The 186,090-nt window shown below is 72.6% G+C and carries 122 protein-coding genes and 17 pseudogenes; 58 read left to right on the top strand and 81 right to left on the bottom strand.

What is annotated here, in order from left to right; all coding sequences use genetic code 11:
• Positions 1–156: 156 nt before the first annotated feature.
• The 4 genes from AC07FV_RS15270 to AC07FV_RS15285 form a co-directional block, all read right to left on the bottom strand.
• Positions 157–1,680, bottom strand: a complete 1,524-nt coding sequence (locus tag AC07FV_RS15270) for a condensation domain-containing protein (protein ID WP_479087537.1) — start codon at positions 1,678–1,680, stop codon at positions 157–159.
• A gap of 385 nt (positions 1,681–2,065) precedes the next feature.
• On the bottom strand, positions 2,066–2,878 hold the full coding sequence (locus AC07FV_RS15275) for a 4'-phosphopantetheinyl transferase family protein (RefSeq protein ID WP_479087539.1): 813 nt from the start codon (positions 2,876–2,878) through the stop codon (positions 2,066–2,068).
• Positions 2,879–2,970: 92 nt separating this feature from the next.
• Positions 2,971–4,827, bottom strand: coding sequence for an acyl-CoA dehydrogenase (locus AC07FV_RS15280; protein ID WP_479087541.1), 1,857 nt, complete (start codon positions 4,825–4,827; stop codon positions 2,971–2,973).
• On the bottom strand, positions 4,824–5,738 hold the full coding sequence (locus AC07FV_RS15285) for an aromatase/cyclase (protein WP_479087542.1): 915 nt from the start codon (positions 5,736–5,738) through the stop codon (positions 4,824–4,826). Before AC07FV_RS15285 ends, AC07FV_RS15280 begins: the two co-directional genes overlap by 4 nt.
• A 345-nt stretch (positions 5,739–6,083) precedes the next feature.
• Here AC07FV_RS15285 and AC07FV_RS15290 point away from each other — a divergent pair, with 345 nt between their 5' ends.
• The gene (locus AC07FV_RS15290; protein ID WP_479087544.1) at positions 6,084–6,338 is read left to right on the top strand and encodes a DUF6059 family protein; all 255 of its coding nucleotides are present in this window, start codon (positions 6,084–6,086) and stop codon (positions 6,336–6,338) included.
• A 298-nt stretch (positions 6,339–6,636) separates the two neighbouring features.
• On the opposite strand, the gene AC07FV_RS15295 is transcribed toward AC07FV_RS15290, so the two are convergent.
• From AC07FV_RS15295 to AC07FV_RS15310, 4 genes are all read right to left on the bottom strand, one after another.
• Positions 6,637–7,890: a beta-ketoacyl synthase N-terminal-like domain-containing protein gene (locus AC07FV_RS15295; protein ID WP_479087545.1), complete on the bottom strand. Its 1,254-nt coding sequence runs from the start codon at positions 7,888–7,890 to the stop codon at positions 6,637–6,639.
• A complete protein-coding gene (locus AC07FV_RS15300) occupies positions 7,887–9,158 on the bottom strand; it encodes a beta-ketoacyl-[acyl-carrier-protein] synthase family protein (RefSeq protein WP_479087547.1) in 1,272 nt (423 codons plus the stop codon). The genes AC07FV_RS15295 and AC07FV_RS15300 overlap by 4 nt, the downstream gene beginning before the upstream one ends.
• Entirely contained in the window at positions 9,155–9,934 is a 780-nt protein-coding gene (locus tag AC07FV_RS15305) for a thioesterase II family protein (protein ID WP_356612496.1), read from the bottom strand. Before AC07FV_RS15305 ends, AC07FV_RS15300 begins: the two co-directional genes overlap by 4 nt.
• 446 nt (positions 9,935–10,380) lie before the next feature.
• Positions 10,381–11,202 (bottom strand): AfsR/SARP family transcriptional regulator, encoded by an 822-nt coding sequence (locus tag AC07FV_RS15310; RefSeq protein WP_383650305.1) that lies wholly within the window; start codon positions 11,200–11,202, stop codon positions 10,381–10,383.
• Between the two features lie 601 nt (positions 11,203–11,803).
• Between AC07FV_RS15310 and AC07FV_RS15315 the strand changes: the two genes are divergently transcribed.
• The gene (locus tag AC07FV_RS15315) at positions 11,804–12,748 is read left to right on the top strand and encodes an AfsR/SARP family transcriptional regulator (protein ID WP_479087548.1); all 945 of its coding nucleotides are present in this window, start codon (positions 11,804–11,806) and stop codon (positions 12,746–12,748) included.
• Positions 12,749–13,433: 685 nt separating this feature from the next.
• Here AC07FV_RS15315 and AC07FV_RS15320 read toward each other — a convergent pair.
• The 7 genes from AC07FV_RS15320 to AC07FV_RS15350 form a co-directional block, all read right to left on the bottom strand.
• On the bottom strand, positions 13,434–14,291 hold the full coding sequence (locus AC07FV_RS15320; RefSeq protein WP_479087549.1) for an AfsR/SARP family transcriptional regulator: 858 nt from the start codon (positions 14,289–14,291) through the stop codon (positions 13,434–13,436).
• Positions 14,292–14,995: 704 nt separating this feature from the next.
• The gene (locus tag AC07FV_RS15325; RefSeq protein ID WP_479087550.1) at positions 14,996–15,616 is read right to left on the bottom strand and encodes a ScbR family autoregulator-binding transcription factor; all 621 of its coding nucleotides are present in this window, start codon (positions 15,614–15,616) and stop codon (positions 14,996–14,998) included.
• Positions 15,617–15,627: 11 nt separating this feature from the next.
• On the bottom strand, positions 15,628–17,220 hold the full coding sequence (locus AC07FV_RS15330) for an acyl-CoA carboxylase subunit beta (RefSeq protein ID WP_479087552.1): 1,593 nt from the start codon (positions 17,218–17,220) through the stop codon (positions 15,628–15,630).
• 143 nt (positions 17,221–17,363) lie between these two features.
• On the bottom strand, positions 17,364–17,594 hold the full coding sequence (locus AC07FV_RS15335; RefSeq protein WP_479087553.1) for an acyl-CoA carboxylase subunit epsilon: 231 nt from the start codon (positions 17,592–17,594) through the stop codon (positions 17,364–17,366).
• 1,617 nt (positions 17,595–19,211) lie between these two features.
• Positions 19,212–19,916 carry a ScbR family autoregulator-binding transcription factor gene (locus AC07FV_RS15340; protein ID WP_479087554.1) on the bottom strand — a complete coding sequence of 235 codons (705 nt, stop codon included), beginning with the start codon at positions 19,914–19,916 and terminating at the stop codon, positions 19,212–19,214.
• Between the two features lie 1,138 nt (positions 19,917–21,054).
• Positions 21,055–21,534 (bottom strand): diadenosine tetraphosphate hydrolase, encoded by a 480-nt coding sequence (locus AC07FV_RS15345; RefSeq protein ID WP_479088024.1) that lies wholly within the window; start codon positions 21,532–21,534, stop codon positions 21,055–21,057.
• Between the two features lie 300 nt (positions 21,535–21,834).
• Positions 21,835–23,064 carry a cytochrome P450 family protein gene (locus AC07FV_RS15350; protein WP_479087556.1) on the bottom strand — a complete coding sequence of 410 codons (1,230 nt, stop codon included), beginning with the start codon at positions 23,062–23,064 and terminating at the stop codon, positions 21,835–21,837.
• 354 nt (positions 23,065–23,418) lie between these two features.
• Between AC07FV_RS15350 and AC07FV_RS15355 the strand changes: the two genes are divergently transcribed.
• Both AC07FV_RS15355 and AC07FV_RS15360 read left to right on the top strand, forming a co-directional pair.
• Positions 23,419–23,958: a hypothetical protein gene (locus AC07FV_RS15355; protein WP_479087558.1), complete on the top strand. Its 540-nt coding sequence runs from the start codon at positions 23,419–23,421 to the stop codon at positions 23,956–23,958.
• A 672-nt stretch (positions 23,959–24,630) separates the two neighbouring features.
• Positions 24,631–25,959, top strand: a complete 1,329-nt coding sequence (locus AC07FV_RS15360; RefSeq protein ID WP_479087559.1) for a ScbA/BarX family gamma-butyrolactone biosynthesis protein — start codon at positions 24,631–24,633, stop codon at positions 25,957–25,959.
• Between the two features lie 709 nt (positions 25,960–26,668).
• Here AC07FV_RS15360 and AC07FV_RS15365 read toward each other — a convergent pair.
• Together AC07FV_RS15365 and AC07FV_RS15370 are read right to left on the bottom strand one after the other, a co-directional pair.
• Positions 26,669–27,022, bottom strand: a pseudogene (locus tag AC07FV_RS15365) (ATP-binding protein); the annotation flags it as partial.
• A gap of 138 nt (positions 27,023–27,160) precedes the next feature.
• Complete coding sequence (locus AC07FV_RS15370) at positions 27,161–27,574, bottom strand: hypothetical protein (protein ID WP_479087561.1); 414 nt, start codon at positions 27,572–27,574, stop codon at positions 27,161–27,163.
• Positions 27,575–27,941: 367 nt separating this feature from the next.
• Between AC07FV_RS15370 and AC07FV_RS15375 the strand changes: the two genes are divergently transcribed.
• Together AC07FV_RS15375 and AC07FV_RS15380 are read left to right on the top strand one after the other, a co-directional pair.
• The gene (locus AC07FV_RS15375) at positions 27,942–28,274 is read left to right on the top strand and encodes a hypothetical protein (protein WP_479087562.1); all 333 of its coding nucleotides are present in this window, start codon (positions 27,942–27,944) and stop codon (positions 28,272–28,274) included.
• 194 nt (positions 28,275–28,468) lie between these two features.
• Positions 28,469–29,405: pseudogene (locus tag AC07FV_RS15380) on the top strand (IS5 family transposase).
• Positions 29,406–29,624: 219 nt separating this feature from the next.
• Here AC07FV_RS15380 and AC07FV_RS15385 read toward each other — a convergent pair.
• Positions 29,625–30,074 carry a spore-associated protein gene (locus AC07FV_RS15385; RefSeq protein ID WP_479087563.1) on the bottom strand — a complete coding sequence of 150 codons (450 nt, stop codon included), beginning with the start codon at positions 30,072–30,074 and terminating at the stop codon, positions 29,625–29,627.
• A 935-nt stretch (positions 30,075–31,009) separates the two neighbouring features.
• On the opposite strand from AC07FV_RS15385, the gene AC07FV_RS15390 reads away from it, so the two are divergent.
• Positions 31,010–32,239, top strand: coding sequence for a hypothetical protein (locus AC07FV_RS15390; RefSeq protein WP_479087565.1), 1,230 nt, complete (start codon positions 31,010–31,012; stop codon positions 32,237–32,239).
• A 169-nt stretch (positions 32,240–32,408) separates the two neighbouring features.
• Here AC07FV_RS15390 and AC07FV_RS15395 read toward each other — a convergent pair whose 3' ends face one another.
• Positions 32,409–33,269: a thermonuclease family protein gene (locus tag AC07FV_RS15395; RefSeq protein ID WP_479087566.1), complete on the bottom strand. Its 861-nt coding sequence runs from the start codon at positions 33,267–33,269 to the stop codon at positions 32,409–32,411.
• A gap of 175 nt (positions 33,270–33,444) precedes the next feature.
• Positions 33,445–33,900 (bottom strand): carboxypeptidase regulatory-like domain-containing protein, encoded by a 456-nt coding sequence (locus tag AC07FV_RS15400; protein ID WP_479087568.1) that lies wholly within the window; start codon positions 33,898–33,900, stop codon positions 33,445–33,447.
• Positions 33,901–34,182: 282 nt separating this feature from the next.
• On the opposite strand from AC07FV_RS15400, the pseudogene AC07FV_RS15405 reads away from it, so the two are divergent.
• Positions 34,183–34,868: pseudogene (locus tag AC07FV_RS15405) on the top strand (IS630 family transposase); the annotation flags it as partial.
• 15 nt (positions 34,869–34,883) lie between these two features.
• Here AC07FV_RS15405 and AC07FV_RS15410 read toward each other — a convergent pair.
• Positions 34,884–35,031 (bottom strand): annotated as a pseudogene (locus tag AC07FV_RS15410) (IS5/IS1182 family transposase); the annotation flags it as partial.
• Positions 35,032–35,277: 246 nt separating this feature from the next.
• Here AC07FV_RS15410 and AC07FV_RS15415 point away from each other — a divergent pair.
• Entirely contained in the window at positions 35,278–36,096 is an 819-nt protein-coding gene (locus tag AC07FV_RS15415) for a DUF4097 family beta strand repeat-containing protein (RefSeq protein WP_479087570.1), read from the top strand.
• A gap of 470 nt (positions 36,097–36,566) precedes the next feature.
• Here the strand turns inward: AC07FV_RS15415 and AC07FV_RS15420 are convergent.
• From AC07FV_RS15420 to AC07FV_RS15430, 3 genes and pseudogenes are all read right to left on the bottom strand, one after another.
• Positions 36,567–36,822: pseudogene (locus AC07FV_RS15420) on the bottom strand (ATP-binding protein); the annotation flags it as partial.
• 42 nt (positions 36,823–36,864) lie between these two features.
• Positions 36,865–37,434: a hypothetical protein gene (locus tag AC07FV_RS15425; RefSeq protein WP_479087571.1), complete on the bottom strand. Its 570-nt coding sequence runs from the start codon at positions 37,432–37,434 to the stop codon at positions 36,865–36,867.
• A gap of 145 nt (positions 37,435–37,579) precedes the next feature.
• On the bottom strand, positions 37,580–38,608 hold the full coding sequence (locus AC07FV_RS15430) for a YdcF family protein (protein WP_479087573.1): 1,029 nt from the start codon (positions 38,606–38,608) through the stop codon (positions 37,580–37,582).
• 363 nt (positions 38,609–38,971) lie between these two features.
• Here AC07FV_RS15430 and AC07FV_RS15435 point away from each other — a divergent pair, with 363 nt between their 5' ends.
• Positions 38,972–39,202, top strand: a complete 231-nt coding sequence (locus tag AC07FV_RS15435) for an e9imm peptide (protein ID WP_479087575.1) — start codon at positions 38,972–38,974, stop codon at positions 39,200–39,202.
• A 9-nt stretch (positions 39,203–39,211) separates the two neighbouring features.
• Here the strand turns inward: AC07FV_RS15435 and AC07FV_RS15440 are convergent, their stop codons facing one another.
• Together AC07FV_RS15440 and AC07FV_RS15445 are read right to left on the bottom strand one after the other, a co-directional pair.
• Positions 39,212–39,571 carry a hypothetical protein gene (locus AC07FV_RS15440; RefSeq protein WP_479087577.1) on the bottom strand — a complete coding sequence of 120 codons (360 nt, stop codon included), beginning with the start codon at positions 39,569–39,571 and terminating at the stop codon, positions 39,212–39,214.
• A 407-nt stretch (positions 39,572–39,978) separates the two neighbouring features.
• Entirely contained in the window at positions 39,979–40,524 is a 546-nt protein-coding gene (locus AC07FV_RS15445; protein ID WP_479087579.1) for a hypothetical protein, read from the bottom strand.
• Between the two features lie 535 nt (positions 40,525–41,059).
• Between AC07FV_RS15445 and AC07FV_RS15450 the strand changes: the two are divergent.
• Positions 41,060–41,803, top strand: a pseudogene (locus AC07FV_RS15450) (IS5 family transposase); the annotation flags it as partial.
• 29 nt (positions 41,804–41,832) lie between these two features.
• A complete protein-coding gene (locus tag AC07FV_RS15455; protein ID WP_479087581.1) occupies positions 41,833–42,624 on the top strand; it encodes a DUF1963 domain-containing protein in 792 nt (263 codons plus the stop codon).
• Positions 42,625–43,158: 534 nt separating this feature from the next.
• Here the strand turns inward: AC07FV_RS15455 and AC07FV_RS15460 are convergent.
• Complete coding sequence (locus AC07FV_RS15460; RefSeq protein ID WP_479087583.1) at positions 43,159–44,472, bottom strand: preATP grasp domain-containing protein; 1,314 nt, start codon at positions 44,470–44,472, stop codon at positions 43,159–43,161.
• Between the two features lie 255 nt (positions 44,473–44,727).
• Here AC07FV_RS15460 and AC07FV_RS15465 point away from each other — a divergent pair, with 255 nt between their 5' ends.
• The 8 genes from AC07FV_RS15465 to AC07FV_RS15500 all read left to right on the top strand — a co-directional run bounded on the left by AC07FV_RS15465 (position 44,728) and on the right by AC07FV_RS15500 (position 54,016).
• Complete coding sequence (locus AC07FV_RS15465) at positions 44,728–44,838, top strand: pheganomycin family RiPP precursor (protein WP_479087585.1); 111 nt, start codon at positions 44,728–44,730, stop codon at positions 44,836–44,838.
• A gap of 93 nt (positions 44,839–44,931) precedes the next feature.
• Positions 44,932–46,902, top strand: coding sequence for a RiPP maturation radical SAM C-methyltransferase (locus AC07FV_RS15470; protein ID WP_479087587.1), 1,971 nt, complete (start codon positions 44,932–44,934; stop codon positions 46,900–46,902).
• Positions 46,903–46,996: 94 nt separating this feature from the next.
• Complete coding sequence (locus AC07FV_RS15475; RefSeq protein WP_479087589.1) at positions 46,997–48,172, top strand: glycine amidinotransferase; 1,176 nt, start codon at positions 46,997–46,999, stop codon at positions 48,170–48,172.
• A complete protein-coding gene (gene dpgA / locus AC07FV_RS15480) occupies positions 48,169–49,251 on the top strand; it encodes a 3,5-dihydroxyphenylacetyl-CoA synthase DpgA (protein WP_479087591.1) in 1,083 nt (360 codons plus the stop codon). Before AC07FV_RS15475 ends, dpgA begins: the two co-directional genes overlap by 4 nt.
• Positions 49,252–49,298: 47 nt before the next feature.
• The gene (dpgB, locus tag AC07FV_RS15485) at positions 49,299–50,075 is read left to right on the top strand and encodes an enoyl-CoA-hydratase DpgB (protein ID WP_479087592.1); all 777 of its coding nucleotides are present in this window, start codon (positions 49,299–49,301) and stop codon (positions 50,073–50,075) included.
• Between the two features lie 193 nt (positions 50,076–50,268).
• Positions 50,269–51,492: a (3,5-dihydroxyphenyl)acetyl-CoA 1,2-dioxygenase DpgC gene (dpgC, locus tag AC07FV_RS15490; RefSeq protein ID WP_479088026.1), complete on the top strand. Its 1,224-nt coding sequence runs from the start codon at positions 50,269–50,271 to the stop codon at positions 51,490–51,492.
• Positions 51,489–52,814 carry an aminotransferase-like domain-containing protein gene (locus AC07FV_RS15495; RefSeq protein WP_479087594.1) on the top strand — a complete coding sequence of 442 codons (1,326 nt, stop codon included), beginning with the start codon at positions 51,489–51,491 and terminating at the stop codon, positions 52,812–52,814. The genes dpgC and AC07FV_RS15495 overlap by 4 nt, the downstream gene beginning before the upstream one ends.
• Complete coding sequence (locus AC07FV_RS15500; protein ID WP_479087596.1) at positions 52,811–54,016, top strand: cytochrome P450; 1,206 nt, start codon at positions 52,811–52,813, stop codon at positions 54,014–54,016. The genes AC07FV_RS15495 and AC07FV_RS15500 overlap by 4 nt, the downstream gene beginning before the upstream one ends.
• A 30-nt stretch (positions 54,017–54,046) precedes the next feature.
• Here the strand turns inward: AC07FV_RS15500 and AC07FV_RS15505 are convergent, their stop codons facing one another.
• The 3 genes from AC07FV_RS15505 to AC07FV_RS15515 are packed head-to-tail and all read right to left on the bottom strand — an operon-like array spanning position 54,047 to position 58,703.
• A complete protein-coding gene (locus tag AC07FV_RS15505) occupies positions 54,047–55,831 on the bottom strand; it encodes an ABC transporter ATP-binding protein (protein ID WP_479087598.1) in 1,785 nt (594 codons plus the stop codon).
• Positions 55,828–57,552 carry an ABC transporter transmembrane domain-containing protein gene (locus AC07FV_RS15510; protein ID WP_479087599.1) on the bottom strand — a complete coding sequence of 575 codons (1,725 nt, stop codon included), beginning with the start codon at positions 57,550–57,552 and terminating at the stop codon, positions 55,828–55,830. Before AC07FV_RS15510 ends, AC07FV_RS15505 begins: the two co-directional genes overlap by 4 nt.
• A complete protein-coding gene (locus tag AC07FV_RS15515; RefSeq protein WP_479087600.1) occupies positions 57,549–58,703 on the bottom strand; it encodes a methyltransferase in 1,155 nt (384 codons plus the stop codon). The genes AC07FV_RS15510 and AC07FV_RS15515 overlap by 4 nt, the downstream gene beginning before the upstream one ends.
• An 894-nt stretch (positions 58,704–59,597) precedes the next feature.
• On the opposite strand from AC07FV_RS15515, the gene AC07FV_RS15520 reads away from it, so the two are divergent.
• Positions 59,598–60,239 carry a Hint domain-containing protein gene (locus tag AC07FV_RS15520; protein ID WP_479087602.1) on the top strand — a complete coding sequence of 214 codons (642 nt, stop codon included), beginning with the start codon at positions 59,598–59,600 and terminating at the stop codon, positions 60,237–60,239.
• A 69-nt stretch (positions 60,240–60,308) separates the two neighbouring features.
• Here the strand turns inward: AC07FV_RS15520 and AC07FV_RS15525 are convergent, their stop codons facing one another.
• The 6 genes from AC07FV_RS15525 to AC07FV_RS15550 form a co-directional block, all read right to left on the bottom strand.
• Positions 60,309–61,532 (bottom strand): FAD-dependent monooxygenase, encoded by a 1,224-nt coding sequence (locus AC07FV_RS15525; protein WP_479087603.1) that lies wholly within the window; start codon positions 61,530–61,532, stop codon positions 60,309–60,311.
• On the bottom strand, positions 61,529–62,926 hold the full coding sequence (locus AC07FV_RS15530) for an MFS transporter (protein WP_479087605.1): 1,398 nt from the start codon (positions 62,924–62,926) through the stop codon (positions 61,529–61,531). Before AC07FV_RS15530 ends, AC07FV_RS15525 begins: the two co-directional genes overlap by 4 nt.
• Positions 62,927–63,141: 215 nt before the next feature.
• On the bottom strand, positions 63,142–65,655 hold the full coding sequence (locus AC07FV_RS15535) for an FtsX-like permease family protein (protein WP_479087606.1): 2,514 nt from the start codon (positions 65,653–65,655) through the stop codon (positions 63,142–63,144).
• A complete protein-coding gene (locus AC07FV_RS15540; RefSeq protein WP_479087607.1) occupies positions 65,652–66,494 on the bottom strand; it encodes an ABC transporter ATP-binding protein in 843 nt (280 codons plus the stop codon). The genes AC07FV_RS15535 and AC07FV_RS15540 overlap by 4 nt, the downstream gene beginning before the upstream one ends.
• Positions 66,495–66,634: 140 nt before the next feature.
• Positions 66,635–67,309: a response regulator gene (locus AC07FV_RS15545; protein WP_479087609.1), complete on the bottom strand. Its 675-nt coding sequence runs from the start codon at positions 67,307–67,309 to the stop codon at positions 66,635–66,637.
• Positions 67,306–68,544 (bottom strand): sensor histidine kinase, encoded by a 1,239-nt coding sequence (locus tag AC07FV_RS15550; protein ID WP_479087610.1) that lies wholly within the window; start codon positions 68,542–68,544, stop codon positions 67,306–67,308. The genes AC07FV_RS15545 and AC07FV_RS15550 overlap by 4 nt, the downstream gene beginning before the upstream one ends.
• A 508-nt stretch (positions 68,545–69,052) precedes the next feature.
• Here AC07FV_RS15550 and AC07FV_RS15555 point away from each other — a divergent pair.
• Positions 69,053–69,220, top strand: a pseudogene (locus tag AC07FV_RS15555) (transposase); the annotation flags it as partial.
• 31 nt (positions 69,221–69,251) lie between these two features.
• Here the strand turns inward: AC07FV_RS15555 and AC07FV_RS15560 are convergent.
• The 3 genes and pseudogenes from AC07FV_RS15560 to AC07FV_RS15570 form a co-directional block, all read right to left on the bottom strand.
• On the bottom strand, positions 69,252–69,611 hold the full coding sequence (locus tag AC07FV_RS15560; protein WP_479087612.1) for a hypothetical protein: 360 nt from the start codon (positions 69,609–69,611) through the stop codon (positions 69,252–69,254).
• 181 nt (positions 69,612–69,792) lie between these two features.
• Positions 69,793–69,950 (bottom strand): annotated as a pseudogene (locus AC07FV_RS15565) (IS5/IS1182 family transposase); the annotation flags it as partial.
• An 80-nt stretch (positions 69,951–70,030) separates the two neighbouring features.
• Positions 70,031–71,188 (bottom strand): MFS transporter, encoded by a 1,158-nt coding sequence (locus AC07FV_RS15570; RefSeq protein ID WP_479088028.1) that lies wholly within the window; start codon positions 71,186–71,188, stop codon positions 70,031–70,033.
• A gap of 109 nt (positions 71,189–71,297) precedes the next feature.
• Here AC07FV_RS15570 and AC07FV_RS15575 point away from each other — a divergent pair, with 109 nt between their 5' ends.
• On the top strand, positions 71,298–71,756 hold the full coding sequence (locus AC07FV_RS15575; protein WP_479087613.1) for a winged helix-turn-helix transcriptional regulator: 459 nt from the start codon (positions 71,298–71,300) through the stop codon (positions 71,754–71,756).
• A 468-nt stretch (positions 71,757–72,224) separates the two neighbouring features.
• Positions 72,225–72,482, top strand: a complete 258-nt coding sequence (locus tag AC07FV_RS15580) for a hypothetical protein (protein WP_479087614.1) — start codon at positions 72,225–72,227, stop codon at positions 72,480–72,482.
• Here AC07FV_RS15580 and AC07FV_RS15585 read toward each other — a convergent pair.
• Positions 72,479–72,756, bottom strand: a pseudogene (locus tag AC07FV_RS15585) (IS5/IS1182 family transposase); the annotation flags it as partial. The gene AC07FV_RS15580 and the pseudogene AC07FV_RS15585 overlap by 4 nt on opposite strands.
• Before the next feature lie 196 nt (positions 72,757–72,952).
• Between AC07FV_RS15585 and AC07FV_RS15590 the strand changes: the two are divergent.
• The gene (locus AC07FV_RS15590) at positions 72,953–73,447 is read left to right on the top strand and encodes a hypothetical protein (RefSeq protein ID WP_479087616.1); all 495 of its coding nucleotides are present in this window, start codon (positions 72,953–72,955) and stop codon (positions 73,445–73,447) included.
• A gap of 15 nt (positions 73,448–73,462) precedes the next feature.
• Here AC07FV_RS15590 and AC07FV_RS15595 read toward each other — a convergent pair.
• Positions 73,463–74,200 (bottom strand): annotated as a pseudogene (locus AC07FV_RS15595) (IS5 family transposase); the annotation flags it as partial.
• Between the two features lie 8 nt (positions 74,201–74,208).
• On the bottom strand, positions 74,209–75,084 hold the full coding sequence (locus AC07FV_RS15600) for an NAD(P)-dependent oxidoreductase (RefSeq protein ID WP_479087618.1): 876 nt from the start codon (positions 75,082–75,084) through the stop codon (positions 74,209–74,211).
• A gap of 115 nt (positions 75,085–75,199) precedes the next feature.
• Here AC07FV_RS15600 and AC07FV_RS15605 point away from each other — a divergent pair, with 115 nt between their 5' ends.
• From AC07FV_RS15605 to AC07FV_RS15615, 3 genes and pseudogenes are all read left to right on the top strand, one after another.
• Entirely contained in the window at positions 75,200–75,784 is a 585-nt protein-coding gene (locus tag AC07FV_RS15605) for a TetR/AcrR family transcriptional regulator (RefSeq protein WP_479087620.1), read from the top strand.
• 72 nt (positions 75,785–75,856) lie between these two features.
• Positions 75,857–76,240, top strand: a pseudogene (locus AC07FV_RS15610) (helix-turn-helix domain-containing protein); the annotation flags it as partial.
• Positions 76,203–76,481, top strand: a complete 279-nt coding sequence (locus tag AC07FV_RS15615; protein WP_479088045.1) for a hypothetical protein — start codon at positions 76,203–76,205, stop codon at positions 76,479–76,481. The pseudogene AC07FV_RS15610 and the gene AC07FV_RS15615, both read left to right, overlap by 38 nt.
• A 9-nt stretch (positions 76,482–76,490) precedes the next feature.
• Here the strand turns inward: AC07FV_RS15615 and AC07FV_RS15620 are convergent.
• Positions 76,491–76,817, bottom strand: a pseudogene (locus AC07FV_RS15620) (transposase); the annotation flags it as partial.
• 624 nt (positions 76,818–77,441) lie between these two features.
• On the bottom strand, positions 77,442–78,428 hold the full coding sequence (locus AC07FV_RS15625; RefSeq protein ID WP_479087621.1) for an endonuclease/exonuclease/phosphatase family protein: 987 nt from the start codon (positions 78,426–78,428) through the stop codon (positions 77,442–77,444).
• Positions 78,429–78,818: 390 nt separating this feature from the next.
• On the opposite strand from AC07FV_RS15625, the gene AC07FV_RS15630 reads away from it, so the two are divergent.
• From AC07FV_RS15630 to AC07FV_RS15640, 3 genes are all read left to right on the top strand, one after another.
• Positions 78,819–79,640 carry a helix-turn-helix domain-containing protein gene (locus AC07FV_RS15630; RefSeq protein ID WP_479087623.1) on the top strand — a complete coding sequence of 274 codons (822 nt, stop codon included), beginning with the start codon at positions 78,819–78,821 and terminating at the stop codon, positions 79,638–79,640.
• Positions 79,641–79,788: 148 nt separating this feature from the next.
• On the top strand, positions 79,789–80,799 hold the full coding sequence (locus AC07FV_RS15635) for an SPFH domain-containing protein (protein ID WP_479087624.1): 1,011 nt from the start codon (positions 79,789–79,791) through the stop codon (positions 80,797–80,799).
• Complete coding sequence (locus AC07FV_RS15640; RefSeq protein WP_479087625.1) at positions 80,796–81,695, top strand: NAD(+)/NADH kinase; 900 nt, start codon at positions 80,796–80,798, stop codon at positions 81,693–81,695. Before AC07FV_RS15635 ends, AC07FV_RS15640 begins: the two co-directional genes overlap by 4 nt.
• A 759-nt stretch (positions 81,696–82,454) precedes the next feature.
• Here AC07FV_RS15640 and AC07FV_RS15645 read toward each other — a convergent pair.
• Positions 82,455–83,081 carry a nucleotidyltransferase family protein gene (locus AC07FV_RS15645; protein ID WP_479087626.1) on the bottom strand — a complete coding sequence of 209 codons (627 nt, stop codon included), beginning with the start codon at positions 83,079–83,081 and terminating at the stop codon, positions 82,455–82,457.
• An 86-nt stretch (positions 83,082–83,167) separates the two neighbouring features.
• The gene (locus AC07FV_RS15650) at positions 83,168–83,383 is read right to left on the bottom strand and encodes a DUF1272 domain-containing protein (protein WP_479087627.1); all 216 of its coding nucleotides are present in this window, start codon (positions 83,381–83,383) and stop codon (positions 83,168–83,170) included.
• Positions 83,384–83,842: 459 nt separating this feature from the next.
• Here AC07FV_RS15650 and AC07FV_RS15655 point away from each other — a divergent pair, with 459 nt between their 5' ends.
• Complete coding sequence (locus AC07FV_RS15655) at positions 83,843–85,756, top strand: LamG-like jellyroll fold domain-containing protein (RefSeq protein ID WP_479087628.1); 1,914 nt, start codon at positions 83,843–83,845, stop codon at positions 85,754–85,756.
• An 84-nt stretch (positions 85,757–85,840) separates the two neighbouring features.
• On the opposite strand, the pseudogene AC07FV_RS15660 reads toward AC07FV_RS15655, so the two are convergent.
• A pseudogene (locus AC07FV_RS15660) lies at positions 85,841–86,235 on the bottom strand (helix-turn-helix domain-containing protein); the annotation flags it as partial.
• 192 nt (positions 86,236–86,427) lie between these two features.
• Here AC07FV_RS15660 and AC07FV_RS15665 point away from each other — a divergent pair.
• From AC07FV_RS15665 to AC07FV_RS15700, 8 genes and pseudogenes are all read left to right on the top strand, one after another.
• A complete protein-coding gene (locus AC07FV_RS15665) occupies positions 86,428–87,264 on the top strand; it encodes an alpha/beta fold hydrolase (protein ID WP_479087629.1) in 837 nt (278 codons plus the stop codon).
• 103 nt (positions 87,265–87,367) lie between these two features.
• A complete protein-coding gene (locus tag AC07FV_RS15670) occupies positions 87,368–87,712 on the top strand; it encodes a class II aldolase/adducin family protein (RefSeq protein ID WP_479087630.1) in 345 nt (114 codons plus the stop codon).
• Positions 87,713–88,785: 1,073 nt separating this feature from the next.
• The gene (locus AC07FV_RS15675; protein WP_479087631.1) at positions 88,786–89,364 is read left to right on the top strand and encodes a winged helix-turn-helix domain-containing protein; all 579 of its coding nucleotides are present in this window, start codon (positions 88,786–88,788) and stop codon (positions 89,362–89,364) included.
• A gap of 13 nt (positions 89,365–89,377) precedes the next feature.
• Positions 89,378–90,601: an acyl-CoA dehydrogenase family protein gene (locus tag AC07FV_RS15680; protein ID WP_479087632.1), complete on the top strand. Its 1,224-nt coding sequence runs from the start codon at positions 89,378–89,380 to the stop codon at positions 90,599–90,601.
• 178 nt (positions 90,602–90,779) lie between these two features.
• Positions 90,780–90,869 carry a putative leader peptide gene (locus AC07FV_RS15685; protein ID WP_479087633.1) on the top strand — a complete coding sequence of 30 codons (90 nt, stop codon included), beginning with the start codon at positions 90,780–90,782 and terminating at the stop codon, positions 90,867–90,869.
• Positions 90,870–91,224: 355 nt separating this feature from the next.
• Positions 91,225–92,124, top strand: coding sequence for a TauD/TfdA dioxygenase family protein (locus tag AC07FV_RS15690; RefSeq protein WP_479087635.1), 900 nt, complete (start codon positions 91,225–91,227; stop codon positions 92,122–92,124).
• Between the two features lie 90 nt (positions 92,125–92,214).
• Positions 92,215–92,673, top strand: coding sequence for an RrF2 family transcriptional regulator (locus AC07FV_RS15695; RefSeq protein ID WP_479087636.1), 459 nt, complete (start codon positions 92,215–92,217; stop codon positions 92,671–92,673).
• Between the two features lie 114 nt (positions 92,674–92,787).
• Positions 92,788–92,862: pseudogene (locus tag AC07FV_RS15700) on the top strand (hypothetical protein); the annotation flags it as partial.
• Between the two features lie 372 nt (positions 92,863–93,234).
• On the opposite strand, the pseudogene AC07FV_RS15705 reads toward AC07FV_RS15700, so the two are convergent.
• A pseudogene (locus AC07FV_RS15705) lies at positions 93,235–93,504 on the bottom strand (YrhB domain-containing protein); the annotation flags it as partial.
• Between the two features lie 123 nt (positions 93,505–93,627).
• The gene (locus AC07FV_RS15710) at positions 93,628–94,062 is read right to left on the bottom strand and encodes an Rrf2 family transcriptional regulator (RefSeq protein WP_479087638.1); all 435 of its coding nucleotides are present in this window, start codon (positions 94,060–94,062) and stop codon (positions 93,628–93,630) included.
• A gap of 119 nt (positions 94,063–94,181) precedes the next feature.
• On the opposite strand from AC07FV_RS15710, the gene AC07FV_RS15715 reads away from it, so the two are divergent.
• On the top strand, positions 94,182–94,940 hold the full coding sequence (locus tag AC07FV_RS15715; RefSeq protein WP_479087639.1) for an SDR family NAD(P)-dependent oxidoreductase: 759 nt from the start codon (positions 94,182–94,184) through the stop codon (positions 94,938–94,940).
• Positions 94,941–95,016: 76 nt separating this feature from the next.
• Here AC07FV_RS15715 and AC07FV_RS15720 read toward each other — a convergent pair whose 3' ends face one another.
• Positions 95,017–95,412 carry a VOC family protein gene (locus AC07FV_RS15720; protein WP_479087640.1) on the bottom strand — a complete coding sequence of 132 codons (396 nt, stop codon included), beginning with the start codon at positions 95,410–95,412 and terminating at the stop codon, positions 95,017–95,019.
• 43 nt (positions 95,413–95,455) lie between these two features.
• A pseudogene (locus tag AC07FV_RS15725) lies at positions 95,456–95,812 on the bottom strand (DM13 domain-containing protein); the annotation flags it as partial.
• Positions 95,813–96,147: 335 nt separating this feature from the next.
• Here AC07FV_RS15725 and AC07FV_RS15730 point away from each other — a divergent pair.
• Together AC07FV_RS15730 and AC07FV_RS15735 are read left to right on the top strand one after the other, a co-directional pair.
• Entirely contained in the window at positions 96,148–97,161 is a 1,014-nt protein-coding gene (locus AC07FV_RS15730) for a serine hydrolase (RefSeq protein WP_479087642.1), read from the top strand.
• 306 nt (positions 97,162–97,467) lie between these two features.
• On the top strand, positions 97,468–99,624 hold the full coding sequence (locus AC07FV_RS15735; RefSeq protein ID WP_479087643.1) for a cellulose binding domain-containing protein: 2,157 nt from the start codon (positions 97,468–97,470) through the stop codon (positions 99,622–99,624).
• Between the two features lie 623 nt (positions 99,625–100,247).
• On the opposite strand, the gene AC07FV_RS15740 is transcribed toward AC07FV_RS15735, so the two are convergent.
• A complete protein-coding gene (locus tag AC07FV_RS15740; RefSeq protein WP_479087645.1) occupies positions 100,248–102,077 on the bottom strand; it encodes an NHL domain-containing thioredoxin family protein in 1,830 nt (609 codons plus the stop codon).
• A gap of 254 nt (positions 102,078–102,331) precedes the next feature.
• Positions 102,332–103,090 carry a hypothetical protein gene (locus AC07FV_RS15745; RefSeq protein WP_479087647.1) on the bottom strand — a complete coding sequence of 253 codons (759 nt, stop codon included), beginning with the start codon at positions 103,088–103,090 and terminating at the stop codon, positions 102,332–102,334.
• 514 nt (positions 103,091–103,604) lie between these two features.
• Here AC07FV_RS15745 and AC07FV_RS15750 point away from each other — a divergent pair.
• On the top strand, positions 103,605–104,402 hold the full coding sequence (locus tag AC07FV_RS15750; protein WP_479087648.1) for a hypothetical protein: 798 nt from the start codon (positions 103,605–103,607) through the stop codon (positions 104,400–104,402).
• Positions 104,403–104,552: 150 nt separating this feature from the next.
• On the opposite strand, the gene AC07FV_RS15755 is transcribed toward AC07FV_RS15750, so the two are convergent.
• Positions 104,553–105,149 carry a TIGR03086 family metal-binding protein gene (locus AC07FV_RS15755; RefSeq protein WP_479087650.1) on the bottom strand — a complete coding sequence of 199 codons (597 nt, stop codon included), beginning with the start codon at positions 105,147–105,149 and terminating at the stop codon, positions 104,553–104,555.
• A 198-nt stretch (positions 105,150–105,347) separates the two neighbouring features.
• Here AC07FV_RS15755 and AC07FV_RS15760 point away from each other — a divergent pair, with 198 nt between their 5' ends.
• Entirely contained in the window at positions 105,348–106,136 is a 789-nt protein-coding gene (locus AC07FV_RS15760; protein WP_479088030.1) for an AraC family transcriptional regulator, read from the top strand.
• 62 nt (positions 106,137–106,198) lie between these two features.
• On the opposite strand, the gene AC07FV_RS15765 is transcribed toward AC07FV_RS15760, so the two are convergent.
• From AC07FV_RS15765 to eccD, 10 genes are all read right to left on the bottom strand, one after another.
• Positions 106,199–106,825: a type VII secretion system-associated protein gene (locus AC07FV_RS15765; RefSeq protein WP_479087652.1), complete on the bottom strand. Its 627-nt coding sequence runs from the start codon at positions 106,823–106,825 to the stop codon at positions 106,199–106,201.
• Entirely contained in the window at positions 106,818–135,467 is a 28,650-nt protein-coding gene (locus AC07FV_RS15770; protein WP_479087653.1) for a lonely Cys domain-containing protein, read from the bottom strand. Before AC07FV_RS15770 ends, AC07FV_RS15765 begins: the two co-directional genes overlap by 8 nt.
• An 81-nt stretch (positions 135,468–135,548) precedes the next feature.
• On the bottom strand, positions 135,549–135,935 hold the full coding sequence (locus AC07FV_RS15775) for a hypothetical protein (RefSeq protein ID WP_479087655.1): 387 nt from the start codon (positions 135,933–135,935) through the stop codon (positions 135,549–135,551).
• 1 nt (position 135,936) lies between these two features.
• On the bottom strand, positions 135,937–136,392 hold the full coding sequence (locus AC07FV_RS15780) for a YbaB/EbfC family nucleoid-associated protein (RefSeq protein ID WP_479087657.1): 456 nt from the start codon (positions 136,390–136,392) through the stop codon (positions 135,937–135,939).
• 124 nt (positions 136,393–136,516) lie between these two features.
• On the bottom strand, positions 136,517–140,227 hold the full coding sequence (locus tag AC07FV_RS15785) for an AAWKG family protein (RefSeq protein ID WP_479087659.1): 3,711 nt from the start codon (positions 140,225–140,227) through the stop codon (positions 136,517–136,519).
• 64 nt (positions 140,228–140,291) lie between these two features.
• Positions 140,292–140,762 (bottom strand): type VII secretion system-associated protein, encoded by a 471-nt coding sequence (locus AC07FV_RS15790; RefSeq protein WP_383649336.1) that lies wholly within the window; start codon positions 140,760–140,762, stop codon positions 140,292–140,294.
• Positions 140,763–140,888: 126 nt separating this feature from the next.
• Positions 140,889–141,197: a WXG100 family type VII secretion target gene (locus AC07FV_RS15795; RefSeq protein ID WP_383649337.1), complete on the bottom strand. Its 309-nt coding sequence runs from the start codon at positions 141,195–141,197 to the stop codon at positions 140,889–140,891.
• An 87-nt stretch (positions 141,198–141,284) separates the two neighbouring features.
• Positions 141,285–141,620 carry a hypothetical protein gene (locus AC07FV_RS15800; protein ID WP_356609998.1) on the bottom strand — a complete coding sequence of 112 codons (336 nt, stop codon included), beginning with the start codon at positions 141,618–141,620 and terminating at the stop codon, positions 141,285–141,287.
• 460 nt (positions 141,621–142,080) lie between these two features.
• Complete coding sequence (gene eccB / locus AC07FV_RS15805) at positions 142,081–143,718, bottom strand: type VII secretion protein EccB (protein ID WP_479087662.1); 1,638 nt, start codon at positions 143,716–143,718, stop codon at positions 142,081–142,083.
• A gap of 122 nt (positions 143,719–143,840) precedes the next feature.
• On the bottom strand, positions 143,841–145,247 hold the full coding sequence (gene eccD, locus AC07FV_RS15810) for a type VII secretion integral membrane protein EccD (protein WP_479087663.1): 1,407 nt from the start codon (positions 145,245–145,247) through the stop codon (positions 143,841–143,843).
• A 468-nt stretch (positions 145,248–145,715) separates the two neighbouring features.
• On the opposite strand from eccD, the gene eccCa reads away from it, so the two are divergent.
• The gene (gene eccCa / locus AC07FV_RS15815; RefSeq protein ID WP_479087665.1) at positions 145,716–149,798 is read left to right on the top strand and encodes a type VII secretion protein EccCa; all 4,083 of its coding nucleotides are present in this window, start codon (positions 145,716–145,718) and stop codon (positions 149,796–149,798) included.
• Positions 149,799–149,904: 106 nt separating this feature from the next.
• Here eccCa and AC07FV_RS15820 read toward each other — a convergent pair whose 3' ends face one another.
• From AC07FV_RS15820 to AC07FV_RS15835, 4 genes are all read right to left on the bottom strand, one after another.
• Positions 149,905–151,155: a S8 family serine peptidase gene (locus AC07FV_RS15820; RefSeq protein WP_479087666.1), complete on the bottom strand. Its 1,251-nt coding sequence runs from the start codon at positions 151,153–151,155 to the stop codon at positions 149,905–149,907.
• Positions 151,152–154,466, bottom strand: coding sequence for a right-handed parallel beta-helix repeat-containing protein (locus tag AC07FV_RS15825; RefSeq protein WP_479087668.1), 3,315 nt, complete (start codon positions 154,464–154,466; stop codon positions 151,152–151,154). Before AC07FV_RS15825 ends, AC07FV_RS15820 begins: the two co-directional genes overlap by 4 nt.
• 74 nt (positions 154,467–154,540) lie before the next feature.
• Positions 154,541–155,824 carry a ricin-type beta-trefoil lectin domain protein gene (locus AC07FV_RS15830; protein ID WP_479087669.1) on the bottom strand — a complete coding sequence of 428 codons (1,284 nt, stop codon included), beginning with the start codon at positions 155,822–155,824 and terminating at the stop codon, positions 154,541–154,543.
• Positions 155,821–156,477 (bottom strand): type VII secretion system-associated protein, encoded by a 657-nt coding sequence (locus tag AC07FV_RS15835; RefSeq protein WP_479087670.1) that lies wholly within the window; start codon positions 156,475–156,477, stop codon positions 155,821–155,823. The genes AC07FV_RS15830 and AC07FV_RS15835 overlap by 4 nt, the downstream gene beginning before the upstream one ends.
• 300 nt (positions 156,478–156,777) lie before the next feature.
• On the opposite strand from AC07FV_RS15835, the gene AC07FV_RS15840 reads away from it, so the two are divergent.
• The 3 genes and pseudogenes from AC07FV_RS15840 (at position 156,778) to AC07FV_RS15850 (ending at position 160,325) form a co-directional block, all read left to right on the top strand.
• Positions 156,778–157,848 (top strand): mannose-binding protein, encoded by a 1,071-nt coding sequence (locus AC07FV_RS15840; protein ID WP_479087671.1) that lies wholly within the window; start codon positions 156,778–156,780, stop codon positions 157,846–157,848.
• A gap of 396 nt (positions 157,849–158,244) precedes the next feature.
• A complete protein-coding gene (locus AC07FV_RS15845; protein WP_479088031.1) occupies positions 158,245–158,997 on the top strand; it encodes a DUF899 family protein in 753 nt (250 codons plus the stop codon).
• 201 nt (positions 158,998–159,198) lie between these two features.
• A pseudogene (locus AC07FV_RS15850) lies at positions 159,199–160,325 on the top strand (MerR family transcriptional regulator).
• Positions 160,326–160,570: 245 nt separating this feature from the next.
• Here AC07FV_RS15850 and AC07FV_RS15855 read toward each other — a convergent pair.
• Both AC07FV_RS15855 and AC07FV_RS15860 read right to left on the bottom strand, forming a co-directional pair.
• Positions 160,571–161,818: a YncE family protein gene (locus tag AC07FV_RS15855; RefSeq protein ID WP_479088033.1), complete on the bottom strand. Its 1,248-nt coding sequence runs from the start codon at positions 161,816–161,818 to the stop codon at positions 160,571–160,573.
• Positions 161,819–162,194: 376 nt separating this feature from the next.
• Positions 162,195–162,668 (bottom strand): hemerythrin domain-containing protein, encoded by a 474-nt coding sequence (locus tag AC07FV_RS15860; protein ID WP_479087672.1) that lies wholly within the window; start codon positions 162,666–162,668, stop codon positions 162,195–162,197.
• 408 nt (positions 162,669–163,076) lie between these two features.
• Here AC07FV_RS15860 and AC07FV_RS15865 point away from each other — a divergent pair, with 408 nt between their 5' ends.
• From AC07FV_RS15865 to AC07FV_RS15875, 3 genes are all read left to right on the top strand, one after another.
• Positions 163,077–163,991 carry an urea transporter gene (locus AC07FV_RS15865; protein ID WP_479087674.1) on the top strand — a complete coding sequence of 305 codons (915 nt, stop codon included), beginning with the start codon at positions 163,077–163,079 and terminating at the stop codon, positions 163,989–163,991.
• Positions 163,992–164,294: 303 nt separating this feature from the next.
• On the top strand, positions 164,295–165,200 hold the full coding sequence (locus AC07FV_RS15870) for an AurF N-oxygenase family protein (protein ID WP_479087675.1): 906 nt from the start codon (positions 164,295–164,297) through the stop codon (positions 165,198–165,200).
• Positions 165,201–165,222: 22 nt separating this feature from the next.
• Positions 165,223–166,761, top strand: coding sequence for an FAD-dependent oxidoreductase (locus AC07FV_RS15875; protein WP_479087676.1), 1,539 nt, complete (start codon positions 165,223–165,225; stop codon positions 166,759–166,761).
• 55 nt (positions 166,762–166,816) lie between these two features.
• On the opposite strand, the gene AC07FV_RS15880 is transcribed toward AC07FV_RS15875, so the two are convergent.
• The 7 genes from AC07FV_RS15880 to AC07FV_RS15910 all read right to left on the bottom strand — a co-directional run bounded on the left by AC07FV_RS15880 (position 166,817) and on the right by AC07FV_RS15910 (position 174,610).
• Complete coding sequence (locus tag AC07FV_RS15880) at positions 166,817–167,740, bottom strand: hypothetical protein (RefSeq protein ID WP_479087678.1); 924 nt, start codon at positions 167,738–167,740, stop codon at positions 166,817–166,819.
• A 184-nt stretch (positions 167,741–167,924) separates the two neighbouring features.
• Positions 167,925–168,806: a TauD/TfdA dioxygenase family protein gene (locus AC07FV_RS15885; protein ID WP_479087679.1), complete on the bottom strand. Its 882-nt coding sequence runs from the start codon at positions 168,804–168,806 to the stop codon at positions 167,925–167,927.
• A gap of 120 nt (positions 168,807–168,926) precedes the next feature.
• On the bottom strand, positions 168,927–169,763 hold the full coding sequence (locus AC07FV_RS15890) for an ABC transporter ATP-binding protein (RefSeq protein ID WP_479087680.1): 837 nt from the start codon (positions 169,761–169,763) through the stop codon (positions 168,927–168,929).
• A complete protein-coding gene (locus AC07FV_RS15895; protein WP_479087681.1) occupies positions 169,750–170,799 on the bottom strand; it encodes a taurine ABC transporter substrate-binding protein in 1,050 nt (349 codons plus the stop codon). Before AC07FV_RS15895 ends, AC07FV_RS15890 begins: the two co-directional genes overlap by 14 nt.
• Positions 170,800–170,872: 73 nt before the next feature.
• Positions 170,873–171,745: an ABC transporter permease gene (locus tag AC07FV_RS15900; RefSeq protein WP_479087683.1), complete on the bottom strand. Its 873-nt coding sequence runs from the start codon at positions 171,743–171,745 to the stop codon at positions 170,873–170,875.
• Between the two features lie 361 nt (positions 171,746–172,106).
• Entirely contained in the window at positions 172,107–173,252 is a 1,146-nt protein-coding gene (gene metX / locus AC07FV_RS15905; RefSeq protein ID WP_479088035.1) for a homoserine O-acetyltransferase MetX, read from the bottom strand.
• On the bottom strand, positions 173,249–174,610 hold the full coding sequence (locus tag AC07FV_RS15910) for a bifunctional o-acetylhomoserine/o-acetylserine sulfhydrylase (protein WP_479087684.1): 1,362 nt from the start codon (positions 174,608–174,610) through the stop codon (positions 173,249–173,251). Before AC07FV_RS15910 ends, metX begins: the two co-directional genes overlap by 4 nt.
• A gap of 570 nt (positions 174,611–175,180) precedes the next feature.
• On the opposite strand from AC07FV_RS15910, the gene AC07FV_RS15915 reads away from it, so the two are divergent.
• Entirely contained in the window at positions 175,181–175,924 is a 744-nt protein-coding gene (locus AC07FV_RS15915; RefSeq protein WP_479087686.1) for a VOC family protein, read from the top strand.
• A 28-nt stretch (positions 175,925–175,952) separates the two neighbouring features.
• On the opposite strand, the gene AC07FV_RS15920 is transcribed toward AC07FV_RS15915, so the two are convergent.
• Positions 175,953–176,549 (bottom strand): TetR/AcrR family transcriptional regulator, encoded by a 597-nt coding sequence (locus AC07FV_RS15920; RefSeq protein ID WP_479087687.1) that lies wholly within the window; start codon positions 176,547–176,549, stop codon positions 175,953–175,955.
• A 62-nt stretch (positions 176,550–176,611) separates the two neighbouring features.
• Between AC07FV_RS15920 and AC07FV_RS15925 the strand changes: the two genes are divergently transcribed.
• Positions 176,612–177,484, top strand: coding sequence for an SDR family oxidoreductase (locus AC07FV_RS15925; protein ID WP_479087688.1), 873 nt, complete (start codon positions 176,612–176,614; stop codon positions 177,482–177,484).
• Between the two features lie 21 nt (positions 177,485–177,505).
• On the opposite strand, the gene AC07FV_RS15930 is transcribed toward AC07FV_RS15925, so the two are convergent.
• On the bottom strand, positions 177,506–178,096 hold the full coding sequence (locus tag AC07FV_RS15930) for a TetR family transcriptional regulator (RefSeq protein ID WP_479087690.1): 591 nt from the start codon (positions 178,094–178,096) through the stop codon (positions 177,506–177,508).
• A 65-nt stretch (positions 178,097–178,161) separates the two neighbouring features.
• Between AC07FV_RS15930 and AC07FV_RS15935 the strand changes: the two genes are divergently transcribed.
• On the top strand, positions 178,162–178,701 hold the full coding sequence (locus AC07FV_RS15935) for a GNAT family N-acetyltransferase (protein WP_479087692.1): 540 nt from the start codon (positions 178,162–178,164) through the stop codon (positions 178,699–178,701).
• 150 nt (positions 178,702–178,851) lie between these two features.
• On the opposite strand, the gene AC07FV_RS15940 is transcribed toward AC07FV_RS15935, so the two are convergent.
• Positions 178,852–180,984, bottom strand: coding sequence for an FUSC family protein (locus AC07FV_RS15940; protein WP_479087694.1), 2,133 nt, complete (start codon positions 180,982–180,984; stop codon positions 178,852–178,854).
• Between the two features lie 371 nt (positions 180,985–181,355).
• Positions 181,356–181,817, bottom strand: coding sequence for an SRPBCC family protein (locus AC07FV_RS15945; RefSeq protein WP_384700305.1), 462 nt, complete (start codon positions 181,815–181,817; stop codon positions 181,356–181,358).
• 452 nt (positions 181,818–182,269) lie between these two features.
• Between AC07FV_RS15945 and AC07FV_RS15950 the strand changes: the two genes are divergently transcribed.
• The 3 genes from AC07FV_RS15950 (at position 182,270) to AC07FV_RS15960 (ending at position 185,974) form a co-directional block, all read left to right on the top strand.
• Positions 182,270–183,685 (top strand): family 2B encapsulin nanocompartment shell protein, encoded by a 1,416-nt coding sequence (locus AC07FV_RS15950; protein WP_479087695.1) that lies wholly within the window; start codon positions 182,270–182,272, stop codon positions 183,683–183,685.
• Positions 183,686–183,760: 75 nt separating this feature from the next.
• Complete coding sequence (locus tag AC07FV_RS15955) at positions 183,761–185,083, top strand: family 2 encapsulin nanocompartment cargo protein terpene cyclase (protein WP_479087697.1); 1,323 nt, start codon at positions 183,761–183,763, stop codon at positions 185,081–185,083.
• Positions 185,084–185,098: 15 nt separating this feature from the next.
• A complete protein-coding gene (locus AC07FV_RS15960) occupies positions 185,099–185,974 on the top strand; it encodes a geranyl diphosphate 2-C-methyltransferase (protein ID WP_479087699.1) in 876 nt (291 codons plus the stop codon).
• The last annotated feature ends 116 nt before the right edge of the window (positions 185,975–186,090 follow it).

Raw genomic sequence — 186,090 nt, forward strand, 5'->3', positions numbered from 1 at the left:
CACGGCGGCGGCGGGGGCCGTTGGCCGGGGGGCGGTGGGCGTGTGGGGGGGGCGGTCGCCGTGCCCGGGCCAGCATGCCGTGGCGCGCTCGACCCTGGCTTGACGTCCCGCGGTACGCGGTGCGCGGTGCCGGGTGCCGGTGGCGTGCGGGTGGCCTCAGGGCGGGTGCGGGGGGCGGTCGGCGGGGCGGCGCGGGCGCAGGCGGAAGGTGCGCGGGGCGGTGGTGTGCCCGGCGGGGGTGCGCGGCCGCGGGGCGATCGCCGGCAGCGGCTGTCCCTGAAGGACGTCCAGCACGGTGGCGGTGGTGGTCCGCTCGCCGGTGCGGGGCAGGTGCTCCAGCAGCCGGGCCAGGTGGTCGGCGAGCAGGTGCGCGTCGCGGTCGCACACGCGGCTGCGGTCGTGGACGACGGCGAAGGTCAGCGAGCCGTCGGCGCCGGGGTGCACGAGCAGGGCCAGGGGCAGGCCGCCGGGGCCGGTGGTGCCGGCGGCCTCCGCCTCCAGGACGGCGCCGGCGGCGGCGAGCCGGGCCCGGGTGCCGGCCGGCGGGCGCGGCACGCTCTCCACCGACACCAGGCTCTCGAAGAGTTCCCCGCCGGCGGTGGCGGTGGCGCCGCGGCCGCTCCAGCGGTGGACGCGGGCGGTGGAGACCCATTCGTAGGCGGCCATGTCCAGGGCGCGGTCGCGCAGTTGCGCCAGCAGCAGCGCGAGCGGCTGGCGGGAATCGACGCGCACCGCCATCGGCAGGCAGGTGCGCAGCGGTCCGGGCAGCCGCTCGGCGCCCTCCAGGGCGATGCCGCGCCCGGAGACGGCGACGCCGAAGCCCACCGCCGCCACCGGGCCGCCGGCGGCGGCCCGGTACAGCAGCAGCGCCCACAGCATCTGCACGGCGCTGGAGTCGGGCACGCAGCGCAGCGCCGCCCAGTGGTGCAGGCGGGCGGCCTCGCGCGGGCCCAGGCGGACCTCGACGCGGCCGGGGCCGCGCTGGCCGGTGGGGGGCCCGGGCCGGGCCGGCAGCAGGGCGAGGGGGCCGGCGGGCAGGGCGGTGCGCCACCACTGGTGGGCGGGGGCGGTGTCCTGGCGCTGCAGCCAGGCGGTCCAGTCGCGCAGGTCGGGCCGGCGCTCCCCGCCGGGCAGGGTGCCGCCCGCCAGGTAGGCGCGGCAGAACTCCTCCAGCAGGAGGTGGACGCTGTAGGCGTCCAGCAGGGCGTTGGGGAAGGTGAGCACCACCCGGGTGATGGGCCGGGCGGTGTCCGTACAGGGGGCGGGCAGGTCCAGGAGGGTGATGCGCAGCGGGGCGGGGCGGCGCAGGTCGAAGCCGCGCAGGCGCTCGTGTTCCAGCAGGTGCTCCCAGTCGGCGCTGCCGGCGCGGTGGCGTACGACGTCGGCGCGGGCGCGGTCGTGGAGGACCAGGCGCGGGGCGGGGGCCGGGTGCAGGGCGGCCCGCAGGACGCTCTCGCGGTCGATGACGGACTGCCAGGCGGCGGTGAACCGTTCGGTGTCCAGCGGTCCGCTCCAGCGCCAGGTCAGCTGCTCGACGTGGCGTCCGGCCTCCCGGTGCCCGCCCGGGCCGTGCAGCAGGTGGTGCAGCAGGCCGTGCGGGGGCCAGGGGGCCGTGGTGGCCGGGCGGCGCGGGCCGGCGGGGCGGCCGCGCGGGGGGCGCGGGCGGTGCTGCCTCGCCATGGGTCGCCCTCCTCGGATCGCCGCCGGCTCGCCCGCGGGCCGGCCGGCCGTTGGGGGGTGCGGGAGCGGTGCGGTGGGCGCGGTGCTCCCCGGGCACCGTGGCACGGGCTCCTGCCGGGGCGCTGACGGGGCGCTGACGCGGCTGCAGAAGCGCCGGAGAAACGCTTCTTCAGGGGTGGGGCGCGGGTCGGGCCCGCGGGGCGGGGCGGGCCTCGGGCCCGGTCCGGCGGGGGGCGCCGGGTGTCCGGTCCGGCGGGGGGGTGCCGGGTCCGGCGGGGGGGCGGGTGTCCGGTCCGGCGGGGGGTGCCGGGTCCGGCGGGGGGGGGGGGCGGGTGTCGCGGTCCGGCGGGGTGGGTGGGGGGCGGGGTCGGTGGGGCGGGGTGGGTCAGTCGGGTGGGGTGGTGTCGGTCATGGCGGCGAGGAAGCCCTCGTCGAGCATGGTGGTGGCGGAGGTGTCGTCGGCGGTGCTGAGGCCGGCGTCGTGGCAGGCGACGCTGAGCAGGTAGCGGTCCATGACGGGGTAGGTGGCGAAGCCCCATTCGCCGCCCGTGACGGGGGTGCCGTCGGGGGTGCACAGCCGGCCGCCGCTGAAGCCGAACTCCTTGAAGCCCAGGCGCAGTCCCTGGCCGAGGGCTTTGCTGTAGGCCTCTTTCTGGGTCCACAGGCGCAGGACGCGGGCGGCGCGTGGGCCGGCGGGCAGCAGGTCCAGTTCCCGTGCCTCGGCGGGGGTGAGGACCTGGCGCTGGAGCAGGTCCAGGCGCAGGGGGCGCTGGGCGGGTTCGACGTCCACGCCGATGCGGCCGGTGCGGCTGAGGCCGACGGCGATCAGGTCGCCGGTGTGGCTCAGGCTCAGTTCGATCTGGTCGAAGCCGCGCAGGTAGGGGCGTCCGCCCAGCCGGTAGGCGAGGTCGAGGTGTTCGGGCGGGACGGCCAGGGCGGCGGCGGCGGTGTTCTTGATCAGCAGCCGGGAGGCGGCGAAGCGGTAGCGGACCGCCGCGTCGGGGGTGCGGCGGTAGCGGGGCCAGTCGGCGCCGAGCAGTTGCGGCAGGCGCCGGGTGGTGAGCACGCTGGGCAGCCATTCGCTCCAGGTCGTGCAGACCAGCGCGTTGCCGAGGGTGGCGAGGTTCTCCCGTACCCCGGGCCAGGGCCCGGTGGGCCGTGGCACGTGGAGGGGCACGGCGCACGTGACCCGGTCCATCGTCGTCTCCCTGCGTGTGAGTGCTCCCGCCGGCCGCCTCGGGCCGGGGTGCGTGAGGTGCGGGTGGGGATGCGGGTGGGGGGTGGGGTGTTTCAGTGGGCCAGGGCGGTGGCGTACAGGTCGAGGCTGCGTCCGCGGCGGCAGCGGTCCAGGGCTTCGGCCAGGACGGTGTGCTGGGCCTGGGGCGGCAGGTCGGGTACCGGGGCGCCGAGCCGGCGGGCGATGCGGCTGAGGGCGAGGACCGCCCAGGAGGGGTCGGCGAGGAAGGTGTCGTGGCCGGCCTGGCCCTCGAAGACGCCGAGGCAGGCGGCGGCGGACAGCAGCAGGGCGTAGCGGTCGGCCAGGGCGCAGGCCAGGGGGTCGACGGCGGTGCTGGAGGGGGGCAGTTGGGCGCAGCGTTCGCGCAGGGTGCGCAGCTCCGTCACGAGGGTACGGGCGAGGGTGGCCAGGGTGGTGTGCAGGGGGCCGGCGTGGTGGGTGCTGAGGCGTTCGGCGGCGGCGATGAGGGTGGCGGCCAGGAGGTCGCCGGTGCCCGAGTGGGTGAGCCGGGTGTGGTCCAGGGGCGGCAGGGGTGCGCCGGGGGTGAAGAGCTGGGCGGGCCCTTCGGCGGAGCGGAACCAGGCGGTGCGGGCCAGGGCGGCCAGTTGCGGGACCAGGACGGCCTGGCAGACGGCTGTTCCGGAGTGTCCCAGGCCGGCCACGGGCAGGTCCCGGGCCAGTTTCTGGAAGCCGCCGTACAGCGGTCCGCGGTCGTAGCCGCGGGCGCCCAGGACGGCGGCGAGTTCCTCCAGGTCCTCGCGCAGCAGGTCGGGCATGGTGTATTTGACGGCGGCGGCCAGGAGGTAGGCGTCCCTCGGGGCGAGGCTGAGGGCGCGCAGGGCGGTGACGGCCATGGCGTCGCAGGCCAGCAGGTCCGCGAAGACTCCGCTGAGGGCTTTGTGCCAGCGGCGGGCGGGCTGGTGGCCGGGGCGGTGCTCGGTGGCGGCGCGGACGGCCAGGCGCAGGACGCCGTCGACGCCGGCCAGGACGGTGCCGGGGATGAGGCAGTGGCTGATCTGGAAGCTGCGCAGGGCCAGGGTGATGCCCTGGCCCGGGGTGCCGATCAGGGCGCTGTCGGGCAGGTGCACGTCGTTCAGGCGCAGGCCCGAGAAGCGGGCTCCGCGCATGCCGGGCATCTGGACGCGGGCAAGGCGCTGGATGTGGCCGTGTTCGGGTGGTCCGGGCAGCAGGAACACGGAGTGGCTGCGGGGTCCGTGGCGCGGGGAGGTGCGGGCGTAGACGACGAAGGTGTCGGTGCGGTCGGCGTTCATGACCGCGTCCTTGCTGCCGTTGAGGAGGTAGCCGCCGCCGGGGGCGGGGGTGGCGGCGACTTCGCGGCGCAGGATGGCGTTGGCGTGGGCGACCTCGCGGTGCACGATCGCGGCGCGGCCGCCGCCGAGCAGGACGCCGGCCAGGGCGGTGCGCTGGGCCGGGTCGCCGGCGGTCCACACCGAGGAGGCGGCGAACAGGGAGGTGACGCCGAAGCCGTAGCCGGCGGCGAGGTCGCGGCGGAAGAGGGGGCGCAGGACGCGGGCGAGCTGTTCGAGGTCGGTGAGGCGGCCGCCGAGGTCGTGGGGGACGAATTCGGCGCCGAGGCGGTGGCGGGCGAGCAGGGCCTCGGTGGCGTGGGGGGTCTGGCGGGCGTCGTCGGCACGGACCAGGGCCAGGTGCCCGTGGGGGTTTCGGGGGTCGAAGGGGTCGCCGAGGGCGGCCTCCAGCCGGGCGGCGCGGGCGGGTTCGCCCCGGTCGTGTGCGGGCGCCGAGCCGTGCGGGGCACCGGCGGCCGCGGGCGCGACGGCTGCGGGCGCGACGGCTGCGGGTGCGGGGGGCGGCTGGGGGCCGGAGTGGGGGCCGGGGTGGGGGGTGCGGTCTGTGGTGCCGGTGGGGGCCGGGCCGGCCGGGGCGGTCACAGGGCCCTTACCGCGCCGCTGGCGTGGCGGGTGGCGTGTTCGAGGACGTGCCGTGCGGTGCGGGAGAGTTCGTCCTGCACGCGGCGGGCGGTGTCGGGGCCGGTGGCGTCGTCGCTGAGCAGCACGTTGTGGCGCACGCTCACGTCCACTCCGGCGGGCTGGGCATCCAGGGACCATTCGCCGGTGTAGGCGGCCAGGGGGGTGCGGGGGTGCAGGTGCTTGTGCACGAGGCGGCCGGCGCCGGGGAAGCTGATGCGTACGGCGCGGGTGCCGGTGGCGGTGTGGCCGTCCAGGGCGAGGGTCTGGATGCCGGGGGCGTCCTCGAGCACGCTCACCGGGCGGGTGTAGGCCAGTTCCTGGGGCCAGTCCCCGGCGCGGTAGAGGAAGTCCAGGACCAGTTCGGCGGGTGCTTTGATCCTGACGGTGTCCTCGAAGGTGAGGGTGAGGTCGTCCAGGTGGGTCCAGCGCTGGGCGAGGCGGGCCAGGCCGTCGAGCTGGGCGCGGCTGTTGGCGCGGGTGACCTGCCGGGCCCAGGCGGCGTGGGCGGGGTCGTCGCCGGTGACGGTGAAGGCGTGTTCCAGGCGTACCCGGCTGATTTCTCCGGCCGGGTGCACGCTCCAGGTGCCGCTCATCGACTCGATGGGGGCTGAGGGCAGTTCCTGGCGGAAGCGGACGCGGTGGGCCGCCACGTCCAGGTGCCGGTGGGAGACCCAGGAGCTGACGCGGTCGCCGGCCAGTGCCCACATGCGCAGTCTTTCGCGGGTGCCGTCGAAGTCGAGCTGTTCGACGTGCAGGCACGGGGAGAAGAACAGCGGCCACACGGTGGCGTCCGCTATCAGGCCGTACAGCACTCCGGCCGGGGCCGGAACGTTCACTTCGCAGGCACTGCGGTGCACTCGCGCATCCGGCATCGTCCACACCCTCCGTCGTCCAAGGCGTCGCCGCCGTGCCGGGTCCCTGGCCGGCCGCGCGTCTGCCGCGGTCCTGCGGGGGCGGGCGCGGCGGCCCGTTGTACTGCGGCTCTTCATCGACCCTGTCCGGAACCGCTCGGGATCGGCCCGGGTCCGGCTCGACTCCTCCTGGAGGGGGGCGGGCCGGGCCGCGGGGCGGAGGGTGTGGCGGTGCTCCAGCGGCGCGCGGGGAGGGCTTGAGGGGGCGGGCGGACGGTGGCGGCCGGTGGTGCGCCGCCCGTCCCCTCCCCCCTGGGGGCGGCGCGCCGGTCACAGGGGGTTGCGGTGGGACAGGGAGGTGGCTCGGTGGGGTTGTTTCGTCGGCGCTTTCGTCCGCGCCGGTTCGTGCGCGGTCTGTGGGAGGGGCTGGTCACCTACGGGCGGCTGTGCATCGGCGGGGAGACGGCGCCCTACGAGGAGGTGCGTCCGCCTCGGGTGGGGCAGCAGCCGCCGCCGGGGCATCCCGAACGGGTGCGCGGTGATGTGCCGTTGACGCCGTTGGAGCGGCGCCTGGCCCGTGAGCTGGGCGGCGGCTCCGGCAGGGACCGCGGCGCGGCCTAGCCCCCGGCTGCGGGCGCGGTACGGGCCGCTCCCCCGGGGCCGCCCCCGGCTGCGGGCGTGGGGGGGCGTGTGCGGCCGGCCCCCGGGCCGCCGCCGGTGCGGTGGGCCGGGGGCCGGAGGCCGGAGGGCCGGTGGCCGGGAGCCGGGTGGCCGGGGGCAGGTGCCCGGGGGTCAGGTGGCCGGGAGCCGGGTGGCCGGGGGTCAGGTGGCCGGGCCGCCGCCGGTGCGGTGGGCCGGGGGCCGGAGGGCCGGTGACCGGAGGGCCGGTGGCCGGGGGCCGGGTGGCCGGGGCCGGGGGTCAGGGGGTGAGGGCTTGGAGTACGGCGGCGGAGTTGAAGCCGCCGCGTCCGCGGGCCAGGACGAGGGCGGCCTTCAGGCGGGGCAGGGGGCGGGGGGTGGTGACGAGGTCCAGGGGGCAGTCGTCGGCGAGGTGTGCGGTGCCGGTGGTGGGCGGCACGATCCCCGCGGCCAGGGTGAGCGAGGCGGTGGCCAGGTCCAGGGCGGCGCCTCCGGCGCCCAGGCGTCCGGTCATCGTCTTGGGCACGGTGACGGGGACGCCGTAGGGTCCGAACAGGGTGGTCAGGGCGCGGCTCTCGGTGCGGTCGGCGGCGCGCCGGCCGGCGCCGTCGGCGAAGACGACGTCGATCTGTGCGGGTCTCAGGCCGGCCTGGGCGAGGGCGAGTTCGGCGGCTTCGCGCAGGCGGGGCCGGGCGGGGCCGTCGAAGGTGGCGGCGCAGCCGGCGACGGTGGCGTAGCCGGTGGTGCCGCGGCGGCGGGCGCGGCGGGCGTCCTCCAGGACCAGCAGGGCGCCGCCTTCGCCGACGGTGTGGCCGTCGGCGTGGGTGTCGAAGGGCCGGTAGGCGCGGGCGGGGTCGGGGTGGGGGCTGAGGCGGCCGTCGGCGAGGTGGGCGGCCCAGCCCCAGGGGCACAGGGTGGAGTCGATGCCGCCGGTGACCATGAGGGGGGCGCCGCCCTGGATGTGGCGGCGGGCGCGGGCGAGGGCGTCGATGCCGCCGGCCTGTTCGCTGATGAGGGCGGAGCCGTGGCCGCGCAGCCGGTGGCGGATGGAGATCTGGGCGGGGGCGGCGGCGTGGAAGGAGGCGAAGGACTGGTAGACGCTGACGTGTGCGGCGCCTTTGCTCCACAGGGCGGCCAGGCCGCGTTGTCCGTACTCGGCGCCGCCGGCGGAGCTGGCGGTCATGACCCCGGCGTGTTGCAGGGCCTGGTCGTCGGGGTCGGTGCCGGCGTCGTCGAGGGCTTCGCGGGCGGCGGCCAGGGCCAGGCGGGTGCTGCGGTCGGTGGAGGGCAGCAGGGTGCTGGGGATGTGGTCGGCGTCGGTGAAGGCGTTGATCTCGCCGGCGATGCGCACGGGGTAGGGGGAGGCGTCGAAGCGGGTGAGGGGGCCGATTCCGCTGCGGCCGGTGAGCAGGGCGTCCCAGTAGGCCCGGGCGCCCAGGCCGTTGGGGGCCACGATGCCGATGCCGGTGACCAGTACCTGGTGGGGGCGGGGCTCCCGGGCGCGGTGCGGGCCGGGGCCGGTGGTGTGGTTCATGCGGCCTGCCCCAGGTGGGGGCGGGTGAGGACGGCGGCGGTGTGGAAGCCGCCGAATCCGCTGGCGACGCTCAAGACGGTGTGGGTGCGCTGCTGGCGGGCGGTGAGCGGGGTGTAGTCCAGGTCGCAGGTGGGGTCGGGTTGATGGAGGTTGGCGGTGGGGGGGACGACGCCGTGGCGGATGGCCAGGGCGCCGGAGGCCAGGTCGAGGGCGCCGGCGGCGCCCAGGGCGTGGCCGATCATCGATTTGATGGAGCTGACGGGCACCCGGTGGGCGTGGTGGCCCAGGCCGGCTTTGAAGGCGTGGGTCTCGTGCCGGTCGTTGTGGCGGGTGCCGGCGCCGTGGGCGCTGATGTAGTCGATGTCGGCGGGGTTGAGCCGTGCGCGGTCCAGGGCGGCGCGGATGGCGGCGGCCATCTCCTGGGCGCCGGGGCGCAGTGCGGTCATGTGGTGGGCGCTGCTGTGGGCGGCGGTGGCGGCCAGTTCGGCGTAGGGGGCGGCGCCGCGCCGGCGGGCGTGTTCCTGTTCCTCCAGGACCAGGACGGCGGCGCCTTCGCCCAGGACGAAGCCGTCGCGGGTGCGGTCGAAGGGGCGGCTGGCGGTGGCGGGGTCGTCGTTGCGGCTGCTGGTGAGGCGGATGCGGTCGAAGCAGGCCATGGTGATGGGGGCGATGGGTGCTTCGGCGCCGCCGACGAGGGCCAGGTCGGTGCTGCCCTCGCGGATGAGGTCGGCGCCGTGGGCGACGGCGTCCAGGCCGGAGGTGCAGCCGCTGGAGACGAGGCCGACGGGGCCCTGGGCGCCGCAGTCGCGGGCGAGGGCGGCCGCAAGGGAGCTGGGGACGAAGTAGTCGTAGAGGGAGGCGGCGGCCGCGGTGTGGTCGAGGGCGGCGGTGTTGCCGCAGTCGCTGAGGACGGCGTACTGGGTGGCCAGGGCGGTGGTGCAGCCGATCGCGGTGCCCAGGCTGACCGCGCAGCGCAGCGGGTCGCGGGCGAGGTGGTCGCCCGCGCCGCTGTCGGTGAGGGCTTCGCGGGCGGCGACGAGCGCGAACTGGGTGATGCGGTCCAGGTGTTCGGTGTCGGCGAAGGCGAAGCCGTGGGCGGCGGCGTCGAAGTCGACCTCGGCGGCGATGCGGGAGCGGTAGGCGGAGGCGTCGAAGAGGGTCAGGGGGCGGGTGGCGGTGCGGCCGTCGGTGAGCAGGTTCCAGAAGTTCCGGGTGCCCACCCCGCCCGGGGCGACGACTCCGATGCCGGTGATCACGACGCGTCTCACCGGCCGCCTCCGGCCGCGGCGGCGCTGCTGTGGGCGCGGCAGGCGCGGCCCACGTGCCGGGCCAGGCCCGGGGAGCTGGCGAAGAAGTGGCCGCCTGCGACGGTGTGCAGTTCGATCAGGTCGGTGGTCCACTGCTGCCAGTGCCGCAGTGCGGCGGGGGCGGCCAGCGGGTCGTCGCTGCCGGCGAAGACGAGGACGGGGACGTCCACGGGGCCTCCGGTGACCGGGTCCAGGGCGGCGTTGCGCAGGGACTTGGCCAGGCGCAGGTCGTCGCGCAGGACGGGCAGGAAGGTGCGCCGCCACAGTCCGCCGGGGGAGGCGGAGGCGCCCGGCGGCAGCGAGCCGATGCTGTCGAGCAGGGGCAGCAGGTCCTCGTCGGGCAGGTCCGCGCCGTCGACCAGGGCGGTGGTGGTGTGCGGGGGCGGGCAGGCGCCCACCGCCAGGAACAGCGGCGGCGCGCCGGCGTCGGCCAGGGCCCGGGTGAGGGTGTAGCCGACCAGGGCGCCCATGCTGTGCCCGTACAGGGCGTAGGGGCCGCGGCGGGCGGTGGCGAGCAGGCCGGGCATCAGGTCGGCCAGCAGTTCGGTGCGTCCGCTCAGGCGGGGCTCGCGGCGGCGGGCCTCGCGGCCGGGCAGCGGCAGGGCGTGCACGTCGACGCCGTCGCCGACCGCTGTGCCCCAGCCGCGGTAGCTGGCCACGCCGGCGCCGGCGTGGGCGAGGCAGGCCAGGGTGACCCGGGCGGGCCCTTCCTGGCGGGCCTTGGAACTCGAAGCCATCCGTCGCCTTCCTCGTGAGCGGCCGGGCCCGGCGTGCGGCGGGCGGGGCCCGGGCGCGGTGGGGTGGGGTGCGGGCACGGTGGGGTGGGGTGCGGGCACGATGGGGTGGGGTGTGCTGCCCGCGTCCTGCCTCTCCCCCGCCCCCGCCCCCGCGTCTGCCTCCGTCTCCGGGCCCGGGCCTGCTGCGGCTGCCGGGCCCGCCCCCGCGTGCGGGCCCGACGGCAGGAGCGGACGGGGGCCGGGGTGCGGGGTGAGCCTGGCCCCGGCGGCTCGTGCGGCGCTCGACCCGGCACCCCGGACGGTCTGTGGCCCCCGTAGGGCCCGGGCGGTCCGTGGCCCCCGGAGGGCCCGGGCGGTTCGGGGCCCCCGGAGGGCCCGGGCGGTTCGGGGGCTCCGGGCGGCCGGGGGGCGGCCGGCGGGCCGTGCCGTGCGCGGCGGCCGGGCTGTCATGCCGCGTACAGGTCGAACGTGGAGGAGCGGCGGGCTCCGGCGGCGACGTCCAGCTGCGGGTCGACGGCGAGCATCGCCTGGTGCAGCCGCTGCAGCTGCGGGGAGGGTTCGACGCCGAGTTCCTCGATGAGGCGCTGGCGCAGTCTGCGGTAGACGTCGAGTGCGGCGGCCTGGCGTCCCGAGCGGTACAGGGCCACCATCGCCTGGGAGTGCAGCCCTTCGTGCTGGGGGTGGCGGGCGACCAGGTCGGTGAGTTCGGCTATGAGCTCCACGTGCCGGCCCAGGCGCAGTTCGGCGTCGATGCGGCGTTCGCGGGTGACCAGGCGGCTCTGTTCCAGGCGCATCACCTCGATCTCCAGGATGGGTCCCACCCGTACGTCGACCAGGGCGGGTCCGTCCCACAGGTCCAGGGCGGTGCGCAGCACCGCCGCGGCGCGTTCGTCCTCGCCGTCCTCGAAGGCCTGGCGTCCTTCCTGGACGAGGCGTTCGTACTGGAAGGCGTCGACCGCCTCGGCGGGTATCTGCAGCAGGTAGCCGCCGTAGCGGGTGGCGAGGACGTCCTTGGCCGAGCCCGGCACGTCCGGTCCCATGGCGGTGCCCAGCAGGCGGCGCAGCTGGAGGATGTAGGTCTGCAGGGTGGTCATCGAGCTCTGGGGCAGTTCGGTGCCCCAGATCTCCTCCATGAGGGTGGGGACCGGTACGACCCGGCCGGGGCACAGGGCGAGCAGCGACAGGATCTGCCGGGGCTTGCCTGCGGTGGGCACGACCGAGATTCCATTGAATTCGGCGTTCAACGCACCCAGGACTTGTATTTTCACGATTCCCTCCGCAAGTTGTCAGGGCGGTTGGTTCTGAGCCGTTGATAGAGCGTTTAGATACTGTCGCGTTCCGCGTTCCCGTGTCATTCCCGCCACTCTGCGGCAAGAGGAACCGGACGTTTCTTGCACCGGGGCGCGAGAGCGGCTCGAGTATGTCTCGTTCCGCACGGCGATTGGCGGCGTAAAAGCGTTCCGGCCGCCCGGTATACGGCTGTGCGGCGGGCGGTTCTTTTTCGCGCCAGGGTGCGGGCCGTGCGGGGGGCGGCTGGGGGTGCGGGCGGGGTGGCAGGGGGTGCGGGTGGGGAGGGCGGGGGCGGTCGGTGCGGCGGGGGTGCGGGGCGGGGGCGGCGGACGGTGCTGCGGGCCGGCTCGCCCGCCCGGGGCGGGGGGGTGCTGCGGGGGCGGGCGGGGCGGGGGGCGGGTGGCGGCTCGAGGATTTTTCCATGCCGGTTTGCGGGCGGCTGGGGAATCGTGCGCCGGAAACGGGGGTCGGCTACTGTCCGGGCACAAGGAAGTGCATCTGCTATTCGTGAGGGAAATATCAGGGCCGCACCCCCCGGGTCGGCGGGTGCGGCGCAGGTGTTTCCCGGGCAAGGGCGAGATGGAGTTTCGGATTCTTGGGCCGGTTCAGATTCACGACGGGCGGGCGGGTGCGCGGATCACTCCCGCCGGCGCCAAGCAGCGGGCGCTGCTGGGTGCGCTGATCGTGCGGGCCGGCCAGGTGGTGCCCAGCGAGCGCCTGGTGGAGGAGCTGTGGGGTGCGCGTCCCCCGGCGAACGCCGCCAACGCGCTGCAGGCCCATGTGGCGCGGCTGCGGCGGCTGCTGGCGGCGCCCGTGCCCCCGTACGGGACGCCGGCCGGGGCGCCGGCCGGGGGGTGGGTGCAGACGTGCCCGCCGGGTTACGTCCTGCGGCTGGGGTCCGCGGCCACCGACGCGCAGCGTTTCGAGCGGCTGGCCGCGCGGGCCGGGTCGCTGGCGGCGGGTGCGCCGGGCCGGGCTGCGGATGTGGCCCGGCAGGCTCTGGCGCTGTGGCGGGGGCCTGCCCTGCACGGCTGCGGGCAGGGGCCGGTGTGCTCGTCCGGTGCGGTGCTGCTGGAGGAGAGCCGGCTGCTGGCGTGGGAGCTGCTGTTCGACGCCAGTCTGCGGGCGGACCGCGGTGCGGAGATCACCGGGGAGCTGCGGGAGCTGGTGGCCGTTCATCCGCTGCGGGAGCGGTTCTACGAGCAGTTGATGGCGGCTCTGCTGGGTGCGGGGCGGCGGGCGGAGGCGCTGGGCACCTACGACCGGGCGCGCCGGCGGCTGGCCCGTGACCTGGGGGTGGCGCCGGGTGCGGTGCTGCGCGGCTGCCGCCAGGCGGCGCTGCGCCCGCCGGGCCCCGCGGATGCGGCACCGGCGCCGGGTTCGGCGGAGGCCGAGGCGGCGGGGGCGCTGGGCGCGGAACTGGCGCGGGTGCGCCGGCAGGTGGAGCTGCTGCGCCGGGAACAGGGCGAGCTGTCGGCCCGCCTCGCCCGCCTCACGGCCCACGAGCCGGCCCGGAGCACGTGAGCCGGCCCGGAGCCCGTGAGCCGGGCCGGAGCACGTGAGCCGGGACGGAGCACGTGAGCCGGGACGGAGCACGTGAGCCGGGACGGCCCGCGGGAGACGTGACCCGGCGGGCGCAGGCGCCCGTTTCAGCCGTCATCCGGTGAACGGCGGTGGCCTGCGCGAGCGATGGGCCCTGGGGGCCCGGTGGCCCGGTGGAGCGGTGACCCTGTGGAGCGGTGACCCTGTCAGCGCTGGCGGCCCGGCGAAGCCATGGACCCTGCGGGCCCCGGTGGCCCGCTGGAGCGGCGACCCTCTCAGCGCTGGCGGCCCGGGCGAAGCCATGGACCCTGCGGGCCTTGGTGGTCCGCTGGAGCGGTGACCCTCTCAGCGCTGGCGGCCCGGGCGAAGCCATGGGCCCTGCGGGCCCCGGTGGCCCGCTGGAGCGGCGACCCTCTCAGCACTGGCGGCCTGGCGGAGCCGTAGCCCTGGGGCCCTGGTGGTGCGTGGTGTGCGGGGGCCTGCCCCCGGCCGGCTGTGGAGCCCTGTGATCCTGGCCGTCGGCAGGGGGGTCAGCCTGCGGGCTCCCGGCCGGGCCCGTAGGGGGCGTGAGGCCGGGAAGACCCGGGGGCCGAAAGCCCGTTGCGGCTGGGGGCTGTTGGGGCTGGGGGCTGTTGCGGCCCGGGGGCCTGTAGGGCCCCGGGGGATGTCAGCGGGTGACGAGTCGGCTGCCGGTGGCTGTCCCGGCGCCGGGGGTGGTGCCGGCGGCAGGGGCGGCGGTGGCGGTGGCGGGGGCTTCGGGGCGGGCGACGAGGATGGAGCGCTGCAGGCGGCTGAGGGCGGCGGAGGGTTCCAGGCCCAGTTCGTTGACGAGGGTGCTGCGCAGGCGCTGGTAGGCGTTGAGGGCCTCGCCGCGCCGGCCGGAGCGGTGCAGGGCCAGCATGAACTGCCCGTGCAGGCTCTCGTGCATGCGGTACTGGCTGACCAGCACCGTCAGTTCCGAGAGCAGTTCGCGGTGGCGGCCCAGGCGCAGGTCGGCCTCGATGCGCTGGTCCAGTGCGCACAGCCGGGCCTCTTCCAGGCGCTTGATCTCGGTGTCGATGAGGAGGCCGGCCTGGATGTCGGTCAGGGCGTGGCCGTTCCACAGGGACAGGGCGTCGGCGAGCCGGCGGGCGGCGCCGGCGTAGTCCTCGGCGTCCATGGCCCGGTAGCCGGCTCCGGCGCGCTGGTCGAACTCCCGGTAGTCGACGTGGCCGCCGCGGGTGTGCAGGCGGTAGCCGCCCGGGACGGTGGCCAGGATGTCCTTGGCGGTGCAGCGCTCGTCGGGTCCGTGGGCGAGGGCCTCGGCGATCAGCTCGCGCAGCTGCAGCACGTAGGTCTGCAGGGTGGTGCGTGCGCTGCGCGGGGGGCGCTGGCCCCACAGCTCGTCGATGAGCGCACTGACGGGGACCACCTGGTCGGCGTTGAGGGCGAGCAGGGCCAAGACCTGGCGCGGTTTGGGGGCGGTCGGCACGACCGGCACCCCGTGCTCGCGTACCGACAGTGTTCCCAGCACTTCGACGTCCACGTTTCCCCCATGAGTCAGACCGCAGGCCGGGTGGTCCGCTGCTGCGTCGCCCGGTGACCGGGAACCGGTACGCGGCTCCAGACCCGATAAAAAAACAGCACAGTCGGTTTGTCAACGTGGACTCAGCGAGGCGCCCGGTTACCGCCGGGATCCGGTCAGTCACTGATCGAACATCTGCCCGTGACCCTTTCGTGAGCTGGCGGTCTCGCCCGGCGGACCGCCGACGATGCGCCAGCGGGGGGCCAAAACACGCCCTGTCCAGCAAAGGGAGACGTTGGCCGAAAAACTCCGCCGGATCCGGCCCGGGGTCACGGGGGCTTCCGGACCGGCAGAAGCCCCCTTCAGGACGGGTATGGGCGAGTTGTGGCGGTGTTGCCCCGCCGGCAGGCGCCTGATAACAGACCGTACGGTCTCTGCCAGGCGGGGCGGGAGCACCCTTTCGGCGAGCGCGGCGGGCGGGTGGCACCTTCCGGCGGGTGCGGCGGTGCCGGGCAGGGCCGCGCCGGGGCGGGGCTGCGTGGCGCCCCCAGGGGCCGGGGGTGGGGCTGCGGGCGGGGCGCCGGGCAGGACCGGTCCCGGGGCCGCCGGGCGGGGGCCGCGGTACACGGGGCTGCCGGGCAGGGGGCCGCGGGGCGGGAGGGCTGCCGGGCAGGGGGCCGCGGGGCGGGAGGGCTGCGGGGCGGGGGCTGCGGGGCGGGTGGGGGTCAGTGGGGGTCGGAGCCGCCGGCTTCCAGGGCGGGCAGGAGGGCGGCGGGGACGAGGGCGGGCAGCAGGAGGCGCCAGAACTGGGCGACGGTGGCCCGGGAGAGCCACACGTCGTCGCGGGTGCCCAGGACCTCGAAGCCGACGGTGACGGCGACCACGGCGGCCACCACGCCCTCCCGGGCCACGTTCTCGCGCAGTTCCCCGTGGCGGGCGGCGCTGTCGACCATGGCCCGTACCCAGGTGTGCCAGCGCAGCCGCAGGTCGGTGCGGGTCACCCGGCCCGCCTCCCCGCTCAGTTCGAAGCCGGCCCGCAGGAGTACGTCCCGCTGCAGGCGGCAGGCGAGTTCGTGGGTGGCGTCGATCAGGCGCTGCACGGTGGCGGCGGGGGTCTTCCTGCCGCGGGTGGTGATGGTCTGCAGGACGGCCGCCGCGCTCGCCTCGACCGCGTCGGCCAGGATCGCCTTGCTGGCGAAGTGGAAGTGCAGTGCGCCGTTGCTCACGCCCGCCCTGGAACTGATCAGGGTGAGCGAGGCGGCGGTGAAGCCTTCGTGGTGGAAGACCTCGGCCGCCGAGTGGATGAGCGCCTCGCGGGTGCGCACTGCACGTTCCTGTCTGACCATCTTCTGCTCCGTCACTGCGGTGGGTTGCCGTGCTTCCGGGACGGCACGTCGGCGTGCTTGGTGCGGAGCATCGCCAGGGACCTGATGAGCACCTCGCGGGTCTCGGCGGGATCGATGACGTCGTCGACCAGGCCGCGTTCGGCCGCGTAGTAGGGGTGCATGAGCTCGGCCTTGTACTCCTTGACCATCTTCTGGCGCATGGCCTCGGGGTCCTCGGCCTCGGCGATCTGGCGGCGGAAGATGACGTTGGCCGCGCCCTCGGCGCCCATCACCGCGATCTCGTTGGCCGGCCAGGCGAAGGTGAGGTCGGCGCCGGTGGACTGGGAGTCCATGACGATGTAGGCGCCGCCGTAGGCCTTGCGCAGGATGAGGGAGATGCGGGGCACGGTGGCGTTGCAGTACGCGTACAGCAGCTTGGCGCCGTGGCGGATGATGCCGCCGTGCTCCTGGTCGACGCCCGGCAGGAACCCGGGCACGTCCACGAGGGTGACGACGGGGAGGTTGAAGGCGTCGCACATCTGCACGAAGCGGGCGGCCTTCTCGGACGCCTCGATGTCCAGGACGCCCGCCAGGGCCATGGGCTGGTTGGCGATGATGCCCACCGCCTGGCCGCCCAGGCGCCCCAGGGCGCAGATGATGTTGCGGGCCCAGCGCTCGTGGACCTCCAGGAACTCGCCGTCGTCGACGATCTCCCCGATGACCTCGCCCATGTCGTAGGGGCGGCTGCCGTCGGCGGGGACCAGGTCCAGCAGCGTCTCGCAGCGCCGGTCGGCCGGGTCGGGGCCCGGCGCGCAGGGCGGGTACTCCCGGTTGTTCTGCGGCAGCAGCGACAGCAGGTAGCGGACCTCCGCCAGGCAGGTCTCCTCGTCGTCGTAGGCGAAGTGCGCCACCCCTGAGGTCTCGGCGTGCACGTCGGCGCCGCCCAGGCCGTTCTGCGTGATCTCCTCGCCGGTGACGGCCTTGACCACGTCGGGGCCGGTGATGAACATCTGCGAGGTCTCGCGGACCATGAACACGAAGTCCGTCAGCGCCGGGCTGTAGGCGGCGCCGCCCGCGCACGGGCCCAGCATCACGCTGATCTGCGGGATGACGCCCGAGGCCCTGGTGTTGCGCTGGAAGATGCCGCCGTAGCCGGCCAGCGCCGAGACGCCCTCCTGGATGCGTGCGCCCGCGCCGTCGTTGAGGGAGACCAGCGGTGCACCGGCCGCGATGGCCATGTCCATGATCTTGTGGATCTTCGCGGCGTGGGCCTCGCCCAGCGCGCCGCCGAAAATCCGGAAGTCGTGCGCGTAGACGAAGACCGTGCGGCCCTCCACCGTGCCCCAGCCGGTGATCACACCGTCGGTGTACGGCTTCTTCGCCTCCAGCCCGAACCCGGTCGCCCGGTGCCGGCGCAGCTGCTCCACCTCCTGGAAGGAACCCGCGTCCAGGAGGAGCTCGATGCGCTCCCGCGCGGTCAGCTTGCCCCGGGCGTGCTGCGCCGCCGTCGCCTTCTCCCCCGGCCCGGCCAGCGCCTGGGCCCGGACCGCGTGCAGCTCCGCCACGCGGCCCTGCGCACCCGAAAGCGGCGCGGACACCTGGGGAACGTCATTGAGGACTGTCACGATGCCTCCCTTCCGTCATGGCGCAGCCGGACCACCCCCAGCGTAACGAACCGTCCGTGCGGTTTTTAGTGGGGGTGGGGTCTGCGCGCATGAATCAGCCATGAACGTGCCCGCCGGCACCCGGTGCCGGCGCGGTGGCGGCCCTAACGCCAGTTGTAGGGCGAGCGGTAGGACGCGGCGGAGCGCTCCGGCCGCCACGGCGGGACGTCCGCCGCGGGCCCCTCGGCGCCGCCCGGCGGCGCACCGGGCGCCTCGCCGGCGCCGTCCTCGCACCGGGCGGCCAGCACCGCGCACAGCACGACGGTGACGGCGGCCAGTTCCTCCTCGCCGGCCACACCGCGCACGATCCGCAGTGCGCTGTCCGGTTGCCCCATGTCCGCTCCTTCCGACCTCGGGCCACCGTCCGGCAGACCGCTACAGGAGCACTCACGTACCGGTCGAGGAACACCCCACACCCCTTGCCCCCGGCTCCGCACCCGCCCCGCCCCCGCCCTTGCCGGCTGCAGGACCGCAGCGCGCCCCGGCTCGCCCGGCTCGCCCGGTGCGGCCCGGTGCGGCCCGGTGCGGGTCGCACCGTGCGGCGGCCCGTTAACGGGCCCGTGCGGCAGCCCGCGAGCGGGCTCGCGCGACGGGCCGAGCCGGCGACCCGTGAAACGGGCCTGTGCGGCGGCACGGCACACCCGCGCGGCTCCCCGGCCGGGGCAGGGCCGGGAGCCGGCCGGGGCAGGACCGGGGACGGAGGGCCGGGCCGGGGGGCGGGCCCTGGCGGGCGGGAGGCCGGGCCGGGGGCCGGGCCGGGGGCCGGGTTGGGGGCCGGATTGGGGGCCGGGTTGGGGGCCGGGCCGGGGGCCGGGCCGGGGGCCGGGTTGGGGGCCGGGCCGGGGGCCGGGTTGGGGGCCGGGTTGGGGGGTCAGGTCTTGAGGGCGCGGGACGGGTGGCCCCGGGGCTTGGGGGCCCTGGGGTGGCCCCGGGACCGGGGGCGGGCTTGGGGGTGGCCCTGGGGGTGGTCGGGGGGCCGGCCGCCCCGGGGCATCGTGCGGGCCGGCCGCCCGGCCCGTATGTTCCGCGGGCACGGCGAACCTGGCGTGCACGGCGGGACGTTGCGCACACCCGCCCCTGCTCCTGCACCCTCCGCCTCTCCCCTTCCCTCCCCCGGTCCGCCGCCGTCCTCGCCGTCGCCGGTCGCCCTGCCCTCGCCTGGTCACGACGTCACGCGCCGCCCGGGCGGGTGAGGTGGGCGATTGCCCGACGTCCGGGCGCTCAGGGCTCCGTGAGGGCCGGCTGCGGCCCGCTGACGGCGGCGCCCGGCCGGGCCGCCGCCCGCGCGCGGGCACGAGGGCGCGGGCACGGGGAGGGAGGCGGTGCGGGTACCGGTGAGCGGCCCTCGGATGCCGGTCCCGGTGCCGGCGCAGGCGGCACGACGGTGCCCCGGATGCCGCCAAGCGCGGCGCCCGGGGCAGGGCAGAGGGCATCTCCGCTCGTCGAGGTAGCCCCTTGCCCGGCACAGGCGCAACGCCCCCTGTCCGCCCGTAGCGCTCATCAGCCCAGCGAGCCGGGGTCCGGGGCGTGCCGGTGACACCTGCCGCGGCAGCGGACCGGGCCCCTGGTTCACGGCTTTCGCGCGTGAGGCGTTCGTGCCGGCCACCCGGGCCCCAGCCGTCCCGCCGAGGTGAGGGGCACCCACCCCGTCCTCCCCCGCGCGGTGCCGGCCCTGCACCGTCGAGATGCCGCAGCTTCGGGGCCCGGCACCCGGGACCGGATGCATCCGCCCTCCCGCACAGGCCCCCGGGCAGGCGTACCGGCGGCGGGCGGGGGGGGCGGGCAGGGTTCCCGCAGGCCCGGCCCCTCCCCGGGCCCGGCCCGGCCTCTGGGCAGGGCGGGTCTCCGGGCAGGGCGTTCTGCGGTGCGGCCGCGCGCTCTTGCCGCCCGCACCGCGCCGGCCCCCGGGCAGGGCCCGGGGGCCGGGAGGCGCGTGCGGGCGGGGCGGGGCTTCAGGCGGGGGCCGCCGCCGTCTCGGGCAGGCGTTCGCGCTCGTGGGCGCCGCCGGCCGTCTCCTCCAGCAGTGCGTCGCTGGCGGTGCCCAGACGCGCTGCGCGTTCGACGGTGATGTCCAGGCTGCTGAGGACGGCCGGCACCGCGATGCTGGGCAGCAGGTGCCGGAAGAGGGCCACCACCCGTTCCTCCAGGTCCTCGCGCCCGGCCAGGATCTGCGAGTACAGCTGGGTACCGGTCCAGGCCGCGGAGAACAGCCAGGCACTCTCGGCGGGCTGCACGTGCGGGAGGAGTTCGCCCTGTTCCTTGGCGGCCGCCAGCAGCGTCCGGGAGGCCCCGATCCACTGCCCGATCGCCGACGAGCCGTACTCGGCGCGCAGTTCCTGTTCCAGACTCAGCCGGGCCACCGCGCTCACCAGCGGATCCCGGCGCATGCGGTAGGCCACGGTCAGGCCCGTGTCCACGAACTCCTGGAGCCGGCAGGCGGCGGGCTGCACCCTGATCACGGAGAACTGCTGCTCCAGCACCCCCTCCGCCAGCGCCTGCTTGGAAGGGAAGTGGAAGTACAGCGCCCCCTTGGTCACCCCCGCCCGCTTGAGGATCTCCCCGATGGTGGCGGCCTCATAGCCATGGGAGTCGAACACCTCGGCCGCGGCCTTCAGGATCGACAACTGAGTACGGATCGCTCGTTCCTGCCGAGCCACGGCACCTCCCGACGGTCTTTGCCCCAGGAACGTGCGAGCACCGCCGTTCCTTGACCAAAACAAAACCAGGGAGTCCGTATTTTAGCAAGCCAGCACGTGTCAGCATGACCGGACTTCCACCATCGCTTCACGCCCGACCGCCCCCGCCGGCCCTCCCATTGCTGGTCACAGCAGCAAGCCGCCGCACCGGCCACCTCCCGCCGCACACCCCGCTTTCACAACCGGCCGTGCGGATTCAGCGGACCGGCACCCACCCCACCCCCCAACAAGACCCACCGAACCCCCCACACAGCGCCACAAACCCCCGGCAAAGACACCGCACCACGAGCACCGGCAGCAGCACCTCCGTAGCCCCCGCACCTCCCCGGCCCCCGCCCCCGCCCCCGCCCCCGCCCCCGCCCCCGCCCAGACCTCGCGGCCTGCCCCGCACCGCCCAAACAGAGACGCGCCGGGCGCAGCCGGGAACCGGACCCGGCCGGAACAGGAACCGGAGCCGGACCGGCCGGGACCCGCCTCCCCGACCGCAGAGGACCAGGAGGCGGGCCCTGCACGGCGGTTGCCCCCGGGGCGGGGCGGCTGCGGGTACGGAATTGCGGTGGAAGCCGGCCCGGCCGGAACAGGGACACGCCGGGCGCAGCCGGGAACCGGACCCGGCCGGAACAGGAACCGGAGCCGGTCCGGCCAAAAACCCGGAGCGGTGAGATGAGCGAGGGCATCAGAGGAAGGACGGCGTACTGCATCCAGCACCGGCCCCGCCAGCATCCCCCGACAGGACGACTGCACCGCACCGCCACCTCAACGCCCAGACCCCGCACCCCGGCCGCGCCCCGGCCCGGCCCGGCCGAAACTGACCGCCCCCGGGACGACCGGCCGAAAAGAGTCTCCCCTCTCTTCATGACGGCGTCACACACCCACCACACCAAACACCCCGGCCGGACCGGGCCGGGAGCAACCCCGCCGCAAGCACGACAGGCATCCGCCCCCCCTCCCCCGGGACCCGCGCGCCCGCCGGACCCCCCGCCGAGGCCGGGCAGGAGGGGGAGGGAGGCGGAAGGGGCGCGGGCCCGGGCGGGCCCGGGCAGCGAAGTGCCCTTACCGCCGGGCCAGTCGGCATGGCCGGCGGGGCGGGCCCTGAGCGTCAGACCACCGGGCGCAGCCGGTCCAGTTCACCGCTGAGCGCGTCCCGCAGCACGTCATGCTGCGGACCGAGCCGGAAGCGCTCCTCACTCCAGCGCTCACGCGGATACAGCCACACCGGCGCATCCACCACACCGGCCGGCTCCCACGCGAACCGCGGCCAGACATGCGCATGCAAGAACGGCTCCCGGTTTCCCAGGATCTCCAGATTGACCCGCCGGAACGCCGGATCCATCCGCCGGCAGACACCCTCGACCGCCTCACCGAGCTGGTCCATGTCCGACAGGAACGCCAGCCGCCTGGCCCTCGGCAGTTCCGACAGCCGCTGCACACCCGGCTCGTCCACCAGCAGCACCGAGTAACCCGGCAGGAACTGCACATCCCCGATCACCGCGAACCCCGCCGCCAGCCGCCGCAGCACCGTCGGGTTCTCCCCCCTCAGCGCAGCCCCCACCCGGTCCGCCCGCCAGTCGCCCCCCACCACCACACCCCCACCCCCCTGACCGAAAACCGCCCCCGACCCCCCACCTGCAAACCGCCCCCCTGCACGCTGCACGGTCCGAAGACCAGACAAGCAGAGAAGGCAACAGCCCCGGCAGGTAACCGCAGATCCCCCTCAGGGCGAAGACCGAAAACCCCAGCCCCCCGGAACCGAAAGCCTCGGCCCCGAAGGCCGGCCGACCCGAAGGCCTCGAAGGCCGCAGGGGGGAAGGGAAGCCGGAAAGCCTGAGGGGCAGGGCCGGCCGCGGAGGACGTCCTGCCTGCGGCCCTGCCCCGCCCCTCAGCTTCCTTCCCCGTCAGGGGTCGCCGCCCCGGCACAGGGCGCCGCCGGCCGCTGCCCCGCCGGCCGCTGCCCCGCCGGCCGCTGCCCCGCCCGCCCCTGCCGCGCGTCCCTCCCGGCGTCGGCCGCAGGACCCAGCAGCACCGGCAGCTCACGGTGACCGTTGGAGATGAACGACTGCAGCGGGCGCAGCTCGTCGTAGTCCACCGCCAGCCGCAGCTGCGGGAACCGGGCGAACAGCCCGCTCAGCGCGATCTGCGCCTCCATCCGGGCCAGCGGAGCACCGATGCAGTAGTGCGTCCCGTGCCCGAACGACAGATGAGCCCGGCGCGTGGCGCGCATGACGTCGTAGCGGTCCGCGTCCGGGCCGTGCACCTCGGGATCACGCCCCGCCCCCGCGAACGAGATCACCAGCGGATCACCCGCCGCCACCGCGACTCCCCCCACCTCGAGATCGGCGACCGCATAGCGCAGGATCCCGTTCGCGCCCGGCGCCTCCAGCCGCAGCGCCTCCTCCACCGCGTCGTCGAACCCCGCCGCACCCGAACGCACCAGCTCCAGCTGGTCACGGTGGCCCAGCAGCAGCGCGATCGTGTTGTCCAGGAGATTGACCGTCGTCTCATAACCGGCCGTGTAGAGCAGGATCAGATTGTCCACCAGCTCCCGCTCACTGAGCCGCGAACCGTCCTCGTCACGCACCGCGATCAGCGCACTGGTCAGATCGTCCCCCGGCACCCGCCGCTTGCACGCCACCAGATCATCCATCATCTGATACAAGTCCGCGGCATTGGACTGCGCACCGGCCAGCGACACCGACGTGTCGAAGAACCCCAGAATGATCCGCCGCAGCCGCTCCCGGTAGACGACCGGAATACCGAACAGCTCGGTCAGCACCCGCATCGGCAGCACACACGCGAACTGCCGCCGCACATCCACCGCCCCCTGCCCCGCCCGGCCCGCCAGCTCCTCCAGCAGCTCCGCACAGATCTCCTCCACCCGCCCCCGCAGCAACTCCACCCGCCGCGCCGTGAACGCCGACGCCACCAGCCTGCGCAACCGCGTGTGATCGTCCCCGTAAGCGGTCACCATGTTCCGCACCGACACCCAGATCGCCAACGGCCACGACCGCGCCACCCGCCCCTGACGAAACGCCGGCCAATGCCGGTACGCATCCTTCGACACCCGCTCATCCGTCAGCAACTGCCGGATCTCCCGCTGCCCCGTCACCACCCACGCACCCACACCCCCCGGCAACTCCCCAGCCGTCACCACCCCCCGCTCCCGCAACCGCGCCGCCTCCCCCTGCACATCCCCACCCAACGCATCAAACCTGAACGGACACCCACCACCCCCCAACACACCCACCCCACCCGACACACCCACACCCACACCCGACACACCCGCACCCACACCCGACACACCCGCACCCGCACCCGCACCCGCACCCGCACCCGCACCCGACACACCCTCATCCACACCCGACGCACCCGCACCCGACGCGCTCACGCCCGCGCCCGCGCCCGCGCCCGGCGCAGCCTCCACACCCACACCCACACCCGGCGCATCCGCATCCGCATCCGCGACATGCTCGCTCACACCCGGCGCATCCAGCCGGCCCTCACCCCGCACAACCTCCACCAGCACCCGCCCCGCCACCGCACCCGGCACGACCGCCACCGGACCACCCGCACCCGCACCCCCACCCGCACCCGCACCCGCACCCGCACCCGCACCCGCACCCGCACCCGCCAGAAGATCCACACCCGCCTGCACCGCCCGCACCGGCACACCCCCGCCCGCAGCCACACCCGGGCCCGCCTGCACGGCCTGCACCGCTGCACCCCCGGCAGGCCCCGCACCGGCCACAACCCCCGCAGCCGGCACCGCACCCGCCGCAACACTCACGTCACACCGCACCGTCTGCACCGACGCACCCCCGGCGGGCACCGCACCGGCCGGCAGGCACTGCACATCCCGCCCGCCCGCACCGGACACGCCCGCGCCCCGCCCCTCAAACGGCCCGCCCCACCCGTGCGCCCCCTGCCCGGCCCGGCCCCCGCTCCGCCCGCCAGCGTCCCGGACCTGCGCATCCCGCAGCCCCTCCAAGCCCCGCGGGCCCTGTGAGCCCAGCGGGTGTGAGTCCTGCGAGTCCTGCGGGTCCCGCATCACGCCCGCGTCCGTGTGCGTGTCCGCGTCCGTGCCCGCGTCCGTGCCCGTGTGCGTGCCCGTGCCCGTGTGCGTGTGCGTGTGCGTGTCCATGGTCACTCCCCCTGCGCCACGACCCCCCTTGCACCGAAGCAGCCACAGAAGAAGAGGGGGTCCCCGTCAACGACCCCCCAAAAATAAAACCGCTCCCCCGGTTTAATCAACGGCGGAAAAAGGCCAGAATCCACCCCGCAGACCCCCGCCCCCACACCCGCTCCCGGAAGCCCGCCCACCGCTTCACCCACCCACAACCAGCCACCCCCGCCCACCCGCCCCCACCCCGCACAAGCGGAAGACGACCACCCGCACCACCCGCCCCCCACCCCGCCCCCGGAACCCCGCCCACCGCTTGATACCGGGCCCCGAACCCCCGACCACCCCCATCCCGGCACCCCCGCCCCCACCCCCGCCAGGCCACCCGCCGGCGGAAGAGATCCCCCCGTTTCACGCCCCCGCCCACCCCCGCACAACACACCCCGCGAAAGCCCCCGAAGCGCCTTGAAAAGAAAACCGGTGAGTCTGTATCTTATGGCTCCGCCGAACTCTTGAGCCCATCACCCACCAGCACAACCACGTGGAGAGGCAAGAGACATGACACCCCTGACAACCCACCACAACCAGCCCACCCTCCCCCGCCAGAGACAAGCCCCCACCACCCCGGCCACCACCCCCCACACCCCCGACACCCCGCCAGCAGCCCCCCACGCCCCCGCCCCGGACACCCCGACCACCGACACCACCGCCACCCCGGCCCTCACCGCCGCAGCCCTCACCCTCATGACCCCCACCCCCACCACCCCACCCCCCCTCACCACCACCGTCCCCCGCCAATACGTCCACCGCGCCAGCCACGCCGAAGTCTTCCTCACCTCAGGCAGGCGCCTCACCGACAACCACTTCCACCTCACCGCCCAATGGCCCCGCACCCACACCTTCTTCACCACCCACCCCACCCACCACGACCCCCTCCAAGCCGCAGAAACCATCCGCCAAGCCGGCCTCTACCTCGCCCACACCCAATTCAACGTCCCCCTCGACCACCACTTCCTCCTCTGGGAACTCAACATCACCACCCACCCCCACCCCACCCCCCACACCACCACCCACCCCCACCAACACCCCACCGAACTCACCCTCGACGCCACCACCCCCCACACCACCCACAAAGGCAAACGCCTCACCGAATTCACCATGCACATCAACATCCACCACAACCACCACCTCACCGCCACCGGAAGCGGCCGCTTCACCTGCATCACCCCCCGCACCTACAACCGCCTCCGCCCCCACACCCCACCACCCCCCACCACCCGACCCACCAACCCCCACCTCATCCCCCCCACCCACACCGGCCGCAACCACCCCACCGACACCGTCCTCACCACCACCCCCCACCCCCACACCTACCTCCTCACCCCCGACCCCCACCACCCCATCCTCTTCGAACACACCACCGACCACTACCCCGGCATCCTCCTCCTCGAAGCCGCCCACCAAGCCCACACCCACCACACCACCACCCACCACCACAACCACAGCAACCACAACAGCAGCGGCAACCCCGGGAACGACGGGAACGGGAACGGGAACAACACCGCCGGCAACAGCAACGAAAACAGGAACGGCAACGGCAACGGCAACGGCAACGGCAACGGCAACGGCAACGGGAACGGCAACGGCAACGGCAACGGCAACGGCAACGGGAACAACGGCGGCGGGGCCCCGTACAGCACCACCCTCAACACCACCTTCCACCACTACGCCGAATACCACACCCCCCTCCACATCCACATCACCCCCCACCCCACCACCCACCCCCACACCCCCCACCCCACCACCCACACCATCACCGGCACCCAAAACAACACCACCGTCTTCACCACCACCCACACCACCACACCCACCACACCCACCACCTAGGTCGCGTCTCTGCGATCAATTGCGCATTGTTCTGGCCATACCCAGCAGGAGAGACCTCACCGACAACCAGTGGGCGGTCTAGGAGCCACTGCTACCGAAGAACAACAACCGACGCAACAGGTCACGCAACCATCACCAAGTCATCAACGGGTGGCGTTAACGGCGTGAAATGGCCCCAGATTTTCGGTCTGGGCCGGCCCCACGTCGGTGGTTGAAGCGGCCTTTGTTCCGGTCTGAACTGGCTCCGGGTTCCGGTCTCAGCAGGGCCAGCCATGGTAGTCGTGGGGCTATTGAGGTGGGCTGATGGGCCATGAGCGAAAATGCTGCGCATGACGACTTGAAGAGCACCGGCAAGGCGGTGGCACTGGGTCAAGGTGGCGACCTGGGACACGGTCGAGGACGGTGATTGCCGAAGCTGCACTGCCTGCGGGACCGCCGTCCGCTCCTACCAGTTCCGTCTCCATCCGCCTGAGTCCTCGATGTTCGAGCGGTGTGTCGGCTTGGCATGGTGCTCCGGGTGCCGGATCTACTCCAGTGCGATGGTCCACGTTCCCCGAACACGCGTCCTCGTCGACGCGCTGGGCTCTCTGCCTGAGGACGAGTCTGTTCGACTGCGCCACAGCGAAGCGAAACTGGTCGACTACCTCGATCGCCAAGGTCGCCGGAAGCCGTGATCCACATCCAGAGGGCGACCGGTCATCTGTGAGGGCTACTTCTTCGCCTGTTGCTTGCCCTTGGTCTGGGCGAGGCGGTAGGACGCAGTGCCGGTCTCGATGACGGTGCCGTTGAAAGTGAGCCGGTCGACGATGGCCGCGCAGAGCCGCGGGTCCGTGAACGTCTTCGTCCAGCCTCCGAACGATTCGTTCGAAGCGATGGCCACGCTGTTCTTCTCCTCCCTCTCGGTCAGAACCTGGAACAGCATCTCGGCGCCCCGCCGGTCGAGCTCGAGATAGCCCAGCTCATCAATGCAGAGAAGATCGACGCGCCCGTAGCGGGCGATCGTCTTGGACAGCTGCTTCTCGTCGGCGGCCTCGACGAGCTCGTTGACGAGCTTGGCGGCCAGAGCCAGAGCAGACAGACGCCATATCCGCATTAAGCTCGTTCTTTCCTTCCTCGCGCCATGGCCCCCGCGCGGTACGACTCGGTGAACCTTTTGAGGCAATCCCCAAAGAGCTGTCCCACGACTCCGTGAGGCTGAGGGTCATGCTGTGTCAGGGGCGAGGCCGATGGCACCGACCGAGCGAAGCGAACGTCCAAGGTTTCCGGTGAGGATGCGAGGGTGACGTCGCCACCACCACAGGTCGGGGCCGGGCAACCTGTGGAACTGCTCGAGCGCCTGCCCGTCGTCGTCGACAGTCGCCGCCTTGTACCGGTCGTCCAGAGCTTTGATCGGCGGGGTCCAGAGCTGGACGATGTGTTCGTCCAGCAGGAGCCAAGCCTCGTGCAGCCAGCTCCTGCAGTAGAGATCATTGGTGTACTCGTAGATGTCGTCGTCGTAGCCGCGCTCAATGACGCCCACCAGGACGGCCCACGCGTTCACTCTTTCTGCGACGGTGAATGCGGTCCGCCAGCCACGCTGGTACAGCAGCTCTCCCACCTCAGTCTCCGTAGCCACGGACGGGAGGATCCCACACAGCGCGGCTACACCTTCCTCAGAACCGCGACTACCACAGCCCTCGTCATCCGCTCCGCGCGTAGGCGCACGAGGCCGGCTCAGCCGTCCCTCAGTGGGCACCCGGCCGGTCGATGAGGTGTCCCACACCCCGAGCTGGAGCGGCCCCAGGGCGGTGACGAGGAGGGATGACCTGGCCGGTCGGTGATCGTCCACTCCGGATCAGGAGGCGACTCGTATGAGTGATTGCATCGGGTGTTGGGCCAGGTCGGGCTGCTTCAGGCTGCTGTGATGGTCACCGGCCAGTTGTCTGGCGGGCCGTCTCATGACCGTACGGGTCTTCCTGTACGGCCGACACAAGGAGTGCACCGTGAGCCGAGTTTCGAGGATCAGGACCGCGCTGGCCGCTACCGCCGGCGCTGCCTGCTTGGCGGTCGGCGTCGCCGCGGCCCCGGCCCAAGCCTCGACCGGTACCGTCGCCTGGGAGGACGGATACGCGCGCCGGCCCATGGCGATGACCGACCTGCCTCCGGGCGCCTGTCTGCGGGTCAACCAGGGCTCCCGCAACCTGCGCAACCAGACCAACGCGTACGTGGCGGTGTTCGTATCGACCACCAAGCCTCAGTGCGAGGGGGCGTTCTTCATCGTCACCCCCGGGCAGGCGTTCCCGGACACGTTCACGAGCTTCCAGGTCCGGGGCTGAGCTGACGAGTCACCCCAGGAACTCGGCGCCGTCACCCGGCTACGTGGATGGCGGCGCCGCTGGTTCCGGACCGCCCCCATCCTTGGCGCACGACGTGGGGTGTGGGGGCGGTCCCTCAGGGTGAAGCCGCCGCACCCGGTGCTTCGGTGCCAGGCAGTGTCTTCAAATGATCACTGCTGGTGGATCATGGTGTCGTGTTACGTCGCCATGAACTGTCGGATGCCGAGTGGGAGTTCGTCCGGCCGCTGCTGCCCGAGTCGTTGCGGGGACGCAAGCCGCTGGACGATCGCAGGGTCCTGAACGGGATCGTAGGGAAGTTCCGCACGGGTGTCGCCTGGCGGGACGTGCCCGAGCGCTATGGTCCGCGGGCGACGCTGCACACGGGTTTTCACAGGTGGGCGGCGGACGGGACGTTCGACCGGATGCTGCGGGCCGCCCAGGCGAAGGCGGACGCGGCGGGCGACGTCGAGTGGCTGGTGTCGGTCGACTCCACCGTCGTCCGGGCCCACCAGCACCCGGCCGGGGCTCGAAAAGGGGGCTCCGCGACCCGGCGCTCGGCCGGTCCAGAGGCGGGTTGACCAGCAAGATCCATCTGGCCTGCGACGGGCGGGGCCGTCCGCTCGCTTTCGTCGTGACGGGCGGCAACACCAACGACTGCACCCGGTTCACCGCCGTGATGGAAGAGATCCGGGTGCCCCGGAACGGACCGGGGCGGCCCCCCGGCTCCGGCCCGATCACGTCCTGGGCGACGAGGGCTACAGCTCGAAGGCGATCCGCGCCTGGCTCCGCCGCAAGGGCGTCGCACACACGATTCCCGAGCGAGCGGACCAGGTCCGCAACCGGGCCCGGCGCGGCAGCCGCGGAGGCCGCCCGCCGGCCTTCGACCGCGAGACCTACAAGCGCCGCAACGTCGTGGAACGGTGCTTCAACCATCTGAACCAGTGGCGTGGCATCGCCACGCGGTACGACAAGACCGCCGAGTCCTACAAAGCCGCCGTCGCCCTCGCGGCACTCTTGATGTGGGCGTGGCATTTGACGACAGAACCTAGGACCGGTTCGATCTTCAAACGACCCTGCACATGTCCAGGTCCTGTAACCACCGCTCGGTTCCACGTGATCGTGTCGGTTTGAGCAACAATGCCGCACAGCAGACACTTTGACGGCTCGTCAAGGACTGTCGTGGGTCGGTGACGGCTGACGCTCCGTGGCCCGCCTGCAAAGTGTCTTTGTTCCGTCCAGGGCAGGGACAAGGTGACAGCGGCGGGCGGCCTGCCGCGTCCGGTGACAGGGCAGGCCGCTGGTGGTGGTCACCGCCGGACACCCGGCCCGGCGGCCGTCACGAGCGGTGGATCACCGGGTCGTGGTGATCCGGTGCTCGACGCGGGCGGCGCAGTTGGAGCCGGTGATCTGCACGCTGACGTTGCCGATGCTGCCGCCCCAGTCCACGCAGTGAGCCTTGCCGTAGACGTAGGTGGGGCCGGCGTACGAGGTGTACTTCCCGTAGTCCTCGTCGTACGCCTCGGTGTCCGGTACGTAGATCCACGCGGACATGTCCGTGGCGGTGCCCGGGGTGCTGCGGATGGTCGCGACGCAGTTCTTCCCGGTGACGGAGTTGTAGGTGAGGTAGACGGTGCCGCGTGAGCCGACGGCGGCCGAGTTGACGGTCTTGTAGCCGCTGCCGCAGACCTTTCCGGGCGTGGTGTTGGGAGCGGCGGACGCGGGTGCGGCGAGCGCCGTCGCGGTACCCAGGGCCAGGGCCCCCACGGCGGTGGCGGACAGGGCGGAACGCATGATGCGCATATTTCCCCCTTGTAGTCGTAGGAGCTGTTTGCTCCTGTCTGGTGTGACCGCGCTCAGGAAGGAATGGTTGTGCTCCGGGTACCTTTTTTGACGCCAACTCTCCAGTCGGTCCGTGCGGTGTGTCCGGCAGCCGGTCCGCACCTGCGCGAACTCTCCGCCGCTCCTCGCCGCTCCTTCGGAACGGCTCTCCTGTGCTCGGCATGACGGGCCGGGAGCTCCGCTCCCGCGCTCCGACGCGAGAGCGGCAACCGCCATCTGCCGCACCACGCGCGCATCTGTCCGAGCGGACAGGCGTGGGTCCGGTCTGCTCCTCGCCGAAGTCCCCTTCGTGCCCCTGCACAATCGACACAAGGTGCTCAGGCAAGGCGACTACCACAACGCCCGGCGCGGTGAACAGGGAACGAGCCGACAATGGCGGGGTACGGGTGCCGTGCCGCTGTCCCGTGCCGCTTCCTCGCTCGACAGACTGGGTGCACAACCCGCGCGGGCAGGTCGGGGCGGATGCGGTGCGTGCGTACTCAGTGGCGCCACCGGCCAGCGTCACAGGCGACCTCCACCATCGACTGCGGGCTCGCGAAGGTGGGTGTCACGGCTGGGTACCGATCACCGCGGATGCGACACGCCGTCCTGCACCCGACGGGATGCACGGAACGAAACAGGCCGGTGCCTGGTCGGGGGTGCGGGAATGCGGGGCATATCGGGCCGGGGTCGCCGGCGCTGGGTGCTGGCGCGGTGGCGTCATCGGCGGGACGGCCGGGGCGTTCAGCCTGCTGCTGTCGCTGTTCCTGCTGCGCTCCCCCGCTCCCGCGAACGACGACAGAGCGAGGACGGCCCGGGACGCCGGAGCGGCAGGGCGGGCTGTGTTCTGGGTGCACTGGCGTGACGACCCCAGTCGCCTTGCCCAGTACCTCACCGCCATCGCCCAGGCTTTGGGAATGGCCGAGCCCTTGCTGCAGGACGCACACGCCGGCCGTACCGCCTTGGTGGACGCGGTCCGTGCCCACCTGGCTGCGGTGCGCGGCTGGCTGCTCGTCGTCGACAACGTCGACACCCCCCGCGCTGTCGGCACGGGCACTGAGCCGCTCGCCGCCTACCGAGGGCGGCTACGCCCCGACGGCGGTGAGCTTGTACTGGTCACCGGTCGCGACACGTCTCCGGCCACCTGGGGACCGGACGTCCGCCAGCTGCACCTGAAGCCCTTCACGCCCGCCGCGGCCAGCGCCATGCTCATCGACACGGCTCCGCACGCCGGCACCGCGCAGGAGGCGGCCGCGCTCGGTGCCCGGCTGGGTGACCTGCCTCTCGCCCTGGACGCCGCCGCCTCTACCTCGCCTCCCCCACCAGCCGCCACCCCACCTTCACCGATTACCAGCACGCCCTCGTCACCGAGTTCAGCGACCTGCTCGGCGCCGCCCACCCTCAGGCCGGGGACCCGGACATCGCCCGCACCGTCGTCCGTCACACCTCTCGACCTCTCCCTCGACCAGCTCCACCACGACGGCTACACCCTCGCCCGCCCTCTGTTACAGCTCCTCGCCCTCCTCGAACCAGCCCCCATCCCCCGCACCCTCATCACCCCCGGCCTCCTCAGCGAAGCCACCGGACAGCACGTCACCACCGCCGAGACCGACAGCGCCCTCGTCGGCCTCCACCAGTACGGACTCCTCAACACCCTCACCGATCAACCAGCCGGAACCGTACGCCAAACGGCGCCCGGGCCAGTCGTGCTGCACCCGCTGGTCCGCGAGGTCGTCGCCCTCACCCTGACCGACGCCGAACGCACCGCCTACCACCTCGCCCTGGACACCCGCCTCACCCAGGCCGTCCAGGACACCGTCGCTGCGGGCCGGGCCGGCTGGCCCACCGCCCGCATGCTCGCCTCGCACCCCTCCTCGACCGCGCGCCGGACACCGGCCTCCCCACCGCACGCGACACTCTGGACACGCTCGACAGGGCCCTGCACAACGCCGGCGCCTCAACCGAGGCACACCAGCTGGACCAGCACATCCACGCCGCTGAAAGCCGCATCCTCGGTCCCGACCACCCCGACACCCTCACAAGCCGCAGCAACCAAGTCGGCCAGGAGAGCGGTCGCGTTGTCCGAGGAGACGTGGTCGGGTCGATGCCGCGGCCGGCCTGGACGGCGGTGTCGATGTCCAGGTTGACCAGGTCCCGAACGGTGGGGATCAGCACGTCGCCGTCGCACTCGGTGAACATGCAGTGCCACGCGCCCTCGTGGGGTTCGTACGTGTTGGCCGAGGCGAGCGGCAGACGGCAGGGGCCGGTGATCTTCCGGGTGGCGATCCGAAGCGGCGCGCGAAGGGGGATGAAGCGTCAGGCGTCCTCGAAGACCAGGTCCTCGGGCTGGTGCGTCATCCTCACCGTGTGGCCGTTCGTCACCTCGACGACGTGGTGCAGGCCGGCGTGGCGCTCACCCGTGGACAAGACGGAGTACCGGTCCCGGGCACCGGCCAAGAAGGCGGGGTAGCACGACAGCGGCATGGCCAAGCGCAGGTAGTCGACGGTGCGGCGGAACAACTTGGGGAGGATCACCACGTCGTCGGTCAGTGAGGCCATCCCCGTGATCTTCGCTCCGGTGGAGGTCACATCGCTGGCCCACAGGCCTCGGCGGGCCTCGCGTGCCTGCGCGGCGACAGCAGCCATTTCCACGCGAAGACTGGTGAACAGACTCCGGTAGAACGTCGGGTAGGCCAGCCCCTCGGCGAGCAGATGGTGATTGAGCGTCGTCCGCAGCACGGCGACGTCCACGTCTGTCTCCAGACCGCTGGAGCCAGGCGCAGTACCGGCGCCGGCCAGGGCGATGCAGCGGCCGTGGACGTCGGCACCGCGTGTGAGGACGAAGCCGGGAACCGTCTCCGGGGTGGTTGCGGTCACGGTCTCGTCCGGTTGCCGCTGGACGTCGACGAATCTGAGCGACTTCAGCAGTTCGTCACGCGCGGCGTGGGCGAACTGAAGAGGCTGGTGGTCACGGGACGGGCCGTAATGGGTCTCGAGCGCATCGACCGCGTCCAGGCGCAGCTTCGCGCGCCCCACCGCGCTGTGCTCGACGGCACGGCCGCCGCCTCCACCGACGAGGCTCCATTCGGTCGGGTCGGCGGCCGTGAACGGAACCGTGTCCCCGTCCGGCTGGGACCCCTTGATGTCGTAGAAGCCTTTGATGAGCAGCATGGGCATGGTGACTCCTCAGCAGTGCTCACGTTCCCTCGCGGGCACTCTCGACAAGGCTGCGGTGATCCGCGCTGCACGAAGTTGCGAGGATCTGTCCGGCACTGTTGAACGAAGGTGCCGTGGATCGGGCGCGATGGGGGATGCGACACGATGGCCACCGGCCGGGTCGGGTGCGGCACCGTCAGGCGTTGCCCTGCTCCGTGAAGTGCTGGAGGAGGGCCTGCTGGATGTGCTGGAGGAACAGGTTGTTCTGCTTGAGCTGGGACAGCCGGATAACGGCGTGGGGAGCGTACTCAGGTTCTTCCACGGCCGAAGCCACGAGGAAGGCGGCGATGATGTCGATGCCGCGCGCGGTGTCCGCGAAGTGGCCCACCGGGACCAGGCGGCGGTCGAGCGGGACGGTGTCGTCGGAGACCAGATTCGCGGCCAGCGAGGGCTGCCATTCGTCTGCGTTGGTGAGCGAGTGATGTGTGTCGAAACGTACGGTGACCGGCTCACCGGCGGGTACGTCGACGCTGTAGGCGCCTTCTTCGTCGGTGTAGGCGCGGTCGATGAGGGTGAGGTCGGGGCGGTGAACGCTGACCTTGATCATGAAGATCGGCTCGTCCCCGGTGACGGTGCGCACGTGCCCGCGCATACCAGCCTCCTCTCGGACGGGGCCGTACTCGTCGTTGACGATGTGCGGACATAGCCGAATGCGACGGTGGTCGCCTCACGGAGATGAACTCAACTCTGGTTGAAGTGCAAATTTCCGCTGGGTTGGTCCGGCGCACCTGATTCCAGGTTCGTCCCGTGCGCGAACCATGTCAAACGTGCCATGGCTTGCTTGGCACGAAGGCATTTCCAGGAGCAGTATGGAAATCAGGGGCGTGTTCCACGAGAGGTGGCCTTGTTCGTCGAGGCAACCCGCCGCCGGGTCAAGGCGTTCGCCCTGGCTCCGCACCGCTCGCAGACGTTCCAGCTGTCCGCCCATTCGCTGTTCATCGGCAACGCCCGCGACGTCGTCGGTCTCTACCTCGACCCGCCGGAGATGGCCCTGGTCCTCTGTGTGGACGAGAAGTCGCAGATCCAGGCTCTCGACCGCTCCCAGCCGGTGCTGCCGATGATGCCCGGCGTTCCCGAACGCCGCAGTCACGATTACGTCCGCGTCGGCACCACCACCCTGTTCGCCGCCCTGGAAGTAGTGACCGGCAAGGTCATCGGCTCGCTCGCCGCCACCGGGCCGCTGAGTTCAAGAAGTTCCTCACCAAACTCGACAAGGAAATAGAGGTCGGCCTCCAGGTCCACCTGATCCTCGACAACTACGCGACCCACAAGACACCCGACATCGAGAAGTGGCTGCTGGCCCACCCGCGGTTCCACCTGCACTTCACCCCGACCAGCACGTCCTGGCTGAACCTGGTCGAGCGGTGGTTCGCCGAGCTGACCCAGAAGAAGCTCAAGCGCGGCGTCCACCGCTCCGTCCAGGAGCTGGAACGGGGCATCCGGGCTTGGCTCGCCGATGGGAACGAGCACCCCAGACCGTTCGTGTGGACGAGGACCGCCGACGAGATCCTCGACAGAGTCGCCGCCTACTGCCAACGAATCTCTGACTCAGATCACTAGGTTCTGTCCGGCGGATCACTGACGGAGCCAGAGTCGGATCGCTGCGGCGGTGACGGTGCCGTGGGAAGACGTAGGCCCTCTTGTCGTAACGCGTCGCGACCGCGCGGGAGTTCTTCAGCCGGTTGATGGTCCGCTCGACCTCGTTGCGTCGCCGATAGCAGTCGCGGTCGTATTCGGCCTGCTTGCAGGCGTCGTGAGCTTCGCGGCGTGGGTTGCCGATCGCCTCAAGGAGCGTCTGAGCGTTGGTTGTGCGGTCGGTCGAAGCGCCGGAAGACCTCGACCAGGACCTGCTCTTGAGCTGTGGGCCGGTGCCACCCACCCTCGTCGGACGCACCATGCGCACGGCAAGGGCAATCGGATCAGATACCGGCGGGCCGGTGAAGCCCTCCGCCGGGGGCATACGCAGGCCATGACCTCCTCATGGATCAGGCCCGGCCGCGCGGCCCGGGTCGGGTGCGCGCTGATCCCGCTGCTGGCCCTGGCCGCGTGCGACCACCACGGCGTCGACCGGCCGCTGCCCGGGACCCGGACCGGCGACTTCGGTGCGGGGCTGCAGAAGGCGGGGATCGCGGACGGCGACCGGCTGGTCATCACCACCCAGGGCGGAGTGCGGGTGGTCGGCACGGACGGCGACAGCGTGACAGTGGACGACGCGACTCTCGCCCGCTGGGACGGCGACGGGTCCTCCCACACCCTGGACCTGCCCTGCGACGAGGGTGACGGCCAGGCGCGGGCGAACTGCGTCGGCATGCCGTTGGTCCGGGTGCCTGCCGGGGTCGTGCTCACTGTGCGGGCCCGCAACGCGGGGATCGATGTGAGCGATGTTCGGGGCGGGTTGAGCCTGAGCACCGTCAACGGTGACGTAACAGTGCAGGATTCAGGCGCGAAGGGGGCGCTCCAGCGCCTGGTGACGCGCAACGGCTCCGTGCGCGCGACGGGCCTGAGCGCCCGCGCCGTGGGCGCCGAGACCGTCAACGGCGACGTCGACCTGCTGTGCGTGACCCCGCCCGAGACGCTCGACGGCGTCACCCGCAACGGCTCCGTGCGGGTGACGCTGCCGGCGGACGCCCCGCCGTACGCGACCCGGGCGAGCACGGTCAACGGCCGCTCCAGCACGGACGTCCCGGCCGCCGGCCCGGCGGAGACCCGGCACCGCCTGACCTTGCGCACGGTCAACGGCGACACCGAGGCCCACCGGGGTCAGGCCGGGCCCCGCCGCTCGAGCTGAAGGGTGCCCTGCCCTACCACGGGGCCGAGGTGCACCGGCTGAGCGAAATCCTGCGGGTGCAGACACTGACCCGGCTCGACACCGACATCCACGTCGTCTCTCGGCCCCTCCATCACGATCGCTGCCACCGCCTCCGCGCAGGTCGGCCCGCCTCGGAGGCGTCCTCACCGTCGCTCCCGGCCAGGTGGCCGAGCGGTGCGCCCGCCGTGCCGGTCGTCCCACACCAGGGCGGGGGCCAGCGCCTGTTCGCCGTCCAGGACCAGGGCTGCGACGCACGCGTCGTCGGGGTGCAGGGCGCCGGCTCCGGTGGTGCGCCCGGCGCGCAGTGCAGGATCACAGCGCGAGGGAGCGCAGCGGAGGCGCGCGTCGCGTCCGGGAGAGCCCGCAGGGCGCTTCCGGACGGCCCCCGCACTGCCGTGGCACCCTGGCCGCCGCCACGCCAGGCAAGCGTCTTGCGGCCGGGCTGGTCTCATGACGATTTCCAGACCGTGCTGCCCGACACGGCCGGGGCCCCCCGACCGCAGGCAGGGCCGGGCTGCTGTCCCACACGCTCACCTCGACGGCACCTTCGATGACTTCCAGGGTCAGCAGGCAGGGACCGGGCGCGTACTTGCGGGCATTGGTGACCATCTCGTTGACGACCAGTTGCACCATGCCCATGGCCCGCGCGGACACCGGCAGGCCGTGAACGGACACGTCAACCGGATCAAGATGCTCAAGCGCCAGATGTACAGCCGCGCCGGCTCCGACCTGCTACGGAAACGGGTCCTACTCGCCCGCTGAAACGTCCGCCCCTGGGCGTAGATCGTGAATCGGGAACGTCGCAGGTGAGGGGTGCGCCTCGCATCCCTCTTCGTACAGTTCCTCCGGTCGCAGTGCCCAGGCGATGGCCTCGCTCGGACCGACGTACGAGGGGTCGAGGTGGAACGTGGTCCTCGTTCCGTGCGGCCTGGGCGCGGGGCACTCCTCCCAGGGACCGGCGGGAACCGCCCCGGCCAGCTCCTGGCGGTGTCCCTGACTGTCCAGCCAGACCTCAATGACCGTGCGAGCGCTGAGCGCGGCGGCTGCTGCAGGAGCCCACCGGTCCTTGTCGAGCAGCGATCCATAGAACCCAGGCAGGGGCCTTCCCCGCTCGTCGGCGCTGTGCGATCGCTCGTCCTCCGCCGTGAAGCTGAGGTCGGATGTGATCTCGACGCTGATCTGCCCATGTGTGCCGTCACGGTGGTGCATCGCGTCCCACACCACCCGCTGAAGCACCTCCGTCGGCAGCTCCGCACTGTCCCGCTCGACACCGAAGTACAAGGCCGGACGGGCCCGCACCTGCTCCTCGAACGCCATCACCCGAAGCTGATCGGCTGTGCAGCGCTCCACTCCCCCCCACCTCATTCGCCAAGGCACGATCATGGCACCCGTTCACGTCACGCTCCACGCTTCCAATGACCGAAGGTGGCTCGGCGGTTGCGCCGCTGAGAAGCCTTGACTTCTACGTGACGGCGCCCGGCGACGGCCATCCCAGCCACCAGATGAACAGGCCGCTCAGCAGGACGAGCAGGAAGAGTGCGGCGTTGGTCCGGCGGTAGGCGACCAAAAGGGCCACGAACTCGCGGATCATCGCGCTCGGCCAGAAGTAGGCGGCTGTAGGGGCACCGATCACGTGGCCCCGGACGCCTGTGCGGCGGGCCGTGATCGCGGCGCGGAAGACGTGGTAGTTGTTCGTGACGATCACGCACCGGTAGTCCGGATTCGCCCGTTCCATCAGGGCTTTGCTGAACGTCAGGTTCTCGTCCGTGGTCGTCGAGCGGTCCTCGCGTTCGATCAGGTCGGCGGGGAAGCCGCGGGTGACCAGGTAGTCGGCCATCGCGTGGGACTCGGGCAGCTTCTCGTCGGGCCCCTGTCCTCCCGAGGTGATCAGGACGGGGCGCCGGCCCTTCCGGGAGAGCCTGGCGTGTTCCTTCCGGGCCCGGTCGAGACGGCCGGCCAGCAGCGGGGGCACGGTGGTGCCGCCGGTCAGGCCCGAGCCGAGGACAACTACGTAGTCAGCCCGGCGCCGGAGGCGCAGACGTCCGTACAGGCCTCCGTAGATGAGGAAGCAGAGGAACAGGAAGGCGACATACCCGGCGAGCGCCACCGCCGTCGCCGCGACGACCACGAGCGTGTGCGTGTGCAGCACCAGCGCGGTGATCAGCAGCGCGAGCAGGGCGACCAGAGCGATGCCCGCCCCCAGGGACAGCAGGTTCGCCAGGCTCCTGCCCTCCTTGCGGACCATGGTGATCCCGTTGGCGATGAGGAACCAGGCCAGCGTGACGACCCCTACGCCCGCCAGGGTCAGCAGCACGACGGCCAGATCCCGGCCCAACTGGGGCCGCTCGGAGGCCACATGCTGCAAGAGCGCGAGCACCGCGAAGACGGCGGACAGGCCCAGCAGGACCGCGTTGCTCACTCGGCGGCGGTCTCGTACCGCACCAGCACAGAACAGGAAGAAGCAGACGAACGACGGTACAAAGGCCACCATGGCGCCGATCCTACGAGGCTCGGCGCCACCCCGCGCGAGCCGGGTGGTGCTCACGCACCGGCCGTTTCGTGAGGCCGCCGTCGGCGCGGTGAACAGGGAGCTGCCAACAGCAAGGCGACGATCACGTGCTGGTCGAGGAAGGGAACACGCAGCTGTCGCAGTCGTTCCCGAGCCCGCGGAGTTGGAAGCACTCGCACGACGGCTGCACGGCTACCCGAAAAGCCGCGATGAGCCCCCGGATCTGTAACTCCTGGATGTCTTCGGGATTTTTTCGCCGAGTTCTCCAAGGAAGAGCAGAAGCGACTCCTAGGAGCTGTCAGGGCGGTCACGCGTCCCGTTAGGGTGAGTCGGCGGAGGGGCGTGATGGGTGCTGTGGAGATGACTCGCGCGGAGACGGTCGCGCTCGTGCAGCGGATCATGGAAGCGGACTACGCCTCTGGCGACGAGGTGGACGGCTGGTTGGACAGGCTCGACAGAGCCCTGGCATGTCCGTCCGGCTATGTCAGCGACTTGATCTTCTGGCCGCCGGAGCGGGAGCTTTCGGCTGATGAGGTAGTCGGTCAGGCCCTGGCGTACCGGCCGATCGCCTTGTGAGGTCGGAACTCAGCCCCGAAGCCAGATGAGTAGAGCCGCGGTGGTTGCGGTGCCGAGGAAGACGTAGCCGCGCTTGTCATAGCGGGTGGCCACGGCCCGGGACTGCTTCAGCCTGTTGATCGCTCGTTCGACGGTGTTGGGCTTTTTGTACCGCTCTTCGTCGAAGCCGGGTGGCCGTACGCCGCGTCGGCCTTGGCGCAGGCGGGCAGCCCGGCTATCGGTCTTCTCCGGGATCGTGTGCCGGATGCTTCGGCGCCGCAGGTACTCGCGGCACGGGCCGTTGCTGTGTCCCTTGTCGGTCGCGCGACTGTCGGGCTTCGTGCGGGGCCGTCCCGAACCGACGCGCGGAGCCCGGACCTTGGCCAACACTGCCTGGGCCGGGGGCCTTGGGTGAAGCCGGCGCTGCAGCCCCTCAACCAGCGGTCCGTCGATGCCTCCGGACCCGGTGCCCCTCGGATCATTGACCACAGGAGGGGGGAAATCATGCCGGACCCGAAGGCCGGAGGCCCCATTGCGGAGCCACGAAGACGATAGCGGGGGGGCCGGTCTCTTGTCCGTCCGTCGTCGCACACACACCCCGTTGCCCGTGCCCCCCCGTGGCCGGGGATGGTACTTGACGCGGCCGCAGCCACACGGCCGTCCCGGGTCCCGGCCAGCGTGTCGACGTCCGCGATGACGAGGACGGGCGGTGGCGGGCGGCTGTGGGTCTGCCGAACGCGGACCCGAGCCGACGCGTGCGGCGGGGCCGGCCCGGGTCGCGCATGCAGACCGCGGCGTCAGAGCGAAGTGATCTCCAGGAGCACCGTACTGTAGATGCTGGAGACCGTGCCCAGGCCCAAGGTGCACTGCAGAACCTGGGTCGCGGGACCGGTCTGGTTCAGCACCACGGCGTCGCCCTGGAACAGCCCGGACGTGACGGTGCCGGTGATGATCACCTGCAGCAGCGCGCCCACCACGGTGGTGTTGAAGTTCGCGGATACGGTGCTGGTCTGTCCGGTGTTCCAGGTGATGACCAGCGTCATGCTTCCGCCGGCCAGCAGGTCGAGGCAGGTACGTTGCCGCGGCGGGTTGACGACCACGGACGACCCGGACGTGACGTCCGGCCGCGACAGCGAAACGCAGGGCCCCAGTTGGTAGGAGACCGTGGACTGGGAGGTCTGCGGTGCGTTGCTCAGTGGCGGGCTGTAGCTGGAGACCGCGCTGCTGGGAGGAGTGCAGGTGACGTCCAGTGGACCGCCGGCCTGCCGGGTGGAAGCGTGTACCGGTGACGCCGTCAGCAAGGTGCCGAACAGCAGGCAGAGCGCGGTCAGTACCGTTGCCATCCTGGTCCGTGAGCGTAAGGGATGAGACATGGGTGGTTCCTTTCCGGGCGGGTGGATGTCATGGAGGGACGCAGCGGGGGCGCGCGCCTCAGGTCGTGGGGCGGGTCGCGGTGCCGCGTGGGACTTCTCCGGGTCAGGCTGCTGCTGCGGGCTTCGGCGGACAAGGGTGTGCGACGACACGGATGGGGCGAAGGAGTCGACCACCGTGTGAACCCCGCGCGTCCGGTCGGGGCGTCCGGGCCGGGGCCCACGTAAGGGTGGTCAGGTCGCCTGGCCGGGAAAGAGCGCCTCGCCGCGGGCGGGCCTGTCGTCTCGCCCCGGGCGGAAGTCGCGAGGACGGCTTGATGCAGGAGTGGATCGCTGTGTGGCGCATGCCGGTCGAACCGATGCACTGCACCCCTGCGATCACGCCGTGGCGGCTCCGCGAGGACGCGGGAGCCGGTGCGGCGTTCAGGTCGGGCGGCGACATGCTCCGGTACATCGCTGTCCTGCATCTGCGCGCCGACGGCGCGGAGCCGGATCCAGGTAGACCGGACACCCCGGCACGAGACAGGGCCAAGAACAGCCGCGATGCCGAGAAAGCCCTTTGCAGATCCTCTTCGTCCTGCACACCGGCATCGCGTGGGAGTACCTGCCCCAGGAAACTCGGCTTCGGGTCGGGCATGACCTGCTGTCGGCGCCTTGCGGCCTGGAATGAGGCCGGCGTCCGGGACCGGCTTCATCAGCTGCTGCTGAACGAGTTGCGGTCGAGGAATCAGCCGGACTGGGAAGGGGCGGTGATCGACTGCTCGCACGTGCGGGCTGCCCGGCGGGGCCCAAAAGCGGGCCCAGCCCGGTCGACCGCGCACGGCCGGGCAGCAAACATCACCTCCTCCACCACCTCCTCGTCGACGGACACGGCATTCTGCTCGCGGTGTCACTGACTGGGGGAAACCGCAACGACGTCGCACAACTGGAGCCGCTGCTCGACAAGATCCCTGCCGTCGCGGGCCGGGTCGGCAGACCCCGCCGGCGCCCCGACGCGCTGTTGGCCGACCGCGGCTGCAACCACGACAAGTACCGCCGCCTGCTCCGGCAGCGAGGGATCCGCCCCGTGATCACGAAACGGGGCGAGCCACACGAATCTGGCCCGGGCGACTCCCGCTGCGTCATCGAGCGAACAATCGCTTGGCTCCACGGCTTCCGCCGGCTACGCATCCGCTGGGAACGACGTGACGACATCCACGAATCCTTCCTCGGCCTCGCCATCTGCCTGATCACCCCACCGCCCCGTCGCGCGCCTTCGTCAAGACCTCTTAGGGTGCATGCATGTTCGAGAAAAACCTCGCTGTCGCCGCGGAGCTCTTCCGTTCGCAGTCCGCCGCCAGGAATCTTTCCCCGCAGACCGTCGAGGCCTTCCTGCGCGGCGTCCGCCCCGCCATTCATCTCACAGAGTGCAACGGGCCGTGTTGCGTAGGCCAAATAGGCGGTGATCCCTCCCTGCCGTTGGGCGCGCCGGTCCCCGACACCCCTTTCGTCTTCTCCATCGACTGCGCTCTGCTGCCGGCGGGCGCAACCGGTCTTCCGCTGCCCCCGGACGGCCAGTTGCTGTTCTTCGCCTGGGTCGAGTCGGACGGCAACGGCGAAGGCATCACTTCCGACGCCGTGCGCTACACCCCAGCCGGTACGCCGACCAGGCCATGTTCCTCCACGGGGCCCTCGCCGGCTCAGAGCCCGTACCGACAGCGGGCCCTCAGCATCGTCGGGTCCGGCCTCTCCGCACCCGACTCGTACGACTTCGCCCGCGAACAGTGGGGCGAAGAGCACGACAAAGAGCAGGAATACCTCGCCCTCCAGCTCGGCGAAGTCTGGCAACGGGCGACCGACCCGCAACTCCTGGACGTGAGCGGGCCCATCCAGCTCGGCGGCAACTCAATCGCCACGGAACTGGATGAGCTGCTGGAAACCGAGGAGGGTGAGGACTGGGTGCACCTGGCGACCTGGACCTGTCAGGACGAGGACCTCGACTCCATCGAATCCGCCACCATCGTCTGGGCCATCCAGCGCCACGACCTGGCCGCCCTGCGCTTCGACCGCGTCTTCACCCACCAAGAACAGTGACCGCCCCCCGCCCCCCCCACCACCACCACCACCGCCGACCAGGGACCATGGACGCAGCTGACGCACGCGACCCAGCTCAAAGCAGGCGCAGCTCACACCTCAGAGGCTGCTGTGACCGCCCGTCACCGCGACGCGCGGCTGCCCCGGCGAGGCGTGTGCCGGGTGTGGCCGTACCGAGGAACGTGCTCAGCCATGGGACCGGGAGGACGACCCTGCGGCCGCATGGGTGTCCGCGAGCACCCATGACTCGACGAGCTCATCCGCGTCGCGTGCAGCAGGGTGGGCCCATCTAGGAGTGCTTCCTCGCGGAAATATGACGGCTGATCACCGCCTCACCGAGCGCCAGCCCGCCCCCTTCGAGCACCTCCTGCACCGGTCGACGTGGCGCCGAAGACAACGACAGTCGGCCCGCACCAGCCACTACAAACGACGCGGACCGAGCCCCTGACCTGGCCACCAGCTCACAGCAAGCACCGTTGCCGTACTCAGCGAGTGCTGGCATCCCCGGGCCGCGAGTCAGCCGGCCGGGCGGGGTCAGGCGGCGGTGGTGAAGAGCCGGCCGACCTGTTCCTCGCAGTGGAGGGCCGCCTCGACGGTGTCGTCCGCGAAGCAGAGCATGACGCCCTTGCGGCCCGGGTGGTAGGCGGCCAGGATGATCGCGCCCCGGCGGGTGGCCGGGTCGTAGGCGTGGCCGGACTGGCGGAGCCGGGTGAGGGCGTCGGTGAAGGAGGGCACCTCCCAGTGGCGGGGCCACACCCGCTCCAGCAGGATGCGGTCGGTGCCGAAGCCCGGTCCGACGACCCGCTTGCCGACGATCTCGTAGATGTGGGTGGAGCCGGTGGCGCGGCCGTTGTACTCGGTGAAGAGGACGTCCCCCTCCGGGGTGACGACGGCGTCCGCGCTGAGGATGCCGCGGTAGCCGACCGCGCGCAGCCCCTCCGAGATGCGGCGTCCGCCGTCCAGCAGCACGTCGAGCTGGTGCGCGGTCAGGTCCGGGGCGGGCATCACCTGGGCGTTGGGGAGGGGGCGGTACTGCATCTCGCCGTGTCCGCCGAGCCGGATGCCCGCGTCGGAGATCCAGTACTCGGCGAAGTAGGCGCGGCTGCCGGGGTGGTAGCGCTCGACGACGACCCGGTCGCGGCCTGCGACGGTCAGCCAGTCCCATCGTTCGGCGAGGTACGCGGAGACCGCCGCACGGTCGGGGAGCGCCCGCACGCCGCGTGCGCCGCGCAGGTTCACGTCGCTGGTGCGGCCGAGGATCTCGTTGCCGTCGCTGCCCGAGCCGAAGTCCTGCTTGAGGATGACGGGGCTGCCGCCGTCCAGCAGGCGGACGATGTGCTCCTCCGCACGCCGTGGGTCGGCGCAGACCGCGCCGTCCGGGAGGGGGGCGCCCACGCCGGCGGCCAGGGCCCGGAAGACGGCCTTGCTGCTGCCGAGGAGGCCGCCGCTCTGCGTGAGGAAGGCGTGCCCTTCGAGGGCTCCGGGGCAGCCCAGGGCATCGACGGCGGCAGCGACGGCGGCGTCGGGCCACAGGGCGAAGACCTCGTCGACGGGCCGGCCGGCGGTCCTCTTACGCAGCTCGGCGATGAAGTCGGGGTCGGTGAGCCGGTCCGCGGTGAGGGCGCCGGTTCCGGTGCGGCCGGGCGGCGGGACGACCACGTGCAGGGACTCGCGGCGGGTGCCCGTCAGGGAGGTGACGTAGGAGACGAACTCGTCCTCGGGCGGGACGGGCAGGACGAGGACGTCGCCGTCGCGGGCGAACCACAGCAGGCGCTGCACGGCCCAGCCGGTTCCGGCCGGCTCCTCCAGCTCCTCGCTCCAGTCGTTTCCGATGAGCAGTCGCAGCATCCGGCCATACTCCCTGTGGTCGCAGTGCCATTCCCGGCGGCCGGCGAAGAAATCCCGCCCCGCTGGACCGGCCAATTGTGAAAAGCGGTCGGAGGTGGCGTCAAGAGCGCCTCCCCCGCCTTCGGAGCCTTACGGGAATTGGCCGGATCCTCCGGTGGCCGGATCGCCACCTTGTTTCCCGCTGTAGAGGTTCCTACGATCATTAACCGTTCACCGAGGGAATGTCATGTCCGGATATGAGGCAGGAGGTGAACCATGGAGCGTGAGATCGTCTGGACCGAGATCGAGGCCGCCGATGCCGCGGAGATCGTCTCGAACAGCAACGTGAAGGACAAGGTCGTTTCGGCCAGCAACGTCAAGGACTGATACTGGCCGGCGGACCGACCAGTGCGTGACCCGGGTCCTTCCCCGCTCACCGGGGAGGGGTCCGGCCTGCCGGAGCGGACGTACGGAGGAATCGTGTCAGGCGGCGGTGAGTTGAAACTGATCGACCAGCCCCTGTTCCCACCGGACTGCGTCCCGGTGAGGCCGCTGCGGATCGGGCTGGTGAACATGCCGTGGGCGCGCACCGACACGCCGTCCATCCAGTGCGGGCTGCTCCAGGCCGCGCTCCGCTCCTTCGGCCACGACGCGCGGAGCGTCTATCCGAACCTGGAGCTGGCCGCCGAGCTGGGAATAGACCTCTACGAGATCATCACCGAGGCCCCTTCCGAGCGGGTTCATCTCTTCGGAGAATGGCTCTTCGGGACGGCGGCCTTCGGGGTGACCGAGGACGTGGAGGATTACCGGCTGCGTTTTCCCGAAGTGGCCGAAATTTGTGCCGAAGCGGGGGCGGACTGGGACGCCGTGGCTGATTTGCGGTGCCGTCGGCTGCCCGCCTGGATCGACGAACTCGCCGCCCGCGAAATCTGGTCGGAATTCGACATCGTCGGATTCACGTCGACTTTCATCCAGAACGTCGCCGCGCTGGCTCTGGCGCGCCGCCTGAAGGAAGCGCATCCCGATCTGATGATCGTATTCGGGGGTGCGAACTACGACGGTGACATGGGGCCCGAGTACCTGAGGAATTTCGACTTCATCGACTACGTGGTCGTCGGCGAGGGAGATGTGACGCTCCCCCGGCTGGCGGCGGCCGTGGCGCGCGGCGCCGACCCGGCCGGGCTCCCGGGCGTCTGCGGCCGCACCCCCGACGGCCGGGTCACCACCCCCACCCCCGGCACCCGCACCCGGGACATGGACCAGCTGCCGGTACCGGACTACGACGACTACTTCACCGCCCTTCAGGCCCTCGGCCGGGACCGGGTGCTCGGCCGGAACACGCAGCGGCTGCTGGTGGAGTTCTCCCGGGGCTGCTGGTGGGGCGCGAAGCACCACTGCACCTTCTGCGGGCTGAACGCGCTGGGCATGCAGTACCGGGCCAAGTCCCCGGCGCGGGCGCTGTCGGAGCTGGAGGAGTTGATGGGCCGCCACCAGGTCCTCGCGGTCGACGCCGTCGACAACATCCTCGACATGGCCTACCTCGACACCTTCTGCGCCGGCCTGCGCGGGTCGCCGTGGGACACGGCCCTGTTCTTCGAGGTGAAGGCCAACCTGACCCGGGACCAGGTGCGCCTGCTGGCCGAGGCCGGGGTGTGGAAGATCCAGCCGGGCCTGGAGAGCCTCAGCACCCACGTCCTCGGACTCATGCGGAAGGGCTCCTCGCGGCTCCTCAACGTCCGGCTGCTCAAGTGGGCCCACTACTACGGCGTCCGCGTCGACTGGAACCTCCTCGCCGGCTTCCCCGGCGAGACCGACGAGGACTACGCCGGCCAGGCCGCCCTGGTGCCCCTGCTGACCCATCTGGAGCCGCCCGCCGGCGTCGGGCGGATCTGGCTGGAGCGGTTCAGCCCGTACTTCACCGACCCCTCCTTCGGGATGGGCGAGATCACGCCCAAGAGCGCCTACCTGATGGCGTTCCCGGTCGCCGGGCTGGACCATGGCCGCATCGCCTACTTCTTCGACTACCGGGCGCCGGACGTCGCCTCCCCGGACGCCGTCGCCGAACTCGCCAAGGCGGTGGAGGCATGGGGGCGGCAATGGGCCTCCGGGGACCGGCCCACCCTCACCTACCGGCGCGGACCGGGCTGGCTGACGCTGTTCGACACGCGGGGCGACCGGCGCCGCAAGACGACCCTCGCCGGATGGCGGGCCCAGGCGTACGAGCTGTGCGGCGACGCCCCGCGCAGCGCCGCCCGGATCCACCGGGAGCTGGCCGCCTTGGACGGCGGGACCGTGGAGCGGGCGGACGTCGAGGAGTTCCTCGCCTCCTGCGTCGCGCACGGGATCTGCCTGGAGGAGGACGGCAAGTACCTCTCCCTGGCGCTGCCGCTCCGGTCCGGACTGCCCGCACTCCCCGGCCGTCCGGCGGAGCGCGCGGCCGGCGGCCGGTGAGCGGGCGCGGGCACCGGCAGGGCGTGGCAGCCCGGTGCGGACCGGCCGGAGCCGCCGGCCGGCCGGGCACTTCAAGCGATCCAGGGAGCTCACGATGACGCTGAACAGCTTCGACGAATGGTCCCCGCTCAAGGAGGTGGTCGTCGGCTCGGCGGCGAACTACACCTCCCACGAGCGGGAGTTGTCCTTCGACCTCTTCTTCCACGACAACATCGCCGGCGACAACTCCACGCGGTCCGAGTGGTACTACCCGCGGCTCACGGTCGGCGGGGCCGGGGAGGAGGACACCGGCCGGGACGGCGCCCGCCGCGGCCGAGTGCCCATCAAACAGCGCTACGTGGACGAGCTCGTCGAGGACCTGGAGGGCATCGCGGCGGCGTTGACCGGCCTCGGGGTCACCGTGCTCCGGCCGATGGATCTCGACCCCGGCACCACCGAGGTCCGCACGCCCGCCTGGTCCGCCTCGGTCGTCCCGCCGCTCAACATCCGCGACAACACCCTGATCCTCGGTGACGAGATCATCGAGACGCCGCCCATGATCCGCTCGCGCTACTTCGAGACTCAGTTCCTCACCCCGGTGTTCCAGCGGTACTTCGCGCAGGGCGCCCGCTGGACGGTGATGCCCCGCCCCCTGATGACGGACGCGTCGTTCGACCTCGACTACGCCCGCAGGAGCACGATCGGCGGTCCGACCGAGCCCATCGGGACACCGAGCCCCTCCCCCTACGACGTCGGCACCGAGATGATGTTCGACGGGGCGCAGGTCCTGCGGCTCGGCCGCGACCTCGTGGTCAACATCTCCACCACGCACCACGCCCTGGCCTGCGACTGGCTGGAGCGGCACGTGGGCGACCGGTACCGGATCCACCGCGTGCACCAGCTCAGCGACAGCCACATCGACAGCATGGTCCTGGCCCTGCGGCCCGGCACCCTGCTCGTGCGCTCGGAGGCCGTCGCCGAGAAGCTGCCCGAAGCGCTGCGGAAGTGGGACCGGATCGTCGCGCCCGCCCCGGGGGGCGACAACTTCCCCCGCTACGAGGACGAGGACCTGGTGCTGACCAGCCCGTTCATCGACCTCAACGTGCTGTCCGCCGGCCCGGACACCGTGCTGGTCAACGAGGCCTGCCCGGAGCTGGCGCGGACGCTGGAGAAGCACGGGTTCACGGCCGTCCCGGTCCGGCACCGGCACCGGCGGCTGTTCGGCGGGGGCTTCCACTGCTTCACGCTGGACACGGTGCGCGAGGGCGGGTTGGAGGACTACCTCGGATGACCCCGCCGGACACGGGGGCCGCCGCGCGGCTCGCCGGGGTCGGCACCGCCGTCCCCGACACCAGCTACAGCCAGCGCGAGCTGCTCGACCTGCTGGCCGTCACGGACCCCCGGGTCCGCTCGCTCTTCCTGAACAGCGCGATCGAGCGGCGCGGCCTGACCCTGCCCGCCGCCGGCCCCGACGGCTCCCGGGTGGTGGAGTCGCAGGGCGAACTCCTGCGCAAACACACCCGGCAGGGTCTGCTGCTGGGTCGGCGGGCGATCGAGAGCTGCCTCGCCACGACCGGGGCGCGGCTGTCGGACGTGCGCCACCTGTGCTGCGTGACGTCCACCGGCTTCCTGACCCCCGGGTTCTCCGCCCTGCTCATCAAGGAGATGGGCATCGACGTCGGCTGCTCGCGCCTCGACGTCGTCGGTATGGGCTGCAACGCCGGTCTCAACGCCCTGGGCGCGGTCACCGGCTGGGCCCGCACGCACCCCGGCGAGCTGGCCCTGCTGGTGTGCGTCGAGGTGTGCTCCGCGGCGTACGTCTTCGACGGCACGATGCGCTCGTCCGTCGTCAACAGCCTCTTCGGGGACGGCGCGGCGGCGGTCGCCGTCACCGCCCCCGGCCGCGGGCAGGACGCGGGCGGGGCGCTGTCGCCGGCCCTGCTGCGGTTCTCCAGCCGGATCATCCCCGCCGCCGTCGACGCGATGCGCTACGACTGGGACGAGGGGCACGGCAGGTTCAGCTTCTGGCTGGACCCGCAGATCCCGTACGTCGTCGGCGCCCACGCGGAGGGGGCGCTGGAGCGGCTGCTGCACGGCACGGGGCTGCTGGCCTCGGACATCGACCACTGGGTGGTGCACTCCGGGGGCAAGAAGGTGGTGGACTCCGTCCGGGTCAACCTGGGCCTGACCCGGCACGACGTACGGCACACCACCGGCGTGCTGCGCGACCACGGCAACCTGTCGAGCGGCTCCTTCCTCTTCTCCTACCAGCGCCTGGCGTCCGAGGGCTTGGTCCGCCCGGGCGATCTGGGGGTGCTGATGACGATGGGGCCCGGCTCGACGATCGAGATGGCGCTGGCGCGATGGTGACCCGCAGGGCCGCGGCGGACAGCGGCGCGACGACGAAGGGAACTCTGATGCGGACGCACGACACGCTGCCGCCGCCCGCCGAGGGCGAACCGGCGGGCGGCACGACGAGGGCCGTGCACCACGGCCCCGCGGACGGGCTGTGCACCACCCTGCACCTGGACGCCCGGCAGCCGCTGCCCGAGCTGACCGCCGCCGTCACCGGCGCCTGCGACCGGGCCGAGGCGCGGGACGACGGCTTGGTGGTCCTGCTGAGGCTGCCGGACGCGCCCGCCGGAGCGCGCGCCTGGCCGGGGCCGGTGGACATCCAGCAGATCAACCGCTGGGAGCGGGCCGTGCGGAGGCTGGAGCGGCTGCCCGCGCTGAGCATCGCCGTCGCCTCCGGGGCCTGCGGCGGGCCCGCCCTCGACCTGCTGCTGGTGAGCGACTACCGGATCGGCTCGCCGGACCTGCGGCTCCTCGCGCCGGTCAACGACGGACACTTCTGGCCCGGGATGGCCATCCACCGCATATCCCGGCAGCTCGGGGCGGCCCGCGCCCGGCAGATCGTCCTGTGGGGCGACGACATCGACGCCGGGCGCGCCCGCGACCTGGGCCTGATCGACCAGCTCGCGGACGACACCGAGGAGGCCGCGCACACGGCGGCCGTGCTGATGGGCCGGATCTCCGACCGGGAGCTCGCCATCCGCCGGCAGCTCCTGCTGGAGGCGCAGAGCCTGGAGTTCGACGAGGCCCTTGGCCCCCATCTGGCCGCCTGCGACCGCGAGCTGCGCCGTCTGGCCGCCGCCGCACAACCGGGTGACACGGCGGGAGAGCCGGGTGAGTGACGGGGCGGGCCGCCGGGGAACCGCCATCCCGGCCGGCTCCCCCGCCTTCGCCGACGGCCCGGACTCCCCCGCCCTCGCCGACGGCCCGGATGTCCCCGCGTTCGCCGACGGCCCCGGCTTCCGCGGCGACCTCGCAGCCGACGCCCGGCTGCTCGCCCGGCACGCCGCCGACACCGAGCAGAGGCTCGCCCTCCTGCCGCCCTGCCCCGACCGCACCGGCGCCCAGGCAGAGCGGGCGACCAGCCTCCACGAGAACTGCCGGGCGGCCCGGCATGCCTTCCTCGCCCGCCACGCCGACGCCGTCTACGACGTGCTCACCGCCGGGCGGACGAGGCGGCCCCGGATCCCCGAGCTGGCCGCGCAGGCCGCCGTACGCTTCCCCGGGCTCGTACCGGACGCCGCCCAGCTCGCCGAGGAACGCGGACGCCTCCAGGCGCACAAGGAGGGCCGCGAGATCGACCAGGGCATCTTCTTCGGGGCCCTGCTGCGCTCCTCCACCGCGGGCACCCATCTGATCGAAAGCATGCTGCGGCCCGCCCCGGGCTCGGCCGACCGCCTCGCGGAATTCCGGCGCACGAACCGGCTGGAGCTTCCCGCCGTGCTGCTCGAACGCCGTGGCGAGGCGGCCCACGTCACCTTCCGCAACGGCCACTGCCTCAACGCCGAGGACAACCGGCTCATCTCCGGCCTGGAAACCGCGGTCGACGTGGCCCTCCTCGACGACCGCGTCCGCGTCGGCGTCCTGCGCGGCGGGCCCGTCACCCATCCCCGCCACGCCGGGAAGCGGGTCTTCAGCGCGGGCATCAACCTCAAGGAGCTGCGCGCGGGCGCGATCTCGTTCGTCGACTTCCTCCTCGGCCGGGAGCTCGGCTACGTCAACAAGCTGGCCCGCGGCCTGCTGCGCGAGGATCCGGCGGCCTGCGGCGCCACGGCGGGCAAGCCCTGGGTGGGCGTCGTCGACTCCTTCGCCATCGGCGGCGGCATGCAGCTCCTGCTCGTCCTGGACCGCGTGATCGCCGAGGAGGGCGCCTTCCTGAGCCTGCCCGCCGCCGACGAGGGCATCGTCCCGGGTCTGGGCAACCTGCGGCTCACCCGGCTCACCGGAGCCCGCACGGCCCGGCAGATCATCCTCTCCGGCCGCCGCATCCACACCGCCGACCCGGCGGCGTCCCTGCTGGTCGACGAGGTGCTGCCCACCGACGCGCTCGACGAGGCAGCCGAGCGTGCCGTGGACGAGCTGGCCGGCCCGGCCGTGGCCGCCAACCGGGCCATGCTCACGCTGGCCGAGGAGCCCCTGGAGTCGCTGCGCGGCTACCTGGCGGAGTTCGCGGTCGTCCAGGCCCGCCGTATCCACAGTCCCGACGTGGTGGCCAAGACCGAGCGCCACTGGGCGCGTTCCGGACGGGCCCCGGCATGACCTTCCTCGACCGCGAGGTGCTGCACGCCTCGCTCCAGGACCCGGTGCTGGAGTCGATCGGCTTCCTCAACGAGATCATGGGCCGCTACCCGGACGCCCTCTCCTTCGCCCCCGGGGCCCCGCACCCCGCCCCGTACGAAGAGCTGGACACCGCCCGCTACCTGGACCGCTTCACCGCCCACGCGGCCGCGGCGGGCCTCGGGCCGGACCGGGCGGCCCGGCTGCTCTACGAGTACGGGCCCGCCCGCGGCCTGATCAACGAGATCGTGGCCGACGCCCTGCGCCGCGACCAGGGCATAGACGCCGACCCCGGCACGCTGGTGATCACAGTAGGCGCGCAGGAGGCGATGTTCCTCGTGCTGCGCGCCCTGATCGCCTCCCCGGAGGACCTGCTGGCCGTCTCCGACCCGTGCTTCGTGGGCATCACCAGCGCCGCCAGCCTGCTCGGCGCCGAAGTGGTCCCCGTTCCCGAGGACGCCGACGGCCTCGACGTCGACGCGCTGGCCCGGGCGTGCCGGGCGGCCCGCCGCTCCGGCCGCCGCATCCGGGCGTGCTACGTCGCCCCCGACTACGCCAACCCGGGTGGCACCCGCATGGCGGCCGGGCGGCGGCGGCAGCTGCTGGAGCTGGCCGGGCAGGAGGACTTCCTCGTCCTGGAGGACAACGCGTACGGGTTCACCGCTCCGCCGGGCACCGAACTGCCCGCTCTGAAGGCCCTGGACACCACGCGACGGGTCGTGCACATCGGGACGTTCGCGAAAGTGTGCTTCCCCGGGGCGCGCGTCGGCTACGTCGTCGCCGACCAGTCCGTCTCCACCGCCGGCGGGTCGGCGGCCGTCCCGCTCGCCGCGGAACTGGCACGGCTGAAGACGGCCGTCACGGTCAACACCTCCCCGGTGTGCCAGGCGCTGATCGCCGGGATGCTGCTGGAACACGGCGGCTCGCTCGCCGAACTGAGCCGGGGCAGGTCCGTGCTGTACCAGCGCAACCTCGCCCACCTGCTGCGGGCGCTGGAACGCGAGGGCGCGGCCGGACTGCCGGACGGGGTGGAGTGGAACCGGCCCGGCGGCGGGTTCTTCGTGCGGATGCGGCTGCCCGTGCCGGCGGACGCCGGGCTGCTGGAGGCGTCCGCGGCCGGGTACGGCGTGCTGTGGACGCCGATGACGCCGTTCCACCCGGGCGGCGGGGGCACCCACACGCTGCGGCTGTCGTGCAGCTACCTGGACCCGGAGGAGATCGACGAGGGCGTGCGGCGGCTCGGGGCCTTCCTCCGGGAGCACGCCCGCCCGCAGGCCGGCGCCGGGGCGGGGGCCGGGGCGTGACCGGCGGCCGGGGCGTTCCCGTCCACCCCACCGCCCGCGACCGGGGCCGTCCGTTCGACCCGCCGCCGGAGCTCGCGGCGCTGCGCGCCCGGGGCCCGGTCAGCCGCCTGCGCTACCCCGACGGCCACACCGGATGGCTTGTCACCGGCTACGAGGCAGCCCGCCGGGTGCTCGCCGACCCTCGCTTCAGCGCGCGCTCGCAGCTCAAGCGGGTGCCGGTGGCCCGGCCGGGGACGGACCCGTTCTACGGCAGCCCGCCCCTGCCGGGCTGGCTCGTGGACATGGACGCGCCTCACCACACGCGGCTGCGCAAGCACCTGATGGGCTGGTTCACCGCCCGCCGTACGCGGGCCCTGGCGCCCCGCATCGAGCAGATCGTCGGCGGACACCTGGAGACGATGGCCGCCCTCGGCGGCCGGGCCGACCTCGTCGAGCGGTTCGCGCTGCCCGTCCCCTCCCTGGTGATCTGCGAGCTGCTGGGCGTGCCGTACGGCGAGCGCTCGTCCTTCCAGCGCAACAGCGCCACCCTCTTCAGGATCGGCGCGACCGCCGCCGAGGCCGCGGCGGCGATGGCCGAACTGGACGAGTTCCTCACCGGGCTGGCCCGGCACCGGCGCCGGGCGCCGGGCGACGACCTGCTGAGCGCGCTCGCCCACGGGGGCGACCTGTCCATCGCCGAAGTCGCCGGCGTGGGCGCCCTCCTGCTGTCGGCGGGTCACGAGACGACGGCCGGTTCCATCGGGCTGGGCACGTTCGCGCTGCTGTCCCACCCGGACCAGGCGGCCCGGCTGGCGGACGATCCGTCCCTGGCCAAGAACGCGGTGGAGGAGCTGCTTCGGTACCTGACCATCTTCCACTTCGGAGTGCCCCGCTCCCCGCTGGAGGACGTCGTGCTGGAGGGGCACACGCTGCGCGCCGGGGAGTCCGTCACGGTCTCGCTGTCCGCCGCGAACCGCGACCCGGCGCGCTTCGCCGGCCCCGACCGACTCGACCTCGCCCGCCCCGCCTCGGGCCACCTCGCCTTCGGACACGGGGCGCACCAGTGCATCGGCCAGCACCTGGCCCGCACGGAGATGCGGATCGCGTTCCCCGCGCTGTTCGCGCGCTTTCCCGGGCTGAAGCTGGCCGTGCCGCCGTCCGAGGTGCCGCTGGGAGAGGACATGGGCTTCTACGGGGTGCACCGGCTGCCCGTGGCCTGGTGAAGGCCCCGTACCCGCCGGTGCTGTGCCGTCTCACCCGTGCCAGGACTTCCACAGCCGGGCGTACGCCCCGCCGCGACCCACCAGTTCGTCGTGGGTGCCGCTCTCGGTGATCCGGCCGTCCTCCAGCACCACCACCCGGTCGGCGTCGTGGGCGGTGTGCAGCCGGTGGGCGATGGAGACGACCGTGCCGCCGAGCAGCTTGGCCAGGGCCCGTTCCACCGTGCGCGCGGTGTGCGGGTCGAGCAGCGCCGTCGCCTCGTCGAAGACGACGACCGGCGGGTCGAGCAGCAGCAGCCGGGCCAGGGCCAGCTGCTGAGCGCGGGCCGGGGGCAGCTCGGCCGCGCCGGAGCCGACCTCGTGATCCAGGCCCAGCGCCGACGCCCACTCCCAGGCGGCGACGGCCCGCAGGACGCGCTCCAGGTCCGCGGGGCTCGCGTCGGGGCGGGCGACGAGCAGGTTGTCGGCCAGCGTGCCGCGGAACACGTGGTACTCCTGGGTGACCAGGATGACTCCCCGGCGCAGTTCGTCCGGCGGCAGGTCCGTCAGGGGCACGCCGCCCAGGAGGACGGTGCCCCGGCCAGGGGAGTCGATGCCGGCGAGGAGGCGGCCGAGCGTGGACTTGCCGGCCCCGGAAGGGCCCACGACGGCCAGCCGCTCACCGGGCCGTACGCGCAGGTCGACGCCGCGCAGGCTCTCCTGCCCCTCCCGGTAGGCGAAGCGGACGCCCCGTACGTCGATCGCGCCGTCGCGGGGGGCGGGTCGCCGGGCCGTGTCCGGGTCGGTGTGGCCGGGGGCGTCCGGGACGGCGTCGCGGACGCCGAGGATGCGGGCCATGGAGGCGCCGCCGACCTGGAGTTCGTCCATCCAGTACAGCATGGTGTCGACGGGCCCGATCACCTGCTGCACGTACAGGGTGGCGGCGGTGACGGCGGCCAGGCCGACCAGCCCTTCGGTGTACATGAGCCCGCCGATGACCAGGGTGGCGGCCACCGGCAGGATGTAGCCGGTGTCGGCGATCGGCAGGTAGGTGCTGCGCAGGTTCAGGGTGTGCCGTTCGGCCGCGTACGAGACGGCGATGTCCGCGTCGGTGCGCCGGCGGCGCCGCCCCTCGAGCCGGAGTGCCTCCACCGTGCGGGCGCCCGCGACGGTCTCGCCGAGGGTGTCGGTGAGGCGGGCGTACGCGGAGTTGGAGCGCAGGTAGCCGCCGCGGGCCCGCCGCAGGTACCAGCGGGTCGACAGCCACAGCACGGGGACGGCCACCAGGCAGGGCAGGACCAGCAGCGGGTCGGTCAGGCAGACGGCACCGACGGTCAGGGCGATGGTGGTGCCCGCCACGAGGGTGTCGGGGACGGCCCGCTGGACGGTGAAGGCGAGGACCTCGACGTCCCGGGTGGTCCGGGTGACCAGCTCGCCTGTCCCGGCCCGCTCGACGACAGGGGTGGGCAGGGACAGCACCCGGTCGACGAACTCCTCCCGCAGCTCGGCCAGCACGGTCTCGCCGAGCCGCAGGGAGGCCAGCCGTGCGAAGCGGGTGAGGACCGCCTGGAGGACGACCGCGGCGCAGATCGCGAGGGCGACCGGGGTGACGGCGAGCGTGCCGTGCGCGGCATCCTCGACGATCCGGCCGAGGAGCTGGGGCGCGGCCAGCGCGGCGACGCAGGCCAGCGCGTGCAGGGCCAGGGAGCGGGCCAGGGGCCCGCGGTGCCGGAGCATGGTCCGCCGGGCGTGCGCGCGGACCTCCCGGGGGGAGGCGACGGGCAGCCGCTCGGCGGGCGGGGCGCCTGGGTCCGGGGCGGCGGGGGCGGGGGCGGTCATGCAAGGACCTCACGGGTGACGACGGCACAGTAGTCGGGGTCGGCAAGGAGGCTCCGGTGGCGCCCTTCGGTGACGGCCTTGCCGTCCTTGACGAACACCACCGAGTCGGCGCGGTCCAGGACGATCGGGCTGGTGGTGAAGACGACGGTCGTCCGGCCCTCGCGGTAGGGGCCGAGGTTCCGGGCGACCCGGCCCTCGGTGTGGGCGTCGAGGCCGTTCGTCGGCTCGACGAGGACGAGCACCCGCGGGTCGGCCAGCAGGGCACGGGCCAGGCGCAGCCGCTGCTGCTGCCCGCCGGAGAACTCGCGTCCGCCGGTGATCTCGTGCGCGAGCCCGTCGGGGAGGGCGTCGACGACGTCGCGGGCGGAGGCCGCGTCGAGGGCGCGCAGGACGGCGCCGGCGGGCCCGGGGCCGCCAGGGTCGCGGGCGTCGCGGGGGTCGAGTTCGGCGCCGAGGCGCCCGGCGAAGAGGGCGGCGTCGTTGTCGGCGAGGACGGCATGGCGGCGTACGTCGTCGGTGCGGTGGGCGGCCAGCGGGGTGTCGCCGAGCAGGACCGCGGAGTCGGTGTAGCCGCAGAGCCGTTCGGCGAGGGTGCGGGCGTCCCCTTCCGTGCCGCACACCACGGCGAGGAACCGGCCGGGCGGGACGGTCAGCCCGGAGTCCGGGTCGTGCAGCGGGAGGCCGTCCGCGCCGTCGTCGAGCGGGCGCGTGCCGCCGGGCCGTACCCGTTCCAGGCGCAGGAAGTCCAGAACGCGGCCGGCGGCGACGTTGGCGCGGGTCAGCTGGTCGAGCATGGCGGTGACCTGCCCGAGCTGGTCGGTGAGGAAGACGGCGTACCCGTAGAAGGCGACGAGCAGGCCCGGTTCGAGACGGCCGGTGCTCACCTGGTGCGCACCGAGCCAGACGATGGCGACCAGCAGCGTGCCGGGCAGCAGGACGCGCAGGAAGGCGATGTCGGCGACGGTGGACGCGACCCGGGTGCCCTCGGCGCGCACGGCCTGGGAGCCTTCGCGGTAGCGGCGGCCGTAGGTCTTCTCGCCGCCGAAGCCGCGCAGGACGCGCAGCCCGTCGATGATGTCGACCGACAGGTCGGTGAGGGCGCCCTGCTGCTCGCGCAGTCGCTGCTGGTGGCCGTGGAGCACGCGCATCAGCCGGGTGACGGCGGCGGCGATCAGCGGGACGCCGACCAGCACGAGCAGTCCCAGCTGCCAGGACGTGACCAGCATGAACACGGCGGCGAACACGATCGAGACGACCGCGCCGCTGCCGCGCGCCGTGCCCTCCAGGGCGGTGCCGAGGTGTCCGACGTCAGTGGCGCTGACGCTGACGACCGAGCCGGTGGACGCCCGCCGGGGCAGGTCCGCGCCGAGGTCGGCGGCGTGACGGACGACGAGCTGGGTGGTCCCGTACACGGCGCCGAACCGGTTGGTGGTCGAGGCCCGGTCGCGCAGCATGCCGATGACGGCCTGGAAGACGCCGAGGGCGAGGATCGCCCCGCCCCACAGCAGCAGTTCGTCCCGGTCGCGCTGGAGCAGCCCGCGGTCGATGCCGAGGGCCACGGCCGCCGGCACCAGCGCCTGGGCGAGCGTGCACAGCACGCCGAACACGGTGGCCAGGACGAGGCTGCGGCGGTGACGGGTGGCCAGCCACACGAGGAAGCGGACCGGGGAGCCGGTGGCTGGTGCCCCCGGCTCGGCGGCGGGGAACCGGTCGCGGGTCACGGCTTCGTGCCGATGGTCAGACCGTGCTCGTACGGGTAGCCGGTGCGCGTGCGTACGGCGCCGAAGCCCGCCCGGCGCATCCACTCCTCCCAGTCGCGGGCCGGGTAGGCCATGCCCTGGCCGCTGGCGAGCACGTTGAGGTAGAGGGAGAGGCGTGCGGAGTACCAGCCGCCGGTCTCGTCGTCGGAAGCGTTGTAGCCGTAGACGAACACCCTTCCGCCGGAGGGGAGGACGTCGTGCGCCTTCGTCAGCAGCTCCGTGATCTGCTCGGCGGAGAAGATCTCCAGGACGTGGCTGAAGAGGACGGCGTCCGCGCCGGCCGGGAAGGGGTCGGTGAAGAGGTCGCCGGGGTGCGGCCGGACGCGGTCGGCGATCACGGGGTCGGCGTCGGCCGCCAGCCGTGCGACGGACGGGATGTCGAAGAGGGTCGAGCGCATGCCGGGGTGGCGGGCGAGCAGCCGGGCGCTGGTGGTGCCGTCGCCGCCCCCGATGTCGAGCAGGTGTCCTACGGTGGCGAACTCCTCGGTCTCGACCAGCGCGTCGAGGCTTTTGAGGGTGAAGGCGCTCATGCTGCGGTGGAAGACCGCCTCCCGCTCCGGGTCGTGCGCCAGGCGGCGGTAGAGCGTCGGCTCGTCGCCGGGGTACGCGTCGAGCGCGGTGTTGGTGCCGGCCGCGAGGGCCTCGCTCATGCGGGCGAAGGCGGGGTAGTAGATCTCCCGCCAGCCGGTGAGGATGTGGCGCCAGCTGTCGGGGCCGTCGGGGACGAGGAGTTCCGCGGCGGCCGGCGCGTTGCGGTAGCCGCCGTCGGGGTGCCGCTCCAGCAGGCCGGTGGTGCACACGGCGTGGAGCAGGATGCGCAGGGAGTGCGCCGGTGCACCGGTGGCGGCGCGCAGCTCCTCGAAGGAGGCGCCGGGGTGCGCGGAAAGATGGCCGAAGACGTCCCATTCGAGGGCGGTGACGACGGCGTTGAAGAGGGCCGGGGCGTTCACCAGGAAGTGGAACCGTTCGGCGACCGGATCGACGGCGGGGACGCCCCCGGCGCCATCGGCGGGACGCGAGGGCTGTGCGGGCACGGAGGGCGCTTCGGGGTGGTCGCGCTGGTCGGGTGGGGTGGTTCGTGCGGGTGGTGCCGTGTCGGCAGACGAACTCAACGTCGCACCTCTCGTCAGCAGATCGGCGCGGCCCGCTCACGGGGGCACCGCAGCCAATTACAAGATCACGATCACGCCCTCGCATGCTGGCACACCCCCTGAAACCCCCGCAAGAACACGCATCACAATCCGGCCCGCCGCACACTCCCCGGGCCCTCGGGCCCGCTGTGCGGGCGCCGACCTATGCTCCAGGCGGACTACTACACGCAGGAGAAGAACTCCTACGGCCGCGACCTCGAGGTGGCCGACGACACCCGCTGCACCCGCGGCGGCTACCTGACGGCGCCGACGGCATCTGCGCGGGCGTTGCCGGCGACACCGACGGCGACACCAACAGCGCGTCCAACAACTGCCGGTGCACGGACGCCTGTTACGACACGGCCGTCCAGATGGCCCGCCAGTCCAAGAACAACGGCACCTACGGCGTGAAGCCGGTCGTGACCCAGCCCAAGGGCGACTCGATCACGATCCAGGGCGTCTACATCTCGACCCAGGCAGAGCTGGCGGAGAAGTTCCCGTACTACCACGAGAACCTGGACTACCAGCACAACCTCAACAACTGGGTGCGGGCCAGGTGCACCGGTTTCGAGAACGCCGGCTCGGAGATCTGCGGTGCGGTGGGCAAGCTCGGCTGGTTCGGCGACCAGAACGGCCCCAGCATCCTGGAGGTCCTGGGCATCGACGACTACGTCGGCTGCGCCAAGGGCATCGGCGGCGCCTGCAAGGCGGCAGCGGCCGATGCGGCGATAGCACTCCGGCACCGGTCTGCTCGGCAAGGGCGCCAAGGTCGTCTTCAAGGGCTTCAAGGCAGCCTTCAAGAAGGGCGACTCCGTCCCCGTCGTGTGTCTGGTGGGAGGCGATCGGCACAGCTTCACCCCCGGCACGCTCGTCCTCATGGCCGACGGCTCCACCAAGCCGATCGAGGACGTCCGGATCGGCGACGAGATCGTGGTCACCGACCCGGAGACCGGCCGTACGACCGTCCGGAGGGTCGTCGCCACCATCGTCACCGAGGACGACAAGAACTTCGTCGACCTCACGGTCTCCCGCAAGGGGGTGCGCGCCGCGCAGTCGCTGACCTCCACGACGACGCAGGCCGACGAGATCGCCGGCATCCTGACGGGCGCCGCGGTCCGTTCCGTCGGCAGGGCCGCGGACATGGGGGTCGTCGAGTTCGACGGCCTCCGGGGCGAGGAGGTCATGGCCCATATGCAGTGCCCGTTCCGTATCGTGCAGGACGGGACGATCGTCCTGGGTTCCGCGGACATGCGGTACGCGCAGAAGAACGCGGGAGAGCAGGCCTTCGACGAGTTCCGGACGGTCTTCGACGCCCGGGCCGTCAAGCTCACCGCACTGCTGGGACAGGCCCGGCCACGCGTCGAGGGCGTGGGCGTCGGCACGGCGGGTGAGCTGACCGTGACCTGGGAGCCCGCGTTCCGGCTGGAGGCGTTCCCGGACTGCTCCGGACAGATGGAGGCCTGGCGGGTGTTCCTCCGCGGCGGCGCGCACCACGGATTCCCCGCGCAATCCGTCTGACGCCGGTGCTCGGTGAGACGCCCGGCCGGGGATGTCCCCGGCCGGGCGTCTGTCGTCCGGGACACGGTCTCATGCCAGGGGCGGGACTTCGGGCAGGGTGAGGGCCGAGTGAGCCGGTCGGGGCTCAGCCGAGGGCAGGGCGCTGAGCTTGCGCAGCCTGTCGTTGCGCTGTCGCAGGGCCTCTGGCGTGGTCGGGAAGAGCGTGGCATCGCCCTCGCCGACCGACTCCTGGTTCAGCGTGACGAACTCCCGGGTGTCGCGTTCGTAGGCGGCGAAGCCCGCGGCATGGTCTCCGGAGGCGGCGGCCAGGGAGCCGGCGAGCATGTACGCGCCGACCAGCGCGAGGCTGGTGCCCTGGCCGGTCAGGAACGAGGGCGCGTATGCGGCGTCACCGACCAGCGCGACCCGACCGCTGGACCAGCGGGGCATCCGGATCTGGCTGACCGCGTCGAAGAACACGTCCTCGGTCTCGCGCAGGGCGGCGAGCAGGCTCGGGACCTCCCATCCGGCGTCGGCGAACACATGCGTGAGAAGCCGTCGTTGGGATGCCGTGTCCCGGAACGCGTGGAACGGTGGTTGGGGATGCGCGAAATTCAAGAAGGCATGCACCTCGTCGGTCTCTCCCACGGCGTAGAGGGCCGCGGCCCTGCCCGGGGTGTTCCACATGACGGTCTCGTGGGAGAGCTCGAACGTGTTGCGCAGGGGGAAGACGGCGAAGCAGTAACCGAGATAGCGGTGGAACGGCTCCTCGGCGCCGAACGCCAACGCGCGTGTATGGGAGTGCGCCCCGTCCGCGCCGATCACCATGCCGAACGTGCGCGTGCCGCCGCTGCGGAAGGTGACGTCGACTCCGTGCCGGTGCTGGTCGAGGGTGGCGACGGAGTCGTGGAACATGAACTCCACGTCGTCGCGGACCGCCGCGTACAGGGCGTCGGTCAGGTCTCCGCGCCGCACCTCCAGGTCCTGTCCTGCCATGCCGCCGGAGACGGCGTGCGGGTGGAGCGAGGCCACCGTGTCGCCGTCGCCCTCGAGGAACGTCAGCCGCCGCAGGTCGATGTGCGCCTCCCTCAGATGTGTAAGGAGGCCCATCCTCCTGACGACTTCGAGCGCGGTGCCGCGCACGTCGACGGGATAGCCGCCCCGGCGCGGCGTCGCCGCCTTCTCGACGACGGTGACCGCGAACCCGGCGCGGTTCAGCCAGAACGCGAGAGCGGGGCCCGCGATGCCGGCCCCGGAGATCAGGACCGTGCGCCTTTGCCCGGTGCGGATTTCTGTCGGGTCGATACGGGTCATTCCTTGACTCCTTTGCTCATGGTGCGGGTGATCAACAGGGCCAGCGCGGTGACTGCGCCGGCGATGACGAAGCCGGTGGAGAAGGCCGTTTCGGAGGGGACGTCCGAACCGGATGGGGTCGCAGCGGTGAGGAGGGCGCCACCGAGCTGGGCCCCCACGGCGTAACCGACCACGCGCGTCACCAGGACCAGGCTGGTGGCGATGCCGGTGTCGCTTTGGTCGACGGAGGTGGCGGTGCTGGTCATCATCGCCGTGACACACAGGCCGTTGGCCAGCGCGATCAGCGCCTTGCCGAGGACGAGGTGCCAGGGCTCGGTGTGCACGGCCGCAAGGGCGGTCAGGGCGGCGGCCATGGTCACGACGCCCACGGTGACCACGAGGCGCGAGCCGAACCGCCGCGTCCCGATCCCGCCGAGCGGCCCGGCCAGTGACGCGGCAACGGCACCGGGAAGCAGGAAGAAGCCGATCTCTGTGGCACTGGCCCCGAAGCCGTATTCGTCAGTGGGCACCGCGAACAGTTGAGGGACGAGATAGACCGCCATGGACGTTCCGACGCAGATCACGAACGTCAGTACGCACGCCTTCCAGATCGCCGGCCGGGCCAGCATGCGCAGATCGACCATGGGCGAGGCCGCTCGGCGTTCCACCGCTGTCCATCCGGCTCCGAAGGCGGCCGACACCAGGACGAGGGCGCCGAGCACGAACGGCTGCGAGGCTGCGTCGGGAGCCAGCGCGAGCACGAGCATGAGCGTGGTCAGCGCCCCGCTCAGGAGGAACAGACCGGCCCAGTCCATGCGGACCCGGTCGGAGCGGGCCGGCGGATCGTGCGGCAGTAACCTGCTCACCAGGAGGGTGGACCCGATGACGGCGCAGGTCGGCAGCGCGAACATCCAGTGGCGCGACAGCGTCTCCGCCACTGGACCGGCCGACAGCGTTCCCGCCATCCCGCCCCCGACGAACAGGCCGCTGACCACTCCGATGGCCACCTTCGCCTCTCCCTGAGGGAGGTGTTTGCGGACGACGATGAACGACAGCGGCAGCGCGCCCACCATCGCTCCCTGCAGCACCTGGCCGAGCAGCAGCACGGGCAGATTCGGCGCCAGGGCGGACACCAGTCCACCGGCCGAGACCACCGCCATCAGCCGGATCAGGACGCGTTTCCCGCCGTAGCGGTCGCCGAACTTTCCGGCGACCGGAGTGACGAGGGCCCCGGTGATCAGGAGCACGATGCTGAGCAGCGCCCCCTGCGCCGGGGTCATGTCGAGCTCCCGCTGGAGCAGCGGGAGCGTCGGCGTCACCACCGACTCCAGTGCGCCGGTGGCGAGCGCCAGCAAACCCACGGCCCCGACAGCGGCCTTCCCGATGTGGAGCGGGGGATCCAGGGTTGTGGTCATGAGTGTCCTCTCCGTCATGGCAGGTCGTCGGCGGCTTCGTGCGCGGCGCTGCCGCCTGGGCGGGAGTGCGCGCCGCGGTCGGTGTGGATGGACGAGGGCGCGGCAGCGGCTCACCCCGTTCAGGAGCCGTGCGTCCTGTGCCGCCGCCTCGAGGGGCGGGATCCCGGCGTGCTGCTGTGTCTCCGCCCCGTCGCGGTGTGCGATCTCGAGGCGCGCTACGACCAGCGGCGCAGGGCTCTGCGCGCCGGCACCGTGATCGCGAGCAGCGTCAGCCCGCCGGCGGCTGCCGCAATGGAGCCGTACACCAGCGGGGGCGCGTACGGCGCCTCCCCGGTCATGCCGCTCATCATCGGGAACAGCGTGGCCGCGGCGATCGCGGTGCCGAGGAGCACGCCGGAGGCCGACACCAGCAGGCTCTCCCAGCCGAGCATCCGCACGACCTGGCGGCGGGTGGCGCCTACCAGGCGCAGGGTGCCCAGTTCAGGGCGGCGGTCGAGGACGGTCATCACCAGGGCGTTGGCGGCTGCGACGGCAGCGAAGCCGCCGAGAACCGCGGCCATGGTGTTGTTCATCCAGGCGCCCGTCCTGGCGTCGAGACTCTGCTCGGCGGCGTGGCCGGAGGCATCGGTGACCTCGCCCAGGGCGGCGAGCGACGCCTGCGTGCCGCCGCGTACGAGCAGCGTGCTGTCGAAGCCGGATGTGGTGTGCCCGGCCAGGGACGCGCGGTCCATGGTCACGGCCGGGAGGCCGAGGCCTCGGTCGTAGACCGCGACGACCTCCGGGCGAGTCCTGGTGCCGTCGGGAAGGTACAGCGGAAGCCGGTCGCCGATGCCGACGTCCGCCGTGTCCGCCAGGTTCTTTCCGATGGCGACGCGGCCGGTGCCGAGGCGCTCCAGGCTGCCCTGCGTCACGCCCAGATCCTGCACCTCGGCGAGGTCGGCGGCCGACCCGGTGACACCCTGGGCCGCCGCGCCCTGCAGCGCCTTGAACTCGCCGGAACCGGTCGGTACCAGCAGTTGTGTGTTCAACAGGGCGACGGCCGCGTCCACGCCGGGCGCTCGGGCCGCCCGCTGCACCGCGTCCACCGGGAGCCCGGCCGGGTCGGTGACCACGTGGTCCGCGGTGATGCCCGCCCGCAGCTGTTTGTCAGCGACGTGCCGCTCGCTCGTGTTCATGAACACGAGCGTCGAGGCGAAGGCCACGGCCAGCACGATCGGGGTGATCGCGGAGGCGAGACGGCGGGAGTTGGTACGGGAGTTGGCGGCCGCGAGCCAGGCGGTGGCCCCGCTGCCGCGCAGCGGCAGACTGAACAGGGCCGTGCACAGCCGCGCGATCAGCGGGCCGAGCAGCCCGACGGCGAGCATGAAGGACATGACGACACCGAGGGCGGCACCGGCAGCGCCGTCACCGGTGGAACCGGCCGCGACGCCGGTGAGCGTCGCGCCGCCGGCCAGGGCGATCACACCGAGGACGGTTCGGATGACACCCGGCCGCAGCCGCTCCACCGATGCCTCGGCGAGTGCCTGCCCGGGCTTGGTCTTCGCAGGCCGGCGGCCGGCTACCCAGCCGGCGCCGAGTGCGGTCAGGAGCCCGCTAACGACGGCGACGAGGAGGGGAACGCCGGAGACGTGCAGTCGTACGGCCCCGGGGACGGCGCCGCGGTCCTGCAGCTGCCCCAGCCACCAGCTTGCGAGCCCGATGCCGGGCAGTGCACCGAGGATCCCGGCCGGTGGCGCGACGAGCAGGGCTTCGGACGCGACCGCGCGGCGGATCTGCCGCGGGGTGGCTCCGATGGCGCGCAGCAGGGCGAATTCGTGGGCGCGCTGTCCGACCGACAGCGCCACGGTCCCGGCCGCGGTGAAGATCGCGACGAGAGCGGCGATCCCTCCGAACGGGCCGCCGATACCGAAGAGGATGTCCTTGGCGTAGGCGAGACCGGGATCCTCGATGGCGCCGCGGCCGTCGCCGGTGTGCACCTGGGCGCCGGATCCTGTCAGGGCCTGCTCGACGGAGCCGGCGAGGGCGTCGGCATCGGTTCCGGGCTTCGCGAGGACGGCGATGGCGTCCGCCTGGCCGGGATGGCCGGCGAGCGTGGAGGCCTGACTGTCGGCGAACCAGGCGAGGGGCCCGGCCTGCCTGCTGGTGTCCGCCGGTCCGGGCTTGGCGATGCCCGCGACACGGAAGTCCCGCTGTCCGGCGGCGGTCTGCAGAACGACGGTGTCGCCGACCCCGGCCTTCGCGGTGCGGGCCGTGTCGGTGTCGAGTACGACCTCGCCCTCGGCCGGCGCCTCTCCCGCGGTCAGCGCGGAGCCGGTGAAGGCGTGCGAGCCCCACCCGTGCGCGGTCAGCACGCCGCCCTCGACGGTCATCTGACCTGTCGCCCGTACCGGGAAGGTGAAGTCGGGCACCGCCGCCTGCGCCCCGTCCGCGCGAGCGGCCTTGTCCGCGAGAGCGGCGTCCACGCGTGCGGTGTCCGGCAGCGGCACCGCTTCCTTCTCGCGGTCCTCGCCGCTCCCCGTGACGACGTACTTGTACTGGTCGGCCGCAGCGACGACCGGCGCCTTCGCATAGCGTTCCGCCGGCACCGACGCGCGCAGGCCGGTCTCCAGCAGGATGCCACAGGCCGAGACGATCAGTGCGGAGATCATCAGCACGACGAAGGTCCCCGCGAAGGAGGCGGGCTTGAAGCGGACGGCCGCGCGGGCGAGCCCGTTGGGCTTCAGTTTCATGCCGCGCCCGCCATGGCGCCCACGGGAGCGGTACGGGCGGTGAGCGCCGTCATCCGCGCCGCGATCTGCTGCGCGGAACCGCGCTCGAGACGGTCGGCGAAGCGGCCGTCGGCGAGGAAGAGCACTCGGTCGGCCCAGGCGGCCGCGGCCGGGTCGTGGGTGACCATCACGACGGTGGCACCGAGCTGGTCGACGGCGTTCCGGAGCAGGCCGAGGACCTCGGCGGCGGTGCCGGTGTCCAGGGCGCCCGTCGGCTCGTCCGCGAAGATCACGTCCGGAGACGTGACCAGCGCTCGGGCGACGGCCACGCGCTGCTGCTGGCCGCCGGAGAGCTCCCCGGGCCGGCGCCCCGCCGCGTCGGCCAGTCCGACCTGCGCGAGCACCGCGGCCGCCCGGCGGTGGTCCTGGCGCTGCCCGGCGAGACGCAGGGGCAGCAGCACGTTCTGCTCCACGGTCAGCGAAGGCAGCAGGTTGAACGCCTGGAAGACGAACCCCAGGCGGCTGCGGCGCAGCTCGGTCAGCTCGTTCTCGCTCATGCCGGTGATCTCTGTGCCGCCCAGGAACACGGATCCCGTGGTCGGCCGGTCGAGCCCGGCGGCGCATTGCAGGAAGGTGGACTTGCCGGACCCGGACGGTCCCATGACCGCAGTGAACGTGCTGCGCGGCAGGGCGAGGTCGACGCCCGAGAGGGCGTGCACCGTGCCCGTTCCGCGACCGTACTGCCGCCGGACGTCGCGCAGTTCGACGGCGAGACCGGGCGTGGCTGCCGAAACCCCGGGCCGGTCGTCGGCCCTCGGCCGGTTGTCCGCCTTCTGCCGCTTGCCCTTGCGTAGCCTCATGTCCCGTCTCCTTCTTGTGCGCGCTCTCTGCGACGGGTGAAGGGTGCGGGGACGGCCGTGCGCCGGGCGTCATACCGGGGAGCCAAAGTGGAAGTGCTACCCCGGTAGGGGGTGTAGGAGGACCGGGAGCGGGGCGGTACCTACTCGCCCGGGGTCACCAGCCCCGACTCGTAGGCGAAGACCACCGCCTGTGCGCGGTCGCGCAGGTCGAGCTTGGTGAGGATGCGGCTGACGTGCGTCTTCACCGTCTGCTCTGCCAGCACGAGGGTCTGGGCGATCTCTGTGTTGGACTGACCTCGGGCGACCAGGGTCAGAACCTCGGTCTCGCGTTCCGTCAGCCCTTTGAGCCGCAGCGCCGGCTTGCCCCGTGTGGTGGGACGCTGCTTGGCGAAGTCCGCGATGAGGCGCCGCGTCACCGAGGGAGCGAGCAGCGCGTCGCCGGAGGCCACCACTCGGACCGCCGCGATCAGGTCGGCCGGCGGCGCGTCCTTGAGCAGGAACCCGCTCGCGCCCGCCCGGAGCGCCTCGTAGACGTAGTCGTCGACGTCGAAGGTGGTGAGCATCAGGACGCGCGGCCGGTGTGTGACGCCCGCCGGCGGGTCGAGGAGGCGGCGCGCGGCCTCCAGGCCGTCCATCTCCGGCATCCGGACGTCCATCAGCACGACGTCGGGATGGGTACGCCGGCTCAGCTCGACACCCTTGGCGCCGTCGGGGGCCTCCCCCACCACGTCGATGTCGCTCTGGGCGGCCAGCAGTGCGGCGAAGCCGGCCCGCACCATGGCCTGGTCGTCGACGATGATGACACGCGTTGTCACGTCAGGTCTCTTTCGGTCAGGGGAAGCTGGGCGGCGACCCGGAAGCCGCCGTCCGGGAGCGGGCCCGTGTCGAGGGTGCCGCCGATGATCCGGACCCGCTCGCGCATGCCGACGAGGCCGTGCCCGGTGCTGCTTGATTCGAGGGGCTCGGCGGGCGGCTCCGGCGGTGGCCCGTTGACGATCAGGAGGGTGAGCCGCGCGCCCTGCTGCGGATCGGGCTCCGTCACCGACAGGGACACCTGTGTGCGGGCACCGGGCGCGTGCCGCACGACGTTCGCCAGCGCCTCCTGGGCGATCCGGTACGCGGACAGGCCGACCGCCTCGGGCACCTCGACGTCGCAGGGGGTGAACTCCACCGGCCCGCTGGCCCGGGCCGTCGCCTCCACCAGCTGCCCGATCTGCGCCAGGCCCGGCTGGGGCACCAGCTCGCCGCGTGCCTCCTCGTTGCGCAGCACGCCGAGGAGGCGCCGCATCTCGCCGAGCGACTGGCGCGCGGTCGCCGCGATGGAGGTGAACTCCTCCCGCACGTCCTGCGGCAGCGTGCCGAGGCGGTACTCCGCGGTGTCCGCCTGCACCGTGATGACGGACATGTGGTGGGCCACCACGTCATGCAGTTCGCGGGCGATCCGGGCGCGCTCCTCCAGCAGCGTCCGACGGCCCCGCTCAGCTTCGCTGATCGTCTTCTGCTCGACCAGCCGGCGCTGCACCTCGGACCGCTCGCGCAGCACCCCGCCGAGCAGCAGCGCGACGCCCCCGAGGATGGTGAGCAGCAGGCCCTTGGCACCGAAACCGTGCGGCGCGGCGAAGCCCAGGGCCACGTTCGCTCCCGCCGTGGCCGACCACACCAGCAGCAGCGTCCGGCGTGGCTCGCGCAGGCCGAGGGCGAGGCAGAGGCCGACGTACCCGACGATCTCCATGGGCGGGAACGGCCACAGCAGCCGCTCCTGGAAGTCGACGGTGAGCAGGACGAGCGAGCCGGCCACGTCCGCGGTGAAGACCACGGTCCAGGCCTGCAGCGGCCGTACGACGGCGAGCAGCAGCGGCGCGGCCTGCGCGACGGCCAGCCCTGCGGCGACTGCCCCGTTCAGGCCGTAGTCGGCGGTGAGGACCACGATGGTCGTGGGCAGCAGGGCGACGCACAGTACGAACGCCACCGCCCATGGCAGCAGCCGCACCCACCGACGCGAGGCCCCCGCGAGCGGCGCGCGCGGGCGGTCCTCCTCCACTTCGATCATGCGCACCAGCCTATGTGCGCGCGATGCGTGCGAAGAGGCGCACGGCGATGGCTCCTCGGATGCCGGCACGCGGCGGTTCCGTCGATGCCCGGTCGCGATGGGCCGGGGTTCGATCGCCGACCTTTGCGGCGCCCCTCGAGAGCCTGCTGAGGGGCGTCATCGCGGGTCACCTGTCAGTGGTGTGATCAGTGCGGCAGCGGTCCGGGGCATGCTGAAGCACCGCATGTGTTCGCCCCCCTCCATCTCGGCCCTCGTGGGGAAAGAGCGTATCGAGCAGTGGACGGTCGGACGTCACTCCAGAGGGCCAAGACGAGGGTGGTACCCCGGTAGGGGGCGGGTGAGGACCGCCTCCGCGACGGCCATGCCCAGGACTCGTCCAAGGCGAAGCTGCCGTGGCAGGGGCAGACCCCGTTGAGGACGCGAGGACGCGGCCTCTGTCAGCTCGCGTGTTCCCGCACCCAAGACGCCATTTCGCTCGGTGTGATCTTGCGGCAGCCCGGTATGGGTGGTGACGACTGGGCTTGTGCAGCGGATGGTGCCGGACGGCTTGTGGGAGTTGTTCGAACACGGGGTGCCGCCGGCGCCGGAACGACCTCAGGGCGGTGGCCGGCGTCGGCATGGGGATCGGGAGGTGCCGGCTGCGATCATCTTCGTGGCCACCTCTGGGTGCACCTGGATGGCGGGCTGGACGCGCCGGGCGGCTGCCGCTACGTGCGGCTGAGGGTTTGGTCGTCCCCGTTGTCAGGATCTCCCACGCTGCGCCGCATCTTCGGATGCGCCTTCGAGCCGCCGAATTCCCACGGGTTGCCGTCGCAGACGGTGGTCCACACCTTCTCCGCTTCCCTGTCGTCGGGATACGCGCCCCACTCGCCGGTGCCGCTGCACTCCGACACCTTGTCGCCGTCGGTGTTGAACTCGGCAAGGTTGGTCACGACGACCGTGCCGTCGTCCTTGAAGACCAGGGTCCCGGTATCGCCCTCGGTCCAGGTGCCTACGATGTCGGCCCGAGCCAGAGTCTGCGGCTGCCATATGCACCCCGTGGCCAGCGTCGACACCGCGACCGCCAAGAACACTCCACGCAACCCCGCAGCGACTCGCCCTCGTTCATCACGCATGACTCCCCCTTGCGTACGTCAAACCCTGGTTGCTGCGCACACCAGAGCGTCCAGCGCTCACGCTGTCACGAAAGTTGAACATGTTCAACTCTGCTCGGTGCGCACCGGTAAGCCCCTCTCCGCACCGCGTTGGGCGGTGCACCTTGGCAGGCACCCGGGCCTGCAACCACTCCGTGAGGTGCCGCAACGCCGTCACTCCGGAGGGGGCCGGAGCTGGTTCCAGGTGCACCCAGAGGTGGCCATGAAGGTGATCGCAGCCAGCACCTCCCGATCCACAAGCCGTGCGGCACCATCCGCTGCACAAGCCCGGTCGTCGCCACCCGGACCGCCGCCAGGTCACACGCAACGAAATGGCGTCTGGGTCGCCTTTCCTACACGAGCACGTCTCGTCGCGCATCGGCCGCTGCGTGCCGGTTGACGACCCAGACAACGAGTGCGCAGAAGGCGAAGGCGGCGCCGAGAAGGCTGGATCCGGCCCACCCCGCGGCTGAGTACACCGCGGTGGTGCTGGTTGCTCCGATGGCAGAGCCGAAGGAGTAGAAGAGCATGTAGCCGCCGATGACGCTGCTCGTCCGGTGCGAGTAGGCGGCCGTGAGCAGGTGTTGATTGCTGACGTGTACTGCCTGCACCGCGAAGTCGAAAACGATCACGCCGACGACGACCGGCCAGAGCGACCAGGACGCTTGTCCGGTCGCCAGCCATGACGCGGCCAGCAGTGCAAGCGCACCGCCGGTGACGGTGTCGGCGCGGCCGGCGTCGGCCCCCCGCCCGGCCCGGGAGGCGCCCAGCGCCCCGGCGAGCCCGGCGATCCCGAAGAGACCGATCTGGGCCGTGCTCAGATGCCACGGTTCGGCTGTGAGCGGCAGAGCCAGGCCGCTCCACAGTGCTCCGAAGGAAGCAAAGAGGAAGAACGCGATCAGTCCACGTGAGACGAACAGGCGTTCACGGAACAGGCGCCCCAGAGAGACGATGACCGCGCCATACGTGGCCTGGCTCTCGCGCGGGTCGGACGGCAGGAGCCTCAACACGAAGCCGGTGAGCGCGAGGAGGAGCACGGCGAGTGCCACGTAGATGCTCCGCCAGCCCCAGAGGGCAGCGAGACCGCCGGCGAGCACGCGCGCTCCGAGAATGCCGATGACGACGCCGGAGGTCACGGCTCCGAGTGTGCGGCCGCGTTCCGCTGCCGTGGACAGGTCGGCGGCGAAGGCGACCGTGGTCTGAACGACGACCGCGAACAGGCCGGCGAGAGCCAGCCCGGCAAGCAGGAGCCACAGCTGGGCAGCGACTGCGACCAGAGCCATGCCGGCCGCGGCGACAAGAAGGTGCCCGGCGATGAGCTTGCGCCGGTCGAACATGTCCCCCAGAGGGACAAGAAGAGCCAAGCCGATCAGGTAGCCGAGCTGCCCCGTGGTGACGATCCATCCCAAGTCGGCTTCCGCCAGGCCCAGGTCGCCGCCGATCTGGGCCAGTACGGGCTGCGCCACATAGATCGTCGCGACCGCGACCGCGCAGATCACGGCGAACAGCATCCTCCGGCCAGACGTGAGACTCACTGACACACCCCCAATGAGTTGCAAATTGAAACCAAAATCAAGGTACGGCAGAATGGTTTTGATCCGCAACTCTTCAGGAGGAGTCATGGCTCGCACTGCGCCCCGCGTCGAGGGGATGCCCTGGACCGACCCCGCCTGCCCCGTGGCACGCACACTCGATCTGGTCGGGGACCGATGGAGCCTGCTGATCGTTCGCGACGCGATGGACGGTGCGCGAGCGTTCACCGACTTCCAGCACCGCACCGGAATCGCGCGCAACATCCTCACCGACCGCCTGCGACGCTTGATCGAACGAGGAATCCTCGAGCGGCAGACCGCCCCGACAGGACGGCGGCAGAACTACGTCCTCACGGATGCGGGCCGAGACCTCTTCGCCGTCATCGTGGCTGCGCGTCAGTGGGGTGAACGGCACGCCTTCGCACCATCTGAAACTCACTCGGTTCTCGTTGATGAAAGCGGACTCCCGCTCCCAGAACTCCGTCCTGTCGACGCTCACGGCAGGCCCGTGGACATCGATACGACCACTGTGCGGCACGAGCGCTGACTACTGGGGGCCACACACCCCCAGCGGACAGCGGCATGGCCGGCCATCGGCGCCGGTGCAACCACGAGATGGCGGGTGGTATCAGCGCCCGTTCGGGCCACAGCGCAGCCGGCGTGAAGCACACGCCGGACAGTTGAGGCCCCACGCCCACACCCTCAACAACGCCCTGACCCGCAACAGCTGGCCCCTATCGCGAGTTCGAGGAATCCGATGTGGCCGCCGTGCGCCGGATCCGGATCCTGCTCGCGGCCGGACTGAACACAGACCTGATCCGGGAAGCGCAGCCCTGCATGGCGAACGAAGGCACCCACCTGGCGCCGACCTGCGAGGAAATGGCCCAGGGCCTCAGGCACGAACGCGAGCGCCCAAGACGATGTCTCGATCGGCCCGGTTGCTTGGTGACCGGGCCAGATGCACCGACATGGCAGACCCCGACTTGAGCGTGTCAACAGCATTGCCCCTACTGCGGTGCAGGCCCTGCTAGGGCTGATCTCGTCCGATGTGGTGGCGGTAGCGGTTGCGGCCGAGGAGGAACGAGTGCTGCTCTCCTTCTTGGTACGTCGCCACACTGCCGAGATCGACAAAGACATCGCCGATGCGATTGCTGACCTGGAGGCGTTTCTCCATCCAGGTATTCCGCTCATCGAGCCGCGCGTCATGATGGGTGTGCCGGAGGCGGCCACCATGCAACCTCACGAGCGCCTGATCTCCTGGGCCAAGTCCTAGACCTGCACCGCTCTGCGGTAGCAGATGAGGATGCAGGCGGTGCGAGCGAAGGCGAGAAAGTGCTCGGCCTTGCGCTCGTAGCGTCGGTGCAGGCGACGACAGCCGTTCAACCAGGACATCGTGCCTCTCCTACCCAGCCGTGCCGGCCCAGGCGGCCGGAGGGTTCGATGCCGCGGCGGGCAATGCGTGGCACGATCTGCCGACGGCGCAGCCATCGTCGCAGGTGGTCAGAGTCGTAGCCCTTGTCTGCGTGGAGTCTGGCCGGGCGGCGACGCCTGGGTACGAAGCGGGATGCGACGTATCGATTTCTTCTCATCTCCCTCACGGGGTCGGGTGGGAAGGGACGATATGGCACCCGTTCGCCATCGAGGCTTTCCGCCGCGCCTCGCAGTCGAAGTCCCCATGGACCCCGAGTACTTGAGGGAACGCCCGCTCTTTCCCGGCGAACGGGTGAGGCCCATCATGGCGGCATGACTGCCAGTGAAGACCTGCTCTGGGACGCGGACGACAAAGGCACGCAGACGGTGCCGCGACTCCGGCGCATCGGCGTGATGGCCGGCCTCCTCTGCTTCTTGGGCCTGTTGCTCTGGACGGAATCGAACATCACCTGGGCCATCTACGCAGGCGCACTCTACGCAATCGGGGAGATCGTCTACTGGGCCTGGGACCGGCGGCGTCTCGTCGAGGCGCGCCTCGTCCGGAGCGAAGACGGCGGACCGGTCAAACTTCGCCTGAGCCACGTGGACGGACGGTTCACCGAACACGACCCCCACCACGTGGCCCGCGTCCTCGTCATCCATGACAACGTCCTCGATCTGTCCAGTCTCCGCCTGAGCCTGCGCGGCGGGCGCCTCTTCGGACGACCAGGACGTCGCCCGCCCCTCGAGGCATGGCGGCGTTCATGCCCGAATGCCGAGGTCCGCGACAGAGCCGCTCACTGGGGGATGCCAGGAGTCCCCGACTAGGGCCTGTCTCCCCGATCACGACCGGCGCCAGATGAGGAGTGCGCCGGCGGTGACTGTGCCCAGGTAGACGTAGCCTCGCTTGTCATAGCGGGTGGCCACGGCTCTGAACAGCTTGAGCTTATTGATCACCCTTTCGACCGTGTTGCGCTTCTTGTGGCGGTCCTTGTCGAAACCTGATGGCCGTCCGCCACGTGAACCACGCCGGAGACGGGCGGCCTTGTGGTCGTTCTTCTCCGGGATCACGTGCCGGATCCCGCGCTTCCATAGATAAGCGCGGGTCTTGCGGTTGCTGTACGCCTTGTCGGCAGCAACGCTGTTCGGTGTGCGGCGCGGACGCCCGAGCCCCAGCCGGGGAACACGGATCTTGTTCATGACCGGCTCGAACTGCGTGCAGTCGGCCCGTTGCCCTGGCGTGATGAGCAAGGACAGCGGACGGCAGTGGCCCTCCACGCTCAGATGAATCTTGCAGGTCAGACCGCCACGGAACCGGCCGAGGGCTTCGCCTGTCGCACCGCCTCCTCCAGGAGGAGCCGCGGACTCGCCCTCATCAGCTCCGCGAACTGATCTTCGCGGAGCCTTCTTTCCTGAAGAACCCGGTGGTGCGGAGGGTGCCGCCCGGGGCGCCCCAGCGGAGTGCTGGTGGGCACGGACAGAGGTGGAGTCGACGTTGATGTCCCAATCGATATCACCCTCGGCGTCGGCCTGGGCCTGGACGTGCTGGAGGAGCCTCTCCCAGGTGCCATCAGCCGACCACAGTAAGACTATGCCTTGGCCGTCTTCATCAGCTCCACCAGGCTGGAGAAGCTATCCGCCTCGTGCCCGGCGTCCATGCCGCGCCGGAACAGAGCGGCCACGGCGGCCAGCAGAGTGGTGTCGACGCCCGCGTCTGCGTTGGTGTGCAGAACGTGTTCGACGCTGGCCATGCCCATGGCGAGGCGGTCCACGTCGCCGGGATGCTCGCCGGCGTCGATGCGCTCGGCGTAGAAGGAGAGAAAGCCCGGCATCCCGGTCATGGTCTCGGTGGCGTGGGGGAGGACGTCCGTTGCCGTGAGTCCGTTGGCGTCGGCGAGTGCGATGACCTGCCAGTAACTGAGCGCGGAGGTCCAGAACATGACCATGCCCATCTGGTACAGGAGCGCGGCCAGGCCGGGATCCTCGCCCCGGTAGTCCGTGCCGGTCAGGACTTCGAGGGTGGGTCGGTGCGCCTCGAAGACCTGGCGCGGCCCGCTGTAGAAGGTGGACGACCCGGGCTGCCCGATGCCGGAAGGCGAGGCGTTGACGCCACCCGTGAGGTGGATCCCGCCGTGCTCGGACACCCACCGCGCCCCGGCGCGGGTCTTCTCCGGGGTGTCGGAGCTGAGGTTGACGAGGACGCGGCCGGTCAGGGCGTGGGACGCCGGTTCAAGCACGGTGTACATCGCGTCGTAGTCGGTGAGGCTCAGGACGACCAGCTCGTTGGCGGCGACGGCGTCTTCGGCGCTCTTTGCGAGTACGGCGCCGCGCGCGACGAGGGCATCGGCACGGGATGGGGTGCGGTTCCAGACGGTGACGTGGTGTCCCTTGCCGAGTAAGGCGTGGACCATTGCCTGCCCCATGGGGCCGAGTCCGATGACGGTCACGGACTGCCTGCTGTTCATGGGAGCGACCTCCGCGGTACGAGTGACGAGTCGACTAAAACGAACGCTCTATCTAGAGTGTGGAGGCAATGTAACACGGCTCTAAAACGAACGCTCTAACCAGTAGGGTGTGCACATGGGACAGGCCAGCACCCGGGACCGGATCGTCATCGCCGCAGCGCGCCTCCTGCAGCGCCAGGGCTATGTCGGCACGGGCATCAAGCAGATCGCCAAGGAGGCGGAGGCCACACTGGGCTCCGTCTACCACTTCTTCCCGGGCGGCAAAGAGGCCGTTGCGGTCGCCGCCATCAAGTACAGCGGCCAGGAGTTCACGGAGGTCCTCCGGGACGCGCTGGACAGCGAGGAGGACCCGGGCGCGGGCGTTCAAGCCTGCGCCCGGCAGCTCGCCGAAGGACTGCGCGCGTCGGGTTGGACCGACGGCTGCCCGGTCACGGCAGCTGCACTGGAAACCCTGGGAACCGACTCCGAAATCCAGCAGGCATGTGCCGACGCACTGCGCAGCTGGGAGCAAACGGTCACCGACAAGCTCCTACGCTCCGGCTTCCAGGCCCGCGACGCCCGGGAGTTGGCGACCACCATCATCAGCGCCCTGGAAGGCGCCGAAGTGACGGCACAGGTCAACCGCAGCGAGGAACCTCTACGGGCGACGAGCCGGCAACTGGCCCGCTTGATGGGTTCCTACGGAGCATCCCGCTCGTGAGGACCACTTGTGATCGGGGAGACAAGACCTGAAGGGTGTTGCAGAAGGCCGAGATCAGGGCATATCCGTTGTATGGCTGGGGTGTTGAGGGCCGAGCGGGTGTGGGTGGAGACGTTCACGGGGCTGCGGGTCGATCAGTTCGGCCGGTTGCTGAAAGCGGTCCGGCAGCGTGGTGGCGAGGGCTGTGGGTGAGGTCGTCCGTGGCAGCTGCCGCTGGCCGAACGGGTGCTGCTGGTGGCGGTGTACTACCGCACGAATTTCACCATGCGGCAGCTGGCCCCGCTGTTCGGCGTCTCGCCGGCGACCGTGTGCCGGGTGATCCAACGGCTCGGTCCGCTGCTCGCGCTCGAGCCGGCCCGCACCTCCCAGTACGCTGTCGAGCGGCTGTGGATCGTGGACGGTACGCTCGTCCCGGTCCGTGACCGCAAGGGCGGAGCGTCCTCTCCGGCGCACCGGAAACGCCGGCCCGCTGGTCAACACCGTCCACTCCTCCTTCATCACCCTCGGTATCATCCTCGGCTCCTCCATCGGCGCCGTCGCGATCGACACCTGGGGCCTGCGCGCCCCGCTCTGGCTCGGCGCAGTCATGGCCCTGGCCGGTCTGGCGACCGTCCTGCCCGACCTCGCCCGCCGCTCCACCCCCGCAACGGACCTTGCCTCCCTGCGTCCCCACGCCGAACGGACAGAACGGCTGTGAGTCATCGCGTCACCCGGCAAGGCGGCGGTAGTAGATGACGGCTACGGCAATGCCGGTGAAGGCACGGAAGTGCTCGGCTCTGCGCTCGTCACGGCGGTGCAAGCGACGGAAGCCGCCCAGCCAGCTCACGGTGCGCTCAACAGTCCACCGGTGTCTCCCCAGCCGAGTCGAAGGCTCGACGCCCTTACGGGCGATACGGGGTGTAGTACGCCGACTGCGAAGCCCCATCCGCAGGCGGTCGTAATCGTATTCCTTGTCGGCGTGCGGTTTGCAGGGGCGGCGCCGACGAGGGCCGCAGCGGGAACGGATCGGCGGGGTGCCGCGGATCAAAGGCAAACTGACCCTTCCCGCCGAGTTCGTCCAGCACCAGCCGGAGGTCAAGGTCGACTCCACGGTCTTCCGTGCACACCAGCGTGCCGACCGTGCCGAGCAGATCACGAGGTACGGCACGCGCTCGAATGCGAGATCGACCGTCGCGAGCAGTACGAGCCGCGGCGACCTGCTTCCGCGTACGCTCGGCACGGTTCGAGGCACCGGTTCAGGTCGGCCGACTCATCAGTGGCCGTGAACTCCCAGCCGCGCCTGCCTGCGCCAGCGCGGTATCGCCCGCACCATCCCGGAGAAGACGGACCTGAAACGCCACCGCCGCCGTTGGGGGCGCCGCGGCTGCCGGCCGCCCACGCTCGACCGGCAGGTGTACCACCGACGCGACATCGGCGAACGGTGCTTCAGTCGGCACAAGGGCTTCCGAGCGATCGACAGCAACTGTCACCAGGCACCGCAAGACCGCCGTCTCCTACGAGGCAGCGGTCCCTCTCACCTCGTGCCTGTTCCGGGTGAGATCCGTACGCAGGCGGACTGGAGAGTTCGGGTTTCACCTGTGTGATGCTGCGGCCCCGCCTCGAAGGGGGGCCGCAGCATCACACGGGCACCGAACGGCCCGCTCGGCGGGCGAGGAGGTCAGTTTTCCCAGGCAGCGGCACCGCGCAGGAGGTGGTGGTCCGACATGCCCGTCGTACAGGCAGCGGCGTCACCGCGCACGGTGGTGAACCAGTAGTAACTCAGGAAGATGTAGTCGATCTTCCCCTCCGGGTCGGCCTCGGGCGAGCATCCACTGGCCCGTTCGACGGTGGCCTCGCCGCTGCGACAGCGGTCTCCGCTCTGGGGGCAGCTGGCCCCGGTGAACCGCGACTTGTCGTTCTCGTCCACCTCCTGGAACACCCCGGTCCCGCCGCCGTGGTTGTACAGCGGGTCCATGTCGACGTCCTTGGGGAGCTGGTTGAAGTCGCCCGCGAGGACGACGGGGTCGCCGGCGTTGGCGAACTGCCGGGTCCGGTCGGCGACCCAGCGGATCTGCACCTGGGGGTTGTTGCGATCGTCCAGCGGGTCGTCGAGGTTCCCCTCGTCGTGGTGGTAGTCGATGTGCGTGTTGCAGGCACGGACCGTACGCCCGCTCACGGCGGCCCTGGCGCACAGCAGGTAGCGGTCCTCGGAGGCTACGGCCTCGGGGAGCTGTTCCATCGTGCGGCTGCCGTTGTTGATCGTGCCGGGTGCGCCCTTGGCGAAGGTGGCCAGACCGAAACGGGTGTCGTCCCCCCACTGCTTGCACAGGTCCGTGGTCCTGGTCGCGCCCCAGACCGAGTCGTACCTGTCACCGTCAGTGCGATCCTGAAGGGAACCGCGCAGCAGGGTCCACTGCCCGTAACACATCTCCTGCAGCATCACCAGGTCGGCGTCCCAGTTGTCCATGGCACTCACGATCTTGTCGCGCCACGCCGCCTTGGACCCGGCGTACACGGGGCACTTGGCGCCGCAGACGTTGTACGTGACGAACCGCGGCTTCGGCCAGTTGACCGGATCGGCAGTGTCCGCCCGCACCTGGCCCGTGCCCAAGAGCAGCCCGAAGGCGGAGAGGACCACGAGGAGCCCCCTGAAGATTCTTCGCACGCTGTCGAAACCTCCACGATGGATCGGCGGGACCGGGGTACGGCTCCCCCGGCCGGTCACAGCGTCGACCCCCAACTCCCCCACGAAGCGGGAGCCCACGGCGGGCCGCGCCCGGACCAACGGGTCCATCATCATGATTCCCAGGGAATTCGCCTTGAAGGGGAAAGCCCGTTTCCCCCGGGCACCGGATGGCTCCTCCCCCGCCTCCGGCGGAACCCGTGCGTTCACCGGTGGAAAAGCGCTCGGGGCCCTTGCGACAATGGCCAGCTCATCGACGACTGGTGGGCGACCGGCCGGGCTGGGCGCCGGCTCCGGGCCAGGAAGCAGGCCGGTGTCGAAAACTCCCCCGGAACCGGACGGTGTACGAAGGAACGCGGAGGGGGAAGGCCCATGCCGTACGACGGCGACCGGCCGACGGCGGAGCACGACCGGACGGCCGACCAGCTGGTGTGGGAGATCCTGGAGAGTGCGCGTCAAGCCCGCGGCATGACGCGTAAGAGCCTCGCCGAGGCCATGGGAGTGCATCCGCGCACGCTGAGGAACTGGATGGCTCGCCCCTCGGCGCTGTCGGGACAACAGATCGAACGGTTGTGCGCGCCGCTGCGCGTCAGCGAAGAAACCCGGGGGAATCTCCACGTACTGACCGCACAGCGCCCCACTCTGCCGTCCGCCGACGTGGTGCGCGACAGCTCCGACATGGCCGTCTACCGCCGCCTGATCGACAGCAGCGCGTACCCGTCCATCGTCACCGACCACGTGTCGGACAACATTCACGTCAACGAGGCGTTCCGCGAGTTCTTCGGACACGTCACACCGCACGCGTTCGCCTCACCGCTGCGCAACGGGATGAAGTACATCCTCTTCCACCCGCAGGCCAGTCACTTCCTCGGCGCCGGGGGATACGACTCGTTCCGTGAGTACTGGCTGATGCCGGCGCTGGCGAACTTCCTCGCCTGGTGGCAACAGCGCCCCGGGGACCCGCGGCTCCTGACGGTTCTCCAGGAGATCAAGCGGCGACCGAAACTGCTGCGGGCCTACCAGGCAGCCCCCGACTGGATCATGCGCAACGGGGACATCCACGTGAACAGCGAGCCCCGCCCGGTCCAGGATCCTCGAACGGGCAGGATCCGCACCGTGCATCTGGTGACGGAGGGGCATCTCGCCTACCGACCGATGGCCCTCCTGCATGTGACGTTCGTCGTCGACGACTGAGAGTGCTTCGTCAGATTCCGATGGCGCCATCGGCAGGGCGTTGACCTCCCATGGTCAGGCCGGTTCCGGCCGAGTTCGACCCCTTCTCGTCCCCTTGACGCTATTCCCGCTCTCCTTTATGGTCAGTGTGACTCTAAAAGGAGGGCACATGGCCGACATCACCAAGCGTTTCGGCTGGCGTCATCTGCGGGCGGCACCCACGGCTCACATACGTCACCACCGTTCGGGGCAGCTCACCCACGACGGTCCCGGGCTGAGCTTCTGGTTCCGGCCGCTGGCCGCCGCGCTGTCCGAAGTGCCGGTCGACGACCGGGAGCTGGCGATGACGTTCCACGCCCGGACCGTCGACTTCCAGGACGTGGCCGTGCAGGCGACGGTCACCTACCGCATCGCCGACCCCGCAGTCGCAGCCGAACGACTCGACTTCTCCGTCGATCCCGACACGGGGGTCTGGCGCGGCACCCCGTTGGAGCAGCTGGCCACGCTGTTGACCGAGAGCGCTCAGCAGCACGCTCTCGAAGTACTGGCCCGCACACCCCTTGCGGCGGCTCTCGCCGAAGGTGTGCCCGCGGTGCGCGAGCGGGTGCTCCATGGGCTTCGCGAGGAGCCGCGGCTGCCTGCCACGGGGATCGAGATCGTCGCCGTGCGCGTGATGGCGGTGCGACCCGAGCCGGAGGTGGAGCGTGCCCTGCGCACCCCCGCCCGGGAGCTGATCCAGCAGGAGGCGGACCGGGCCACGTACGAGCGGCGCGCGGTCGCCGTGGAGCGTGAACGCGCGATCGCCGAGAACGAGTTGGCCAGCCAGATCGAACTCGCGCGGCGTGAGGAGCAGCTGGTCGAGCAGCGCGGCGCCAACAGCCGCCGGGAGGCGCAGGAGAAGGCGGCGGCCGACGCGGTCCGGGTCGGCGCCGAGGCCGAGCGGGCGGTGCGCCTCGCGCAGGCGGAGGCGGAGGGCGCACGTGCGGTCGGCGAGGCCCGCGCCCAGGCGCAGGCGGCCTGGCTGCGGGTGCACGGCGACGTGGACGTGGCGGTCCTGCGCGCTCTGACCGGCACCCGCCTCGCCGAGAACCTGCCGCGCATCGACAGCGTCACCGTTTCCCCCGATGTACTGACCGGACTGCTCGCACGGCTCGGGGCGGGCCAGGAGCCGGCGGCGTGAGCCTGGCACCCCGGGCCGTCCTCGTACATCGCGCCACCGAATACGAGGAGTTGGTCGCCCGGCACGGCACACATGGGCAGGCGGCGTTCTTCCTGTCCTCGCGGGGCAGGTCCATCGAGGAGGTCGTCGAACGGCATCACCGGATGGAGCGGGCGCTCGCACTCGTGTCGGCTGCGGTGCCGCTGAGCTGGCGGCGCGCGCAGGTGGAGCGGGCGGACCTGGACCGTTTCCTGTTCGGTCCCGAGGACGTCGTGGTGGCGGTCGGGCATGACGGGCTCGTGGCCAACGTCGCTCAGTACGTCGGCGACCGGCCCGTGGTCGGCGTCGACGCGGATCCCGGCCGCAATCCGGGTGTCCTGGTGCGGCACCGGCCGGCGGACGCCGCCCGGCTGCTGCCCGCCGCCTTCTCCGCCTCGGCTGGCGTAGACGAGCTGAGCATGGTCGAGGCAGTCACCGACGACACGCAACGCCTGGTGGCGCTCAACGAGATCTACGTCGGTGCGGCCGGTCACCGTACCGCCCGGTACCGCCTGGGTCTCGACGGCGACAGGGGTGTCGTCGAGACCCAGGCCTCGTCGGGAGTACTGATCGGCACGGGAACGGGGGCGAGCGGCTGGCTCCGGTCCGTGTGGCAGGACCGGTCCACCGAGTGGCGGCTGCCGCACCCCACGGAGGCACGGCTCGCCTGGTTCGTCCGGGAGGCGTGGCCGTCCCCCACCACGGGAACGTGCCTGAAGGCGGGTGAACTGCCGGCGGGCGCGCGGCTCACGGTGACCGTGGAGTCCGAGCGCCTCGTCGCCTTCGGGGACGGTATGGAGAGCGACGCGCTCGAACTCACCTGGGGCCAGACGATCCGCCTCGGCCTGTGCTCCACGAAGCTACGGCTGATCGGCTGATCGGCTGATGGTCAGGACGCGGCGTTCTGGCATACCCCCCCTCCCCCGCTACCGGGCGGACCAGGTAGAGGCACCGCTGTCTGGGACTCGGCCAGCGGGCCCATGTGGTCGGTGTCGAAGCTTGAGGCGGAGGTGGCCTATACCTGGTCGTATGGGGAGAACCAGCGGCAGCCCGCCGGCCGGTACTTCCGCCCCACCGTCGAGGGCTCCCCCACCTGGGCAATCCGGACCTCGGCGCGAGTCGAGCATCCGTCCAAGGGGACGGCACCGAAGTTCCAGTGGCGGAAGACATCCCGGTCGCAGCCCTCACGGGAATCCGCCGCCATCGGGAGGGCGGCAACGGCTTCGGGGGAAGGACGGGGTCCCCGCGGCCTGGGCAGGCGCGGGTGCCGTCAGTGGCAGGGCGGCGAGGAGCGCGGCGCTCAGGCGCGCAGCAAGGCACCGCCCCTGTGGGTCTCATGCTCCTACCGGCACCGGAGGGCGCGTCAACCGGCCGGCCCGGGCTCGAAGAGCGGGGCCTCGGCGGGAGACGACAAGTACCGCCGCTTGCTGTGGAGACGCGGCCTCAAACCTTGGATCGCCCGACACGGCGTCGCTCACGGCTCTGGCCCGGGCCCAGTGCGCTGGGTCGTCGAGCGCGCCTTCGCCTGGTTGCACCAGGTCAAGCGATTCCGTGTCTGCTACGAGCGGCGTGCTGACCTCGCCGCCGGTCTGCTTCAGCTTGCGTGGAGCATCATTTGCCTGCGTCGGCTCCGCCCATCACGTCGAGGCAGGCGTCAGGGTGGTGGCCTCAGAAGGCCAGTCGAGCACGGTCAGCTCGGGCCACTGCTGTCGCCAGCGGGCCGTCTTTGTTTCGTACACCTCGCGCGGCGCAAGCACTGGGTTGGGCCGGACAACGAGATTGAACACGTCGGCGAGCCCGTGCGGTGCATAGACGCGCCACCGCCCGTCCGGCTCCAAGCGCACGCCCAGGCAGCATGTGGTGGCCGCGAAGCAGTCGATGGCGGCCTCGGTGCAGGCGTGAGGAGGGCACGCGACGCCGAACTTCTGCTCGTACCAGAGGTGGACGCGGGCCTCGTTGCGGACCTCGACCTCTGCCGGCAAGCCGGCGAAGACATCGTCGGCGACCTTGATGACAGCGTCCTCCGCTTCCCAGGACAGGTCGTGGTTGTCGAAGTAGAAGACGTCGTAGTCCTTGATTCCGCTGGTGGGGTGCCTGTCCGTGGCCACGTTCCAGACGGTCTGGAACAGGCAGCCTGCCGTCAGGTACCAGCCCGGCAGGCCCAATGTCGCCGCGCGGTTCAGCACCTCCAGCAGCACCTCGTTGCGGGACAGCACGGACTTCAGGGCAGCGAGCTGCTCGTCGAGCGGGAGGCGACCAATCACCGCTCATGCCTACCACGCGGCAGGCCGCCAGCGCCTGCGTACTGCCTTCGGGGCCCTCCTGGTGGATCTCATTCTGAAACGATGAACTACTGGCCCGCGCGGCTGCTCGTCTGCCCGGCGGCGGTGGCCGACGCACGGCGGGGACGAGCGACGAGTTCACCGCCACAGTTGGGACAGGTGTTTCCCAGGGCGTCGCCGCAGGACACACAGAACGTGCACTCGTACGAACACATGCGGGCCGACGACGTCTGCGGCAGCACCGCTTCACATCGTTCACAGTGGTCGCGCATCTCCAGTGCCACGGCTCTCCTCACAGGTTCAAGATTCCATCGCCCGGGGGCCTGCACCGGACGAAGCTGAGAATCCATTCTCGGAGCAGGGATCTTGAACCTGAAAGCGTCGACAGGGACAGCAGTGCATAAGATCCGGCCACTGCCAGAGTGCCTGAGCGAGCTACCGACGACGCCTTTTCGCAAGCCCTCAGCATCGCTCATCTCAGTGGAGTGGTGCGACCGCCCACCAGCAGATCCGCTCCGGTCAGCCGTGGCTGCGCGCCGTCATCGCGGGGGGATCTGGGGGATCTGGCGGATCAGGACGGAACAGTAGCCGAGGACCGCCAAGCCCTCCGTTGAGCTGCCCGGGCGCGGCCGGTCGCGCCAGGGAGTGCGGCGAACGGCACGCGGCCGTTCAGCTTGCCGTCAACGGCTGGACACGGTCGACGATCACCGTTGCGAGCGAGTCACTACATCGATGGAGAACAGATGAGCACCGCAGGGCAGCACACTCCGGGCAGACGCGCGCTGTTGCGGGCGGCGGTGGTCGCCGGCGCCGCCACCGCGGCGGGCGGGGCCGGTCAGGCAGGCACCGCGCAGGCGGCTCAGGCGGCCGGCAGCCCGCGTTTCGACACCGAAAGCCCACGGTTCGCCCTGGCTGTCCTTCCCGACACGCAATACCTGTTCGACGCCGACAGCGCCGACCCTACGCCCCTCAAAGAGACGTTCCGCTATCTCGTCGCCGAGCGGTCCGACTCCAACATCGCCTTCATGACCCACCTCGGCGACGTCACCGAGCACGGCACCGAGGACGAGATCGAGCGCGCCGCGGACACGTTCCGCCACCTGCACGGCAAGGTGCCCTACAGCGTGCTGGCCGGCAACCACGACATCGCGTCGTCCACCGACGACCAGCGTGGCGATTCCCCGTACCTGGCGGCGTTCGGCCCTCGGCGCTACGCCTCGATGCCGACCTTCCGCGGTGCCTCGCCCGACGGGTACAACAGCTACCACGTGCTGCGCGCCGCGGGCCGCGACTGGCTGGTCCTGGCCCTCGACTGGCGGATCTCGGACAAGGGCCTCACCTGGGCGCGGGGCGTGCTCGACAAGCACCCGACGCTGCCCACCGTGCTCACCACGCACGACCTGGCCTGGGCCGACGACGAGGGCGCGGCGCAGTTGTCCGACCACGGACGGCGGCTGTGGGATCGACTTGTCCGCTCCAACGACCAGATCTTCCTCGCCCTGGGCGGCCACTACTGGCCTTCGGGGCGCACCGTCCTGACCAACGACGCCGGCCATGACGTTCACGTCCACATCGTCAACTATCAGGACCGCTACTACGGCGGCGCCGGAATGATCCGCACCTACGGCTTCGATCTGGCCCGCGGGACGGTGGACGTGGAGACGTTCGCGCCGTGGTTCCTGGCCCGGGACCCCGGACAACGCACTCCGCTGGAGGCCGAGAACGTCGAACTGACCGGGCCTGTCGACCGGTTCAGCCTGAACGTCGACTTCGACGACCGCTTCCGGGGCTTCGCGCCCGTCCCGCCGACGAAACCGCGTCCCGCGTCCGCCGTCATGCCGCGCGGCACGCTCGCCTACTGGAGGTTCGACGCGTCCGGCATGAGCACGCCCGGCGTCGGCGCCCCGGTCATGGACGGCTCCGTCATACGGGACCTCACCGGACGCGGCAACGACATAACGGTCCGCCGAGTGAACGCGGGTGGTACCGATGCCCTCACATGGTCGCCCGACCATCATCCCGGTCAGCCGGCGCACGCCAGCCTCCGCTTCGACGGCGGCACCGGACCCGACCGCGGCGCGATCCTCACTACGGACCCGCAGGCGCCCCTGAACAGCGAGAAGTTCACCCGGGGATACACCATCGAGACCTACGTCCGGCTCCCCGAGCCCTTCGAGGGGAACCACAACTGGATGGGCATCCTCAGCTGGGAGGGCCGCAACGGCGACGCCGGCAAGACCACCGGCTGGTCCCCACTGGAGCCAACGTGCAGCCTGAACCTCTCCCCCGAGCGGTTCCTCCAGTTCGTCGTCTACCCCGACCAACAGGACGCCGACCCCACCTCGTGGAGCCACACCGTACCGACCGGCCGCTGGATGCACATCGCCCTCGTCAACGACGGCCGCCGCACCCTCATGTACGTGGACGGCTCAAGGATCGCTCGTAACCCCACCCAGCCCTCGACGGGAATCGCCACCCTCGGCAAGCCCTTCGTCCTCGGCGCCACCCAGTTCGACGGGCGCTACGGTCAGGGCTTCTACGGCTGGATCGGCGACACCCGAATCGTCGGCCGGCCCTTGCGGGTCAGTGAGTTCCTGAGCCCCGCCGGCGGAGGTACGCATCGACGCCCCGGCAGCGCGGGACGAGAGCGGGAGTAAGTTGCATAATCACATCATCCGTACCGCTACTGAGTGATTCATCAGCTCTGTGGCAATTGGGGCTTCGGCAGTATGCGCATGATCGTGGTTGGTGGAGTACCGATAGTTCTTGGACCGCTCGGCGATGGTGCGGTCTCTGGTGGGCACGAGTGTCCGTCCACGATCAGTACGGTCCCCTTGTCGAAAGACCTGCGTGGCCGGAGCGCGATCATCGGCCCGAGATCGTCGATGATCCGGTCTGCTGCGGACTTCGACACACCGAAGAGCAGTACGAGTTGCCGCATCGTCAAGTTTGTTCGCCAGTAAGCCGCGACCAGCAGCGTCCGGTCCTCCAGAGGCAGGCTCCACGGCCGCCCTCTACCGACGGTGTCCGCACCCTCGCGCCGCAGAACCGTCACCAGCTTGCCGAAGGAACGCTGGCTCAGCCCGGTGAACGGGGCTACCCAGGACGGCAGCGATGCCGTAATCACACCAGTCACAACTGGATCATCCCAGTTGCCGCTGCTGCCCCATGCCCTCGATTCTGCGTGAGGGGGTTCATCCTCTCCGAGATGCGAGGACTTCGGCACCGAAAGCCAAGCGCACCGATGAGTTTCCTGCACTGCGGGGGTCCTATTGGCAGCAACGCACACCACAGCAGTACGGACCCTACGTGAACTGGAGAGACAAACATGGCAACAGCGCGAGAGCAGTCGGCCGGAGCCGAGGCCCGAGTCACCTCCGCCGACGGCACCGAGATCGCATTCGAGCAATCGGGCCGCGGGCCGGCCGTCGTCCTGGTTGCCTCGGCACTGGCAGACCGCTCGGACACAGCCAAACTCGCGACTCTCCTCGCCCACCACTTCACTGTGATCAACTACGACCGGCGCGGACGCGGTGCCAGCGGGGACGCCGCTACTTACGCCCCCGACCGCGAGATTGAAGACATCGCCGCGTTGGTCGAACACGTCGGCGGTTCGGCGTCGCTGTTCGGCTCGTCCTCCGGAGCGGTCCTCGCCCTGCGCGCGGCCGCGGCCGGAGTCAACGTCGACCGCCTGGCTCTGTACGAGCCGCCGTTCGTAGTCGGCGAAGGCGACGACGGACCGCCTAAGGACCTCGCGCAGCAGATCACCGCGTTGCTTGCGGAGGGCCGGCACAGCGACGCAGTCAAGTACTTCATGACCAGGGTGCAGGGCATGCCCAGCATCGCCGTGTTCTTCATGAAGCTCATGCCGAAGATGTGGGCGAATCTCACCAAGTTGGCCAGCACTCTCCCCTATGACATCGCGGTCATGGGCGATACCCAGCAAGGCAAGCCGCTCGATGCCGAAGAGTGGAAAGGGGTGGCCCTACCCACCCGCGTGCTGACCGGTGGCAAGAGTCCAGCCGCATTCCAGCGCGCCGCCCTCGCCGTCACCGAGATCCTGCCGCAGGCCGACCACCGCACTCTGCCCGGACTCAACCATGGCGCCGTCGTCATGGCTCCAAAGAAGATCGCCCCGCAGATCATCGAGTTCATCAAGGGATGAGCTTGTCGTTCGACCGGTTCGGCGGCGCTTGGCACCCCTTCTGGCACTCGAAGCGGAGCACGCCCCATCCCCAACTGACCGCCGAACCCCGAACGACCACGACTTGCGGGACAGCCTTTATGTCCTGTCTCGATGGCCTGAACCCCGCCGACGCCCTGCCCCCGCTCACCGCCTACTACGCCATGCGCGTCGGCACCCTGCCCTGCTCCCCTACCACGCCCCCGGCGACAGCACCCTGGAACCGCTGGCCGAACGGACGACCCGTGACCACCACGCCGCCCTCCTCGCCAACCACGGGCCGGTCGTCGCCGGCGCCGCACTGGAGCAAGCCGCCGACGCCATCGAGGAACTGGAGGAAACCGCCAAGCTCCACCTCCTCCTGCGCGGACACACCACCAGCCCGCTCACACCCGAGCAGGCTGCCGCGCTCTCCCCCACGGTCGGATGACTCCCGAGCGCTGCGGCCACCTCAGCGAGGCAACCCCGGGACAGTCAGGGGCGGGTTTGCTCAGAAGAGCCTCAAGACTTTGACGTCCGACGTCGAAATGGCCGGCGGTCATGTCATGGTCATCCCACGCGAACGCCCGAGCAAGGCCAGGAAGCGGCTGCGGGCACGGACGAGGGGGACGCACATGTTCGGGACGACGGACGCTGGAGCGGTGATCGGCATGGTCGTCACGACCTTGGCCTTCCTGGGGCTCGGCATCGCCGCGGTCCGCTGGTTCAAGGCACAGAACCGGTAGTTTTCAACCTCCCTCCGAGCCGTGCCGAGCCCCGCTGGGCATGGTGAACACGCTGCCCGTCCACGACTGGCCCGCACCGGCCCGGCGGCCCCGATCCGCCGGGAGCGACAGGCCCGGAGTCCGCCGCCGCAGCCGGGCGGTGGTCAGTTTGGGCGCCCGGCGCCGCAAGGCGTGACGTGGACGTCGAAGGCCAGGTTCCAGAACTGACGACTTCGAGCCGGATGGACCTAACGGACCGGTGACTTCGGTCGCCCGACCCGCGTATGAGTCGAAGACAAGGACGGTGGCCGGAGGCCGGAGGCCGGAGGCCGCATTGAGGGATGCGGCGACCGCGATGACGCCGAAACACAGCGCCGTCCCCAATGCCTGCCCGCTGTGTGCCCGAATTGCACGATCATTCGCCGCCGGGTGGCCACCGGCTCCCACGCCTCCCTCCTCTGAAGTTGCTGGGGCCCGCCCGGCGGCCGGCGGTGGGCGGTGCGCGGTGAGTCCACCCCTCGGACATGTTCCCTATCTTTCCCATCGATTTACTAGGGAAGTGTTGACGGCCCGTCCTGCGGCCGCGCAGGATGGTGCCCATGTCCCCCACGCAGCAACGACTCACTCGTCGTCGGCATGTCGACTTTGGTCACGTCGTCAGCGCCGCCTGCTGTAGCGCGTAGAGCACGCGACTCACACCTTGCGCGTGCCAGTCCGCTCCTTCTCTCCCATCCCAGGCGATCAGGTGCATCCCCGCACCTCCCCTGACGGCCCGACGTACTTCTGAAGGACGACCGCCATGACCACGGCACTTCCGGCCCAGGCCACCGCATCGGACTCCTCACCGCTCACCGACATGCGCCATCTGCGGCTCGTGGGCGACACCGCACGGACCGGCGAGGAGGGAGACGGTTCCGCTCCCCTCGTCGGCTACCTCGTACTGGTCCCCCAGGGCACCGACCCCGCCCAGCTCTTCGCCGAGGACGTGACGCGGCCGGACATCCGGCCGATCGCCTACACGGCCGCGCCTCCCGTGCAGCAGCCGAAGGCGCGAGACGGGGTCGTACGCATCGACCCCACCCGGCGCCTCGCCGAGGTGGACGGACGCGAACTGGACCTCACCTACCTGGAGTTCGGGTTGCTGTTCCATCTGGTGCAGCAGCCGCACCAGGTGCATTCCCGCGAGCAGTTGATGGCCGACATCTGGGGATACGAGCACATCGGCGACGGCCGGACCGTGGATGTCCACATCGCGCGCCTGCGCCGCAAGCTGGGCACCGCCCACCGGCACCGGATCGTCACCGTGCGGCGCGTGGGCTACAAGTACGTACCCGAACAGCCCGAGAGCTCCGACACCGCACCCTGCCACCGACCTTGAGGAGAGCCCTGCCATGGGCGTTGCCACTGCACCGTCCGGTCCCGCCTCGGAATCCGACCGGACCGGGCCCGGCCGAGCGCACTGGCTGCACGTGGCCCGCGAGACGGCGGACGACCTGGCCACGGACGCGGTGGCCAGGGAGCAGGCAGGCAAGGCCCCCTTCGACGAGGTGTCCCGGCTGCGTGAGGCGGGACTGCTGACGCTCCTCGTGCCGGCCGGGCTGGGGGGAGGCGGCGCGGACTGGTCCACCGCCTACGCCGTCGTCCGGAAGATCGCCGCGGCAGACGGCGCGATCGCTCAACTGCTGAGCTGTCACTACCTGCTGTCATGGAGCGTCCGGTTCTTCACCGAGCCCGCCCGCACCGCTGAGATCGAGCAGCAGTCCGCGGCCGAGCAGTGGTGCTGGGGTGGTGGTTACGCCCACCGGCCTCTGACACTGACCAGAACAGCCGGCGGCTACGCGCTCGACGGCCGGCAGAGTCACGCCACCGGGGTCTTGGTCGCCGACCGGCTCGCCGTGCGGGCCGTGCGGGCCGACACCGGCGAATCATTCGCCGTCCTCGTGGATCCCGCCCGGCACGGCGTGGGGATCCACGACGACGCCGACACGTTCGGCCAGCGGCTCGCGGCCGGCGGGAGCATGGAATTCGACGCTGTACCGGTCGCCGCCGATGACGTACTCGGCTCCCTGACCGTGGACGAGGCCGTCCTGTCGCCCCTGGCCGCTCTGACCTCGCCGCTCGGGCGGCTCCTCTCCGTCCAGCTCCGCCTCGGCATGGCTGAGGGGGTCCTGGCCGAGGCGCGTGAGTACCGCGGGGCCGGCCGATCCCCCTGGCACCCTGCCCATCCGGCCGGCTCCCCCCAGGACCCGCAGGTGCTGACCGCCTACGGAGAACTCACCGTCCTCACCCGGGCCGCGTCCGCGCTCGCCGATCAGGCACGGGAAGCCGTGCACCGCGGGCTGGGACGGGGCGAGGACCTGACCTACGACGAGTTCGCGGAGATCTCGGTCCTCGTGGCCATGGCCGAAGCCGCCTCCTCCAAGGCCGCGCAGGAGTCCACCGCCCGCGCCCTCGACATCATCGGCGCCCGCTCCGCGTCCTCCCGGCTGGGCTTCGACCGCTTCTGGCGCAATGCCCGCACCCACGCCCTGTACGAGCCCGTCGCTCACCGGCTCCGTGACGTCGGGGACTACTACCTCAACGGTGCGCACCCTGCGTTCACCCTGCCCGTCTGACCTCGCCACGCCCCTCGGCCTTCCCCTGGCCGACACGGCGTGATCGACATGCGCAACGCCGCCCGACATCCGGCCCATTGTGAACGCCGCGCTTCACCTGCATGGCGGGCGGTCAAGAGTATGAGACGCCTGCGCGGACGACATTGACCCGGCCGTGTCCGCCTGCAAATCTGCTGCTGTGAGCACGTCCGAGAACCTCGCCGCTCGCCTGCACGTCGATCTGCGACGCCAGGCCAGCGCCATCTGTGCCGTCGACCTCCCCCGCTGACGGGCGCTCGTCGCTCTCGCTCCCTTTCGCCCGTTCACCGGGCGTCCGCGCCGATTACAGGGCGCCTGGTGGTACAGCGGGCGAAGCCTGACTCCGGTCCCCCGGATCGCGAGCCCGAGCCCTCGCCCCGAGCGGCGTGGCCGAACGCTTCCGCTTCCCGGCACAGCACCTCCGACAGCACCACCTGGACCGTCCTGGCCTGCCCGGCAGCGACCGCCGGCACATCGGCCGAGGCCCCGAGCCCCAGGCCCCAGGGCTGCACCGCATCCCCGCACCCAGCCCTTCCGCCTCACCTCCTGACGACCTCCCGACCGGTCACCTCCCCGTGATCACATCCCGGAAGGAACACCCACACATGACCACCAGCACCGGCTTCGACATCCGCAGGATCGGCGGCCGTATCGGCGCCGAGATCCTCGGTGTGGACCTCTCAGTCGCCCTCGACCCCGCCATCGTCACCGAGATCAACTCCGCTCTTCTGGAACACAAGGCACTCGTCTTCCGCGACCAGCACCTCGACGACGCGGGCCAGCTCCGCTTCGCCTCCCTCTTCGGCGCGCTCACCACCGCGCACCCCACCGTGCCTTCCGTCGACGGCCGGCCGCAGATCCTGCCCGTGGACGGCGACGAGGGCATCCGCGCCAACCGCTGGCACACGGACGTCACCTTCGTCCGGACGCCCCCGAAGGCGTCCACACTGCGCGGCATCGTCATCCCGCCCTACGGCGGCAACACCCTCATCGCCAACGCGGCCGCCGCGTACCGGGACCTGCCCGAGCCGTTGCGCGAGCTGGCCGACAAACTGTGGGCGGTGCACACCAACGACTACGACTACGCCGCCCCCAAGAGCGAGAAGGCGGCCGAGCACCGCAGGCAGTTCGTCTCCCGGAAGTACCGCACCGCCCACCCGGTCGTCCGCGTCCACCCCGAGACCGGGGAACGCGGCCTGTTCATCGGCGGCTTCGCCCAGAGCATCATCGGCCTCGGCCCCTCCGACTCCCGCGACCTGCTGCGCATCTTCCAGTCGTACGTCACCCGCCCCGAGAACATCGTGCGGGTGGCCTGGACCCCGGGTGACCTGGTCCTGTTCGACAACCGCATCACCCAGCACTACGCCCCCGACGACTACGGCGCCCTTCCGCGCCTGCTGCACCGGGTGACCGTCGCCGGCGACGCCCCGGCCGGAGTCGACGGCACCCTCAGCCACGTCATCGAGGGCGACGACGCCTCCCACTACACCCCGGGCACAGCCTGACCCTCACGGGTTGCCGGGCAGGGCAGCCGCCGCTGCCCGGCAACCCGCCCGCAACGCACACCGACCGAGGCTTTACGGGATAATGGGCACATGCGGATCTCAGCCAGAGCGGACTACGCGGTACGTGCCGCACTGCAGCTCGCCGCGTCACGAGATGACGGGCCCCTCAAAGCCGAGGCCATCGCCGACGCGCAGAACATTCCGCACAAATTCCTCGAAAGCATTCTGAACGACATGCGCCGGGGCGGCCTCGTCCTCAGCCAGCGCGGCGGCAACGGCGGCTACCGCCTGTCCCGGCCCGCCGAGTCCATCAGCATCGCCGACGTCATCCGCACCGTGGACGGACCACTGGTCTCGGTACGCGGAGTCCGTCCCCCGGAGTTGTCCTACACCGGCCCCGCCGAGTCGCTGCTCCCCCTGTGGATCGCCCTGCGGTCCAACGTCCGCGAGATCCTCGAGGGCGTATCGCTCGCCGACGTCGCATCGTCGAACCTGCCCGCCGATGTATCCGCGTTGACCAAGGCTCCGGACGCCTGGGCGAACCCCTGACACGCCGGCCATCACCACCGATCCCGAGAAACGAGACAACGGCGTCCACCAAGCCCCGGTGGCGTGGCCGCATCGACGAACAGCTCCGAGACATCGCCGACGACAGGGTGGCGGGTGTCCTCCTCACCGACACCCGGATGCAGGCGCATTCACCACCCCTACGACGGTGGCGCCGATGTTCTCCTCGCCACGTCCCAGCATCGGGACCGGGTGCGCGATCGGCATGCCGACCGGCCTTCCCGTCACCCCCCGGGTCTCCGACCGGCTCGGGTCTCCGCCCCGCCCAGAATCGTCCGTCTGCACGGCAAGTACCGGGTCGAGAGGCTCCACGAGTTCCTCGGTGGCGACGGCCACGAGACGGGCGGGCGCATCACCGTCCAGGAGGGCGCTCACGTATGCGATGGCCTCCGCTGGCGAGAACATCGGCAGCTTCCGGCGCAGTGTCCGCACAGCGTGCAAGCGTCCGCGCTCGGGCGCGATTTCGCGGAGCACATCGTGCAATTCGTCCACTGCGGTGCGCACCGGGAGCCCGCGTATCCGGGCTCGGTAGTCGTGCTCCCACGCCCCGGTCATCGCGGAGACGACGCCGACCTGGTGCAGTCCCCCGTCGACACGGTCGACCAGGTACGGCCCGTTGCCTGCGAGCATGTACTCCGGATCTCGAGTGCGCACGAACTTCTCGGAGGTCCAGGAGACGATCCACACCAGTTCGTGCTCCTCGACGTCCGCCACGGCCAAGCGCAGTACCTCCGCGCCCGCAGCCCGCCACCTCTGGTAGTCGCGTTCCAGTTGTTCCTCAACGGCCCGAACGGCGGCTTCTCGCTCGATCACGCATGCAGTCTCCTGCTCCGACCCCCCTGTCGACCAGTGAATTCTTGACAGCCCAGGGCCACGTACGAGGCGTCTGACGGACCTGCCGGGCAGGGCCCTGGTGATGCCAGGACGCAGCGGAGACTAGCGAGGCGCTGCGAGCACATCCCGGAGCACGTTCTCGAGCGTGACGCGGGCCAGCTCGCGCCTCAGGGTCTCCTCGACGCCCTCGTAGACGGCCTGCATCGCCGGCTGGATGCCGTAACCCACTACGCATTCCTGGTCCGGGGTGGCGCGGTGCATGGCGAAGAGCGGGCCGGGTTCCACTGCCTCGTACACGTCGAGCAGGGTGATCGACTCCAGCTCGCGTGCCAGCGACCAGCCCGCGCCCACCCCCCGCCGGCTCTCTACGAGCCCTGCCCTGCGCAGGTCGCCGAGCAGCCGCCGGATCACCACGGGGTTGGTGTTCGCGCTGGTCGCGATCTGCTCGGAGGTGGCGACCTCATGGCCCTGGCGCTGATAGAGGCCGATCCAGGCCAACGCATGGGCAGCGATGGTCAGCCTGCTGTTGGCACTCATGGACTGCTCCTCTCGGCCGCAACGCTTCATGTTACGACAGCTCGGTCGTAACAACTATGGTTGCAACCACCAGTCGTAACCATTACTGTTTCGACTGAGACGGAGAGTCAATCAACGAGGTGAGGAAATTGAGCAAGCCACTCACGGGCAAGGTCGCGCTGGTCACCGGAGGCTCGCGCGGACTGGGAGCCGCGACCGTACGGCTGCTGGCGGAACAGGGCGCCGACGTCGCCTTCACCTACGTCAGTTCCGAGAAGCAGGCGCAAACCGTCGTCGACGAGGTGCACGGCAAGGGAGTCAAGGCCCTGGCCTTGCAGTCCGACCAGGCGGACACGAGCCGGGCGCCGGCGCTGATCGACGACGTCGTCGCCCACTTCGACGGCCTGGACATCCTCGTCAACAACGCGGCGATCTCCGCGGCCGGCACGGTGGACGACCCGGACGCCGACACCGCCGCACTGGACCGGATGCACGCCACCAACTATCTCGGTGTGATCGCCGTCATCCGGGCCGCCTCACGAGTGCTGCGCACGGGCGGCCGTATCGTCACGGTGAGTTCCGGACTGGGGTCCCGAGTGGGAGCCCCCGGCCTTGCGGACTACGCGGCGACCAAGTCAGGGATCGAGCGGTACACCATGGGCGTCGCACGCGACCTCGGGCCCCGGAACATCACGGCCAACGTCGTGGAGGCCGGACTGATGGAGGGCGGCATGGAACCGCCGGACCCCGAGACCCTCGAAACCCTGGTCAGCTCGCTGTCCCTGCAACGCATGGGACACCCCGACGAGATCGCCGCGGCGATCGCCTTCCTGGCGAGCCCCTCCGCGTCGTACGTCACGGGCGCGGTGCTGGACGCCCACGGCGGCTACAACGCCTGAGGCCGAACCACTGCCGCGCCCCGAAGACCGTCGTGCCTTCGGGGCGCGCACCGCCTCCGGGTCGCCGGGAACCGCATCACCTCGACGTCCGACTCCTCGACCCGACCGTCGCAGGCCGGCGCTCCGATGAAATCCGCAGTCGGCAAGGAACGTGTTGTTCCGGCTCGATGACGCAGAACTCGTTGCCCTCGGGGTCGGCGAGTACCACGGGCGCGTCCTGCGGGCTTTGGCCGACATCGATGTGCTGCCCGCCGCGCGCCAACGCCCTGGTCACCGTATGCCGTTGGTCCTTCAGGGATGCACTCGTCAGGTCGACGTGCATTCGGTTCTGTCCGACCTTCTGCTTCCGGCTCGGAGCGACACGGATCCGGAAACCGGGCCCGTCCGTGGACGACAGCACGACGCCGTCCTGGAGATGGCCGTCGAGTTCCCAGAGCCCAGAAGCCCGGACCAGAACTGGGCCAGAAGGCATGGGCGTACGTCGATGAGCGTGGCCGCCGGCAGCGCTTTCAGCGTCAGACGCGGGCAAGTTCAGCGGCGCCGAAGGAGACGTCGAAGCGGTCGCACCAGATGCTCACACTGGAGTAGCGGGACGGGTCGGCGTCGGCCGGGACCCGGTAGTTCTGACTGCCCTTGTTCCCCTTGAACTTGCCAAGACCGACGTACTTCCCGTCGTCGAACACGTGCCAGCCGGCCGTTCCTTCCTTCACCGGCGCATCGGTCAGCAACACGCGACGGTCGGGTCCGTTGCTCGTGTCGAGGTTCTCGACCCGCACGACGTGGGAGCCGTCGGTGAGCCGCACGAGTCTCACCGTCCCCGAGGTCGTGTGCTCGTGGCTGACCAGCCCGCCGCCGGCCAGGGTCACCGGCCCGATCAGGCCGTCGGTGTAGTGCAGGAGCGTGCAGCCCGGCGGCAGGGGCTCGGTCGCGCGGGGGCGTTTCGGGTCCGACGATGACCGACCTGACCGCCCTCCACGCCTAGAACCGCATCCAGCACCGTGCGCACAGGGCGCTCTCCGGGCGACGACGCCCGCCCTCACCGCGGCCGCACCACCCGAGCTTCACCCTTCCGCAGGTGAGGCTCGGGGCGACGAAGGGCCCCACCCGCGGACCGCGGCCACCACTGGCGTCATCCCCCGAGGATTCGCGGACTGCAAGCGCCCAGACACCTGCAATCTCGAACTTCGATTCGATTATGATCTCGTCCGTGGATGCGAACCCGCCTGCTCGGCGACGCGGCCGCTCCCGCCGGGAGCAACGACGTCGCCGCAGGGCCAGACGACGCCGCACGACGTGGGCCGTGGCATCAGCCGTGATCCTCATCGGCGTCACCGTCCATGCCCTCACCGGGAGCGACTCCGACGAGTCGTCCGCGTCCGCCCGGGCGAAGGCGCCGTCCCCGCCGACCGTTTCGGCCCGGGCGAAGGCGGGCGAGGCACCTGCGGACGCATCGGAACCGCTGCCGTCGCCCACCGCGACGCAGGAGGCGTTCGATCTCGGACCGGCTCTGGCGCCCGTGACCGCGCTCTTCGGCGACAACCGGATGTCCGTCGCGATGCTGGACGTCGAGAGCGGCGCCATGGCGACGTACGGACACGACACCTTCGACACCGCCAGCATCGTGAAGGTGAACATCCTGGCGACCTTGCTGCTCCAGGCCCAGGACCAGGGGCGGACCCTGAGCGCCGAGGAGCGCACCCAGTCCGCCGCCGTGATCCAGAAGAGCGACAACGACTCCACCAGTGCGCTGTGGACCCGGATAGGCAGTGCCTCCGGCCTCGACGCCGCCAACATCCGGCTCGGCCTGTCCCAGACACGGGGCGGTGGAGGGACCGTCTGGGGCATCACCCAGACCACAGCGGTGGATCAGATACGCCTGCTCCAGTCCGTGTTCGGCGACAAGTCGGCCCTGAGCGAGGCGTCGCGTGCCTACATCCAGGATCTGATGCGGCACGTCGTGGGAAGCCAGGCCTGGGGCGTCTCCGCAGCGGCCGACTCGGGCACGACCGCGCTGAAGAACGGGTGGCTCAAGCGGACGCAGACCGAGAAATGGGACGTCAACAGCATCGGTCGGATAGAGCATGAGGGCCGCGTCTATCTGATGGCGGTACTTCTCGACGGTTGCAGCACCCAGGAGGTCGGCATCAGCATCGTGGAGCAGGCGTCGCGTGCATCCGCGACGGCGTTCGCCCGGGAACTGAGCGAGAAGGCCACCGCCTGACGCCCCGACCCGGGCCCAACCGACCAACCGACCAACCGCCATACGTTCGCCGGTTGACACGGCCTTGTCCGGCATGGCCGGTCTCTTCGGGGAGACCTCGTCGAGGAGCCGAAGGACACCGCACAGGCCACCCAGGACACCACCCGGGAAATCGGGCCGCCGCCGTCCGCACCATTGACGCGGGCATGCCTCCCTCGCATCATCGCGGGAGCGCTCCCACTGCCGCACGCACGGAAGTCACCTCACCGACCACTCACACCGGGCGTCCTGCCGACCGACGTGGCGCTCGCCCGAGGAGGACACGTCATGCCGCTCGCACACCGCTCCGTCGACCGGTTGGGCCGGCCGCTCCGCAGAGCCGGAAGAACCACGGGCAGACGCCCGGCCGCCACCCTGGTCTGCGCCCTGGCCACGGTCGCCGCACTCGCCGCCACTCCCCCGGCGCCCGCTGCGACCGGCCGCGCCTCCACGGGCCCGGCCGCTACGGCGACGGCCGCCGACGAGGCGTCGGCCGTCGAGGTCACCGTCAACGCGAGCGTGGGACTCGGCACCATCGACAAGGCGGCATTCGGCGTCAACCACGCGCTCTGGGACTCGCACATGAACGACCCCGAGGTGACCGGCCTGCTGGACGAGGCGGGCGTCGGCGTGATGCGCTACCCGGGCGGCTCCTACGGCGACATCTACCACTGGGAGGACCACACCGCCCCCGGCGGTTACGTGGCGCCCGGCACCACCTTCGACGAGTTCATGGGCAGTGTCCGGGCCTCCGGCTCACAGCCGATGATCATCGCCAACTACGGCACCGGCACCCCGCAGGAAGCCGCGGACTGGGTCCGGTACGCCAACGTCACCCGCGGTTACGGAGCGAAGTACTGGGAGATCGGCAACGAGATCTACGGCAACGGCCACTACGGCGCCGGCTGGGAGGCGGACGACCACCCGGACAAGAGCCCGCGCGAGTACGCCCGCAATGTTCTCGCCTACGCCGAGGCGATGAAGGCGGTCGATCCGACGATCAAGATCGGCGCCGTGCTGACCACGCCGGGTGACTGGCCGGACGGCATCGTCGGCGAGGGGGACTCGGCCGACTGGAACCACACCGTGCTGTCCGCGGTCGCCGGGACGATCGACTTCGCCATCGTGCACTCCTACCCGGGCGGCGCCACCGCCGACGAGGCCCTGGACCGGACGGCCCGGCTGCCCGGACAGCTCCGCGAGGTCCGCCGGCAGATCGACCGGTACGCCGGAGAGCGCTCGTCGCGGATCGGCATCGCGCTCACCGAGGTCAACTCCAACGTCCAGATGAACAGCCGCCCCAACGGCCTGTTCGCCGCGGACACCTACATGACGGCGCTGGAGAACGGCGTCTTCAACGTCGACTGGTGGAACGTGCACAACGGGCCCACCAAGGTGGAGACGGTGGACGGCGAGACCGACTTCAACGACTTCGGCCTGCTCTCGAGCGGCGGCTGCGTCGACGACGTCTGCCAGCCTCCCGTGAACACGCCGTTCCACCCGTACTTCGGCATCAAGTCGCTGACCAAGCTGGGGCGTCCCGGTGACACGATGGTCGCCTCCTCCACCGACAGCGACCAGGTCTCCGCGCACGCCGTGCACCGGGCCGACGGCACGCTGAGCGTGATGCTGATCAACAAGGACCCGCTGAACTCCCGCACCGCGGACATCAGGTACGCCGGATACACGCCCACTGACCAGGCACCGGTCGTACACCGGTACGGCCGCGGCGACACCGACGTCACCCGGGTGACCGCGACCGCCGGCGGCGACCAGGTCCTGCCGCCGTACTCGATCACCACGATCACCGTCGCCCCGCACGCCGCCACGGCCTCGGTCGGTGCGCCGGGCGCACCGAGGACCACCGCCGTGGGCAGCTCGAGCACCACGGTGAACTGGACCGCACCCGCGAACGGCGAGGCGGTGCGTTACGAGGTCTACGAACGCCTGGGCACGAACGCCCAGTTGCTCGCGACCTCGACCTCCACCTCGGTGACGCTGCGCAACCTGCCGCCGGGTTCCGAGCACACGGTCAACGTCCTCGCCCGGGACGCCGACGGCCGCCTCTCGCGGCCCTCCGAGCCGCTGACCTTCGCCACCACTGCTCCGCGCGACAGCAGCTGCCTGGTCACCTACCGGGTGGACAGTGGCTGGAGCAGCGGATTCGTCGCGACCGTCACGGTCTCCAACGTCGGCGACGCCCCGATCAACGGCTGGACCCTGGACTTCACCTGGCCGTCCGGCGGCCAGTCCGTGCAGAGCGCCTGGAACGCCAACGTCACCGGCTCGGGCTCGCGCGTCCACGTGACCGACAACGGCGCCAACGCCGAGCTGGCCCCGCGCGGCGGCTCCACCGCCACCTTCGGCTTCGTCGGAGCCAATGACGGCGCCAACCCCACCCCGACGACGTTCACCCTCAACGGGACGGTCTGCCGGACCTCCTGACGTGCCGTCCGCGTTGACCGGGAGGGGCAGGAGCTCCGCTCGGTGCGTGGGCCGGGGACCGGCGGAGCGAGGCCGCGACGCTGTCCCCGGCACGGACGGAGCTGCTGTCCGCGATCGGGCTGCGGTGGGCATGAGTGCCGCCGGGCCGTGACCTACGCGCCCTGGGCGTTGGCCATCCCTCCCCGACTGGCGGGAGGGAACGGAGGCACCTGACGTTCAGGGTGCGGGGCACGACGACCGGTCCGGTGCAAGCGTGCCGGCGCCCCCTTGACCACGATGCCCGCCGGCCGGGACCGGAGAGCCGTGCCGACCACCTTGTCCACGTCGGTGCGGCAGCGGAACTTGAGTCTCCCCCAGGGAGAAGAACTCCTCGACCCGGAGGCGGAACGGGCGATGGCGCTGGAGGAGCTACCCGCTCAGCGCGTCCTGGCGCCTGTTCACCGAGGGCCATGGCCGTGCCACCGTGTACCTTCCCTCCGAAGCGCCACGGCCCACGGAGGTGCCGGGCACCCTGCACTCACACGCTCCCTGTCTCGCGCTGCGGGAAGGATGCCGTCCGCCCGCGTCGGCCACCCGTCGGCGGGTGCGTGGGCGAGGTGTCACAGCGACGCCACCTCGGCCCGTCAGGCGGAGTCGACGTCGGCCAGGACGAGCGCGAAACAATCACTCGCTCCCTCGACGAGACGGACACGGATCTCCCAGACCTCCTGGTGGACGTGGCAGGCCGGGTACGGGATGTCCGGGTCGTGGTCGCAGGACGCGGCCGTCGCGGAGACGTGCAGCACTCCGCCGGGCATCGACGGGTTCAGATCGAGTGAGCGGGAGAGACCGGTGCCCGCGCCCTCGTCCGCCCGCAGCAGCTCGGGTGGAGTGGCGGAGACCAGGAGCCGCGTCGCGGGCCCGTAGCGCAGGTCCAGCTCCTGACCGGCGGGTGCCCGGAAGGTCACCTCCAGGCGCAGAGTGCCCGGCGCCACCTCCGCCGTCACCGGCCGTACGCCACCGGCCCCCGCGCCCAGGACCTCCCGCGGCAGCCGAAGCCGGGTCAGCCGGTGCCGGGCCGACTCGACGACCAGGATGGCGTCGCCGACGACCACGGCGTCGCTGGGCTCGCGCAGATCGGTCGCCAGCGTGCTCACCTCACCGGTGGGCGGGTGACAGCGGCGGAGGGCGTGGTTGTAGGTGTCGGCGACGACCACCGAGCCGTCCGGCAGGGCCGTGACGCCCAGGGGATGCTGGAGCAGGGCCCGGGCGGCGGGGCCGTCGCGGTACCCGAAGTCGAAGAGTCCGGTGCCCACCGCCGTACGGACCGTGCCGTCGAGGTCCACCCAGCGCAGCGCGGACGTCTCGGCGTCCGCCACCCAGAGCCGGTCCTCCGTCGCGGACAGCCCGGACGGCTGCGCGAACCAGGCCTCGCGGCCGGGCCCGTCGACGAGCCCCTCGTCGCCGGTCCCGGCGGCGACGGTGACACTCCCGTCCCGCGGATCGTAGGTCCAGAGCTGGTGCACCCCGGCCATGGCGATCCACACCCGGCCGTTCCACAGGGCGACGTCCCAGGGTGAGTTGAGGCTGACGGCTCGTCCGGCCCCGCGGGTGGACTCGCCCGGCCGGCCCTGCCTGCCGGTCCCGGCCAGGGTGGTGACCTCGCCGGTGACGGGGTCGTAACGGCGCAGTGCGTGGTTGACGGTGTCGGCGACGACGACCGAGCCGTCGCCGAGCAGGGCGAGCCCCTGCGGCTCGCTGAACGAGGCACCCTCGGCCGGGCCGTCCGCGAAGCCCCGCCTCCCGCTGCCGACCCGCCGTACGAGGCTCTCCCCGTCCTCCGCGAACTCCACCAGTTGATGCCGGGTGGTGTCGCTGACCAGGAAGGTGCCGGAGGGCAGCTGCACCGCCTTACCCGGGAAGCGCAGGGTCGTCGGCTCCGGCTTCGGCGCCACGTACGGGGCGTCGGCGCGCCGCAGAGTGCCCTTGGCCGCATGCTGGACCTCCAGTTCCTCGACCAGCCGCCGGATGGCGGGTGCGTGGCCCTCGCCCGCGTACTGGGCGACGACGTAACCCTCGGGATCGATCACGGCGAGGGTGGGCCAGGCGCGTACGGCGTACTGCTGCCATGTGACCCGGTCCGGGTCGTCCAGGACGGGATGCTCGACGCCGTAGCGCTCGACGGCGTCCAGGACGGCCCGATGGTCGGCCTCGTGCGTGAACTTGGGCGAGTGCACTCCCACGATCACCACGGTGTCCCGGTGCCTCTCCTCCAGCTCGCGCAGTTCGTCCAGGGCGTGCAGGCAGTTGATGCAGCAGAACGTCCAGAAGTCGAGGATCAGTGTGCGACCTCGGAAGTCGGCGAGCTTCAGGTCCTTCCCGCCGGTATTGATCCAGCCGCCCTTGCCGAACAGCTCGGGGGCACGGACTCGGGCACGTCTGCGGGGTGCGGGCGCCGGCGCGGCATCGCTCATGGTTCAAGCTTGCCATTGGCCCCTGAGCACCGGGTCACGGCTTGTTCCGCACACAGGGCTGAACAGCCGCATCACCCGGTCCTGGGCCACAAAGGCAGCTGCCGGGAGGCACCTCGGCCGAACATCGTCGCTTCCCACCCTCTGATGCCCGACTGCGGCGAAGGCCGCGGACACCTTCGGCTTCGTGGGTCCGCGACCCGCGTCGCAGTCGTTACCGTCGGCTCTGTCGCCAACAGCTCACCGGCACTGCGACATCACTTCACCACGACGTTGTCCCCGGGCGATATCGACGAGCCGGTGGTGGTGTTGCCGTAGTACGCCCAGCGCCACATACCCGTCTTGGATGCCTTCACGGTCGTCTTGAGAATTCCCGAGCTGTTCGCGTAGACCTGCTTCACCGTGGTGTAGGAAGCTGCTCCGGCAGGCTTGAACTGCAGGCTCACCTGGCGGCCTGCGTAGAAGCCGTACTTCCGTGTCTCCCAGTTGGCCCGCGTGACCTTGCCGGTCACCGTGATGGTCCTGCCCTTGGATACCGGTTCGGGCGAGGCGTCGACGGTCAGGTGGGAGTTGCGCTTGACGTGGACCGTCAGCCCCTCGTCGTCGGTGTCGCCACCGCCGCCCTTGAAGAACACCTCGGCTCCGACCTTCCAGGCCCCGGCCTCGCTGTTGTGCATCTCCCACTCGCTGGGGTCGAAGTACATCGTCTCGTTGATGTCGCAGACACCCGAGCTCACCTTGATGCAGTCGCTCGTCTCGATGGCGTGCCACAGCCGCTCACCACCGCGGTACAGGAACACCGTCGGCCACTTCCACTGGTGCGTCGTAGCCATCCGGAAGGAGGCGGGCACCGCGACCTCGTTCGACACCCCGATCACGATCGGTTTGCCGCCGTTCACCTGGACACGGGTGAACGAGACCCCTCCCTCCGCCGCACCGGCCGGTACCGCGGCCACGGCCGTGAACGCCGCCGCCGCACCACCGGCCACCACGACTCGCCAGACCTTCTTTCCCACCTGGTCCCCAATCCCCTGAGCAAAGGCGCCGGAGGCTCGTTCCTCCGGCGCTACGCAGACAGCCGGGTTGCACAGGAAGTTGCACACCCACGCATAACGATGAGGCCTCGGACACCCTCCGACCTCGCGCGAGGGGGAGGCTCCGGCCCGGTGACCGGCGTCAGGAGCAGGGCTCGGCCCGCCCGCACCGGCCGCCGGGGCCGCGGGGAAGGGACAGCCGGCAGCATCCAGGGCGCCTCAGGTCACGCCCGCGCTACGCCTCCAGCGTGTGACGGTCTGCGCACGCCGGGCGTTTTCTGCCACAGAGTGGCCTTCGGCCATTTCGGGTTGAATATCTCTCCCTGGCCGATACGCGTGCCGTACGGTCGTCGTACCCCACACATCGCACCACCAAGTCGCCCTGCGGATCGAACCGCTGCGGGCGTGCCGAGCACCCGGGGGGTGTCGACGGGCATGCCGGGCTCCTGACCAGGGTTGCCACGTATCCCTCGACAGTGATTGGAGCTGATGAGTCATGGCGACGGCGATACCGGCCTGGCCCGGCCCCTGGACCAGCGAGATCAACGACATCGTGAAGGGCAACGGCGCCCTCGGTCCCGAGAACGGCATGGTCAAGAAGCTGTCCACCGAGCAGCAAGCCACCATCGCCCAGCGGGGCAGGCAACTGGTCGCCAGCCTGCTCGACCCCGGCGTCCTGGCTCCCGACGCGAAGCGCATCCTCGTCCGGCTGCATCTCGATCTGATCGACACCGCCGCCGCGGAGAAGCCCGCCATCCAGAAACTGATGGAGAACCCGGGCTACCGGCCGCCGAGCGCCCTGCACGGCACCTGCTACAACGCCGCCCTGGAACTCATCGTCGCCAAGGCCCTGTGGCAGACCGGACACACGGCGATCCTGCCCTGGCCCGTCGAGGGCACGGCCGCCAAGCCCGACTTCGTGGTCGACGGCCGCCACCCCTCACCGACCGGGCATGACGACAAGAGCTTCTACGCCGCCTGCACGGTGGTCGCCGACACCCTGAAGGTCGGCGGCTGCAAGACCGTGCAGGACCTGGTCACCGGACTCGTCAACGGGGTGACCAACAAGGTCGGCACGTACCAGGGCAAGAGCGTGGGCGTGGTCCTGGAGGCGGCCGACAACCCCTGCCTCTACGAGGGCGGCCGGCTGAAGCCCGGCGACGAGGACATCATCGATGCGTTCCAGGAACGCATCGAGGGACTGGACGCCGGCATCCGGCAACGGCTGCTCTTCGTCCACGTCGTCATGCCGGGCGGCGGAGTGGTGACCATGGACGAGGCGTCCTGGCGTTGAAGTCCGGCGAGAACGCCGAACGAGAGGAATCGTGGAAGGCCCTCCAGCAGGGAGGTCGGAGGGTCAGGCTCCAGACTGTTCGGGCGGATCACTCCCGCTCCGCCCGAGCGGTGTCCTCGGCCCCGTCCGTCCGGTGGCTGGTCCCCGTGCTCAAGGACTCCAGCGCGGGTTCCGGCCGGTCAGGGCGAGTACCCGATCCAGTTCCGTGGCGTGCCCGGGCGGGGGCACCTCGGGGCCGAAGACGCCGTACTCGCGGGCCTGCGGGGCCATCGCCGCCACCGCACCGACCAGTTCACCGACGACCGCCGGGTCCGCCTCGTAGGGCTGACCGGTGGCTGCGGCCAGGTCCCAGGCATGGACGGTCAGGTCGAGCAGCGCCATGTGGGCGACGGTCCGTGCGGGCATCCCCATCCGCCCGCTGGTGCCCTCCTCCGCGCCGGGTGCCGCCCACGCCTCCACCAGTGCTCCGGTCTCCCGGGCGAACGCGGCACGCCAGTCGGTGTCCGGGCGCACGGCGGACGGGGTGGTGGAGAAGTCGGCGTCCCTCTTGGCGGCGAGTTGCTGGAACTGGACGACGACGTGGTGCAAGTGGTCCAGCAGCGCGCGCACGTCGTAGTCGGCGCACGGGGTGGGCGCGGTCAGCGCGTCGTCCGCGATGCCCCGCACCACGGGTACGGCCCGGCGGGCGGCGGCGTCGAGGAGGACGGCGACGGGGGTGCGGCCGGTGGCGGGTGAAGTGGTGGTCATGCCTCCGACGCTAGGGGCGGGGCGGCGCGCCGGCTTGAAGAAACGCGACACCGCCCCGGGGCCCGGTCCTAAGATCGGCCCGTGAGTCCCGCAGCCGCCACCTCCCCGGACCGGCCCGGTGACGGCGCCGCCCGCACCCCCGCCCCCGGCGGCCCCGGTTCCTCCGGGGGTACGGCGCCTCGTGGTGACACCCGGGGGATCCTCGATCCGTCGGCCTTGCTGCGCCACACCTCCTTCCGGCGCCTGCCGCCGGCGCCCGCGCTCCGGCCGTACGTCGAGCACTACTGGCTGATCGACTGGGACCTGCCCTCCCCGTACGAGGCGCGGGTGCTGCCGCATCCGTCGGTCAACGCCGTCCTCCAGTGGCGGGGCGGGCGGTCCCGGGGCGAGGTGTCGGGGGTCGGGCTGCGGATGCACACCGAGCGGCTGGAAGGTGCGGGACGGGTGGCCGGGGTGCAGTTCCGGCCGGGCGGCTTCCGGCCGTTCGCGCCCGCACTGCCCGTCTCGGAATGGACCGGGCGCCGGCTTCCGGCGGAGGAGGTCACCGGCGCCGGCCCGGCGCTCGCCGAGGCGCTCGCCGCCCTCGGCGAGGAGGGCGACGACGCCCGCCGCGCGGCCACCGTCGACGCCTGGCTGCTCGCCCTGGAGCCGCGCCCCGACCCGCAGGCCGCCCTCGCCGTGGAGCTGGCCGACCTCGCCAGACGCGACCGCACGGTGCGCCGTACCGCCCGCCTCGCGGAGTTGAGCGGGCTCTCGGTCCGGGCACTCCAGCGGCTCTTCGCGGCGTACGTGGGGGTGAGTCCCAAATGGGTCATCCTCCGCTACCGGTTGCTCGACGCCCTGGAACGCGCCGCTGCGGACGGAGCAGCCGACTGGGCGGGGATCGCCGCGGAGCTGGGCTATGCCGACCAGGCCCACCTGGTCCGTGACTTCACCGCCACGGTGGGTGTCCCGCCGACCGCCTACGCGGCGCGGAGCGCGGCCTGAGGTGGTAGGGGGCGGTCGTAACGGACCTCACGCCGGACGCGTACACGCCCTGCGGGGACGGGTCATTGCGGCGGTGTTCCCCCTTCCGGCGGTGTTCCCCCTTGCAGCAGTGCGGCGAGGCCGTCCGTCGGCAGCACCATGCCTACCGGGGCGCTGCTGTTGAGGTAGAGGCCGTGGTCCTGGGGGACGCGGGTGAGGAGGGTGGCGACCGGGAGTTGTGCGAAGGACAGGCGGCCGGCGGCGTGGAGGTAGCGGGAGGAGGTGTAGGCGAGGACCACCGGTGTGCCGTCGGGTGCCGCGGCGCGGACCGGTTCGCCGTCCGCGGTGACCAGGACGGCGACCTCGGCGCCGGACAGGGCCTCGGTGACGGCCTCGGCGGGGCCGTAGCCGGTGGTGGCCAGCTGGATGGCGCGGTCGATGTCGTCGGCGGGCTCGGGCCAGCCCATCGCTTCCGGGGACGGCCGGTACTCCGGGTTGTCCTCCCACTCGACGATCGTCCCGTCGGAGTCGGAACGCCACTGGCCGACCACGGCCCAGTCGGGCGGGGGCCCCTCGCCCTGCCAGGCGGGGTCGGGCAGGTAGAGCCAGTGGTCGGGGGCGAGGCCGGCGGCCCGGACGTACTCCTCCGGGGGCGCGGGGTCCAGGGTGGTGTCGGCGGCGGCAGGCGTCTTGGCGCCGGGCTCACTCATCTCGTCCTCTCGTCCCGTGTTCTGTCGGTGCGGGCCGGGCGGCGGCCTCGCTCACGTCGTCATCGTCGTCATCGGGGTCGGTGTGCGGGCCGGGCAGGGCGGCGGGCCTCGCCAGGGGTGCCCGGATCGGGCGCGGTGCGTCGCCCGGGGCCGTGGCCTGGGCGGGGCGGGCCTTCTGCCAGGCGTCGGCGTCCGGTTCGGCACCGTCCGGCGTCGTGCGCAGCGTGAGGAACGGCTCCCCCGGGGCTCCGAGTGGGGACAGGTCCGCCGGGAAGCCGGTCCACCACACGGTGCGGCCGAGACGCTGGGCGATCCGCCCGGCGAGGTCGCCGGGGTCGCCGCCGTGGGCCGAGAACGCGAGGACGACGGGGACGTCCAGTTCCTTGCCCGTCAACGATGTGTCGTGCGCGAGGAGTTCGAGGAACTCGCCGGTCGGCACGCGGTAGCTCTCCCCGTCGAAGGTCAGCTCCAGGACGTCGGGGGAGTTGCCTTCCGGGGTGACCCGTACGAGGTAGGGGGCGGGGCCCTTCCGGTCCGCCCACGGGGTGTCCGTCATGCCACCGGGTGTACCGAACCGGGCCAGGTCGACCGTCGTCGGCGTCCGCTCGGCTGTGTAGTCGCGGCCGTCGCCGCTCCCGTCGCCGCCCGTGGTGCGCACGCCGGTGGTGGCGTACGCCCCGGACTCGTCCAGGTCGTAGGCGGCCGCCACGTCCGGGTCGGTGGCGTCCCGGCCTGCCGCGAAGGCGCGGGTGAGCAGGTCGAGCAGGGTGCCGCGGTAGCCGTTCGGCCGGGTGCCGGGCGGCAGGTGGAGCACCTTGGGCACGCGGGCGTCGAGGTCCGTGCCGGGGGCGTTGAGGATCTCCTCGGACTTGACCCGGGCCCAGAACATCCGGGACCGCTCGGGCTCGCCCACCTCGTGCGGGCCGGACAGGTCCAGGGCGGTCACGGCCTCGTCCTGAAGGTCGCCGCCCCGCATCCACTGCGCGGCGGCCTCGATCGCCGGCACCTCCACGAAGCCGACCAGGTCGTCGCCGGGCCACGCGGCCCAGTGGTCGGCCGCCGCGGCCAGCACGCGGCGTACGGCCGCCCGGTCCACGCCGGACGCCGCCTCCGGGTGCGCCGCGACCACCCGGTCGAGCAGGTCCAGCGTGAACGGTCCGGCGGCGTCGAAGTCCGTGTCGCCGCGCCACATGTGGTCCACGGCGGCCACGCCGCGCAGCAGCTCCGCGAAGTCGGGCGCGTCGTCCACGTCGTGGCCGAAGGTCAGCCGCAGCGCCCGTACCAGGCGCAGCGTCGCGGCGCGCATCTCGTCGGAGACTTCGCCGTCGCCGGGGCTCAGGCCGGCGATCTCCGCCAGCCGGTCGAGGTCGGGACCCGCGGGGTCGGGCCGGAAGAGGGCCCACGCCCGGTGACGGCCCTGCGCGTCGGCGAACAGGGTGCGGGTGTAGCGGCCGTCCTGGCTGCGGGTGCCCTGCGAGCCGTAGGACAGCCGGACGGCGCGGCCCGTGGAGTTGGCGAGCTGCTGGCCCAGGGAGAGGCTGCTCAGCGGGTCGGGGACGAACGGGCCGGCGTAGGCGTCGCTCGCCGTGTTCGGCGGCGCGGGGACGGTGCGGTCACCGGGGGCGCCGCTCCAGCAGACCACGAAGTCGATCCAGTGGTTCTTCGGCAGACTCGACAGGCTCTTGCGGCGCCTGAGCCACGGCCCGGCCTCCCGCTCGTCGACCGGCTTGACGGTGCCGTCCCGCATCGCCAGGTGCAGGCGGCCGGGTGAGCCGTGCGCGTCCAGGCGGTAGGCGGCGCTCTCCGCACCCGGGCGCGGCAGCTCGTGCTCGGCGGAGATCCGCCCCGTGGCCGGGTAGTAGTGGACGTACGTCGACATCCGGTCCAGGTGGCGGTCGTCGTCCTCGAAGGCGGTCGCCCACTCCGCGGCGTGGTGCGAGGCGCGGCCGATCTGCCGGCCCGTCAGCGCGCTGACGATGGGACGGGTGGCCACCTGCCGGTACCAGTCCGGCACATCCTCGTCGGGGTCGGGTGCCAGGCCGGGCCCGCTCGCGGTCCAGTCGCCCTCCGGGGCCCCGGGGCGCCGGATCGTGTCGACGGTGCTCACCCCCTGGTCCGAACTGAGCGTCACCTCGCCGCTGTGCGCCCACACCGTCAGGCCGGTGCGGTCCGCGAGCGTGCGCGGCAGGTCCAGGTACTGGTCACCGGCGAAGGGAACGGCCAGCACGATCGGCGTGTCCTTCGGCAGCCGCTCGCGTGCCACGTCCGCCGCGACGAGCTCCACGAACTCGTCGACGTCCAGGTGCCGCGTCGAGCCGTCCGACAGCAGTGCCTCCACCCCGTCGTGCCGCCCGCCCGCCGCGACGACGTACGGGGTGACGCCCCGGGGCCAGGGGGTCCGCCGGGTCTCCGCGATGTCGTACGGGCCGGGCCCGGTGTCCTCCAGTACGTCGCTGCGGGTGGTGTCCAGCTCGGCGGTCCCTCCGGTGTCCGGGGCCCAGTTGAGGCCGGGGACGCGGCGGCCCCCGGCGGTGAAGTGGCGGGCGCCGCCCGGCCCGGTCACGCCCAGCTCGGTGAGGTGGAAGGCGGCCAGGGCGGGCAGGCTCGTCGCGCGGCCGGCCGCGGTGGCCCGGTTCACGAGCCCGAACAGGGCGTCGCGGATGTCCTGGTCCACGGACGTGCCCGGGGTGAGGTGCAGGACACGGGCGGCGAGGGCGTCGACGTCCAGCGGGCCGTGGCGCAGGGTGCGGTGGCGGCGGCGCAGGGCGTCGAGGGTCTGCGTGGCGGCCGCGTCCGCCGCCTGGACGACGCGGATGGTCGCCTGCCGTCCCAGGTCGGCCCGGCCGACGCCGGCGAGGGCGCCCGTGCCGGTCCAGTCGTCGGGCACCCGGTTCATGGCCAGCGCCTTGACGCGGAAGTCCTGGGCGGTCAGTCGCGGGGCGTCGGCGGGGAGGTGCTGCTGCAACCGTCGAAGCGCCTGCGTCAGCTGTCGCACGAAGTGGTTGCGGGCGGCCGTCGCGCGCTTCAGGCCCCGGTTGCCCTGGCCGTCGGCACCGTAGCCGGTGACCTCGACGCGCGGTGGGGCCCAGCCCTCCCGGCGGTTGTGCAGCCCTGCGGCGGCCACCTGGTGCGCCAGCCTCTCGATGGTCTCCAGGCCGGTCGCGGACGGGACCGTCGCCTCTCGCGCGAACGCCACGAGGCTACGGGGAGGGAGCGCGGACGGCGCCGGGGCGGCCGGGCCCGTGAGGACCGGCTGGATGACGGTGGGCGCGGGGGCGGGAGCCGAGGTCGTCTCCACGCCCTCCATGGGCTCCCCCGCCGCCGAGGAGCGGGCCTTGGCGGCGCTGCCGGGTGCGGGCGGGTCGTCGGGCGGGGCGTCGGGCGGGTCGAGAGCGATGGGTGCGAAGTCGAAGGCGGTGATGTCGAGGCCGGCGAGGTCTGGGCCGGCAAGGTCTAGGCCGGCAAGGTCTAGGCCGGAGGGGTCGAGGCCGGAGGGGGCGAGGCCGGAGGGGTCGAGGCCGGAGGGGTCCGGGGTGGGATCGTCCGGCGGCGACGTGCCGGCGTCGGGTGTGCCGGTGACCGGTCCCGGGCGGGCCGCGGGCGCCTGCTGCCGGGTGCCGGGCGAGGGTGCCGTGCGGGCGCCGGTCGTCCCGGCGTCCGACGCGGTGTCCCCGGCCGTGCCCTCGGCGGAGTCCCGCGCGTCCGGGGCGGGCGCGGTCCAGCGCGGGCGCAGGCCCAGGCCGGAGCGGAGGGTGTCGGCGAGTTCGGCGGCGGACTCTGTGTCCGTCGGCGCGGTCAGCGCGTGGTCCGCGACCCGGCGTACCGCCTCCTGGAAGTCCTCGCCCGCGTACCGGTGGTCGGCGCGCGCCTCGTGCGGCTCGGCCGGCAGGACCAGGACGACGGCGGCGGCCCAGGCCCGGGAGGTGTCGGCCTCGGTTGAGCCCTCGGGAGCCGCGGCCGCGAAGTCGGCGTACGCGCGCGCCCACAGCCGCCGTGCGGCGTTGGCGGCCGCCGTGTCCGACGCGGCCGTCCAGGCACCGGGGCCGGTCATCCTGATCCGGGCCAGGTCGAGCGGCGGCAGCGCGGCCGCGGGGAGCCGGTCGTCGCCGCGCAGCGCCATCTCGGTGCGCAGGCCGACGGAGAGCGTGATGCCCGCCGCCTCCAGGTCGCGCGGGCCGACGGTCTCGTCCTCGGCGGGTGGCGACGGCGCGGGCGGCAGGTCGGTCCCGGTCAGCCGGTCCGCGATCCGGCGGCGGGCGGCGGCGTCCCCCGCGACGGACGGCGCCGCCGCGCTCTCCCCGCTCCCCTGCTCGGTCTCCCGCGCCGCGCCCAGGGCCTCCGGGGCGGTGCCCAGGGTCCGCAGTCGTGCCTCGGCGTGCTCCAGCCCGAGGCGTGCCGCGTCGGCCTCGGCGCGGGCTTCCGTGACCGCCGCGTCGTCACCGCCGGCCCGCTCCACCGTGGCGGCCTCGGAGGTGGCCCGGCGCAGTGCGGCCAGCGCCCGGGCGTGGGCGTCCCAGGCGGCGGCGAGGGCACCGGCGGGCCCTGACGTGGGCTCCGTCGGCACGTCCGTACGGTGCGTGGACACGGAGTTGACGGCCGGCGCGACCGGGCCCGTGGCGTCGGTCACCGGGTCGCCCTTGGGACGGCCGGTCCGGTCCCAGGTGCCGGCCGGAGCCGGCCGTCCGTCGGGGCCGGGCAGCATCGCGACGGTGTAGGTGCCCGTCACCGGATCGTGGTGGAGGGTGGTGGCGCCGCGGGTGGTCCACCAGTTGCGGGCCGAGTTGCGGGTGCCCTCGTCGGGGAGGCTGCCCTGCGGCGGCCGGGTTCCGGCCGGGCTGCCGTGCGGGACCACGGCGATCACCTCGGTGTTGCCGGCCTTCCCGAGCAGTTCCGCGTCGTGGAAGACCAGCTCGCCGAACTGCCGGGCGGGCACCGCGGCGGGGGTGGGACCCGGCAGCACGAGTCCGTCGGCGTCGCCGTCGGCGACGTAGACGAAGGGGGTGGGGCGGCCCGGCTGCGTCGCCCAGGGGGCGGGCTCGCTGCCGACCGGGACCGGTGAGCCGTCCGGCCCGCGCCCGAGCAGGGTGATCACGCTCGGGTCGAAGGTGCCCGGGGGCCGGTCCGTGCCGTCCAGGGTCCGGCCCCAGGCGGTGCCGTCGGCGTTCTTCAGCAGCCGCTGCGGTGCCAGTGCGCCCTGCTGCTCCAGGTGGTGGGCGGCCAGTTCGTGGATCCGGCGCGGGTCGCGGCCCACGGCGGCCGCCTGCCGGGCCACGGTCACCGCCTCGCCGAACCGGGCCGGGTCGGGGGCGGGCAGGTGCAGCACGGCGGCGGCGAACGCGCCCCTGTCCACCCCGCTCGTCACCATGGCGACCTTGAACGACGCCCACACCAGCCGCGACCACTCGGCCTCGCCGACCGGTGCCGCGGCGTCGAGTCCGAGGATCTGCCGGGCCAGGTGCTCGCGCTGCGGGGACGCGGCGAGGCCCGCCAGCAGGTGGGCCAGGTGCGGCAGCGCGAGCCAGTCGCTCAGCGGGCCCCGCTGCCCGGCGTCGAGGCGGCCGGCGGCCTCGGTGAGGAGGCGGCGGTGGTCGTCCGGGGTGACCGGCGGTACCGGTCCCGGGGCGAGTCCTGCCGAACGGTGCCGGCCGAGGATCCGTTCGTACAGGTCCAGGGTGAACCGGCGCGCTCCGTCGCGGTTCAGGGCCGGGTCGGCCTCGTGCATCAGGTCGAGCGCGCCCATGCCGCGCAGCAGTACCGGGTACTCCGGGCTGTCGTCGACCTCGGGGCCGAAGATCTCGCGCAGCGCCCGCACCAGCCGCAGGGTCCGCTCCTGTACGGCGTCCGGGGCGGCGCCCGTACCGGTGTGCAGGGCTGCCAGGCGGGCCGGCCCGTCGAGCGCCTCGCCCGCCGGCTCCGGCCGGAACATGACCCACCGGTGGGCGCGGCCCCGCGCGTCGGTCAGGAGGTTGACGTACGTCTCGGGGTCATTGTGCCGGGCCGGGCCGACCGAGTTCGACAGGACGGTCGCGAACACCGTGCGGCCCGTCTCGTTCGCCATGTGCTGGCCGGTCGCCACGACCGCGAGCGGGTCGGGCACGAAGGGCAGCGGCCCGCTGACGTCGCCGCCGAGGACGCCGCCGATGCCGGGGCGTGCCGCCGCGTAGCAGATGAGCGGCACCACGGGGTGTCCGGGGGCGAGCGCGGTGAGGCTGCGGCGGCGGGCGAGGGTGCGCGCGAACCGCGGCCCGTCGTCCTCCCTCGGGCCTTGCGGGGTGTGCCACACGACGGTGCCCGGCGCGCCGTGGTTGTTGGGGAAGTACGGCGCCGGCAGGCCGAGTTCGACCCAGGGGAGGGTGGCGGGGGTGCTGCCGTGGTCGTAGCCGCTGCGCACGTACGTGTAGGAGGTGACCGATCCGAGGCGGCTGTGTTCGAGTGTCCGTGCCCAGCCGCCGTCCGCCTCCCGGGCGAGGTCCATCGAGAGGTAGCCGGTGGACCGGTGGCCGTCGTGGGCGACGGAGAGGGCGGTGACCCGGTCGTCGGCCGTCGTGCCGGGCGGGGAGCCCGGGGCCGCGGGTGTGTCCTCGAGCCACTGGCCCCGCGTCGTCCGCCCCTCCTCGTCGAGGAGCAGGAGCATCGAGCGGTCCGGTGCGCTCGGCGGGTGTCCGAGGACCGCCCGGCCGGTGGCGGCCCACACCGTTCGGCCGAGCCGGTCGGCGAGAGCGCGCGGCAGGTCGGAGGGAGCGGCGCCGGGGCGTTCGACGTGCAGGAGGATCGCGCCCGGCCGATGGGCCAGGTCCTGGTCGAGGGCCAGCAGTTCGCGCAGCACCTCGCCGGGCACGGGGCGCGTGAATCCGCCGAGCCCGCGCACCACGACCGCGTCGTCCCGCCCGGCGGCGAGGACGAGGTACGGGTCGGGGTCGCCCGGCGCGGGTCGCCACGGAGCGTCCTCGGTGCCGCCGTCGGCGGTCGTGCCGTCCGGGGTGCGCCGGAGCCGGCCGGTGCTGCCCGCGTCGAAGTCACCCGGCAGGGCGCGGCCGGTCCAGTTCCGGCCGCGCGGGCGGCCTTGGGCGTCGGTGAGCCGGAAGTCCGGGTGGAACACGCCTCGGTGGGCCAGGTAGTGGGCGGACAGCGCGTCCAGGGAGGTGACCCCCGCCGACGTGGGGAGGGTCATGAGCCGTACCAGGGCGCCGCGGGCCGCGGCGTTCACCTGCTCGGCGGGGCCGAGCAGCAGCACCCGGCGGACCGTCGCGTCCAGCTCCAGGAAACCGCCGCGCAGGCGGGGGTCGGTCCCCCGCAGCCGGTCCAGCCGCTCCAGCGCCTCGGCGGCCCGGCCCCGGTCGACGTCGCCGAGGGCGCCGAGACCGTACAGCGCGTCGAGGAGGGCTTCGCGGTGCCGCTCGGCCTCGTCGGACGTCACGTCCGGGAGCGTGGCGATGCCCGGGGAGGCGCCGGGGGCCGTCGTCGCGGGGGCGCCGAGCGGGTTGGTGCGGTGCGGCGTCCGGGGCTGGGGGTGGTCGAGGCCGGTGGTGGCGGGCCGCGTGGGGATGGGGCGGGCCCCTGCCGGTCGGATCGGAAGGCCGGTGGTGGCGTGGGCACCGGTTGTGGACCCGTTCTCCAGCTCGTCGCGGAGGGCCTCGGCGTGTTCGTCGGGGAAGCGTCCGTCCCGCGCGACGTGGGCGCGCAGTTCCTGCTCGCCGAAGGGGTGGATGTTCCAGTAGCGGCCCCAGTTGTCCGTGTAGTCCAGGGCGCTGTCGTGGTCCGCGATGTCGTCGAGGGCGAGCTGGGCGCCGCGCATCACCTCGTGGAAGGTGTGGTGGTCGACCGTCAGGGAGACGGCCAGCATGCCGGCGCGGATCAGGCCGAGGTCGAGGTCGACGCCCCACTGGTCCCGCATGCGGGCGGCGTGCAGCATGAAGCGGTACGTGGATCCGGCGGTGCCGGTCGCCACCAGGCCGCCCGAGGACTCGGAACGCTGCTGGAAGCCGGCGCTCATCGCGATGTCGTACAGGGACGTCGCCGGCAGCCAGGTCAGTCCGTGCTCGTTGACCGCGATGCGCCGCTCGGCCTCGCTGAGCGGCGGGCGCGCGTCCTCCGGGCGGGTCAGGGTCGTCACCGACCGCTCCAGCTCCTCGACCGCCTCCTTCTTCTGGGCGGGGGTCAGGTCCGGCGAGGCGAGGATCTCCTTGGCGCGCCGCTCGAACTCGGCGTGGGTCTCGCGCTGCCGCCTGCTCGGCCGTTCCTCGGCGATCTCGGGGTGCTGCTCCTCCCGGCCGCCGAGCATCTCGGGCACGAAGTCGCTGGAGATGCCCTCGTAGAGCAGCGCGACCAGTTCGCGCAGGTTGCCGCTGCGCAGCACCTGTTGCAGGGCGGGGCGGAAGGTGCCGACGACGCCGGCCTTGTACTTGCTGGTGTCGCCGAACAGGTCGAGGCTGCGCGGGTGTTGCTCGCGCGCCGCCTTCCACGCCGCGTTCGCCATCTTGCGGTACTCGGCGACCACGGCCTCGTGTTCGGCCAGGTACTCGCCCAGCCGCTTGTCGAAGGCGAGGGACTCCTCGGCGTAGCGGATGCGTGCCATGACCCACGGCGGTGCGGCGCTGTTCCGGTGCTCCGGGCCGGGCAGCGGGGAGCGGCTGCGCGCGCGGGACGCGGCACGGCTGGGGGCGGCGTCCTCGGGCCGGGGCGTCCCGGACTCGGGCGTCGCGGCCTGGGGCGTCGCGGGCCGGGTGTTCCCGGGCGGGATGCCCACGGGCCGGGTGGCGCCCGTCGGCACCTCGGCCGTCGGCACCTCGGCCGTCGGCACGTCGGCCGTCGGCACGTCGCCCGTCGGGCGCGGGAGCGCGGCGCCGGTGAGCGAGGTGGGCGGTGTCGGCGGTGCCTGGCGGTGGTCGTCGATGTCGACGGTCACCGTGCGTCCCGCGTCGGGGTCCGTGGCGCCGCGTACCCGCTTGGCGTCCAGGGTGAGGCCGAAGTCCCGTACGGCCAGGGGTGTTCCGGTGCCGCCCTGCTGCGAGGCGGCCAGGATCCGGGCCAGCCTGGTGCCGAGCTCCCTGCCGACGGCCTCGGCGCGCTTGCGGGCGCGGGCCTGCGAGCGGTTGCCGTGGCCGGTGACGGTGACCGACGGCAGCGGCAGGCCGTGGGCCCGGTTCCACAGGCCCACGCGGGCCAGCGTCCGGGCCAGCGCTTCGATCGTGCCGTCGGCGCCCTCGGGCAGGCCGTGCTGCTCGCGTGCGAAGCGGATCGTCCGCTGGTGGGGGCGGGGGGTGTGGCCGTGCAGCACGACCGTCGTCAGCGGGTTGGCGAGCGCGGGGGACTGCTCGGACAGCAGAGCCGCGTTGACCTCGTGCGCCGACTCCCCCGGCCGCTTGCTGTACGCCCGGAAGAACCACAGACCCTTGGGGTCGAGGACCGGCGCGGCGGCCCGGACGGCTTCCCTGGCGCGGATGCGCGCCCGGTCCGCGTCGCGCTGGGCCAGGGCGTGCTCGGGGCGGTCCTCGTCGAAGTAGAACGGGATGCGCTCCGCGTCGTGGAGTTCGGCCAGGGCCCTGGCGGCCCGCGCGAGGTCCTCCAGGCGGGCCGTGGCCGTGCCGTCCGCGCCGTCGCGCCGTGCGTCGGCCAGCCGCCGTTCGGCCGCCCGGGCGAGACGGGTCAGGCCGTCGCCGCCGTGCCGGTCGAGGTTGTCCTCGACGATCGCGTCGAGTTCCTCGTCCGGGATGCCGCCGCGGGAGTGGGTCTCGTTCTCCAGCGTGATCTGGTGGGTGCCGTCCTCGCTGGCCAGGACGACCTGGGCGAAGTGGTAGGGCGCGTGCGGGCCGACCCGGTCGCCGGGCTTGGCGTGGTTGTGGGTGAAGAGCTGCGCGCCGCTGTCGTTGGTGGTGCTGACCGACTGGATCAGGTAGCCCTCGCCGACGCCCGCCCAGGCGTGCTCGTTGACGCCGATGCGCCGTGCCGCCGCGGACAGGGGCGCTCGGCGGGGGTTGTCCGCCGGTTCGTGGGAGAGGGCGCCGCCGTAGCGCTCGCCGGGGGTGGGGGCGCCGACGACACCGCCGGTGAACCGCTGGTCGAGGCCGGTGCGGCGGGCGGCCCAGCGCGGGGTGACGTCACCGGCGGGGCGGGTGCCCTCGGCGACCTCCGTCAGGGCCTGCGCCAGGTGGTGGGTGCCGGTGACCTCGCGGCCGTGCTGCCCGTTCACGGGGGCTGTGGCGACGGTGTCGCCGGCGGGGCCGCGGAAGGCGATGTGGGACAGGGACGCGGTCCCGGTGCCGGCCACCATCTGGGCGAAGTCCCGTGTGAAGGCGTGCTCCGAGGAGCCGGACGCGGTCAGGAACTCGGGCTCCACCCGGAAGAGGGGTTCGCCGTAGGAGCCGTCCTCCCCGGGGAGCAGGATGCCCGTCGACTCGTCGGCCTTCAGCCGTACGCCCGCTCCGGCCGCGGCCAGCCGGGCCGACGAGGCGTCGATCGCCGCGCGGGTGGCGTACACCTGGCGCCCGCGGCCGGTGGTGCCCTCGCCGTCGGCGAGCAGCGCCAGGGTGCGGTCCTCGGAGATGTGCAGCGGCGGCCGGTCGGCCATGAGGACGGTGCCGTGGTCCTGGCTCGGCAGGAGCAGCGCGTCCGCCTCGGCGCCGGTGCCGTCCCCGGTGCCGACCTCCGCTACGTGCCGCGGGAGCGGCCTGGTGAACAGGACGCCGGTGCCGTGTCTGTCGATGACGCCGTAGTCGCGGGTGAGGAGCGGCCGGGTGCGGCGCTCGTCGATGCGCCGTTCGAGGACGAGGCGGTCGGCGAGGCGGTCGAACTCCGCGTCGCCGTCGCTGCTGGAGCGTTCGCTGTCGTCGTCGCTGTCGGGGCCGGCGTCGCTCTCGCTGTCGCTGCTCAGATCGCGGGCGCCGGGGAGGCCGTCCCGCTCCGAGGGGTCGACCGGCGCCCAGCTCGCGCCCGTGTCGCCGGCGCGCAGGTCCAGGGCGAGCCGGGACCCGGCCGTGGGATGTGTGGCCACGGCGACCGGTGCCTCGGGGTGCCAGACGCGGCGGCCCGTGGTGCCGGCGACGAGGACGGCGAGCGGGGCGGCGATGTGCGGGGGCAGGGCCAGGACGATGTCCGCGCCGCGGGGCCGGCGGCTGTCGTAGGAGATGAGCATCGCGAGTTCGTCCAGGCGGGTCACCCGGAAGGTGCGGCCCGGCATGAGGGAGACCTCGACGGCGCCGTCCGCCACCCGGGCGACGATCACGTAGGGGTTCTGCCACGGAGCGGGCCGTTCGACGACCCGGCCGGTGCCGCGCAGGACGTAGGAGCCGGGCGCGGGGGCGGGGTGCTGCCCGGTGCGGCCGAAGTCGCGTCCGGCGGCGTTCCCCGCCGGGTCGCTCAGCAGGGTGCCCTCGTCCAGGGCGCCGCGTCCGGTCTCGATCTGCCGCTCGACGAAGTAGCGGGCGAGGTCCTCGGTGGTCTCCAGGTCGTCCGAGGAGGCGTCGAGTGCCAGGGAGCCGAGGAGCCGGTGGTCGGCGGGGCCGGGAAGGGCGTCGCCGGGCAGGTGCAGGACCTGCCGGGTGACGCGGTTCAGAGCGCGGAACAGCGACTGCGGTTCCTGGTCCTCGCCCGCCTCGGTCGACACCAGCGCGAACAGTGCCTCCGAGGTCTCCCTGAGCCGGTCACCGGGGACGGTGTCCCACCGGGGGCCGAAGACGGTGTCCAGCCAGCCGGTGTCGGCCCAGCGCGGCTGCTCGTCCTCGTCGTCGGAGTCCGGCTCGTCGGAGTCGTCGGACGGCTCGGACTCCTCGGGTGCCTCCCGCACCGTCGTCATCGGGCGGCCCGGGGGCAGCGACGGCGGGAGCGAGCCGTCCTGGCCGGTCTGCGGGGTGGGCTCGGGGAGCGACACGGGGTCGACCCAGGCGGGTTCGCGCCGTTCGGCGGGCGCGGCGGCCCGGGCGTCGGCCCAGCTCGCCCCCTCGGGGGAGGTGTGCGGCTCGACGTCCCCGGTGACCGCGGCCCACAGCTGGAGGTGGCGGGGGCGCAGCCCGCTCGGCGCGAGGCCGTCGGGGGCCTGCTCGCGGAAGTCGCCGAGGAGGCTGCCCGGCGCGTCGAGGCGGTCCGGGTTGGCCGCGTCGGGCGTCTCGTCGCGGAGGAACAGCTGGTGTCCCAGCTCGTGCGCGTACTCCTCCGGTTCGGCGTCGGCCCACCACGCCGGCTGGTTCATCGGCCGGTCGCGGCCGATGAGGTCGACGGTGAGGTGCGGGTCGTCGTCCGGGCCGACGAACTCGACGGTGACGTGCAGCCGGTCGCCGCCGGGCAGGCGGTGGCCGGGCCGGTTGTAGAACCGCTCCACGCCCTCGGCCACCCGCGCCGTGACGGCGTCGGTCGCCTCGCCGTCCGGACGCAGGGCGAGGCGCACCGTGAGGTCGGTGACGGTGTCGCCTTCGTGGGTGAAGCGCCGTACGTCGAAGGCGGAGCGCACGACGGTCCGGGGCCGGTCGTCGATGCGGGCGGTGGGCGGCGCCGGGTCCCGGGTCAGCGGGACGCGCAGGGCGGTGGAGCCGTGGGTGGGTATCACGTACAGGGCTTGGGGGTCGGCCGCGATCCGGTGCGGCACGGGGTCGGGGTCGAGTTCGGCCAGTCGCGGGGCGAGGGAGTCCATGTTGGCGACGCGGCCGATCCAGCCGCTGTCGCCGCGCAGCAGTGTGCCCGTCGCCCGGTGGACGAAGTCGTGGCCGAAGCGCGTCCATCCGTCCGGCGGGAGCTCCGTCCCGTCGGGCAGCCTGATGTGCCCGGTGTCGGCCACCTCGTAGCGGAAGGGCTCCGCGCGGGAGTCGGCGGGCCGGGTGTAGGCGTACCAGCGCCCGGGGGGTCGTTCCGTGCCGGTGGCCGGGGACTTGTCCGTGGGGTGCGCGGGCGGGGGCGTCGCGGGTGCCTCGCCGACGGGTACGACGGAGACGGGGCCGTCCGGGGCGGTGTCGCCGTAGCGGGGCCGTACGAGGGTGACCGGGCGGCCGATGGGCCACTGCTCGGCCACGGGGTCGAGCCCGTCGTCGCGGGAGCCGCCGAGCAGGCCGCCGCCCGTCCTGAGGCTGCCGCTCGGGCCGCGGGTGGCGACGTGGCGCGGTCCGCCGCGGTGGTCGTCGACCGTGATGTCCACGGTGGTGCCCTGGTCGCCGGCCGACGCCCTGGGAGCGCGCGCCGACACCGGGTCGACGGTGAACCGGTCGGCGGTGAGGTGCGGTCGGGGGGTGTCGGCCTGGAGCGCGGCGAGCGCGGCGGCCAGTTCGCGGCGGAAGGTGTCCGCGACCGCCTCGGCCCGCGCCTTGGCGGGGTCCCGGCCGACCAGGCGGCCGGCGCGCTGCCCGCTGACCGTGACGTCCGGCAGCGGCAGCCCGTTGGCGGCGTTCCACAGGCCCGTCCTGGCCACCACCTTGGCGAGGTGCCGGATGGCGTTGAGCGAGCCCTCGGGGGTGTGCTGGGCGCCCTTGTCGAAGGTGACGGAGACCGGCAGCGCCTGTTGGCCGCGGAGCACGACGGCGGTGAGCGGGTTGGCCTCGGCCGAGGGGCCCTCGGTGAGCAGTTCGGCGTTGGTGTCGTGAGCCGACTCGCCGGGCCGCTTCGCGTACATCCGCAGGTACCACTGGTGCTTGCCCGGGATGACGGGTTCCAGGCTGCCGATGCGGCCGGCGGCGGCGCGGACGGCGGCCTCCAGTTTCCGCTCGGCCTCCGCGCGCTCCGGTGAGCCCGCTGCCGCGGTGTGTCCCTCCGTCTGGGCCTGCTTGGCCCGGATCAGGGCGAAGGTCAGGTCCAGGTAGCCGCGCAGTTCCGTGAGGTGCCCGTCGTTCGCGTCGCCTTCCCGGCGCTCGATCTCCTGGCGGAGCCGCGCGGCGGTCGCCCGCAGGTCGTCCAGGTCGTGGTTGCGGAGGTTGGCGTGGACCGCCCGGCGGTGGCGGTGGGTGCGCTGGGAGACGCGGGCGTGGTTCTCCAGGGAGATCTGGTGGGTGCCGTCCTCGCTGGCCAGGACGACGGTGGCGAAGTGGTAGCCGAAGTGCGCGCCGGTGGCGCCGGTCCGCGGCTTGGCGTGGTTGTGCTCCAGGCTGGCCTGGCCCTGCTCGCCGGCGGCCGCGACGGACTGGACGGCGTAGGCCTCGCCGACGTCGGCCCAGGCGTGTTCGTTGACGCCGATCCGGCGTGCGGCCTCCGAGAGGGCCTCGCGGCGGGGGTCGTCCGGCCGGTCGAGGCTGAGCGCGCTGCCGTAGGCGCGGCCGGGCAGCGGACCGCCGTGGCCGCCGGTGGGCCGGTCGTCCCGGCGCACCAGCCCGGCCGCCCAGTCCGGGTCCGCCGACTCCGGCCGTCGGTGGCCGTCCGCGACCTGGCCGAGGGCGTCGGCGAGGTGGTGGGTGCCGGTGACCTCGACGCCGTCGGAGGCGTTGACGGGCGCCGTGACGGGCGGGCCGCCGTCGGGGCCGCGGAAGACCATGTGCGAGGTGCGGGAGGTGTCGGCCAGCATGTCGGCGAAGTCCCGGCAGACCTCCTCCGTGGACTGTCCCGAGCGGGTCAGGAAGTCGGGCGTCACGCGGTACAGGCGGCGGCTGCCCCCGTCGGGGGTGGGCAGGACGATGCCGACACTCTCGTCGGTGCGCAGCCGTACGGCGAGGCCCGCGCGCGCCAGTTTGACCGAGGAGGCTTCGACGGCCTCCCGCGTGGCGAAGACCTGCTGGCCGTAGGCGCCGTCCTCGACCGCGAGGGTGCGGTCGGCGGAGATGCGCAGGGCGGGACGTCCGGCGACGGGCGTGGACGTGTAGTCCTGCTCGTTCATGAGCAGCTCGGGGGCGTCCTCCGTGCCGGTCATCGACCGCGGGGTCTGCCAGTTGCCCTGGATGCCGCCGGGCTTGCGGAACAGCACGCCGTCGCCGGTGTCGTCCACGATGCCGTAGGTGCGGGTGGTCAGCGGCACGGGCCGGCGGGACCGGAGTCCGTCGTCGGGTCCGGGGTCCCGCTCGTCCGGGTCTCCGGACCCGGAGTCCTGCTGGTACAGGCCGAGGAGGTCGTCCAGGTCGCCTTCCTGACCGGGCACGGCCGTGCTCCACACCGTGCCGGTGCCGTCGTCGACGGGCCCCAGGGTGAGGTGGTCGGCGCCGGTCCGCCAGTCGGTGGACGGACGGGGGGCGTGCTCGGAGTACCAGACCCGGGCGCCGGTCAGGTCGGCGACGTGCTGTGCGAGGGTCTCGATGTCGTCATGGGGGAAGGCCAGGACGATGTCCTCGGTCCCGCGCCGGGCCGGGTCCCGGGTGACGAGCCGGGCGAACTCCCCGGCGGTGTCCAGCGTGACCGTGCCGTCGGGCGTGGTCAGCCGGACCGCTTCGCCGGCCTCCTGGGCGAGGACGACGTACGGCTTCGACCACTGCGCCGGCCAGGTGGTCAGGGTGCCGTCCGCGCCCTCCACCGCGTACGTGTCCAGGGGCGGTGTCTGGTCGCCGGTGCCGGTCCAGTTGCGCACGGCGCCGTCGCCCCGCGGGAACCCGTTCGCCCGTCCCAGGGCCCGGTCGTGGCGCCGCAGGTACGAGGCGAGGGCGTCCTCGGCGGCCAGGGCGGACGGCGGGGCGTCGAGCGCGAGCGAGCCCAGGAGGGCCAGGTGTTGCTCGCCGACCCGGGAGTCGGGGCGGAGCCGCAGGACCCGCCTGGTCAGGGCGTGCAGGGCACTGAGTGCGCCGGGGGTCTCGCCCGGGGTGCCGGTGTGCTCCCGGGCGAGCTGCCGCAGCGCGACGGCCGTGCCGATGAGCATCTCGGGCGAGTGGTCGCCGCGGGCGGCGGGCGTGAAGAGGAGGTCGAGGTACTCCTCGGGCGTGAGGTCCGGGCCGCCGTCGGTGTCGTCGCCGTCGGTGTCGTCGCCGTCGGTGTCGTCGTCGCTCTCGTCGCCGTCGGAGCTCTCGCCGTCGGTGTCGTCGCTGAACCGGAACTGCGCCAGCCGCTCGGCCTCGGTGTCCTCCGTGAAGCGGAAGCGGGCCAGTGCCTCGGCCTCCGTGCGCGCGGGCCGCGGCCGGCGGTCCCCGCCCGAGCCCTCCGCGCCGGACAGGGTGTCGAGACCGAACGCCTCCTCGGGGACGGATGCCGGGTCCGGGGCCGGGTCCGTGGTCGGGCGCCGGGCCGTCGTGGTGTCCGGCGCGGTGCGGTCGGTCCCGGTCACCCGGGCCGGAGCCGGGGTGCGCTCGATCAGCGGGACGAAGTCGCCGCCCCGGCGGCGGAGCCGCAGGTGGGTGCCGCCGTGCCCGCCGGGGCCGGGGTAGGTGTGGGCGGTGCCGTTCTCCTCGACGAGGGTGACGGTGGTGCCGGTCGCGGCGGCGGCCCAGCGGGCGACCGCCAGGTCGGCCCCGGTGGTGGTCCAGGGGGCCTCGGCGAGGTGACGGCGCAGGTGGCCGTCCTTCGTCTCCTGGCTCGGCCCGGGGGCGCCGCGGCGCCGCACCAACGGCGGCGGCGAGAAGAGGTCGGTCCGCTCGGCGGGGGTGCCCGGCAGGCCGTTCAGACGCATGAGCTGGGCGGGCGACGCCCCGGCACGCGACCGCAGGCGGCCTGCCTCCCGGCTGTCCGGATTCGGCTGCGCGGCGGCGTGCCGCAGCGCGGTGGACAGGGCGCCGAAGAAGCCGTTGCCGCGGCCGGTGGGCGGTCCCTGCGTGTAGGTGGCGCCGTCGGGCGCGGTGAGGACGCCGTCGCGGGCCAGTCGGTAGCGCGGGCCGTCGCTGTCGGCGGGCGGCAGCCAGGGCGGGGTGGGGTGGCTGCGGTGCGTGGGCGGCTTGGACGACTTGGGCGGCTTCCCGCTCGCCGCCCGGGTCTCGCCGGACGTGCCGGAGCCCTCGGGTACCGGTGCCGGCAGAGCCGTGGTGGACGGGGCGGGGGCGTGTGCGGGCAGGGCGGCGTGGAAGTGGCCGTCGGCGGCGAAGAGGACCGGGTCGGCCGCCCGGTCGACGGCGGCCGACCCGTCACGGGCGGCGCTGTCCTGGTCGTCGCGGTACGGGAGGAAGCGCTGTTCGCGGCCCTCGCCGGTGACCACGGTCAGCGAGGTGCCGAGGAGCCGTGCGGCCAGCGCGGGCAGCAGGTCGGCGCCACCGTGGTCACCGGCGCGGCGCCCGGGCGGGGCCGGGGTGTCGCCGGTCCGTCCGGCGTCGGCGGGCAGCGGCTCGGCGGCGAAGGGGCGGGCCAGGGCGAGGGAGGCCAGCGCCGCCCGCTGCGCCGGCGTCGGCCAGAACGTCTCCGGGAGCCGGCCGAGGGCGTCGAACTCGGCCTGCTGCTCCCGGGACAGCGTGATGCCCGCGCCGTCCAGCTCGGCCCGGGTGAAGGTGTCGGCGGTGTCGGCGGCGAGGGAGTCGAGCAGGTCCCTGTTGTCGGGCCGACCCAGCTCCCGGGCGAGGCGGTCGCGGGCGGTGTGGACGGCGTCGGCGGTGACCTCGGGGTCGCCCGGGGACGCGGTGAAGCGGTCGGCGAGGTCGGCGCCGAGCAGCCGGGGCAGCCGCCCGCGCTCCCGGGCCGCGGCGATGAGCGCGTGGAAGAACGAGGCACCGTCGTGCGGCACGTCGTGGACCGCCCGCACGACGGTGCCGTCCGGTGAGGTGAGGGTGCGCGCTCCGGTGCCGTCGGGCTCGGTGACGGTGTACGGGGCCGGGGCCTCGGAGCGCCAGGCCGGCTCGGTGTACCGCTGCGGAGCGTCCCGTACCGGCACCGCGGCCGAGCCCTGGTGGTGGGCGGTGAGCCGGGACGCCGCGAGGTGCAGCCGGTGATGGTCCGCGGCGGCGGCGTCCACCCGCCCCTGCCACAGGTGTGCGTCGTCGCGGGCGGCCTGCCAGGCGCGGACGGCCGGGGATGCGGCGAGGTCCCGCGGCAGGACGGTCGTCAGCGCGGACGCCGGGCCGGGATCGCCGTCGCCGAGCGCGGTGCGCTCCGCGGGGCCCAGGGAGAGCCACGCCTCCCGGGTCCGGGCCCGGGCGTCGTAGTACTCCTTCTCGGCGGCGGCGAGGTCGGCGGCGGCCTTGGCCATGTCGTCCCAGGCGGTGGCGGCCTCCTCGGGGAAGGAGGAGTCGTCCAGGAGGCCGTGGTCGCGGGCCTGGTCCTCCCGCAGCCAGACCAGGGCGGTGGTCCCGGCCTCGGCGGCACGCGGCCCGCGCTTCGCCTTGCCGAGGGTGCGCAGGGGACGGCTGTCGGTGATCCGGTGGTCCGCCTCGGATACCGCCAGCCAGGTCACCGGCAGCGCGAAGAGCATGCTGCGGTCGGTGCCGAACTTGACGTGGGTGCCGAGGGTGACGTCCTCGGCGCCCTTGGGCGCGGCGCCCTCGTTGGCGCCGCCGATCGGGCCGGTGGCGCCGGGGTTGGTGACGCCGGCGCCGCCGGTGGCGACCAGCGGCGCGGTGCCGAGGGCGCCTTCGGTGCCGTCGGTGATCCCGGCTTCCGTCGCCTGGGAGGTCTTGTGCCGCTGCATGGCCTCCATGCGGGGCGCGCTCTCGACGGCGAGCAGGCGGGCGCCGCGGCGGTGCATCTTGGCGTAGAGGCGGGAGTCGACGGTGTGGGACTGGCCGAAGAGGCGTGCGGAGGACCGGGTGGGCAGCACGGAGCCGTCCGCGCCGAGTGCCTCGCGGAACCCTGCCGTGAGGCCGCCCTGGGAGGTGGCCTCCTGCTGCGCCTGCGCGGGTGCCGTACCGAGGGCGCTGAGCGGGGTGTGGCGGGCCATGCGGACCTGCCCGGCCAGCGCTTCGCCGGTGTGCCGGCCGCCGAGGTCACCGTCACCGAGGCCGTCGGCGCGGGCGGTGGCGAGGGTGAGCGCGTCCTCGACGTTGGCCGCGCCGCGGATGTCGACGGCGAGCATGCCGGAGCCGGTGCTGTCGTCGAACGACAGGATGTCGTCGCCGTCCGCGCGCCAAGCGGCGACGGCCTCCTGACGCGCCTGGCCGGCCGTCAGCACGCGCACCGCGCGCTCGGGTTCGGTGACGTCCTGCTCGGTGAGCGTGCCGTCGTCGCCGGTGCCGGACGGTGTGAGCAGTCCGGCCGAGACGAGTTCGTGGAGCGTGCCGACGTGCGCGACGGCGCGCGGCGCCAGCAGGTCACCGGCGGAGTCGGTCATGGTGACGGTCAGGACGTAGCCGGTGACGACCTCCGCGTGCGCCTGTGTGGTGGCCATGTCGGGCATCGCGGTGCTGCCGAAGGTGTCGGTGCGGGTACCGGCCCGCTGTCCGGTCGCCGTGCCCTGGAGGGACGGGTGGGCGGCGAGGACGTCGCTGCCCGGCGTGCGCTGGCCGACGCCGAGGGTGAGGTCGCCGCCACGGTCCTGGGTGACGCCCAGCGCCAGGTCGCGGGCGATGGGCCGGTAGTCGTCCACCTCGTACCCGGTGCGCAGCCGCCGCACGGTGGTGCCGACGGGCGTCAGCTTGAACCGGACCTGTGCCGGGCTGCCGCCTACGGGCAGGTGGTGGGGGCTCGACCAGGTGCGGTGGCGGACCGGCAGGGTCACTCCGTCGGTGGTCAGCTCGTGCAGGTGGGCGAGGAGGAAGTCGGGCGAGAGCCGCTGGAGGACCTGCTCGCGGTCGTGCGAGGGGACGCCGGCCTTCTCCAGGCGCGGCAGGAGCTGCTGCGCCGCGCGGCTCGCGTCGAGCCGGCCGTTGGGGTGGGTCGGGAAGCGCCGGCCGCGCAGGAAGCCCGGCACCCGGTAGCCGCCGCCGAGGTTGCGCGGGGTGCCGGTGCCGAGGCCGTCCGGGGCGAGGCCGGTCTCGATGGCGTCCTGCATCGGCAGGTGGAACATGACCGCGTCCCGGACGCGGTGGAGTGCGGCGGCGGCCCGGCGCGGGGACAGCGCCCGGCCGGCGCGGTCGGAGAGCCGTCCGGCGGCCGCGCCGATCCGCTGTCCGGCCCGGGTGCCGACGGTGCCCATCACGGCCGTCCAGCGGTCGCGGACGGCGACGGTCTCGGTGGCGTCGGCGACCACCAGGTACGTGCGTCCGGTGTACGTCAGGGTGGTGCTGCGTCCGCGGGTGACGGACTGCGCGAGGGCGCGGCCTCTGCCCCAGGCGTACTGGAGCGTGCTGCCGTAGGAGCCGGACACCGGCTGGGTGCCGGGAGCCTGCTGGAGGGGCGAGACGCTGCCCTGGAGGCCGAGCGTGGTGCGCGAGGTGGCGCTCCAACCGCCGATGACCTTGTGGTCGTTGGCGACCGTGTTCTCCAGCGAGGCGGGCTTCGGGTCGCTCATGACCCGTACGTTGTCCAGCTCGCCGCGGAGCGCGGCCCTGAGGTAGTGCGTACGGAACGGGCCGGCGCCGTTGAGTCCGGTGATGCGGGCGCCGAACGGGCCGAGGTACTGGCCGAGTTGCCCGGCCACGCCGAGGTCGGCCACCGCGCGGCGCAGCGCGGTGCGGATCGGGGTGCCGGGCGCGCTGGTGTGCCAGGAGTCGCCGGAGGCGCGGTCCGCCGTCTCCTGCATGAGTGCCTGGCGTCGCGGGCCGCCCTGGGTGCTGAGCACCACGTGCGGGGAGCGGAGCAGCCGTTCGACGAGCGACCGGCTTCTCGTGTCGGTCCGGGGGAGCGGGCGGCCGGTGCCGTCGAGCAGTTGATCGGCCTCGGTGGCGGAGAGCCGCCGCGGTGCGGGGTCCGTGGGGGCGGGCGTCGTAGCCGTGGACGTCGTCGGGGCCGGGGCCGGGGCGGGGGTGGCGGCCGGGGCCGTGGACGGTGCGGCGGGCGGGTCCGCGGGGGCGTGGTGGTGGGAGCCGTGTGCGGCGGGGACGGCCAGTTCGACGCGTCCGACGGGCTCGGTGCCCCGGCGGAACAGCGGGCGTTCCGCGACCGTGCTGACGAAGACGCCGGCGCCGAGCAGTCCGGCCGTGAGCAGGCGGGGCCAGCCGCGCGGGCGGCGGTGCCCCTCGAAGTCGGCCCTGAGCTCCACCCGGTAGCTGTAGAGGTCGATGCCGCTCTGGGCCGTCAGGTGGTCGTGGGCGACGGTGACCGTGTTCCGGGTGGCCTCCTGGCGGGTGTGGGCGTAGCGTCCGCCGACCGTGAGGTTGCCGATCCGGCGCGGCAGTCCGGTGCCGCCCACCTTGTCGTGGTCGCGCGGCGAGACGCCGACCTCGACGCCGGCGGAGTAGGTACTGGACTGCTGCTGTCCCTGGCCCGATACCTCGCTGCCGATCACCGCGTTGCGCAGGGTCCGCTCGTTCAGGGTGGTCTCGAACCGGCGGTCGGTCAGCCGGGCCCGCAGGGTCAGTGTGTGGTGCCCGCGCCTGACCTTGCCGTCCTCGACGAGCGTGACCGGGACGCCGGTGGTGGTCAGGTCGTCCAGCGCCTGGGCGAGGGTGGGCCGGTTCAGCGCCTCGCGCACCTGCCGCTCGTTGAACCACGCGGTCCGCAGCCGCTCGTCGCCGTACCAGAGCCGCGCCGCCCGCGGGTGGCTGCGCATGGCGGGCGGGAGGAACAGCGCCGGGTAGGAGGCGTGCAGGGTGTCCAGGACGGTGTCCGCGAACGTCCGCAGGGGGTCGCGCGGGGGCTCCGGAGCGCCGTCCCGCCCCGGTGCCGTCTGCGGGCCGGTGGCGGGATCGGTCGCGGGAGCGGTGCCGGGATCGGTGTCGGTGGCGGAATCGGTGGCGGTAGCGGTGTTCCCCGGCGTGTTCCCGGGCCGGTTGTCGGGCCGGAAGCCCTCCGCGCGGACCTGGCCGCCGAGATGGACCGGGTCCTCCTTCCTGAGGTACCAGGGCACGGGGGGTTCGACGTCCGGGTTCGGGCCCGTACGGCCGGGCGTACGGCTGTCCCATCCGGCGAGCCTGCGGGCGTCCTGGGTGGACATCCAGTCCAGGCTGACCACCCGCACCGGCCGCGCCGCGGACGCCGGTTCGCCGGCGCCCCGGACCATCAGGGTGCGCTCGACCCGGTACAGCGCCATCGGCTGGTTGCGGACCCGGCCGGTGACCTTGCGGGCCGCGTCGGTGCCCAGGTAGTGGCCGCGCCCGGCGGCGAGGTCCGTACGGACCACCGGCCCGCCCTGCACCCGCACGTCGGTCACCGGCCCGGGGAACTGGTGGTTCGGCCCGGAGGTGACCTGAAGGCCGAACCGGGTCTCCCTGACGTGCCCGCGCTGGTTGGCGTACGTGGTCTGGGTGAGGTCGCGCACCTCGACCTTGGCCGACTCGGTGACCAGGTCGGCCCGGTGCGGCACCGAGCGCTCCACGACCAGGTGTCCCAGCGGGCGTTGACCGCTCCCCCGGGTCAGCTCGGGTCCGCTGACCGGACCGGTGAGCCGTCCGAACAGGCCGAGCAGCCGCCCGGGACGGGTGTACGACACGAGGGTGCGGTGCGCCGAACTGCCGGGCCGCGCGCCGGACAGGGCCAGCGCCACGTCCTCCGCCGGGTCCGTCAGGTACAGGCCCGTGGAGTCGAGCAGCCGCGGGTGCTCCCCCGCCGGGAAGGTCAGGGTCCGGGGTGCCCTGCGCGGTCCCTCGTGGGGCACGGTCAGGTCGTCCGGCAGCCGCCAGCTCAGCCCGTCCCGCATGCCGAACTCGGCGGTGTGCAGCAGCTGTCGTGTCCAGCGGGGGCTCGGCGCGGTACCGGCCGTGCCCGTCGTGGCCGTCGTGCCGGGCGTCCCGTCGGTGACGGCCGGCGCGGCGGTGCGGGGCGTCTCCGTGACGCGGTGGACCCGTACCCGGTAGTGGACGTCGTCCAGGTGCAGGTGGGAGCCCTCGTGGGCGCGGTGCTCGGACTGCTGGTACGCCGTGGTGCCCTGGGAGTAGTCGGTGCGGCGGGCCCAGCCCAGCGAGGCACCGATCTTCAGCAGCCAGTCCAGTGGCGGGCCCATGCTCAGGGCGCCGGCGATCCGGCGTCCGAAGCCCACCGTGTGCCCGCCGCCCGTGCCGGTCTGCCCGCGCCGCGCCGTGTCCGCCTTGACGGTGCCGCCGCCCACGTCGGAGAGGCGTACCCAGCGGTGGTGGGGAACGGCCTCCACCGTCATCTCCAGGCCGACGCCGGACTTCTCCCGGCCCACGAAGCGGGCGCCGCGCGGGGCGGTGAACGCCGAGGGCTGGTCGGTCAGCAGCCGCAGCAGCTCCGCCTCGTCGAACCTGTTCCGCAGCCGTTCCGGCAGCGCGTCGAGGATCTGACGCGCGGCGAGTCCGGGCGCACGCAGGGTGAGGACGCCGGTCCCGGCGAACAGCCCGGCGGGCTCGGTGTCCGGCGGTGTCCCGTCGGGGGCGGTGTGGTCCGGGCCGGTGTCGTCCGGGTCCGCTCCGGGCCTGATCAGCGCGGTGGGCAGCCTGCTGCCGTCCTCGAAGGTGACCGTGCGCGGCGCCGGGCCCGGCCGGCGGGCGTCCGGGCCGGTCAGCAGCCGGGCCGGACGGTACCGGTCCAGCTGCGTCTCCAGCGGCGTCCGCTCGTCCTCGTCGGCCGGGTCGGGGCCGGTGTCCGTGATCCCGGCCATCTCGCGCAGCCAGTCCCCGTACGGGTCGGAACCCTCGGGGGCGGTCTGCGGGTCCCGGACGGGCGGCGGAACCGGGGCCGATGCCGGGTCCTTGTCGGGGACGGAGACCGTGTCGGGGACGGAGTCGGCGTCGGGGACGAGGGCGTCGAAGTGGTCGGTCCCGTTGTACGCCACGTGCAGGGGGTCGCCCGTGCCGCCCGGGTGCAGGGCGATCGTGGTGAGCGCGCCGGGCGTCCGCGGGTCGGGCTGTACGACCCTGAGGTCGAGGTCGAGGGTGTGCGCCAGCGTCTCCGGGATCAGGTCGGCGAAGGGGGACGGCCACAGGTCCACGCGTGCGGCGGTGGCGGCGAGCAGTCCGCGCCCGCCGAGCCGCCGCGCGTCGGCGGGGGTGGGCGCCACCTCCGCGAGCCCCGGGTAGTCGCTGCCGGCCACGATCTCCCGCCACCGGCCCGGGTCGCCGTCGGTGACGACCTCCCGCGCGATCCGGTCCCACTCCTCCGCGATCCGGCGCTGCGCGCCCGCGTCGCTCTCCCCGGCCAGGGCACGCAGCCGCAGGTCGTTCACGACGGAGTGGACCGGGTCCGGCACCAGGGCGTCGGCGATGTCGCCCAGTTCGGTGTGGGCGACACGGTCCCGCAGCCGCGTGCGCAGCCCGCCGACGCTCCACGCGGCCCAGGCGGGTGGGACCGCCCGGGAACGCGCGCTGTCGAGGACCGACCGGAAGAAGCAGTTGCCGTCGGGCCGGGCGGGGACCTGGCGGAAGGTGCGTCCGTCCGCCCGGAGGAGGCTCCCCGGCTCGGGGGCGGTGGTCACCGGGCCGAACGCGGTCAGATCCTCGGCGGGGCTCTCCGGGCGGCTCGGCACGGGCGACAGGTCGGGCCTGCGGCGGGCGAGTTCGGCGGTGTCCTCGGGGCCGAGGCCCAGTTCGGACAGGGGCAGCGGATCGTCCGACAGCCCCCAGGCGACCCGGGCCGACCGGGCGTAGTCGAGTCCGCGCACGTCGTCCCGGGAGACGAGCGCGGTCGGCGGCAGAGCGGGCGGCGGCGGGGGGATCAGGTCGTCGAGTGTGGTGCCGGGACCCTGGTCGGCCCGGGCGGCGTGCGCCGCCCGCAGGAAGGCCGTGTACTGCTCGGGCGTGGGTCCGGTGGACGGGTCGACGGCGGTGCGACCGCCCGCCGGACCGCCTCCGGCACCGTGCCAGTCGGTGACCATGCGGCGGAGCAGGTCGGGGGTCATGCGGCCGTCGCCGTAGCGCGCCGCGCCGTCCGTGCCGTGCCAGCGCAGGCCGTCGACGTGCGCGAGGCCGGCCAGCAGGTCCCGGGTGCCGGGCCGCTTCTCGGCGTCCGGTCCGAGCGCGTCGCGCAGGGTGCGGATCTGCTGGAGCGTGCGGGCGCGGGCGAACGGGTCCGCCGGGCCGGGGCCGTTGTGCAGACCGGCGTCGCGGGCCAGCCCGTCCAGGTCGGCGCCGCCGGGCTCCGGGGTGAACAGCCGCCACCGGCCCGGTCCCTCCCCGTTCTCCACGAGCACCGCGCGGACGTCGCCGTCCTCGGCGCGGGCCGTACCGACCTCGCTGGTCGGCGCGTACACGGGGCGGCCGGTCCGGTTCGCCACGTGCTGGGCGACCGGGAGGCCCGCGATCCTCGGCTGCCGCCCGGTCTCGCAGGAGTACAGCACCAGCGGCCGCTCCCGGTCGTCTTCGGCCGCCCACGCCTTGAGCGCCTCACCGAGTTGCACGCCGCTGACCTTCACGGTGGGACGGGAGGCGTCGTGGGTGCCGAGGGTGACGGTACGCGGGGTGCCGTGCCCCACGAAGTAGTCGGCGCCCTGCTCGGTGCCGGCGCCGGGGAGCGCGGTCGGCGGGCCGGTGAACACGGCACGGGGGGCGGACCTCGCCGGGTCCGCCGTGTCCGCGATGCCCGTCGTACTCGCCGTGCTCGGGACGGCGGGGCCGGACTCCGTGCGTACGCCTCGGAAGGTGTCCAGTCCGAGCAGCGCCCGGCGCCCGGCGTCTCGGGCCGTGCCGTCGTCGGCAGGGTCCTGGGAGATGGTCAGCGTCCGCACGGCGCGCCCGGGTTCGGGCCGTACCGCCGTGTCCGGAACGAGGCGCCGCACCTGATCCAGCGGGACGGAACGCCCGTCCAGTGTGGCCAGGGCCGGCTCGCCGCCCGGCCGCGGGACCCCGTCCACGGGGCGTACGACGACCTGGGCGGCGGGCGGCGGGGAGGCCATGGGCGAGGTCGCGCCGCCGTCCTCACCGGACTCCACGTGCAGTCCGACGGCGGGCTCGCTCCAGGGCCGCGACGCCGAGTCGAACTTGGCCGCGACGTCCGGGGTGACCCTCACGTCGGTGGTCGGGACGGCTCCCTCGGTGGTCGGGACGGCTCCCTCGGTGGTCGGGACGGCTCCGCCGGTGGTCGGGACGGCTCCGCCGGTGGTCGGCAGTGAGGGCTCGACCGGCGTCACCGGTGCCTTCTCGGGCGGGGCCGCGTCCGCCGAAGGCACGGGGCCCGTGTCCGCGAACGCGGTGCTCTCGGTGACGACGGGCCGCACGTCCGGGGCCGGACCGAGGGCGTCGGCGAGCGGGAGCAGCACGTCCGCGCCGGGGAAGTCGGTCTCCGGAGCGGGAGTGTCCGCGGTGACGGTGGCGGGAGCGGTGAGCGGGCGTGCCCGGACCGGGGCGTCGGGTGTCTCGCGGGTCAGCTCGACCGCGGCGCGTACCGGGCGGCCGGTGCCGTCCGGCGCGGCCGGCGGGCCCAGTACCACGGCGCGGTCGGCGCCGACCCGGTCGAGGAGCGCGGCCGCCTCGGGCGAACCGGCTGCCGGCAACGGCCCCTCGGACACGACGACCGTGAGCGGCGAGGCGCCCCCGTCGACGGTGACGGGGCCGGTCGCTTCGGCCTTCGGCGGCACGGGGGCGGTGTCGTCGGACGTCGCTTCCCGGGTCCCTGACACACCGTCCGTCGAGGTCACCGTCTCGGGGAGGGCGGCGTCCGAGCCGGGCGCGCCGGAGGTTGGCGGGTCCTGCTCCGACGCGGGGGCGCCGCCGTCGGAGTCCACGGCAGCACGGTTGCCGGCACCCGCGTTGCTCCCGGCACCAGCCCCCGGCCCGGCACTCGTACCGGGGGTGGTCGCGGTACCGGGGGTGGCCGCCGTGCCGGGGGCGGTACCGGGACCGGCCCCGGTGCCCGCGCCAGTGGCCGCGCCCGCGTCAGTGCCCGCGCCCGTGCCCGTGCCCGTAACGGTGTTGTTCCCGGCGCCCGCATTGACGCCCGTCCCGGCACCCGCACCCGCACCCGCACCCGCACCAACGCCCGTCCCCGCGCCCACACTCGCGACGCCACCCAGGCCCGTGCCCGTACCCGCACCGCCCCCCGTTCCCTCACCCGAACCAGAAGCGGAGCCGCTCCCCTCCCCCACCGGCACCGTGCCGTCGGTGACGGTGAGCGGTGGCGTCACGGTCACCGGTGTGCCGAAGCTCTCCAGGGAGCGGCGCACGCCGTCCGTGTCGACCTCCGCGGCGGGGCCGCTTCCCAGGGGGACGACGCGGATCTCCGGGGCCTGGGACAGGTTGCCGTGCAGGGCGTCGCGGACGCCGATCTCCGTGGCGCCGGGAGGCTGTGCGCCGCGCAGGGCGGCGAGGTCGCGGAGTGCCTGGTCACGGATGTCGGCGGAGCCGCGGTGCACCTGCTGCCACAGGGCGTTCTCCGTGGCGGTCACCGGCAGCGTGCCCGGGGAGTACGGCGGCGGGGCCGGCGACGTGTACGGCGAAGGGTCCGTCACGGAGTACGGCGGCGGGTCCGTGACGGCGTACGGCGGAGGCGAATCGGCGCCGCCGTCCACCGAGGACGGCACGGGGCTCATGCCGGCGCCGGTGCCGGTGCCGGTGCTGGTGCCGGTGCCGATGCCGGTGCCACCGGTGGTGTCCGGGTGTGAGGCGCCGTCGGTGCGCCCGGTGCCGCCACCGGTGCGCGCGGGCCCTTCGGAGTCCTCCGTCCTCGAGGAGGTGCCGTCGCCGCCGGAGACGGTGGGCGGCCTGTTGCTGAACCCTTCGAGGATGTTGCGCAGTTCGGCGCCGCCGTTCATGGCGCCGTCCGTGAGCGTGGCCTCGACCTGGCTGCTGATACCCGCGCCGACGAAGGTGGACCAGCTCGTGGACCAGTCGCCGTCGAACGCGCCCTTGATGAGGATCTCGGCGAGCGCCTCGCCGGAACCGGCGGCGAGGAAGTCGGCCGTGCCCTTGACGCCGTAGTGCCCGGCGAGCGCGCCCGGCCGGTCGACGTTGTTCCGCAGGATCTGGTTGTTCCGCCACAGGTCGGGGTTGCCGCGGAAGTTGTTCCGGAACGAGAACAGGTCCCGGAAGCCGGTCGGCGGCACGTACGGGTTGTTGGTGACCGGGTCGGGGCGGCCGTTCGGCGGGGTCTCGGCCTTGGTGTCCGGGTCCGGCTTCGAGTTCGGCGTGTGGTTGCCGGCGTCGAGGTCGAGATCGTTCCGCACCTTCGGCGGCGGCTTGAAGTCGAGGTCGGGCCCCTTCTTCAGGAAGGCGTCGTCGTAGCTCTTGACGATCTTGCCGGCGAATTCGGCGAAGATGCTGGTGAGTCCGCCGGCCGCGGCGCCGAACGCGGCGTCCTTGAGGATCTGGTTCCAGTCGAAGCCGTCAGGACGGCGGCCGTCGGGAGCGAAGTTCATCATCGCCAGCCGGACCGCGAACGTGGTGAACGCCTCGGAGAACGCCTCGGTCAGCGAGGGCGCGATGTGCAGCCGCTGGAGCAGGTGGCTGAGCGTGGTGAGGATGAGGAAGCGGCTGCGCATCTTGGCGAGCATGATCTGGCTCGCCGACGCGCCGCCGGTGAAGAACGACAGCGCCAGGTAGATGGCGATCTCGATGAGCAGCCGGATGACCTCGGCGATCACCTGCCACTTGGACTCCATGATGTCCATGGAGGTCTTGCGCCGGCCCTCGGCGATCTTGTCGAGTTGCTCGGAGAACTCGCGCAGGTAGTTTCTGCCGCCGTCGTCGGTGAGGGTGCCCATCGCGGCGGCGTACGCCTTCGACAGGTCGTCCGGCATGGACTGGCCGATGTCGTGCACCGACTTCTGGATCAGCGCGGACATCTGGTCGATCTTGCGGCCCAGCCGGGCGTAGGGCCCGCGGCTCTCGTAGGCGAGGTCCTCGTCCGCGTCGATGAGTCTCTCTCCCGTGAGGATGAAGATCATCGCGTTGACCTCGGGCGACGGCATGATGCTCATCGGCGGCCGCCCGTGAGGCCGTGCGGGCAGCACCGCGGAGCCGCTCCCGGCGTCCTGCGGGGGCGGCCTGCGGCGCGGGGGTCAGTGGCGGCCATGCCCGCCCGTGTCACCGCCCGGGCCGTCGAGACCGAAGCCGTCGGTCTCGATCCGGCTGGTGTTGCGGTCGATGTCCTCCAGGTTGCGGTCCCGGGTCCCCTCCATGAGCCGGACCTGGCTGAGCGTGGCGTCGGTGATGCTCACCAGCGCGTCGCGGACGGACATCATGGTGTCCTTGGTGGTCTGCCGCTCCTTCTGCTCCTGCGGTCTGGCCTTCTCCGCGAAGTCACCCGAGGTGCCGGGCCACGAGACCGTGGGGGCGAGACCGTCGAGGAACTCCTCGGTCATGCTCCTGGCCAGGGTGGCGATCTCCTCCAACTGCCCGGTCAGGGCCTCGATGCGGGCCGGGTCGACGTAGTACCGCTGTCCCATGTCAGTCCTCCCCGTCCTCGCCGAGCGCGTCTCGCCAGCCCGGGGCCGCGCCGTCCGCCCGTGCCGTCTCCTCGTCGTCCTTCTCCAGCACACCGGGGCCGAAGATCCGCTCCCAGTCCAGCTCGAAGCCCTTGAGCTCGGGCACCTCGCTGCTGGGTTCGGTGAAGGGGGCCATCGCCTTCATCACGTGCCGGTTCATCTTGAGCCGCGCCCCGCTCGCCGCTTCCAGGACACTGGCGGCCAACTCCTGCGGCGACATGGAGCGGTACTTGTCCTCCAGGAACTCGATGCCGGCCAGCTCGCCCTGCGGGCCCACGGTGGCGCGCACGGCGCGGTCGGAGGAGAGCACCGCGAACGAGGCCTGCCGCAACTCGCGTTCGGTGCGCTCGACCGCCTCCTGCGCCGACCGGAGTTCGGCCATGGCCTTCTCCAGGCGCTGTTCCAGTGGTTCCGTCACGTCCGCTCCCCCGATGTCCTGCGACTGCACAGTCGATCTTGCCCGATGAGGTGTCCGCCGCGACAGCCGGGGCCCGGTGGTGTGCGTCTCCCGGCGCGGGCGCGGCCGTCACCCCTCCCGGCCGTCATCGTCCGATGACGGCCGGCGTACCGCCCTCCTCGGTGCCCCACACGTCCGCGTCCTCCTCCAGGTAGTCGGCGGACGTGGTGACCCCCCGCCCCTGGCCCGTCGTCTCCTCCTCCGGGGCGTCACCGCCGGTGGTGGCCACGCGGGACGCCGGGGACAGGAACGTGTCGCCGTCCTCCTGACGGTTCCAGGGGCTGCGGCGTCTGCGGTTGCGGCGCTCGCTCTCTTCGGCCGCGTCGACGAGGACGGCCCGTACCCGCTCGCCGTTGCCCTTCTCGGCGCCGCCTCCGGCCCCGCCCATGCCGCCCATCGGCATACCGGGGGTGCCGGGCATGCCCGGGGCTCCGGCCGTGCCGGATGCGGCGGCCGGGCCGAGGGCACCGCCGCCGGCCGCGGTCGTGGCGTCGGACAGCGGGGCCGCGGCGCCCGTCACCAGGCCGTCGGTGCCGACGGAGGCACCGGCGGTGAGTCCCCCGCCACCGGCCGAGCCGAGCGACCCCCCGTTGCTCAGGCCCAGGCCGGAGGGCGAGAGGGTCTCGGTGCTGATGCCGCCGCCCCCGCCACCACCCCCGCCCGGCACGTTCAGGGAGCCGAGCCCGTCGAGGATGCCGCTTCCCTCCGAACTCGTCCGGGTGTCACCGGTGTTGAGGTCGTGCAGGTTCACCGTCTCGGTGTTGCCCCGGGCGTCGGTGACGGTGGCGATGCCGGTATCCGGATCGACGACCTGGGTGCTGCCGTCCGGGAACTCCGTGGTCAGCATGCCGTTGTCCAGGGAGGTGACGGAACCGTCGGGGTTGGTCACCTGCACGCCGTGGGTCAGGTCGGTGGTGGTGACGGACCCGTCCGGGTGCGTGGCGGTCAGCATCCCGGTCCCGGTGTCGAACGTCGCCCGGCTGCCGTCCGGGAACCGGGTGAGCAGGTCGTCGCCGGCCAGCGAGGTCTCTCCGCCCGTGGGGGTCCGCAGACCCGAACCGCCGTCCGCGTCGATGGTGCCGAGGTTGCCCAGGTCGAGGTCCCCGAGCCCGCCCAGCTCCCCGTTCGACTGGGTCGGCAGGTCGCCCGGGCTGCCGAGGTCGCTCCGGCCGTTGAGGCCGCCGAGGCTGCCCAGGTCGGTGGTGGTCGTCGTCCCGTCCGGGTCGGTCGTGACCGCCCGGCCCGTCGCCGGGTCGATGCTCTGCGTCGTGCCGTCCGGGAACGTCGTCGTCAGGTTGCCGTCATCGTCCAGCGACGTGACCGAGCCGTCCGGGTTGGTCACCTGCGCGCCGTTGCCCAGATCGGTCGTCGTCACCGATCCGTCCGGACCGGTCGTCGTCAGGGTTCCGGTGTCCGGATCGAAGCGCGTGCTGCTCCCGTCGGGGAACTGACTGGTCGGATCGCCGCCCGTCAGCCCCGTGGTGCCACCCGTGGGCGTGTCCAGCACGCCGTCGCCGGCCCCGCCGTTGAGGCCGCCGAGGCTGCCCAGGTCGGTGGTGGTCGTCGTCCCGTCCGGGTTGGTGGTGACCGCCTGGCCCGTCGCCGGGTCGATGGTCTCCGTACGGCCGTCCGGGAAGGTCGTGGTGAGCTTGCCGTCGTCGGTGAGGGAGGTGACGGAACCGTCCGGGTTGGTCACCTGCGTGCCGTTGCCGAGGTCCGTGGTGGTGGTCGTGCCGTCGGGGCCGGTGGTGGTGAGCAGTCCGGTGTCCGGGTCGAAGCTGGTGCTGCTGCCGTCCGGGAACCGCGCGACCGGATCGCCGCCGACGAGGCCGGCGGTGCGCTCGGACGGCAGCCTGGTGCCGCCGCCGGAGTTGAGACCGCCGAGGCTGCCCAGGTTCGCCGTCGGGGGTACGGTCGTCTGCTGGTCGCCGTTGCCCGTGCCGCCGGTGTCGCCCAGGCCGGCGAGGCTCTCGCCGGCCGCGTTGCGGGCGTCGCCGAGGGCGTCGGGGTTCCCGGTGAGCAAGTCGTCGCCGCCCCCGCCTCCGTTGATGCCGCCCATGTCGCCCAGGCTCTCGGTGACCGGGAGGTCCCGGTTCAGCATGTCGTCGAGGCCGCCGAGGTCCGTCGTCGTCGGGTCGTTGAGCGTGCGCAGCTGCTCCTGGGCCTCGGCCGCCTGCTTCTCCTGCTCGGCGCGCAGTTCGTCCTGGTAGCGCTTGTCCTCTTCACGCTGGCGGTTCTGCTCCTCGCGCAGCTCGTCCTGGTAGCCCTTGTCCTCCTCGCGCTGGCGGTTCTGCTCCTCCCGCAACTCGTCCTGGGCCCGTTCGTCCTCTTCACGCTGGCGGTTCTGCTCCTCCCGCAGCTCGTCCTGGGCCCGCTTGTCCTCCTCGCGCTGGCGGTTCTGCTCCTCCCGCAGCTCGTCCTGGTACCGCTTGTCCTCTTCACGCTGGCGGTTCTGCTCCTCGCGCAGCTCGTCCTGGTACCGCTTGTTCTCCTCGTTCTGCCGGTTGATCTCCTCCTGGGCCTCCTTGGCCTTGCGCTCCTCGTACTCCTGCGAGGCGGTGCTGGTCGACTTCGGCTCGGGGACGTTCTCCGTGAAGTCGCCGCCCAGGTCCAGGAAGGTGTTGTTCAGCGTGGACTGCACGCCCCGCGCGGGCTTGACGAGGTACTCGTCGACGCCCCGGCTCCAGATCTGCACGGCCTTGTCGCCGACCTTCGCCCAGTTGGCGATGTCGGTGAGGTCGCCGTACTCGGGGTGGGTCTGCGAGAAGCCTTCCTTCGGGTCGTGGTAGGTGGACGAGGAGTACGCCGAGTAGGTCGTCTTGATCTCGGTCTGGGCGACGTTGTTGGTGTCCACCCACTGGGCCAGGTCGTCCAGGACGTACCGCAGCACGCGGTGCGGGTCGTAGTAGTCGGACCTGGCCCAGGTGATCCAGGCGTCCAGCAACTTGTCGGCAGCGTCCTCCAGGGCGGAGCGGGCCTGGGAGAGGGCCCGCGAGTACACCGTCTTGCCGGTGCCGTCGCCCTCGCCGGTGCCGGGCGTCCTGTCGAACGTCTCGATGTAGGCGTCGTAGTTCTCGCGGATCTTCGTCAGCAGGCTGCGGAAGACCTCCGCGGCCTCGCCCTTCCAGGCGGCGTCCTCCCGGCCGAGGGCGTCCTCCCACTCCTTGATCTTCGGACCCTGGTCCCGGAAGAACTGGGCCGCGAAGTCGAAGCTCTGACCGGTGGTGTCGAAGGACTTGAGGTCGACCGCCGCGCCCTCGGCCACCCCGAGGTTGCTGAAGCGGGCGTTCGCCGTGTTGCCGCCGAGCAGTTCGAGGAGCGCCGTGCGCGGCCCGTTCATGTACCGGGCGAGCGCGACGGTGCTCATCTGGTCCTTGTTGTAGTCCTTGAACTCGTTCCCCTCGCGCACGGAGGCGTTGGCGACGTCGTCCGTCCCGGGGGCGGCGAAGATCGTCTCGTCGCCCGCCCGCACCCGGCCCTCGAAGACGATCCTGGCCTGCTTGATCTGGGTCTTCTTGCCGCTGTCGAAGAACCAGATGTCGTAGTCCTGGCCGGTGTTGCGGAGGAAACCGGAGGCGTCCTTGACGAACGAACCGAGGCCCCGGTCCCTGATGTCCATACGGAACAGCTTGCCGCCGTGGTCGGAGCGGAGGGTGTCGAAGACGGTGCCGCGGTCCGGCACGGGGTAGCCGGTGATGTGCGTGACCAGGGTCGCCCAGACGTCGGACGACGCGTCCGTGACGTCTTCGTACTTGTTGACGTTCTCTTTGGAGTTCGCGTCGTAGCGGTCGGCCACCGGGCGCCCTCTCTGGTCGGGGTGTCGTGGTCACGCGGCACGGGTGCCACGCGGTGCGGGAGGTCTAGGAATCGGAGTCGTCCCCGCCGCTACCGCCGGCGGTGAGGGCGTCGACCTCGTCGAAGTGCTGGAGCAGCGTCTGGGCGTCGATCGCGTCCAGGTTCTTGGCCTGGGTCTTCTCCGCCCCTTCGATGGTCTCGGTGAGCGCTTCCCCCAGCTCCTTGTACAGGTCGATCTGGTCGCCCAGGAGCTTGTCGAGGGCCGTGGCGGCCTCACGGACGCCCTCGAGGAGCTTCGGGCCCGAGACCAGCGCCTCGGTGGCCATCTTGCCGATGCGCAGCAGCTGCTGGTTCTGGTCGAGGTTGTCCTCGGTGGTGTGGCCGTCGACGAGGTCGCCGAGGGTGCGGGGGTCGCCGTTCCCGCCCCCTTCCCGGTGCCTCTTCGCGCTCTTGTAAGCCCGGTCGACCTCGTAGTCGCGGAAGTTCGCCATCGCGGACAGGTCGAAGTGCTTGATGTCTGTCGGGTTGTCGGCCATCGGGAGCTCTCCTGCCGCTCGGTGGCGGATACGCGGGCTGCGAAAGGGGCGGGGGCACACCGGTACGTGACCGCCGCGGCGCGCCGCCCACCTCTCGTGACTGACGCGGGCCGGGCCCGGCGGGTCTCAACGTGCGCGGACGTTGCCCCAGTTGTCGGCGCTGCGACGCTCGTCGCGGGAGTGGTTGTCGTGGATGGACTGGATCAGCGTGCCGTTGTCGTTGAGCAGGGTGGCCATGTTCTTGGTGGCCTGGTCCCACTCCATCTGCACCTGGCGGTACATCTCCTGGTCCGCACCCTCCCAGGAGGCGACGAGCGGCTTCAGCTCGTCCTCCAGGTTGTTGAGGGTGTTGATGATCTGCTGCGTCTGGTGCGTCAACTCCTCCACGGCCTTGCGGACCAGGGGGTACTGCACGTCGATGATGCCGTCGGCCATGACGTCTCCTCTCGGGTGGCCGGACGTCTCGCGTCCGGCGGGCTCGAACAGTGCGGCCTCACTGGGGGCCGCGGGGGGCCGGACGCGTCAGAGCAGCGCCTGGAAGACGCCCTGACTGGTCTTGCTGTTGAGAACCTCGGTGAGGTCCTGGTTCTCCTGCGCCAGCCGGTTGGCGGAGGTGACGTTCTCCTGGAGGGCGTCGATCATCTTGCTGATCTGGACGACGACCGTCTGCGCCTCCGCGTTCCAGCTGCGGAAGAGCTTCAGCAGGGCCTGGCCCTCGTCACCGCCGACGCCGGAACGCGAGGCGATCTCGCCGACGTTGTTCTGGATCTTCTCCACCTGGCTGCGGGCGGCCTCCAGGGACGACACGCCCCCCAAGCCCTTGGCATAGTCCGCTTTCCTCGCGGCGCTGTCCGCCATGTCGCGCTCCCTTCGTTCGAGCGATCACGTTGGGGTGATCAGTCGCACCGTTGCCCGCTGAGGCTAAGTAGAGGCTCCCGTTCCGCGCAACGCGCTCCGGAAGTTTTCTGAAGTTCTTACGGTGACTCAAATTACGTCCCGAGCACCGATGTTGACCGTAGGTTTCGGGCGGATGAACTCTTCCGCCGGGCCGAACTGTCCGTCATGCGGCATCCGTACGGGCGGTGAACCCCATGCGGGCGCCATTCGGGCGCGCGGAAGCGGCAAACGGTCATCGGGCGGGCCCACGGGGCGGGATAAGCGCGCCATCCGGCCCATTCACGGGACATCCGCCGGACCGGAAATTCTGAGCTTTCCCTGAGGTTCGGCGGCGACCGGAAAGAACGAAAAGGTGCCCGCACCCGTGGCCGCTACACCCGCCCCGAACGGAGAGACCCCCCGCCTTCCTCCTTTTCCACCCTCAGAAATCCCTTTGGGTCTCTTGTCGGGACCGTGACGCGGTGTCCGCTGTGTCCTGAGTGGGCGACGGGTCCGCTGTGACGAAGCTCGCGGCCGTGCCCTTCTCTTCCCCGTCCCCTCCCTCCTGCCGCGCGTCCGTCCGGCAGTCGGGTGCCGTGACGCGGGCCTTCGCGGCGCCGGAGGCCGCGTCCGGGTCCAGGTCCGCGCCGGTCGGCAGCGTCGCGAGCAACGGCGCGGGCACGGAGTCGATGTCGCCGGCGGCGTACCCGAGCGCCTTGAGGGAGTCCTCGGCGGGGACGCGGTACTTCACCCCGTTCTCGGCGACCAGGTAGGTGGTGCCCGCGTGGGCGGCGCCGCTGGCGTGCAGCGCCCGCACCAGGGCTCCACGGCCGGGCCGGACGACGGTGGCGTCGGCCGGTACGCAGGCCTGCCGCACCGGGGCGTCGGTGCCCGCCGACACCGCCACCGGGGCGAGCGCGGCCAGCGGGGCCAGCACCGAGGCGATGCGGGCTCCGGCGTCGCCGCCGTCCACCTGGGCGCACAGGGCGCTGCCGCGCGGAACGGACTGCGGGGCCGGCGGCGCGTCCGGCAGGCCCGCTGTGCCCGCCTGGCCGGCGCCCTCGGCCCGGTGCTCGCGCAGTGCGTCGGCGCCGACCGTGCGCGCCTCGGGCGACTCGCCCCGGTAGGCGTCCTTCTGGGTGGCCGGGTCACCCAGCGCCAGGGCGGCTCCGAGCCGGGTCAGCGGCACCAGGCCGTCCTCGCGCAGCAGGTGGTACGAGCTCTCGCCGCCGGGCACGCTCACCTCGAAGACCTGGCCGACGCGGGTGGGCTCGCCACCGAGCTCCGGGCCCTGACCTCCGCGTCCCGGCACGTCGGGCGAGCGCAGTACGGGGCCGGGGGCCAGCGCGTCCAGGAAGGCCGCCGAGACGGGCACCGCCTTCTCCGAGCCGTGTCCGAGCGCGGTGCGGGCGTCGGACTTCTCGTCCAGCGGCAGCCTGCTGCCCCGCCACACCAGGTACTCCGTCTCGTCCGGGCCGCGCACCAGCACCGCGCGGTCGGCGGCGATGTCCGTGGTGTCGACCGGCGCGCCGGCCACCAGCGTCGTCGCCCCGGCCTCGTCGACGGCGGAGGCGGAGAGTGCCGCGGACGTGCTGGGGTCCGCGCCGTCCGGGCCGGTGACGCACATGTTCCAGGCGCCGTTGTCGAGCTGCCCGGCCTCCGGCAGGCTGTCGGGGGCGCCGGGGATGCCCACCGGGCCGCCGACGGGGACGCCCCGCAGCGAGGCGGTGCCGACGTCCTCGGTCGGCAGGTCGGCCCCGCCGATCAGGCGCGCCGAGGTGTAGTTGCGCACCGGGTGCAGTACGCCGTCGGTGTCGGTCCACAGGTAGCGGGCGCCGGTGTCGCGGTTGACCACCAGGTGCCGGCCGTCGCGCCAGCTGTCGTTCCCGCCCGGGCGCAGCAGGCCGTAGACCACGGCGCCGGCACCGATGAGGACGGTGAACAGCACGCCGAAGACGACACCGCGGGTGGTGCGTCCGAGCGGGCTCTCGGGAGCGTCCGGGTCGGCCGTCAGCAGTCCCGAACTGAGCCTGCCCATCATGAAGCTGTGGGCCTGTACCTGGTCGCGCTTGGACTGCACGGCCTCTCCTCGTCTCGTCGTCCATGTGCCCGGGGACGTGGGCACGCTCCGTGGCGGCCTCCAGGGCCGGTCCGACCGTTCACGTCTGCCTCCGGGCGGCGACGCGAAGAGTCGGGCGGGCCCTAGCCGAACAGTCCGCGCAGCCAGCCGAAGAGGCCGGCCACCCACAGGCTGAGCGGCAGCAGCGCGACCGCGAAGACGGTGTGCGCCAGCTCCGCCGTGCGGCCCCAGTACGGCAGCATCCGGCGGCCCGGAACGATCCAGGCGGCGATCACCAGGCCGGCGGCGACCGCCAGCAGCACCGCGAAGACCACCAGGCGGGTGTCGCCGTCACCGTCCACCGCCCAGGCGCGGGCGAGCAGCAGCAGGCCCGCGACGCCCGGCAGCGCCAGCGTCAGCCGCTGCCCGATGTGGACCAGGCCGCGGGAGTGCAGGAGCAGCAGCAGGCTCAGCACGAGCGCGGTCAGCACCTCGGGCAGGTTCGGGTGTTCGGCGAGGACGACGAGGGCCGCCACGGCGGCGGTGCCGGTGGCCGCGAAGAGCGCGGTCACCCAGCGTCCGGCCAGTTCGGTGCGCTCGGCGACCTCGTCGCCCGCGTAGGGCTCGATGCCCTCCTGCAACTCGCCGGCGGAGGACGGCAGCGCGGGCATCCGCATGCCGGCCAGCTTGAAGGCGAACGGCGCGACGGCTCCGGCGCCGAGTGCCAGGACCGCCATCACCAGCGCCACCGCGGCCGGTGCGTGCAGCCCGGTGTAGCCGATCAGCGCGCCGGTGACGGCGGTGGCCACCGCCACCAGTGCCGTCGCGAACAGGGACGGGGCGGCGACGGCGGTCGCCGCGAGGGCCAGCACCGCGCCGCCCGCGCCCGCGGCGCCCGCCGCCAGCAGGCGCGCGCCCACCACGCGGGCCGCGTCGGGGCCGGTCAGGTCGCCGCCGGGCAGGATCCAGCCGGCCAGGGCGAGGCAGGGCGCGACCAGCAGGCCGAGGACGGTCGCCGTGAGCCGGTCGCCGACCGCGCGGCTGGCCGAGCCCGCGCCGGCGAGCACCAGCACTCCGGTCACACCGGCGCAGGCCACCCGCAGCGAGTCGGAGCCGTCCAGCCCGGGCCGGAACACCAGCAGCAGGGCGAGGGCCAGGGTCGCCACCGCCGCGCCGCCCAGCAGTGAGCGGGCGGCGTTCGGGCCCCAGGTGCGCATCCGGCGGCCGACCGTGTCGGATATGCCGTCCACGAGGTCGTCGAGGCGGGCCTCGGGCAGGGCCTCGGTGTGCGGGCGCAGGTCGAGGACGTCGCCGTCGGCGAGGCCGGCGCGGGCGAGGGTGGTCTCCTCGTCGAGCGGGGCGTCGCCCAGCCGTTGCAGCACCCAGCCGGCGTGGTCGAGCCCGGCCTCCTCGGTCTCCTCGCCGACGTACCGCAGCAGGGTGGGCAGCAGGTCGGTGACCGGTACGCCGGCGGGCACGGCCAGGTCGACGGAGACGTTCGGCGCACGTACGGTCAGGCGGCACAGTTCGGCCACCGTGCTGTCTGTCATCAGCACAACTTTCGTCATCCGTGGGGGGACTTCGGCAGAAGGAGTTCCACGAAAAGGGGACGGGAGCAGAATACGGAACGCGGCTTCGGCGGAGCGGAGGGGTCCCGACGCCGGAACGCCGGGGAATTAGGGGCCGCGTACCGAGCGGTACGCACGCCCCGCGTGGACAGGCCGCGTTCGGTGAATGCAGACTACTGCCTACGCCCGTCGGATCGTGTCGTGGGCCTCGCACCGCGCCCGGAAAGGGAGTTGCCCGCTGCGCACGTCCCGTGCCCGATTCCCGCCCGGGAAATCCACGTGACTTCCGCTGCCCCGCGGGCCGCCCGGAACCGGCGCGGTACGGCCCGGTCCACCCCCGGGCGTACCGATTAGCGGTGCGGGTCGCGGTCGCAATGCCCAGTGATAGCGGAGGTCCAGTCCTTGAGTGTGGTGTTGTTTCGCCGTCCCGCCCGCAGGCGCGGTCCGGAGATGCCCGAGGGCCAACTGACCCTCCAGGAACCGCCGGTCCTCTCGGAGACCGTGCCGGACACCTCCGCGATCTGGACATACCTGCCGATGGCGCTCATGTCCATGTCGATGATGCTGATGTTCCTGCGCCCCGGCGGCGGGAACGGCGTCTTCATGTACCTGGCGCTGGGTGTCATGGCGCTCTCCGCCGCCGCCATGCTGCTCGGCCAGCTGATGCGCCGCTCCGGCGAGCGCAAGCAGCGCCTCAAGGGTGAGCGCCGCGACTACCTCCGTTACCTGACGCAGATCCGCAAGCGGGTGCGGGCGACCATCGTGGAGCAGCAGCGGGCGCTCGCCTGGCGCCATCCCGAGCCCGGCTCCCTGCGGTCCCTGGCGCGCACCTCACGGCTGTGGGAACGGCGCCCGGCCGACGAGGACTTCGGCGAGGTCCGCATCGCGGTGGGCGAGCAGCAGCTCGCCCTCACCCTGAACCCGGTCTCGACCCGGCCCGTCGAGGACCTGGAACCGCTGTGCGCGCACGCCCTGCGCCGCTTCATACGCGCCTACTCGACCATTCCCGAGCAGCCCCTCGGCCTCTACCTGCGTTCCTCGGCCCGCGTTCTGCTGCGCCCCGAGGACCCGGGCGGCGAGGACGGCGCGGTCGCGGAGGTCCCGCCGCGGGGACGGACGCTCGGCCGCGCCGCCGAGGGGGCGCGTACGGAGGAGGCGCGTGGCGGGGACGGGACACGGCCCGGGGCCGGGGTGCGTCCGGGCGGCCCCGCCGACGAGGCGCTGGCGGACCTGGTGCGTGCCCTGATCGCGCAGCTCGCCGTCTTCCACGCCCCCGAGGAGCTGTGGCTCGCCTTCTGCGTCAGTGACGACCGGCGTGCCGACTGGGAGTGGGTGAAGTGGCTGCCGCACGTCCTGGACCCGCACGAGGAGGACGGCGCCGGACCGGTCCGGCGGGTCACCGCGGACCTGACCGAACTGGACGACCTGCTCGGCAGCGAGTTCGCCGAGCGTCCCGGTTTCGACCCGGACGCCCGGCCCGGCCGTGACGAGCCGTTCACCGTCGTCGTCCTGGACGGCGTCACCGTGCCCGAGGGCCACCGCTGGGCCGGCCACGGCTACCGCAACGCGCTGGTCCTGGACGTGTCCGGCGCGACGCGCTGGCGTCCGGGCCGCAACACGCTGCGCCTGACGGTGGGGCCGGACACGATCAGCCTGGTGCGCACCGACCGCAGCCGCAAGGAGCGGTCGGTGCCGCTGGGCCGCCCCGACCGGCTCGGCCCGCTGGGCGCCGAGTCCCTGGCCCGGCTGCTCACCGCCCGCCGGATGAGCCTGGGCACCGACATCGCCCAGCCGCTGGAGACGGACATCGAGCTGACCGCGCTGCTCGGCATCCCCGACCTCCACCGGCACGACGCGCGGGCCCACTTCGCCCGGCAGACCGGGTCCGCCCGGCTGCGGGTGCCGGTGGCCGTGGGCGTCGACGGGCGCCCCGTCGAGCTGGACATCAAGGAGTCCGCGCAGGGCGGCATGGGCCCGCACGGCCTGCTCATCGGCGCCACCGGCTCCGGCAAGAGCGAACTGCTGCGCACCCTGGTCCTCGGCCTGGCGCTGACCAACTCCTCCGAGACCCTCAACTTCGTCCTCGTCGACTTCAAGGGCGGCGCCACCTTCCTCGGCCTGGAGGAGCTTCCGCACACCTCCGCCGTCATCACCAACCTCGCCGACGAGGCCGCCCTCGTGGAGCGCATGCAGGACGCGCTGCACGGCGAGCTGATGCGCCGGCAGGAGCTGCTGCGCGCGGCCGGCAACTACACCTCGGCCCTGGAGTACGAGCGTGCCCGCGCGGGCGGCGCCGCTCTCGTACCGCTGCCCAGCCTGTTCGTGGTGGTCGACGAGTTCAGTGAGCTGCTCTCCGCGCACCGGGAGTTCATGGACCTGTTCGTGATGATCGGCCGCCTCGGCCGTTCCCTCGGGGTCCACCTGCTGCTCGCCTCGCAGCGCCTGGACGAGGGCCGCATGCACCAGCTGGAGAGCCATCTGTCGTACCGGATCGGCCTGCGCACCTTCTCCGCGATGGAGAGCCGCGGTGTGCTGGGGGTGCCGGACGCCTACCAGCTGCCGTCCGCGCCCGGCAACGGCTACCTGAAGTCCGGCGTGGAGTCGCTGACCCGGTTCCGCGCCGCCTACTCGTCGGGCACCTACACCCGCCGTACCGGCGCGGTGGCCCGGGCCCGGGTCGCCAGTCAGGTGGTGCCGTGGACCAGCGGCTGGGTCGTGCCGCGTGCCCCGGAGGCCCCGGCGGAGCCCGAGCCCGTCACCACGGAGGCCGACGAGGAGGAGGAGACGCTGCTCGACGTGGCCCTGGACCGGCTGCGCGACTCCGGTCCCGCCGCCCACCAGGTGTGGCTGCCGCCGCTGGACACGCCCGTGCCCCTGGACACGCTGCTGCCCGGCATCGTCGCCGACCCCGAGCGGGGCCTGAGTGCTGCCGACTGGTCCGGCACCGGCCGGCTGCGCGTGCCGCTCGCCCTGGTCGACAAGCCCTTCGAGCAGCGCCGCGACCCGCACGTCGTGGACCTGTCCGGAGCAGGCGGCCACGTCGCCATCGCGGGCGGTTCGCAGAGCGGCAAGTCCACCCTGACCCGTACGCTGATCGCCGCCCTCGCGCTCACCCACACCCCGGCCGAGGTGCAGTTCTACTGCCTCGACTTCGGCGGCGGCGGCCTCTCCCAGCTGGCCTCGCTCCCGCACGTCGGCGGGGTCGCGGCCCGGCTCAACCCGGAGCGCGTGCACCGGGCCGTCGCCGAGGTGATGACCCTGCTGGCCCGCCGCGAGCAGTTCTTCGTGGACCACACCGTCGACTCGATGCAGTCCTACCGGCGTCGCCGGGCCGCCGGGGAGTTCCCCGACGAGCCCTTCGGCGACGTGTTCATGGTGGTCGACGGCTGGTCGACGGTCCGCCAGGACTACGACGACCTGGTGCCGAAGTTCAACGAGCTGGCCGCCCGCGGCCTCAACTACGGCATCCACCTGCTGATCAGCACGACCCGCTGGGTGGAGCTGTCCGCGCAGGTCCGGGACCAGTCGGGCACCCGTCTGGAACTGCGGATGGGTGACCCGATGGACTCCGAGATCGACACCCGCAAGGCGCGCTCGGTGCCCCGCAGCGGGGGGCGCGGCATCACCCCCGACAGCAAGATGCACTTCCTGGCCGCCCTGCCCCGTATCGACGGCAGCGGTTCCCTGGAGGACCTCGGCGAGGGTGTCGCCCACCTGGTCTCGGAGGTCTCCCGGCACTGGACGGGGCCGTCCGCCCCGCAGGTCCGGATGCTGCCGCACCGGCTGCCGGTCGCCGAACTCCCCGCCCCGCAGCCGACGGAGGGCGGCGGCATGCGGCTGGCGCTCGGCATCGACCAGGATGCCCTGGAGCCGGTCTGGCACGACTTCAGCCGCACGCCGCACCTGACCGTGATCGGCGACACCGAGAGCGGCAAGACCAACCTGATGCGCCGGATCACCGAGGGCATCACCGCCCGGTACGCGCCCAACGAGGCGAAGATCATCGTGGTCGACTACCGCCGTACGCTGGTGGACACGATCCCCGAGGAGTACCGCATCGGGCACGTGATCTCCCTGGACAACCTCAAGGAGACGGTCGAGGGCGCGGCTCGCGCGATGAAGACCCGGGTGCCCGGGGCGGACGTCGCGCCGTCCCGGATGCGCCGGTGCGACTGGTGGACGGGCCCGCGCCTGTTCGTCCTCGTCGACGACTACGACATGGTCTCCGGCAACTCCTTCCAGAGCCCCTTCGAGCCGCTCTTCGAGCACCTGGCCCTCGGCTTCGAGATGGGCCTGCACATGATCGTCGCCCGCGGTGCGATGGGTGCGGGCCGCGCCATGAGCGACGCGCTGCTGCGCCGCCTGGACGAGGCCAACAACCCGGCGGTGCTGCTGTCCTGCCCGCCCACCGAGGGCAACCTCTTCGGCAACACCAAGCCGCGCAACCTCCCGCCCGGCCGCGCCCTGCACGTCGCCCGACGCAAGGCGCAGCTGATCCAGACGGCCCTGGTGGAGAGCGCACCGGAGAGCTGACGGACAGCGGTACGCGCGGCGCCCGGGGGCGGTCACTCAGGTGACCGCCCCCGGGCGTCACGGGAGAAGGCGGGCCCAGGGGCCGAAGAGGGGCGGGGGCCGGTACTCAGTCGCGGCCGGTGTCCGCCGGGCGCCAGCCGCGGGCGCGGGCCCGCGGGACGGCGATGACGGCCCAGAGCACGGCGAGGACGCCGGCGGTGCCGAGGAGGACGAAGACGGTGGCGCGGTCCGCGGCCCGGTCGGCGGAGGCGGTGTCCCGTACGGTGACCGGTCCGGCGGCGGCCTGCGTCCGGGCGGGGGCGTCCGCGTCGTCCAGCACGGTGGTGAGGGCGGCGTAGGCGTCCAGCTGCGGGGTGTCCGCCGGGTAGGCGGTGGCCGTCAGCCGGTGGACGATCTCCTCGGGGGTGTCGTCCGGGCGGGCGGAGCGGATCAGCGCGGCGGTCCCGGCGGCGTAGGCGGCGGCGACGGAAGCACCGGCCCCCAGGTAGTGGCCGTCGCCGCGCGGACCGCCGGAGACCACGCCGGCGCCGGGCGCGGCGAGGTCGACGCCGTCGGTGGGCAGGGCGTCGTCCGGGCGGTCGCCGCCGGGGAGCATGTCGGCGACGGACAGGACCCCGGGCTCGCCGGCCGGCCAGTAGGTGCGGGTCGGCGTCTCCCGCGTGGCGTTGCGGGTCGGCGGGTCGGGGGTGGCGGCGGCGACGACCACCGCGCCCGCGTCGATCGCCGCGGCGACGGCGGAGGTCAGCCCCTCGTCCCGCTTCGGCAGGGCCACGCCGATGGCGATCACGTCCGCGCCGGCGGCGGCCGCGTCGCGCACCGCCCGCGCGACCAGTGCGGCGTCGGCCGAGCCGCGCTCGTCGGTGCCGCGCAGGGCCAGCAGCTCCGCGCCCGGCGCGACGCCGGGCAGCCGGGTGCTGCCCCAGCCCTCCCCGACGATCAGTCCGGCGAGGAACGTGCCGTGCCCGACGCAGTCGTCACCGGCCGCGCCCCGGGCGGTGACCCGGCCGCCGAGTCCGACGGCGTCGGCGCGGACCCCGGTGTCGACCAGGGCGACGGTGGTCCCCGCCCCGGTGCCGTGCTGGTGCGTCCGGGCCAGGTCGAGGCGCTGACGCGACCAGTCCTGCTTCTCGGCCTTCTCGCGCGAGGCCGCGGTGCACTCCACGGCGTCGGCCCCGGGGTCGAGCGCGGAGGGCATCGGCGGCAGGCCCTGACGCTTGCCGTCGGCGGCGGGCGCCGCGCTCGCCGGCCCGGCCACGGCGGGCGCGGCCACGGCGGGCGCAGCGACGGGCAGCAGCAGGGTCGCGGCCAGCGCCGCGCCGCACAGGGGGCGGACCGCGCCCGTCCCGCGGCGCTTCACCGGGCCGCCTTCGGGATCGCGGCGGTGACGTCCGCCGGCAGCAGGACCCGCAGGTCGTCCAGTGTGGGCGCGGCGAGCGAACTGAGCCGCCCCGCCTGCCGGGTGACCATCGCCTCGACCATCTGCCGGGCCAGCCGGGCGTTGCCGAAGGACTGGTCGCGGGGCAGCGTGTCGAAGTACTCGCGCAGCAGCGGGCCGGTCCCCGGACCGCACTCGTACCCCATGGCGGAGGCCTGGGCGCGGACGATGGTGACCAGTTCCTCGGAGGTGTAGTCGGCGAAGGTGACGCGGCGCGGGAAGCGCGAGGCGAGGCCCGGGTTGGAGGCGAGGAAGCGTTCCATCTCGCCGGTGTAGCCGGCGACGATGACCACGACGTCGTCCCGGTGGTCCTCCATCAGCTTCAGCAGCGTGTCCACCGCCTCCTGGCCGAAGTCGTTGCCGCCGCCGCGCGGGGTGAGGGTGTAGGCCTCGTCGATGAAGAGGACGCCGCCGCGGGCGCGGTCGAAGACCTCCCGGGTGAGCTGGGCGGTGTGTCCGACGTACCGGCCGACGAGGTCGGCGCGGGCCGCCTCGACCAGCTGGCCGCGCTGGAGGATGCCCAGCCGGCCGAGGATCTCGCCGTAGAGCCGCGCGACGGTGGTCTTGCCGGTGCCGGGCGGGCCGGTGAAGACCAGGTGGTGGCTGAGCGAGGGGACGGGCAGTCCGGCGGCGGCGCGGTGGCGGGCCGTGGTGATGAGGTTGACCAGGTCCGTGACGTCGCGCTTGACCTCGGCGAGGCCCACCATGTCGCCGAGGCGGGTCAGCGGGTCGTCCTCGGGCACGCCGGTCCCGGCGGCCCGCTCGGCGGCGGACGTGGAGACGTCCTCCGGCAGCAGCAACCGCAGGTCGCGCTCGCCGACCTGCGGGAGGGTGGCGAGCCGGACCGCCTGCCGGTCCACCATCTCCTCGAAGACACCGCGCGCGGCCCGGCCGTTGCCGAACCCGGCGTCCCGGGGCATCGCCTCGAAGTGCGCGGCCAGCGCCGCCGCCGTGCCCTCGCCCAGCTCGTACTGGTGCGCGGCGCACATGCTCTCCATGATGGCGACCAGTTCGGGCACGGAGTAGTTCTCGAACTCGACCGTGCGGGAGAAACGCGACCCGAGGCCGGGGTTGGACGCGAGGAACCTGGTCATCTCGTCGGTGTAGCCGGCGACGATGACGACGACGTCGTCGCGGTGGTCCTCCATCAGCTTCAGCAGCGTGTCCACGGCCTCGCGGCCGAAGTCGGCGCCGCCGTGTCCGCTGTCCGAGGTCAGGGTGTACGCCTCGTCGACGAAGAGGACACCGCCGAGGGCCCGTTCGAAGGTCTCGGTCGTCTTGATCGCCGTACCGCCGACGACCTGGGCGACGAGGTCGGCGCGCGAGACCTCCACGAGGTGTCCGTCGCGCAACGATCCCAGTTCGGCGAGGATCGCGCCGTAGAGGCGGGCGACGGTGGTCTTGCCGGTGCCGGGCGGGCCGGTGAAGACCAGGTGGCGGCTCATCGGCGGGGCGGACATGCCGAGTTGTTCTCGGCGCTGGGCGAGCTGGGTGAGGTTGACCAGCGTACGGACCTGTTCCTTGACGTTGTCCAGGCCGATCAGCGCGTTCAGGGCGCCCAGCGGTCCGTCGGGCCGGTCCTTGGCGGGCGCGTCCGCGGCCCCCGAGCCCGCCGGGTCGGTGTTCTCGGCGCTGCCCGAACCCCAGGCGTCGCGCTTGGCGTTGCCGGTGCTGGTGAGTCCCTCGACGGCGAGCCGCTCGCCGGGGTTGGTCTGCACGAGGCCGCCGCCCTCGTTCTCCCGCGCGAGGCAGTCGACGAGCGAGATCGACGCGGTGGACTCCACGCGGAAGCCGTCCTTCGCCCCGCCTGCCACCTCGCAGCCGCTGAGCGAGGCGATGGCGCCCTCGCGCAGCAGCACGCCGTGGCCCCGTGGGGTGTGCACGGAGGTGCGGTTGGCGGTCAGCTCGCCGCCTGCGTCGACGACGACGCCGTCCGCGCCGGACCTCTCGACGCGGAAGTCCCGCACGGTGACGTTGCCGCCGTCCTCCAGGACGAGGCCGCTGCCGGTGGCGTCGAAGACACCGCCGCCGGCCAGGTACAGGGTGCTGCCGCCGGCGACGCGGACACCGGAGCCGCCCGGCTGGACGATCTCGCAGTCCTCGATCCGGCCGCGGGCGTCCTTGGCGGCGGTGATGCCGTCCCCCGACGGCTCCACGAGGCGGGCCCGGCGCAGCAGCGGGTTGGCTCCGGCGCGCAGCGCGATCGCCGGGGCGCCGCCGATGACCTCCAGTCGGTCCAGCTCCGCGGCCGCGTCCTCCTCCAGGAGCACGCCGGTCTCGGCGCAGTCGCGGATCGTCAGGCCGGTCAGTGCCGGTGAGGCCGCGCCGGCGACCCGCAGCGCCGCGCCCTGGGCGCCGTCCACCCAGCAGTCCTCGAAGGTGCCCCGCGCCCGGTCGGTGACGACCACCCCGTGGCCCCGGGTACGGGAGACCCGGCAGCGGCGCAGTACCGGGTCGGTGCCCCCGGCCAGGGTGACACCGGTGCCGGACGCGCCGGTGACCCGGACGTCCTCCAGCGTCGTACGGCCGCCGCTGCTCAGGTGGACGCCGTTGGCGGTGTCGTGCACGACCGTGCGGCTCACGGTGAGCGCGGAGTTGCCCTCCAGGGCGAGGGACGGCTTGTCGGTGGAGGAGATGTCGCAGTCCTCGACCGAGCCGCGGGCCTCACCGTTGGCCAGGATGCCGTTGCCGCGGGCGTCGCGCACCGTGCAGCCCCGGACGCGGGCCTCGCCCTGCTCGGCGATGACCAGGCCGCTGGTGCCGAGGTGTTCCAGGGTGCAGCTCTCCACGGTGGTCGGCGTGGTCGAGGTGACCACGATGGCCGCGCCCTGGGAGTTGCTCACCCGGCAGTCCCGCAGCGCCAGCGAGCCGGTGCCGCCGGCCAGCATCGCCGTCCAGGCGGCGCCTGCTATCTCGCAGCCGTCGAGCGCGGCCTGGCCGCGCCGCACGTCCACGGCGGGGGCTTCGGCGTCGCTGCCGCGCAGCGTCAGCTCCGACAGCATCACGGCGTCGGCGCGCAGCGCGAGGACGCTGCCCGACCTGGGCCGGATCTCCACGGTGCCGCGTCCTTCGGCGGCGGTGAGGGTGACCCGGGTGTGGATCACCAGGTTCTCCGCGTACGTCCCCGGCCGGACGCTGATGAGCGCGCCGGTGCGGGCCGCGGCGAGTGCCTCACCGATCGTCCGGAAGCGGTCCCGGTCGTCGGGACCGACCGAAAGTACCTGGCGCGACACGCGCGAACCTCCTAGCTCAGTCTGCGTCTTGGGCAGGGCCCGGTCGAACGGGCGGCGGACGGCCGCTTCCCCGTTCAGACGCTCCATTTCTGGTTGTCCAGCCCCGTGCAGGTCCACAGTTGCACACGGGCCCGGGCGTTGTGGTCGTGGCCTTCGATCTCGACGCACATGCCCACGGCCGTGTTGACGAGGTCGTGGGCCTCGTTGAGCGCGAACTTCTGCGCGGCGACGCCGGTGCAGCGGGCGAGTTGGATGGTGGTGCCCTGGGTGAAGTCGGCGCCCGCCACGTCCATGCACAGTCCCTGGGTGCGGAGGGTGCCGTCGGAGGCGAACCGGAACTTCTGCGCGTCGGCGTTGTTGCAGTCCCACATCCACAGCGCCTTGCCGTCTGAGAAGTCACTGCCGGGTACGTCGATGCAGCGGCCGGAGAGGTGGCTGTGGAACGACACGGGGAAGCCGAGAACGGGCCCCGCGGGGGCGTTGTCCTCGGCCTTCTCCGCGGAGTCCTCAGCGCCGGCAGCCTTCCCCTTCGCCTTCTCCGCCCCCGCCTTCTCCCGCGCCTCCGTCTTCCGCGCCGCGTCCTCGGCGGCCTTGTCCTCGGCGGCCTTGTCCTCGGCGGCCGTGTCCTCGTCGTCCTTCTTCCCGCCCCCGGCATCCGGCTTCGGCGCAGGTACCGCCTTCGGCTCCTGGGGCCCCTTCTCGTCCGCGGAGCCGTTCGGCTCGGGGGAGCTGACCGCGAAGTCGCCCGTCTCGTCCCGCTCGTCCCCACCGAGGACGGTCGCCGCGGTCGTCGACGTCCGCTCCTCCTTGTCGTCGTCGTCCGGCCCGAGGAGCAGGAACGGCACCGCGATGAGCAGCGAGCCTCCGATCGCGGCGGCGGCCAGCACGGCCCGGCCCGGCCGTCCCACCGGCTTGGCCGCGTCGTCGGGTCGGTCGATGGCCGTGGCGGTGATGGTCCGCACGAGCAGGGGGAGCCGGCTCTTGGCGACGGCGGCGCCGCCGGCCTCGGTGTCGGTGCCGGCACCGGCCGGGGCTCCGGAGGCGGTCGTCGGGGCGGCAGCCTCGGGCTCCGCCTTCTCGCTCGGGGCGGCGGCCTCGTTCTCCGGTGCCGCCTCAGCCTCGGGTTTCGCCGCGAGAGCCGGTTCCGCACCGGCGCCGGAACCGGGGCCGGAGGAGGCGGGTTCGGCGGCGACTCGTGTTGCCGTCCCGGCCCCGCTTCCGGCCTGGGCGGCGGACTCGGTGCGGTCGTCCGCCGACGTGCTCGTGCGGGGTTCGGCGGCGGAGGTCGGCTCGCCGTGGGAACCGGACTCCGTGCGCGCAGCCGGAGACGTGGGGGGCCGCCGCGTCGGACGTGTCACTCGTACCTCCCGGAGGTGTGGGGCCAGGGGCCTGCCGGTTCCTCGCCGCGGTCCGCCGGAACTCGGTCCGCCGGAACGAGGAGGGGGGCGACCGCACCGGCGTTGACCAGCAGCGAGATGGTGGGGGCGTGGGCCAGGGTGCGGGTCAGCTCCCGGGCCGGAAGGGTGTCATGGCGAAGTGTGGGGGACATGAACGCGTGTGCCGGTGAGGTGAACACGAGCACCACGGGCTCCCCGTCCTGACCCGCGGCGACCAGCGGGGTACCGTCCGGTCCCGATACGACGGTGACCTCGGCGTCCGCCAGCGTGGCGACGGCCTCCTCCACGGAACCGTAACCGGTCGCGGCGCGCTGTGCCGCCGCGTCCACTGGGTCGGTGGGCTCGGGCCAGCCGAGGGCACGGGCGGAGGGACGGTAGGCGGGGTTGGCGCGGTAGGTACCGACGGCACCGGCGTCGTCCGACCGCCACTCCCCCAGCACCGCCCATTCCGGCGGGGGCCGCTCCTCGGTCCACTCCGGGTCCACCACGCCGATCCAGTGTCCGGGCGCCTGCCGGGCCGCGTCACGGACGGCCTCGGGTATCGCGGGGGTGCCGTCGGTCCGGGCGGTGCCGGAACCGGACGACGAGGCCGGGGTGCCGGGCGTGGCCTCCATGTGCTCTCCGGGCCGCATATCCACTTGAACTCTTGTTCCTCCGCACCGACGTTGATCAGCCGGAGCCAACAGAATGCCACAAGGGCCTGTGTGTTGGGCTGTCGGACGATGCCCGCATCGGGGCCTGACGTGCCCGTTTGCCGCCCGGTCAGGAGACTTTGCGGGAGCAGTCGCCCGCACCCGGACATTGTGACGGACGGTATTGCCGGGGCAGGGGTGGACCGGACACCTGCACGAGCTATGTTCGGTATCCCGGTACGCCGTCGGATCCGCCCCGCTCCGTCCCCAGGGAGTTCTCGCATGCCCTCACAGAAGCCCGCCAGCAACGCGAACGCGACGCCGGCCTCCGCTTCCCCGGACACCCCGCAGCCGACCACCGCGGTCACCCCGGCGGCCAACGAGGAGCACTCCGCGTCCACCGCGGAGGCCTCGTCCGCCCCCGGCTCCCCCGCACAGGCGTCCGCGAAGGCGGCGACGACCACCGCGGCCACCACCGAGGCGGGCGGTTCGCCGACGAGGGAGCCCGGAGAGCCGACGGCAGCGGAGTCGGATGAGTCCACGGCGAGGGTGTCGGCGACGAGGGAGTCGCCCGCGGGCGAGAAGCGCACGGCCGTCGCGGTGGCCACCGCACCGGCAGTCCCGGCAAAGGCCGCCGGCGGCGTCGACAGCGGGCGTCCCCGCAAGCCGATCCTCGCCGTGGCCGGAATCCTCGGGGCCGCCCTGATAGCCGTACCGCTGCTGCTGGCAGGTGACGCGGACGACGACAAACGGCCGGACGCCGCGCAGGAGTTGGCCGCCGGGAAGTCGGACACCGTGCTGGACCCGGGCTCGGCCGGCGCCGCCCTGGACGACTACGTCGTGGAGAAGCCCACCCCGACGGCCACCGAGAAGAAGCCGGAGCCGAGCCGGCCGGTCAAGGTCGTCGCTCCGCCGCCGCCGGCGCCGAAGCCCGAGCCCCCGAAGAGTGCCCCGGAGCCGAAGCCCGCGACGAGCGCCCCGGCGAAGAAGACCGCGCCGAAGCCGAAGGCCAAGCCGACCCCCAAGCCAGACTGGACCTCCTCGACGGTCCACGCCGTCAGCACGCTGGAGGTCAGCCAGGCCTGGACGACCAACCGCATCCGCATGGTGATGCAGCCCGACGGCAACCTCGTCGTCTACAACGAGAAGAACAAGGCGACCTGGGCCTCGATGACCTTCGGCGAGAACCACCGGGCCATCTTCCAGTCCGACGGCAACCTCGTCATCCACAACGGCGACGACCGCCCGATCTGGGCCACCGACACCTGGGGCAACGAGGGAGCCCGGCTGATCCTGCGCGAGGACGGCAAGGTGGTCATCGCCCGCTCCGGCAACGTCCTGTGGTCGACCTGATCCCACGGGCCGGCCAGGGTCCGTCCACCGCCACGTCCCGCCGGCCGGCGACCTGCTCACAGCCGACCTCTGCGCCGCGACCGTCGCCGGCCGGGCCGAAGCCGCCGTCAGCCACCTGACCAGGACCGGCTTCCGGCGCATCGGCGCTCTCTCCGGGCGGACCGAGGCGGGCCCTCGGGGCCTCCCGCCCATGCGCTGCCGACCGCGGCGAGTGCGTCATGGCCGGGGGCGCGGGCGCGTGCACACGTCGTTGTCCTGCTGTTGGCCCGAACGAGCTGTTGGCCCGAACGAGCGAGTCGCCCGGTGACCACCGCGTGGCGGCCGGAAGTGCGGCGCGGCCCGGTGGCCATGCTGGTGCGACGTGACCTCGTCGGCAGCCCGCCGGTCCAGATGCGCATGGAGACGCTCGTGAACGACCCATCACCGAGCCCGGCCCTCCCGCCCGTGGTGGACAGGAAGGCCTACCAGGAGGCCCGGCACGCTCTGCTCGCACGGGAGAAGGCGCACACCCGTGAAGGGGACGCGATCGCGGCGGCGCGAAGGCGGCTGCCGATGGTCGAGATCGACGCCACCATCGAGGTCATCGGCCCCGACGGGCCGATCACGATCCTCGACGTCTTCGAGGGCCGCAAGCAGCTCATCGCCTACTTCCACGCCTGGTGGCCCGGGCGGCCGGCCGCCGGGCAGTGCGAGGGGTGCACGTTCTTCAACAGCCAGGTCCGCGAGCTCTCCTACATCCACTCCCGCGACGCCACCTACGCCACCCTCTGCAAGGGCCCCTACCAGGAAAGTGTCCGCTACCGGGACTTTCTGGGTCTGGACATGCCGTGGTACTCGGTCGAGGAGATGGCGCCACAGCTCCTTGAGGGGCGTGACTGGCAGCGTCACCACCTCGTCTTCTACGTCCGCGACGGGAAGCGGGTGTTCGAGACGTACTACACCGGCGGCCGGGGCGTCGAGATCATGACGCCCACCCACGGGCTGCTCGACATGACCGTCTACGGGCGCCAGGAGGCGTGGGAGGACTCCCCCGACGGCTGGCCCCAACCCTGGTACTCCGCCGAGAATCCCGAGGAGTGGCGTACGAACGGGCGCCCCATCGCCCACTGGTCCCGTATCGAGGCCGGCCGCTCCGACGAGCTGACCTGAGCCTCGTCCCGCGGTAGCCGGGCCGTGGCCACCGCCCGCCCGGCGCCCGGCAACACGGCGGACCCGCAATTCCTGGCGGGACTCCGACCTGACCGCACCCCGCGAAGGCGTGACCGGGTGAAGCCTCGTGCTCGCCACGGCAGGGGCGCCGGGAACAGGACGGGCAGCGCGGTACTTGACCCTCACGCGGCGTCATGCCGCATGGTCGGGGACGTGGAGGAACACCTGACCGTGGGGCGCGTGGCCGAGCTGGCCGGCGTGAGCGTCCGCACGCTGCACCACTACGACGGGATCGGCCTCGTGAAGCCGTCCACGCGGACGCCGGCCGGATACCGGGCCTACTCGGCGGACGACGTGGAGCGGTTGCGGGAGGTACTCGGCTACCGACGCCTGGGCTTCGGGCTGCGGGAGATCGCGGCCCTGGTGGACGACCCGGCCACCGACGCGGTCGCTCACCTGCGCCGGCTGCGCGGCCTGCTGCGGGACCAACGCGACCGCACGGCGGCCATGGTGGCGGCCATCGACAGGGAACTGGAGGGACGAGCCATGGGAATCCGGGCGACACCGGAGGATCAACTGAAGCTGTTCGGATCACAGTTGTACGACACCATCGGGTCCGCTTACCCGGCGACACGACGCACCGAGCCGCGCATCGCCGCGCGGATCTGGGACGCGCTCGGGGACGCCCGGACGGTACTCAACGTCGGGGCCGGCACCGGCTCCTACGAACCCACCGACCGCGAGGTCACGGCGGTGGAACCGTCGGCGGTGATGCGGGCGCAGCGTCCCGCGGGTGCGGCGCCGTGTGTGGCCGCCGGCGCGGAGGCACTGCCGTTCCCCGACCGGTCCTTCGACGCGGCGATGGCGGTCAGTACCGTTCACCACTGGCCGGACCCGCTCGCGGGATTGCGCGAGATGCGACGGGTGGCCCGGCGTGTGGTGGTGTTCACCTACGATGCGGCACGAGCGGCCGGCTCGAGCGGTTCTGGCTCACCCGCGACTACTTGCCCGAGTTCGCCGGCCTTCTCGCCGGCTGGCCGTCACTGGCCGACATGACCCGCGCGATCGGGGGCCGTGCGGAGCCGGTGCTCATCCCGTGGGACTGCGCCGACGGCTTCTTCGAAGCCCACTGGCGCCGGCCCGAGGCGTACCTGGACGAGCAGGTGCGCCGCGCGGTGTCGGTATGGACCAGGGTCGGGCCGCAGGCCGAACAGCGAGCGGTGGACAGCCTCCGCGACGACCTTTCCTCGGGCCGCTGGGCCGAGCGGAACCGGGACCTCGTCGCCCTGGACGCGGCGGAGTTGGGCCTGCGCCTGCTCGTAACCTGAAGTGCCCTCCCCCGCCGACGCGCGTGCTGCGGTGCCCACCCGAGGCGGGCGGGAAGGCGCCGTACCGGCCGGCGGGCGGGGCTGCGGGCGCCGTGCGGCGGGCCCGGCGGCCTGCTCGGCCGCGAGGCCCGCCCTGTTCACGCCAGGGGATGGAGGGTCGGTTGGTCGGGGCGGGGCGGGGCCAGATCAGGGGGTGTCCGGGGCAGGGCGGTTGCACGCGCCTTGCCCCGGGCGTACGGAGGTGGTCAGTCGGTCGGACCGGTCCAGTCAGCAGGGAGGTGGGCGATGCGCACCCGCTGGGGGTGGTCGCCGACGGGCACGGAGGTGATCTTCTGGCCGGTGGCGAAGCTGATGGCGGTCACCTGGTCCGCTCCGCTCTCGGAGATGACGCAAGCCTTGCCGTCGCCGCTGACGGTGGCCCAGTAGGGCTTGACGGCGGGAACCGGCGGGCCTTCCTGGAGAGTGGCGCGATCGACGACGGTGGCGTAGTCGTCCATGGTTCCGGCAATGCACAGTCTGGTGCCGTCGGGGTTCATGGACATGCCGTGGTGGCGGGAGTCGTTGACGAAGGTGCCGCGGTCGTCGCTGGTGTCGGGATTCTTCGGCAGGGTCTTCATCCGGGTGATCTTGTCGGCGGCGACGTCGTACTCGAAGAAGCCGTTGAAGAACGAGACCTGGAAGTACATCTTGGACTCGTCGGGTGTGAAGGCGACCGGTCGGATCGAGTTGGAGTAGTCCTTGCCGCCGGGAAAGGCGTTCAGCCGCTGCCGCATGTCGATGGTCTTGACCACCTTGAGGGTCTGGGCGTCCGCCACGGTGATCTTGCGGTCGCCCTTGAGGAAGTCCTGCCAGGGCGCGTCGAAGTCGTTGTTGACCTCACCGATCGACATGTTCCAGATTTTGCCGTCACGAGTGAAGACGTTCTCGTGGGGCTTGTCGCCGGTGGCGAACGAGCCCACCTGCCGGCCCGTGTGGATGTCCAGGACGTGCACGGTGTTGCCGGTGGAGGCCGACACCGCGACCCGGGCCCCGTCGGGGGAGACGGCCATGTGGTCGGCCCGGTAACCCGCGACGCGGAAGCGCCACTTGAGTTCCCCCGTGGCGGTGTCGATGGAGGCCACGTCACCGAGGCTGGGGCGCGACACCACGATCGCCGAACCGTCCGGGGTGGTGTACATGTCGTCGACGAACTGGTCGTGGCCCTCGCCGGCGGTTTCCCGGATACCGAGAAAGAAGATCAGCCGGATGGGGTCGGTGTAGATCTCCCGCAGCCGCTCCTTCTTGTCGGGGATCAGGTCGATCCGGCCCACCTTGGCGAAGTCGCCGGTGGATTCGATGACGTCGGCGGTGCCCTCCCAGTTGTTGCCGACCAGCATGACCTCCTGGAGGGCAGGGGCGGCGTGCGCGGTGCTCACGGGGACGAGGGCGCCGGCTGCCATGAGGGCCGCGGCGGTTGAGCTCCACAGCCGCTGGCGCCGGGTGAGGGCCGGCATGGCGTGGCGCCGGGAACTGAGCAGGTCAGGGGATGGTGCAGCGTGCATGTTTCGCTCCTCCGACGGGAGTGAGGTGCCGAGATGGGCGGGAAACTGGAGCTGCTGTGCATCGAACCGGCCTGCGGCGCTGAGTGTGGAACACGTTCTGCCGCGGGCCGCGGCGGCGTCGGGCCGACGACTGATCGTTGGCGGTTTCGGGCATTCTCGAGTCCGGGTGGTCGCTCGCTCCGTGGGCTTGCACGCACCCCCAAGTCTGACCACCGCCAATCTCAGACTTGGGTTACCGGATGGTAGGGAGGCGCCCGGAGGCAGTGCAAGGCCCGTGCGGGAGGATTCATCACACGCAGAACCAGAAACAGGACCTCACGAAGCACTACTAGGTCATCGGTCCCAGCACCTCACCGGGTGCGGCTGCCAGGTCGAGGGTTTCGAGCACTCCGAGCAGCTGCCGCTCCTCGTAGCGGAAGTGGTTCTCCATGATGGCGGCGACGCCTTCGAGGTGTTGGTCGAGCTCTTCGGGGGGTGCGGCCCGGTCGACCGCGGCCTGGAGGCCGCGCAGCAGGTGGGCGATCATCGAGTGGTCCTGCTCGAGCGAGCGCAGCACCGGGCGCAGTTCGGGATGCGCAGCCGCGATGGCCGGGAAAAGGGTGCGGTCCTCGCCTTGGTGGTGGCCGTCGAGAGCCGCGCAGAAGCCGTGGCAGTACAGCAGCAGTTCCCGGGTGGCCGCCTCACCGGGGGTGCCGTCGGCAAGCGCGGCGCGGGTCACGGTCATCGCTTCCCGCAGCCGGTGGTGGACTCTACGGAGTTCTTGGCTCCAGGCGACCAGCCTGGTCGTCTCGCGCTCAGTCACGCGAGGACGAAGGGTACGACGAGTGCATCGTCGGGCTCCTTCGGTACGGCGCCTCCATGCCTGACACGGTCTGCCACCGGCACGCGACGCTGGTCGTACAGTAGCGCGTCCTTCGCCGCGTCAACACCGCGTTACGAGCATTCCGTTGTGAGCCGACGGGATTCCTCGCCGAGGGCTCCGGGAGCGACCTCGAAGTACTCCTGGGCGGGGGGTCGCCGAGGTCTCCGGCGGCTGCGCCGGGCTCTCCTGCACGCCAAGGCATCGGATATCGTATGACGGAAACTGAATATCGCTTAATGGAAGTGACGGGGGCGGGGCGTGGGACGGTCGACACGGGTCCGGTGGCGGTGGCAACCGGCGCACACGCCGGACTTCTGCACGCGCGTACTGCGCGGACTGGGGCAAGTGGTGTTCCAGGCGAATCCGTGGACGGGCGGCGTCTTCGCCGTGGCCCTGTGTGTCGCCGACTGGCGGTACGCCGCGTACGCGGTGGGTGGCGCGGCCCTGGGCACCTGGACCGCCCGGGGGCTCGGCGTGGCACGCGACCGGCAGGAAGCGGGTCTGGAGGGCTTCAACTCCGCTTTGCTCGCCCTCTGTCTCGCCGTGTTCCTCGACCGGGACCGGCCGACGACGGCACTGCTCGCCGCCGCGGGCTGCATCGTGGTCACCATCGGCACGGCGGCGACGGTGCGCGTGCTGAGTGCCTGGAACCTGCCGCCGCTGACCCTGCCGTACTGCCTCGTGGCGATCTCGGTGACCGTCGCCGCACCGGCCTTCCGGCGGGTCTGGCCGCACGAAGGGAGTCTCGCCGCACTGCCCGGCCCGGCCTCCGGGCACGGCACCCTGCACCCGGACGACCTGGTGCGGGCGTTCCTCCACAACGTCTCCCAGATCTTCTTCCTGGAACTGTGGCACGTAGGGGCGCTGTTGCTCGCCGGCATCTTCCTGGCGAGCAGGGCGGCCGGGCTGGTCGTCTGCGCGGGCAGCCTGACCGCCGTCGTGACAGCGTGGGCGCTCGGGACACCGGCCGAGCGGATCGCCGACGGCACCATGGGCTACAACGCGGTACTGGTCGCGCTCGCACTGTGCGGGGTGTTCCTGCCGGCGACGCCGGTCACGTTGCTGTACGCCCTCCTCGGCGCCGCCACCGCGACGGCTCTGACGCCGGCCGTCGCCGCGCTGCTCGCACCGTCCGGCGGGCACGCCTTCACGTGGCCGTTCGTGCTGACGACGCTCGGTTTCCTGGCCGCCTCCCCCTCCTTCCCTCGGCTGACCGGCACGAAGTCGGGCGCGGACAAGGTGTGTCCGACTCGCGCCGCTTAGACGAGCGGCCCCGGCAGGCCGCGCCCGCCCCTGCACTTGCGATGCCGCGCGGTTCGCCTCGGACCGCATTCCGGCGCCCATCGGCACGGCGGGCGTGTCGACGGGTGCGGCGGCCCGTCGGGCCCTCCGCCCGGTGCCGCCCAGTACGTCCATCCGTCGGCCCGCGCCGGCCGGGTCCGTCGGTTACTCGGGGGTATGCACGCGGCGACTCTTGCTATAAAGTTCGTCAACAAGAGGCTGTTACCGGCAGTAATGGACAGCCGAGAACGAGGCACCCCCGGACCCGACTCTAGGAGTCCCGACATGGCCCTCAGCAGGACCAAGAGCCGTACGCCCGACGACGACGGCATCGCGCGGCGCCTGCTCGACTCGTCCGCGCAGCTCTCGTACGACCCGCTCACCGAGGTCGACTGGGAGACGCCGCTCGATGAGGACTTCCACGGCGCCAGCCCCGAGTGGAGCACGCTCTACGGGACGGCGTACTGGAGCGAGATGAGCGAGGCCCAGCGCAAGGCGCTGACGCGGCAGGAGGCCGCATCGGTCGCGAGCACCGGCATCTGGTTCGAGATGATCTTGCAGCAGATGGTGCTGCGGGACATCTACGCCAAGGACCCGACCAGCGACACCTTCCAGTGGGCGCTCACCGAGATCGCCGACGAGTGCCGCCACTCGATCATGTTCGCCCGCGGCGCGAAGAAGCTCGGGGCTCCGGCGTACCGGCCGCACCGGACGGCCGTCGAGCTCGGCAGGCTCTTCAAGACCGTCGCGTTCGGCGAGGCCGCCTACGCGGCGATCCTGGTGGCCGAGGAGGTCCTCGACGTCATGCAGCGCGACTGGATGCGCGACGAACGGGTCGTGCCCTTCGTCCGGACCATCAACAACATCCATGTCGTCGAGGAATCGCGGCACATGAAGTTCGCCCGCGAGGAGACCCGCAGGCACCTCGCGCGTGCCGGGCGCGCCCGCCGCCGGATCCAGGCGCTCCTGATCGCCGTGGCCGCCTACGTCATCGTCACCAGCATGGTGAACCGCAAGGTCTACGCGAACGCGGGCCTGGACGAGGAGCGCGCCCTCCGCGAGGCGAAGGCCAACGAGCACCACAAGTCGATGATGCGGTCGAGCTGTTCGGGCCTCATGGAGTTCCTGACCTCGGTCGGCCTGCTCACCAAGCCCGCGCTGTTCTTCTACAAGCGCGCCCACCTCATCTGACACCCGGAGCCGAGCGCACGCCATGGCCTTCGCGATCACCCAGACCTGCTGCAACGACGCCACCTGCGTGTCCGTCTGCCCGGTCAACTGCATCCGCCCCACACCCGAGGAGCAGGCCTTCGGCAGCACCGAGATGCTGCACATCGACCCGGTGACCTGCATCGACTGCGGTGCCTGCGCCGACGCCTGCCCGGTGGACGCCGTCTTCCCGGTCGACAGCCTGCCCGCCGGCCAGCAGGAGTACGCCGCCATGAACGCGGCCTACTTCGCGCGGACGGAAGCGGAGGGGGGAGCAAAGGCGCAGGACACGGGAGAAAGGTCCGGGCCCAACTTCCACCCCTGGGGCGAGCCGGTCTTCGACCGGGTCCTGCCCTCGGACTTCGGGCCGCTGCGGGTCGCCATCGTGGGCACCGGGCCGGCGGGGATGTACGCCGCGGAGGACCTGCTGCTGCACACCCGGGCCGAGGTGACGCTCATCGACCGGCTCCCGATCGCCGGTGGCCTGATCCGCTACGGGGTCGCCCCGGACCATCCGGCGACCAAGAAGATCGGCGACACGTTCGCCCGCTTCCTCACCCACCCGCGCGTGCGCCTGCACCTCGGTCTCGACGTGGGCCGGGACGTCACGCCCGAGGAACTTGCGGCCCATCACGACGCGGTCGTCTACGCCGTGGGCGCCGCCACCGACCGACGGCTCGGCATACCCGGCGAGGACCGGGCGGGCAGCCTGTCCGCGACCGACTTCGTCGCCTGGTACAACGGGCACCCGGACGTCGCTCCGGACGCCGTGGACCTCTCTACCGAGCGCGTCGTCGTGGTCGGCACCGGCAACGTCGCCCTCGACGTCGCCCGTCTCCTGGTCTGCGACCCGGAGAGCCTGGCCGGCACGGAGATCGCGCGGCACGCACTGGCGGAGCTGCGCCGCAGCAAGGTGCGCGAGGTGGTGCTCCTCGGGCGGCGCGGTCCGGACGACGCGGCGTACACCCGGCCCGAGTTGCTGGCCCTGAAGCACCTGCCCGAGGTGGACCTGGTCGTGGACGACCACGACCCCCGCGTCGGTGCGGTGATCGACGGTTCCCGGCCGCACGGCAAGGCGGCGCTGCTGCGGGACGTGGCGCGGGAGGCGGTCGACTGGTCCGTCCCGCCGGACGCCTCGGGACGGCGGCGCATCGTGCTCCGTTTCCTGTCCACGCCCCTGGAGATGTGCGGGGACGCGGAACTGCGCGCCGTGCGCGTCACCGGTGGAGACGGTGCGCTGCCGATCCCGGCCGGCCTGGCGCTGCGGGCGATCGGCTACCGCGGAGTGCCGCAGACGGGACTGCCGTACGACGAGGCCACCGGCACGGTGCCGCACGAGCGCGGCCGGGTGACCGGAACCGCCGGCGCCTACGTGGTGGGCTGGATCAAACGCGGGCCCTCCGGAGGCATCGGCGCCAACCGCGTCTGCGCGGCGGAAACGGTCGGAACTCTGCTGGCCGACGCGGTCGCGGGAACACTGCCCGCGCCGACCGCCGGACCCAAGCGCTTCCACCGCCTCGCGCGGCGCCGGAGCCGCCGCTGACCGGCCGCGGGCGCGGCCGGGGCCCGTCGTCGCCCGGACGCGTCGTCGGGTGCGGTCAGTCGCCTCCGCCCCCGCCCCCGTCACCGCCGCCGGGGTCGGCGACGTCCGAGCCGCCGTGGTGGCGATCCCCGCCGGCCCCTTCGTCGAGGACGTACCGGGGTGGCGAACGGTCGCCGCGGCCAGAGCCGTGCGACGGGCGCGGGCCGGTCGTCCCGGACGGTGCGCGCCGGTCGGCAGGGGCGGACCTGCTGACCATGGACACCCGGTGGCCGGTGCGCGCGTCCTCGCCGGCCAGAGCCCGGGTGACGGCGGCGCGGCAGCGGGGGGTGAAGCGGGGCCAGGGGCGGGACGTGCCGGGGGGCCAGATCGCCGCCAAGGCGGCCAGCACGGCCCACAGCGGTATCCAGGCGGTCGTCCACAGGCCAGGATCGCTGTCCGGCAGCCCGGGCAGCGGACTCCTCGTGATCATCGCGTGCAGGGACAGGCCGAACGCCGTGACGAAGGCGGCCGTCAGCGAGCGTGTGCGGTAGGTGCCGAACTCGCTCCGCAGCGGTGGACGGCGTGACCGCAGGACCTGCCGGAACCGCGCGAAACGGGCGTCCTCCAGCAACTCGTGCACCGTGGCGCCCTCGTGCCGGCGCAGGGCCGTCACGAGCGCTGCCAGCACCGGGTCCTTCCGGGTGCCGAGACGTCCGCGCGGCACGGTGATCCGGCCCGCCTCGTCGACCTCGGCGTCGCCGGCCAGGATCAGCAGGCGGACGGCCACCTCCGCGGCGTACCCCTGCCGTTGGGGCGGTGCGTCGTCCCACGACGCGCCGAGCCACCACGCCGCCTGCACCGGATCGACGCCCGCCGCCAGGACGTCCTCGAGGAACCGGCGCTCGTCCCGCGTGCGCCGCCACCAGACCGCGTACAGGCCCGCGTTGACACCCGCGAACGCGAGCAGCCAGCCGGTGACGATCCACGCCGTGCCGCTCATGACGCGTACCCCGCCGGCTCGCGCAACGGGTAGGACACCGGACACCCCCGCCGGCCGCCACCTCTCCCCCGGCCGACCGTCAACAGGTCTGTGTGGCGCACCACTTGACGAAGTCTGCCACGCCGCGGGCCGGCCGGGCCCTCCGCGTTCGGCCAGGGGAGCCGGGGCCGCACCAGGGCCTCCCTTAGGCTCCGCTCCCCGGCCCCACCGGGACGTCCCCGCGCAGGGTGATGCGGTGCATGACACGGTGCTGGTTCCCGTAGTCGCGGTTGGCGTAGTGGGCGGTGCTGCGGTTGTCCCACAGGGCGACGTCGCCGGGCCGCCAGCGGTGGCGTACGACGTGCTCCGGCTTGGTGAGGTGGGCGTAGAGGATGTCGAGGATGCCGCGGCTCTCGTACTCGGAGACGCCCACGATGTGCGAGGTGAAGCCGGGGTTCACGAAGAGGCCCTTGCGGCCGCTCTCCGGGTGGACCCGCACCACCGGGTGTTCCACGGGGGCCAGTTCCGTGAACACCTCCCCCTCCCACAGGTTGCCCCGGCCCTGCCGGCGCTGGGCCAGGTAGTAGCCGAACTCCCGGCTGCCGTCGTGCACGGCGGTGAGCGTGTCGACGTACGCCCGCAGGCCCGGTGACAGCGAGGTGTAGGCGAGCTGGCTGTCGGCCCAGTTGGTGTCGCCGCCGGTGGGCGGCAGCACCACGGCGCGCAGCACGGAGATCGCGGGCGGCCGGCGTACGAACGTCACGTCCGTGTGCCACACGTCGGCGAAGCCGTTGTCCTGGCTGTCCAGGGAGTACACCTCGGGCGCCACGTCGCCGGAGTCGTGCACCGGGTGCCCGACGGTGACCTCGCCCAGCCGTCTCCCGAAGTCGATCTGCGCGGTGTCGTCGAGACCGTGCTGGTCGCGGACGAACAGCACCTTGTGGCGGACGAGTGCCCCACGCAGCGCGAGGATCCCGTCGTCGTCGAGGCGGGCGAGGTCGATGCCGCGGATCTCGGCGCCGAAGCCCGGACCGAGCGGGGTGACGGGCAACTGCTCCACCTCTGGGCGGACACGGAGCATGCTCATGGGCGGATCCCTTTCACGGTTGCTTGCCTTCGTTCACTTGCCGACTTGTTGACTTACCGATTCGTCGGCTGTGGCGCCTTCGTCGACTGTGCTTGCTTCGCCGCTTCGCTGCTTCGCCGGTCAGGCCGCGGCGGCGGTCTTCACGGCATGGGACACCCTGGCCCGCAGTTCGGCGAACTCCCTCGACTCGCGCAGTGCGTCGGCCTCCACCTCGCCCCGCGGCAGGTCGATGGGCAGGTCCAGGGCGACGGTGCCCGGGCCCTTGGTGAGTACGACGATGCGGGAGCCGAGGAACACGGCCTCCTCGGCGGAGTGGGTCACGAAGACCGTGGTCCGTCCGGTCTGCGTGGCCACTCGGCGCACGTCCTCCTGAAGCCGTTCCCGGGTCAGTGCGTCCAGTGCCGCGAACGGCTCGTCGAGCAGGAGGAGCGGGTTCTCGGCGGCCAGCGCCCGGGCGATCGCGACACGCTGCTGCTGTCCGCCGGAGATCTCCCAGGCGCGGCGTTCCTCCGTGCCCTCCAGACCGACCCGGGCCAGCAGCCGTGCCCGGTGCTCGGGCCACCGGGCACGGTCGACACCCGCGTACCGCAGGGCGAGGTCGATGTTGCCCCGCACGGTCCGCCACGGGAACAACCGGGGTGTCTGGAAGACCACTCCGGCCGTCGCCCCGGGTCGCGGCCGGTCGCCGGACACCCGTACGGCACCGTGCGTGGGCCGCTCGAACCCGGCGATGAGGCGGAGCAGCGTGCTCTTGCCGCACCCGGAGGCTCCCACGAGGACGAGGAACTCACCGGCGGCGACGGTCAGGTCCACCGGCCCCACGGCGGTGACGGTCTCGCGGCCCCGGCCGTAGGTGTGGACGACGTTCTCGAGCCGGACCGCGCCGTCGTGGCCGGTCGGGGCGCTCGTGGCGGTGGTCGTGCTCCCGGGGGGCGCCGTCGTCTCACTTGAGGACATCGGGCAGCCCCTTGACGTAGAAGGCCGCGCGGATGGCGTCCGCGGAGGGCGCGGTGTCGATCTGCTTCTGACCGGCCAGGAACGTCGCGGTGTCGGTGACGTAGGAGAGCAGCTTGCCGGGGTTGCCGTCGGTGCCCAGCCAGTCGGCGGAGGTGACCTGTTCGGGAGTGAGGAACACGCCCTGCGCGAGTTGGGCCTCGGCGTCGGCCTCGCTGATGCCCAGTTCGGCGGAGACGGCCGCGACGGAGCCCGCGGGGTCGGACTTGAGCAACCGCAGCGCCTCGGCCTCGGCCTTGCGCCAGGCGTCGATCGCCTTCGGGTCCCTGGAGATCAGGTCGTCCGACACCACGGCCAGGTCCAGGGTCGGCTTGCCGGCGGCGCCGATCTGCTTGCTGCTGGTGAGCTGGGTCCCCGTCCTGCGCAGTTCGTCCAGGGTCGGCAGCCAGACGTAGGTCGCGTCGATGTCGCCGCGCTGCCAGGCGGCGAGGATGGCCTGCGGCTGGAGGTCGACGAGTGTGACGTCGGAGGTCTTCAGCCCGGCCGTCTCCAGTGCCGCGAGCAGGCTGTAGTGCGAGGTGGAGGCGAAGGGCGTGGCGACGGTCCGGCCCTTGAGGCCGGCGACGTCGGAGATACCGGTGTCCTTGCGGGCGACGAGCGCCTCGTTGTCACCGGCGACGTCGAGGATCCAGGCGACCTTGTACGGGATCGGGGAGGTGCCGGACACGCCCCGGGCGAAGGGGCTGGACCCGAGGGCGGCTATGTCGAGGGCCTTGCCGAGGAAGGCCTGGTTGACGCCGGCCCCGGAGTCGAACTTGATCCACTTGATCTCGTAGCCGGGCAGGGCCTTCTCCAGCAGCTTTCTGTTCTTCACGATGAGGTCGCCGCTGGGGAAGGCGAAGTAGCCGATACGCAGCCTCTTGGCGCCGCCGGACGATCCCTCGTCGTCCGACGAGCAGCCGGTGACGGCCGCGGAGGCGGCGGCCAGGGCACCGGCGAGCAGCATGCGGCGGGAGGGACCTTGGGGGATGCGGGACATCAGCGGGCCGTTTCTGTGCGGAGGACGGGTGAGCGGGAGGGGAAGGACGGGCGGGGCGGGAAGGAGCCGGCGGTCATGCGCGGCCGCGCCAGGGCACGAGGGTGCGTTCCAGTCGCAGCAGCAGGCCGTCGATGACCAGGCCGGAGACGCCGATGGCGATGATGCCGACGAGCACGACGGGGGTGTTGTTGTAGTTGGCGGCGTCCTTGACCATGCCGCCGATACCGGGCAGTCCGTTGACCAGCTCGGCGGCCACGAGCGAGGAGTAGGCCACGCCCACGGCCAGCCGGATTCCGGTGAGCGTCTCCGGCAGGGCGGACGGGACCAGGACGTCCCTGACCACGTCCCACCGGGACGCACCGAGCGCGCGGGCCGCCTCGACCAGGCTGCTCGGTACGGCGGCCACGGCCGTGGTGGTGGAGACCGCCACGGGCGGGAAGGCGGCCACGGCCAGCAGGGTGATCTTCGGTTCCTCGTTGATACCCAGCCAGATGACGAGGAGTGAGAAGTACGCGAGCGGCGGCAGGGTCCGCAGGAACGTGATCCACGGCTCGAACAGCGAGCGCACTCCTGCGATGGTGCCCATGAGCAGGCCGAACACCACTCCGGCGCCGATGCCGATGCCGGCCCCGAACGCGATGCGCCGTAGGCTGATGCCGAGGTGTTCCACGAGGTAGGTGCCGTTGTAGCCCTTCACACCGTCGTGCGTGGTGGACACGGTCACGAACGCGTCCCACACCTTGGCGGGCGGTGGGACCAGGGTCGGGCTCCAGGTGCCGCTCGCGGCGAGCAGTTGCCACAGCGCGAGGAACAGCAGGAGCGATCCGATGGGCAGTGCGGCGCGACGCGGCACTGCCGGGACACGGGGACGACGCGGCGCCGGCTCCTTGCCGGTGCCGGTGCCGGTGCCTGTGCCGGGTGCTTGCAGACGTGTCGCCGAGGACATGGGACGGCCTCCATGGGTGCGCCGGAGTGCGGCAGTCGAGGTGCCGGACGGCGTGAGCGGACAGCCCTGGACGCGAGCGGGTCAGGGCGTGAGGACTGCCCCGTCACGGAGAGCGGGTGCAGGAGGGGATGTCACCGGCGCGGGCAGGACCACCGGCCGGCGGGAAGCGTCAGGGACGCGGGTTCAGCGACAACACGAAGCCGGGCGTCGGCACAGGTCGATGACCAGGCGTCGCACCAGGGGCTCGTGATTCATGGGGCCCATTTCTACAGCAGTCCCGCCGGCCCGGTAAGGGCCGTCCCACTTTCTGGGACAGTGGATGAGACGACCGCGGCAGCGGGCACACGGCGTGGCCGTGCGTTCAGGCCAGCAGTTCGCCCACCAGCGCGGCGACCTGCTCCACCTCCAGGAGGAAGCCGTCGTGGCCGTGGCGGGACTCCACGGTCCGCAGGGTGTCGGACGTGGGGATACCGGCCGCCAACTCGGCCTGCTGCGTTGCCGGATAGAGGCGGTCGGAGTCGACGGCGGCGACCAGGGTGTCGGCGGTGACCCGGCGCAGCGCGGCGCGCACCCCGCCCCGGTCGCGGCCGACGTCATGGCTGTTCATGGCCTCGCTCAGCACGACATAGCTGCCCGCGTCGAAGCGGTGTGCCAACTTGGCGGCCTGGTGGTCGAGATACGACTCGACCTGGTAGCGCCCGCCGGCCCACGGGTCCTCGCCGCTCTGGGCGGAGCGGCCGAAGCGGGTCTGCAGCTCCGGCTCGCTGCGATAGGTGACGTGGGCGAGGCGTCGGGCGAGACCGAGTCCGGCGTGCGGCCCCTGCCCGGTGGCGTGGTAGTGGCCGTCCCGCCAGTACGGGTCGGAGCGGATGGCGCGCGTCTGGAGGCCGGCCCAAGCCACCTGCTCGGCGCTCGCGGCGGCCGTGGTGGCCAGGAGCAGCAGGGCGCCCGTGCGCTCGGGGTGGCTCACGGCCCACTCCAGGGCCCGCATGCCGCCCATCGAGCCCCCCACCACCAGGGCCCAGCGCTCCACGCCCAGCGCCTGTGCCAGACCCAGCTCGGCGGCGACCTGGTCACGTTGGGTCAGGAACGGGAAGTCGCCGCCCCAGGGCCGCCCGTCGGAGCGGGCGGAGGACGGCCCCGTACTGCCCTGGCATCCGCCGAGGACGTTGGGGGCGACGACGAACCAGCGGTCCGTGTCGAGCGCCCGCCCGGGGCCGACGAGCTCGTCCCACCAGCCGGGCGTCGGATGTCCGGGGCCGGCGGGTCCGGCCACGTGACTGTCGCCGGTGAGGGCGTGCAGGACCAGCACGGCGTTGGAGCCGTCCGGTGCCGGCCGCCCCCAGGTCTCGAAGGCCAGCCGCAGCCCGGGGAGTCGGCCGCCCGCCTCCAGTCCCAGCGGTGTCGTCCGCTCGTACCACTGGCGCCGCCCGGGCGGGTCCCCCTCCCGCCAGGCCCCCGAAACCGACGGGAGGGGAGTCCGCTCGGGCGGCGGCACGGTGCTCAGGACGCGCCCTTCGCGGCCCGGAAACCCGCCTCCAGGTCGGCCTTCAGGTCGGCGAGGTTCTCGATGCCGACGGACAGCCGCACCAGGCCCGGCGAGGCGCCGGTGGCCGCCAGCTGCTCCTCGTCCAGCTGGCTGTGGGTGGTGGACGCGGGATGGATGATCAGGCTGCGGACGTCGCCGATGTTGGCGAGGTGACTGAAGAGTTCGACGGCGTCCACGAAGCGTTTCCCGGCCTCTGCCCCGTCCCGCAACTCGAAGGACAGGACCGCCCCCGCGCCGTGCGGGAGGTAGCGCCGACCCGCCTCGTACCAACGGTTGGACGGCAGTCCCGGATAGTGGACGGCGGCGACCTCGTCACGCTGTTCCAGCCACTCGGCGAGGGCCTGGGCGTTGGCGGAGTGGCGCTCGATACGCAGGCTGAGTGTCTCCACTCCCTGGAGCAGCAGGAAAGCGGAGTGCGGGGAGAGGGCGGGGCCCAGGTCGCGCAGCAACTGGACGCGGAGTTTGACGGCGAAGGCGCCGGGTCCCAGCGCGGGCCAGTACCGGAGGCCGTGGTAGCTGGGGTCGGGCTCGGTGAAGTCGGGGAAGCGTTCGGCGTGGGCGCCGAAGTCGAAGGTTCCGCCGTCGACGACGACGCCGCCGATCGTGGTCCCGTGGCCGCCCAGGAACTTGGTGGCCGAGTGGACGACGATGTCCGCGCCGTGCTCGATGGGCCGCAGCAGGTACGGCGTGGGCACCGTGTTGTCGACGATCAGCGGAAGGCCCGCCTCGTGCGCGACGTCGGCCACGGCCCGGACGTCGAGGACGTTGCCGCGCGGGTTGCCGAGCGTCTCGGCGAACAGGGCCTTGGTGCCGGGCCGGATCGCCGCCCGCCAGGCCTCGGCGTCGTCCGGGTCGTCGACGAAGGACACCTCGATGCCGAACCGGGGCAGGGTGTGGCGGAACAGGTTGTACGTGCCGCCGTACAGGGAGGTGCTGGAGACGATGTGGTCCCCGGCGCCCGCCAGTGTGAGGATCGCCAGGGTCTCCGCCGCCTGCCCGGAGGCCAGGGCCACCGCCGCGACGCCTCCTTCCAGCGAGGCGACGCGCTGCTCGAGGACGTCCTGGGTGGGGTTGTGGATGCGGGTGTAGATGTTGCCCGGCTCGGCGAGTGAGAACAGGTCGGCGGCGTGCTGCGTGTCCCGGAAGACGAACGACGTGGTCTGGTAGATGGGTGTCGCCCTGGCTCCGGTCGCCGGGTCGGGCGCGGCTCCCGCGTGCAGCTGCCTGGTCTCGAAGGACCAGCCCGGGACGTCGGGCCCGGCGGATGCCTCCTCGGGCGTGTGACCGGCGGTGACGGAGTCGATCGGCTGGCTCATGGTGGTGCTCCTTGGTACGGACGTGGGCACGGGCGACGCAGGGTGGGTGCCGCCGACACGCGAGGGGGCGTCGGATCGCCCGGTGGGCCGGCGGTCTGGGCGGCGCGGCGCGGGAAAGACCCGGTGGGCCGGTGATGTGAGCGACGAAGCGCGGGGCGGGGGACGGTTACGGTGCCCCGGGGCCCCGGACGGCGGCCGGTGCGGCGTGGACGACGAGGTGACGGACGGACGTCCGGTGGATCTGACAGGCCGTCACTTTCGTGCGGTACACCCGGAGGTGGTGTCCCGCACGTGGTCGACGTGGCGGCTGGTCGCGAGCGCGGTCATGCGGCCAGGTAAGCACACGCCGGAACGGCGGGACCAGCGCAGCGCGCGTCCTTGAGGAAGCCGCCACACGCCCGCAACGAAGCTGCCACGAAACGTCGGTGGCGAGTGGAAGCCGAAGGCGGGCGGCGCCCTCTCGCCGCTCCACGACCGCCGCTCCACCACCGCCGGTTCACGACCACCGCTCCACCACCGCCGGCTCGCGGCGTCTCCGGCCGGATCTCCGGTTCTCGTAGGATCGCCGGCATGGCTCTGCGACCCGTTCACGTGAACATCAAGGCCGTCGACCACTCGGCGGTCGGCCGGTTCTGGGCGGAGGCCCTCGGCTGGGCCGCCTACAGCCCGGGCGCGACCACCTATGTCGGACCCGGTGGCGGCCTCGTGTGGCCGGATCCGGTCGCCGTCGGCCTCGACGTCGTCCCCGTCCCGGAAGCCAAGTCCGGGACGAAGAACCGTGTGCACCTCGATCTGGCCACCACCTCCGCGGCCCACCAGGCGGAGTTGACCGCCCGCCTCCGGGCTCGCGGCGCGACACCCGTCCAGGTGGGCCAGGGCGAGGTGCCCTGGACGGTCCTGGCCGATCCCGAGGGCAACGAGTTCTGCGTGCTGGAGCCCCGGGAGGTCTACCGGGACACCGGGCCGATCGCCGCGGTGGTGGTGGACTGCCAGGATCCACGGGTCATGGCGCGGTTCTGGGGCGAGGCGGTGGACTGGACCCTGCACGAGGCGACGGAGGAACGTGCGGTGCTGCGCTCCGCCGAGGGTGTGGGCCCGTATCTCGAGTTCCTCCGCACACCCGACGTGAGGACGGTGCCGGACCGCCTCCACCTCGACCTGCTGCCGCACTCCGGTGACGACCCGGCAGCCGAGGCGGCCCGCTTGCGGGCGCTCGGAGCCACCGACCTCGACGTCGGCCAGGGCGACGTCCCGTGGACGTGCCTGGCCGACCCGGAGGGCCACGAGTTCTGCGTTCTCGCACCGCCGCACTGACGGGGGGTCCCCCGCTCGGCCATCGGTGTCACCGCAGCTGATCGAATGCCAGGTCGGCGTCGGCCACGGCCTCGGGATGGACGTCGGCGGCGGTCCTGCCCTCGGCGATCCTCTGCCAGTTGGTCCGGGCGAGCACCCGCTGGACCGCCAGGACCTGGGCGGCTCGAAGACGGGCCCGGACGCCCGCCCCGAGGGCGTCCGCCAGCGTCTCCTCGTCCTCGAGCTGGTACCGCGCGAGCCGCCCGGCCAGGCTCGGGGTGGTGAACACCAGGCGGTGGAACGCCACCACCTCGGGGTGGTCGTTGAGGCCGGTGACGGGGTCGTTGCGATCGAGGCCGGCGCGGAAGTGCCGGTGCAGCGCCGCCACCGGGTCGGTGCCGGGTCCGCGGTCCCGTACGACGCGTGCCGCTTCGCCCTGGTGGTCCGCGAACCGGTGCAGGATCAGGTCTTCCTTGGTGGGGAAGTACCGGAAGAGCGTCGGCTTGGAGATCTCGGCCGCGGCGGCGATGTCGTTGACCGAGACCTGCTCGAAGCCGCGCTCCAGGAACAGGGCCACCGCCGCGTCGCCGATGGCGTCGCGCGTCCGCTCCTTCTTACGGGCTCGCAGACCCACTCTCTCGCTCATCTGACCAGAGTAATGTATGTAACCGAGTTGCTTATTTAACCTAGTAACGATTTCATGGCCGCATGACCCGAACAGACATCTCCCCCGTGCTCGTCACCGGCGCCACGGGACGGATCGGCCGCTTCGTCGTCGACCTGCTCCTCGACGCGGGCGTCCCGGTGCGCGCCCTCACCCGTGACTCCGAGGCTGCGATGCTGCCCGAGAAGGCCGAGGTCTTCACCGGCGACCTCACCGTGCCCGAGTCGCTCGACCCGGCGTTGAGCGGTGCCGGTGCGGTCTTCCTCGTCTGGACCGCCCCGCCCGACACGGCCGCGGCAGTCGTCGAGCGGCTCTCGGGCCATGTGCGGCGGGTCGTCCTCCTCTCCTCCCCGCACCGGACGCCGCACCCCTTCTTCCGGCAGCCCAACCCGACGGCGCGGCTGCACGCCGAACTCGAACGCCTGATCACGACCGCCGGCCTCGATACGACGATCATCCGGCCGGGAATGCTCGCATCGAACGCGTCGGCCTGGTGGGCGCCCGCGATCCGGGCCGGTCAGGTCGTCCGGTGGCCTCACGGCGCCGCCGAGACGGCACCGGTCGACGACCGCGACGTGGCGGCCGTCGCGGCGCGGACGCTCTGTCACGACGGACACGTCGGAGGCGACTACGTGCTCACCGGCCCCGAGTCGCTGACCCAGGCCGCACAGGTGGAGGCCATCGGTCACGCCCTCGGGCGACAGATCGCGTTCGAGGAGATGTCACCGGCCGAGTTCCGGACCCTCGCGAAGGGCACGCCCCGCCCGATCGTCGACATGTTGCTCGCCGCCTGGAGCGCGGCGGTCGGGCGGCCCGCGTACGTCACCACGACGGTCGCCGACGTCCTCGGGACTGCGCCGCGCACCTTTCACCAGTGGGCCGCCGAGCACGCCACCGCGTTCACCAAGGGCCCGTGACGTCCTCGGTGGACCAGGCCGTCAGGCCGCCGTGCCGTCGCGCAGCAGGGCCAGTTGGCACTCGACGGCGGCGGTGATCCGGTCCTCGTCGTCCGTGGCGAGGAGATCGAGCAGGGCGCCTCGCAGGACGGCCAGGGCCAGGGTGCGGCGGGCGGCGCCGGGCTCGCTGTCGCGTTCGGCCGGAGACTGGAAGTCGGCCAGAACGCCGAGCCAGTCCTCCACCGTCGCCCGGGCGAACCCGCTCCAGGCCCCGTCGGGCTGGGCGAGGGAGCGCGTGTACGCCTCGGCCCACAGCCGCAGCAGTGGCCGGTGCTCCTTCGCGGCGAGCCACGTCCAGACCCGCCCGACGGCGGGCACGAGCCCGTACGGGCCGTCTGGCCGCCGGGCGTGGTCCAGGAGCGCCAGCTCGTCGGCCCGGGCGCGCGCCAGCAACGCCCGCAGCAGGCCGTCCTTGCTCTCGAAGAGGAAGAGCAGGACCCGTGGGCTGGAGCCGATGGCCTCGGCAAGCGGGCGCAGCGACAGGTCGGACAGACCGTGGGCGAGCGCGTACCGGTAGGCCGCTTCCAGCAGCTCGCGGTGGCGGGCGGAGGGGGTTGGCGCTTCCTGGGACATGCGGCTAGCCTAACTGAAACAACTGTTTCAGTGAACAGCAGGCTCACGGGCCGGGAGAGCACCCCATGTCCCAGCAGGATCAGACGACCGTCGTCGTACGCCGTGCCGACCGTCCAGGCGACCTGGGATGGGTGGTGATGGCCCACGGTGAGGCCTACGACCAGCAGTTCGACTGGAACACCGACTTCGAGGCGCTGGTCGCGAAGATCGTCGCCGACTACGGCGCCAAGCACGATCCGGCCCGTGAGGCGGGCTGGATCGCCGAGGTCGACGGTCGGCGTGTGGGGTGCGTCTTCCTCGTCGCCGGCGACCGGCCGAAGGTGGCGAAGCTGCGGATCCTGCTCGTCACGCCGGAGGGCAGAGGGCTTCGCCTCGGGACGCGCCTGGTCGAGCGGTGCCTCGCCTTCGCCCGTGAGGCCGGCTACGAGCAGGTCACGCTGTGGACCAACGACGTGCTCACGGCCGCACGCAGGATCTACCAGAGCTTCGGCTTCACCCTCGCGGACGAGGAGCGCCACCACAGCTACGGCCACGACCTCGTCGGTCAGAACTGGACCCTGGACCTGCACACCGGCACGGAGGACGAGGGGAACACGGAGAACTGAGCCGAGCCGGGCCGTCGAGGCCTCCCCCACCCCCGGCACCGGCCGACGGTGCCGCCCGGCGGCAGGCCTGCCTTGCGGGCGCGACCGGCACGGGGCCCGCTGGAGTGCTGCCGCCGACCGGGACGGGGTCCCGCCGACGCGCCGACCCGGTCAGCCGGCCTCGGCCGCGGAGCCCGGGCGGTCCGCCCCGGTCGCCGTGGCGAGGTCCGCGGCGAGGGCGTGCAGCCACACCTCCAGGTCGACCAAGAGGGACCACGCCCCGGGCGACATGGCGGACGGGGGGACGGCCGGCAGCGGCGCGAGCCGGACCCTCACTCCCCCGCGGGGCAGTTCCGCCGCTCTCAGGCCGGCGGCCGCCACCTGCCGCGCGGCCGTCTCCATCCACTGCCCGGCTTCGGGCGGGAGGTCCGGGGCGCCTCGCTCGGACGGCAGCCAGTAGGCGCCGGTGAGCACACGGGAACCGTAGTTGAGGGCGGCGAGCCAGTCGGGGCCGTCGTCGTCCGCACGGAGGGCGGGCTCCGTACGGAACTGGGCGTATGCCGCCTCCGCGATGCGCAGCCGGTGCAGGGCGGGCCACGAGGAGCCGGCCGTGGGCCTCTCGGACGCGTCGGCCCGTGGGCCGGCGCCGTGTCCGGCCGCCGCGTCGGCGGTGTCCCGCACCACGGGCGCGGTGGCCCGCAGCAGCGCCGCCACACTGCGCCGCATCTCGGTGCGCGCGCCCGCCGGCCACGCCAGCAGCCCGCACACCAGTCCGATCGCGCTGCCGGTCAGCACGTCCACCAGCCGTGCCTCCTCCAGCCGCCAGGTCACGGGGATGATCTGGGCGAACGCCGTCGACACCACCAGCGTGAACAGCCCCTGCGCCCACGCCGGGCCGCCGGCGGGTCCCACGGAGAAGGCGAGCACCATCATCGGCACCAGCAGTCCGGCGTAGACCGCGGTCGCGTCGCCCGCCCCGATGATGAGTGCGCCCGCCAGCACGGCGCCGAACAGGGTGCCGACGGCAGCCGACCGTACGGCCGACCAGGTGCCGACCGCCGTCGTGCGCGCCAGGGTGAGCACGCTCAGCAGCACCCAGAAGCCGTGCGACAGGTCGAGCGACCCGGCCAGCAGGCGGGCGAGGGCGAGCCCCAGCGCCGTACGGACCGCGTTCTGGAACACGACGGAGCGCGGCGTGAGGTTGCCGCGCACCCGCACGAGCCACAGACGCGCCGTCGACAACCCCGCGTACCAGAACTGCTCGTGGGGCAGCCCGGGCACCGCGCGGGCGCCACCCGCCGCGAGGCCCGCCGCCGTGCGCGCGGTCACCGCCGACACCGCCACCGTCAGCAGCGTCGACCTGCGCCGCGCAAGCTCGTGGGGGCGATCACGGCCTGCCGTGGCAGGGCCACTGCGCTCGTCCAGGAACCGCGCCGTCATCTCCTCGATCAGCTCCGCACCGCCGGCCGGGCGGTCGCCGCGCAGGACGCCCGCGGTCTCCTCGCACGTCGCCGCGAGGCCGTGCAGCAGAGTCTGCGAGGCCGTGTCGGCCGGGGCGGGCGGGAGTTCGCCGAGCGCGGCCAGCTGGTCCAGCAGCCGCCGGGTGGCGGAACCGGTATGGGCCAGTGCCCGGTCGGTCCGGCCGGCGCCGGTCGGCCGGCCTCCGTGCGGCTGGCACGAGAACCGCAGCTCCCGCCCGGTCCGCCGCAGGCCCCGGATCGTCCCGCTGTCGACGGGGGCCGCCCGCAGCGTCAGCCGCGCCGCACGGGCCGCCAGGTCGAGGGCGTCCGCGACCCGCCGGGCGTACGACGGCCGTCTTGGGGAGGGGAACAGCAGGAGTTCGCCCAGGAACAGCGCCGTGGCGCCCCATGCCAGTCCGCCGAGCCGTTCGGGCAGGGTGCCGGGGGCGTACGGCGGGAAGCAGGCCAGGATGTAGCAGAGCTGGAGCCCGGGGGCGACGCCGGCGAGCCGCGGGGCGCAGACCGCACCGAAGGTCAGGACCAGGGTGACGAGGAGCATGCCGAGCGCCGCTGTCCAGGTCGTCACCGCGAGGACGGTGCCCAGCGCGATCGTGGCGCCGGCGGCCGGCGCGGCACGCAGCACGCTGCCGGCGCGATGGCGGCCCGAACCCGGCAACGGGGACAGGACGGCGAAGGCGATGGGGGTGAACAGGGCGTACAGCGCGAGGACCGGCCGGTCCAGGAGGTACGCCGCGGGGAAGAAGCCGGCGGCCGAGGCGACGGACACCCGGACCGCGCGTCCGACGCCACCGAAGGACGCGGCGGGCGACGGCAGCTTCGGCATCGGCACCCCTTCGCGGCGGCTTGCTTCCGGGCGGTCGAACGGCACCGGAACCTCGGCCGCGGAGCCCCGCGACCGGCACATCATGCCGAACCACCGGCCCCGGGGACGGCCGCCGCACCCGCAGGGCGGGCCCGCTCCCCCGACCGGCGCAGCGACGCCGCCCCGCCGGCCGCCGCACCGGCGGGGCGCGTCCGAAGGCGAGGTGCCCCGGGGCCACTTGCCGATCGTGGACAGGGCGCGGAAGGGACCGCCGGCTGCCCCACCGACGCGGACCGGCCCGCACCCCCAGCGGGGTGCGGGCCGACGTCGGCGCTTTCGGCGCGGTACGGTCACCCGCGCCGGCAGCACTTCACCTCAGCGAGCGGAAGAGGTCACTCACCGGGCCGGATGCGTCCGCGCCAAGCGCCGGTCTCTCCGCCGCGGCCCTCGATGTACTCCTTGAAGCGCTGCATGTCGCCCTTCACCCGCCGGTCGATCACTCCCAGCATGTCACCGGTCTTCTCCGCCACACCGGTCGGCTCGACGTCCATGACGAGCTCGACCCGGGTGTGCGTGTCGTCCAGGCGCTGGAAGCTGACCGTGCCCTTCTGCTTCGTGTCCCCCGTGGTGGTGCGCCACGTGATGCGCTCGTCGGGGAGCTGGTCGACGATCTCGGTGTCGAACTCGCGCTTCACCCCGCTGACCTTGGTGGTCCAGTGGCTGTGGCGGTCGTCGAGCTGCCTGATCTCCTCGACACCCTCCATGAAGTGCGGGAACTCCTCGAACTGTGTCCACTGGTTGTAGGCGGTGTGCACCGGAACCTCGACGTCCACGGCTTCCTTGACCATGCTCATTCGGGAACCTCCCTCTCTGCTCAATCGTCACGGCCAAGGCCGGCAACGAGCCCGCGGCCTTGGCACGCAGGGCGAGTACCCGAGGATCACACGCCTAACGTCCGTCTTCGACGCCGCTCGACCGCGCCGGTTCCTCACCCTCGCGGCCCGCACGCCGCGCACGGGGCGGTGACCGTTGCCGTGGCCCGGCCGGAAGCCGGTCACGGCAGCCGGTCCGAATCACCCGCGGACGGACGTTGACGCGCAGCGGACCGATAAACCGCATTCAACCGATTGTCACCGCTTCGAGGTAAGCACTCCGTCTCCCTGGTGGATCAACGCAGTTCACCCGCTAGCTTCGGCGTGTGGACGGATCACCGTGATCCCCTCGCCCGTTGCCCACCCCTCCCTGTCTCCCGGTCGGTGCACCCGTGTGCGCCGGACGACCCGCCGCGCTAGGAGAAAGCCCGCCGATGTCCGTCGACAGCATCCCGGAAGCTCGGACCACACCCGAGGTGCCGCAGCAGTCCCTGAGCACCGCAGCCGCCCGCAACCTCGCCACCACCACCAAGTCCGCGCCGCAGATGCAGGAGATCACCTCCCGGTGGTTGCTGCGGATGCTGCCCTGGGTCGAGGCCGAAGGCGGCGCCTACCGGGTCAACCGGCGGTTGCGCCACACCCTCGGTGACGGACGCGTCGAGTTCGTCCAGGAGGGCGCCACGGTCCGGGTGATCCCCCAGGAACTCACCGAGCTGGCCGTCCTGCGCGGATTCGACGACGTCGACGTGCTCACCGCCCTCGCCGACCGCTGCACGCAGCGGGACTTCGCGGCGGGAGAGGTCCTCGTCGAACGGGGCGGTCCCGCCGACCGGATCCACCTGATCGCCCACGGCCGGGCCAGGCGGACCTCCGAGGGCAAGTACGGAGGGGAGGTGGCCGTCGGGGTGCTCGCGGACGGCGACCACTTCGGTGAGGACGTGTTGGCGGACCCCGACGCCCGCCACGACTGCACGGTCACCGCCGAGACGGCCGGTACCCTCCTCACCCTCTCCCGTGCCGACTTCACCGCGGTCACGGCGTCCGCCCCCCATCTGCGGGCCCACGTCGACGCGTTCGCCTCCCGCTCGCGGCAGCGGCAGAACAAGCACGGTGAGGCCGAGATCGCCCTGTCGGCCGGCCACTTCGGCGAGGCCGACCTGCCGGGCACCTTCGTCGACTACGACCTCAACCCCCGCGAGTACGAGCTCTCCGTCGCACAGACGGTCCTGAAGATCCACACCCGGGTCGCCGACCTCTACAACGGCCCGATGAACCAGAGCGAGGAGCAACTCCGCCTCACGGTCGAGGCCCTGCGGGAGCGTCAGGAACACGAACTGATCAACAACCGCGAGTTCGGACTGCTGCACAACGCCGACTTCAAGCAGCGCATCCAGCCCCGCAGCGGCCCCCCGACTCCGGACGACATGGACGACCTGCTCTGCCGCCGACGCGGCACCAAACTCTTCCTCGCCCATCCCAGGACGATCGCCGCCATCGGACGCGGCTTCAACGCCTGCGGTCTCTACCCCGACCACGTCGACCTCGGCGGGCAGTCCGTCCCCGCCTGGCGCGGCGTCCCCATCCTGCCCTGCAACAAGATCCCGATCAGCAGGGAGCAGACCAGCTCCATCATCGCGATGCGTACCGGCGAGAAGAACCAGGGCGTCATCGGTCTGCGGCAGACCGGGCTGCCGGACGAGTACGAGCCCGGGCTCTCCGCACGGTTCATGGGCATCGACGAACGGGCGATCATCTCCTACCTCGTCAGCGCCTACTACTCCGCCGCGGTGCTCCTGCCCGACGCGCTCGGCGTGATGGAGAACGTGCAGATCGCCCCCGGGCCGCGCTGACGTCCGGAACCGCCGCGAGTCACGCCCTGACCCGCCCCCGCGCCCCAGAGCCCCCACCGCAGCAAGGAGCCGCCGATGCCCGACTCCGGGCCCCTCGGACCACTGCCCCCCGAACACCGGCCGCCACCGTCCACCGCCGTACGGGACGCCCCGGCGCCGAAGCCGCCGGACGTGCCGGCCTCACCCGCCCCCTCGGGCTTCCTGGCCGCGCTGCACCCTCCGGTCCCGGTCCCCTCCCCCGCACCACCCCCGGAGCCCGCCCCCGCCGTACCTGCCACCCCTGAGGCGCCCCCCGCCGGTACCGCACTCCAGCGGATCCTGCGCGGACCGACCGGACCGGGCACGGCCTCGCTCGCGCTGTCCGTCAGGCACGAGCCCCCACCGGCTCCGGAACCCCCGGCTCCCGCCGAGCCCGCGGCAGGGCGAGCCGTCCCCGGTCTCTACCACCACCCCGTCCCGGAGCCCGACCCCGCGCGCGTGGAGGAGGTGAGCCGCCGCATCAAGCTCTGGGCCGAGGACGAGGTCCAGCTCTACCCCGAGGACTGGGAGGGGGAGTTCGACGGCTTCTCCGTCGGCCGGTACATGGTCGCCTGCCACCCCGACGCCCCCACGGTCGACCACCTGATGCTCGCGACGCGGCTGATGGTCGCGGAGAACGCGGTGGACGACTGCTACTGCGAGGACCACGGCGGGTCGCCCGTAGGTCTCGGCGGGCGGCTCCTCCTGGCGCACACCGCCATCGACCCCTTCCACACCACCGCCGCATACGCGCCGCCGTGGCGGGAGTCGCTCACCTCGGACGCCCCGCGCCGGGCCTACCGCAGCGCCATGGACTACTTCGTCCGCGCGGCCACCCCCTCCCAGGCCGACCGCTACCGGCACGACATGGCCAGGCTCCACCTGGGCTACCTCGCCGAGGCCGCCTGGGCCGAGACCGACCACGTCCCGGAGGTGTGGGAGTACCTGGCGATGCGCCAGTTCAACAACTTCCGCCCCTGCCCCACGATCACCGACACCGTCGGCGGCTACGAACTGCCCGCGGACCTGCACGCCCGCCCTGACATGCAGCGGGTCATCGCCCTGGCCGGCAACGCGACCACCATCGTCAACGACCTCTACTCGTACACCAAGGAACTCGACAGCCCGGGCCGCCACCTGAACCTCCCGGTGGTGATCTCCGAACGCGAGCGGCTCTCCGAGCGCGACGGCTATCTGAAGGCCGTCGAGGTCCACAACGAACTCCAGCACGCCTTCGAGGCCGCCGCGGCCGAACTCGCGGAGGCATGCCCCCTGCCCACCGTGCTGCGTTTCCTCAGGGGCGTCGCCGCCTGGGTCGACGGCAACCACGACTGGCACCGCACCAACACCTACCGCTACAGCCTGCCCGACTTCTGGTAACGAACGGACATATCTGTGACCACTGAATCGACCTCCACCGCCACGGCGAGGATTCCGGCCCCGGCGACGCCCTACCAGGGGGACATCGCCCGCTACTGGAACAGCGAGGCTCGGCCGGTCAACCTCCGCCTCGGTGACGTGGACGGGCTCTACCACCATCACTACGGCATCGGCGCCGTGGACCACGCCGCGCTCGGCGACCCGGCGCACAGCGAGTACGAGAAGAAGCTCATCGCGGAGCTGCACCGGCTGGAATCGGCCCAGGCGGAGTTCCTCATGGACCACCTGGGTCCGATCGGCCCCGACGACACGCTCGTCGACGCCGGGTGCGGGCGCGGCGGGTCCATGGTCATGGCCCACCGCCGCTTCGGCTGCAAGGTCGAGGGCGTCACCCTGTCCGCCGCCCAGGCCGAGTTCGGCAACGCGCGCGCGAAAGAGCTGCGCATCGACGACCACGTCCGCTCGCGCGTGTGCAACATGCTCGACACCCCCTTCGACAAGGGCAGCGTCGCGGCCTCGTGGAACAACGAGTCGACCATGTACGTCGACCTGCACGACCTGTTCGCCGAGCACTCCCGCTTCCTGAAGGTCGGCGGCCGGTACGTGACGATCACCGGCTGCTGGAACCCGCGCTACGGCCAGCCGTCGAAGTGGGTCTCCCAGATCAACGCCCACTTCGAGTGCAACATCCACTCCCGACGCGAGTACCTGCGCGCCATGGCCGACAACCGGCTCGTGCCGCACACCATCGTCGACCTCACCGCGGACACGCTGCCCTACTGGGAGCTGCGGGCCACGTCCTCGCTGGTCACCGGTATCGAGGAGGCGTTCATCGAGTCCTACCGCGACGGATCCTTCCAGTACGTCCTGATCGCGGCCGACCGCGTGTAGGCGGCGTCGGGGGGGGGGGGGGGGGGTACCCACGCCCCCCCCCCCCCCTCCCCGCACCGTCTTCTGCCCTCTCCTTCCCCCCCTTCCTCCTCCTCCCCTCCTCCCCCTACTCCACC

Source organism: Streptomyces sp. NPDC045956, from assembly GCF_056430705.1.

Bases quoted from the DNA above. Each gene is read 5' to 3' on its own strand.
- AC07FV_RS15295 (WP_479087545.1), bottom strand. From the start codon at position 7,890: ATGAACCACACCACCGGCCCCGGCCCGCACCGCGCCCGGGAGCCCCGC.
- eccD (WP_479087663.1), bottom strand. From the start codon at position 145,247: ATGACAGACAGCACGGTGGCCGAACTGTGCCGCCTGACCGTACGTGCG.
- AC07FV_RS15845 (WP_479088031.1), top strand. From the start codon at position 158,245: ATGGAGACGCTCGTGAACGACCCATCACCGAGCCCGGCCCTCCCGCCC.
- AC07FV_RS15425 (WP_479087571.1), bottom strand. From the start codon at position 37,434: ATGGCGTTCGAGGAGCAGGTGCGGGCCCGTCCGGCCTTGTACTTCGGT.
- AC07FV_RS15890 (WP_479087680.1), bottom strand. From the start codon at position 169,763: ATGTCCTCAAGTGAGACGACGGCGCCCCCCGGGAGCACGACCACCGCC.
- AC07FV_RS15355 (WP_479087558.1), top strand. From the start codon at position 23,419: ATGCTCGCTCACACCCGGCGCATCCAGCCGGCCCTCACCCCGCACAAC.
- AC07FV_RS15690 (WP_479087635.1), top strand. From the start codon at position 91,225: ATGACCACCAGCACCGGCTTCGACATCCGCAGGATCGGCGGCCGTATC.
- AC07FV_RS15775 (WP_479087655.1), bottom strand. From the start codon at position 135,935: ATGGGACAGCGGTACTACGTCGACCCGGCCCGCATCGAGGCCCTGACC.
- AC07FV_RS15495 (WP_479087594.1), top strand. From the start codon at position 51,489: ATGACCTTCCTCGACCGCGAGGTGCTGCACGCCTCGCTCCAGGACCCG.
- AC07FV_RS15285 (WP_479087542.1), bottom strand. From the start codon at position 5,738: ATGCCGGATGCGCGAGTGCACCGCAGTGCCTGCGAAGTGAACGTTCCG.
- AC07FV_RS15945 (WP_384700305.1), bottom strand. From the start codon at position 181,817: ATGAGCATGGTCAAGGAAGCCGTGGACGTCGAGGTTCCGGTGCACACC.
- AC07FV_RS15740 (WP_479087645.1), bottom strand. From the start codon at position 102,077: ATGAGCGATGCCGCGCCGGCGCCCGCACCCCGCAGACGTGCCCGAGTC.
- AC07FV_RS15475 (WP_479087589.1), top strand. From the start codon at position 46,997: ATGACGCTGAACAGCTTCGACGAATGGTCCCCGCTCAAGGAGGTGGTC.
- AC07FV_RS15840 (WP_479087671.1), top strand. From the start codon at position 156,778: ATGCCCTCACAGAAGCCCGCCAGCAACGCGAACGCGACGCCGGCCTCC.
- AC07FV_RS15520 (WP_479087602.1), top strand. From the start codon at position 59,598: ATGGCCGACGGCTCCACCAAGCCGATCGAGGACGTCCGGATCGGCGAC.
- AC07FV_RS15870 (WP_479087675.1), top strand. From the start codon at position 164,295: ATGGCCCTCAGCAGGACCAAGAGCCGTACGCCCGACGACGACGGCATC.
- AC07FV_RS15430 (WP_479087573.1), bottom strand. From the start codon at position 38,608: ATGGTGGCCTTTGTACCGTCGTTCGTCTGCTTCTTCCTGTTCTGTGCT.
- AC07FV_RS15535 (WP_479087606.1), bottom strand. From the start codon at position 65,655: ATGAAACTGAAGCCCAACGGGCTCGCCCGCGCGGCCGTCCGCTTCAAG.
- AC07FV_RS15445 (WP_479087579.1), bottom strand. From the start codon at position 40,524: ATGGCAACGGTACTGACCGCGCTCTGCCTGCTGTTCGGCACCTTGCTG.
- AC07FV_RS15630 (WP_479087623.1), top strand. From the start codon at position 78,819: ATGCCGTACGACGGCGACCGGCCGACGGCGGAGCACGACCGGACGGCC.
- AC07FV_RS15735 (WP_479087643.1), top strand. From the start codon at position 97,468: ATGCCGCTCGCACACCGCTCCGTCGACCGGTTGGGCCGGCCGCTCCGC.
- AC07FV_RS15455 (WP_479087581.1), top strand. From the start codon at position 41,833: ATGTTCGAGAAAAACCTCGCTGTCGCCGCGGAGCTCTTCCGTTCGCAG.
- AC07FV_RS15525 (WP_479087603.1), bottom strand. From the start codon at position 61,532: ATGACCCGTATCGACCCGACAGAAATCCGCACCGGGCAAAGGCGCACG.
- AC07FV_RS15755 (WP_479087650.1), bottom strand. From the start codon at position 105,149: ATGACCACCACTTCACCCGCCACCGGCCGCACCCCCGTCGCCGTCCTC.
- AC07FV_RS15920 (WP_479087687.1), bottom strand. From the start codon at position 176,549: ATGAGCGAGAGAGTGGGTCTGCGAGCCCGTAAGAAGGAGCGGACGCGC.
- AC07FV_RS15530 (WP_479087605.1), bottom strand. From the start codon at position 62,926: ATGACCACAACCCTGGATCCCCCGCTCCACATCGGGAAGGCCGCTGTC.
- AC07FV_RS15925 (WP_479087688.1), top strand. From the start codon at position 176,612: ATGACCCGAACAGACATCTCCCCCGTGCTCGTCACCGGCGCCACGGGA.
- dpgA (WP_479087591.1), top strand. From the start codon at position 48,169: ATGACCCCGCCGGACACGGGGGCCGCCGCGCGGCTCGCCGGGGTCGGC.
- AC07FV_RS15570 (WP_479088028.1), bottom strand. From the start codon at position 71,188: ATGCTGTTCGCCGTGATCTGCGCGGTCGCGGTCGCGACGATCTATGTG.
- AC07FV_RS15390 (WP_479087565.1), top strand. From the start codon at position 31,010: ATGGCCGAGCCCTTGCTGCAGGACGCACACGCCGGCCGTACCGCCTTG.
- AC07FV_RS15710 (WP_479087638.1), bottom strand. From the start codon at position 94,062: ATGAGTGCCAACAGCAGGCTGACCATCGCTGCCCATGCGTTGGCCTGG.
- AC07FV_RS15505 (WP_479087598.1), bottom strand. From the start codon at position 55,831: ATGACCGCCCCCGCCCCCGCCGCCCCGGACCCAGGCGCCCCGCCCGCC.
- AC07FV_RS15800 (WP_356609998.1), bottom strand. From the start codon at position 141,620: ATGGCGGACAGCGCCGCGAGGAAAGCGGACTATGCCAAGGGCTTGGGG.
- AC07FV_RS15680 (WP_479087632.1), top strand. From the start codon at position 89,378: ATGGGCGTTGCCACTGCACCGTCCGGTCCCGCCTCGGAATCCGACCGG.
- AC07FV_RS15795 (WP_383649337.1), bottom strand. From the start codon at position 141,197: ATGGCCGACGGCATCATCGACGTGCAGTACCCCCTGGTCCGCAAGGCC.
- AC07FV_RS15885 (WP_479087679.1), bottom strand. From the start codon at position 168,806: ATGAGCATGCTCCGTGTCCGCCCAGAGGTGGAGCAGTTGCCCGTCACC.
- AC07FV_RS15315 (WP_479087548.1), top strand. From the start codon at position 11,804: ATGGAGTTTCGGATTCTTGGGCCGGTTCAGATTCACGACGGGCGGGCG.
- AC07FV_RS15875 (WP_479087676.1), top strand. From the start codon at position 165,223: ATGGCCTTCGCGATCACCCAGACCTGCTGCAACGACGCCACCTGCGTG.
- dpgB (WP_479087592.1), top strand. From the start codon at position 49,299: ATGCGGACGCACGACACGCTGCCGCCGCCCGCCGAGGGCGAACCGGCG.
- AC07FV_RS15435 (WP_479087575.1), top strand. From the start codon at position 38,972: ATGGGTGCTGTGGAGATGACTCGCGCGGAGACGGTCGCGCTCGTGCAG.
- AC07FV_RS15915 (WP_479087686.1), top strand. From the start codon at position 175,181: ATGGCTCTGCGACCCGTTCACGTGAACATCAAGGCCGTCGACCACTCG.
- AC07FV_RS15590 (WP_479087616.1), top strand. From the start codon at position 72,953: ATGACTGCCAGTGAAGACCTGCTCTGGGACGCGGACGACAAAGGCACG.
- AC07FV_RS15950 (WP_479087695.1), top strand. From the start codon at position 182,270: ATGTCCGTCGACAGCATCCCGGAAGCTCGGACCACACCCGAGGTGCCG.
- eccCa (WP_479087665.1), top strand. From the start codon at position 145,716: ATGCCCGAGGGCCAACTGACCCTCCAGGAACCGCCGGTCCTCTCGGAG.
- AC07FV_RS15835 (WP_479087670.1), bottom strand. From the start codon at position 156,477: ATGGAGGCCACGCCCGGCACCCCGGCCTCGTCGTCCGGTTCCGGCACC.
- AC07FV_RS15770 (WP_479087653.1), bottom strand. From the start codon at position 135,467: ATGAGCATCATGCCGTCGCCCGAGGTCAACGCGATGATCTTCATCCTC.
- AC07FV_RS15270 (WP_479087537.1), bottom strand. From the start codon at position 1,680: ATGGCGAGGCAGCACCGCCCGCGCCCCCCGCGCGGCCGCCCCGCCGGC.
- AC07FV_RS15575 (WP_479087613.1), top strand. From the start codon at position 71,298: ATGGCTCGCACTGCGCCCCGCGTCGAGGGGATGCCCTGGACCGACCCC.
- AC07FV_RS15335 (WP_479087553.1), bottom strand. From the start codon at position 17,594: ATGGGGCAACCGGACAGCGCACTGCGGATCGTGCGCGGTGTGGCCGGC.
- AC07FV_RS15910 (WP_479087684.1), bottom strand. From the start codon at position 174,610: ATGAGCCAGCCGATCGACTCCGTCACCGCCGGTCACACGCCCGAGGAG.
- AC07FV_RS15855 (WP_479088033.1), bottom strand. From the start codon at position 161,818: ATGCCGGCCCTCACCCGGCGCCAGCGGCTGTGGAGCTCAACCGCCGCG.
- AC07FV_RS15460 (WP_479087583.1), bottom strand. From the start codon at position 44,472: ATGCTGCGACTGCTCATCGGAAACGACTGGAGCGAGGAGCTGGAGGAG.
- AC07FV_RS15895 (WP_479087681.1), bottom strand. From the start codon at position 170,799: ATGTCCCGCATCCCCCAAGGTCCCTCCCGCCGCATGCTGCTCGCCGGT.
- AC07FV_RS15415 (WP_479087570.1), top strand. From the start codon at position 35,278: ATGACCTCCTCATGGATCAGGCCCGGCCGCGCGGCCCGGGTCGGGTGC.
- AC07FV_RS15720 (WP_479087640.1), bottom strand. From the start codon at position 95,412: ATGCCTTCTGGCCCAGTTCTGGTCCGGGCTTCTGGGCTCTGGGAACTC.
- AC07FV_RS15880 (WP_479087678.1), bottom strand. From the start codon at position 167,740: ATGAGCGGCACGGCGTGGATCGTCACCGGCTGGCTGCTCGCGTTCGCG.
- AC07FV_RS15765 (WP_479087652.1), bottom strand. From the start codon at position 106,825: ATGAGTGAGCCCGGCGCCAAGACGCCTGCCGCCGCCGACACCACCCTG.
- AC07FV_RS15655 (WP_479087628.1), top strand. From the start codon at position 83,843: ATGAGCACCGCAGGGCAGCACACTCCGGGCAGACGCGCGCTGTTGCGG.
- AC07FV_RS15935 (WP_479087692.1), top strand. From the start codon at position 178,162: ATGTCCCAGCAGGATCAGACGACCGTCGTCGTACGCCGTGCCGACCGT.
- AC07FV_RS15790 (WP_383649336.1), bottom strand. From the start codon at position 140,762: ATGGCCGACAACCCGACAGACATCAAGCACTTCGACCTGTCCGCGATG.
- AC07FV_RS15940 (WP_479087694.1), bottom strand. From the start codon at position 180,984: ATGCCGAAGCTGCCGTCGCCCGCCGCGTCCTTCGGTGGCGTCGGACGC.
- AC07FV_RS15675 (WP_479087631.1), top strand. From the start codon at position 88,786: ATGACCACGGCACTTCCGGCCCAGGCCACCGCATCGGACTCCTCACCG.
- AC07FV_RS15540 (WP_479087607.1), bottom strand. From the start codon at position 66,494: ATGAGGCTACGCAAGGGCAAGCGGCAGAAGGCGGACAACCGGCCGAGG.
- AC07FV_RS15695 (WP_479087636.1), top strand. From the start codon at position 92,215: ATGCGGATCTCAGCCAGAGCGGACTACGCGGTACGTGCCGCACTGCAG.
- AC07FV_RS15360 (WP_479087559.1), top strand. From the start codon at position 24,631: ATGACACCCCTGACAACCCACCACAACCAGCCCACCCTCCCCCGCCAG.
- AC07FV_RS15325 (WP_479087550.1), bottom strand. From the start codon at position 15,616: ATGGTCAGACAGGAACGTGCAGTGCGCACCCGCGAGGCGCTCATCCAC.
- AC07FV_RS15550 (WP_479087610.1), bottom strand. From the start codon at position 68,544: ATGATCGAAGTGGAGGAGGACCGCCCGCGCGCGCCGCTCGCGGGGGCC.
- AC07FV_RS15955 (WP_479087697.1), top strand. From the start codon at position 183,761: ATGCCCGACTCCGGGCCCCTCGGACCACTGCCCCCCGAACACCGGCCG.
- AC07FV_RS15900 (WP_479087683.1), bottom strand. From the start codon at position 171,745: ATGTCCTCGGCGACACGTCTGCAAGCACCCGGCACAGGCACCGGCACC.
- AC07FV_RS15635 (WP_479087624.1), top strand. From the start codon at position 79,789: ATGGCCGACATCACCAAGCGTTTCGGCTGGCGTCATCTGCGGGCGGCA.
- AC07FV_RS15665 (WP_479087629.1), top strand. From the start codon at position 86,428: ATGGCAACAGCGCGAGAGCAGTCGGCCGGAGCCGAGGCCCGAGTCACC.
- AC07FV_RS15750 (WP_479087648.1), top strand. From the start codon at position 103,605: ATGGCGACGGCGATACCGGCCTGGCCCGGCCCCTGGACCAGCGAGATC.
- AC07FV_RS15400 (WP_479087568.1), bottom strand. From the start codon at position 33,900: ATGCGCGGGCACGTGCGCACCGTCACCGGGGACGAGCCGATCTTCATG.
- AC07FV_RS15600 (WP_479087618.1), bottom strand. From the start codon at position 75,084: ATGAACAGCAGGCAGTCCGTGACCGTCATCGGACTCGGCCCCATGGGG.
- AC07FV_RS15275 (WP_479087539.1), bottom strand. From the start codon at position 2,878: ATGGACCGGGTCACGTGCGCCGTGCCCCTCCACGTGCCACGGCCCACC.
- AC07FV_RS15305 (WP_356612496.1), bottom strand. From the start codon at position 9,934: ATGGCTTCGAGTTCCAAGGCCCGCCAGGAAGGGCCCGCCCGGGTCACC.
- AC07FV_RS15465 (WP_479087585.1), top strand. From the start codon at position 44,728: ATGGAGCGTGAGATCGTCTGGACCGAGATCGAGGCCGCCGATGCCGCG.
- AC07FV_RS15930 (WP_479087690.1), bottom strand. From the start codon at position 178,096: ATGTCCCAGGAAGCGCCAACCCCCTCCGCCCGCCACCGCGAGCTGCTG.
- AC07FV_RS15395 (WP_479087566.1), bottom strand. From the start codon at position 33,269: ATGCCCATGCTGCTCATCAAAGGCTTCTACGACATCAAGGGGTCCCAG.
- AC07FV_RS15605 (WP_479087620.1), top strand. From the start codon at position 75,200: ATGGGACAGGCCAGCACCCGGGACCGGATCGTCATCGCCGCAGCGCGC.
- AC07FV_RS15385 (WP_479087563.1), bottom strand. From the start codon at position 30,074: ATGCGCATCATGCGTTCCGCCCTGTCCGCCACCGCCGTGGGGGCCCTG.